Annotated in this window: 190 protein-coding genes, 1 tRNA gene, 1 pseudogene and 2 riboswitches (2 of these 194 running past the window's edge); of the genes and pseudogenes, 98 read left to right on the plus strand and 94 right to left on the minus strand. The window is 43.3% G+C overall.

Annotation, left to right across the window (positions count from 1 at the left end; all coding sequences use genetic code 11):
* Positions 1-104, minus strand: the start of a protein-coding gene (dps, locus tag JMY05_RS02395; protein WP_045445281.1) for a DNA starvation/stationary phase protection protein Dps. It extends 379 nt beyond the left edge of the window; the window shows 104 of its 483 coding nt (coding positions 1-104); it begins with the start codon at positions 102-104; its stop codon lies off the left edge, out of view.
* A 371-nt stretch (positions 105-475) separates the two neighbouring features.
* Here dps and uvrB point away from each other — a divergent pair, with 371 nt between their 5' ends.
* The 4 genes from uvrB to JMY05_RS02415 all read left to right on the plus strand — a co-directional run bounded on the left by uvrB (position 476) and on the right by JMY05_RS02415 (position 6,135).
* On the plus strand, positions 476-2,587 hold the full coding sequence (gene uvrB / locus JMY05_RS02400) for an excinuclease ABC subunit UvrB (RefSeq protein ID WP_045445284.1): 2,112 nt from the start codon (positions 476-478) through the stop codon (positions 2,585-2,587).
* A gap of 239 nt (positions 2,588-2,826) precedes the next feature.
* A complete protein-coding gene (locus JMY05_RS02405) occupies positions 2,827-3,879 on the plus strand; it encodes a pyridoxal phosphate-dependent aminotransferase (protein WP_045445287.1) in 1,053 nt (350 codons plus the stop codon).
* A gap of 547 nt (positions 3,880-4,426) precedes the next feature.
* Positions 4,427-5,479 carry a pyridoxal phosphate-dependent aminotransferase gene (locus JMY05_RS02410; RefSeq protein WP_227678081.1) on the plus strand — a complete coding sequence of 351 codons (1,053 nt, stop codon included), beginning with the start codon at positions 4,427-4,429 and terminating at the stop codon, positions 5,477-5,479.
* Positions 5,480-5,757: 278 nt separating this feature from the next.
* Positions 5,758-6,135 carry a hypothetical protein gene (locus JMY05_RS02415; protein ID WP_045445293.1) on the plus strand — a complete coding sequence of 126 codons (378 nt, stop codon included), beginning with the start codon at positions 5,758-5,760 and terminating at the stop codon, positions 6,133-6,135.
* Between the two features lie 153 nt (positions 6,136-6,288).
* Here JMY05_RS02415 and JMY05_RS02420 read toward each other — a convergent pair whose 3' ends face one another.
* From JMY05_RS02420 to JMY05_RS02430, 3 genes are all read right to left on the minus strand, one after another.
* Complete coding sequence (locus tag JMY05_RS02420; protein WP_045445296.1) at positions 6,289-6,678, minus strand: hypothetical protein; 390 nt, start codon at positions 6,676-6,678, stop codon at positions 6,289-6,291.
* Between the two features lie 195 nt (positions 6,679-6,873).
* Positions 6,874-7,107, minus strand: coding sequence for a hypothetical protein (locus JMY05_RS02425; RefSeq protein WP_045445299.1), 234 nt, complete (start codon positions 7,105-7,107; stop codon positions 6,874-6,876).
* Positions 7,108-7,364: 257 nt separating this feature from the next.
* Complete coding sequence (locus JMY05_RS02430; RefSeq protein ID WP_055123847.1) at positions 7,365-7,880, minus strand: hypothetical protein; 516 nt, start codon at positions 7,878-7,880, stop codon at positions 7,365-7,367.
* A 485-nt stretch (positions 7,881-8,365) separates the two neighbouring features.
* On the opposite strand from JMY05_RS02430, the gene recJ reads away from it, so the two are divergent.
* On the plus strand, positions 8,366-10,195 hold the full coding sequence (gene recJ / locus JMY05_RS02435) for a single-stranded-DNA-specific exonuclease RecJ (protein ID WP_201614090.1): 1,830 nt from the start codon (positions 8,366-8,368) through the stop codon (positions 10,193-10,195).
* Between the two features lie 73 nt (positions 10,196-10,268).
* On the opposite strand, the gene JMY05_RS02440 is transcribed toward recJ, so the two are convergent.
* From JMY05_RS02440 to JMY05_RS02470, 7 genes are all read right to left on the minus strand, one after another.
* Positions 10,269-10,934 (minus strand): trimeric intracellular cation channel family protein, encoded by a 666-nt coding sequence (locus JMY05_RS02440; protein WP_045445303.1) that lies wholly within the window; start codon positions 10,932-10,934, stop codon positions 10,269-10,271.
* 261 nt (positions 10,935-11,195) lie between these two features.
* Complete coding sequence (locus JMY05_RS02445) at positions 11,196-11,831, minus strand: trimeric intracellular cation channel family protein (RefSeq protein ID WP_045445306.1); 636 nt, start codon at positions 11,829-11,831, stop codon at positions 11,196-11,198.
* 116 nt (positions 11,832-11,947) lie between these two features.
* Entirely contained in the window at positions 11,948-13,102 is a 1,155-nt protein-coding gene (locus tag JMY05_RS02450) for a multidrug resistance efflux transporter family protein (protein ID WP_109589180.1), read from the minus strand.
* A gap of 61 nt (positions 13,103-13,163) precedes the next feature.
* Positions 13,164-13,895 (minus strand): 7-carboxy-7-deazaguanine synthase QueE, encoded by a 732-nt coding sequence (queE, locus tag JMY05_RS02455; protein WP_045445311.1) that lies wholly within the window; start codon positions 13,893-13,895, stop codon positions 13,164-13,166.
* A gap of 243 nt (positions 13,896-14,138) precedes the next feature.
* On the minus strand, positions 14,139-14,960 hold the full coding sequence (dapD, locus tag JMY05_RS02460; protein WP_045445317.1) for a 2,3,4,5-tetrahydropyridine-2,6-dicarboxylate N-succinyltransferase: 822 nt from the start codon (positions 14,958-14,960) through the stop codon (positions 14,139-14,141).
* Positions 14,961-15,103: 143 nt separating this feature from the next.
* Positions 15,104-16,060: an alpha/beta hydrolase gene (locus JMY05_RS02465; RefSeq protein ID WP_045445320.1), complete on the minus strand. Its 957-nt coding sequence runs from the start codon at positions 16,058-16,060 to the stop codon at positions 15,104-15,106.
* Between the two features lie 135 nt (positions 16,061-16,195).
* Complete coding sequence (locus JMY05_RS02470) at positions 16,196-17,929, minus strand: amidohydrolase (protein WP_201614092.1); 1,734 nt, start codon at positions 17,927-17,929, stop codon at positions 16,196-16,198.
* A gap of 534 nt (positions 17,930-18,463) precedes the next feature.
* On the opposite strand from JMY05_RS02470, the gene arsS reads away from it, so the two are divergent.
* From arsS to JMY05_RS02490, 4 genes are read left to right on the plus strand one after another with little or no spacing between them, the layout of a single operon-like run.
* The gene (gene arsS / locus JMY05_RS02475) at positions 18,464-19,462 is read left to right on the plus strand and encodes an arsenosugar biosynthesis radical SAM (seleno)protein ArsS (RefSeq protein ID WP_201614094.1); all 999 of its coding nucleotides are present in this window, start codon (positions 18,464-18,466) and stop codon (positions 19,460-19,462) included.
* A gap of 12 nt (positions 19,463-19,474) precedes the next feature.
* On the plus strand, positions 19,475-20,323 hold the full coding sequence (locus tag JMY05_RS02480; RefSeq protein WP_045445323.1) for a DUF547 domain-containing protein: 849 nt from the start codon (positions 19,475-19,477) through the stop codon (positions 20,321-20,323).
* A 30-nt stretch (positions 20,324-20,353) separates the two neighbouring features.
* Positions 20,354-21,073, plus strand: a complete 720-nt coding sequence (locus tag JMY05_RS02485; RefSeq protein ID WP_045445326.1) for a TIGR04283 family arsenosugar biosynthesis glycosyltransferase — start codon at positions 20,354-20,356, stop codon at positions 21,071-21,073.
* Between the two features lie 34 nt (positions 21,074-21,107).
* Positions 21,108-21,746 (plus strand): TIGR04282 family arsenosugar biosynthesis glycosyltransferase, encoded by a 639-nt coding sequence (locus JMY05_RS02490; protein WP_045445328.1) that lies wholly within the window; start codon positions 21,108-21,110, stop codon positions 21,744-21,746.
* A 114-nt stretch (positions 21,747-21,860) separates the two neighbouring features.
* Here the strand turns inward: JMY05_RS02490 and mtnP are convergent, their stop codons facing one another.
* Entirely contained in the window at positions 21,861-22,760 is a 900-nt protein-coding gene (mtnP, locus tag JMY05_RS02495) for an S-methyl-5'-thioadenosine phosphorylase (RefSeq protein WP_201614101.1), read from the minus strand.
* Positions 22,761-23,277: 517 nt separating this feature from the next.
* On the opposite strand from mtnP, the gene JMY05_RS02500 reads away from it, so the two are divergent.
* Genes JMY05_RS02500 through JMY05_RS02510 form a run of 3 tightly spaced genes read left to right on the plus strand, consistent with a single transcriptional unit; the run spans position 23,278 to position 26,900 of the window.
* A complete protein-coding gene (locus JMY05_RS02500; protein ID WP_045445337.1) occupies positions 23,278-24,297 on the plus strand; it encodes a TAXI family TRAP transporter solute-binding subunit in 1,020 nt (339 codons plus the stop codon).
* Positions 24,278-24,838, plus strand: coding sequence for a DUF1850 domain-containing protein (locus tag JMY05_RS02505; RefSeq protein ID WP_226950314.1), 561 nt, complete (start codon positions 24,278-24,280; stop codon positions 24,836-24,838). Before JMY05_RS02500 ends, JMY05_RS02505 begins: the two co-directional genes overlap by 20 nt.
* Entirely contained in the window at positions 24,810-26,900 is a 2,091-nt protein-coding gene (locus JMY05_RS02510; protein ID WP_201614103.1) for a TRAP transporter permease, read from the plus strand. The genes JMY05_RS02505 and JMY05_RS02510 overlap by 29 nt, the downstream gene beginning before the upstream one ends.
* A gap of 126 nt (positions 26,901-27,026) precedes the next feature.
* On the opposite strand, the gene lipA is transcribed toward JMY05_RS02510, so the two are convergent.
* Positions 27,027-28,070 (minus strand): lipoyl synthase, encoded by a 1,044-nt coding sequence (gene lipA, locus JMY05_RS02515; RefSeq protein ID WP_201614104.1) that lies wholly within the window; start codon positions 28,068-28,070, stop codon positions 27,027-27,029.
* Between the two features lie 174 nt (positions 28,071-28,244).
* Positions 28,245-28,670 carry a carboxymuconolactone decarboxylase family protein gene (locus tag JMY05_RS02520; RefSeq protein ID WP_201615319.1) on the minus strand — a complete coding sequence of 142 codons (426 nt, stop codon included), beginning with the start codon at positions 28,668-28,670 and terminating at the stop codon, positions 28,245-28,247.
* Between the two features lie 455 nt (positions 28,671-29,125).
* On the opposite strand from JMY05_RS02520, the gene acnB reads away from it, so the two are divergent.
* The 3 genes from acnB (at position 29,126) to JMY05_RS02535 (ending at position 33,504) form a co-directional block, all read left to right on the plus strand.
* Positions 29,126-31,729: a bifunctional aconitate hydratase 2/2-methylisocitrate dehydratase gene (acnB, locus tag JMY05_RS02525; RefSeq protein ID WP_045445339.1), complete on the plus strand. Its 2,604-nt coding sequence runs from the start codon at positions 29,126-29,128 to the stop codon at positions 31,727-31,729.
* A 189-nt stretch (positions 31,730-31,918) separates the two neighbouring features.
* Positions 31,919-32,653: a hypothetical protein gene (locus JMY05_RS02530; protein WP_045445342.1), complete on the plus strand. Its 735-nt coding sequence runs from the start codon at positions 31,919-31,921 to the stop codon at positions 32,651-32,653.
* A gap of 407 nt (positions 32,654-33,060) precedes the next feature.
* Positions 33,061-33,504: a PACE efflux transporter gene (locus JMY05_RS02535; protein WP_201614105.1), complete on the plus strand. Its 444-nt coding sequence runs from the start codon at positions 33,061-33,063 to the stop codon at positions 33,502-33,504.
* A 127-nt stretch (positions 33,505-33,631) separates the two neighbouring features.
* On the opposite strand, the gene JMY05_RS02540 is transcribed toward JMY05_RS02535, so the two are convergent.
* On the minus strand, positions 33,632-34,429 hold the full coding sequence (locus JMY05_RS02540; RefSeq protein ID WP_045445345.1) for an enoyl-CoA hydratase/isomerase family protein: 798 nt from the start codon (positions 34,427-34,429) through the stop codon (positions 33,632-33,634).
* Positions 34,430-34,901: 472 nt separating this feature from the next.
* Between JMY05_RS02540 and JMY05_RS02545 the strand changes: the two genes are divergently transcribed.
* Positions 34,902-35,714 carry an alpha/beta fold hydrolase gene (locus tag JMY05_RS02545; RefSeq protein ID WP_045445348.1) on the plus strand — a complete coding sequence of 271 codons (813 nt, stop codon included), beginning with the start codon at positions 34,902-34,904 and terminating at the stop codon, positions 35,712-35,714.
* A 178-nt stretch (positions 35,715-35,892) separates the two neighbouring features.
* Here the strand turns inward: JMY05_RS02545 and JMY05_RS02550 are convergent, their stop codons facing one another.
* From JMY05_RS02550 to JMY05_RS02580, 7 genes are all read right to left on the minus strand, one after another.
* Positions 35,893-36,957, minus strand: a complete 1,065-nt coding sequence (locus JMY05_RS02550; RefSeq protein WP_083475641.1) for an HpcH/HpaI aldolase/citrate lyase family protein — start codon at positions 36,955-36,957, stop codon at positions 35,893-35,895.
* A 213-nt stretch (positions 36,958-37,170) separates the two neighbouring features.
* Complete coding sequence (locus JMY05_RS02555; protein WP_201614106.1) at positions 37,171-38,367, minus strand: cysteine protease StiP domain-containing protein; 1,197 nt, start codon at positions 38,365-38,367, stop codon at positions 37,171-37,173.
* 63 nt (positions 38,368-38,430) lie between these two features.
* Positions 38,431-39,258, minus strand: a complete 828-nt coding sequence (locus JMY05_RS02560) for an HAD hydrolase family protein (RefSeq protein ID WP_045445351.1) — start codon at positions 39,256-39,258, stop codon at positions 38,431-38,433.
* An 82-nt stretch (positions 39,259-39,340) separates the two neighbouring features.
* Positions 39,341-40,648, minus strand: coding sequence for a phosphoribosyltransferase domain-containing protein (locus tag JMY05_RS02565; RefSeq protein WP_201614107.1), 1,308 nt, complete (start codon positions 40,646-40,648; stop codon positions 39,341-39,343).
* A 46-nt stretch (positions 40,649-40,694) separates the two neighbouring features.
* Entirely contained in the window at positions 40,695-41,768 is a 1,074-nt protein-coding gene (locus JMY05_RS02570; protein WP_045445357.1) for a J domain-containing protein, read from the minus strand.
* 399 nt (positions 41,769-42,167) lie between these two features.
* A complete protein-coding gene (locus JMY05_RS02575; protein ID WP_045445360.1) occupies positions 42,168-43,412 on the minus strand; it encodes a trypsin-like peptidase domain-containing protein in 1,245 nt (414 codons plus the stop codon).
* Positions 43,413-43,499: 87 nt separating this feature from the next.
* On the minus strand, positions 43,500-44,687 hold the full coding sequence (locus JMY05_RS02580) for an ATP-grasp domain-containing protein (protein WP_201614108.1): 1,188 nt from the start codon (positions 44,685-44,687) through the stop codon (positions 43,500-43,502).
* Positions 44,688-44,992: 305 nt separating this feature from the next.
* Between JMY05_RS02580 and JMY05_RS02585 the strand changes: the two genes are divergently transcribed.
* On the plus strand, positions 44,993-46,282 hold the full coding sequence (locus JMY05_RS02585; protein WP_045445363.1) for a TerD family protein: 1,290 nt from the start codon (positions 44,993-44,995) through the stop codon (positions 46,280-46,282).
* Positions 46,283-46,418: 136 nt separating this feature from the next.
* On the opposite strand, the gene JMY05_RS02590 is transcribed toward JMY05_RS02585, so the two are convergent.
* From JMY05_RS02590 to JMY05_RS02630, 9 genes are all read right to left on the minus strand, one after another.
* On the minus strand, positions 46,419-47,027 hold the full coding sequence (locus JMY05_RS02590; protein ID WP_045445366.1) for a TerD family protein: 609 nt from the start codon (positions 47,025-47,027) through the stop codon (positions 46,419-46,421).
* A gap of 109 nt (positions 47,028-47,136) precedes the next feature.
* Positions 47,137-47,889 (minus strand): TIGR00266 family protein, encoded by a 753-nt coding sequence (locus tag JMY05_RS02595; protein ID WP_045445369.1) that lies wholly within the window; start codon positions 47,887-47,889, stop codon positions 47,137-47,139.
* A 171-nt stretch (positions 47,890-48,060) separates the two neighbouring features.
* A complete protein-coding gene (locus JMY05_RS02600; RefSeq protein ID WP_045445372.1) occupies positions 48,061-48,636 on the minus strand; it encodes a TerD family protein in 576 nt (191 codons plus the stop codon).
* A 469-nt stretch (positions 48,637-49,105) separates the two neighbouring features.
* Positions 49,106-50,170 carry a DUF475 domain-containing protein gene (locus JMY05_RS02605; RefSeq protein ID WP_045445375.1) on the minus strand — a complete coding sequence of 355 codons (1,065 nt, stop codon included), beginning with the start codon at positions 50,168-50,170 and terminating at the stop codon, positions 49,106-49,108.
* 274 nt (positions 50,171-50,444) lie between these two features.
* The gene (locus JMY05_RS02610) at positions 50,445-51,020 is read right to left on the minus strand and encodes a TerD family protein (RefSeq protein WP_193007556.1); all 576 of its coding nucleotides are present in this window, start codon (positions 51,018-51,020) and stop codon (positions 50,445-50,447) included.
* 275 nt (positions 51,021-51,295) lie between these two features.
* Complete coding sequence (gene rlmKL, locus JMY05_RS02615; RefSeq protein ID WP_201614109.1) at positions 51,296-53,599, minus strand: bifunctional 23S rRNA (guanine(2069)-N(7))-methyltransferase RlmK/23S rRNA (guanine(2445)-N(2))-methyltransferase RlmL; 2,304 nt, start codon at positions 53,597-53,599, stop codon at positions 51,296-51,298.
* Positions 53,600-53,827: 228 nt separating this feature from the next.
* A complete protein-coding gene (locus tag JMY05_RS02620) occupies positions 53,828-55,015 on the minus strand; it encodes a mechanosensitive ion channel family protein (RefSeq protein WP_226950312.1) in 1,188 nt (395 codons plus the stop codon).
* 116 nt (positions 55,016-55,131) lie between these two features.
* On the minus strand, positions 55,132-56,628 hold the full coding sequence (locus JMY05_RS02625) for a dihydrolipoyl dehydrogenase (RefSeq protein WP_201614111.1): 1,497 nt from the start codon (positions 56,626-56,628) through the stop codon (positions 55,132-55,134).
* A 193-nt stretch (positions 56,629-56,821) separates the two neighbouring features.
* Positions 56,822-57,319 carry a peroxiredoxin gene (locus JMY05_RS02630; protein WP_045445378.1) on the minus strand — a complete coding sequence of 166 codons (498 nt, stop codon included), beginning with the start codon at positions 57,317-57,319 and terminating at the stop codon, positions 56,822-56,824.
* A gap of 250 nt (positions 57,320-57,569) precedes the next feature.
* Here JMY05_RS02630 and JMY05_RS02635 point away from each other — a divergent pair.
* Positions 57,570-58,105 (plus strand): annotated as a pseudogene (locus tag JMY05_RS02635) (transposase); the annotation flags it as partial.
* 126 nt (positions 58,106-58,231) lie between these two features.
* Complete coding sequence (locus tag JMY05_RS02640) at positions 58,232-58,651, plus strand: hypothetical protein (protein ID WP_201614113.1); 420 nt, start codon at positions 58,232-58,234, stop codon at positions 58,649-58,651.
* A gap of 377 nt (positions 58,652-59,028) precedes the next feature.
* Here JMY05_RS02640 and JMY05_RS02645 read toward each other — a convergent pair whose 3' ends face one another.
* Both JMY05_RS02645 and queC read right to left on the minus strand, forming a co-directional pair.
* Complete coding sequence (locus JMY05_RS02645) at positions 59,029-59,358, minus strand: hypothetical protein (RefSeq protein ID WP_045445384.1); 330 nt, start codon at positions 59,356-59,358, stop codon at positions 59,029-59,031.
* A 236-nt stretch (positions 59,359-59,594) separates the two neighbouring features.
* Positions 59,595-60,311 carry a 7-cyano-7-deazaguanine synthase QueC gene (queC, locus tag JMY05_RS02650; RefSeq protein ID WP_167541684.1) on the minus strand — a complete coding sequence of 239 codons (717 nt, stop codon included), beginning with the start codon at positions 60,309-60,311 and terminating at the stop codon, positions 59,595-59,597.
* A 430-nt stretch (positions 60,312-60,741) separates the two neighbouring features.
* Between queC and ttcA the strand changes: the two genes are divergently transcribed.
* On the plus strand, positions 60,742-61,902 hold the full coding sequence (gene ttcA / locus JMY05_RS02655; protein ID WP_045445387.1) for a tRNA 2-thiocytidine(32) synthetase TtcA: 1,161 nt from the start codon (positions 60,742-60,744) through the stop codon (positions 61,900-61,902).
* A 153-nt stretch (positions 61,903-62,055) separates the two neighbouring features.
* Here ttcA and JMY05_RS02660 read toward each other — a convergent pair whose 3' ends face one another.
* The 6 genes from JMY05_RS02660 to ccoN form a co-directional block, all read right to left on the minus strand.
* Positions 62,056-62,637, minus strand: coding sequence for a FixH family protein (locus JMY05_RS02660; RefSeq protein ID WP_087813718.1), 582 nt, complete (start codon positions 62,635-62,637; stop codon positions 62,056-62,058).
* A 335-nt stretch (positions 62,638-62,972) separates the two neighbouring features.
* Positions 62,973-64,382, minus strand: a complete 1,410-nt coding sequence (ccoG, locus tag JMY05_RS02665) for a cytochrome c oxidase accessory protein CcoG (protein ID WP_045445390.1) — start codon at positions 64,380-64,382, stop codon at positions 62,973-62,975.
* 479 nt (positions 64,383-64,861) lie between these two features.
* A complete protein-coding gene (gene ccoP, locus JMY05_RS02670; RefSeq protein WP_045445393.1) occupies positions 64,862-65,998 on the minus strand; it encodes a cytochrome-c oxidase, cbb3-type subunit III in 1,137 nt (378 codons plus the stop codon).
* On the minus strand, positions 65,995-66,177 hold the full coding sequence (locus JMY05_RS02675; protein WP_010199605.1) for a CcoQ/FixQ family Cbb3-type cytochrome c oxidase assembly chaperone: 183 nt from the start codon (positions 66,175-66,177) through the stop codon (positions 65,995-65,997). The genes ccoP and JMY05_RS02675 overlap by 4 nt, the downstream gene beginning before the upstream one ends.
* Positions 66,177-66,815, minus strand: a complete 639-nt coding sequence (gene ccoO, locus JMY05_RS02680; protein ID WP_045445396.1) for a cytochrome-c oxidase, cbb3-type subunit II — start codon at positions 66,813-66,815, stop codon at positions 66,177-66,179. The genes JMY05_RS02675 and ccoO overlap by 1 nt, the downstream gene beginning before the upstream one ends.
* Before the next feature lie 9 nt (positions 66,816-66,824).
* A complete protein-coding gene (gene ccoN, locus JMY05_RS02685; RefSeq protein ID WP_045445398.1) occupies positions 66,825-68,306 on the minus strand; it encodes a cytochrome-c oxidase, cbb3-type subunit I in 1,482 nt (493 codons plus the stop codon).
* 861 nt (positions 68,307-69,167) lie between these two features.
* Between ccoN and JMY05_RS02690 the strand changes: the two genes are divergently transcribed.
* Positions 69,168-69,557, plus strand: coding sequence for a hypothetical protein (locus JMY05_RS02690; RefSeq protein ID WP_045445401.1), 390 nt, complete (start codon positions 69,168-69,170; stop codon positions 69,555-69,557).
* A 130-nt stretch (positions 69,558-69,687) separates the two neighbouring features.
* Here the strand turns inward: JMY05_RS02690 and JMY05_RS02695 are convergent, their stop codons facing one another.
* Positions 69,688-70,662 carry a hypothetical protein gene (locus JMY05_RS02695; protein WP_045445404.1) on the minus strand — a complete coding sequence of 325 codons (975 nt, stop codon included), beginning with the start codon at positions 70,660-70,662 and terminating at the stop codon, positions 69,688-69,690.
* Positions 70,663-71,115: 453 nt separating this feature from the next.
* Here JMY05_RS02695 and JMY05_RS02700 point away from each other — a divergent pair, with 453 nt between their 5' ends.
* The 3 genes from JMY05_RS02700 (at position 71,116) to JMY05_RS02710 (ending at position 73,851) form a co-directional block, all read left to right on the plus strand.
* Positions 71,116-72,351 carry a lipoprotein-releasing ABC transporter permease subunit gene (locus JMY05_RS02700; protein ID WP_055123885.1) on the plus strand — a complete coding sequence of 412 codons (1,236 nt, stop codon included), beginning with the start codon at positions 71,116-71,118 and terminating at the stop codon, positions 72,349-72,351.
* Positions 72,352-72,506: 155 nt separating this feature from the next.
* Entirely contained in the window at positions 72,507-73,187 is a 681-nt protein-coding gene (lolD, locus tag JMY05_RS02705) for a lipoprotein-releasing ABC transporter ATP-binding protein LolD (protein WP_045445410.1), read from the plus strand.
* 352 nt (positions 73,188-73,539) lie between these two features.
* Entirely contained in the window at positions 73,540-73,851 is a 312-nt protein-coding gene (locus JMY05_RS02710) for a hypothetical protein (RefSeq protein WP_227678083.1), read from the plus strand.
* A 183-nt stretch (positions 73,852-74,034) separates the two neighbouring features.
* On the opposite strand, the gene JMY05_RS02715 is transcribed toward JMY05_RS02710, so the two are convergent.
* On the minus strand, positions 74,035-74,610 hold the full coding sequence (locus JMY05_RS02715) for a DUF2062 domain-containing protein (RefSeq protein WP_045445416.1): 576 nt from the start codon (positions 74,608-74,610) through the stop codon (positions 74,035-74,037).
* Positions 74,611-74,933: 323 nt separating this feature from the next.
* Between JMY05_RS02715 and JMY05_RS02720 the strand changes: the two genes are divergently transcribed.
* The 4 genes from JMY05_RS02720 to JMY05_RS02735 all read left to right on the plus strand — a co-directional run bounded on the left by JMY05_RS02720 (position 74,934) and on the right by JMY05_RS02735 (position 81,240).
* Positions 74,934-77,915: a ComEC/Rec2 family competence protein gene (locus JMY05_RS02720; protein ID WP_227678084.1), complete on the plus strand. Its 2,982-nt coding sequence runs from the start codon at positions 74,934-74,936 to the stop codon at positions 77,913-77,915.
* A gap of 206 nt (positions 77,916-78,121) precedes the next feature.
* A complete protein-coding gene (gene sppA, locus JMY05_RS02725; RefSeq protein WP_201614115.1) occupies positions 78,122-79,177 on the plus strand; it encodes a signal peptide peptidase SppA in 1,056 nt (351 codons plus the stop codon).
* A 134-nt stretch (positions 79,178-79,311) separates the two neighbouring features.
* The gene (locus JMY05_RS02730) at positions 79,312-80,202 is read left to right on the plus strand and encodes an alpha/beta hydrolase (RefSeq protein ID WP_045445659.1); all 891 of its coding nucleotides are present in this window, start codon (positions 79,312-79,314) and stop codon (positions 80,200-80,202) included.
* A 249-nt stretch (positions 80,203-80,451) separates the two neighbouring features.
* Positions 80,452-81,240, plus strand: coding sequence for a CPBP family intramembrane glutamic endopeptidase (locus JMY05_RS02735; protein WP_227678085.1), 789 nt, complete (start codon positions 80,452-80,454; stop codon positions 81,238-81,240).
* 60 nt (positions 81,241-81,300) lie between these two features.
* Here JMY05_RS02735 and dusA read toward each other — a convergent pair whose 3' ends face one another.
* From dusA to JMY05_RS02750, 3 genes are all read right to left on the minus strand, one after another.
* Positions 81,301-82,272, minus strand: coding sequence for a tRNA dihydrouridine(20/20a) synthase DusA (gene dusA / locus JMY05_RS02740; RefSeq protein ID WP_045445423.1), 972 nt, complete (start codon positions 82,270-82,272; stop codon positions 81,301-81,303).
* Between the two features lie 132 nt (positions 82,273-82,404).
* Complete coding sequence (locus JMY05_RS02745) at positions 82,405-83,706, minus strand: MFS transporter (protein ID WP_045451556.1); 1,302 nt, start codon at positions 83,704-83,706, stop codon at positions 82,405-82,407.
* A gap of 321 nt (positions 83,707-84,027) precedes the next feature.
* Positions 84,028-85,668: a phospholipase D family protein gene (locus JMY05_RS02750; RefSeq protein WP_060491440.1), complete on the minus strand. Its 1,641-nt coding sequence runs from the start codon at positions 85,666-85,668 to the stop codon at positions 84,028-84,030.
* Between the two features lie 479 nt (positions 85,669-86,147).
* Here JMY05_RS02750 and JMY05_RS02755 point away from each other — a divergent pair, with 479 nt between their 5' ends.
* The 4 genes from JMY05_RS02755 (at position 86,148) to JMY05_RS02770 (ending at position 90,396) form a co-directional block, all read left to right on the plus strand.
* Positions 86,148-87,437: an O-succinylhomoserine sulfhydrylase gene (locus tag JMY05_RS02755; protein WP_045445663.1), complete on the plus strand. Its 1,290-nt coding sequence runs from the start codon at positions 86,148-86,150 to the stop codon at positions 87,435-87,437.
* 251 nt (positions 87,438-87,688) lie between these two features.
* Positions 87,689-88,018, plus strand: coding sequence for a YbaB/EbfC family nucleoid-associated protein (locus JMY05_RS02760; protein WP_045445429.1), 330 nt, complete (start codon positions 87,689-87,691; stop codon positions 88,016-88,018).
* 119 nt (positions 88,019-88,137) lie between these two features.
* Positions 88,138-88,731, plus strand: a complete 594-nt coding sequence (recR, locus tag JMY05_RS02765) for a recombination mediator RecR (RefSeq protein ID WP_201614117.1) — start codon at positions 88,138-88,140, stop codon at positions 88,729-88,731.
* Positions 88,732-89,061: 330 nt separating this feature from the next.
* The gene (locus JMY05_RS02770; RefSeq protein ID WP_201614118.1) at positions 89,062-90,396 is read left to right on the plus strand and encodes a ribonuclease D; all 1,335 of its coding nucleotides are present in this window, start codon (positions 89,062-89,064) and stop codon (positions 90,394-90,396) included.
* A 39-nt stretch (positions 90,397-90,435) separates the two neighbouring features.
* Here the strand turns inward: JMY05_RS02770 and JMY05_RS02775 are convergent, their stop codons facing one another.
* The 5 genes from JMY05_RS02775 to gcvT all read right to left on the minus strand — a co-directional run bounded on the left by JMY05_RS02775 (position 90,436) and on the right by gcvT (position 96,924).
* The gene (locus JMY05_RS02775; protein ID WP_045445431.1) at positions 90,436-91,125 is read right to left on the minus strand and encodes an esterase/lipase family protein; all 690 of its coding nucleotides are present in this window, start codon (positions 91,123-91,125) and stop codon (positions 90,436-90,438) included.
* Between the two features lie 146 nt (positions 91,126-91,271).
* On the minus strand, positions 91,272-94,169 hold the full coding sequence (gcvP, locus tag JMY05_RS02780; protein ID WP_201614119.1) for an aminomethyl-transferring glycine dehydrogenase: 2,898 nt from the start codon (positions 94,167-94,169) through the stop codon (positions 91,272-91,274).
* Between the two features lie 76 nt (positions 94,170-94,245).
* Entirely contained in the window at positions 94,246-95,028 is a 783-nt protein-coding gene (locus tag JMY05_RS02785; RefSeq protein ID WP_045445433.1) for a nitroreductase family protein, read from the minus strand.
* Between the two features lie 258 nt (positions 95,029-95,286).
* The gene (gene gcvH / locus JMY05_RS02790) at positions 95,287-95,667 is read right to left on the minus strand and encodes a glycine cleavage system protein GcvH (RefSeq protein ID WP_011280078.1); all 381 of its coding nucleotides are present in this window, start codon (positions 95,665-95,667) and stop codon (positions 95,287-95,289) included.
* A gap of 69 nt (positions 95,668-95,736) precedes the next feature.
* Complete coding sequence (gene gcvT / locus JMY05_RS02795) at positions 95,737-96,924, minus strand: glycine cleavage system aminomethyltransferase GcvT (RefSeq protein WP_201614120.1); 1,188 nt, start codon at positions 96,922-96,924, stop codon at positions 95,737-95,739.
* Positions 96,925-97,112: 188 nt separating this feature from the next.
* Positions 97,113-97,272: riboswitch (glycine riboswitch) on the minus strand.
* A 54-nt stretch (positions 97,273-97,326) separates the two neighbouring features.
* Positions 97,327-97,464, minus strand: a riboswitch (glycine riboswitch).
* Positions 97,465-97,699: 235 nt separating this feature from the next.
* Here gcvT and JMY05_RS02800 point away from each other — a divergent pair.
* The 5 genes from JMY05_RS02800 (at position 97,700) to JMY05_RS02820 (ending at position 103,148) form a co-directional block, all read left to right on the plus strand.
* Complete coding sequence (locus JMY05_RS02800; protein WP_045445437.1) at positions 97,700-98,020, plus strand: YcgL domain-containing protein; 321 nt, start codon at positions 97,700-97,702, stop codon at positions 98,018-98,020.
* Positions 98,021-98,327: 307 nt separating this feature from the next.
* The gene (locus JMY05_RS02805) at positions 98,328-98,969 is read left to right on the plus strand and encodes a hypothetical protein (RefSeq protein ID WP_045445440.1); all 642 of its coding nucleotides are present in this window, start codon (positions 98,328-98,330) and stop codon (positions 98,967-98,969) included.
* A 371-nt stretch (positions 98,970-99,340) separates the two neighbouring features.
* Entirely contained in the window at positions 99,341-100,204 is an 864-nt protein-coding gene (locus JMY05_RS02810; RefSeq protein ID WP_045445446.1) for an AAA family ATPase, read from the plus strand.
* A gap of 86 nt (positions 100,205-100,290) precedes the next feature.
* Complete coding sequence (locus JMY05_RS02815; RefSeq protein ID WP_045445449.1) at positions 100,291-101,514, plus strand: vWA domain-containing protein; 1,224 nt, start codon at positions 100,291-100,293, stop codon at positions 101,512-101,514.
* Between the two features lie 437 nt (positions 101,515-101,951).
* Positions 101,952-103,148 (plus strand): globin domain-containing protein, encoded by a 1,197-nt coding sequence (locus JMY05_RS02820; protein ID WP_045445451.1) that lies wholly within the window; start codon positions 101,952-101,954, stop codon positions 103,146-103,148.
* Between the two features lie 150 nt (positions 103,149-103,298).
* Here JMY05_RS02820 and JMY05_RS02825 read toward each other — a convergent pair whose 3' ends face one another.
* The 6 genes from JMY05_RS02825 to JMY05_RS02850 form a co-directional block, all read right to left on the minus strand.
* On the minus strand, positions 103,299-104,114 hold the full coding sequence (locus JMY05_RS02825; RefSeq protein WP_201614121.1) for a phosphodiester glycosidase family protein: 816 nt from the start codon (positions 104,112-104,114) through the stop codon (positions 103,299-103,301).
* A gap of 72 nt (positions 104,115-104,186) precedes the next feature.
* On the minus strand, positions 104,187-105,989 hold the full coding sequence (locus JMY05_RS02830; RefSeq protein ID WP_201614122.1) for an FMN-binding glutamate synthase family protein: 1,803 nt from the start codon (positions 105,987-105,989) through the stop codon (positions 104,187-104,189).
* 207 nt (positions 105,990-106,196) lie between these two features.
* Positions 106,197-107,294 (minus strand): RNA 3'-terminal phosphate cyclase, encoded by a 1,098-nt coding sequence (gene rtcA, locus JMY05_RS02835; protein ID WP_045445453.1) that lies wholly within the window; start codon positions 107,292-107,294, stop codon positions 106,197-106,199.
* Between the two features lie 40 nt (positions 107,295-107,334).
* On the minus strand, positions 107,335-107,628 hold the full coding sequence (locus tag JMY05_RS02840) for a hypothetical protein (protein ID WP_045445455.1): 294 nt from the start codon (positions 107,626-107,628) through the stop codon (positions 107,335-107,337).
* 17 nt (positions 107,629-107,645) lie between these two features.
* Positions 107,646-108,650 carry a hypothetical protein gene (locus JMY05_RS02845; protein ID WP_201614123.1) on the minus strand — a complete coding sequence of 335 codons (1,005 nt, stop codon included), beginning with the start codon at positions 108,648-108,650 and terminating at the stop codon, positions 107,646-107,648.
* Positions 108,651-108,945: 295 nt separating this feature from the next.
* Positions 108,946-110,178, minus strand: a complete 1,233-nt coding sequence (locus JMY05_RS02850) for an RtcB family protein (RefSeq protein WP_201614124.1) — start codon at positions 110,176-110,178, stop codon at positions 108,946-108,948.
* 255 nt (positions 110,179-110,433) lie between these two features.
* On the opposite strand from JMY05_RS02850, the gene rtcR reads away from it, so the two are divergent.
* Positions 110,434-112,155: an RNA repair transcriptional activator RtcR gene (rtcR, locus tag JMY05_RS02855; protein ID WP_201614125.1), complete on the plus strand. Its 1,722-nt coding sequence runs from the start codon at positions 110,434-110,436 to the stop codon at positions 112,153-112,155.
* A gap of 73 nt (positions 112,156-112,228) precedes the next feature.
* On the opposite strand, the gene JMY05_RS02860 is transcribed toward rtcR, so the two are convergent.
* Positions 112,229-113,056 (minus strand): IclR family transcriptional regulator, encoded by an 828-nt coding sequence (locus JMY05_RS02860; RefSeq protein WP_045445459.1) that lies wholly within the window; start codon positions 113,054-113,056, stop codon positions 112,229-112,231.
* A 175-nt stretch (positions 113,057-113,231) separates the two neighbouring features.
* On the opposite strand from JMY05_RS02860, the gene JMY05_RS02865 reads away from it, so the two are divergent.
* From JMY05_RS02865 to JMY05_RS02875, 3 genes are all read left to right on the plus strand, one after another.
* Positions 113,232-114,416: an acyl-CoA dehydrogenase gene (locus tag JMY05_RS02865; RefSeq protein ID WP_045445463.1), complete on the plus strand. Its 1,185-nt coding sequence runs from the start codon at positions 113,232-113,234 to the stop codon at positions 114,414-114,416.
* 174 nt (positions 114,417-114,590) lie between these two features.
* Positions 114,591-115,790, plus strand: a complete 1,200-nt coding sequence (locus JMY05_RS02870) for a CaiB/BaiF CoA transferase family protein (RefSeq protein WP_201614126.1) — start codon at positions 114,591-114,593, stop codon at positions 115,788-115,790.
* Positions 115,791-115,845: 55 nt separating this feature from the next.
* Entirely contained in the window at positions 115,846-116,895 is a 1,050-nt protein-coding gene (locus JMY05_RS02875; RefSeq protein ID WP_045445466.1) for a histone deacetylase family protein, read from the plus strand.
* 56 nt (positions 116,896-116,951) lie between these two features.
* Here the strand turns inward: JMY05_RS02875 and JMY05_RS02880 are convergent, their stop codons facing one another.
* Entirely contained in the window at positions 116,952-117,722 is a 771-nt protein-coding gene (locus JMY05_RS02880; protein ID WP_045445469.1) for an IclR family transcriptional regulator, read from the minus strand.
* A 262-nt stretch (positions 117,723-117,984) separates the two neighbouring features.
* Here JMY05_RS02880 and JMY05_RS02885 point away from each other — a divergent pair, with 262 nt between their 5' ends.
* The 3 genes from JMY05_RS02885 to JMY05_RS02895 all read left to right on the plus strand — a co-directional run bounded on the left by JMY05_RS02885 (position 117,985) and on the right by JMY05_RS02895 (position 122,659).
* A complete protein-coding gene (locus tag JMY05_RS02885; RefSeq protein WP_045445473.1) occupies positions 117,985-119,460 on the plus strand; it encodes an NAD-dependent succinate-semialdehyde dehydrogenase in 1,476 nt (491 codons plus the stop codon).
* A gap of 183 nt (positions 119,461-119,643) precedes the next feature.
* A complete protein-coding gene (gene gabT, locus JMY05_RS02890; RefSeq protein WP_201614127.1) occupies positions 119,644-120,906 on the plus strand; it encodes a 4-aminobutyrate--2-oxoglutarate transaminase in 1,263 nt (420 codons plus the stop codon).
* Between the two features lie 310 nt (positions 120,907-121,216).
* Complete coding sequence (locus JMY05_RS02895; protein ID WP_045445480.1) at positions 121,217-122,659, plus strand: APC family permease; 1,443 nt, start codon at positions 121,217-121,219, stop codon at positions 122,657-122,659.
* 96 nt (positions 122,660-122,755) lie between these two features.
* Here the strand turns inward: JMY05_RS02895 and JMY05_RS02900 are convergent, their stop codons facing one another.
* The 6 genes from JMY05_RS02900 to JMY05_RS02925 form a co-directional block, all read right to left on the minus strand.
* Positions 122,756-124,129 (minus strand): NAD-dependent succinate-semialdehyde dehydrogenase, encoded by a 1,374-nt coding sequence (locus tag JMY05_RS02900; RefSeq protein ID WP_045445483.1) that lies wholly within the window; start codon positions 124,127-124,129, stop codon positions 122,756-122,758.
* Positions 124,130-124,177: 48 nt separating this feature from the next.
* Positions 124,178-125,314 carry an agmatine deiminase gene (gene aguA / locus JMY05_RS02905; protein WP_045445486.1) on the minus strand — a complete coding sequence of 379 codons (1,137 nt, stop codon included), beginning with the start codon at positions 125,312-125,314 and terminating at the stop codon, positions 124,178-124,180.
* Positions 125,315-125,366: 52 nt separating this feature from the next.
* Positions 125,367-126,239, minus strand: a complete 873-nt coding sequence (gene aguB, locus JMY05_RS02910) for an N-carbamoylputrescine amidase (RefSeq protein WP_201615322.1) — start codon at positions 126,237-126,239, stop codon at positions 125,367-125,369.
* 116 nt (positions 126,240-126,355) lie between these two features.
* Entirely contained in the window at positions 126,356-127,849 is a 1,494-nt protein-coding gene (locus JMY05_RS02915; protein WP_020443104.1) for a Na+/H+ antiporter NhaC family protein, read from the minus strand.
* Positions 127,850-128,065: 216 nt separating this feature from the next.
* A complete protein-coding gene (locus JMY05_RS02920) occupies positions 128,066-129,442 on the minus strand; it encodes an NAD(P)/FAD-dependent oxidoreductase (protein WP_227678086.1) in 1,377 nt (458 codons plus the stop codon).
* A 1-nt stretch (position 129,443) separates the two neighbouring features.
* A complete protein-coding gene (locus tag JMY05_RS02925; protein WP_045445494.1) occupies positions 129,444-130,787 on the minus strand; it encodes a glutamine synthetase family protein in 1,344 nt (447 codons plus the stop codon).
* A 467-nt stretch (positions 130,788-131,254) separates the two neighbouring features.
* Here JMY05_RS02925 and JMY05_RS02930 point away from each other — a divergent pair, with 467 nt between their 5' ends.
* Complete coding sequence (locus tag JMY05_RS02930; RefSeq protein WP_045445496.1) at positions 131,255-131,995, plus strand: gamma-glutamyl-gamma-aminobutyrate hydrolase family protein; 741 nt, start codon at positions 131,255-131,257, stop codon at positions 131,993-131,995.
* Entirely contained in the window at positions 131,970-132,728 is a 759-nt protein-coding gene (locus JMY05_RS02935; RefSeq protein WP_201604961.1) for a cupin domain-containing protein, read from the plus strand. The genes JMY05_RS02930 and JMY05_RS02935 overlap by 26 nt, the downstream gene beginning before the upstream one ends.
* 163 nt (positions 132,729-132,891) lie before the next feature.
* On the opposite strand, the gene JMY05_RS02940 is transcribed toward JMY05_RS02935, so the two are convergent.
* The 8 genes from JMY05_RS02940 to carA all read right to left on the minus strand — a co-directional run bounded on the left by JMY05_RS02940 (position 132,892) and on the right by carA (position 144,565).
* Positions 132,892-134,241, minus strand: coding sequence for a glycosyltransferase (locus JMY05_RS02940; protein WP_227678087.1), 1,350 nt, complete (start codon positions 134,239-134,241; stop codon positions 132,892-132,894).
* Positions 134,242-134,390: 149 nt separating this feature from the next.
* Complete coding sequence (locus JMY05_RS02945) at positions 134,391-135,263, minus strand: TIGR03915 family putative DNA repair protein (RefSeq protein WP_045445499.1); 873 nt, start codon at positions 135,261-135,263, stop codon at positions 134,391-134,393.
* 57 nt (positions 135,264-135,320) lie between these two features.
* Positions 135,321-136,589, minus strand: coding sequence for a putative DNA modification/repair radical SAM protein (locus tag JMY05_RS02950; protein ID WP_201614128.1), 1,269 nt, complete (start codon positions 136,587-136,589; stop codon positions 135,321-135,323).
* 137 nt (positions 136,590-136,726) lie between these two features.
* Entirely contained in the window at positions 136,727-137,341 is a 615-nt protein-coding gene (locus JMY05_RS02955; protein WP_201614129.1) for a hypothetical protein, read from the minus strand.
* 184 nt (positions 137,342-137,525) lie between these two features.
* Positions 137,526-138,494 (minus strand): hypothetical protein, encoded by a 969-nt coding sequence (locus JMY05_RS02960; RefSeq protein ID WP_227678088.1) that lies wholly within the window; start codon positions 138,492-138,494, stop codon positions 137,526-137,528.
* Positions 138,495-139,007: 513 nt separating this feature from the next.
* Entirely contained in the window at positions 139,008-139,484 is a 477-nt protein-coding gene (greA, locus tag JMY05_RS02965) for a transcription elongation factor GreA (RefSeq protein ID WP_045445504.1), read from the minus strand.
* 395 nt (positions 139,485-139,879) lie between these two features.
* On the minus strand, positions 139,880-143,134 hold the full coding sequence (gene carB, locus JMY05_RS02970; protein WP_201614130.1) for a carbamoyl-phosphate synthase large subunit: 3,255 nt from the start codon (positions 143,132-143,134) through the stop codon (positions 139,880-139,882).
* A 198-nt stretch (positions 143,135-143,332) separates the two neighbouring features.
* Positions 143,333-144,565 (minus strand): glutamine-hydrolyzing carbamoyl-phosphate synthase small subunit, encoded by a 1,233-nt coding sequence (gene carA / locus JMY05_RS02975; protein ID WP_201614131.1) that lies wholly within the window; start codon positions 144,563-144,565, stop codon positions 143,333-143,335.
* 438 nt (positions 144,566-145,003) lie between these two features.
* On the opposite strand from carA, the gene JMY05_RS02980 reads away from it, so the two are divergent.
* Positions 145,004-145,540 (plus strand): gamma carbonic anhydrase family protein, encoded by a 537-nt coding sequence (locus JMY05_RS02980; RefSeq protein ID WP_045445506.1) that lies wholly within the window; start codon positions 145,004-145,006, stop codon positions 145,538-145,540.
* A gap of 88 nt (positions 145,541-145,628) precedes the next feature.
* On the opposite strand, the gene JMY05_RS02985 is transcribed toward JMY05_RS02980, so the two are convergent.
* Complete coding sequence (locus tag JMY05_RS02985) at positions 145,629-146,090, minus strand: hypothetical protein (protein ID WP_201614132.1); 462 nt, start codon at positions 146,088-146,090, stop codon at positions 145,629-145,631.
* 269 nt (positions 146,091-146,359) lie between these two features.
* Here JMY05_RS02985 and JMY05_RS02990 point away from each other — a divergent pair, with 269 nt between their 5' ends.
* The 3 genes from JMY05_RS02990 to JMY05_RS03000 all read left to right on the plus strand — a co-directional run bounded on the left by JMY05_RS02990 (position 146,360) and on the right by JMY05_RS03000 (position 148,594).
* Positions 146,360-147,061 carry an HAD family hydrolase gene (locus tag JMY05_RS02990; RefSeq protein ID WP_045445508.1) on the plus strand — a complete coding sequence of 234 codons (702 nt, stop codon included), beginning with the start codon at positions 146,360-146,362 and terminating at the stop codon, positions 147,059-147,061.
* A gap of 116 nt (positions 147,062-147,177) precedes the next feature.
* A protein-coding gene (gene prfB / locus JMY05_RS02995) for a peptide chain release factor 2 (RefSeq protein ID WP_157292386.1) occupies positions 147,178-148,273 on the plus strand; the annotation gives its coding sequence in 2 pieces (ribosomal slippage) (positions 147,178-147,249 and positions 147,251-148,273; 1,095 coding nt in all).
* A gap of 36 nt (positions 148,274-148,309) precedes the next feature.
* Complete coding sequence (locus JMY05_RS03000; protein WP_045445514.1) at positions 148,310-148,594, plus strand: pyrimidine/purine nucleoside phosphorylase; 285 nt, start codon at positions 148,310-148,312, stop codon at positions 148,592-148,594.
* Between the two features lie 108 nt (positions 148,595-148,702).
* Here the strand turns inward: JMY05_RS03000 and JMY05_RS03005 are convergent, their stop codons facing one another.
* Positions 148,703-149,155, minus strand: a complete 453-nt coding sequence (locus JMY05_RS03005) for a GNAT family N-acetyltransferase (RefSeq protein WP_045445516.1) — start codon at positions 149,153-149,155, stop codon at positions 148,703-148,705.
* 182 nt (positions 149,156-149,337) lie between these two features.
* Here JMY05_RS03005 and JMY05_RS03010 point away from each other — a divergent pair, with 182 nt between their 5' ends.
* From JMY05_RS03010 to JMY05_RS03045, 8 genes are all read left to right on the plus strand, one after another.
* Positions 149,338-150,468 (plus strand): DNA topoisomerase IB, encoded by a 1,131-nt coding sequence (locus tag JMY05_RS03010; RefSeq protein ID WP_201614133.1) that lies wholly within the window; start codon positions 149,338-149,340, stop codon positions 150,466-150,468.
* Positions 150,469-150,670: 202 nt separating this feature from the next.
* Complete coding sequence (locus tag JMY05_RS03015) at positions 150,671-152,395, plus strand: AMP-binding protein (RefSeq protein ID WP_201614134.1); 1,725 nt, start codon at positions 150,671-150,673, stop codon at positions 152,393-152,395.
* An 87-nt stretch (positions 152,396-152,482) separates the two neighbouring features.
* A complete protein-coding gene (locus JMY05_RS03020) occupies positions 152,483-153,274 on the plus strand; it encodes an SDR family NAD(P)-dependent oxidoreductase (RefSeq protein ID WP_045445518.1) in 792 nt (263 codons plus the stop codon).
* 143 nt (positions 153,275-153,417) lie between these two features.
* The gene (locus JMY05_RS03025) at positions 153,418-154,008 is read left to right on the plus strand and encodes a L,D-transpeptidase family protein (RefSeq protein ID WP_045445521.1); all 591 of its coding nucleotides are present in this window, start codon (positions 153,418-153,420) and stop codon (positions 154,006-154,008) included.
* Positions 154,009-154,442: 434 nt separating this feature from the next.
* Positions 154,443-157,040 (plus strand): ATP-dependent chaperone ClpB, encoded by a 2,598-nt coding sequence (clpB, locus tag JMY05_RS03030; protein ID WP_045445524.1) that lies wholly within the window; start codon positions 154,443-154,445, stop codon positions 157,038-157,040.
* Between the two features lie 188 nt (positions 157,041-157,228).
* Positions 157,229-158,482, plus strand: a complete 1,254-nt coding sequence (locus tag JMY05_RS03035; RefSeq protein ID WP_045445527.1) for a PQQ-dependent sugar dehydrogenase — start codon at positions 157,229-157,231, stop codon at positions 158,480-158,482.
* A gap of 176 nt (positions 158,483-158,658) precedes the next feature.
* Entirely contained in the window at positions 158,659-160,311 is a 1,653-nt protein-coding gene (locus tag JMY05_RS03040; RefSeq protein WP_045445529.1) for a BCCT family transporter, read from the plus strand.
* A 236-nt stretch (positions 160,312-160,547) separates the two neighbouring features.
* Positions 160,548-162,203, plus strand: a complete 1,656-nt coding sequence (locus JMY05_RS03045; RefSeq protein ID WP_201614135.1) for a BCCT family transporter — start codon at positions 160,548-160,550, stop codon at positions 162,201-162,203.
* 123 nt (positions 162,204-162,326) lie between these two features.
* On the opposite strand, the gene JMY05_RS03050 is transcribed toward JMY05_RS03045, so the two are convergent.
* The 9 genes from JMY05_RS03050 to dnaQ form a co-directional block, all read right to left on the minus strand.
* On the minus strand, positions 162,327-162,659 hold the full coding sequence (locus JMY05_RS03050; protein ID WP_045445531.1) for a hypothetical protein: 333 nt from the start codon (positions 162,657-162,659) through the stop codon (positions 162,327-162,329).
* A gap of 319 nt (positions 162,660-162,978) precedes the next feature.
* Positions 162,979-163,350: a DUF3144 domain-containing protein gene (locus tag JMY05_RS03055; RefSeq protein ID WP_201614137.1), complete on the minus strand. Its 372-nt coding sequence runs from the start codon at positions 163,348-163,350 to the stop codon at positions 162,979-162,981.
* Positions 163,351-163,422: 72 nt separating this feature from the next.
* The gene (gene metK, locus JMY05_RS03060; protein WP_045451444.1) at positions 163,423-164,589 is read right to left on the minus strand and encodes a methionine adenosyltransferase; all 1,167 of its coding nucleotides are present in this window, start codon (positions 164,587-164,589) and stop codon (positions 163,423-163,425) included.
* Positions 164,590-164,751: 162 nt separating this feature from the next.
* Positions 164,752-165,348, minus strand: a complete 597-nt coding sequence (locus tag JMY05_RS03065; RefSeq protein WP_201614139.1) for a DJ-1/PfpI family protein — start codon at positions 165,346-165,348, stop codon at positions 164,752-164,754.
* A 325-nt stretch (positions 165,349-165,673) separates the two neighbouring features.
* Positions 165,674-166,369 carry an endonuclease III gene (nth, locus tag JMY05_RS03070; protein WP_201560714.1) on the minus strand — a complete coding sequence of 232 codons (696 nt, stop codon included), beginning with the start codon at positions 166,367-166,369 and terminating at the stop codon, positions 165,674-165,676.
* A gap of 111 nt (positions 166,370-166,480) precedes the next feature.
* On the minus strand, positions 166,481-167,329 hold the full coding sequence (locus JMY05_RS03075) for an RnfABCDGE type electron transport complex subunit B (protein WP_045445533.1): 849 nt from the start codon (positions 167,327-167,329) through the stop codon (positions 166,481-166,483).
* Positions 167,330-167,473: 144 nt separating this feature from the next.
* On the minus strand, positions 167,474-168,499 hold the full coding sequence (nudC, locus tag JMY05_RS03080) for an NAD(+) diphosphatase (protein WP_201614141.1): 1,026 nt from the start codon (positions 168,497-168,499) through the stop codon (positions 167,474-167,476).
* A 249-nt stretch (positions 168,500-168,748) separates the two neighbouring features.
* Positions 168,749-170,431 (minus strand): hypothetical protein, encoded by a 1,683-nt coding sequence (locus JMY05_RS03085; protein WP_045445535.1) that lies wholly within the window; start codon positions 170,429-170,431, stop codon positions 168,749-168,751.
* 160 nt (positions 170,432-170,591) lie between these two features.
* The gene (dnaQ, locus tag JMY05_RS03090; protein WP_045445538.1) at positions 170,592-172,208 is read right to left on the minus strand and encodes a DNA polymerase III subunit epsilon; all 1,617 of its coding nucleotides are present in this window, start codon (positions 172,206-172,208) and stop codon (positions 170,592-170,594) included.
* Positions 172,209-172,632: 424 nt separating this feature from the next.
* On the opposite strand from dnaQ, the gene JMY05_RS03095 reads away from it, so the two are divergent.
* Both JMY05_RS03095 and JMY05_RS03100 read left to right on the plus strand, forming a co-directional pair.
* Complete coding sequence (locus JMY05_RS03095) at positions 172,633-173,187, plus strand: hypothetical protein (protein ID WP_201614143.1); 555 nt, start codon at positions 172,633-172,635, stop codon at positions 173,185-173,187.
* A 91-nt stretch (positions 173,188-173,278) separates the two neighbouring features.
* Positions 173,279-173,584 (plus strand): hypothetical protein, encoded by a 306-nt coding sequence (locus JMY05_RS03100; RefSeq protein ID WP_045445540.1) that lies wholly within the window; start codon positions 173,279-173,281, stop codon positions 173,582-173,584.
* A gap of 124 nt (positions 173,585-173,708) precedes the next feature.
* Here the strand turns inward: JMY05_RS03100 and JMY05_RS03105 are convergent, their stop codons facing one another.
* The gene (locus JMY05_RS03105; RefSeq protein ID WP_045445543.1) at positions 173,709-174,107 is read right to left on the minus strand and encodes a YkvA family protein; all 399 of its coding nucleotides are present in this window, start codon (positions 174,105-174,107) and stop codon (positions 173,709-173,711) included.
* 254 nt (positions 174,108-174,361) lie between these two features.
* On the opposite strand from JMY05_RS03105, the gene JMY05_RS03110 reads away from it, so the two are divergent.
* Entirely contained in the window at positions 174,362-175,639 is a 1,278-nt protein-coding gene (locus JMY05_RS03110) for an LD-carboxypeptidase (RefSeq protein WP_201614145.1), read from the plus strand.
* Positions 175,640-175,686: 47 nt separating this feature from the next.
* Here JMY05_RS03110 and JMY05_RS03115 read toward each other — a convergent pair whose 3' ends face one another.
* A complete protein-coding gene (locus JMY05_RS03115; protein ID WP_045445546.1) occupies positions 175,687-176,709 on the minus strand; it encodes a GlxA family transcriptional regulator in 1,023 nt (340 codons plus the stop codon).
* Between the two features lie 201 nt (positions 176,710-176,910).
* Between JMY05_RS03115 and JMY05_RS03120 the strand changes: the two genes are divergently transcribed.
* The 6 genes from JMY05_RS03120 to arfB all read left to right on the plus strand — a co-directional run bounded on the left by JMY05_RS03120 (position 176,911) and on the right by arfB (position 183,039).
* Positions 176,911-178,716, plus strand: coding sequence for an acyl-CoA dehydrogenase (locus JMY05_RS03120; RefSeq protein WP_201614147.1), 1,806 nt, complete (start codon positions 176,911-176,913; stop codon positions 178,714-178,716).
* A 22-nt stretch (positions 178,717-178,738) separates the two neighbouring features.
* Positions 178,739-179,746 (plus strand): NADP-dependent oxidoreductase, encoded by a 1,008-nt coding sequence (locus JMY05_RS03125; RefSeq protein ID WP_201614149.1) that lies wholly within the window; start codon positions 178,739-178,741, stop codon positions 179,744-179,746.
* Between the two features lie 3 nt (positions 179,747-179,749).
* Entirely contained in the window at positions 179,750-180,544 is a 795-nt protein-coding gene (locus JMY05_RS03130) for an SDR family NAD(P)-dependent oxidoreductase (protein ID WP_045445549.1), read from the plus strand.
* 184 nt (positions 180,545-180,728) lie between these two features.
* Positions 180,729-181,493 (plus strand): SDR family oxidoreductase, encoded by a 765-nt coding sequence (locus JMY05_RS03135; protein ID WP_265089046.1) that lies wholly within the window; start codon positions 180,729-180,731, stop codon positions 181,491-181,493.
* A 217-nt stretch (positions 181,494-181,710) separates the two neighbouring features.
* Entirely contained in the window at positions 181,711-182,565 is an 855-nt protein-coding gene (locus tag JMY05_RS03140) for an HpcH/HpaI aldolase/citrate lyase family protein (protein WP_045445554.1), read from the plus strand.
* Positions 182,566-182,625: 60 nt separating this feature from the next.
* Positions 182,626-183,039, plus strand: coding sequence for an alternative ribosome rescue aminoacyl-tRNA hydrolase ArfB (gene arfB, locus JMY05_RS03145; RefSeq protein WP_045445557.1), 414 nt, complete (start codon positions 182,626-182,628; stop codon positions 183,037-183,039).
* A 120-nt stretch (positions 183,040-183,159) separates the two neighbouring features.
* On the opposite strand, the gene JMY05_RS03150 is transcribed toward arfB, so the two are convergent.
* Complete coding sequence (locus tag JMY05_RS03150; RefSeq protein WP_201614151.1) at positions 183,160-184,359, minus strand: sugar transporter; 1,200 nt, start codon at positions 184,357-184,359, stop codon at positions 183,160-183,162.
* Positions 184,360-184,787: 428 nt separating this feature from the next.
* Here JMY05_RS03150 and JMY05_RS03155 point away from each other — a divergent pair, with 428 nt between their 5' ends.
* The 7 genes from JMY05_RS03155 to JMY05_RS03185 all read left to right on the plus strand — a co-directional run bounded on the left by JMY05_RS03155 (position 184,788) and on the right by JMY05_RS03185 (position 194,353).
* Positions 184,788-185,735: a LysR substrate-binding domain-containing protein gene (locus tag JMY05_RS03155; RefSeq protein WP_045445560.1), complete on the plus strand. Its 948-nt coding sequence runs from the start codon at positions 184,788-184,790 to the stop codon at positions 185,733-185,735.
* Positions 185,736-185,963: 228 nt separating this feature from the next.
* Positions 185,964-187,235: an aspartate aminotransferase family protein gene (locus JMY05_RS03160; RefSeq protein ID WP_045445563.1), complete on the plus strand. Its 1,272-nt coding sequence runs from the start codon at positions 185,964-185,966 to the stop codon at positions 187,233-187,235.
* 179 nt (positions 187,236-187,414) lie between these two features.
* Positions 187,415-188,815: a 2-oxoadipate dioxygenase/decarboxylase family protein gene (locus JMY05_RS03165; RefSeq protein WP_045445691.1), complete on the plus strand. Its 1,401-nt coding sequence runs from the start codon at positions 187,415-187,417 to the stop codon at positions 188,813-188,815.
* Positions 188,816-188,985: 170 nt separating this feature from the next.
* Positions 188,986-190,476 carry an aldehyde dehydrogenase family protein gene (locus JMY05_RS03170; protein ID WP_201614155.1) on the plus strand — a complete coding sequence of 497 codons (1,491 nt, stop codon included), beginning with the start codon at positions 188,986-188,988 and terminating at the stop codon, positions 190,474-190,476.
* Between the two features lie 283 nt (positions 190,477-190,759).
* Positions 190,760-192,220 carry a Na+/H+ antiporter NhaC gene (gene nhaC / locus JMY05_RS03175; protein WP_045445566.1) on the plus strand — a complete coding sequence of 487 codons (1,461 nt, stop codon included), beginning with the start codon at positions 190,760-190,762 and terminating at the stop codon, positions 192,218-192,220.
* 17 nt (positions 192,221-192,237) lie between these two features.
* A complete protein-coding gene (locus tag JMY05_RS03180) occupies positions 192,238-193,524 on the plus strand; it encodes an NAD(P)/FAD-dependent oxidoreductase (protein ID WP_201540305.1) in 1,287 nt (428 codons plus the stop codon).
* Between the two features lie 373 nt (positions 193,525-193,897).
* Complete coding sequence (locus JMY05_RS03185; protein ID WP_201540306.1) at positions 193,898-194,353, plus strand: hypothetical protein; 456 nt, start codon at positions 193,898-193,900, stop codon at positions 194,351-194,353.
* 144 nt (positions 194,354-194,497) lie between these two features.
* On the opposite strand, the gene JMY05_RS03190 is transcribed toward JMY05_RS03185, so the two are convergent.
* A complete protein-coding gene (locus JMY05_RS03190; protein ID WP_045445568.1) occupies positions 194,498-195,136 on the minus strand; it encodes a TetR/AcrR family transcriptional regulator in 639 nt (212 codons plus the stop codon).
* 329 nt (positions 195,137-195,465) lie between these two features.
* Between JMY05_RS03190 and JMY05_RS03195 the strand changes: the two genes are divergently transcribed.
* From JMY05_RS03195 to JMY05_RS03240, 10 genes are all read left to right on the plus strand, one after another.
* Positions 195,466-196,617 (plus strand): acyl-CoA dehydrogenase family protein, encoded by a 1,152-nt coding sequence (locus JMY05_RS03195; RefSeq protein WP_045445571.1) that lies wholly within the window; start codon positions 195,466-195,468, stop codon positions 196,615-196,617.
* Between the two features lie 102 nt (positions 196,618-196,719).
* Positions 196,720-197,928, plus strand: a complete 1,209-nt coding sequence (locus JMY05_RS03200) for an acetyl-CoA C-acetyltransferase (protein WP_045445573.1) — start codon at positions 196,720-196,722, stop codon at positions 197,926-197,928.
* An 85-nt stretch (positions 197,929-198,013) separates the two neighbouring features.
* Positions 198,014-200,185, plus strand: a complete 2,172-nt coding sequence (locus tag JMY05_RS03205; RefSeq protein ID WP_201614157.1) for a 3-hydroxyacyl-CoA dehydrogenase NAD-binding domain-containing protein — start codon at positions 198,014-198,016, stop codon at positions 200,183-200,185.
* A gap of 64 nt (positions 200,186-200,249) precedes the next feature.
* Positions 200,250-201,317, plus strand: coding sequence for a CaiB/BaiF CoA transferase family protein (locus tag JMY05_RS03210; RefSeq protein WP_201615324.1), 1,068 nt, complete (start codon positions 200,250-200,252; stop codon positions 201,315-201,317).
* Between the two features lie 71 nt (positions 201,318-201,388).
* Positions 201,389-203,074 (plus strand): AMP-binding protein, encoded by a 1,686-nt coding sequence (locus JMY05_RS03215; protein WP_201614159.1) that lies wholly within the window; start codon positions 201,389-201,391, stop codon positions 203,072-203,074.
* A gap of 443 nt (positions 203,075-203,517) precedes the next feature.
* Positions 203,518-204,441: an ABC transporter ATP-binding protein gene (locus JMY05_RS03220; RefSeq protein WP_087945612.1), complete on the plus strand. Its 924-nt coding sequence runs from the start codon at positions 203,518-203,520 to the stop codon at positions 204,439-204,441.
* Positions 204,442-204,505: 64 nt separating this feature from the next.
* Positions 204,506-206,200, plus strand: a complete 1,695-nt coding sequence (locus JMY05_RS03225; protein ID WP_060491364.1) for an ABC transporter permease subunit — start codon at positions 204,506-204,508, stop codon at positions 206,198-206,200.
* 102 nt (positions 206,201-206,302) lie between these two features.
* Positions 206,303-207,307 carry an ABC transporter substrate-binding protein gene (locus JMY05_RS03230; protein ID WP_045445576.1) on the plus strand — a complete coding sequence of 335 codons (1,005 nt, stop codon included), beginning with the start codon at positions 206,303-206,305 and terminating at the stop codon, positions 207,305-207,307.
* Positions 207,308-207,448: 141 nt separating this feature from the next.
* Positions 207,449-208,591: a TIGR03364 family FAD-dependent oxidoreductase gene (locus JMY05_RS03235; RefSeq protein ID WP_201614160.1), complete on the plus strand. Its 1,143-nt coding sequence runs from the start codon at positions 207,449-207,451 to the stop codon at positions 208,589-208,591.
* The gene (locus JMY05_RS03240; RefSeq protein ID WP_045445577.1) at positions 208,591-209,337 is read left to right on the plus strand and encodes an HAD family hydrolase; all 747 of its coding nucleotides are present in this window, start codon (positions 208,591-208,593) and stop codon (positions 209,335-209,337) included. Before JMY05_RS03235 ends, JMY05_RS03240 begins: the two co-directional genes overlap by 1 nt.
* 218 nt (positions 209,338-209,555) lie before the next feature.
* Here the strand turns inward: JMY05_RS03240 and JMY05_RS03245 are convergent, their stop codons facing one another.
* The 4 genes from JMY05_RS03245 to JMY05_RS03260 form a co-directional block, all read right to left on the minus strand.
* The gene (locus JMY05_RS03245) at positions 209,556-210,116 is read right to left on the minus strand and encodes a GlcG/HbpS family heme-binding protein (protein WP_265089047.1); all 561 of its coding nucleotides are present in this window, start codon (positions 210,114-210,116) and stop codon (positions 209,556-209,558) included.
* 55 nt (positions 210,117-210,171) lie between these two features.
* The gene (locus JMY05_RS03250; RefSeq protein WP_045445580.1) at positions 210,172-211,383 is read right to left on the minus strand and encodes a CynX/NimT family MFS transporter; all 1,212 of its coding nucleotides are present in this window, start codon (positions 211,381-211,383) and stop codon (positions 210,172-210,174) included.
* 175 nt (positions 211,384-211,558) lie between these two features.
* On the minus strand, positions 211,559-212,029 hold the full coding sequence (gene cynS, locus JMY05_RS03255) for a cyanase (RefSeq protein WP_045445583.1): 471 nt from the start codon (positions 212,027-212,029) through the stop codon (positions 211,559-211,561).
* Between the two features lie 113 nt (positions 212,030-212,142).
* Positions 212,143-212,805, minus strand: coding sequence for a carbonic anhydrase (locus tag JMY05_RS03260; protein WP_045445586.1), 663 nt, complete (start codon positions 212,803-212,805; stop codon positions 212,143-212,145).
* Positions 212,806-212,943: 138 nt separating this feature from the next.
* Here JMY05_RS03260 and cynR point away from each other — a divergent pair, with 138 nt between their 5' ends.
* Together cynR and JMY05_RS03270 are read left to right on the plus strand one after the other, a co-directional pair.
* Positions 212,944-213,852: a transcriptional regulator CynR gene (gene cynR, locus JMY05_RS03265; RefSeq protein ID WP_045445589.1), complete on the plus strand. Its 909-nt coding sequence runs from the start codon at positions 212,944-212,946 to the stop codon at positions 213,850-213,852.
* 47 nt (positions 213,853-213,899) lie between these two features.
* Entirely contained in the window at positions 213,900-214,286 is a 387-nt protein-coding gene (locus JMY05_RS03270; protein WP_201614161.1) for a DUF6122 family protein, read from the plus strand.
* A gap of 211 nt (positions 214,287-214,497) precedes the next feature.
* Here JMY05_RS03270 and JMY05_RS03275 read toward each other — a convergent pair whose 3' ends face one another.
* Both JMY05_RS03275 and JMY05_RS03280 read right to left on the minus strand, forming a co-directional pair.
* A complete protein-coding gene (locus JMY05_RS03275; RefSeq protein WP_045445592.1) occupies positions 214,498-214,986 on the minus strand; it encodes an META domain-containing protein in 489 nt (162 codons plus the stop codon).
* A gap of 304 nt (positions 214,987-215,290) precedes the next feature.
* Positions 215,291-215,740, minus strand: a complete 450-nt coding sequence (locus JMY05_RS03280) for a PACE efflux transporter (RefSeq protein ID WP_045445595.1) — start codon at positions 215,738-215,740, stop codon at positions 215,291-215,293.
* Between the two features lie 90 nt (positions 215,741-215,830).
* Between JMY05_RS03280 and JMY05_RS03285 the strand changes: the two genes are divergently transcribed.
* The 6 genes from JMY05_RS03285 to JMY05_RS03310 all read left to right on the plus strand — a co-directional run bounded on the left by JMY05_RS03285 (position 215,831) and on the right by JMY05_RS03310 (position 221,405).
* Positions 215,831-216,709 carry a LysR family transcriptional regulator gene (locus tag JMY05_RS03285; protein ID WP_087816195.1) on the plus strand — a complete coding sequence of 293 codons (879 nt, stop codon included), beginning with the start codon at positions 215,831-215,833 and terminating at the stop codon, positions 216,707-216,709.
* Between the two features lie 643 nt (positions 216,710-217,352).
* Positions 217,353-218,243, plus strand: a complete 891-nt coding sequence (locus JMY05_RS03290) for a hypothetical protein (protein ID WP_201614162.1) — start codon at positions 217,353-217,355, stop codon at positions 218,241-218,243.
* A 24-nt stretch (positions 218,244-218,267) separates the two neighbouring features.
* On the plus strand, positions 218,268-218,852 hold the full coding sequence (locus tag JMY05_RS03295; protein WP_045445606.1) for an alpha/beta hydrolase: 585 nt from the start codon (positions 218,268-218,270) through the stop codon (positions 218,850-218,852).
* A gap of 238 nt (positions 218,853-219,090) precedes the next feature.
* Entirely contained in the window at positions 219,091-219,732 is a 642-nt protein-coding gene (locus JMY05_RS03300) for a hypothetical protein (protein WP_045445609.1), read from the plus strand.
* Positions 219,733-219,806: 74 nt separating this feature from the next.
* A complete protein-coding gene (locus JMY05_RS03305; protein WP_045445612.1) occupies positions 219,807-220,547 on the plus strand; it encodes a hypothetical protein in 741 nt (246 codons plus the stop codon).
* A gap of 144 nt (positions 220,548-220,691) precedes the next feature.
* Positions 220,692-221,405 (plus strand): DUF6977 family protein, encoded by a 714-nt coding sequence (locus JMY05_RS03310; RefSeq protein WP_045445699.1) that lies wholly within the window; start codon positions 220,692-220,694, stop codon positions 221,403-221,405.
* A gap of 486 nt (positions 221,406-221,891) precedes the next feature.
* Here the strand turns inward: JMY05_RS03310 and JMY05_RS03315 are convergent.
* A tRNA-Gly gene (locus tag JMY05_RS03315) sits at positions 221,892-221,966 on the minus strand.
* Between the two features lie 261 nt (positions 221,967-222,227).
* Here JMY05_RS03315 and JMY05_RS03320 point away from each other — a divergent pair.
* The 3 genes from JMY05_RS03320 (at position 222,228) to JMY05_RS03330 (ending at position 226,411) form a co-directional block, all read left to right on the plus strand.
* A complete protein-coding gene (locus tag JMY05_RS03320) occupies positions 222,228-223,898 on the plus strand; it encodes an alpha-keto acid decarboxylase family protein (RefSeq protein WP_201614163.1) in 1,671 nt (556 codons plus the stop codon).
* A gap of 193 nt (positions 223,899-224,091) precedes the next feature.
* Complete coding sequence (locus JMY05_RS03325) at positions 224,092-224,427, plus strand: GlpM family protein (RefSeq protein ID WP_227676529.1); 336 nt, start codon at positions 224,092-224,094, stop codon at positions 224,425-224,427.
* Positions 224,428-224,635: 208 nt separating this feature from the next.
* Positions 224,636-226,411 carry a potassium/proton antiporter gene (locus tag JMY05_RS03330; protein ID WP_045445617.1) on the plus strand — a complete coding sequence of 592 codons (1,776 nt, stop codon included), beginning with the start codon at positions 224,636-224,638 and terminating at the stop codon, positions 226,409-226,411.
* A 32-nt stretch (positions 226,412-226,443) separates the two neighbouring features.
* On the opposite strand, the gene JMY05_RS03335 is transcribed toward JMY05_RS03330, so the two are convergent.
* Positions 226,444-227,343, minus strand: a complete 900-nt coding sequence (locus JMY05_RS03335; protein ID WP_045445619.1) for a LysR family transcriptional regulator — start codon at positions 227,341-227,343, stop codon at positions 226,444-226,446.
* Positions 227,344-227,576: 233 nt separating this feature from the next.
* Between JMY05_RS03335 and speB the strand changes: the two genes are divergently transcribed.
* From speB to dld, 3 genes are all read left to right on the plus strand, one after another.
* Complete coding sequence (gene speB, locus JMY05_RS03340) at positions 227,577-228,545, plus strand: agmatinase (RefSeq protein ID WP_045445622.1); 969 nt, start codon at positions 227,577-227,579, stop codon at positions 228,543-228,545.
* Positions 228,546-228,668: 123 nt separating this feature from the next.
* A complete protein-coding gene (locus JMY05_RS03345) occupies positions 228,669-230,402 on the plus strand; it encodes a 5-guanidino-2-oxopentanoate decarboxylase (protein WP_045445625.1) in 1,734 nt (577 codons plus the stop codon).
* 50 nt (positions 230,403-230,452) lie between these two features.
* Positions 230,453-230,686: the beginning of a D-lactate dehydrogenase gene (gene dld / locus JMY05_RS03350; protein WP_201614164.1), read on the plus strand. It continues 1,584 nt past the right edge of the window; 234 of the gene's 1,818 nt are visible here — the first part of the coding sequence; the start codon lies at positions 230,453-230,455; its stop codon lies off the right edge, out of view.

Consider the following 230,686-nt stretch of genomic DNA (forward strand, 5'->3'; position numbering starts at 1 on the left):
CTGTCCATACTCAAATCAATGAGATTCGCTAGATTAGCGTTCAATAAGTCGATCATTTTCTTTGCGGTTGCATCATCTATTCCACTTGCGTAACGTTCTCTCATGTTCTACTCCGTTATGTATATTATTTTAATGAAAATCTCATTTGTTGTTATTGGTATCTTACTGATGAACTACTTGTTGATTCGTTATAAATAATAGCAGCTTAAATGAAGATTGAAAGCCTCAAGCGTTAGGCTTTATTAGGTGGTCGTGTAATGAGTTTGTTAATCATGAAAAGCTTTGTAAGTTTAGTAGTTGCTGTGTGCGTTTTTTATAACGAAGGTACTATTTATTCGTTATAAATAGGGCGTGTGACGTCATATCTAGATGCTAATATTTTAAGAGAAGATGACAACATAAAACCCTTAATTACCTTTAAAAACCCTAGCTTAGACCCCACATTGTTATAAACCTTCAGAAGAAGAAAGCCATTATGCGAATGCCTGAACCGCGCTCGTCGCGTCAGTTAAACCAATTGGCCACTCAGCTCCAAGGTGAAGCTGAAATTAGTGGTGTCAATGCGTCTGGGACGCAAATATCAAGTCGTGCTTTTGAGATGATCACCGAATTTGAGCCAGCAGGCGATCAACCGCAAGCGATTGAAAAGCTCGTCAACGGTATTAATTCTGGTATGGATGAGCAGTTACTACTGGGTGTAACGGGTTCGGGTAAGACCTATACCATGGCAAAGGTCATCTCTGAGACGCAGCGTCCAACCATTATCATGGCACATAACAAAACGCTTGCCGCGCAGTTATATGGTGAGTTTAAGTCGTTTTTTCCAAACAATGCCGTTGAGTATTTCGTCAGTTATTATGACTATTATCAGCCGGAAGCCTATGTCGCGGCGAGTGATACCTTTATTGAAAAAGACAGCGCTATTAATGATCATATCGATCAGATGCGCCTGTCAGCCACGCGCGCACTCCTTGAGCGTCGCGATGCGATTATTATCGCTTCAGTATCTTGTATCTATGGTTTGGGTGATCCAGAAAGTTATCTGAAAATGCTGCTGCACGTTGTAGTCGGTGACAAAATAGACCGTACTGCGACGATTAAGCGTCTGGTCGAGATGCAATATGAACGTAATGAGCTGGACTTTGGGCGTGGTACGTATCGTCTGCGCGGTGAGCTATTAGATATTTATCCTGCTGAATCTGAGCAGCTAGCCGTACGTGTGCATTTATTTGATAATGAAGTGGAGAAAATTACTTGGTTTGATCCATTAACAGGTAAGACGGTACGTAGCGTGCCACGTATTACTATCTATCCAAAATCGCATTATGTGACGCCGCGTAATAAACTAGAAGCGGCCAGTCATACCATCCGTGCTGAGCTAGAGCCGCGTCTGGAGTATTTCCGTGACAATAATAAACTGATTGAAGCACAGCGTCTTAAAGAGCGTACTCAGTATGATCTTGAGATGATTCAACAGCTTGGCTACTGTAATGGTATCGAGAACTATTCGCAGCATCTCTCCGGTCGTCCATCAGGAGAAGCACCGCCGACCTTATTTGATTATATCCCAGAAGACGCACTGCTGTTCCTTGATGAGTCGCATGTCACCGTTTCGCAAATCGGCGCGATGTATAAAGGCGATAGATCACGTAAAGAGAACTTGGTCAATTATGGCTTTCGTCTGCCAAGCGCGATGAACAACCGCCCGATGAAGTTTGAAGAGTGGGAGCGTATCAAGCCTAAGACTATTTATGTGAGTGCCACGCCTGCATTATATGAGCTTGAGCATAGTGAGCAAGTGGTCGAGCAAGTGGTGCGTCCAACGGGTCTGATTGACCCTGAGATTGAGATTCGTCCTGTACTGACGCAGGTCGATGATGTGTTATCAGAGATTACTAAGCGCCGAGAAAAAGATGAGCGCGTGCTGATTACCACCTTGACCAAGCGTATGTCAGAGGATTTGACCAGTTATCTGAAAGAGTACGATGTCAAAGTGGCCTATCTGCACTCGGACATCGATACCGTTGAGCGTATGCAGATTATTCATGAGTTGCGGACTGGCGTGCATGATGTATTGGTCGGTATCAACCTATTGCGTGAAGGTTTAGATATGCCAGAAGTATCATTGGTCGCGATATTTGATGCCGATAAAGAAGGCTTTTTGCGTTCTGAGCGTGCACTTATTCAGACCATTGGTCGTGCTGCGCGTCATATTAATGGTAAAGCCATTCTGTATGCGGATCGCATCACTAACAGTATGCAAAAGGCGATAGACGAGACCGACCGTCGCCGTGAAAAACAAGTGGCATTTAACCTTGAGCATAACATCACCCCAAAAGGGGCGCGTCGCAGTATCACGGATAAAATCGATACAGGTGACGATCAGAATGCCAATGACAATCAAGTGATTCCAATCAAGAGCAATCTGCCTGATGTCGATATTAGCATCTTACGCAGTCCTGATTTGCTGGCGAAAGAAATCAATCGTCTTGAAAAGCTTATGAAGCAGATGTCACGTGATTTGAAGTTTGAAGATGCGGCGAAAACGCGTGATAAAGTGCTAGAGTTAAAGGCGCATTTGATTTAGATGGTTATTTGAACTGCCGTTAATATCAGTGAGTATCTAACAAAAAGGTGAGTTGCTAATGGCGCAGCTCACATTTTTTATGGTCTTCTTATCAGCAAAACAACCTCGCTTTTGTTCGAGATTATTAATAACTAATAATTGGTCATATCAAAACTTGTGTTTATACTAAATGCCCCTTAATATGACATCAATGAGCAATATGAACTTATAACAACGGACGTTGAGGCACATAATCCATCATGAAAAATAATAAATTCTTAGAATTAAATGCGAATGAAAACTCACTAGGTATGGCAGATTCTGCCAAACAAGCCATTATAGAATCTTTAGGTGAGGGCTTTCGTTATCCAGATAATCCACGCGCGGCGCTCATTAGCAAAATTGCCACCATCCATGGTGTGGCAGAAAACCAAATCTCATTAGGCAATGGCTCGACTGAAAATATTCGAGCTACCTTACAAATGTTGCAAAACAAAGCATTAAAAGAGGGCATGCAGTTTCAAATGGTGATTCCTGTGCCAACGTTTGATTGTGCAGAGATGTATGCAAATTCCATTGGCGTGCCTGTGGTCAAGATACCATTAACCGCTGAAAACTATGATTATGATTTTGATGAACTACAAAAAGCAGCTGACGATTTTGATGGCATCAGCCTGCTCTATATTTGCAATCCAAATAATCCAACTGGCATCATTACATCAACGTCAAAGCTTAAAACTTGGGTAAGTAAGGCGCCAGACAACCATTACTTTTTATTAGACCAAGCTTACTTGGAGTACGTATCAGATCCAAGCTTTGAGAGTGGTATTGAGTGGGTGAAACAAGGGTTATCAGACAATCTTATTGTTATCCATACTTTCTCAAAGTTATGTGCCTTAGCCGGTATGCGAGTGGGCTACGCAGTTTCTAACCCGCAAGCTATTGAGAGTGTCGAAGCGTTTATGTCTATGGACAACACCAACTTGTCAGGTGCGGTTGCTGCTATTGCGACGTTAAATGATGCCAAGTTTTTAGCGCTAAGTTTGCGCAATACCAATCAGTCGCGCCAGATGATTGAGACAATATTAGATGACCTTGGATTGCGTTATTTACCCTCACAGACCAATTTTATTTTTCATGAGATAAAAGGTGATTTAAAAACTTATATCGATAGAATGCGCGACCATGGCATCAAGGTTGGTCGCGAGTTTCCACCTATTACAGGCTTCAATCGCTTGACGCTTGGCACGCCTGATGAGATGGCAGCATTTATTAAAGTATTAAAGCTGTTCCGTGAAAAAGGCTGGGTCTAAGTAGTGCATTAAAAAATTGCTAATTTGAAATATCGATAAACTAGCAAGACTAGCGCGTGTCCTCAATTCAATCGATTACTTGCTAAATGGGCTAAAAATGGCTAAATTTTGCCAAACATCGTCAAATAGTTTCTTAATATCTCGATATTATTTGCGCTACTTTCCTTGTTTGACGGCAATTTATCTCATGTTTATCACCATTTTTAAAATGAGGACATGCCCTAGTATTAGCAAAAATGCTAAGAGTTTTACAAAGTGAGTTGCCTATAGGGTGGCTCTTTTTTATTTAACGGATACTATCAATAAATGAGCATCATACTCATAACAGCTGCTAACGAGTTTCATCGCTCAGAGCGCTTGTAATCAGGGTAAATGCCACTTACCATAACCATTATTATCCGAATGCATCTCACCATCCATATATAAACCCTACTAAATAATCAGAGTAGCAAAAAAGACGAGCGCAAGTGCTACGTCCGCTGGCTGAGCGAGTTTGACATTGTTCATCGCATATTTGGTATGGGTATCAATTAGGCGTATTACTATTGTGTTTACCAATCCATTAATAGAATTAAACTCTAACGAAAACTCATTAGGCATGGCAAACTCTGCCAAAAAAGCGGTTATCGATGCTTTAGACATCGGCTTTCGTTATCCAGATGACCAGCGTGCAGCCTTAATCACTAAAGTTGCGAAAATTAATGACGTGACTGAAAGTCAAATATCTCTAGGCAGCGGCTCCAGTGAGAATATCCGCACCGTCGTACAAATGCTGCAAAACAAAGCGTTAAGGGAAGGCAGAAATTTTCAAGTAATTGTGCCGCACCCAACCTTTGCTTATGCGGAAATGTATGCAACCTCTATCAATGTGCCCGTGGTAAAAGTAGCACTGATGCCTGAAAGCTATTCTTTTGATTTACAAAATATGCAAAAAGTGGCTGATGATTTTGATGGTATAAGCTTGTTTTATCTCTGCAATCCCAACAATCCTACAGCGACGATTACTGACACAGATGAGTTAAAATCGTGGGTAGGAACGGCACCAGACCATCATTATTTCTTGCTAGATGAAGCCTACTCAGAATATGTCACTGACCCAAGTTTTGAGAGTGGGATCACGTGGATAAGAGAGCAGCGCTCAGACAATATTATCGTGGTTCGGACTTTCTCCAAACTGTGTGCGCTAGCGGGTATGCGTGTCGGCTATGCAGTTGCCAGTCCGCAAATGATCACTGAGCTAGAGGCGTTTATCTCAGTGGATAATACTAATCTGTCTGGTGCTGTCGCTGCGATAGCAACCTTGGATGATGAGGCGTTTTTGGCGTTGAGTTTGTATACTGCCAATCAATCGCGTCAGCTGGTTGAGCAGACGTTGGATGAGCTTGGACTACGCTATTTACCATCACAAGCCAGCTTTATATTTCACGAAATCAAAGGCGATGTACAAACCTATATCGATAGAATGTGCGACCATGGCATCGCTGTTGGTCGCGAGTTTGCGCCTATCACTGGCTTTAATCGCTTGACGCTTGGCAGAGCTGATGAGATGGCAGTGTTTGTTGAGGTGTTGAAATCGTTTCGTGAGAAAGGCTGGGTGTGATTAAGCCAGATAGAGTAGTTCCATCATTAAAAAAGGGGACACGCCCTAGTGCACAGCTTCCCTTTTTTATTGCAATAGGATAAAGGAGCTACAGCTAACATTCTATTTTTACCAACATCAAACGCAGTTTTACATATCCTGTCTTAAAAAATATCACTTCATATTATAGTATTGATTCATAAAGCACGAACGAACAAGCAGTAGATTACATGCTGGACAGTGGCTGTAAACTCAGGCGTGCTAACGTATATTATAATTTTAAGGTCAGGGATATATCCATGTTTGATATCAAATCATTTTTTAAGAGAGAAGTAGAAAAAAAACTCATCAATGTAGATGATTATATTTTTATGCCTGAGCGAGTAGAGATGGAGCTAGAGGGCGGAGTATTAAATTGTGTACTCAACAGTGATGGTCGAGTCGATATTTTTTATAGTAAGCAAGGCGTGACAGAGGTCGGCTCGGCATCACGTAAGCATCCCTTTACGGCATTCGAAACTGAATTATATCATGGCGTTTATGATGACGTTATTAATGATTTGATCAAAGAAGTAGACAAGATTATTGATAGCTCTTCTAAGTATTTTAGTCGCAGCAAAATACTGCCTTTTACAGCAGCGCTGTCACAGAGTCCAGTTGACAAAAACAAGTTCTAAGCCAAGTTAATAAGATAAGTGGATGGTACAAAGACTTAGCAATAAAAAGGGTGCGTTATTTATAACGCACCCTTTTTATGGTTTTATTTTAATGTCTTAAAACTTGAATGTTGTACAACTATATCTACTGTACATCAGTAGATATATCATATTTTATTTCATAAAACTGGTATAGCAGCTTTGTAGAGATTTTGCGACGACTTTCGTGACCAGCTGTGTGCGATATTGCGAATCGATAGCAGCATTGCCCAATTCAACGAGTGTCACTTGCTGCGGCGCTTGCTCACTAACGCAGCCACAGACGTTGGTTTTAACAGTTTCTTCCTGAGCATCAGTCATCGCAATACTAGCAACCTGCCATGCACTTTGCTTTTCAATCTGACTGCGGCATTGGTTATCAATCGCTGATTTAAAGACATTCATACCAATCTCATTGGCAGTACCGATAGCAGTACCTGCATTATTATTCATGCCATCAGTCGTTGTGCATCCAGATAGAGCGAGGGTAGCGAGCATAGCCGTTGATATTAAGATTTTTTTCATGGGTCTGATCCTTTAAGATTTTTATAGGTTTTAAGGTTTATGCTTAATAAAAACTGGCATTTGGTACGAGTTGATGTTTGCTAATTGACATGTATTTTCTCCCAGCAGGTCGTATATTATCAGCAAAATTAGTGCATGACATCATTAACTACTACTAGCACAGAATTAAGCCATTTTTATAAAGGATTGACATTATCAATCCAGCCACGCATAAGGGTGATAATATGCATAGGCTTTATAACCAATATAGCCGACAATCATCAATAAACCACCGACGATAAATAACCAAGTGGTGAGGTGTTCCCACGAACAATCATCAAAACGGTCATTAAATGCCGCCGAAATACTGGCGATGAAAAGAATGATGCAACCCAATAGCAGTATCAGTGTTGAGGTGAGCTCATAACTATCTACGCTAAAGTGCAGCATACAAGAATCCATGAATAAAATTTATCTTCCTTTAACGAGTTCATTAACTGAGAGAGGTGAAATATTCATGAAGTATTGCTATATTTGGGTAGCGTATTTATTATTTTCTACTGTAAATACTATTTAGCTTAATAGCATTCTGCGCAAAGCAGCCGATTCAAACCCATATATACGTAACTCAGCACAAAAAAACCAGCTAAGGCAATGGCTCTTAGCTGGTTTTATTTTATAAAGTTAATGTCAGTTTTTTAACTGTTTTAGACATTTTTACCGTGTTGCTTTTGCTGAATATCTTTTGCAAGCTTGTAACACTCATTGATGTGGTCATTGGCGATTTTTTTGAAAATCATATAGCCCATTGTAGCAGCAACCATTTGACCCCCTAGTGGGATAAATTTCGTTACTTGTTTGGCAGCGATACGACCACCAAAGCCTTGTACGGTCTTTTTAACAATACCACGAGTCGCCATCAACCCTGCAAAATCGACAGTACGATCTTTTAATGCACCCCAATGAATGGCTCGTGATTCTAAATCAACTGCCGCCTTACGGTCTTCAAGTAAGCCAAATCGTTCGCTAATGTCAGGTAATAGTTGAGTAAGCATACCTGCGTCTACTGCGACATCAAAAAATGGTACAGGAACGATGGCAACACCAGCAGAATATTTGGCACGTTTTTTGACCAACTTTTGACATTCCTTTTTTACTTGTTCAAGATCCAAGCTAGGGTCAATGGTATTTGGTAGTTTTTCAGCCAGTGGTGTGGTTTTCATAAATCATCCTTATAAATGGTTAAAATAAAAAATCAAATCTCAATAGATAGCAAGTATCTTAGTTGCTTACCATTTTATGGATTTCTGAGCGGCATACAATCATTGCTTTGTAGCAAAATGCAGAAAAATGCAGTCGCTATGCACCGTTTTTGTAAATGAAATATTATGCATATTACATGCACAGAGTATGAATTATCTGCTCTATGCTAGGGCGTGTCTTCAATTCACTCGATAGTCCTCTAAATGGGCTAAAAATGGCTAAATCTTGCCAAACATCGTCAAATAGCTGGTTAATATCCCGATATTATCTGCGCTATTTTCCTTGTTTGACGGCAATTTATCTCATTTTTATCACCATTTTTGAAATGAAGACACGCCCTAGTATGAAAATATGGCTTATCACAATTTACTGCAACAAAAAACGATAAACCAAGCCGCCAAAAATTGTCATTGTGACCCTCTGCTAAAGCCAGTAGAATATGCACATGCTAAATTTAACCCCCCGTTATACCAGCACTCGCATCGACGAGTTGCCCGCCGCGCTGCAACCACTTGCCGCCCAATCATTGACGCTTGCCCGCCTGTATGCAGGTCGCGGCATTACTCAGCCTGATGAGCTAGAGACGCAACTCTCTGCGCTATTGCCAGCCGAAATGCTACATGGTGTCACCGAAGCAGTGCGTCTATTAGACGTCGCCATCGATGACGGTCAGCGTATCCTTATCGTGGGTGATTTTGACTGTGATGGTGCGACCAGTACCGCATTAATGATGCGCGCGCTCACAAAAATGGGGGCAGTCGTTGACTTTTTAGTGCCCGACCGTTTTAAGTACGGCTATGGTTTGACACCAGAAATTGTCGAATTGGGTATTGAGAAGTATCATCCTGAGGTGATAGTGACCGTCGATAATGGTATCTCAAGCCATGAAGGCGTGGCTCGTGCGCAAGCCGATGGTATCACCGTGATTATTACTGATCATCATTTGACGACTAAAGAAACACCGCCTGCGGAGGCTGTGGTTAATCCCAATCAGCTCGATTGTCACTTTAGCAGTAAAGCGCTCGTAGGAGTGGGCGTGGCATTTTATGTGCTTGGACGCTTAGCCAAGCTGCGCCGCGAAGCCGGTAAATCTACCGTGCAAGTGAGTCAATATTTGGATTTGGTGGCATTAGGTACGATTGCTGACGTTGGGGTGCTTGATAAAAACAATCGCATTTTAGTGCATCATGGACTGGCGGCTATCCGCCAAGGGCGCTGCTCGCTCGGTATCTTGGCACTCCTTGAACAAGCAGGGCGAGATCCTAAGCAGTTGCAGGCACAAGATTTTGGGTTTGTCTTAGGACCTCGTATCAATGCCGCTGGTCGTATGGACAATATGCGCATCGGTATTGAGTGTTTGTTGACCGAGGACTGGAGTACGGCGCAGCGTTTGGCGCAAGAGCTTGAGCAGTTAAACCGGACGCGTCGGCAGGTAGAAGGTGAGATGCGCGCGCAAGCGGATAACATCGTACAGACATTAGCCGCTGCGGATACAGACATGGACGATGATGCTACGGCGGATAACCATGAAAGCGGGGATATCATTGTTCAAAATAGATCTGAGAAAAAGACGAATAATAATCATAAACGCAGTATCGTTTTATACCAAGATGATTGGCATCAAGGCGTCATCGGCATCGTCGCTGGACGGTTAAAAGAAAGTCATTATTTGCCAAGTATCGTTTTTGCACCCGCGAATACAGAGCGTACCAGTGACGATGACCCTATCAAAGGCTCGGCGCGTTCTATCGCTGGCGTGCACATTCGTGATGCGATTGAGCAGGTTGCCGAGCGCTATCCTGATTTAATCAGTCATTTTGGTGGTCATGCGATGGCAGCAGGCTTAACGATCAAACGTCGTAACTTTGATGGGTTTGTTATGGCTTTTAATGACGTCATGGCACAGATGGATAATGAGGTGTTTGCAGAGCAAAAATTCACTGATGGCGCGTTGCAGGCGAGTGATTTTAGCTTGTGGTTTGCTGAACACTTAGCTGACGCTAATATTTGGGGTCATGGCTTTGCAACGCCAATATTTGATGGGGTCTTTGAAGTGTTAAGCTTTAAGATATTAAAAGATAAGCACCTTAAACTGTCGCTGCGTTACCCTGATGTGCAATATCCGATTGAAGCAATTTATTTTAACTTTGATAGCGAGATATGGGATTATCGTGCGGAAAAAGTGCATGTATTATTTCAGCTAGACATCAACGAGTGGAACGGCAAACAAAGTCTACAGTTGATGGTAAGGGATTTAGCAGTCATACAGGAATGATGGCATTATCCTATTGTAGGATACTCAATCAGTAGCAAATATAGCGTCGACTTTGTTTAAGGTTGACGCTTTTTTAGTATTTCCATTCGATGGTTGGAAACTGCCAGTCATAACGAATGGCGAGCATGCGTAAGGTAAAAATCGTACTCATAGTAGCGATGTCAGCAATCCAAGCTGTCACACCCAGATTGTGTAGTGCAAAATAGAGGATGCCGCCAGCCAAAGCTGCCGAAATATAAATCTCTTGCTGCAACACCAGCGGAATCTCATTGCAGATCATATCGCGGATAATACCGCCGACAATAATGGTGATCACCCCAAGTAATAATGCCACGGGCACATTTGCACCCATACTATCGGCAACCTTGATACCGATTAAGGTAAAAACTGATAGTCCAATAGTATCTGAGAGTTTGAGGAACTTATTAACGCGTTTAGAGTTGGGGTGAAAGAATATTTGCATCACTAATGAAGAGATGGTAATAACAGTCAGGTAGCTCATATCCACCATCCAAAATAGTGGATGGCGATCTAAAATGACATCACGCACAGTGCCACCACCGATAGCGGTGACAATAGATACCAGTAAACAACCAAAAACATCGAAATTTTTATGTTTTGCCAATATCGTGCCTGAAATACTACAAGCGATAATACCAATCATATCAAAAAGATAAATGAGAGAGCGTGGGTCAAACGTAGTGATTAGTGCTGAAGGGTTCAATGCGATAGCCAGCATGAGCAAGTCTCACTAAGTGTGTATGATGATTGTCTGATTATTTTTAGCCAATACAGTAGAGCTTAGGGCGTGTTCTCATTTCAAAAATGGTGATAAAGATGAGATAAATTGCCGTCAAACAAGGAAAGTAGTGCAAATAATATCGAGATATTAAGAAGCTATTTGACGATGTTTGGCAAAATTTAGCTATTTTTAGGCCATTTAGAAAGTAAACGATTGAATTGAGGACACGCCCTAGTGTTTAAACCATATATATCGGTCTTATTTCACCAAACGTATAGAAGGCAGGTGCCAATCAAAACGCAATGCTAGCATCCGTACAGCAAAGATAACGCCCAGCATAATAAATTCATTCAATCCAGTATCTACACCCAAACGGTCAAGCAGCAGATAAGTGATCGAACCTACAATACTAGCAGAGATATAAATCTCGCGTTGAAGTAACAGTGGTATCTCATTACAGATGATATCGCGTAGCAGACCACCAATAATAGCCGTCCAAACCCCCATCATAATAGCGATAATAGCTGACATATCTTGTGTCAATGCTATCTTAAAACCAATCACGCTAAAAGCCGCCAACCCAATGGCATCAAACAGCTTCAATGCCTTATCAATCTTATGATACAGATGAAAGAATATTTGTAAAATAAGCGATGTCACTGTGATGACGATCACATAATTGAGGTCAGTCATCCAAAAGAGCGGATGACGGTCTAGCGCCATATCACGTAGTGTACCGCCGCCGATAGCATTGACCATCGCAACCAAGATACAGCCAGCAATATCAAAACCTTTGTGCTGTGCCAGCAGTGTACCTGAGATCGCACAAGCAATCACACCAACCATATCTAATAAATATAATAAAATATCAGGAAAAATTAAATCATTAACCATGATTATATTACCAATATAATGGCCATCAAAATAGATTGGCTGTGCTGGACTAGGTTAGTTTTGAAGTTGTTTATATCAATAATTTAAATAGAGTTAACCTAATTTTAGGTAGTAGTTTAGCCATCTTTTGCAAATAGAATAAGCCCAACGATAATCAGAGCAATACCTATTAAGCCCATCGCTGATGGCAGGGTATTATTGAGCAATAGCATACCGCCAATTAAGGCAAATATCACTTCACTTGCCTGAGTAGCATCAACCCCAGCCACTTCGCTTGAAGTTTCCGCTTTTTCACGGGCATATAAAAAGATACTGGTTGCCGCCACGCCTGCCAATAGAGCCACAAGTAAGGTATTGAATACCTGCTTAGTATCAGGCAAATCCGGATGAACGACAAGACCCAAAACCAACCAAAATGGCAGACTGCCCAAGGTCATTAACCATACTTTGTTAAAGGCATTTTGTAGGAGGGTGGTTTTGATAGCAGGTATACGTGCGATTAAAGTTTGCAGCAAAGAGCTCGGTAAGGTTTGAGCAGAGTGGTTAAGGTTTAAGGAATCGACCGCGTCCGCCGTATAAGTCATATCAGCTGACAACGCAGGTGCTTCTGTAATAAGTGAGGTGGTTTTTTTACTAATCTCGTTGGCTTGGATATCAATTTTTTGAGTGCTGGTAGGCTCGGCACTACGCTTGCGCGCATTGTAAGATACCTGCCAAACCAACTGGTTACCAATGGGATAGCTAAAGGCGGCTATTAGGGCAGGCACGGCACCATAAAGCAGCATATCTTTCATGGGCACTGCATCAGCATCTAGCAAAGAAGCGGCATGCAGTCCTTCACTGATATTGACCAGTACCACGCCAGCAAATACTAATAACGCATATGCAATGAATTTTTTATCAAAACGTTGTCCGAATGCTAGCAAAACGAGTAGGCTTGCAACCACTGTAAACATAAAGGTCGCGGCGACTACCCAGCCTGCGACATGATCAGCCGCGTAACAGATTCCTGTATAAAAAATTCCAAAACCAATACTGCCCGTAATACACCAAAAGCCCCAATGTTGACGGAATATAGTCATCAGCTCCGTAATACGCCCAAAACCATGCTGCATAATTATAATAGCCGTGAGTATTAGCCACATAAATGCATAGCGAAGGCTAGCTGACCAAAACCAATGCCCACCAGCCGCACTCATAACTTCGTTTAACACAAACGTCGAGCTAAAAAATGCCCCCGATAATAAGCCCAATAAAATGAGTTTGACCATACCTATATTCCTATCCTTGGGTCGCTATTTATGTTGAATATCCATTCAGATAATTAGACTATTATTTTCCTTTAGCATCTGCCCAGATGATTTTATGCAGTTGCAATTGGAAGCGTACGGGCAGCGCGTCAGCCAACATCCATTCTGCAAGTTCGCGCGCCAACACAGGTACATCGGGGCTGACTTCCTCGTCGATATCCTCTGCGACATTAAACATCGGAGAGAACCAAACCGTATCCACCAATTCATTTAATTTATGCTCAGACAGCTTGGTTTTCGCCCAGTCGTAATCTTCACGATTCATAATGACAAATTTAATTTGGTCATGCTGAGTGAGGTGAGTGAGGTTTGACCATAGATTCTTATCGACTTCACCTGAGCTTGGCGTTTTGAGATCCATGACTTTACTGACTGCTTTTGGCACGTTTGCTACCGTGAGCGCACCTGCGGTTTCAAGCGAGATTTCATAACCGTCGCTCAGTAAGCGCTTCATTAGTTCAATGGCGTTCGGCTGAGCTAAAGGCTCGCCGCCAGTCAGACAAATACGCTTGCAAGGATAGCTTTTGATGGTCTCTATAATGGTTTCTAGCGACTGCCGCTCGCCGCCAGTAAAGGCGTATTCAGTATCGCAATAGACACAGCGAAGTGGACAGCCGGTCAAGCGTACAAATATCGTTGGCAAGCCTGAGGTCAGCGCTTCACCTTGCAAAGAATAAAAAATTTCTGTCAAACGTAGACCTGCTTCAGGGTCAGTGACAGGAATGGCGGCGGTGCGTAATAGTGATTCACTCATAATATGTCAAATACAGTTAAAGATTGCTAATGGGATTAGGCACTTAGCAATCGTAATAGAAAAGGCAGGTGGTTGTGTGGATGGTTTTGTGTTTGGATAAAGCCAAACCAAAAAAATGGATTATAACGCAACAGCCTATATTAAGCTGCAAAAAAGACGCTGAAGTTTTCTTCAGCGTCTTTAATAAAGAGGATCTGTCGCTGCCCGTACGGTTTGGATACGAGATTCTAAGTATTAAAAATACTAGGCTAAACGCAATAGCTCATTGACTGATGTTTTAGCGCGGGTTTGTGCATCGACTTTTTTGACGATGATAGCAGCATATAAGCTATGCGTACCATCTTCTGATGGCAAGCTACCCGGTACGACAACAGAGCCTGCTGGTACACGGCCACGATGAATCTCACCCGTTTCGCGATCATAAATGCGCGTTGATTGACCGATAAATACACCCATCGAGATAACAGCGCCTTCTTCGACGATTACGCCTTCAACGATTTCAGAACGTGCACCGATGAAGCAGTTGTCCTCAATGATAGTTGGATTCGCTTGTAATGGCTCTAATACACCGCCGATACCAACGCCACCTGATAAATGCACATTTTTACCAATTTGGGCACATGAACCCACGGTCGCCCACGTATCTACCATCGCGCCTTGATCGACATACGCGCCGATGTTGACATACGATGGCATCAAAACTGCACCTGCTGCGATGTATGAACCTTTACGAGCAACAGCGGGTGGTACAACACGTACGCCTGATTCTTTGAACTGTGCTTCGGTCCAGTTGGCAAACTTAGTCGGCACTTTGTCATAGAATTGCACATGTTCGCCCGCTGCCTGAACATAGTTATCGTTCAGACGGAAAGACAGTAGTACCGCTTTTTTTGCCCACTGATTGACGACCCATTCGCCATCCTTTTTTTCTGCAACGCGCAATGTGCCGTTATCTAGTTGCTCAAGCACTTGATTAATAGCATCACGCACGTCCTGTGGCATCGTGCTTGGGCTGTATTCGTTGCGTTTTTCAAAGGCTTGTTCGATGGTTTGTTGTAATGACATAAAGGTTCCTAAAGTTAGTGGAAGGTAAAGCATATATTATCGTGAAATAACTCGCATGACTTGGCGTAAAAACTTGCTTGCCGTATTGTCGCTAATTTGGCGACTTTTAGCAAACGAGTTAACCGCCAAGATGAGCGCTGCGGCTAATTGTCTGAGCTATGGCTTTCTATCCATTCTAAGATATCTTCATAAACGGTTTGGTGGTCTTTTTCATGCAAAGGCTCATGACGCATATTTGGGTAGAGTTGGATATCTACTTGACTGAAGTTTTGCTTGTTTAAGCGCGTGACAATTTTGCGAATGCCGTTGCCCATATCTCCGATAGGATCATCTTCGCCGCTGATAAATAGCATCGGGAAGTTTTTTGGAATAGTCATTGCCCAGCCTTTGTTTAAGCCAGTTTCCATCAGAAAAAATAGTGTCATAAAGCCATTATTGGTGAAATCAAAGCCCGTCAATGGATCTGCTTCATAGGCTTCAATGGCGGCAGGATTTTCAGTTAACCATGCAAATTCTGATGAAGAGATGCGATCTTCAAGCTTACTATTCAAGACTTTATTCATCACCTTGGCAAACATTGCATTTGGTTTTTTGGGTGCTACTTTTGCCAGTACTTTATTGACTGGGAGTAGTACTTTAGTCAAGGGGTTGGCATCTGCTGTACCCATCAAAATAGCACCTGTAAAATTGTGTGCATGGTGCTTTAGGACATTACGCACAATAAACGAGCCCATAGAGTGACCCATTACAAAGTGTGGCACGTCAGGATGGCGGTTTTTTAAGCTATCTGCCATGACAATGACGTCTTTTAACAGGGACTGTACTGGATGCTCTTCACCAAAAAAACCTAAATCTGCTGATGTTTTGACGGTCTTTCCATGTCCCAAATGGTCATAAGTTGCCACTGCGATACCATTATCCGCTAAAAACTGAGCGAAGTCTGCGTAACGTCCGCTATGCTCTGCCATACCGTGGACAATCAGTAACGTGGCTTTTACCGCTGTGTTTTCATAGCTTGGTTCAAAAAAACTATGATGCAAGTAATGAATATTATCTGAGGAGAGAATGTGGTCGTTACCTGTATCGGTGTTGGTACTCATATAGGGTTCCTTAAACAGTTTTAATGAATGTTTTTAATAAATAGCTTTAATGGTTCATCATCTTAATGAATAGCAGGCATGATGATTTGAAATCGCCTGCTAAAATTTGGCTTATTATACGGCGCTTACCATGAACTATTGTACTGGACGTTGGTAAATCGTTTGACCTTCTTTAATGGTTGTGATGACTTTGATGTCTTTGAGCTTGCTTGCCTCTATGGTTAATGGGTTGGCATCCAAGATAACCAAATCAGCCAGTTTCCCGGGCGTCAAGGTGCCTTTGCTGTCTTCTTCAAAATACTCATAAGCAGCATTGCTGGTAATGGCTTTTAACGCTTGATACGGCGTCGCTCGCTCATTTATCCCAATGATTTTACCTGAGCGCGAAGTGCGATTGACTGCTGACCAGACTGTAAATAGCGGGTCGACAGGTGTCACTGTGTCATCAGAGTGATTGGTGTATTTAAGTCCCATTCTATCAGCAGTGGCAATCGGGCTTGAAAAGTCGGCACGTTTTTTACCTAAGTTTTTAACGTGTACATCTCCCCAAAAGTAAGTATGGTTGGTAAAGAAGGACGGCACCATATTGTATTTTTTGAATGCGGCTAGCTGATCAGGTCGGGCAAATTGAGCATGAATGGGCACAGTACGGCGATCTTTATCAGCTGCTTGACCAGTCTTTTTGACCGCATACTCGTGTGCCTTGATGAGCATATCGGTTGCGCCATCACCATTATTATGAATAAAGAGCTGATTGTCGCGAGCATAGGCTTTGACAAACATCTCGTTCAGCTCATTTTGGCTGACACTTGGTAAACCGCGGCAGTCCTTTTCACAATCTGGAACTGGCGTGAGATAAGGTTGGCTAAAATAGGCGGTCTTGCCTTGTGGTGAGCCATCTGCAACGATTTTGGTACCCTGTACTTTAAAGCCGTTTTGATAGGTTTTCCATACGAAGTTTTTATCAGCCAAATTCTCATCTAAGTCACTCACTCCTGCCAGTGCGACCAAGTCAATTTTAAGTTTGCCTGCATCGGCTTGTTTTTGAAAAAACTGAATAGTGTTTCGAGCCGTTGAGCCATTGTGTGCCATCGTTATGCCATTCTTTGCATAATACTCTTGCGTCTGCTCAAAGAATTTGCCTTGATTCGGCGCTAACACTTCTAGCATATTGCGCACGAACGGATACATCGCCGTTTCTTGTACGAGACCGTTTGGTTCATTAGAGCCTTTAATTCGAGCAATATTACCGCCTGCTGGATTTTTACTGTCAGCAGTGATATTCATCATGGCCAGCGCCTTGCTGTTTGCGACGCCCATGTGACCACTTGTGTGTTGTAAATACACAGGATTGTTTGGCAATGCTTTATCAATCTCGCTTTTGGTCGGATGACGCCCCTCAGCGAGCTGAGTTTCATCATAACCCCAACCAAATATCCAGTCGCCATCAGCAATGTTATTGTCCACTTTATACTCTTTTAGCGTTTGCATCATTTTAGGAATACTATCGACTTGACCGATGGGTGGCGGGTTGAGATTGACCTGACCCATGGTGTTTGACACCATATCAAAATGACTGTGCGGATCGATAAAGCTGGGTAATAAGGTTTTATCTTGTAGATTAATCTGTGCGGCATTTTTATATTTCGATTGTGCCTCTTGTAAATTGCCCACATAGGCAATCTTGCCTGCTTGGGTGACTAAGGCTTCAGCCATTTGTGGCTGATCGCCCTCCATCGTGATGATGTTGCCATTGTAATAGACAGTTGCTGAGTTGCTCATATCCTTGGGCGCGGTCTGCATGGTAGTGCAACCTATGACACTCATTAATCCAATGCTCAGTACAGTTGGTTTTAGTAATGTGCTCATATTCATTACGTTATCCTTAAAGGTGATTTGATGCTTACATCCGTGTGTCATAAGCATTGGTACGTGGTGGGCTTTCTATATTCTAAAAGTATTCATATTTTATCAGTGCATGTTGTTTTAAAAGATAGAAATGTTGCAACCAATTTAGCGATAAAGCCTTGTGCGGTCAATGCTATTTAATAGTTTTGCACTGATAACTGTGGCATTGCCAATTGGAGGAGAAGATCGATCTATAAAGCTGCTGAATATAATATCTTAAAAGCCAAATTGACAAGTGCTGTATGACATCCTACGAGACGTCATGCTCATTTGGCATAAAAGATGAAAATCACGATATTAGTTGTCAATATTGTTTCACAATCAGGTATGATTAATTAGATAAAACGTAAAGTGATAAGGCTAAAAATGAGATGATTGTTTTATGAAATAGTCATAAGAAGCAATTGCTTGCGTGTGAATTTGTCTTTTTTAACCTTTTGTTTTTGCGTTATTATTCTTGCTTTAGAAGTGCTACCAACGGGGTTTTATACCATTATGAAATCAACTATCGAATTACTCGAGCACACGGATTTCCCAGCGCTCAAACGTCGTGAGTTAACCACGCTACAGGTCAATATGGGTTACTTATGCAATATGTCTTGTGTGCATTGTCATGTAGCTGCCAGTCCTTACCGCACAGAGATGATGTCGCGTGAGTTGGTTGAGTTGATTCTAGAAGTCTTGCAAGCACAAAATATCGAGACGCTTGATTTAACGGGCGGTGCGCCTGAGATGCACGAAGACTTTAAGTATTTGGTCACAGCCGCGCGTGCCTTGGGTGTAAAAGTAATTGATCGCTGTAATCTGACTATCCTGATGGAAGAAGGCTTTGAGGACATGGCGCAGTTTTTGGCAGACAATGCGGTCGAAGTGGTGGCTTCAATGCCATGTTATTCATTAGAAAATGTCGATAAGCAGCGCGGCAAGGGCGCATTTGATGACAGTATATTGGGACTGCATAAACTCAATGCGTTTGGGTATGGCAAAGTGGGTTCAAACTTAACGCTCAACCTCGTTTATAACCCGCAAGGTGCGACGCTGCCACCCAATCAACAGCAGCTTGAAGCCGATTATAAGCACGAGTTAAAAGAACATTTCGATATCGAATTTCATCAGCTATTTGCCTTGACCAATATGCCCATTCAGCGTTTTGGTGCGGTGCTATTGGCTAAAAACCAATTCCATCCCTATATGGATTTGCTCAAAGCTAATTATGTGGCCGCCAATTTAACCGAAGTCATGTGCCGATCGACCATCAGTGTCAATTGGTTAGGAGAGTTGTTTGATTGTGATTTTAACCAGCAATTAGAGATTCCGGTGCCCAACAAATCCCGTCGTCATCTAAGCGATTTGTTAACGCAAAATCCTGCTGGCGATGACATTGCCATTGCAGATCATTGCTATGGCTGTACGGCGGGGCAGGGAAGTAGCTGCGGTGGTGCGCTAGAAGAAGAGACAACAGATCAGACGATAGAAAAAACATCCTCGATCTAAACGGAGTTAATCATGTCAGTATTTAATAGTACAAGACTTAATAGTAAAAGCCTTTTTTTAAGCAGTGGTTTATTAATCAAAACGGCAGTGACCACTTCTATCCTGTTAGCCAGTATGGCAAGTTATGCGGATTTTAATCACAGCACTTGGGATAGTTTACTGAATAAAAACGTCACCATGACCAATGGTGGCAAAGCATCTGTCGTCAATTATAATGGTATGAAAGCGGATAAGAGCAAGCTTGATAGCTACATGGCAGCAACTAGCAAAGTCAGTCAATCAGAGTTTAATGATTGGAGCAAAGATGAGCAATTGGCATTTTTGATCAATGTCTATAATGCTGGCACCGTAGAGCTGGTGTTGACCAAATATCCTAACATCAAGTCGATTAAAGATATTGGTGGAATATTTGGTTCGCCATGGAAACAGGATTTCGTCACGCTATTAGGCAAGAAGCGCTCGCTTGATGACATCGAGCACAATCTAATCCGTGGCTCAAAACGCTATAACGAACCACGTATTCACTTTGCGGTAAACTGTGCGAGCATCGGCTGTCCTGCGCTATTAAATGATGCTTTTACAGGGAGGAAATTAGATAAACAATTAGAGCAAGTGACGAGTAAATTCCTCGCGGATAGTAGTCGTAATCGTCTCAAAGGTAATACGTTAGAGATATCGCCAATTTTTAAATGGTATAAAGAAGACTTTGAAACCAACTGGCGCGGTACGAATAATCTAGAAGGGTTTTTGGCTCGTTACAGCTCGTCTTTAGGGCTTAGTAAGTCGCAAACGGCTGAGCTAAAAGCAGGAAAAGTGAAGATTGGCTATACCAATTACAACTGGAGCCTTAATAAGAAATAATGGTAACAACAAGTAAGAGTACTGCTAACTATGACGGCTATGACGACGGTTTCTATCATTATCCCAGTGCTCAATGAGGCAGATAATTTGCCTTTATTGTTTGATAATATCAATAGTCTAAATCCAAAACCGCAGCAAGTGATATTGGTCGATGGTGGTTCAAACGATGATTCTATTGGCATAATCCAAAGTTTTATTAATGAGTTAATGCCTGATAATGATCGTAAAATTGATTGGCAAATGACTGAGTCTAAAGCAGGGCGCGCGCTGCAAATGAATACAGGTGCAGCGTTAGCAACTGGTGAGGTATTGCTGTTTTTGCATGCCGATACGAAATTGCCAATGGATGCTATAGAGAGTGTTTCTGAAGCGATGAAACGGGCAGAGTGGGGACGTTTTGATGTGCAAATAGCCAGTCGTCAACCGACACTGCGATTGGTCAGTCAAATGATTAATTGGCGCTCACGGTTGAGCAGAATCGCGACAGGCGACCAAGCCATTTTTATTAGCGAGTCTTTATTTGAGCAAATCGGTAATTATCCTAACCAAGCCTTAATGGAAGATGTCGAGCTTTGCAAACAGCTAAAAGGTATTGCTAAACCTGCTTGTTTAAAAAGTAAAGTCATCACATCAGCAAGACGCTGGCAACAGCATGGCACTTGGCAGACGATTATTTTGATGTGGCATCTACGCTTTGATTATTGGCGCGGCGTATCGGCTGATAATATCAAAGCGCGTTATTATAAATAAAAGAATAAGCTCTTACAAAGAATAAGCTCTTACCATGAATCAAAACCAACAAACTTGCATTATTCTCTTTGCCAAATTCCCCGCACAGGGTATGGCAAAAACGCGCTTGCAGCCAGCTCTTGGTATTGAAGGTGCGGCGCAAATGGCGCATAAACTGCTATTGCATAGTATAGAACAAGCCGTCGCTACCGGCTTTACGGTTGAGTTATGTGTTAGTCCTGCGCCAACAGATCCATGCTGGCAAGCGCTTAATTTACTTGACTCACTGCGATGGTCAGCACAAGCAGAGGGAGACTTGGGTTTACGTATGTTAACCGCCAGTCAGCAAGCATTAGCACGTTTCGAGCACGTTATCTTGATAGGTACAGACTGTCCTAGTCTTACAACCATTCGTATTCGACAGGCTGCCCAGCAATTAGAAATACAAGATAGCGTCATGATTCCTGCTTTTGATGGTGGCTATGTACTGTTTGGTTTTAAGCAAGTTGCTGCTCGCTTATTTAGTAATATCGAATGGAGTACGGCGAGCGTAGCAAAGGTTACTCAACAGCGCTTGGCAGAATTGAGCTGGTCTGTAGCGTTGTTAGCGCCTTTGCCTGATATCGATGAGCCTGAAGGTTTACAGTACCTGCCAAATGGCTGGCTTGATGGTTATAAAGTTATTGAGAATTGAGAACGCCTTATCATTTAGGGTTTTTAGGTATGAAAAAGCCATCAAACTATTGTGTAGGCTCTATTGGGTTAATTATAGTTTGATGGCTTTTTTGTTGACAATAAATGCATACTGCTAAGGCAATAATACTAAAATTCTGGTCTTGGTCTCATCGCTCATCGCCTCTACTGGCGTGACTAACGCTTTAGCTAAAGCCGTATGGGCAATAGAGTCGGGCTGTTCTACAGCGAGTAGGGCGACCGCCTGCTTAATCACTGCTTGAGCGTTTTCAGAATTTTTCATTAGATTTCTTATGGCATAATCGGCGCTGACATCCTCTTCGGTAGGATGCCAACTATCAAAATCCGTGACCAATGCTAGCGTCGCGTAAGCCATACTCGCTTCACGAGCAAGCTTAGCCTCTGGCATATTGGTCATACCGATGATATCTGCTTGCATCTGTCGATACCAGTGTGATTCTGCACGAGTGGAGAACTGTGGCCCTTCGATACAGATATAAGTGGCTTTTGCATGACATTGACCTTGAGCTATCTGCGCCTGAGCATAAGCACGCGTTAGAATATCCGCGACTTTAGGACATAAAGGATCAGCCATCGTGACGTGTGCCACTGCACCTTCCCCAAAAAAACTGATGCTTCGATGCTTAGTCATATCGATCATTTGATCGGGAATAACCATATCTAATGGCTTAAGCGCTTCTCTTAGCGACCCCACTGCCGATACCGAAATGACATAGCGTACGCCCAAAGTTTTGAGGGCATAAATATTGGCACGATAAGGCACTTCGGAAGGGGTGAATTTGTGACCTTGACCATGACGAGTTAGAAAAGCGACCTTTACGCCATTTAATTCACCTAAGACAATATCATCAGAAGGCGTACCGTAAGGCGTCGATATGCTGACACTACGTTTATGGGTTAAATCTTGCATCTGATAAAGACCACTACCGCCAATGATGGCGATATCAGCAGATACTGATACTGCCGCTGACTTTTCTACACTAGATATTGTCATAAAGGTTTTCCATATTTTTAGAGTAACAGATAACGTTGCCAATATATGTGGTGACGAATTTATAAATTTAGATGGGATCTACTTTAAGTTAGCTGCCTTACGAGATAACCGCTTAGGTTTTATATATAAAATATAATCAAGCCTACAGTATGATAAAAATGCATTAAGAGCTACCATCTAGTCATTTTATATCAGTATTTTTTGGTCAAATAACAAATAGTCTTGTTTATATTTAGATGATTATAAAGGTTTACAATAGACACAGACTTTGTTTAAATGAATTGTCTAATGAAACATTGTTCCGCATAGCAAAACTATATTTGGCTATTAATTCATTACAAGAACGGCTGCTCCTTTACTTAAATAGCTCCGCATACAAAGTGTGAGTGTAGAGGGAATCTGGATGGCAGTTTATTTATAGCAAGAATTGCTATATTATTACAGGTCTGTAACGCATCACTATTGATATATTGATGCCGTTAAGTGTATTAACTCGATTATTTCAAGGATGAATTCAATGCTCAACTCTCTAAAATCCCCGTTACTTTTATCAGCAATGTTAAGCGCCACTTTAGGTCTGACGGCATGCTCATCACCAAGTTCAGAAAGTACTGACAGTACGGCAACAGATAGCGCTGCCACTGACACTGCTGCCGACAAGCTTGACACCAAGTTTCTTACCATCGCCACTGGCGGAGCATCTGGCCCTTATAACATCATCGGCACTTCATTATCAGAGGTCTATGTCAAAACCTTTGGGGTCAACTCAAAAACGCAAACCACTGGCGCTTCAGTCGAAAACGTCAACCTATTGACCCAAGGCAAAGTTGACATGGTGTTGGCGCTCAGTGATGTGGTCACCGACGCGATCGAAGGCAAAAACAACTTTGATAAGCCGATAACCAACATCCAACAGATTGCAGTTTTGTATCCTAATGTGGTGCAAGTCGTCACCACCAAAAAATCTGGCATCAAAAATATTGAAGACTTACGTGGTAAGCGCATCGCTGTGGGCGATCAAGGCTCTGGCACAGAAGTAAATGCTCGGACGCTATTAGAAGGGTTTGGTATCACATATGATGATGTGACCGTTGACTATTTAGGCTTTGCGGAAGCAGCGGACGGTATGAAAGCGGGTAAAATTGAAGCGGCTTTCTTTAGTAGTGGCCTGCCAAACTCTTCATTGATGGAGCTAGAGCAGGGTCTAGACTTACAGTTAATCACCATCAATCAAGACAAGCTAAAAGAAATCATCGCAACCAAGCCTTACTTTAAGACCTTTGAGATTCCTGCTGGCACTTATGGCAATGACGCCGCGATTCCAACCGCAGCAATCATGAATGCTCTATTGGTTAGCTCTGAGTTGTCTGAAGCAGATGGTTACAAGCTGACCAAAGCGTTATTTGACAATTTAGACGGTCTAAAAACAGCGCACCAAGCGGCCAATGATATTAGCTTAGCAACCGCTCGTGAAGGTATGGTCGCTCCTATCCATCCTGGCGCTAAAAAGTACTATGATGAGCAAGCAGCTAAATAAGCGATTAGGGTTATTAATTGGCGTGGCAGGCATTGCCGCACTGGTTTTTTTTACGCTATGGCATCTCTTTGTCCGTCAGCCTGTGGTGGAAGTGCGTGTCGCAGGCATCGATGGTGCTAATGATAAAGTTTGCTATTTTGTCGAGCCAAATTTTCAATTGCGCTGGATACACTCTGTAGAAAAACAATGGTGGGAAGAGCAATACCAACGTATAGACAGCAGTAGTACAGAAGACGCTGCATTGCTGCTGACCACCACTTATTTTGAAGCTTTTGGGGCGGGTACACCCTCAACCGAAGCGCTTGCTACGATACAAAAACCTGGCTATCTGGGTTATCAAATCAATGAGAAATTGCCTAAGCTCAATTGGGTGGTCTCACGGCTTACCAAAGGTGAGATTGACTATGGTAACTACCAGATGCTCATTCATCGCTGGGTGCCAGACTATTCTGAAGTAACGATCATGCCAAAAACATATGGTTTCATTGATAGATTTAACAAGGATTTGTGTCATGAACTCCCAAGTGATGGATCACAATAATGTGACAACGATGTCAGATAACCATATCAATAACGACTTGCCTATACATTCCAACACGGATGCTGATACTCATGTCGACGCTGAACTTGAGGCGCAAGCCCACAATAAAGCCATATTAGAAAAGTATGATAGAGAATCCATCACAAGGCACATCACTCAAGGGCCAGTGAAGTATTTTATCGCTGGACTTTGCATTTTATATTCACTGTTTCATTTATATATCACCTTTAATCCCATGCCAGCGCTGCTACAGCGCTCTGTACACGTGGGCATTGGTTTTGCCTTAATTTTCTTAATTTTTCCAGCAAGCAAAAAAAGCAGCCGTCAGCGCGTCGCATGGTATGACTGGATATGGTTTGCCCTGTCTTTATCTGGGATGGCTTATCTGATCTATGAATATCAAGATATCGTGACTTCACGTGGCGGTATGGCCAATCAGATGGATGTGATATTTTCGCTGATTACGGTGGTCTGCGTATTAGAAGGCAGTCGCCGTATCACAGGTTGGATTTTACCGATATTGGCAGGGATATTTTTGGCGTATCCGTTTGTCAGCCACTTAGACTTTATGCCCGATAGGCTGCTGACTCGTCCTTATGACATGGGCGATATCTTTGGTCAATTATTCTTAAAAACGGAAGGTTTATATTCTGTTGCGATTGGTGCATCGGTCACTTTTATCTTTTTATTCATTCTTTTTGGTGCATTCTTAGCGCGCTCGGGAATGGGACAGCTGTTTAATGATTTGGCATTGGCAATCGCCGGTCATAAAAAAGGTGGTCCGGCAAAAGTAGCGGTGATTTCTAGTGGTTTTATGGGCAGTATTAATGGCTCTGCTTTGTCAAACGTGGTCAGTACTGGTGCCTTTACCATTCCACTCATGAAAAAGGTTGGTTACCACAAAGATTTTGCGGGTGCCGTTGAGGCAAGTGCCTCTGTTGGCGGGCAAATATTACCGCCAATTATGGGCGCGAGTGCCTTTATCATGGCGGAGACAACAGGCTTACCGTATAGCACAATTGCGTTGGCGGCCTTATTGCCAGCCATATTGTATTATCTGGGCGTCATTGCGCAGGTGCATTTTCGCGCTGGTCGTCGCGATCTAAAAGGTATCGCTAAAGAAAGCTTACCAGCCGTGAAAGAAGTGTTAAAAGCCCGCGGTCATATGCTGCTACCGATTGTATTTTTGATTTTCTTATTAATCAGAAACGTGCCCGTTGGTTATGCAGCGGCTTATACCATTGGTTTCACTGTCGTAGTTAGTATGCTGCGAAAAGAGACTAGAATGGGTTTCTCTGACATTTTGGGTGCATTAGAAGATGGCGCACGCCAGTCGCTCGCGGTAATGGCTGCCTGTGCAGTCGTCGGTATTATCATCGGAGTCGTGAGTCTAACCAGCTTTGGAACGGTGATGACCTCATCAATTGTCACACTTGGTGCAGGGTCATTATTTTTCACGCTCATTTTGACCATGCTTGCCTCGATGGTATTGGGCATGGGACTACCGTCTATTCCTGCCTATATTATTACGGCAACGATGGCAGCACCAGCCTTAGCTGGTTTTGATATTCCAATTTTATCAGCGCACATGTTTGTTTTCTACTTTGGTATTTTTGCCAATATTACACCGCCCGTGTGTCTAGCCGCCTTTGCTGGTGCGGGTATATCTGGTGGCGATCCGATGAAGACAGGGTTCTTATCGCTCAAACTGGCACTCGCCGGATTTATCGTGCCGTTTATGTTTATCTATAGTCCAGCGATGTTAATGATTGATCCTACTGGGCTTGCAGTAACTGCTAAGGACTTCCCGCTACCACCTATTATCGATATTATCACGGTAGTATTGACGTCAATTACGGGTGTTCTCGCACTTAGTGCGGCATTAGAGGGTTATTTTAAAAGCGATATGAGCCCAGTAACACGCGTTATGTTGGCAATCGGAGCTTTGCTGTTAATCTATCCTGGAATAACGACTGGTCTAGTGGGTGGCGTGATCGTTATTGCTATCGCCATCTTTAATACTAGAAACAGTGGCGAGCCAACGCCAACTTTAACTATTTAAGACGTTGCGGTTGAAGGTTTTAAAAATCTATTAAAGCTAAAAAAAGGGTGAATAACATAAAATGTTCTTCACCCTTTTTACATGCTCAACTTAATTTTTAAGTATTAGCTCATTAAACCCCGACACTTAGCAGCCAAGTTTGCCTTCTGCTACCAAGGCTTTTTTGCTACGAATCGGTGCAGGGCAGTCTTCACCGTAATATTGACGATCGGCAAAGTAGCTTGAGCGTACCATTGGGCCTGCCCAAATGTTAAAGAAGCCAATTTTTTTACCATAATCCATATAACGCTGGAACTCGTCTGGATGGACGTAACGATCGACAGGCGCGTGGTTTTTACTGGGTTGCAGATACTGACCAACCGTAATCATATCCACGTTATGTGCTTTTAGGTCATCAAGCAATGCATAAATTTCTTCTTCAGTTTCACCAAGGCCAACCATAAAACCGCACTTGGTCGCGATATCAGGGCGACGCTCTTTATAGAGTTTGAGCAAATCTAACGAATGCTGATAGTCAGAACCTGGGCGGAAGGCTTTATATAAACGAGGCACGGTTTCGATGTTATGGTTAAAAACATCTGGCGGTGTTTCAGTTAACAAGTCTAATGCTACTTCCATACGACCACGGAAATCTGGTACCAATATTTCAATGAGGCAATTCGGGCTAAGTGCGCGAGATTCATTGAGAACTTCTACGAAATGCGCCGCGCCGCCATCTTTTAGATCGTCACGATCCACAGAGGTGATTACCGCATACTTAAGCTGCAAACCTAAAATAGTCTCGGCAGTGTGGCGCGGCTCATCTGCATCTAGCTCATTAGGACGACCATGACCGACGTCACAGAACGGACAGCGACGGGTACAGATATCGCCCATAATCATAAAGGTCGCGGTGCCATCAGCGAAGCACTGCGGCAGGTTAGGGCAGGCCGCTTCCTCACAAACGGTATAGAGCTTTTGCTCACGCAAGGTGGCTTTGATACGAGCCACTTCAGCAGGCGAGGACATTTTAACCCGAATCCAATCTGGCTTTTTCTTGGCCTCGATGGTCGGAATCACTTTAATTGGGATACGGGCAACTTTATCGTAGCCACGTAGTTTTTCGCCTTGAATGGCTTTTTTAGGTTTGACCTTAGCAGCAGGCACATGTGTTTGTACGGCAGTTGTCATAATAAAGTATCTCTTAACCCTTTATAGTATAAGGGTTTATGGAATTATTAGAATGTGTTGTGAGTGAGGACATTATAGCAGAAACTTAGGGGCTAATTTTTAATGAATAATGTTTAACTGATCATTTTGAGGTGGATCATTAAGGCTACTATGGTTTGTCTCGCAACCATAGTTTTAAATATCTATATCAATATCCAACTCATTCAGTACATCTATGGCAGCACGAAACGCTTCTTGAGTGGCAGGTGCCCCGCAATAAGGCAAACTGTGCATTAATACTTCTCGAATCTCAGCGACAGTTGCGCCGTTATTGATTGCACCTCGAATGTGCCCTTTTAGCTCAGTGGGACTTTTTTGCGCAATTAAAAAAGCAATAGTGATTAATGAGCGGTATTTGCGTGGTAATACTGAGTCATCTTGCCATGTGCTGCCCCAAGCGTGTTCAATAATCCAGTCTTGTAACGGCTGAGTAAATCCAGTTGCCCCGTCAAGCGAGCGTTTAACATGTGCTGCGCCCATGACGTCAGTACGAACTTTGAGACCGTTTTGATAGTTAGGGTTATTCTTTATATCGCTATTTTCTATGTCGTGATTTTCCATATTGCTATCGTCCATGTCGTCATCCCTAATATTTACTCATTTAGTATATGGTTAATAAAAGCTGTTTTTTCAAGCGCTATTTTTCTAAGTGATATTTTCTCTAAGCTATCGTATCAAGATGATATTTTATCAAATAATATCCTACAAAGCGTCTAGCAGGCACAGCGTATTTATTTAATCATAAATCGAGCGGTGCTTGACTAAAATGACAAGCTGTATATCAATTGTGAAAGGCTGCTCAATCATATTGTTGATGGTACTATTTATATAATAAATGTTCAATATGAGCCCTTTATAACCGCTTTATGAGCCTTTTAAAGGCTGAGCCATTAACATTTAGGGCGTTTTAAGCTATGATTGCACCAATAATTATTCCATCTAGTATATAGACGCAGGCGGTCATGCTGACTACCCACGTAATGTACTAATACTCCCAACTGACGAGGACGACTATTGTGTTAGAAGCTTATCGTAAACATGTCGAAGAACGTGCTGAGCTAGGAACGGTTCCGCTACCACTGAATGAAAAACAAGTAGCAGAGTTGGTTGAACTATTAAAAACCCCACCAGCAGGCGAAGATGCGTTCTTGATGAACCTGCTAGAAAACCGTATTCCTGCTGGCGTTGACCAAGCGGCTTACGTTAAAGCGGCGTTTTTAGCAGCGATCCTTAAGGGTGAAACCTCTTCACCACTTATTAGCAAGCAAAAAGCCGTTCAAATCCTAGGCACGATGCAAGGTGGCTACAACGTTCAACCATTAGTTGCTGCACTGGATGACGCGGAAGTGGCACAAGATGCTGCTGAAGCGTTGAAAAAGACGTTACTGGTGTTTGACGCGTTCAATGACGTGACTGAAAAAGCAGAAGCGGGCAATGCTATCGCTAAAGAAGTGGTTCAATCTTGGGCTGACGCTGAATGGTTCTTGAACCGTGATGCTGTACCAGAAAAGACGACTTACACGACATTTAAAGTGACTGGCGAAACCAATACCGATGACTTGTCGCCTGCGCAAGATGCATGGAGCCGTCCTGATATCCCATTGCATTCATTGGCTATGCACAAAAACTCTCGCGATGGCATCACTGCTGACGAAGAGGGCGTTGTCGGTCCAATGAAGCAAATCGAAGCGTTAAAAGAAAAAGGTCATCCACTCGCTTATGTTGGTGACGTGGTAGGTACAGGCTCTAGCCGTAAATCTGCGACCAACTCAGTATTGTGGCTCATGGGCGATGATATCCCTAACGTGCCAAACAAACGTGGCGGCGGTTTAGTACTTGGTAACAATATTGCTCCTATCTTCTTTAACACGATGGAAGATTCTGGCGCATTGCCAATCGAAAAAGTAGCCGTTGATAACCTAAACATGGGTGATGTATTTGACATCTATCCTTATGAAGGCAAAATCACTAAACATGATTCAGATGAAGTGTTGTCTACGTTCAAATTGAACTCACCAACATTGCTTGATGAAGTTCGTGCTGGCGGTCGTATTCCATTGATCGTTGGTCGTGGTTTGACCAATCGTGCTCGCGCATACATGGGTCTTGGACATTCAGATATCTTTGCTAAGCCAGAAGAGCCAGTTGATACGGGTAAAGGTTTTACCCTAGCGCAAAAAATGGTCGGTAAAGCTTGTGGTCTAGAGGGCGTACGTCCTGGTATGTACTGTGAGCCTAAAATGACGACTGTAGGATCGCAGGATACGACTGGTCCGATGACTCGTGATGAGCTAAAAGATTTGGCTTGCCTAGGTTTCCAAGCAGACTTAGTAATGCAGTCATTCTGTCACACTGCCGCTTATCCAAAACCAGTTGACGTTGAGACTCAGCACACACTACCTGACTTTATCATGAACCGTGGCGGCGTAAGCTTACGTCCAGGTGATGGTATCATTCATAGCTGGTTGAACCGTATGCTATTGCCAGATACCGTTGGTACTGGTGGTGACTCGCATACGCGTTTCCCAATGGGTATCTCGTTCCCAGCTGGTTCTGGTCTGGTAGCATTTGCCGCAGCGACTGGTGTTATGCCTCTAGATATGCCTGAATCTGTCCGTGTACGCTTCGTTGGCGAACGTCAGGCTGGTATCACGTTGCGTGACCTAGTACATGCGATTCCTTATCAAGCGATTAAAGAAGGTCTATTGACCGTTGATAAGAAAGGCAAAATCAACGAGTTTAATGGTCGTATCCTTGAGATCGAAGGTCTAGAAGACTTGACCGCTGAGCAAGCATTTGAGCTATCTGATGCCTCAGCTGAGCGTAGTGCTGCTGGTTGTACCATCACCTTGTCTGAAGCGTCAGTGACTGAGTACTTAAACTCAAACATTACCCTTCTAAAATGGATGATCTCAGAAGGCTATGGCGATGCGCGTACTATCAGCCGTCGTATCGAGCAGATGCAAGAATGGCTAGCGAACCCAAGCCTATTACGCGCTGATGCTGATGCTGAATACGCCATCGACATGACTATCGATATGAGCACGATTAAAGAGCCTATCCTTTGCTGCCCGAACGATCCAGACGATGCAAAAACATTGGCTGATGTCGCTGGCGATACCATTGATGAAGTATTCATTGGTTCATGTATGACCAACATCGGTCATTTCCGCGCTGCGGGTAAACTGCTACAAGACGTACCAGCAGGTAGTTTGAAAACTCGTCTATGGATTGCGCCGCCGACTAAGATGGATGCGCGTCAGTTGATGGAAGAAGGTTACTACAACATCTACGCTCAAGCCGGCGCTCGTACTGAGATGCCAGGTTGTTCACTATGTATGGGTAACCAAGCACGTATCGCACCGAAATCTACGGCGGTATCGACGTCAACTCGTAACTTCCCGAACCGTCTCGGTCAAGGCGCTAACGTATACCTAGCTTCTGCAGAGCTTGCAGCCGTAGCAGCGGTACTTGGTAAATTGCCAACCAACGAAGAATATCAGCAGTACGCTGGTATGCTTGATAGCATGGGCGAGGAAGTGTATCAGTACATGAACTTCGATCGTATGGATTCTTATACTGAAGAAGCCGACAAAATTAACGTTGCTCAGTTGACCTAATATTTGCTTTAAAGCTAATTAGTAAGATAAAAATAAACCCCGTATCGTGATGATGCGGGGTTTATTTTGTTTTATGGTGAAGAAATTAGTTGACATATACGTCATATATTATCGCATGTGTCATTTGTTAGCATCTATTCAACTTAGATATATGTATAATCAACAAATCAAACTAATGTAGGAAGAAGAATGAGTTTTTCAATAGAAATATTATTAGGTTGTTTAGCAGTGATAGCAGCTATTACTGTACCACTCATTATCTATTTCCTGCAAAAAAGTAAAAAAAGATTAGCTTATGAAATTGTTTCAAATACACAGTTAGTCGGAGTGAAAAGCGAGGTTCAAAATAAAATTAAAATATATTATGAAAATAAACTTGTAGAAAATGTGCATCTGCTACTTATTAGAATTATAAATAACGGTAATCAGTCTATATCAATAGGGGATTTCGCCAAACGAATTGATATTAATTTAGGTAATAATTTAAACATACTAACATGTGAAATCTTGAGACAGTATCCAGATAATTTAGATGTTAATGTCATTAAAATGGTAGATAGCATTGAGATTGAACCCTTGCTTCTCAACCCCAAAGATAACTTTACTATAAAAATACTTTTGAGCGACTATAAAGAAAATTTTGAGGTCTCTGCAAGAATAGAAGGTATAAGTAAAATTGAGGTTTATAAAGAACCACAGCCACTGTTTAATATCACTTTAATGCTAACATTTATTCCTTTTTTGATTCTTATGATAACTCGAATCTTCTTTGAAGACACATTTGAAAATTATTTCGGATTTGACATATCTATTATAGTACATACTTTTCTCGTTTTAATTATTACTATTCTTGTGTTTCAAATATTGAAAATTTGGTATGAAGCAGCAAAAGAATTTTTTTTAAAAGATACAGATGAAGAATAGTTTTCCCTATCCATATAAAATTTTTTCATAAATATTAGATAAAAATTCTAACTATTTTATGAATAGCGCAGTAATTAAGTTTTATTCTGTTGCTATAAATTTTATCGCTCATAAAAGTGAGCGATAAAACGAGCGATAAGATCTTGGTTAATTACCCAAATAAACTGGCTTACGCTTCTCCATAAAGGCGCTAATGCCTTCCTTGAATTATCGATTGCTATTATATTTGGTATTTCATTGCATCAAATTTTGATGTAAGCGTCAACTGGCTTCTTCAACTATCTTATGTATAATACAAGGGCAGGCGGAAACCGTGGCTCTGTACTGAATCTATCTTTTCTATCTCGGGACGGACCGATACTTTGATAGGCACTTTTTGTTTACGCTCAAGTGCTCTGGAGTCTTGGTTGATTACTTTATCCCCACTCAAACGTCGTATCGTCTATGTGACTATCTTCGAGATTATCGCTATTATTTCTTCTACTTTTGTATTGATGAAACTTAGCGGTAGCGACGCGGCAGAATCCTTACCAGTTGCTGTGATGGTGTCATTGGCAGCAGTGATTTGGAACTTCTTATACAATACAGCTTTTGAAGCGTGGGAACGTCGTAAGCATGTGGCAAAACGCACCTTACTCATTCGCAGTGCGCATGCATTAGGGTTTGAAGGCGGATTGGTATTGATTTGCTTACCACTTTATATGATTTGGTATGACGTTGGCTTAATCAAAGCTTTTATGATGGAAGCGGCGTTACTGCTATTTTTCTTGGTTTATACCTTTATCTTTACCTTGGGTTTTGACAAGATATTTACCTTACAGCATCACTATAAGACAGCCTCTGATTCTTAAGAGTTAAAAGTGTTACTTAAAGATATGCTTAATACAGAATTTTCTTGATACTGTATGACCCAAAAATAAAAGGCTGCCATTAGGCAGCCTTTTTGATGATAGCGCAAAAAAGAGTGTGATCAGGTTATTATTTACCTTGATAAACTGGCTTACGTTTTTCCATAAAGGCGGTAATACCTTCTCTAAAATCATCCGTTTTAGCAAGCATGGTCTGTTGATCCACTTCCATATCGAGCGCTTCATTGAGACCCATATAAGCGTGCGTATTAATCATATGCTTCATTGATGCCAATGCCTTTCCGGGCAGATTGCTCAGGCGCGTTGCCAATGCCAATACGCTAGCATCCAGCTCGTCGCTACTGACCACATCATTAACCAAGTTTAAGCGTGCCATATCTTCCGCTTTGAGTTTATCGCCAAGCATGACCATCTCAGTGGTTCTTGCCACACCGATCAATTGATTCAGTAAATAAATGCCGCCAGCATCTGGTATTAGACCGATATTGACAAAGGCTTGCACGAATTTGGCATTGTCAGCGGCGATGCGAAAATCACAAGTCAGTGCCAAGTTCATGCCAGCACCTGCCACTGCGCCTTCTAATTTGGCGATAATAGGCTTATGAATATTACGCAACTTTAAGCTAATCTCAGCGACTTCGCCAACCATGAAATTTAGCTTATTCGACAGTGCCTCGCTTTCCATGCCGTTTTCTAACATCTCACCGATATGCCCGCCACTTGAAAAGTTATTGCCTGCGCCTTGCAGGATGATGACTCTGACGTCTTTATCTTCATCTGCATTCGTCAGTGCGTTCATCATGGCATCTTTTAGCACTGTGCTAAAGGCATTCAGTGTTTTGGGATCGTTCATCGTGATGGTTGCGATATGGTTTTCTACTTGATATTCGACGAGAGGGTGTGACATGGTTGATATCCTTAATTGAGTTTTCTATAAAACGTTTTTGGTAACACTAGCTATTGGCAGTAAATGTGACAAATAATGCAATGCCAAATACTATAGCAGTTTGAGCTTATTATAAAAGCAGGATCTGTGCGCGCTTAAGACATGATTCAGGTATGGTGTTTTTTGCTGCTATCATATTGCTAAAATTATTAAACCTACCATTCAAAAATAAGGCTACTATCTGTAGAAAGGTTGAATTATGCTAAGGCATGTCCTCAATTCAATCGAGTATTCTCTAAATGGGTTGAAAATGGCTAAATTTTGCCAAACATCGTCAAATAGCTGATGAATATCTCGATATTATTTGTGCTATTTTCCTTGTTTGGCAGCAATTTATCTTATTTTTTTCACCATTTTTAAGATGAAGACACGCCCTAGAAGGCAAGTTTTAAAAGACTGATTTTTTATTTATTAAACCAACAAGGAAGTGGTTATGCCAATTATTCATGTCAATAATGTTGAACTTTATTATGAAGACAGCGCGCCAAACGATAAGCAAAAACCCGTCATGGTATTTGCCCACGGTCTGCTGTGGAATACACACCTATTTGACAAGCAAGTTGAGTATTTTAAAGCCGGTTATCGCTGTATTACGTTTGATTTTCGGGGACAAGGGCAGTCTGAAATAACCAAGTCTGGCTATGATATGGAAACCTTAACCGAGGATACATTGGCATTATTAAAGGCACTAGATATTCATAAGTGCCATTTGTTAGGGTTGTCGATGGGCGGATTTGTCGCCCAGCGTGTCGCACTCAAACGCCCTGAGCTATTGCTGTCGCTTACCCTGTTAGAGACTTCTGCTGATCCTGAAGATCCCAAAAACGTGCCGCAGTATCGTAAGCTGGTCAAAGCCATTCGTTGGCTGGGTCTCAAACGCGTGAGTAACAAGGTCATGCCTATTATGTTTGGCAATACTTTTTTGACAGATAAGTTACGTAAGTCTGATCGTAAGCAGTGGTTAACGATGCTACAAGGCAATCGCAAAGGTGGAGTCATTAAGGCAACGATGGGCGTCATTGAGCGGTCAGGCACCTACGATCAGCTAGGGAGTATTACGGTGCCGACATTAATTGTGGTCGGTGATGAGGACACAGCAACCCCTTATTCAAAGGCTGAACGTATACATTTCGCGATTGCAGGGTCTAAATTGGCAGTGATCAAGGGCGCTGGTCATACCGCCACCGTAGAAGAGCCTGAGCAGGTCAATCGAGTGATTAACACCTTTTTAGCGGACTGCGTCTAATTTTGAGTTGGTCTTGAAATAGCCTTAAATAAGGCATCGTTTTAATAGTAATAGAGTGATGGAACCTTTGTGCTAAAAAAGCCGCTATCTTGAATGTGATAACGGCTTTTTTATTGAGCGCATGTAAGAGAGTGCATTTAAAACATTAATTAAAGAGCGGTAATATTAAAATTTCTATTTATAACCGCGCCGTATAGTCATTATTACCGTCATCAAGGGTGCCACATGCCTCGGCACGATTGACGATTTCTGTTGCCCACGCGCGATGGGTAGCAGGCTCTAGCATAGTATTATTATATTTAAACACCGCTTTTGCCTCGCTATGCAAGATTGCTTGCGCCTCATCTAAAATGCTCAATGGTACACAATAGGCTTGTTGCACCAGCGCAATTTGGCTTGGATGAATGACCGTTTTGCCGACCAATCCTAAGCTAACATCGCGGGTTAGCTCTTGCATAAATAGCGTTGGCTGATCCAAATATTCAAAGACAGGCGCTGTCAAATAAAAGCCATGCGGCACAAAGCAGCCGAGCAGCTGATAGGCAAGGGTGCCGATAGGGGTATCATAAACGATGCTGTTTTTGGGACGGCGCAAACGCAATGCTGCAAACAAATCATTGCCGCCGATACGTAAGGCAAAAACTGGCTGGCTAAAGGCTTCTTTAAAACCAATGGCCAATTCCTGATTATGATGTGGATTAAATAGCGCTGCGGTCTCAAGCGTCGGCATCAATAATTGCTCAGTACTCAGATTTTGACAAGCCATACGCCAATTAGACAGACTATACATATCGACTTTTGGCATGACAAAGCCATCAATCAAATCGATATGGGCAAAACCTGAGAGCTGCTCTAACATCGCTGGATGACGCGGACGTATAAATACCAGCGGGCGTGTTGGTTGCTCAATCTGAATGTCGGCATGTTTTGATGGGTCATTGATGCTATCGACATGCGTCGCCCATGTATGCAGCAACGTTTGCAAGCGCTCAAGTGCCAGCTCAACATCATTATGGCTAACCGCATCTTCTAGGCAGATGATAATACTATTAATCGTTGGTAATTTATCACGCTTAATGACTTGCCAAATATCTTGGCGAGTTGCTGGCATGTATAGGCTAGCCCCCAACTGATACGGGTGATGCGCATGTGGTTTGAGCATCGCATGACGCTCAGTAATAAGGTGAGCGTAAGACTGGGTGTTTTGATAAAGAGTAGACTCGTTGTTTTGCATATCTGACATAATTGGCATCATCAATAGTGATAAGTGAATGGGTATAAAATCTAAGAGGTATCATCAAGTAATATGGCTTAGCAGCAATGACCGCAAACCCAAAAATACGTTTGGTAATGTCAAATTCGTTTAGCCGACAAGAGGGAGTACTTGTACTTTTTTCTTTCGCTGCTTTGAGTTTGAGACGGGTCTGGTTTATAAAAAACGCGAGTGTAGCAATGATTAATGGTCTTCGCTACGTTGCTTGATAAGCGTGATGGCTTGATAGGGATGTATTTTATCACCTAATACACTAACAATGATATTTCGCTGGGCACATAAATGTCTTAGCAGTATGGTATCAGGATGATCAGCGCTGGCTAATAATATGCGTTCAGGGTCACGGCGCAATATCGCCCGTGTTGCCTCTGCAATCGTTGGCTTAATGCGGTTACGATTGGCGATAGCGTAGTCTGCTGCCAGCTTGTCGATTAAAGCAGCTGTCTGATAGCGCGGCTGCTGAAACGTCGGAAAGCACTTCAAAGATGGGGCTAATGCACGGCGCGCTGCATCGATATGAGCGATGAAAGCTAAGCTATGGTCGACCTCAATTAAGTTATCATAAAACACGCTGCGGTGTAGCCCCAATGCTGGCTCGGTATATAAACTTCGCGAAATCAGTCCTGATACCGTACTATTTAATAATCCTGACGGAATTAGCCAGTCATCGATACTAGCTGCAAGCCAAGCAACGCCAGCTGGATCAGCCAGCGTTAATAAGGGAATAACACTTGCGCCTTGATGAAAGATATTGGCAAAGTTTGCATGGCTAGGATCGCTAAATTTTTCTAAACTATGAGCAAGCTCTTGATAAATCGCGCCTTTGCCTGTCCAACCGTCAACAAATACGATAGGACTGTCTGGATGAGCATTCAATATCATTTGTAACGCAACTGGATCAAGTCCGCGGTCGCGAATGATGCTGATACCATAATGCACGCTCGGCAAAGCAGAGCTGCTATTAACGTCTGCTAACGCACGCTGCAACAAAACGCCAACTGGCAAACCTGCGCGTACCAAACTGACTAAGACTAGCGGGCGCTCATTACTAACGGTATGTTCATTTCGAGATTTTTGAAAAATGTGATGTAGCGTATAAGCCAAATTAGTAATGTCAGTGGCAGTCCTCTCAGCTCCTTGCTCTAATGCTTGCGTGTATAGCTGCTCATGCATAGCAGTAGGCGCTTGCTCCAAGGTCAACATATCAGAATAATGACGTTGCCCACTTTGAATAAGTGCTTCTTTTTGACTGACTGGCACATCGGCGACCGCGTTTTTAGCGACTATATCGAGCAGTACGGTCACATCACTGGCAAGATAGCTGCCTGAGCCATATGCTTCTAATTTTTGAACATTAGGGTTCGTTATATGATGGGTCATAAAATAATTTCTACTTCTATAAACGGCGGCGATTATTGTTTTTATTTAGGAGGGGTTAAGTGTTTAGAATGATTGAGAGCTAAGTCGTCCATGTAACTGACCATGATTGGGCATACCATACCAGTCAAGCAGCTGTAAAAATGGTAAATCAGCCAGACTGTCACCAAAGCCAAAGCTTGGTCGTTGACTGTCTAAATGATTAGCTAACAAGAACTGTACCGCATGGCGCTTATGAACTGCGTGCGGCAATATCGCTAGATTATTCGCATTCACGTGCACATAAAAATCCTGCTCAAAGTCTCGTATTAACGTTGGCAGTTTTGCAGCGAGATCTACTAATGCTTGATGGTCTTTTTGCGCATGTTTGATAGCCAGATAAATGGTTAATTCTCTATTATCAGCGCCATTGTTAAAGCTATCGATATGCGGTGTAAAGACCAGCTGGCTACTTTCATTTTTGCTGTGATTCGCGAATAGCTGGCTCAGCTGCTGCAATTTTTCCTGCAATGGCGCAAGCTTATTATACATATACTGTTGCCACTGGGCTTGTAACATACCGTCTTTGTCAAGAATAATCGCGCCATGAGTCAAAACTTGCCAGCTATCAAAAGGCAGTTTAACACGCTGGATTTCACTGCGGTCGCGTGCCGTCACTACGATTAGATCAGTGCTAGCAAGTAGCCAGTTAAAAAATGTGGCTTGGCGCTGACTCATAAAACTTAATGGCTCGCCTTGTTTGTTAACGGTTGCGCAAATCAAGTTTTCAGCTTCAGTGGTGGGTAAGTCCCATGCGTCAATTTTACGCTGAGTTTGAAATAGCGTATCGTCCAAATCCATCAGCGCGTAAGGCTTAACGATATCAGGATTGGCTTGAAAGAATGGGCTGGTCATAAAGGTGTCCGTAAGGGTTGAATGTGAAAAGCAGAGCGGGATTTAGAGGATAGTTGTAAGAGGACAGTTCTTATAAAATAATTTACAGCGTCGGACTCACCACCAATACATTCTCTAAACCTTTCCACATAGTATCAACGCTATCAGCGGGCGTTTCCACACACAAGACAATCAAATCCCAATCGTTAGGTGTAACGTTATAAGCAAAGTTGGTCATCCCAAGCCCATAATTATCATTAAAACTTAGCATCGAGGTAATTGCGCCACCAAGCGCAATCGGTGAGCGGGTTAACGCACTAAAATTAACCGTATGCTTACTATTCTCTACATGCGTATGTTGTGCAAGCCATTCCGCCAATAAAAACGGTAACCAGACAAACTCATTACTGCCCAATACTAAAATTCGCTGTGGCAACTGTTCTTTATCAAACGGCTCTTTCTCAGGTTGAGCTTGCTTGTTAAAAATGTTAAAGGCAGTTTGAAACCTTAAAAGATAATGATCAAACCCATCTGTGCTATCTAGAGTTGGGAAACGTCCCCAATTACCAGTATTACCTAGAGACTGACTACCTGCTTTAGTTGTATCAACCGACGGCATCGTTATCGGTTCGGGATTGGGTGCATCTGTCCAAGTCCATGCCCCAGACAGTAGATGATGACGTTGAAAGTGGATATTGGGCAGGCGTTTTGCGATTTGGTCAGATACAGCCTCATTTACATCGGCTGCATTCTGATTCTGGTTTAAAGACCAATCAACCAAAGTGGTAAGATGTACTTGCTCTAACTGGTCAAGTCCTGCGTTACGAAGGGCAGTGACGACATTAACGCAAGTATTGCCTGTCGATGCTTCATCATCCACCATAATCAAGGTTTTGCTGGCTAGCAGCTGCGCTTGGGTCACTGTATCTGCACTTTGATAAATGAGATGCTGGCTGGCATGACTATGGTCTTCGCTGAAAGTGGTTAATAAAGAGTCGCTGCTACTGTCCTTATTGTCATCATGTTGCGCATGCCGCGTAGAGTTCAATAGTAAGGCTTTGGGGTAACGCGTTTGTAGCGCTTGATGTACCCCCGCAGATAAGCCAACGGCTGTCTCTGCCATACCGATGACTAAAATCGGCTCAGGCAAATCGCTAGGAACCAAATTCGCCAAGTCAGTAAAAGCATGACGCATGGTGCTAGGAGCCACTGGAATATGACGACCTAATACTTTTGAGACAAACAAAAAGGCACGTTTTGGGTTAATGCGTTGTGCAAAGCCAAGCAAGTCTTCTAATTGATAATCGTTACTTGGTTCTGCCCCATTTTTCGTAGTGGCTGAATTGGTTTGATAGGTTAAATCAAGATTGCCGCGTGGTAGGGTAATGGTGCAGACATAGCTTTTTTTCATGGAAATACTGTTTGTAGTCATATAAAGGTTTCAACGTTATTGAGTGCTAAAATCGTAGTGTTTCTTTTGCAAGGTTTAGTTCTTGAGCTTTTTCTTGAAGTACCAGTTTTACAGATTCAGGTAAGTGAGTGTATTTGTCAGGATGAAAGTCTTTGATCTTTAACCTATAAGCTCTACGCATTTCGTCGATAGTAGCTCCTTCTAACAAACCAAGAACCTTTAATGCTTTTAGATTATCAGAAGCTTCTGTAGGTTTGTCTTGGTTTTCAAGGGTTTCAAAACCAGAGTAAACATCCTCTAATATTTCATTGCTAATGCCCATTAATTTGCTCAGATTTTTAATCTCTGCTAGACCTTTTTCTATATGCAACCATTTTCCTGACTCTAAGTTATTGATTATTATTCGAGCTGATGCATAGAAAATAGTATTCTTATCATTAGTAGTATTTGCTCTATTATTGAAATCCTTAACACATTCTCTCAAATCTATTGAAGTACCTGATAAGATTTTCATTTGATTTTTTAAAAAATCTCGTTCTTCTGGATTGTTTTCTATGTGATTTGAAAAAACATTTTTGATAACTTTAATGTTGTCTTTGGACCAAGATTTTGAATCATTGGAGTCACCTTTTTTTATGGAGTAGTAAGCCAAAATTTTTATTGTAGGAATGAACCATTCCATAAGTAAAAAAGAGCTAGAGCTTATACGAATTTCCTCTTGAGATTTGAGTTTATCGAGAATAACGCCATCCTTTAAAAGCGTAATATTAAAATCTAAGGTGATATCTTTATTTCTAGTCAAAATTAAAGCATTGATAGGCACACTTATTGAGTAAGGACCATTATTATTGTTATTGCGAGCACCAGTTATAAAGTTACCTTCTTCATCATTAAAAATATCATAATAACTTTTTACATTTTGTCCCTGATAAGCAAGTTCAAGAATAACAACTTCTGTTCCATAAGGAATAGTATCCATACTTAAGTGTAGATACTTGCCCTCTAGCTTCGTAGTGTAGGAATAGTTTCTAGTGGCAGTATTATCTGAAACACTTTCATCGTCATTTGACAAAGCACCTATTATGAAAAAAACAGCAACTAAAATTATTATATAAATCATATCTATTTGCTTACTTTAGTTATTAATTTTTATTGGAATTTTTTCTTACATTTGTACTAAAATTTTTGCTTTGTATATATATTTTTAAATAAAAAAAGGTGCAAGTATTATCACATGCTACTAGAATTAATGCTCTGCGCTTGCTGTACCTACTCAGATAGAAATTGCTAAAAACTCATTTGAGTAGCAGTGTATGCTTTTAAAAGTTGGGTAACTATAACTTTCTAATTATTTAGGTTAGATTTTATCAAGGTTAAAATCTTAAAAATAGGGTGTAGCTCAACACTTGTTATTTCTAAGCCGGGTTATTATGATAGCGCGTATCGAAATAATCAACTACTAAATAAATCAAGTGTTTAGATGTATTTATTTAAGGTTTGTCAACACTATAGTGAATCATTAACCCTGACAACCTACCAACCACAAAGCACCGCGACTTTGTTTGCTTAATTGCGGCGTGGTTAGCGGCGCAGCTGTCGTGCGTGACATGCCAGATGAGTCAGATGAGTTATCTAAACTGATTCCAGCGCTCGCGAGTAGGGCGGATAATAACTGAAATTTCACCGCATAGTTCATATTTTGTGCATGCTCATGGACGAGGCTGGACGTTACCATGCCGATAACTTCGCCAGTCGGCAGTAATAAAGGGCTGCCACTAGAGCCTGGCTGAATAGGCGCAGTAAATTGCAGATAGCGAATATCATTGCCAAACCCTGTCAGTCCTGAGATGCAGCCTTGGGTTACTTGTAATTGGCTACTCAATCCTGATAACGGAAATCCCAAGGTGGTGATGGTTTCACCCAAATTATCAGTACAACGCTGTGCTAAGGGTAAATAACTTGGCAGTGGCTCACTTACTCTAATAATGGCTGAATCACTACCGATATCGCTGAGCACCACTTGCGCTTCACGATCAGGCTGCCCTTGCTGACGCACACCAATCATCGCCGCCGATTCAATGACATGATAACAAGTCAGTAAATGATAGGGATCGATAGCAAACGCTGTCCCTGTCCAAGTTTCACCAGATTGAACTTGTCTGGGCGGACGCGCATCACTGTTAGGATAACCTTGCTGCTGTGCGCGCTGGGCATCTTGGATAAGGGCATGCGTATCTGGCGGACGCATATCAATGCTCACTTGTACATGATGCTCAAGACTTGCCAGTCCTTGCGTGGAGCTTTCACCAAGGGCGCGGCATTTAAATTGTCCATTGCGTCGGTATATCTCTAATATGATCGCCGCCTTGACATGGCGCTCACTTGCGGTAAATTCATAACGAATATCGCCCTCATTGAGGGTTAAGTTTACCTTGCTCAATTCAACGGCAGGTAAGTTTAGGCTTGGCTCATGATAAACATAAGCAATCAGTTGTAAAAAGCTTGCACCTTGTTTATCAAACAATGCAGGCAAATCCAATTGCCATGCATTTGGATCATCTTTGCTATTGAGCTGCGCCCATTCCTTCGGTTCATGAAGATAAGCAGGACTACGAGCGGCTTTGCGATGCTCATCCAAAGGTAGCCATAATAGCCCAAGCTGCTCGCCAAACTTTGACTGATCTGTCGTTGCAAAGGCGACCGAACAATTCGCTGTCGCGATGACCGTATTTGCCCCTAACACTAACGTGGTTTGTGCTGTCATCGTTTGCCTCTTATTGAATATATTCGGTTGTGATTGATTTATTATTGTCGATTCATTGCCGTCAGCTTTTTATATGATTATTTTGACTTATTCAGTGATGTCTTCTTCAACCTTTACACCGACCATAATAGAGCGTATTTGGCAGGGGGTTATTTGTTGCGCGATATCAGCCAGTATCGGTTTATCGGTTAAGCCTAGCCAATAAGCAAATCCAACTTGGGTTAAATCCACACCGCTATGGGTGGTGTAGTCGATGCCACCAGAAGGGCGGCTGTTAATCTCAAGCACACGGTGCTGACCGTCATCATCGGCTTTGGTTTGCACACTGACGATGCCATCGCAGCCAAAGGCTTTTATGAGTGGAATGACGACATCCATGACCGCTTGCTCGTAGCCGATATGCTGAATTTTCCCCGTTTTATAACGAGTGACAGCAGCCAGCACTTCGCCATATTCACAGACGACATCGATAGAGTACTCTTGCCCTGACAAGTAAGGCATTAGCAGCATTGGAATTGGGCGTTCCTGCACCATGACACTGTTGGCATAGGCATTAATAAATTGCGCCGTATTTATTTTTTTCTCTTCGGTAAAGTATAAATGCTCAAAGCTGTCGTATTGCTCGTCTGTTTCTGTACCTGCTTCTCGACCCATCTCTTTAACTTTGCCCAGTCGCCAAAATCCTTGTGCAAAGATACCCGTAACCGGTTTGACACATAAGGGCTGATCACCATATATGTCAAGTAACGCCTCAAGCTCTGCGACGTTATCAAAGCGCCACGCCTCGGCAACGGGAATATCATGCTCATGACACTGCTGCATAAAGGCAAACTTATCATCTATTACTTCTAACGCTGCCACACTCGTTGCACCCGTCAATAAACGAATGCCAGCCGCGTCAAATGCCTCACGCTGGGCTTCGTAATCAATACCATTGCGTCCAGTGAGCAATACTTTTACGTTGTTTTTCTGCGCTTGTTCTAACACAAACTGCCACCGCGGCATCAATGGCTCAACAGATTCCAGCACTACTTGCTCATCGTTATCTGCGGTGCTAGTAGAAGGCTCGCGGTAAACGCTGTCAGCAAATTCAAAAATCTCAGGTCTATTGTGGCGGTGTGAAGCGATAATGTTGAACGGAGTATCAGCGCGATTTTTTAGGGTTTGCAGGCTGGCTAACATATCACGCTGGCTTGACTGACCTTCAGCTAACCAAACGGCAGGTGACGCGGCAGTTGATGTTATATGATCGTTATCGTTAGCAGGGGTTTTCATAATTCTCTCAGCATTATCGTAGGTTTTAGATATAATTGAATAATTCACTATCGTCATCGCAACACCACCAAGAATATAAGCAAGCCGCAATATTGCTAATAGTAGGGGCTATTATATACAAATGCTAAGCGTTATAAATGCTGCTGACAAAATAGCATGAAGGATTTGTAAAAATATTTTTTAGGGTCATTGGCACGCTATTGAACGGTCGTACGCTTTAAAAGTCAGCGGCCATCCATGCTACTATATGACAATTATTAGCATAACAAACACACGCACATAATAAATAATTCAAAGGATGTATGATGAGCCAAATCCAACCTCAACAACTGATTGCGGGTGCCAATGCGCCACTGCCGACGGATCATATTAGCATTCGTATTTTAAGCCAAAACGCCATTGATTGTGCCGCTTATCGCCTGACAGCTGACGGTAAAGTACGCGGCGATGGCGACATGATATTTTATGGGCAGACACGTAGCGATGATGGCAGTGTGAGTTTCCGTGGTCATGATAGCGATGGGTTTTTTGATATTAATTTACCAGCCCAGCCAGCCAATATTGAGAAGATAGCCCTCGCGTTTTCTAGCTCACAGACGCTTGCTCAAGTTGGCGATGTCGATATTCAGGTATTGCAAGGCAGCCAAGTGCTGATGACTTGCCAACTAAGTGCAGCTGGACGTAATGAAAAAGCCATTATTTTAGCGGAATGTTATCGTCGCCAAGGTAGCTGGAAGTTTCGTTTTATCGCCCAAGGTTTTGAAGGGGGGCTGAAGCCTTTGTCTGAGCATTTTGGTGTAGAGATTGCTGATGAAGCGCCCGCTCAAAGCCCTGTACAAGACCAGTCACAAGGTCAAGCTCAGCCCATCAATACGCAGCGCCCAATTAATACGCAGAAAGCAGGTAGTGCACCTCAAACAAGCACGCCGCCGCCAATTCCTACAGCTTCTCCAAATCCGTCAATTAACCTAAGCAAAATCACTTTAACCAAAAATCAGTCTAGTATCAACCTAAAGAAACGTGATGACTTTGGTAAAATCTCTGTCAACTTAAACTGGAATCAAAATCCGACTGCCAATCAGCAAGCACCCACAAAAGGCTTGTTAGGCGATCTTTTCAAACAACATAAAGCGGGCGGTATTGACCTTGATGTTGGGGCGATGATTCATCTAAAAAATGGTGAAAAAACCTTGATTCAAGCCTTGGGTAATCGCTTTGGTAGCTTAACATCAGCACCTTACGTGTGTTTGCGTGCTGATGATAGAACGGGACAGGTGAGCGGCGGTGAGTGGCTAGATATTAACGGTCAGCAGTGGTCGCAGATAGAAGAGGTGTTTATTTTTGCTTTCATTTATGAAGGTGCACCAAACTGGGCGCAGACCGATGGTGTCGTGACCATTCATGTGCCCGACCAACCCCCGATTGAGACACGTTTGACAGAAGGTACAGGTAATTTGCCAATGTGTGCGATTGCGCGTCTGGTCAATCAGCAAGGTAGTATTAACGTTGAACGTATTAATGAGTACTTCAAAGGGCATCAAGAGATGGATAAAGCCTTTAATTGGGGCTTTAGTTGGAAGCGTGGTAGTAAGTAAGTGCTTTAAAAATATTCTTTAGCACACGTAAAAAAACAGCCGATCTAATTATAGATGGGCTGTTTTTTATCAATAACGTTGCTTCAATAGATTATTTTGACGGATGAACGCTAATCGAACTAAAGCTTTGAATCCTTTACGCATGCGGCGTGATGGCAGGCATTAAGTCATGGAAAGTACGACCAGAAGCCGTTTCACCAATCGCATGCATTTTCCACTCATTATTATGACGATATACTTTTGCCATAATCATCGCGGTATGCCCACCTTGCGCTGATAAATTGTAGCGCGCGACTTCCTGATTGTTATTGGCATTGACGATACGACAAAATGCATTTTCTACCGTTTCAAAGGTTTGACCAGTGAAACTATTGACCGTAAATACTAGAGAGACGACATTGGCAGGGATTTTTGAAAGATCGACATTGATAACCTCGTCGTCACCATCGCCGTCGCCAGTGCGGTTATCACCAGTATGGACGATACTGCCATCTTTTGATTTCAGCTGACTGAACCAAATCGCATCGATGGCTTGTTTATTGGTATCAAACATGATGCACGAAGCATCTAAGTCAATCGAGTCGCCGCCGCTACCACCACCGAATAATTTGCCCAAGAACCCACCTTTTTTATCTTGAGGGTTTTGAGCAACGTCCCAACCTAGACCCAGTTTTACTTGGGTAAGCTCGCCGCCCGCTTCTTTGCTTAGGGAGATTTTTTGACCTTTTTGTAAACTAACTGCCATGTGATATTCCTTATACTACAGTGTTATAGTAATTGTGAGTAGAGGGTTAAATAAAGTCTACTATGACGAGGAGTCGTTGTAACATACAGCTTTAAAAACATAATAATAGCTATAAGATATTGCCAAGTAAGCCGCTATTGCCGCCGCGACCGCCTGAGCTAGTCCCTAAGACGCTTTGTAGCCAGCCTTGGTAGCTATCACGATTACGAGAGCAGATAATGACTTTGCCTGAGCCTGAGAAGTTTAAAACCATACCTTCGCCACTGGTGACCGAATTGATAATATTGCCCATGAAGCCTTTTTTCTTACTGGTGGCGACTGAGAGTTTGTATTCCAAACGCGAGTCCCAACAGACCACATGACCGTTATCAATGATGACGTCTTTACCAGGTTCAACATCAATCTCAAACAATGAGCCAAAACCCGATACCACTACCTGACCTTGACCTTGCGTCTGCATCACCATAAAGCCACCAGTATCACCAAAGACGGCGCCACCTAGATTACGTTGAATCTTAGCCTTCACATCGACACCCGTTTGCGCCGCGACAAATGCGCCGTCACTGAGCGTATATTGCTGTGGACCGCAATCAATGATTTGCATATCACCGTCGAGCGTTGGCGCAAGTAAACAATCGCCTTCACCGTTCACGGCTTCAATCTGCTGCTGAAATAGTGACTCGTCGTTGGCAAAACGGCGCATAAGTGATTGCATCAGACCGCCTTGCAGCTTACCTTTTAGCTCAAGGTTTGATTCCATCATCACCATTGCATTGGCTTCACAATAGATGGAGTCGCCTTTTTTGAGATTACAATGAAGAAATGGTTCAATGGTACCGATCAAGCTAAACGTGGCGGTCATAGGGTGCGAATCCTTATATCAGTATTCTATATGTTTGTGATTCATGTCTGTAAGTCGGCTTAACCATAGATTTTCGCTAGCCTATTACTTTTAAAGCCATCAAATGCGATAGTAGGGCACACTTGATGGCTTTTCGGGCTTATATTATTAGCGCTAAATGTTAGTCAGCTCTTAAACATTAACGCCATAAGAAGCTGCTAATGGTCCAAGACCACCGCTGAAGCCTTGACCGACGGCACGGAATTTCCAGTCACCACTATGGCGATATAATTCACCAAAAATCATCGCGGTTTCGGTGCTACCGTCTTCTGATAAGTCATAACGTGCGATTTCAGCATCGCCATTGTCGTTAACGACACGGATGTAAGCGTCACCCACTTGACCAAAGTTTTGATTGCGGCTTTGACCTTCATAAATAATCGCACAGATAGCGACTTTGCTTACGTCAGCTGGAATGCTAGCAAGATTGATTTTAATTTTTTCATCATCGCCGTCGCCTTCACCAGTACGGTTATCACCTGTATGCTCAACCGCGCCATTGTCTGACTTTAAGTTGTTAAAAAAGATGAAATCTTGGTCATTACGTACTTTGCCTGCTTCATTGACCAAAAAGCCAATCGCATCTAAGTCAAACTCTTGACCGTCAGTAGCACGTGGATCCCAGCCAAGACCGACTGTAATATTGGTTAAACCCGGCGCTTCTTTTGATAAGTTTACGTTGCCGCCTTTTGTTAAGCTAATAGCCATATAAATATCCTTTTGATTAATAATTGAGTGGATTGAATGATAAAAAAAATAAACTAAAATAGTGCAGTGGTCGATATATAAATGCAAACAATGAATAAATTTACTCGTATGCCACGCCCTGCATATCATTACGATTTACTATACTAAGCGATTGCTTACTAAGCAAGGCGTATTTTGTGTGATTACGATATGATTACTAAGCGACATATCAATGCTGCAAGTCTGATACTTTTTAACCGTCCGAGCAACAGTCGTTAAGGTGTTGTTATCAAAAAGTAAATTAGATTGTCAGGTAGTGCAACATAAAAAAGCACTTATCCAACAGGTGTCAAATAAGTGCTTTAAAGCAAAGACGGGTCATACCAACTGCTTTGGTACAACCCGTCTATTTTTAAACTAACTTTATCTATCCACTTTGTACTGTTTGATATTAAAAATTTTTGCTTGGTTTTTTAACATCAAACGAGCATCAAGTAATTGATTTGGCTTCTCGCTTACGATAATTGAGTGAAGCGACAAACGCCCAACCAATAAAGGTAATACCAATCAGACCAGTGATAAGCTCTGGTACATGGAATTTCACTGATAGCAGCATGATGATAGCTAAAGCACCGATAGCATAATGCGCGCCGTGCTCCAGATAGACATATTCATCAAGGGTGCCTTTATCGACTAAGAAGATAGTCATCGAACGTACGAACATCGCACCAATAGCCAGACCTAGCATAATAACGATTACGTCATTAGTAATCGCAAATGCGCCGATCACGCCATCGAAACTGAATGAGGCATCCAGGACTTCTAAGTATAAGAAACCGATAATACCACCTTTCATAATCGCGCTAGTTGCAGCACCAGTACTATTACCTTGAGCGTCTAGTTCTTCTTCAAGATCACCCTCTAACATACCAGAAACCACTTGTACGCCAAGGTAAACTAAGATGCCCCATACGCCAGCGATTAGGACCGCAGCTGATTGCTCAGGCTTGGCAAATGATACGGCAATCATCAAGACGATAAGCGCGACAAACACGCTCATGGCATCGACTTTGCCTAATTTTGCCAGACGGCTCTCAAGCCAATCGAACCAGTGTACTTCTTTTTCATCAAAGATGAAGTTTAAGAAGACGAGCAACAAGAAAATACCACCAAATGCTGAGATTTCGGCATGATGCGCCAATAGTCTGGCTGAGTATTCTTTAGGATCGTTCAATGCCAAATCTATAACTTGCATCATACCAAGGTCGGCAGTAACAGCGACGATAACAATAGGGAATACCAAGCGCATACCAAAGACGGCGATTAAAATACCCACCGTTAAAAATATCTTTTTCCAAAACTCGTCCCAGCCTTTAAGGACTGAAGCGTTGACCACCGCATTATCAAACGATAATGAAATCTCCATGACGGCCAAAATAGCGGTAATAGATAGGGTGGTTATCATACCGCCCATACCGCCATGTGAATATCCCCACCATGCCGCGACCGCTAGGGCGATGGCTGTGAAAATAAAGTCTAAATAAAAATGTCTCATGACACATCCTGTCTGGTTGCATAAAGCTAAGGTCGGCCTACTATAGGCACAAACCACAAAAAAAGCGGTTATCGCTAACCACTTTTTTTGCATAATTCTAAACGAAACATAAAGCATTACTAGTCATTTAGCTATGAATAATTGTGACTATTTTGCAACCATATTTTACAGCCATTATCATTGATAATGGTGAGTACAAATAGAGGGCTAATACTTGCTTTATATTTTGAGTTTAATGGTCATATAGTAGTCTAAGCATGAATAAGTTATCACATTAGATAACAACGCCATACTGTTGACACATGGCTTGCAAGCCGCCTGAATAGCCTTGACCAACGGCGCGGAATTTCCACTCACCGTTGTGACGATAGACTTCGCCAAATACCATTGCCGTTTCAACAGAGTAGTCTTCTGCCAAATCAAAACGTACCACTTCAGTGCCTGTTTCTTCGTTGACGACACGAATAAAGGCATTGGCAACTTGACCAAAGTTTTGACTACGAGCCGCCGCATCATGAATAGTAACAGTGACGACAATTTTATCCACATCAGCAGGTACTTGAGTCAGATTTACTTTGACGACTTCATCATCTCCATCACCTTCGCCAGTGCGGTTATCACCAGTATGCTCAACCGCGCCATTATCAGACTTAAGCTGGTTATAAAAGATGAAATCATGGTCGCCACGTACTTTACCCGCCGTGCTGAGCAAAAATACACTGGCATCCAAATCAAATTCAGCGCCAGAGGTTGCGCGTTCATCCCAACCAAGACCGATAAGCAGTTTGGTCAAATTTGGGTCAGTTTTGGTAAGCGATAAGTTACCGCCTTTATTAAGTGATAAAGCCATAGGGTTATCCTTGTTATTAGAGTGATTAAGGGTTTGATAGTTAAGTTATATAAATAAAAATAATCGCAATAGTGGAATTAAAGCGCTCGTAAATCTACCCTTCACGGTTGCTTAGCTATTACCTAGCTAGTATTTAGTGACGCTCTATCATAACAACAAAAAATGACCCAATCAAAGCCGATTGGGTCATTGTTATGTGTACGACAAGACTGACTATAAGAGAAGGCATCTAAATGCGGTGGTTAATATTCACATCCATCCATAAACCGAAATTATCAGCCCTGACGATGACGAATCTCAAAGCTTTGATGAATAGGCTTTTTAATATCAAAATCAAAACCAATGGTTTTTTGGGTGATATCAATAATTTCATAACGCTCGGTTAACTGCTCATCGAGCTCAAAGCGGGTAAAGTTATTTGAAAAATATAAAATCCCGTCAGAGGTCAAGCGGTTCATCGCACGATTAATGAGGGCAGAGTGGTCGCGCTGCACATCAAAGGTACCTTGGAACTTTTTCGAATTTGAAAAAGTCGGTGGATCGATAAAGATGATATCAAATTGTTCAGTATTGTCTTTAATCCATTCAAAGATATCAGCTGCGACGAATTGATATTTATTGCGGCTAACGTCCAGACCATTTAATACAAAGTTTTGCTTGCCCCAGTCTAGATAGTTCTGTGACAAGTCAACGCTGGTGACTTTTTTCGCGCCAGCCAATGCTGCATGGACACTTGCCGTACAGGTATAAGCAAATAAGTTCAGTACGGATTTATTACGACTGTTGTCTTTGATACGGGCACGCATATTACGGTGATCAATGAACAAACCCGTATCCAAATAGTCCGTAAAGTTGACGTAAAAATAAGCACCATCTTCACGTGCAACATGAAATTTACCACGCTTTTCTGTGGTGTTCTGTTTGCTATATTGGTCATTACCAGACTGGCGTGCACGAGTCTTAATAAATATTTGTTCACGGTTAATACCAAAAACTTCACGAATACCCATTAATGCCAAGTTGAAGCGTTTTTTAGCCGTCTCAGGTGGAATGGTTTTTGGTGGTGCATATTCTTGCACGTGTACATAGTCGCCATATAAGTCGACGGCGACTTTGAAGTCGGGCAAGTCAGCATTGTAAACGCGCAAATTACTAACCTTATCTTTTTTAGCCAACTTCTTCAGCTTGGACAGGTTTTTTTGCAAGCGGTTGATAAAGTCTTGTCCCTCTTCCACTTCAATCTCACGTTTTTCGAAGCGGCTAACGAGATTGCCCGTTTGTCCCGCAATCAACGTGCCATAGCGGAAATAAACGGTGATAGCACCATTATGACAGCGTAAGGTTTTTGGTTCTTTGATAGGTAAGATATCAACTTGCTCAACATTAGATGCCAATATGCCAAGCATTGGATCGATGCCGCTACCAGCAAAGCTGTCTTGCAAAATAAGTCCAATCGCTTGGTACAATGGCTTAATCATCTCTTCGTCACCCAAACGCTCACCATAAGGTGGGTTGGTGATGATTAGAGGATTGCTTAAGCGACCGTCATCGACTAGTGGCTTCAAAATAGTGCTCAGCTGGTCAAGCGCCCGCGTCTCAAGATCGAGTAGTGGTAGTAAATCTTGCAAACCTGCGGCAATCAGGTTTTTCTCTGTTGCTAAAATCGCGCCGCTATCGGCATCAAAGCCCAAAATCAGCGGTAATGTATCTGGTTGCTCATTGGCAATTGCTAAGGCTTCGCGGAAACGTGTCTGGGCATCATCGATCATCTGTTGCCATAAGGCATCGTCATGATGCTGCCATTGGTAAAAACCAAATTGATTGGCGGCTTTATCGATACCCACAGCATAATCGCAATGCATGAGTAGTGCTTCAATAATAAAGGTGCCAGACCCACACATTGGATCAATTAGCGCATTATAAAAAGGTGCATTGCCAGCGTCATTTTTCTTGTGCCAGCCTGCACTATATAGTAGAGCCGCTGCCAAGTTCTCTTTGAGTGGTGCTTCAGTCATTGCCACACGATAACCACGGCGATGCAAACTGGTACCTGATAAATCTAAATACAGCTCAGCTTGCTTATCATTCACGGTTGCAAATATAGAAAAGTCTGGATTTTTACTATCGACGTTAGGACGGCTGTCATAAACTTCATTGAACGTATCTGCAATCGCATCTTTGATACGTAGCATCGCAAACTGTTGACTGACGGCCACACGCTTATCGACCGACAGACGAATGGCAAAGGTTTGCTCTAAACTAAACTGCTCAATCCAATTGACCGATTTTGCCAAGCCATAAAGTTGCTCAGCCACATCGTATTCGGCATTGATGTTTTTGCGTTTAATGAGCATTAATACCCGCGAGGCGACACGTGACCACAAACAAATGCTATATAAGTCACGCAAAGTACCAGTAACTGCCAGACGGCCTGTACTTTTGATTTCACTTGCAATACCAAAACTTGTCAGCTCAGTTTGTAGTGGTGCCTCAAGCCCATCGGCACAGGTGATAATAAGGTCAAGCGACAATTCTGGTGAAGCTGCTGTTAGAGGTGCGGGCGCGGTTGTTTCGGTCATACGGATACCTGTGGGCTAAATTGATAAGTAATGCACATCATAAAATAAGATGTTTAACCGCCAATTTTACCATAATTCAGGGCAGGATGGTTTAAAGTGGTGGTGTTTATCAAAGAGAGATTCAGCAACGCTACCTTTTACAAAATCATGCTTATCATACTGAGGATGAAAACCTTAAGCCTAAAATTTTTGGGATAAATTGCTCAAGGGATAAATAATATAATGAGCTTATTTATCCGCTTTGCTCAGTGGTGGTGTTTCTGACACGACCTGCGTTGTAGTCGCAAAGGGTTTAGTGGCAATAGGATAATCCACGTCCTTTGGCATAAGCAAACGCATATGAGGATAAGGAGTAGAAATATTAGCGGCATCAAAGGCACGCTTGATATCTTCTTTTAGACCTTCTTTAATTTTGGGCATGCGCGCGACAGCAGCAGGCTTGACCCAAAAACGCACGATAAAGAACACTCCGTATTCACCAATTTCATCCACGGTGGCCGAGGTTTCAGGACGGCTGAGTACCACATCGGTGTCAGTAAGCACCTGCAAAATTTCCTTGCGAGCAGTATCGACATCATCTTCAAAGGCGATACGCACACGAATATCGAAACGTATGAAGTTCTTGGAGGTTAAATTGGTCACCTCAGAGGAGGCAACGTTAGAGTTGGGAATAATGACGGTGATGTTGTCTCGCGTCAAAATATGGGTGGTGCGTAACGCAATGAGTACGACGCGACCCTCATTGTCATTGATATGAATCCAGTCGCCAACCTGAAAAGATTGTTCGAGTAAAATGGTAATACCTGCAATGAAATTAGCAAGCGTTGATTGGGCAGCAAAACCGACTGCCAAACCCACAATCCCTAAACCTGCGACCAATGAGACGATATCGAAACCAAATTGCGCCATGACGCTGGCAAGTCCGAGTACCAATAGCAGCACTGACAAGATGTTTTGAAGCAGCTGCTCTATAGAAGCATTGAGACCATAATGCTGTAACACCTTATGGATAATCTGTCCAGATGACGCCCAAAGTACATAATAAATCCCCGCCCATGTACTGGCTTTTGCAGTGGCTTTGATAGTCTCTGGCTCAAAGTAAATCTGACTCATAATGGCAATCAGGCTGGCAACTATCCAGATATAACGCAAGACTGAACGGACAATCTTAGTACGGCGCTCATTCAGGCGGATTTTTGTCCTACTTTGCTTAAGGATGTAAATGGCAAGCCAATAAAAAAATCCCAACACTGCCAGCAGTATTAGGATTTTGATGGCAGTACTAGCGAGCTCTACCGCTTGAGACGACCAATCAAGTGACTCTTCATCGACAGAGCCGCCAAGCGCAAGGTAGAGGCTAGTATGCAGGTCACGAACAATCTCTTTAAAAAAATCAGTAATACTAGCGATTGCCATTTTTTGGTCCATGCAGAGTTTTTTAAAGTACCTCAAGTCGTTAGTGCTACCAAACACAACATGAGTGATGATTAATACGGTACATCCTTGTTTTGAAAGTGTAGCTGAGCTGATGCTTAAAAGCTATCTTCCTGTGTGTCTTGGTACTGATAAGGTATTGCCATTTTGTGTTGAACATCGCGTAACGCGGTACGTAAGCCCTCTAATATCGTAGGATGATAAAAAGGCGTATCGAGCATGGCCTTAACACTCAAATCATTGGTAATCGCTGCCGCTAAAATATGTCCAATATACTCGGCATCAGGACCCACCATACTAGCGCCTAAGATTCTATCAGTTTTTTTACAGCCATAGATATGTAGCAGACCACAGTTGACGCCCATCACGCGACTACGTCCTTGATTATCGAAGCTGACGCTACCGATGACATATTCTAAGCTTGTATCCTGCTGAATGTCTGGTAGAGACATGCCGACGTTAACGATTTGCGGTGAGCAAAACACAATCGAGAAGGGCGTGGCGGGCGGGCGAATATGAGCGGCGTCTTCATTCTCGCAGACCATACTTCCAGCGCTATAGCCTTCATCGCTGGCCACATGCAATAGTGGAAGGTTGGCGTTGGCATCACCAACGATATAGACATCTAAATCACCAATCTGACCTGTTTTTTTATTCAGGTGCTTTGGACGGTCTTTGTCGTCAAGCTCAACGCCTAAATGTTCAACTCCCAGCGGTTTGATATTATTGCGGCGACCAGTGGCAACCAGTACATACTCACCTTGCCATTGTTGCGACTCTCCAGCACTGTCTTCATAATCAATGAACGCGGCTGAATGGTCATTATCCGTGGCTGTTTGCACGCCGACATCGCTGATTTTGCTACCCAAATGCATGGTCAATTCGCGGCTTAAGCAATCGATAGCTTTGTTATTGATATCATCGTCTTTGAGACCTGCAACACGTTTGACACGATTAAACAAAGTTACTTCTACGCCTAAGCGTTTAAAGGCTTGCGCAAGCTCTAATCCGATAGCACCTGTACCGACAACAGCCATTGTTTTTGGTAAATTTGTGAGCTCAAAGATCGTATCAGAGGTGAGCATGGCGTCACCAAGCTTATCTGCCCAGCCATCTGGAATAAATGGAGAGCTGCCTGTGGCGATAATGATTTTGTCAGCAGCAATCAGCGCATCATTGACTTCAATGAATCCTTGGTTATTGATATGAGCACGTCCTGAGATTTTTTTGTGATCAGGCCAGCTATCTACTTGAGCTTTGACGTAGCTAGCAAAATGAGCACGCTCGTCCCGAACGCGTTGCATGACTTGCTTGCCATCTATCTGGACAGTGGCATGGACGCCAAATTCAGCAGAGTGATTGGCTTCATACGCGCGATCAGCGGCGGCAATCAATAATTTACTTGGCATACAGCCGACCGCAATACAAGTGGTCGTCCAAAATCCGTCGTTAATAATAACAACATCATCATGGGTTTTACTGGCTTGACGAAAAGCATTTTGCCCAGCAGTACCTGCACCGATAACGGCAACAGATACTTGGCGAGTAGCTTTGGATGCTGTGTTATCCGCTGCAGTATCGGATTGTTTATTCATATGATTCTCAAGTTATAAGATGTTTAATATTCAGGGCTGTTTTTTAGATGATTTTTTTAAGAGATTCCTCTGATAAGAGATTGCTCTAAAAAATTATTAAAAAACGACTTTCAGCCTCTGATATCCAGCGTTTATCGTAATGATTATTAGCGTCTATTTTAAAATGCTTTTTTATGATTCTTGGCTTTATTGGTTAAGATGCTAAGGTTTCAAGCAAACGTTCAGTGTAGCCTTTGGCACGTAAATTTCGCTGAGCATGAGTCAGCTCGCTATCTTTGTTAAAGACAAAGGCTGAACGTACAAGACCTAAGCTGATTTTTCCATACATATTTTTTTCTTTAATAACATCAAAGTATTGGCATAATTTTTCGTCAGTATCGCTGATAAGGGCAATGTTTAAATCATATTTGGTGATGAATTTCTCATGAGATTCAACACTATCACGTGAGACGCCGATAATGTCATAGCCTAAATCATCAAACTCATGGAGGTGAGCAGTAAATTCGGTTGCTTGAGTGGTACAGCCTGGCGTACTGTCTTTTGGATAAAAGTACAAAATAAGCCCTTTATTAGTATTGGCAATCATCTCTTGGAGATTGATTTCATCATGGATAAAGTTGCCGGCAAGCTTTCGTACTATCGTCACTGGAAAGTCAGGTAAGGTTAGGTTTTCTGTGGTTGGTTTTGCCATTATAAAATCCTTATTCATTTTTGTTTATGTCAGTACTTATATTCGTGCTTATGTCGATTGGTAATCTATACTGTGTGCTTATTATAAGCAGATTAGCAGCGATTCATAATCAGTTTTACACTTTGCGCCTGTATTGACAACAAAAAAGACTGGCAATAGCCAGTATATTTCACTTCTATTTATTCTGAGCTATGCTGAAGAAACCGTACACCTAAACTTGGTAAACTAACGACTCGATGAGGAGTTTACCATGACTAAGAAAATCAGAACTTACAGCACAGAATTCAAAGCTGAAGCCGTCAAGAAGATAGCGGACAACGATGGGGATATTTCAGCGACTGCAAAGCAGCTTGGTATCGCCATGCAGACCTTATCTAACTGGCATAACAAAGCCACTCAAGGCAAGCTTGAAGGGACTGAGCAGTACGATACACAGCTTATGGCCGTGATGGAAGAGAACAAGCGCCTCAAACGACAGCTTAAAGTGGCTGAAGAGGAACGAGAGATACTAAATGAGGAAGGATAAAGCGAAGCACTGTTTCGCCCCGATGCAAGATGAGAGCTATGCTCGAATGAGGCGACGGCGTACTTCGCCAAGCACGGCTAGTAAGGTATGCCTTTATAAAAACTAATAGACAGGTTTTTAGTATCGTCTCTATGTGCCGTGTACTAAGTATTAAGCCGTCAAGCTACTAGGACTGGATCAATCGTGATATCAGCGACCAACAGATACATAATAACCATTGCGAGCTACTAGTTAGAGCCGCTCACAGTGAAAGTAAAGAACGTTAAGGGGAGTTTATGTCTCGAATGAAAGATAGTTTTATCATAATAACGATGCAAGCAATGAGGAGGCAGGAAGAAGCAAACTTGCCTAATGATTTAGATATCGTGTATTGTAGATTTATTTGAATGAAGCTGAGAGTAAACAATACAATGAAAGCATTAAACCACTTATTCACATTCATATCAGGCATTGTAGTTTTAACAGTTTGTTCTTTGGGAATAGCAAGTGCCAATAATGAATATGCCATGGTTGCAGCCGAACCATCTAGTGCAGAAGCATACGCAAAAGCACAAGCAGCAGGAAAAGTAGCTAGGGCAGAAGCATACGCGAAAGCAGACGCAGCCATTGCAAAAGCAAACGCAGCCATTGCAAAAGCAGAAATAGCTAGGACAGAAGAAAAAGCAGCTAGGGTAAAAGTAGAAGCAGCTAGGGCAGAAGCGTACGCAAAAGCACACGCAGCTTGGGCACAGTCCAGTGCAGAAGCAAAAGCAGATAGGGCGGTATCATTCAAGAGGATTGAGCTGAAGGAATTAAGCACACATTGAGCGACAGCTTATGCAGCGGTGCTAGCGACCTGATGCAAGTATGCAAGCAATAAGAAAGCGTTTGAAGTGGCATGAAAACCCTTATCGAAAACCTAAAGGCATGCACTATGAAACCTATAATCGGTTATTCACTGAATATCACGATATAGAAGATTATTATATGAGCTGCTTAACGAAGTTTGATGGGGTTACTAGTGTTAAGAGAATGAAATAAGGGGAGTTTTTCGGAGTGCTATAAAGGAGAGAAAGCTACAGGTAACTATAAAAATGGCTACCAATAGATATAGTGTTTAATATATATGTAATAAAAACAATGGTTTAGGTATATACAAAAGACTGGCAATAGCCAGTCTTTTGTATATCAAACGAGATGTGTATTACGCTGGTTTTTGTGGCTGTTTTAAATCTAAGCCAACAGTGCATTGCTGCAAATCTTTTTGCATTTTTTTGACGTAAGGCAGTCCAGAAGGATCTTTTTTGTCTTGAGCATAGCTCTCAATTTCCCACATTTGACCGATGGTCATGTTGCTACGTACACCAATAGTGCAATTGCATAGTTTGGTCGCATCGCCTTTGTCAGCGACTTTATATTTGACCGCACCATTAACGCAGGTATTGATGTTATTTTGCTTAATATCGGCAGCGTTTGCTTGTGGCATCACAAAAATGGCAGCTAAAGCTAGGGGTAATAATGGCAACAACTTCATAAATATCCTCTTACGGGTAGCATCAATTTTCTAAATCTTGTACTCAAAGTAAAGCAAAAGTACTCATAGCTCGTTGACTAATGTGGTTACTTATATCTTGTGATAAATACAATCGCTCATACCATAACAAGTATGTGAGTTAAAATACAACGGCGGCGTGCTGTGTTAATGCAAGCGAATGTTTCGCTAATGTTGATTGCTATCACGCTTTCATGCAAGTGCAATTCTATCATTAACTAAGATTGATAATGGGTTGGGTCAGTGATGCCTGCCTGAGCAAAGCCTTGACGGCGTAGGGCACAGCTATCACATACACCACAAGCAAGACCTTGTGCATCGGCTTGGTAGCAAGATATGGTTTGCCCATAATCGACGCCCAATGACAATCCAAGCTCAATGGTTTTTGCTTTTGACAGTTGCTGTAATGGCGTTTGAATGGATAAGTGATGACCGGTAACGCCCGCTTTGGTGGCAAGATTGGCCATATGCTCGAAGGCGGCAATATACTCTGGACGACAGTCGGGGTAGCCTGAGTAATCGACTGAGCTGACGCCAATGACAATATGATTGGCATCGGTCACTTCAGCAACGGCTAGCGCATAAGACAAAAATATCGTATTACGTGCAGGCACGTAGGTGTTAGGAATAGCGTCGTTATCGATCTCATCACGCTTTTTATTAGGGAATTTATCCGTATCGCCATCAGGAACAATCATACTGTGATCTGTCAGTGAAGAGCCACCAAGCTGAGCGATATCAATATCAATGATTCTGTGATTGACCTCGGCAGTCTCAGCGATAGCTTTTGCCGCGACCAGTTCACTATTGTGGCGTTGACCATAGTTAAAACTGACCGCAGTCACCGACGCATAACGTGCCTTTGCCCAATACAAACAAGTCACCGAATCAAGCCCGCCTGACAGCAGCACAACGGCATTTTGGCTTTTATGCAGAGCATTTAAGTCAGTATCGAAGGCTTGATTATTAGAGGTACTTTGCGAAGTAACATTAGTCATAGTGGTATCTATTATTGGTTTGCGAAATGGGTTTGCGAAAAACGCCTATTTTAGCAAAAATACGCTCATTACAGAACCACGAAGCCATTATAAATACGATATGAAACCTTAATCAGCACAAAAGAGAAATTTGTTTATAAAAGTATGGAGCTATCAGCAGTGCTATGGTCGAATATTTAGCATGCCTTAAGCTAAGCCATAAAAAAGACTGAATATTTAATCTGATAGTTTAATCTCATCTTTTCAATCTGTTAGCAAATTTTGTTATAATCGCTGCTTTTAGAGCCACTGTGCTATTACCTCCTTGCTAAAGGCTTTATCCTTCCATTTTTTAGCAAAATTCCCTTGTAAAGATATTGAGTAACTTATGACCGCAGCAACCTTGTTTACGCCACAAATTACGCCTGAAATCGATGATATGTCAGCTGATACAGGTTTGGATAATCATGCTTGGGACACTGATGGTGATAGCATGGAATATGAGGATGTTGCTGACGATCATACAAATGAAAACAGTATCGCCGCTGCACCGTCAACGTCTACTGAATCAGCAGAGTTCCGTAAATTACAAAAGAAGCTGCGTAGACAAGTATCATGGGCGATTCGTGATTTTAATATGATCGAAGACGGCGATGTAGTCATGGTCTGTGTTTCAGGTGGTAAAGACAGCTATACCTTGCTGGATATTTTACTATTACTCAAGCGTATCGCCCCGATTAACTTTGATATCGTCGCGGTCAATCTCGATCAAAAGCAACCCGGTTACCCTGAGGATATTTTGCCAGCGTATCTAAACGAGCAGGGCATTGCTCACTATATCTTAGAAAAAGACACTTATAGTATCGTTAAGAGCGTGGTGCCAGAAGGCAAAACTTATTGCTCGGCGTGTTCACGTCTGCGCCGCGGCTCGTTATACGGTTTTGCTAAGCAGATTGGCGCAACCAAAATTGCGCTGGGTCATCATCGCGATGATATGTTGGCGACTTTCTTTTTGAATTTATTTCATGGCGGTACTCTTAAATCGATGCCACCGAAATTGCTCAGTGATGACAAGCAAAATCTACTTATTCGTCCATTGGCTTATGTCGAAGAAAAAGACATCATCGAATATGCTCGCTTAAAAGAATTTCCAATTATTCCATGCAACTTATGTGGTAGCCAAACCAACTTACAAAGAGCCATTATCAACGATATGTTGCGGGAATGGGATAATGCTCATCCGCAGCGTTTGGCCTCTATTTTTAAAGCCATGCAAAACGTCGCACCGTCGCAACTAGCAGACCGTGAATTGTTTGATTTTGAGCAGTTAAGTCTTGATCGTGATGACAATGAGCGTTTGTTTGAAGGAGATAACATTCAAGCTGGGCAGACCGAGAGCTTGGCTGAAATTGGCTTACCTGTATCGCCAAAAACTCAAGCGTTCAATCCGAAGTTTATGAGTGATAAACAGCAACTGCCAGAATCAGATAAAGCGACAGCAGATAATCGTATCACGCAAAAAATCCCAACGATTAATCCGGTTATTTAACGATTCGCTTATTCGATAATATTAAGTGACATTTATAAAAAATAGCATAAACCGTTAGTGTAAAAAACCAGCTCATTATTGATAAATGGCTGGTTTTTTTACGTGTTAATAAATCAATTATTGGTCATGCTTATAGCAGCCAGATTGGTAAAATCAACTTTCTGCAAAAACAGGTAATGGGTCAAAGCTAACTTTTGAACGTGGTAATTTCGCCACATCTTGCATACGCCAGTCATCTTTACCATCACTACTTACTTGTAGATAATATTTTGCTTTTAGAGGATCTATATCTACTTGCGCACTGTATTTATTGCCTTCGACATGTTGAAGTACGACATCGTGATCTTTTTTGATGTCGGTTGCATGCGAGATAGACAGATCTAGTTTTTCAGGATAAGCCAAAGGATTACCATTCAGCAGTTTACCTGATTGCAGACTCTGTTCAGGATAATTTAGATAGAATACAACGTCACCATTATCTGCAAACTGCATTTCGCCGTGCAAATCTAAGTCATAAGTCAGCTTGTCACGTGACACATCATGATAAAGCGTCTTACCATCCATATACCAGTCGTCACGTACCACGCTATCCCGAATTTGATAAGAGTAATAAACAAAAAAGATACAGGCCACTACGACAAATGCTGGCATGCCAATAACAAAAATAACCACCATGTAATTCTTATACCATGGCTGAGTATCTTGATGCTTAAAATTTGATGCTGGAGTAGACATAAAATACCTATTAATCAGATATCTGTTTATCAGATATCTATAAACTGTATCAATGGATAAGCTGACAGCGAAATAGCTGCCAGTTTAATGATAAATCGTCCACCTGCTAGCCACTGACTCACAGGTGAAATATAGAATTATATACTAGGGCGCATCCTCAGTCTGAATGAAAGCACCTAAATGGATTAAAAATGGTTAAATTTTGCCAAACAGCTGGTTAATATGCCGATATTATCTGCACTATTTTCCTAGTTTGGCTGCCATTTATCGCATTTCTATTACCAATTTTAAAATGAGGACCCGCACTAGCTAAGCTATTAATTGCTTATAAAAACCTACTGCCCTTGAGTAGTAAATACGTTTTGTTTACTGACTTTATACTGACCATCTTCACTGGTCACATTTAGGGTCACTGATGTTTGTTCAAAATCGATGACCTTAGGATCGCCATAAATACTCACAGGCATATCAAAGCTTTCACCTGCTTCTAATGGTACATCGTTGAATCGCAGCGCCAAGCTCAAACCTTCTTGTGGAGCAAGGGTTATTGTATAGGTATGCGGCTCTTGTGTCTTATTAGTCAGCTTGACGATATAGCTGTTTTCAATCATGCCTTGATTATTCACTGAGGACAACTGGTTACGGTCACGGCGAATATCAATTTCTAACGGTACACGGTCCGTCAATGCATAAATAACGCCACCACATAAAATAGTAATAACAGCTAAATAAGCAAATAGACGTGGACTGATGACGCGGGTATTTTCTTTTTCTGACAACTGTCGTTCTGTTGTATAACGAATGAGTCCACGTGGATACCCGACTTTATCCATAATTTCATTACAAGCGTCAACACAAGCCGCGCACTGTATGCAAGCGACTTGCAAGCCATCTCGAATATCAATGCCAGTCGGACATACCTGCACGCACATGGTGCATTCAATACAGTCGCCTAAATGTTCAGGATGGGTGCCTTTTTTGCGTGCCCCGCGAGGCTCACCGCGCTCATAATCATAAGATACGACCAAGGTATCTTTATCAAACATGACACTTTGAAAACGACCGTATGGGCAGATTTGGATACACATCTGCTCACGCATATAACCTGCATTGACGTAGGTAGCAAAGGTGAAAATAAACATCGACACCCATACCCATGTTGGCCAATCAGGAATAGGAATAAAACCAATGGTTTGCCAGCTTTGATATAAATAATCTGTTCCAGCGACATAACTGACAAAGGTTGCCGCAGTAATCACTGAAAATACCAACCAAATAAAATATACCAAAGAACGTTTAAAGGCTTTTTTTGCGCTCATCGGTTCTTTGTCAAACTTGATACGTTTGTTGCGATCGCCAATCACCCATTTTTCAACATATTGATAAAGATGTGTCCAAATCGTCTGAGGGCAGGCATAGCCACACCAAACACGCCCCGCATACACAGTCACCATGAATAAAGTGAATGCGGCAATAATCGCAAAGGCGGCAATGAAGTAAAAATCTTGGGTCAAAAAAGTCATGCCAAAAATATAGTAATGCTGCGAGGGAACATCAAGCCATATTGCTTGCCTACCATTATAACGTAACCATGGCAAAAGCAGAAAAGCGGCTAAAAGCGCATACATCGTGACGATACGAATGTTTTGATAAAAACCGGTGACAAACCTAGGGTGAACTCGATGCTTGGTCGCATCAAGGTCAATTTGCTGTACAGGGATTTTATTGGGTTGTGGTGCTGACATAAACGTGCCTCTTTTAAAAAAGAATCAGTTTGCTGGCATGATGAACAAACATCTTTAATCATCAGATGTATGAGTGTGTGATGTTATCAATGTCAGTAAGTAGCGGATAAAATATTGAACAGAAAAATATTTTAACCCATCTACCAAATGATCGATTGCAAATAGCTTAATGAGAATGGGTGATTATCTTCTAAATTAGCCACTAATAAGTGGTTTTTAGGTATTATCATTTTAGCATTCTCCCTATTATAAATGGGGTAATAATCTTAAAAACCAATCAATATATCAGCATAATGATCGATATATTGGTCGTGCTCTATGCAGTATTAAACTGCATTTCATTTGCTACTCAAATTTTGACAATGCGGTAGCAGTTAATAAACTCTCATCAAAGAATTTATAAAAAAAGGAGAACTGCAATAACAGTTCTCCTTTTATCAAATCCTATCAACTGATGCTATGACAACCATCTTTAAATATTAGTTAGTCGTCGTTTCTACAGTGGTTGCTACTTGAGTAGCGGTTGGTGCTTTAGCAGCAGGTTGAGGGGTTTTATCTGATAATGAGTAAACATAAGCTGCAAGCAGCATAATACGCTCATTACCCAGTTTGGTTTCCCACTCAGGCATCACACCAGCACGACCATAACGTAAGGTTTCGCGGATGGTCTCACGATCACCACCATATAACCAAATGTCATCTGTCAAGTTTGGCGCGCCAGTAGAAGTCATACCTTTGGCATCTGCACCATGACAAAGTACACAGTTAGTCGGCTCATTAAAGATTGCCTCACCTTGAGCGACTTGAGCTTTATCAAGCTCGTAACCAGGTTGGTTGCCAGATATTGATAGCACGTATTCAGATACCGCACGTACCCCATCTTCACCGATTTGATCACGCCATGCAGCCATACCACCAACTCGACCTTTATGTAGCGTGGTCAAAATGTTTGACGCTTCTCCGCCATATAACCAGTCATTGTCAGTTAGATTTGGATAGCCTACTGCACCTTTGGCGTTAGAGCCATGACAGACCGCACAGTTCTGTAAGAACAAACGACTACCAACTTTTAAAGCATTCGGGTTTTCTGAAAGCTTTTCTACATAAGGGGATAGTTCTGCAGTTTTCTCATCAATTTGAGCTTGCAGATCTGCTGGTGGTGTTTCACTGCGGCGCATCGTTGCCTGTAACTCAGCAAGTGCCGCTAAGGTCTCTGTCGCACCACTAGCATCCGCTTTTGCTAAGATGTTTTTCTCAAAGTTATCCGTAAATACTTTGTTATTACTCTCAAGCTCGCTATATAGCTCGTTCTTAGAGGTCCACGGTACCGTTTCGCCATCGACTTCTACAGTGGCAATACCTTCCCATTTTGATGGGAAAATACCTGGGAAAAATACCCAATAGGCAACACCCCAAGCGATAGAGCCAAAAAATATTACGAGCCACCATTTAGGTAATGGCTTGTCGTACTCTTTGATACCATCATAAGCGTGGCCTGTCGTACCGTCATCTTCTAGTTCTGGCTTGTACTTCAATACCATTAGTAAGACACCGAGGATAGCAGCCCAACACATGATACTTAGTATGGTAATCCAAGAACTCCAAAAAAATGTCATCGTTTATCCTTATTGCGCTGCTCTTCAGACAGAGATTTTATATCCTCGTCATCAAGCGCAAGTTGTGCATCTTCTTCGAAGCGTTTTTTGTTTTTTGGCGAATACGCCCACCATGCAACACCTACGAAGGCAACAAAGGCAGAAACGGTCGCAATTGTTTGTAATTCACCAATACCCATTAGCGCTGTCCTTCCATCGCGGTGCCCAGTTGCTGTAGATAAGCAACCAAAGCATCAAGTTCAGTGGCACCAAGTACAGCATCTGGTGCTCCTTCGATATCCTCTTCAGTGTAAGGTACACCAAAGCGATCACGGAATAGACGCATTTTAGTTTGAACGTTTTCACCATTCACTTCGTTGGTAGCAAGCCACGGGAAGCCAGGCATTACTGATTCAGGTACTAGTGAACGTGGCGCAATCAAATGCTGCTTTTGCCAGTCTTCAGAATAACGACCGCCAACACGTGCTAGATCAGGTCCAGTACGTTTTGAACCCCAAAGAAAAGGGTGATCCCACGTAGATTCAGCAGCACGTGAGTAAGGTCCATAACGTTCAACTTCAGCACGTAGTGGACGAATCATCTGAGTATGACATACGTGACAACCTTCACGAATATAGATGTCACGACCCTCAAATTCTAGTGCAGTCCATGGCTCCATAGAGGGCAGGGGAGCATTCACCCCACCTTCTTCAGGACCCTTGTTGTCATATATCAATGGTACGATTTCAACTAGCGTTGCAAAGCTAATAGCAATAACGATACCGATAACCAACAAGCCTGTATTTTTTTCAATAATTTCATGCGGTGTACCAGACATGATCGCTCCTTATACGTTAGCTGCTGAAGGTTTATCAACACTAGGTTCATGATCAGTAGGATCTGCGATATCGACAGGCTTACCTTCTGGCATTTTAAGTGTTTTATAAACGTTATATGCCATCACAAACATACCCGATACATACAATAGGCCACCAAAAGCACGACCAATATATGGGAAATGTGAGAACTCAACTGTATCAACGAAGCTATATACCAATGTACCGTCTGGATTAGTAGCCAGCCACATCATGCCTTGGCCAATACCAGAAATCCACATAGATACGATATAGAAAATAGTACCCGCTGTCGCTAACCAAAAATGCGTGGTGATTAAGCTGATAGAATACATCTTAGGTTTGTTATAGATACGTGGTAACAGTACATATAGCGAACCAATGGTAATCATACCTACCCAACCAAGTGCACCTGAGTGTACGTGACCGACTGTCCAATCCGTATTATGCGATAACGCATTCACTGTCTTAATCGACATCATTGGACCTTCAAAGGTCGACATCGCATAAAACGACAATGCCACAATCATAAAGCGAATGATCGGATCGGTACGTAATTTATCCCAGCTGCCCGATAGTGTTAGCACGCCGTTAATCATACCACCCCAAGATGGCGCAAATAGGATGATTGAGAATACCATTGCTAGAGACTGCGTCCAATCTGGAAGCGCTGAATAATGCAAATGGTGACCACCAGCCCACATATATGACGCAATCAATGCCCAAAAGTGAACGATAGACAAACGGTAAGAATAAATAGGACGACCAATCTGTACTGGAACGAAGTAATACATCATTCCTAAGAAAGCTGCCGTTAGATAAAAACCTACCGCGTTATGTCCGTACCACCACTGCACCATCGCATCAGTCGCACCACCAAATAACGAGTAAGACTTAAATGCGCTAACAGGAATCGCCATGCTGTTTACGATATGCAGTAATGCAATCGTAATAATAAAGGCTGCAAAGAACCAGTTAGCCACATAAATATGTGAGGTTTTACGTTTGATGAGCGTACCGAAGAAAACAATGGCATAAGAGATCCATACCAAGGCAATCAAAATATCGATTGGCCACTCAAGCTCAGCGTATTCCTTGGTCGATGTTAAACCTAAAGGTAGGGTAATAACCGCTGATACGATAACGGCTTGCCAACCCCAAAAGGTAAACCAAGCTAAATAAGGCGCAAATAACCTTGTCTTACAGGTACGCTGAACAATATAGTAAGACGTTGCGAACAGGGCAGAGCCACCGAACGCAAAAATGACCGCATTGGTATGTAGCGGTCTTAAACGACTAAATGTCAGCCATGGAATGTCAAAGTTAAGTGATGGCCATGCTAACTGTGAAGCAATGAACACACCAATACTCATGCCGACGATGCCCCATACCACGGCCATTATCGTAAAGAATCTTACGATAGTAATTTCGTACTCACGGTCAACTGGGGCGACTGCTGTGTTTTGTAAACTCATTGGATGATTCCTTTACAGCCCGAATTATCAACAGAATTAACTAACTCTCCGCGCTATCTGCATCATAAAAGTAATAGTCAGATAAAAATAGAATCGCGGCACATGCTGTTTTTTTTCTCGCTTATCACCATAATATTATTAACTATCAATCTAAGCTTTCGCTTTATATCAGCTGGTATTGAGGCATAAAAGCGTTTTAAACGCACGACACTCACAGCTGGTCGATAGTAGGATTGTTAATAAATCATTAAGGTGAATAAGAAGATGCGCCGTTTTTGAGCATCAAACATCTAAAGAGGTGAAGTATTTATCTTAATTATTACCAAAAATTCTGTACTAATGAAGATAGATACCAATATCCATAGGGCCATAAAAATGTACTGACCATAGACGTATGCTAGCGGCGGCTGACAAAAAAACATGTTTGCGTAATGTTTAGTTAAAACTCCCGACTCTGTTTAAGGGTATTGTAACGCAATCCTAATCAAATATCATCAGAACTATGCGGCAAAATACAAACTCTTTGGTAAAAATCTTAGCAAGCAACTTATTATAGCTGTGCAATTTGTCTATTTTATACCCAATTTTATCACGATTCTAGAAATACATTTTGGTGATAGAGGGACAGTAATTACTACGCTTAGATATCATGACCAGCAGCATTTTTGTAACAATGGCCGCATGAGCACTCTAAATAAGTTTTACTTATCATCAAGTCGACCTCTATAATGAGACTAAATATAAGTGATGATAGCAGTTTTTGTACTGCTATTATGAGCAACTATTTTATCACTTGATATCCAGTCAGGCGAGTGAGCCAAACAACGGTAGCCTGAAATAACACCAATTAAGGACAATAATATGGCAGTTTTTTTGACAGATGAGTGGTTTGAGCAAGTTGAGAAAATGGGTAATGAGGCAGGCGAGCTAAATTTGCCGCCAGCACTGGCGAATATGATCGTCAATCTAAAAGTATCTGACACTGAGCAAGACATCGAAGCGAACTTTGCAAACGGTTTATTGCATCGCGGCTTGAACGACGCCGCGACAACCACATTGTTGCTTGACCGCAGTATCTTGCAATCAATCATCACTGATTTCGATACCAATGAAATTATGGGTGCTTTTATGGGTGGTAAAATTCGCGTTGAAGGCGATATGTCACAACTGATGGCAGTACAAACGGCCCGCCCAAGTGCTGAACAAAAAGAGCTATATACTCGTATTAAATCAATGACGACCATGGCTTAATTCTATATTCGCAGGGTTTTATACTGACAATTGTAAGAAGACGAAAAGCCCCTAATGCTTATTAGGGGCTTTTTATTTGATGATACATTTAATTATCATTCTTAAAAGTAGCGGATGACTCGTAAAGTAGTTAACTGGCTTTTGATTGCTGCGCCGCACTTTGCTGGTTTTCTTTATAGATGGCAGCTTGTAGCCAGACGTTCGCTTGTACGTAGTCATGCACTTTAATAGAAGCCGTCTCTGGCGTGTTGAGCGCACCGATACGAATCACGAAAGGATCGGCATCTTGTTCGCGTAGTATCACGACATCAAACAGAATAATGGATTTATCATTAAATGTTGTTTCTTGCTTGCCGAGCACCTGACCTTGGCACCATGCTTCATCTTCTTGTCCCAAAGTATCACCAAATAGATAGGCACACATGTGACCCAAGTTGATCTCAACTGGCGCCATTTGCGCTTTGGTCTCTGGTCTCCATTCTTTGATTTGCTCTTGCAGATCATCGGGTATTTTTCCATCATTGGCGGCAACGATGTCGTTAAATGCACGGTGGTAGCGGATCGCTTCTTGATCTTCAACCATGATGACTTCGTTTTGCTCACTTAGCTTAATCTCATGTGCCCAAGCGCTAAAGTTCACAAAGTAAGACGTGTCTCGCTGATATAAATGGCGATTGGTGGTGTAGAGCTGGTCAAAGGCGTAAATAATACTGCCATCAGCGGTACGCAAGCGTAATACAGCATCGTGTGAATTGTCATTGGCAATGATGCGCTCAATCTTACAATTGAGTCCATATGGGCTATCGACACAAGGATAAGCATTGATAAAGCATTCAGGCTTGCCATTTTTCATGGCTAATACTTGATTGATATGACAAGGCTGATTTTCAGACAGCAATAGGCAGCTGTCTTGAGCGCTGACATTGCTATTGAGGCCTTTAGGCATGGCCGCCTTTTCGATCATTTTTTGTAGCCATTCTGGCACGTCATGACTCATGTCATCGGTCAGAATACGCCAATGATCGGCGTGACCTGCAGATTGTTCATCAGTCATGGTGATTTTGGTGGGAGATTGGACGTTTTTATATTGATAATTAATGGTCATGAAGATACTCAAAATTAGTCAGCGTGAGGTTTGGACCTGAAACGGCTATTGCTGGCTATCATAAGGCTCTATTTGACACGATAGATTTATGATAGTTGGCAACGTTGTCATCAGTAAAGGGTCAACAAACAACAATGAATGGTTAATGACAATTGTCCTTAGCATACAATATATAGGTATTGACGCAAGTAATAGCAAGCCCCTCATAAAAAATAGTAACAAAAGCCAGTTTTTTATTAAAAAATACGCCCAGTTTTTGCTAATGACTGGCACATATCAGCCAAATTGTGTCAAACTAGCTCCCTTTTGACGGCTGTCTTTGGCTCGTCTGAAACCCTGTTTTTGTGTTCGATTTATATGTGACTATGGCAAGTGCAGGTGTGAGATGCATTTGCTGTTGCTCGTTTTATAGTATATATAAAGTCGCACGTAGATAAGATAAAGAGTTTGAATATGTTTCGTCCTTTAGCGTTGTTTATCGGCTTACGATACACCCGAGCAGAGCGTAGTAATGGTTTTATCTCCTTTATCTCGCTTATCTCGATGATTGGTTTGACTCTTGGGGTTGCCGTATTGATCACGGTGCTATCAGTCATGAATGGTTTTGATCGGGAGTTAAAAACCCGTATTTTGGGTATGGTCCCGCAAGCAACGGTCGTTTCCACCGAGATTATCAGTGATTGGAAGCAATTGGCTGATAAAATTAAAGAAGATCCTGAAGTGGCAGCTGTAGCGCCCTTTATTCAACTGCAAGGGATGTTGACGTCAAACGGTCAGGTTGCAGGGATTATGGTCACTGGTGTCGATCCTGAATACGAAAAAGATGTCTCTATTATCAATGAACATATGGTTCAAGGCAGCATTGATACTTTACAAAGTGGTGAGTTCAATATTGTGCTGGGTGAAGAGATGGTACAGTCTCTAGGGCTGCAACTGGGTGATAAAGTGACGCTAGTGCTGCCAGAGGCATCGCCTTCACCAGCTGGCGTGATACCACGATTCAAGCGCTTTACCTTGACAGGTATTTTTACCATCAGCCCAGAAGTGGATAGCCTCATGGCATTTATCCCGATGGGTGATGCGGCAAAACTGTTGCGTCTGCCAGATGGCGCGCAGGGTGTGCGTATGAAGCTCAATGACATCTTTACCGCTCCGATGGCAGCAGAAAAAGCCGCCGCTATTGCCCCTCAGCAATTGTATCCTAATGATTGGACACAAACACATGGCAACCTATTTGGCGCGATTCAGATGGAAAAAGCCATGGTCGGCTTGCTGCTATTTTTAATTATCCTAGTGGCTGCTTTCAATATTGTCTCCAGTCTAGTGATGCTCGTTACCGACAAAAAAGCGGACATTGCGATTCTAAAAACTTTTGGTGCGTCTCCTCGTTTGATTACCCAAGTGTTTATGGTGCAAGGTGTGGTGATCGGTGTGATTGGTACGATTGCTGGTACGATACTGGGCGTGATATTTGCGCTTACAGTGAGTGATATTTTAGGCTTTATTAATCAAGTCTTTAATTTGAACTTGTTTGATGCGTATTTTGTTAATTATTTGCCATCAGAGTTGCGTGTACTGGATGTGGTATTGATTACAGGTGCGTCTTTCGTACTGAGCTTTTTGGCAACTATTTATCCAGCACGCCGAGCGGCTAAGATTCAGCCAGCACAGACGTTGCGTTATGAATAAATGATTTTATATGCCGCTTAAGTTTTTATATACAGTTTAAGTTATCACCAATGCTTGTTAGTTAAAATTAATTTTAATGCAAGTTTAGGCTGATAAATTATTTGTAGCGCTGAATAAAGCATCAATACCAGTATAAATAGAATAAAGGAAAAGCCATGTCTGCCATTTTAGAGGCGAAAAATATCAACAAGATATATGATGAAGGGGCGGTTAGTACGCAAGTACTGACTGGCTTGGATTTGACCGTCCATGCTGGCGAGCGCATCGCCATCGTTGGCACCAGTGGTTCAGGCAAGAGCACTTTGCTACACTTGCTTGGTGGTCTTGATACGCCAACCAGCGGCGAGGTCTGGCTACATGGTCAATTGTTAAACAGTATGAATGAAACTGAGCGCGGTGCCATGCGTAACAAGCATTTGGGATTTATTTATCAGTTTCACCATTTATTAGCCGAATTTACTGCCATTGAAAACGTTGCGATGCCGTTACTGATGCGACCAGAAGTCTCAACGACTTCAGCAAGAGATCAAGCAATTGCGATACTAGAAAGTGTCGGACTTGAGCACCGTCTAGCGCATAGACCTGGTGAGCTATCGGGCGGCGAGCGTCAGCGTGTGGCTATTGCCCGTGCTTTGGTTACGAAGCCGTCGCTTATTTTGGCAGACGAGCCAACTGGTAATTTGGACTATGACAATGCGCAAAGCGTGTTTGGATTATTATCAGAGCTGCAAAATACCATGCAAACCGCACTATTAATGGTGACACATGATCGCAATCTAGCAGCGCTGGCGGATCGTCAGTTATTGCTACGTAATGGTCATTGGGAGCAGTATTGATTGTTTTTTAACGCTGTATTTTTTAGCGCTGCATTTTTTAACGTTTTATTTTTAATAGTGTAAATGGTTATGGTTGCTAACTAGTAGGGTGTGTCCTGATTTAAGTCAATTGATATCTACATGGGCTAAACTTTATCAAACGTCGTTGAACTGAACTGCTGATTCATATTTACTATGATCTGTGTTATTTCTCTTGTTTAACGGCAATTTGTCTTGCTTTTATCATCATTATTATTAAATGAGGATATACCCTAGAACGATAATATTATGTTCAACAGACACGAAGTTTTTAATAAATATAAACGCAAAATGGGGCTGCAAAATGCCACCAATTTATTAAAGAAGGACTATTATGATGGATAGAGATGACGACCCAATCGCTGCTTTTGGCAGTGCCGAAGAAGGCAATGAACCTTTAACACCCTATATGGATGTGACGTTATTCGAAACAATTGATAAACAGGCACAAATAGATTTATTAACACCAGTTTTTGATGCCATTACTTTGGCTGGCGTTGATTATGATCTAAAAGCTCAAGACAGTGCAACGGGCAAACGTTATACATTGCTTAAAGATGAAAAAGTGGTTGAAGTTTTCGTGATGGACACTAGCCTTACGGACAACATCCTCGCTGCCATAGAAAAGAATAAAGAAGCAGAGTGATGGGTATCAGCAAAGAAAATGGCTTTTGTTTTTAGGTCATAGCCAGCTTAAGGTGATATCGAGACATAGCATAGAATAATCGAGGGTAGATGGTGACCTAGATTGCTATCGTTAGCGAATGGTTAGCAGTAAAAGGTGGTTCGCTACGTTAAGGTTACCATGACTTGATAACAGCAGCATATATTAGATTTTAGGCGGTTTATCAGAAGGTTCTTGCTGACGTTTTTGCCAGCTCACGACGGTTTTATAGCGCCAAACAGCCTTAAATGCCAGTCCACAAACGATGCTGGTCACAATCGCTAAGATCGTCAAGCCTATGCAAAAAGCAGCAATCGATACCGTGCCGCGATAGGTAATAAATGGATTTGCACCATCTGACAGTGCCCATAAGCTAAAATCAGCAATCATCCTGCCGATAAGCCGCAGACTAATCATCGGTACGTCAAGGATTTTGGCACCGATATAATAGCCTGCATAAAAGATGGGCAAGCTCGTGAGTGGATTGGTAATCCAAGTCAAACCGAGTGCCATGGGAACATTGGCACGGAAAATTAATGAGCCAACTAGAGCCAGTAGCATTTGCCCTGGCAATGGGAAAAATGCACTAAGCACCCCGATATAGACCGCTTTATTTAAGCTATGTCGATTAAAGTGCCATAATCGTGGATCAGCCAAATGCGGTGCGAACAGTTTTAAGGTGCGACTTTCTAAGATTTTCTCTGGCGTAGGAAGCAGGTCTTTTAGACGTTTTTGGGGCACAGGATCGCCTTTTGTAATCGTTAGCTACAGTCCGCTCAATCGCATTGATGGTCTGCTATAAAGTAATATTATTCATAAAGTGTACAGCTGAGAATATATAGGATAATGATGTCAGATTATCATCATCGCAATATGTCAGTCAGTATAGGGTAATAGTTATATAAATGCTATTGCATGACGTATCAGTTGTTGTTGCTGGTTCAAGTATCAATCTGTGTTTTGGTGTTCCGGTACATTTTCGTCATATTAAGTGGCTATTTATCATAATAAATGGCTTTATTTAGGCAAAAACTAATATTCACCTCATCAAGCAAGGAGCGCTGGTGTACTGGTTGATTGGTAGCTTGATTATTATCGCCATGATGGGCGTTTTGGCAGTCGCAGATAGTATGGCGATACCCACTAGTTCATCGTTAATGGATATATTGAATACTCCCATCTTATCTTTGTCGCTCATTATTTTTGCTATTATCCTGATTGTTATTGCCCAGTTTAATGTACCTTCTGCAAAACCTAGCCATTTATCGCAACATACGGCTGGTCTCTCTTCACGTAATCCTTCATATAATACTTCACATAAATCTAAACTCTTTTTTCGTATTTTGACTCATGTTTTAGTTGCTGTATTGGCAATTGGATTAATCATTGGCAGTGCGTTGCAAGCCCTGATTAGCCATCAACAAGCAGAATTAACAGAAATCACTGAGCCAATGCGTGTGCAAGCATTAGTCACTATCGAAGGGATAAGTGACAGCGTTTATGACGTCGCCACGGACAGTGGCTATCGACAAGTTGCTGTCATTAGTGATATATCACCCTTGGTGTCGGCGCTGGCGGTTGAAGATTTAGATGCCATGACCAGTAACTTTCTAATAGATGAAAATAATAGCCTAAGCAATAATAACCTATATAAAAATAACTCAAATAACAATAACGACAAAGATGGCACGTACCGTGTATTGCTCAACGCTTATCCAAAAAATTCATCAAAACAATCGTCCAAGAAAAATTTGGACAATAATCCGTTTGACCGCTTAAATTATTTACAACCTGGCGATCAGCTGTTTATAAGTTTAGCGCTTGCACCACTGGCGACTTCTGAGCAAGCGTTGAGCAATCCATCTGGTTTTGACAGTTATCGCTGGCTGCGAGGTCGTCATATTGATGGAGTCGCTAATATATTGACCGTTGGCACATCAAATGTAACCAATACTGAGGTATCAAAGCCAGCGTTTGCCTCTTCTTCATATCTGCAGCGTTTTCAGACTTATATTAATCAAGGACGTTGGCAATTACGCCAGCATTTTTATCAAGATTGGTCAACACAGACCACAGCAACGCAACAGGCAAAAGCGGTCACTTTAAGTTTGCTCACAGGTGATCGCAGTTTAATCAATCGCGATACCAAGGATTTGTATCAACTGGCTGGTATTTCACATTTGCTGGCTATCTCTGGCACCCATGTATTGTTTTTAGCGATTATGCTGGCAGGTGCGGCGGTGTTGCTTTTTGATCGGCTATGGCCAAGGATTTATCGTTATGTACCGTGTTGGCAAGTGCGCTGGTGGGTGATGATCGCTGCTGCTTTTATTTATGCGCTATTTACTGGTTTTGATGTACCCGCTGCTCGTACCGCATGGATGTTATTCGCGATAGGTTTGGTACGTTTAACATTATTGCCGGTTAGTACGATGCGGGTGTTGTTTGCATTGGCAGTGTTGATGGCATGGCTTGATCCCTATGTATTATGGCAGGCAGGGTACTGGCTATCTTTTATCGCAGTGGCATTGCTCCTTAAATATGATGATACGTCATATACGCAATCAGCTGTCGTATCAGAAACGGCACCTGCTCATAATGCCAGTGTAGTAGAGACTGCGTTCAAGCGTGTTTGGATAATAGTCAAACGTGTATTCAAATTACAATTTTGGCTATTTATTGCTTTATTACCTATTACATTGTTATTATTTGGCAAGGCGTCGCTGTGGGGTCTTGTCATCAATCTGTTTGCTATCGGTTTATTTGGTTGGGTGATTGTGCCGCTTAATCTGTTAGCAGGGCTGTGCTATCTTTTATCACCTGCTATTGCTGATAGTATTTGGCTGCTCGTTAGCGCCATTGTCGCGAAATTGCATGAACTGATAACGTGGTTAACTTCATTACCTGCATTGTCAGAAGCGTGGCTTTATACTCCTGTGAATGTCGCCATATTACTGATGGTACTATTAAGTATGTTGCCATGGCTACTACCACGAGGATTTATCAGTCGTTGGCTGGCACTGCCGCCGCTAACCTTATTAATGATGACGGTATATGCCAATCAGCAATCACTCACGACGATACCGACCTTGTATATCTTACCAACGGGTGATCCCTATATAAGTGCTGCTTTGTTGCAGTATCCTGTTGTCAATAATGAGCAGTCATCCACAACAGATACGCATAAGAACAACATCAGCTGGCTATTTTTATCTGACCACAGACCCAATGTCGCACGAACGATGCCAAGTAATCTAACGGCGAATAAGCTATCGATGACATTAGCGCAGCAGCTGGGTAGCTTGTCAGTTGATACACTAGAAGGTATAGTCGTGCAGAGTAGTAGTGCTGGATTGACGGATACGCTTAGTACTGATAAGAAGTATTTAGCTTCTAATGCTTCTGCGCTGTTACCTTTGACGGTTTTTCAGCTTAATCAGCGTTTACCTATTAGTCAGTATTGGCAAGCAGGACGCTCTGATCGTTGGTCTGCATTTCAGCAAGCCTATAAAGTCACTAGCCAACCCAAGGACATGACCAATATCAGTGTGCAACGCTGTGAACAAGGCAAAACATGGCAGTTGGGCAATGGTGACTTGTCCATACAAGCATTGACAGGATGGAGCAACATAGACAGTCCCAGCGTGTGGGATTGTACGGTGGCTATAGATACTAGCTTGCCCATAAGGGTATTAAAATATAATGCGGCTGATCCACTCAAATCAATACCTGCCACTGCGCAAACACTCACATCAAGTAGCCAGCCACCGACTCATCAAGCCAATATGCCTCAGGCACGTCTGATATTAAATGCAGATACTCATCAGCGCATTTGGCAAATGTGGACATTATTATGTTCAGCTGAACCAGCTGAGCAATCACTCACTTTTCGTAATGTGACATGGCTTGGACATAGCACGTCACAGATAACTACCGATGTGATAGAGCGGCAAACAATAAATGAAATGATCACTTATGATGACAAAATGCCAGAAGCAACGTTGTCTCTCAATGCAGCAGTAGATACTACCAATACGACGCCATAAAAATATCGCTTATCTAATCAATGTTACAATATAGTGATATTTCCCAGTTATACTATTGAACCATGATTGAAATACCACCATACTTAGCAGCCTATGAATATAGATGACTGTGACCGTATTTGGAGTGAGAAGCAGCTCCTTATTACTGACTGTATTTCTATCTTCTCTTTTTATTGCTTTAGACTGTTTCTGACTTAGGAAGTTATATGCCCAACTGGCCACCAGACCCTAATAAACGTCCTGACAATTCGGCAAATCAGCCAGTACCGATGTCGCCGCCAAGCCAACCGAGTGGACAAGAATGGCGATTGCTTGAAAACACTTTATTGGCTAGTGTGGTCGAGCAACGCCGCGCCCGTCGCTGGAGTATCTTTTTTAAACTATTGACCTTTGGTTATATTTTACTGATATTTCTGACGCTTGGTCGTAGTTGCAGCAGCAGCGCGCCAACGGGTTTAGATGGTGTTGACACGAGCAAGCCGCATTTAGCTGTGGTTGAGCTACAAGGTGTCATTAGTAGTGGCGATGTGGCCAACGCTTATGATGTCAATGAGGCATTGACCCGTGCTTTTGAAAATAGCAATTCAAAGGCGGTAGTATTGGATATCAATTCACCTGGTGGCTCACCGGTACAGTCTGATGAGATTTGGCAGACTATGATGGATTTGCGTAAAGAATATCCAGACAAAAAACTCTATGCGGTGATTGGTGATATGGGTGCTTCTGGTGCGTATTATATTGCTTCTGCGGCGGATGAGATTTATGTAAACCCGTCAAGTTTGGTTGGCTCTATCGGCGTGATTATGCCAAGCTATAACATCAAAGGTTTGATGGATAAAGTTGGCGTAGAAGATCGTACGATTACTGCTGGTGAATACAAAGACATCTTAAGTTTGTCACGTCCGTTAACGGATTATGAAGAAAAACATGTGGAAAAAGTCTTGGACAACACCCACAAGCATTTCATTAATGCAGTGAAAGAAGGTCGCGGTGATCGTCTCAAAAATCCTGAACAAAATAAACTGTTCTCAGGATTATTCTGGACAGGCGAGCAGTCGATTGAGCTTGGCTTAGCCGATAAGAAAGGCAGCATCGCTAGCTTAGAAAAGCAGTTAGAGCTGGATAATGTCATCAATTATAGCCCAACAGATCCGTTCCAATTATTCATGGACCGCTTTGCTGTTAAATTGGGGGCGGGCATTGGCTCTAGTGTCAGCCTTGATGTTTTACCGCAAGAACAAGGTAATGCGCAGATGCGTTAAGCGTTTTATGTTTGAGATTTACTGTGTATGATTGTTGAGGCTGAGCGTATGATTATGCTCAGCCTCAATTGTATATGAAATTCAATGGTTATAAAAACACCCTAAATAGCGACTTAAATCGAAGAGAGCTTGTCATGAGTGATAAAATTAATTTGCCAACTTTTACTGCTTTACCTGTCTCTACAATAACCAACAAACCTGTCCTGCATTTTGCTCATGCTAATGGGATGCCAAGTGCGGTTTATCAACCATTTTTTGAGAAGTTAGCAGAATTTTTTACTATTGAATATATTGCCATGCTGGGTGCAACGCCTGATTATCCAGTCGATGATCATTGGCGCAGCCTTACACAGCAGATTATTGATAGTGTCAAAAATACCTGTGAGAAGCATGGCGTGTCGCAAGTAGTGGCAGTGGGTCATTCGCTGGGTGCGATGTGTACCTTGCAGGCATTGTATCGTGCGCCGCAGCACTTTGCCCAAGCGGTACTCATGGATCCGCCTTGGATTTATGGCAAAGTGAGCTTGCTATGGCATTTGGCAAAGACGGCGGATAGATTGCCGATGATGAATAACCGCCTGATGGATAAATTGTCACCAGCTGGCGTGTCTAAGCATCGCCGTGATGTCTGGGAGAGCCGCGCAGATGCGTACGATAAGATGCGGCATAAAGGCTTTTTCAAAAACTTTGATGAACGCAGTTTTCAAGGCTATATCGAGCATGGGCTACACGAACGTGCGGATGGCAAAGTGACATTGGCGATTCCGAAAGCCAGTGAGGTCGCTGTCTTTCGCACCAATCCATCTTGGTATTGGCTGGCACCAAATCATGGACCAAAGCCGCCTGTTACTTTGATTATCGGTCAAGACAGTATCTTTTTAAAACGCCGATTTCCGCAACAAATAAAGTCGCGTTTGAATATTCCTTATGAGATCCATGCCGGTGGTCATATGTTTCCACTTGAGTATCCAGAGTCGGTCTCTCAGCAAGTATTATCATTGATTGAGCAGCAACTACCAACATAATCGCTGATGACTATTTCTGCTCATTATTGCTTATGCTAGGGCGTGTCCTCATTTTAAAAATGGTCATAAAAATGAGATAAATTGCCGTCAAATAAGGAAAGTAGCGCAAATAATATCGAGATATTGATAAGCTATTTAACGATGTTTGGCAAAATTTAGCCATTTTTAACTCATTTAGAGGATAATCGATTGAATTGAGGACACGCCCTAGATGCGAGCTAACAAAATATCCGTTTGAGTAATGACTTTATGCTAAAAAATGCTACTGGTTCGCACAATCTTAATACGCCGCCTAAGCGCACGCCGCTATTTTCAAGGTTGGGTGTCTTTCTACTGACTGTTGGTATGCTGATGGCATTTTTTATCAGTCAGCTGCTAGGCGTGTATATCGCTGGCAAGCTAGTCTTACCAGCTTCTAAAAATTCAACCATGGCTGATATCTTCTTTTTTGGTAGTAACGATGGCACCGTGGTCAGCCTCTCTATTATTATAGGCTGCGTGTTATTGATCGCTATTAGCCTTTTGGTGATCCGTGTAAGAGGCGGCGATAGTCGGCAGTATTTAGCGCTAAAGCCGTTCTCATTTGCGGTGGGTATGGGATTGCTTGGGCTGCTATTGATATTTATGATTAGCAGTCAGGCATTGACTTATTTGCTTGATAAATCGCCACTGCTCTTCGTCGACCCTTTATATCAGTCTGTCAGCTCAGTATGGCTGTTGATATTTGCAATGGTCATTGTCGCGCCAATCTACGAAGAGCTGATATTTCGTGGTCTATTATGGTCAGCGATCGCAGAGCAATTTACCTCGTCAACTTATTCAAAGCATCGAGGGGCGATCGTAGCAAGCGTCTTGACCAGCTTGATATTTGCGGTGATCCATGTGCAGTATGGTATTTATGAAATCAGTACCATTGTGGTACTGGCATTGATATTTTGCTACGCGCGTATCAAGTCAGGCTCGCTGTTGCTGCCGATATTATTGCATATCGTGAATAATGGGGCGGCGATGTGGCAATATATTGCGCAAACCGCCTAAATAAATAAGGGCTATTTCGGCATCATTACACTTTTATAGCTATCATAATAATGAATTTTCTTAAGCATCAGGATTTAGTAGTAACACCTCATCCGCTGCCCGTTTAATATCGTCGATTGTTAGCTGAGGTTTACCACTTAACGCCTGTCGCCATTTGCGCGCACCCGTCAGTCCTTGAAACAACCCTAAATAATGTCTTGTCATCGTTGGCAGTGCTTCACCTTTAGCAATCTGCGCCTCCATATACGGATACAGCTGCGCTAAAATATCTGAACGCTTAGGTGCTGGTTCGTTCCATAAGCTATTGGTTTCTGCTAATAGGTAAGGGTTGTGATAAAACGCGCGACCAATCATCACGCCATCCACATGCTGCAAATGTGCTTCGATGTCTTTAACAGTATCGATGCCGCCATTAATCTCGATATCAAGCTGTGGAAAGTCTTGTTTGAGACGATAGACATCCTCATAACGTAGCGGTGGTATCTCGCGATTTTGCTTGGGGCTAAGCCCTTGTAGCCATGCAGTACGTGCATGGACAATAAAGCGTGTACAACCTGCTGCTGCCACTTTTTCTACAAAATCCACCATAAACTCATAACTGTCAAAATCATCGATACCAATACGATGCTTCACGGTTACTGGGATATCGACCGCCGCTTGCATGTGTTTGACCAAATCGGCAACCGTGTGCGGCTCTGCCATGAGGCAAGCACCAATCTTATTATGCTGTACGCGATCAGAGGGACAACCAACATTGATATTGACCTCATCATAGCCATGCTGCTGCGCAAATTCAGCACATTGCGTCATCTCGCTAATATCTGCGCCGCCCAGCTGTAGTACAAGCGGATGCTCAAGCGTATCAAAGCGCAGATGCCGTGCTCGATTGCCATGTATCAGCGCGCCCGTACTGATCATCTCGGTGTACAAATAAACATGCGGATTAAAAAGCCGAGCGAAATAACGATAATCCGTCGTTGTCCAGTCGATCATGGGTGCAACGGAAAGACGTTTGTTGGTCATATCAACCATGGTTTTGAGCCTTAATATTTTATAATATTGGTGTCTTAAATAAATGAACAAGGTGCAATGTATGAGACATACGATTGCACCTTAATTTTTTAATTTCAATCGTTAAGCAGATAATAGGCAGCTATTAACTAGCTAAATAATGTGGTCGATTTTTTTAAATTCAGGCAAATTATAAAAATAAATACCCATTATTATGCCGATAAAACCGATAAATGCAATGTAGAGCGCTGGTGAGAAACTCACATACAGAGTGGCATAACCCAGTCCAAAAGGCACAAGCACTCCAACAATACCGTAGGCGATATTATAACAAAAAGCCATTCCTGTTAGTCGTACATTGGTCGGAAATAACTGTACAAGGATGGCAGGTATCATCCCAACGATGCCAGCACAAAAGCCTAAAAGCGCATACATAATGAGGATGTAGTCACCGCTGGCTTGCAGATGGTAAAAAAAGGCAAACATCTGAGCGATCAAAAGAATAGAGCCAACCGTCAGAATCTTACCGAAGTTTTGGTGGTTGGATATTATCCCATAAAAAATACAACCAAAAACCATGAACACAATACCCAGACTGTGTGAGAATCCAAATAAATCGCTGTCTAAGGTAAAACGTAATTCAATCAAATCGGGTAGCAATAGCACAACAACGGTCGTGATGCTAGAAACAATAAGCGTGAGAACCATGCCGATAAATAGCGAATGCTTGCAATGCTTAAAGAGTAAATTGAAGGGTTTGGCAACATAATCGCTCGGCTTTGAGTTTTTCATTTCTAGGAAAAAGGGTGACTCATCTATCCATCGCCACGCTAATAATGGTAATAAACTTAGAATGGCCGCGATGAAAAATGGCAAGCGCCAGCCGTAATTAGCCAATTGCTCAGTCGTCATAGAATTGGTTAACCAAAGAAAAAAGGCATTAGAAAACAGCACGCCTACATAAAAACTGGCGGTGACATAGCTACAAGATACTGACGAATATTGGCGCGGCACATGCTCTGCCACAAAAACCCAAGCGAGTGGCACATAAAGACCAAATGCCATGCCTTGTATCAGCCTCAAGACTATAAATAAGGTTGGTGCAATCAACCCCCATTGCCCATAGGTAGGTAAGCAAGCCATCGCCAACAAGCTGACCGCCGTCACTAATATACTGATCAACAGTATCGGTTTTCGGCCTTTGATATCACCATAACGACCAAAGATGATACCGCCAAGTGGGCGTGCCAAATAGCCAATTGCAAATAGCCCAAGCCCTTGCACCTTTGTAATAGCTGGATCAATATTAGCAGGGAAAAAAGCGGTCGCCATGATATCTGCTAGATATAAATAAATCAAAAAATCAAAAAACGCGACTGCGCTGCTAAAGCAGATAAACAGTACGGTGTTTCTGTCTTTAGAAGACATCATTGCATATTGAGAACGAGAAGGCATAATAGGTCGCGCATCCACATATAATAGTATTCGTTAAGCCGATTATTATCTGGATAACCGGCTATAATAAAAAACGACAAATCAATATGAAAAATAATGATTTGCCGAAAAAATAAAGACGTTTGAGCTAAAAGTTATTGAGCAATAAGCATCGGAGTTAAAAGCACTTGAATGAATAGTGCTTAAATGAAAAGCACTCCAACTAAAAAGTATTCAAACTAAAAAGTATTCAAACTAAAAAAAATTGGGTCAAAGAATCACTCAATAGCGCTGTTATTATGTAAATATGACCAAGTTTTAGAGTGTTTTTGATGATGGCAGCTATAGCAACCAATCAATAGGTAGCCATGACATGATGGTCAGCCAGACATGATCGCTGATATCGACGCGTGGCTCTGAATCGTAAACCACTTTTTTATCGTCTTCCATAGTATGCCACTGTAGCTTACCATTATCTGATAGTTTGACTTCATAAGCTTGGTTTAGCAGGTCATCGCTCAGCGCACCATGCAATTGTTTTGCCAGCTCATCATCATTGATGATCACACCCATTTCTGTATTGATATTGGCAGAGCGAGGATCGACATTATAGGAGCCAATGAATACTTGATAGTCATCAACGGCAAACGTTTTTGCATGTAAACTGGTTGAGGATTGACTACGAGCTTTCCAAAGCTTGTTTTCGCGTTTTTCCTCAGAGGCGGTGGATTTTAGCTCGTAGATTTTGACACCAGCGCGCAGCAAGTTAGGTCGCCATTGACTATAGCCAGAATGCACAGCAGTCACGTCGGTCGCATCAAATGAATTGGTCAAAATCTTAATCTCGATACCAGCTTCAGCCAATTGCACTAAAGTATTGACACCATCTTTGGTGGGTACAAAGTAAGAGGAAATGATGGTTAGCTTTTTGGTTGGACTGCCTAATAAGGTACGCAATTGATGCACCAAATTGGTATCCGCTGGTACCGTTTTGGTCAGCTTGCCCACATCATCACTCAAAAACTGCATATCTGTCCAGCGAAAAGGCACGCGTTTATTGACCAAGTCACTGTCTATCGTTGACTCTTCTAGCGCTTCTTTATACACCGTCAAATGATTGTCGCTACCTTTTTCATCCTGACCGAGCTTGTCCAGTGCCGCTAGGAAATCAGGCGCTGTATTGTTGTCAGGCTTCACTAGCGTTTCAATGTCAAATGACAAAGGCGACGACCAATAGCTTGAAAAACTGTTGTCAATATCTGCGACGACTTTACCGATGAGTAAAACATCCAAATCCGCAAATTGACTATTTTGGTCATTGCTTAAATATTCATTGCCAATATTACGTCCCCCAATGATGGTAATCTGCTTATCAAAAGTCATGCTTTTATTGTGCATGCGGCGATTGATACGTGGCAGACCTGTGACGTAGTTTAATGTTTGAAACTTACGGTGCATCAGCGGATTGATGATTCGTACCGCGATATTCGGATGACTGGAAAAACGTAATAAATGCTGATCGAAAGTGGCATCATTATTAAAATCATCTAATAGTAAGCGTACAATGATGCCGCGTTCAGCCGCTTCCCACAGATCTTTCAATAGTAGCTGACCAGCTTGGTCATTATGCCAAATATAATACTGCGCATCGATATTACGTGTGGACATGTCCGTTAATATGCTGCGAGAAGCAAAAGCATTGGCACCAGTTACAATGGGGTGATAGCCAGATAAATCTGGGTGAATATCATTCTGCTCGCTAATCGATGCTACCAAATCAACGTCATTGGTTGCTACTGTGTCACTTTGTCCAGTTTCTTGATTGTCTTCTTGCTGATATAAGTCATGTACTCGTGCTGATAATGCTTGGCTCTCAGGTAAGTGTGGCTGTTTTGGCAAAACCTGACATCCACTAAGACCTAAGGTTAGTCCGAGTGTTAGACTCAACGATAAGTTGCTTGGTTCTATACTGAACATCGACATAAATGAATTACCTTAGTGAGCCTTACATAAAGAAGTATTTGTTAGAAAGTAAGCGTGAGGGCATGTCCTCATTTTTAGTCCATTAAAAAGACTATCAATTGAATGAAGGACATGCGCTAGTGCATCGTTTATTTTACCGATGATAGCACTGATTACGAAGCGTATAACAATATCGCCCAAGGCAAAAATTAAATCGCCGCTAAGCTTATCAGCTGTCGTCATCTATGCCTATTATAAATACGTTATTTTTGTTAGATTCAGCGACTTATCCAGTCATTATTTACTTATCGTCTCTCTTTCATCTGTTGTTGAGAAAGAGATAGATGTGTATTCAAAAATAATATTTAGCCATCGCTTGAAACCAGCTGTGTGGAATAAGTTGACATGATATGATAACGCTAATGAATTCGGTCGATAATCAGAAGAATAAGCAGTCATTTTATATCAATCAAAATACCAATCAAAGCAACGGAATATTTATGAGTCAGTCGCAAGCCCATGATGATAAAAATGTAGATAAATTAGATCCAAACTGGCGCAGTGACGCGCTCAATTTAGATCTCGATTATGGTATGCAAACCATTGCTGTACGGGCAGGGCAACATCGTACCGATGAGGGTGAGCACTCAGAGGCTATTTTTACTACCAGCTCGTACGTTTATACCTCAGCGGCAGATGCCGCGGCACATTTTAATGGAGAGAAGACGGGCAACGTGTACTCACGCCATACCAATCCGAGTGTGCGTACCTTTGAGCGTCGTTTGGCAGCGCTTGAAAACGGTGAGCGCGCAGTGGCGACAGCCTCTGGCATGGGCGCGATTTTGACCATGTGCTTGGCATATCTAAAAGCGGGCGATCATTTGCTTGCTGCCAATCAATTATTTGGCTCATCGATTGGTCTATTTAATAATTATATGGCAAAGTTCGGTGTGGAAGTCAGCTACGTTGATTGCTTCGATAATGAGGCGTGGGCAAACGCCGTTCAACCAAACACCAAAGTCATTTATTGCGAAAGCCCTAGCAATCCATTGGCACAGATTTGTGATATCGGCTTTTTAAGCCAGCTGTGTAAAGCCAATGGTATCTTATTGGTCGTTGATAATTGCTTTGCCACCCCAGCTTTGCAGCGTCCGCTTGATTTGGGTGCCGATGTGGTGATTCATTCTGCAACTAAGTATCTAGACGGTCAGGGTCGAGTACTCGGCGGCGCATTGGTCGGCAGTGATAAGCTCATGCAAGAGGCGTTTACCGTGGTACGTTCAGGCGGTATCAGTATGAGTCCGTTTAATGCTTGGGTATTTACCAAAGGGTTAGAGACGCTGAAACTGCGTATGCAAGCGCATTGTCAAAATGCCAATCAAGTGGCAGAGTTTTTGGTCAATCATCCCAATGTCAGTGCCGTACATTTCTCAGGTTTGAGTGATCATCCCGCTCATGAGCTTGCGACGCGTCAACATCATATGACAGATGGCTATGGTGCTATCATGGGTTTTGAGGTAAAGGCTTCTGACAGCACCGATTCAAATAGTCGTGATTCGAAATCTGCCGCTTGGCATGTCATTGATTCCACCCAAATGGTTTCTATTACTAATAACTTGGGTGATGCTAAAACCACCATTACTCATCCTGCGACCACCACCCATTTTCGTTTGAGTGCAAAAGAGCGCGCAGAAGCGGGCGTCAAAGATGGCCTTATTCGTTTGTCAGTAGGCTTAGAAGATGTAGAAGATATCATCAAAGATTTGGCGCGTGGTTTAGACAGTTTGTAAAGATAACGGTATAATCGCGGTTAGCACTTTATATTAGGGCGTGTCCTCATTTCAAAAATGGTGATAAAAATGAGATAAATTGCAGTCAAACGAGGAAAATAGCGCAGATAATATCGGGATATTAACCAGCTATTTAACGATGTTTGGCAAGATTTAACCATTTTTAGCCCGTTTAGATATGATCAATTGAATTGAGGACACGCCCTAGTAAAATATCAATCATTTATGATTAAAAAACAAAAGAGGCAACTATGAATATTCAAGCATTAATGCAACAAGCACAAACGATGCAAAAGAAAGTCGAAGCAAACGTTGAAAATGCTAAAAAAGAGCTTGCGAATAAAGAAGTACAAGCTGAAGCGGGCAGTGGTCTGGTAAAAGTTACCATGACGGGTCGCCATGTGGTTAAGCGTTTAACCATCGATCCAAGCTTGCTAGAAGATGAGCCAGATATGATCGAAGATCTTATCGCTGCTGCTATCAATGACGCCGTTCGTCAAGCAGATGCGCTATACGAAGAAACCATGGCTGGCGCGACCTCAGGCATGGGTCTACCACCAGGTATGCAAGGTATGTTCTAAGTCGTTATTTTTTAAGCCAAACACGACATATTAAAGACAAAATGGGGTTGTTATCGATACGATACGACCCCATTTTCATAGCTACGATTTATAAATTAAGTTAAATAAAGGAAGATGCTTTGCTGACAGCCAAATTTGATCAGCTGGTTAAACAGCTGCGTATTTTGCCGGGTGTGGGTCAAAAAAGTGCCCAACGTATGGCACTGCATTTGCTCACCAAAAAACGCCCACAAGGCATGGCACTTGCCCAAGCTCTTGATGAAGCGATGCGCGATATCGTCGAATGCCAGCGCTGCCACAGCTTCAGTGATGATCGCATCTGTCCGCTGTGCCAAGACCCAAGGCGTGATGATGCCTTATTATGCGTGGTCGAAACGGCAGCAGATGTGATGGCTATCGAACAAACCGCAGGCTACCGTGGCCGCTACTTTGTATTAGGTGGTCATTTATCACCGATTGATGGTATTAGCGCTGATGATTTGAATATTGAACAACTGGTCTGGCGGGTCAAGCAAGAGCCTGTTGAAGAGTTGATATTGGCGACTGGTACGACTGTCGAAGGGCAGACCACCGCGCACTTTATCAGTGCAGCGGTTAGTCGTCATGTTAATAAGGTCACACGTTTGGCACAAGGTGTACCAATGGGCGGCGAGCTTGAATATCTTGATAGCATGACCCTTGGACAAGCGATGCAAAATCGTTCATTTTTATAGCACACTGGCATTTTTTCTATAACTTCTTTATAAAAACCAAGTCTTGTCCATTTTATTTCATGAAATTGTTATAATTGATTCACTAGGGCGTGTCCTCATTTTAAAAATGGTGATAAAAATGAGATAAATTGCAGTTAAACAAGGAAAATAGCGCAGATAATATCGAGATATTAGTCAGCTATTTGACGCCGTTTGGCAAGATTTAGCCATTTTTAACCTATTTAGATAACTATCGATTGAATTGAGGACACGCCCTAGTATTTTATTATTTACTTTTATTGAGACGCCCTTTAGCGTTTTATTTTTTCCTATTTATGCAGGTATCTGCCCGTGTCCAACCATGCTCCAACAGCTTCAACTGCTGCCATCCAATCAAACCTTGCAGACAACATTGACATTGCTGCTTCTGATGATTTATTAGCACAATCAATTAATTCTAAAATAGAGTCAGCAGATATACCTTCAGAGCCAGATATTGATGCACTGCTAGATAATGCCGATGAAGCTGCTGTCACGTGGGTGCGTGAGCAAAATGGTTTGGCTGAAGTTATCGATGCATTGGCAACTTGCGGTCGGGTGGCGTTAGATACCGAATTTATCAAACGTGATACTTACTATCCGCGCTTGGCATTGGTGCAGCTGAATACTGGCAATCATATTTATTTATTAGATGCCCCGCAGTTGCAACTGACCGAACTGTGGCAGGCACTGGCCAAAGTTGATGTAGCGATTTGGCATGCCTGTGGTGAGGATTTAGGGATTTTTTATCTACTCTCTGGTTGTCCGCCATTGACCAATATATTTGATACGCAAATTGCGTTGTCTTACTTAACGGGTCAATTGCAAATGGGCTATCAGCAAGCGCTTGACGACCAGCTAGACATGCACATTGATAAAGAACAAAGCCAGTCGGACTGGCTACAGCGTCCGCTCTCAGATGAGCAAGAGCAATATGCGATTGATGACGTACGTTTTTTGCCAGCGCTTTATTTAAGTCTTGAATATGCGTTAAAAAAGCAAGGTTTATACGATTATGTATGGGCAGATTGCCAGCTTTATGCCAGTGATTTGTATGATGCTCAGCATGTTGAAGACAATGTAATGTACCTAACAATGGCAGATTATCGTTATACTTCACAGCAGATGGCGATACTGCAAGCGGTTGCGACGTGGCGCGAGGAGCTGGCACGTTCGACCAATCAGCCACGTACGTTTGTGATTAAAAAACAAGCAGTACGCGAGATCATCACTGAAAAACCAAGCAATATGCGAGAGCTTGCGCACAAAACCACGATGCATCGCAGTATGTTACGCTTATACGGCGAAGAGCTGCTAAAAGTGATAAATCAAGCAAAAAACTTGCACCCTGCTGAATATCCTGACTGCCTATTACCGCCGTATCGCTCAAAAAATAAAGTACTGTCAAAAGCAGTGCAGCAAGCGATCGATGATCACGCACGAGCTATCGGCGTACCTGACAATGTATTGATGCGTAAGAAGTGGCTCGGGCAATTGTATGAAGTAATTGCTTTTGATAAAGATTTAAGCGAGTTGCCAGAAGGCTTAAAAGGCTGGCGGAATGACTGGGTCATGAACACCCTGATTCCAGTCATCAAAAAACATAAAACTGAGTTGCAGCAGGGTATGGGTATCAATGTTAGATAAGCCATAAGATTCTATCATTGATAAAAGATGATGCTTTTCTCAAGACGTAAGCTTGTTATGCTCGAATTGTCCATGTTGTAAAAAGTATTTGGTTTGCGCGGCTACTGTTTTATCGACCAGCATCCCAGTATGCGAGACTGGTAAAACTATATGATCCGTGGCTGCCTCTATTTTGGTTTCTGCTACATATACGGTGCCATCATGTAGCAGATGTTCTACTGATGGCATATTATTTGTCTTACGCAATTTTCGATTATGATACTGTAAAAAAAGCTGACCCAAACCGTAGGGGCGATTACCCGCAATCACCCCAAGGGTAATATGTTTGGGTAGTGGCGCTACGGTGCCATCTAACGCATCGATGTATGAGCGACCCACTACAGCTGGGGTCAAGCGCCATATATAGTCAGCACATACACTGCCTACATGCGGTGTCCCAAGTGTCACGCAGCGTCCTATCTGCCACTGCGGATATGCAGTGACAAAATCACGAATAATCAGACCGCCCAAACTATGACCGACCAAATCTATCGGTTGGTCAGGGTGATGATGGTTTTCTAGCCAGCTATTTAGGCGGGCACTATTGGTTTTGATACCGTCACGCATACTACGATAACCGAATTGATGAGTATCAAATCCTGTTGCTTGCAAGCGTTTGGCCAGTGGTCGCATGATCCAAGCGGTTTGGTGCAGACCATGGATGAGAATGACAAGATTGTTTTTCTGCATAGTTAATTCTAACCAAGTAAATAATGTGAATAGATTGATAGCTATTTTATTATAGCGCTAAATATTAGTGGCAAAATAAAAACCTCCAAATCAGCTGCTGACTTGGAGGTTTATTTTTATATCAACTGTTCATGCTTATTTGAAAACTACATATAGTTTTCGATACTTGGGCAAGAACACATGAGGTTTTTATCACCATAAGCGTCATCGACACGTGCTACGCTTGGCCAGAACTTATGGGCGCGGATATAAGGCAGTGGGAATGCTGCTGTATCACGGCTGTATGGGTGCGTCCATTCACTGTTGGTGACCATCGCCGCGGTATGCGGTGCGTTGACCAGTGGGTTGTCTTCTAACGTCCAACCTTCCTCGCCAGCTTTGGCTTTCATTGCTTCGGCTTTGATAGATTTTAGGGCACTGATGAAACGGTCTAATTCTTCTTTAGATTCAGACTCAGTTGGTTCAATCATCAAGGTACCCGCAACTGGGAAGCTCATCGTTGGTGAGTGGAAACCGTAATCCATCAAGCGCTTAGCAATATCGCTTTCACTGATGCCCGTCTCTTCTTTCAACGGACGAATATCGATGATACATTCGTGCGCGACGCGACCATTTTTGCCCGTATAAAGGACAGGGTAGTGGTCTTTTAATTGAGCAGCGACATAGTTAGCATTTAATAGCGCAAGCTCAGTCGCTTTCAGCAGACCATCACGGCCCATCATGGCAATGTACATCCATGAAATTGGTAGGATGCTTGCTGAACCATAAGGGGCTGCCGATACGGCCGAGCAGTCTTTTTGCGCATTATGCACAGGGCTCAATGTATGGTTGGCCATAAAGGGTGCTAAATGCGATTTCATACCGATAGGGCCCATGCCTGGACCGCCGCCGCCATGCGGGATGCAGAAGGTTTTATGCAAGTTCATGTGCAATACATCAGCGCCAACGTCAGCAGGTTGCATCATGCCAACCTGTGCATTCATATTGGCACCATCCATATAAACTTGACCGCCATGCTTATGAATGAGGTCACAGATCTTACGGATGCCTTCTTCAAACACGCCATGCGTCGATGGATAAGTAATCATCAATGCACCTAGATTGGCGCTGTTTTCTTCACACTTAGCAGTTAGATCATCGATGTCAACGTTACCATTGTCATCAGTTTTAACCACGATTACTTTCATACCCATCATTATAGCTGTCGCAGGGTTGGTACCGTGCGCTGACTGAGGGATTAAACAAACATCACGGTCAGTTTCACCCAATGATTCGTGATAACGGCGAATCGCTAGCAGACCAGCATATTCACCTGAAGCGCCAGAGTTTGGCTGCATAGACACATCATCAAAACCGGTAATGGCTTTCAGCTGGTCTTGCAAGCTATCAATCATGGCAACGTAGCCTGTGACTTGGTCACGTGGTGCAAAAGGATGCACGTTAGCAAATTCAGGCCACGTAATCGGTAGCATCTCACTGGTGGCATTCAATTTCATGGTACAACTACCCAATGAAATCATGCTGCGGTTCATTGCCAAATCTTTGTCTTCAAGTGATTTTAAATAACGCAGCATTTCGTGTTCAGTATGATGCGAGTTAAATACTGGATGCGATAAAATAGCATCGGTACGCAAGTGTGCACTATCAAGAGAAACGCGAGCGTCTTTTGGTAGGTCATGTGCTTTACTGACAAACAGTTGAGTTAATACATTAAAGTCATGCTGATCGCTGGTTTCACTAAACGCGACGCTTAATTTGGTTTCACCAAGACGCCATAAGTTATAGCCTACATTGTCAGCATTTTCGAAAATTTGAGTAGCCAGTTTTTCTGAGCCACAATCAACGACGACGCTGTCAAAGAATTGGTCATGTACCACGGTTAAATTACTGTCGTTAGCATTTTTGATGACATCAGCAAAGGCAGTCGCAAACGCATGGATACGAGTAGCGATACGCTTCACGCCACCTGGACCATGATAAACGGCATACATACCGGCTAGGTTGGCGAGCAATACTTGTGAGGTACAGATGTTTGAGTTGGCTTTTTCGCGGCGGATATGCTGCTCACGAGTTTGTAGTGCCATACGTAGGGCAGTATTGCCTTGCGAATCTTTAGAGACGCCGATGATACGACCAGGTGCTGAGCGTTTGGCTTTATCAGAGAAGGCAAAGTAGGCGGCATGTGGACCACCAAAGCCCATTGGAATACCAAAACGCTGCGTGCTACCCAAAGCGACATCTGCGCCCATATCTGCTGGTGATTTTAATAGTACCAAGCTCATGATGTCACTGACGACACTCACATAAGTTTTGTTTTTCTTCACGGCAGCAATGACGTCTGTTAAGTCTTTAACATCGCCTTCAACACCGACGTATTGGAATAGCGCACCGAAATAATCGCCTGATTTAGCCAGTTCAAAATCACCAACCACCACTTCCCAACCAAAGTACTTGGCACGGGTATTAATAACATCTAATGTTTGTGGATAGATACGGTCATCAACAAAAAACTGCGTTGATTTGCTTTTGCTGACACGCTTTGACATTGCCATGGCTTCTGCGGCAGCGGTTGCTTCATCAAGCAATGATGCGCCAGCAAGCTCAAGACCAGTCAAATCAATACATACTTGTTGGAAATTAAGCAAGGCTTCTAGACGACCTTGGGCAATCTCTGCCTGATAAGGCGTATAAGCGGTGTACCAGCCTGGATTTTCAAGGACGTTACGCTGAATGACCGCAGGCATACGTACTGGCGAGTAGCCTTGTCCGATATAGCTCTTATTAACAATGATGTCATCTGCCATGGTACGCAATTTGGCAAGCGCGGCATGCTCACTCATCGCCACTGGCAAATCTAGCTCTTTATGCAAGCGCACGGGCTCAGGTACAGTATCGTTAATAAAGCTAGCCATATCTTTATAGCCAACAGCACTGAGCAGGTCAGCTTGTTTGGCATCATTGGAGCCTAGATGACGATAGACAAATTCAGCTTCGTTGAATAAACCTTTAAAGGTATCAAACGTTGGGTTTTGCGAGATAGTCATGACAATCCTTGGTTAAGGGAGTAATAAAGGGATGGCTAAAATAACTAGTAATAATAACTAATGACGGTTTAAGATTTTATACGTAATGAACAAATTGCTTTTGGTCAAAGCGGAACTGGCTGTTGTAAATGCCATTATCAGCGCGTTCGCCAGCACCAATCATCATAATGATATGTTGATCGTCGCTTAAATTTAATAAGCGCTTCATGGCAGGCTCATCAAAGCCACCCATCGGACAGCTATCAAAGCCATGCGCGCGTAGTGCAAGCATTAGGTTTTCAGCCGCAAGGGCGGTATTGTTGGTCGCCCAGTTTTTGGTGTCTTCAAAAGTATAATAAGGTGATTTAATCGGACCTTTTACCCGTCTGACCACTTGAGTCGCACCCCATTTAGCCGCTGATACCACATTGACAGGTCCTCGTAAGAAGTCCATGGCAACGACTTTGGTGTAGTAGTCTTTGACCTTTTTGGGTACTGGCTTATCAGGGTATTCGCGCAATATTTGCTTGGCATGGTCATGCCACACATCGGTGCGAGCAACGACTGCGATTAAACGAGCGGCGGTTTTCGCTGCATTTTGATTCATGCAGTTTTTCACCGCGCGTTTGCGCTTGTCCGCCTCATCAATCACATAAAATTCCCACGGCTGTAGATTGCTAGAGTTTGGCGCAAGCATGGCCAAACGCAGACAGTCTGCTAACACATCGTCAGGTATCGGTGTGTCGGTAAAGCGGCGGACTGAACGACGTGATTCAACCACCTCACGAAACGCTTGCAGCTGCGGGGTATTATTAGGCGTGGCAAATTTTTCTTGAGAACTTGCTTGAGCGTTTGCTTGATTATCAGTGTCAGGGGTCATATGAGAATCCATGCTGGAGATTAAGTGATCAACTTGGGGCAGTATTGAGTACGTCTCTTTAATAGCGCCTGACAAGTAATTGATATGAATAAATCAGATAGCGATTGGACGCAATAAATTGAGCGATAAACATTCTAAGAAAAAGCGTACAGATATCAGCTGACGCCAATATCTGTCATAACAAGCTATGTTTTTTAAGGTTATAAGTAGCGGCATGTAAATAAAACACCGCTTTTAAGCGAGAGAGTGAAGATTAGATTACAGCTCGTTTTCGTACTCATCAGCGGTTAGCAGTGCTTCATAGTCAGCGATGTTGTCAGGCTTCATTCTAAAGAACCAACCTTCGCCATATGGGTCAGAGTTGATGATTTCTGGATCGTCTTCTAGGGCTTCGTTGATCGCAACGACTTCACCTGAGATAGGTGCATAAACGTCAGAAGCAGCTTTTACTGACTCAACTACAGAGATTTCGTCATCAACGGCGATGATGTCGCCCACGTCTGGCAATTCAACAAACACCACGTCACCCAATAGGTCTTGAGCATGGTCAGTGATACCAACAGTGATAGTACCGTCGTCTTCTAAGCGTAACCACTCGTGGCTGGCGATGTATTTTAGTTCTGCTGGGATATTGCTCATGGTCTCTCTCCTAAGTGATAGAGGATGGTTAACAAAAATAGTGGACGTTAATAATAGGGTTTATAATGCCTACGAGTCAAACTGCTGTTTGCCATTACGGACAAACGGTAGCTTAAGAACACGCACATCAACGAACTTGCCTTTGCCGCGCAGATCGACCTGAACGCTATCATCATCTGATACGCTGGCAGGCACACGGGCAATCGCAATTGAATTTTTTAGACTAGGGGAGAAGGTGCCACTGGTGATAATGCCAGTTTGCTCATTGTCCGTGCCTTGATTGATGGTGACTGTCATGCCTTCACGCAATACGCCGCGTGTCGTTAGCAACAAGCCAACTTGCTTCATGGCAGAGCTATCGTCTTTTGACTGTTGACGCTTGCTGACCAAAGCGTCACGACCGACAAAATCACGATCGTCTTTAAGCGCGAGTGTCCAGCCCATGTTGCACTCGTAAGGACTGACGTTGTCGTCCATGTCATGACCATAAAGGTTCATGCCAGCTTCCATACGCAAGGTATCACGCGCGCCAAGACCGGCAGGTTTAATGCCATTGGCTTTCAATTGCTCAAAAAACGCTGGTGCATCATCACCATGCATGATGACTTCGACGCCATCTTCACCGGTATAGCCAGTCCGAGCAACGAACCAATCTGTGCCTTCGATGTCTGTTAAATCAGCACCAACGAAAGGCTTAAGACCAGCTAAAGTATCTGCCCAGCTAGGTTTGGTTTGCGCGAGTTTTTCAACAGCGTTTGGTCCTTGCACGGCAATCATGGCAAGCTCTGGACGCTCAGTGATGCTGATGTCAAAACCTTCGGCGACTTTATCAAATTGTGCCATGTCTTTATCACGAGTAGCAGCGTTTGAGACGATACGATATTCAGTGGCGTCTTCGTTCATCAGGTAAACGATTAAGTCATCGATGACGCCACCTTGCTCGTTGAGCATGCCAGAATATAACGCTTTACCGACGGTTTTGAGTTTATCGACATCATTGGCCAGTAGCTTTTGTAGCCATGCTTTGGTATCGCTACCTGTGACATCAGCGACGACCATATGTGAGACATCAAACATACCAGCATCAGTGCGCACCGCTTCGTGCTCTTCGATTTGCGAACCATAATGGATGGGTAATTCCCAACCAGAAAAATCCACCAGCTTGCCGTCACTATCAACGTGAGACTGATAAAGAGGTGTGCGTTTAGGGGCTGAAGTGTTGGCGCTTTGAGCAGTATTATCTTGAGTAGTGGTCATAACAAATCCTTATGTGGACATCAGCTGCATTCGATAACCAGTCGTAAAAACAAGTATCAAAGTATGAGGGCTGATGTGCCTTATCATAGTAGCGAGAAGCAATATTGCAAGGTGCAAACATTGCAACCAAGGGTAGCACAGAAAAATAGCGCAATCCGCCAAACAGACGCTGAACGTCGGTTTAAGCAAAAGCCCTATCTGTCCTGTAACCTGAGATTTTCAACACGAACAATCATTGCACGTTTTTAAAAGCATCAGCCTTAAAAAACCAAATTAAATGATGTCGCATTTTCTCCCCTTCGGTGGGTAAGGCGTCGTCCGTCCTTACCGCTCTCCAGATTTGTTATGCCTTATGTTTGGGTGTGCTACGCAATTGATGGTAGACAGCGAAACAGTCGTGACATGTGTTTTTCAGTCCTTTTACCTGAGCGATTGGCAGGGTGGATGCGCCTTCGGTGGTCAAGTAGCAACTATCAGCACTAGCTCATTAATATGAGCGCACCTGATATTGTGCTCAAGACTCTCTCCTGAAAAACGCTTTTATTATGAAAGGTTCAAGGCGCTTTTACAAGCCATCTAGGCGATTAAAGTGAATAATTTTGGCAAAAATGATTTTTTGTGAGAATAATCAATACCGTATCGATAAGCAAAGCGTTTTACGTTTGGTAGGTAGTAGTCAATTTAGCACGAATGCCCATCGTAAAACGTAAAGCGACTACTGATATTCACCCAAAATATGCTAATCTATGGCGATAGTTTCTGATAGGTTATTATTATGCATTGTGATATTTATAAATTCCCCAAACATAACGATATGTATGTCTATATTGCCCGTCCTGATTATCCTGACGATACCGACGAGCTTAAAGATTGGCTTGGCGTATTACCAAAAGATTTTCGTGCCAGTTTAGGGCGCAGTAAATTTGTGATGCACTTGGACTTAGCCAATACGCCGACGCTTGCGCGCGTTGATAAAGCAGAGGTACTGGCAAAATTACAGTCGCAAGGGTATTTTGTACAAATGCCACCGCAAGATGTGATGCGTCGCCAAGCGGAATTACGTGCGCGCGAAGCACAAGACAATATTTATGATTAATGGGTATTTTTGAAGCGAGTTTTTAATCAGCCTCTTTTGGCTATGTTGCATGACAGCCAGCAAGAAAAAGTTTACGACACATTTGCGCTCATGCATTTTGGTAGAAAGTCGTGATAAACTAGCAGGCTATATGAGTGACAAGACAAAAAATACGTGGCGAGGCAAAAGTTCGTGTTTCAAGTGCTTATGTCTTAAGGGCTTTTGATGATAATGTATTCAATATTATGGTTCGTTGAAACAGCACACTGTCTATCGTTAAGCGCGTAAACGCGCTGCACAATTTATAAACGCAGGTAACTACACACGCATGGACTGGTTAAAAGGTATTATAAACAGCTTACCGCTGGAAGCCATTAGTGATATTCTCGGTGAAATTGCTATTTGGTGGGGACAGTTGGTAAAAGACGTGCCACCCGCAGACTTACCGATGTATGCGTATCTGGGTGGTGTCGTTATTGTGTTGGTATTGTGGTTGCTGGTCGCTCGTATGCTGCCGCGGCCGTTGGGCGGTATGAGTTGGATGATATTGTTTGCTGTGTTATTGGCACCAGGTACTGCCCTTGGCGATCCAAGTGTGATTGCCCCCGCTAGTATCGCCGTGGTTTATGCGATTATGATGAAGGACACGGCTGGCGCGATTACCAATATGCTGCCGATACTTGTCGTGTTAGTGGTTGGCTTGTTTGTGGGCTTCGTTTGGCAGCTTATTCGCGGTGCTTTTGAGTCAAGTCTAGACAAAGCGCGGAGTCGTACTGCAGAAGATACACAATCTACCATGCAGCTGACGACTGGCAATTATTTGACAGAAGGCACGACTTTAACCGACCAAGCCACTGTTGCTGAACCGTCTAATAAAACGCCTTTAGCGGCTAATCCTAAAGCAGACGTTAGCTTAAAAAAAGACAGTAGTTTAGCTAAAAAGCCTAATATGGAAAAGCTTGATAAGTAGTAAAGTAACATCAATAAAGTGACATCAGTAAAATGATATTAAAGTTTTGCTAGCGATGATTGGCTCTGTGCTTTAGGTTTATGATAGCTATATAAAAGACGCTATCAATAAAAATACTGTGAATGAAAAGCACCATAAAAAAAGACACCATGCGTGTCTTTTTTTATGAAAAAACGTTTTATAACTGTGCCGACCAACCGTCAAAAGGCGTTCAAGGTATCTATTATTTTTCAACAACTGCGAACGCATGAGTATTTTGGCAATCAATCATGCTGTGCTAATCTAAATGATTGTTTATTTGCTATCAATTGCGTTTAAGCCTTTTCTGGCTCTTGATAGCCCTAATCTATAACAATAACTGAGACTTGATTATGAGCACGACTGATAAAACGAAAAAAAGCTTTACTGGTACGCAAAATTATATTGCCACTGACGATTTGCAGTTGGCGGTCAACGCCGCGATGACGTTACAAAAACCACTATTGATTAAAGGCGAGCCGGGCACTGGTAAGACATTATTGGCGGAGGAGGTCGCTGAAAGCTTAGGGATGCCGCTGATTACGTGGCACATCAAGTCAACCACTAAAGCGGAGCAAGGGTTGTATGAGTACGATGCCGTATCGCGCTTGCGTGACTCGCAACTGGGTGATGATAAGGTTTATGAGATTGGCAATTATATCAAGCCCGGTAAGCTATGGGAGGCATTCACCAGTAACGAGCGCAGTGTGTTGCTGATTGATGAAATTGATAAAGCCGATATCGAGTTCCCAAATGACTTGCTGCATGAGCTTGATAAAATGTCTTTTTATGTCTATGAGACGGGAGAAACCATCACTGCTGCGCAGCGTCCAGTGGTAATTATCACTTCAAACAATGAAAAAGAGTTGCCCGATGCTTTCTTGCGTCGCTGCTTTTTCCATTATATTGATTTTCCAGAAGAAGAGACCATGCGTCAAATCATTGACGTGCATTTCCCTAATATCCAAGAAAAACTGGTCAATGATGCGCTCGATATTTTTTATAAGCTGCGTAATGTCCAAGGGCTTAAAAAGCCACCATCAACCTCAGAATTGGTCGATTGGTTAACGTTGCTACTGGCTGATGATATGGCACAAGCAGAGTTAGAAGAGAACTTGCGCGGTGAGAAGTCTATTCCACCGTTATATGGCGCGCTGCTTAAAAATGAAGCCGATGTGAGCTTGTTGCAACGCTTTGCTAATATAATGCGCCGTTAAGCAACAGACTATTTTCAAAATGACGACACGCCCTAATAAAATGGTTTCACTCGTCACCATATCAGCTAATAAGCGATGCGACTCTTATGTTTATCAAATTGTTCTATACCTTACGTACTTATGGTGTGCCAGTCAGTACGCGTGAGCTGCTTGACCTAAATGCCGCATTAGATCAAGGGCTGATGATGCAGCCGCATCCTGAAAATCCAGAGTTGTCTACCTTTGCCAGTCGTGAGGATATGTACCGGCTGATTCGGCTTTGTATGGTCAAAGACGAGCGCCATTTTGATAAATTCGATCGAGCAATGGCAGATTATTTCGAAGGCGTCGACAGTCTAGATATGGATGAGCTATTGGCTAAATTGACGGACATTCCTAAAGAATGGCTCGATTTAAAGCTTGATCCAAAAAACCTAACCGAAGAGCAGCGCCGACTGCTCAAAAAATACGGCTCGTTAGAGGAGCTAATGAAAGCGCTTGAAGAACGACTTAAAGAGCAAAAAGAGCGTCATCAAGGCGGTAGTAAGTGGGTTGGTACAGGCGGTACATCGCCATTTGGTGCCTATGGTGACCATCCAGAAGGCGTGCGCGTTGGCGGTGAATCGCGTAAACGTAGCGCGGCTAAAGTCTGGGAGCAGCGTAAATACCGCAACCTTGATGATGACAGTCAGCTTGGTACCCGTCAAATTCAAATGGCACTACGAAACTTGCGCCAGTTTGCCCGTACCGGTAGCGCCGATGAGCTAGACATTCATGAGACTATTAAACGCACGGCAAAAAAAGGCGTGCTCGATATTCATATGCAAGCTGAGCGCCGTAATCGCGTCAAAGTACTAATGCTGTTCGATGTGGGCGGCAGTATGGATGTCCATGTTGAAGCCTTAGAAAAGCTATTTTCAGCGGCTAGAAATGAATTTAAAACTTTAGAGTTTTTTTACTTTCATAACTGTTTATATGACTATGTTTGGAAGGATAATAACCGTCGCCATAGTGCGCCGATGCCAACGTATGAGCTGCTCAATAAATACGGTCGTGAATATCGCGTTATCTTCGTCGGCGATGCGTCAATGTCGCCATATGAGCTGATGACAGTTGGTGGCAGCGTTGAATATATGAACAATGAGGCGGGTATTGTTTGGCTCAAGCGGGTGCTCGCGCATTTCGATAAAGTCGCTTGGCTCAATCCTGAAGATCCAGCGTACTGGCAATATACCCAAACTATCGTTGAAATTAAGAAACTATTCGACAATAAAATGTATCCGATGACCTTACATGGGGTAGAAGAGATGACCAATTATCTAGCACGTTAATTTTGACGTTTGGATAAAGATACGCCCTAACTTAAGAAACCTGTTAATCCCCATATTTTTTTATAGAAGCAGCCGTTATGACAGCATAGCGGCTGCTTTTTTGTCAAAAATAATCAGTTTTGCAGTCATACGGCATTGGTATAAGCAGCAAAATATGATAACATTCATTTTAAATGAATCTTATAGAAGCGTTTTGACTGGTTCGGCGAAAAATTTGATGACAAGAATTTGATAATCGTTTGTAAAAATCAGTCGTCGTTGCTTATTTAAGTACTTCATTTTTCATATGTTAATCAACCAATCAATGTAATAAACTTATGCCATTTTCAACCATTTTAGTAGCAAAAAAGCGCGTGCAAGTACTACATTCAGTAGACTAAACGAGTTTGACATCGCTCCTCACATGTTTTGGGATTGGTACTAATAAGAGAGACAGTATGGCTTCACCAAAGACTTTAGAAATCGTCACCGCAACTGTTCCTGTCCTTGAAGAGCATGGAACGGCAATCACCACGGTGTTTTATAAAAATATGTTTGAAGAGCATCCCGAGCTGTTGGACATATTTAACGAAACCAATCAAAAATTGGGTCGTCAACAGACGGCTCTGGCAACGACCGTGTTAGCCGCTGCTAAGCACTTGGATAAATTGGCGACGTTATTGCCACAAGTCACGCAAATCAGCCACAAGCATCGTGCTTTACAAATTTTGCCTGAGCATTATCCTATCGTTGGTAAGCATTTAATCGGTGCAATCAAGGAAGTGCTGGGCGAGGCGGCCAATGACGATATTATCAATGCTTGGACTGAAGCTTATGATGAGATTGCCTCAGTATTTATCCAGATTGAACATGGCATGTATGAGGAGGCGATGTGGCAGGGTTTTGCGCCTTTTGTAGTGACTAAAAAGGTAGCAGCTGCTACGGATATTGCTGCTTTTACAGTTGTACCAGTCAGTGATAATGCAGAAAGTCATCAAGAGATCGACCTGAGCAAATTGACTTTAACCGCAGGTCAGTACATCACAGTGAAAACAGATCCAAAAGACAGTGACCATGTTGCGCTGCGTCATTACTCTTTGTACTCTGCTAGTACCGATGCAGGCATTCAGTTTGCAGTCAGACGCGATAACCGCAATGAGCATCATGGTTTGGTCTCTAACTATATGCACGACCAATTAGAAGTGGGTGACACGGTTTTATTATCGGCACCAGCAGGTGACTTTGCGCTCAATCCAGACTTGGTACAGCAAAATGAGATTCCGCTAGTATTGATGAGTGCGGGTGTTGGGGTAACCCCTGTGCTGTCTATGTTGGAGGCACAAGTATTAGCCAATCCGAAACGACCTATTATCTGGGTTTATGCTTGCCAAAATGATGCGCATCACGCTTTCAATACTGAAGTGGAGACGCTGTTAGAAAAGGCTGAGACTGTAGAAAAGCATATTTTCTATTTTGAGTCTGGACAACTATTAGATGAGGCGTGGCTTGCTCAATTACCTAAGCCTGCTGATATTTATGTCTGTGGCTCGATGCCATTTATGGAAAGCATGATTGATGGGCTAGTGACGCTAGATCACGGTGTTGATAGCGTTCATTATGAACCGTTTGGTCCCAAGATGAGTTTGGGCGGTTAATTTTAGCTATTGTTAGCCATTAACTGTTGCTATTAACAAAAAAAGCACTTGGATGGCAAAGTCGTCTCAAGTGCTTTTTATTCAGTGCAATTTATCTTATTTTTATCACTATTTTAAAAATGGATACATCTTTAAAAATGGATACATCGCCTAATCTTTATTTTCAACCAATCCAACCATCACACCCATCTCTTTTTTATCATGCTTATCAATGCTAGGCGCATATAATGCCGAAGCAATCCCGCCATCTAAAAACAGAGCATTCGGACAGTTTAAGTCATTCTTAAACAACGATGCAAATTGATAAAATGTCACTGGCTCATCGCTATTGACAAATTTTATGTGGCCGTCATCGCAAACACCTGCGCCATTACGAATCTTGAGTGAGGTGCTATCAGGATTAAACTGTGGATGTATCTCGTTATTGATAACCAACATAGGACCTGATTGGGTGGCATACCAAGGCTTCGCTTCGCCGCTGTTAAGCTGCTCGTTTAAGGCGTTGCTTTCTGTGATATGTACGTTTCCAACTTTATCCCACCACAGCACACCATTGGGCAATAAATGGAAATTGCCACCGCCTTCTTTGAGATTTAGCGATTTGATCTCTTCACCATCAATGATGGTATAGCCAATCGGTGCATAGTTCTCATTGTACATGCCGGCATTCATGGCAAAGTTCAGCGCTTGATTGGAGGGTAAAGTCGCTAATAACGTATCAAAGGTTAGCAACGATTTCGTACTATCAGGCTGCTGCCAAAATAATTTTAATGAATAGTGACCATTCATCAAGGCTTGAGCATCAATGCTACAAACACTATAAGAAAATAGTGCATCCTGAGTCTGGCACGACCAGTTTTGTGTCTTGTTGTCAGCAGCATCAGTGCTTATCGGTTGGCAAGCACTGACACTTATCAAGAGTAGGGCGACTGCTCCTAAAGGTAAGGGAAGAGCGAAATTTGGCATCAATGATATATCTTTTATAGTATGGAGTGAGATATAAATAGTCAGGGCTCACGGATTTTTAATCGCTAAATCTCAATCATTGTTAAGTGGAACATCGCGAAAAGTATTGTTGACGTTGCCGATTAATTGCCCACCGCCAGTGATACTTGCAAAGTTGCCAAGGCTCTGTTCCACCGATGTGGTGGTTTCCCTACCTTTATCCCGTGAGTCTTTATTATAAGCAATGAGGGCATCATCATTGGCTAAAAAGCTATCTGGGTTCGCCATGACCCACATCTGATTAAACACATCTGCGCGGGCGCTATTATTGAGTAGCGCTCCCTTATCGGTAAAATAAAAGAACTTCGATAATAGTTTTATCTGCCCATCATCGAGGCGGCGCGCGATATGATAAGGTTGTAATTGGCTTGGGTGTTGTAAGCCGACCGCACCAACGATACTGGCTAGGGATTTCAGAGTGTTTTTATGGAAGCTTGCGACACGCTCAGCTTTGCTTGGTACATCCAGCGCTTTTTGACGATACGGGTCTTGGGTGGCAACGCCAGTCGGGCAAGTGTTGGTATGGCACGAACGTGATTGAATACAGCCAACGGCAAACATAAAGCCGCGCGCTGAATTACACCAGTCTGCGCCCAAGGCAATCATACGGGCAATATCGAAACCAGAGACGATTTTACCGCTCACGCCAAGTTTGATTTTATCGCGAATGCCTGCGCCGACCAAAGTATTGTGTATTAATAAAAATCCTTCAACCATTGGCATGCCGACATTGTCCATGAATTCGACAGGAGCCGCGCCAGTACCGCCTTCTGCGCCATCGATGACGATGAAATCAGGATAGTTGTTGGTTTCGATCATGGCTTTCACAATGGCCATAAACTGCCAAGGCTGACCAACACAAAGTTTGAAGCCCACAGGTTTGCCGCCTGACAACTCGCGCAGTTGTTGCCAAAAAGCCACCAATTCTCGCGGGGTATTAAAGGCTGTATGCGACGAGGGCGACACACAATCTTGACCTGTCGGTACTTGACGGGTATCAGCGATTTCTTGGGTGATTTTCTCCGCGGGTAGCACGCCACCTTTACCAGGTTTTGCCCCTTGAGATAATTTGATTTCAATCATTTTTACTTGTGGATCAACCGCTTTTTCGGCAAAAGACTGCGGGTCAAAATTGCCACTATCATCACGGCAACCAAAATACCCTGTACCTAGCTCCCAAATCAAATCACCACCGAACTTGCGATGATAAGGGCTGATAGCCCCTTCACCCGTATCATGAGTAAAGCCGCCCATTTTTGCGCCTTGATTGAGCGCCATAATCGCGTTAGCCGATAAGCTGCCAAAGCTCATCGCCGAGATATTAAATACCGACATATCATGCGGCTGTTGACAACGCTCACCGCCAACCATAATACGAAAATCTTTGTTTTCTAGAGGTTGGCTAATCGCTGATTGTAAAAACCATTCTTTACCATTGGTGTATAAATTATCTAACGTACCAAAGGCATTGGTGTCACTGACGTTCTTAGCACGTTGATAGATTAGCGCACGCTGCTGGCGTGAAAACGGTACTTGCTCTTTGTCATTTTCTAGTAAATATTGACGAATTTCAGGACGAAAGTCTTCAAGCACATAACGAATATGTCCGGCAACTGGATAGTTTTTCAAAATAGCATGCTTTGATTGTATGACGTCATAAATCCCCAAGCATACCCCAAACCCACCGAGAATAATTAACCACCAATTTAGCAGTAGTAGACCTGCTAAAAATATTAATATAGCAGCGCCAAAGGTGCTATAACGCAGCAATAAGCCGACCAAATACGGAGAGTTGGTTTTAGGTTCAGGATTTAGATTGGTACGAGATTGGGGCATGGCTACACTCAACAGTAATACATAAATATTAAAAAGGTGACAATGATTCAAAGAGAGAGTAGGGTAAAAACCACCCTCTTAGGACCATTATTGTTAGACACTGACAAAGCGCTCAGATTTATCGCCTACATCATACACATATGATATCACTGCATAGCAGTAATTGGGTAACAGAGTGCTACTGTTGATGTTGCTAGTGGCGTGATTTTAACAGACAACTTGTACCAAAGTTTTCTGCTCGTCGATCACTGTAAGCTTAATCTCAACGGGCAAAAATTGCTGAATGAGCCATGCTTGGGTTTCAGCGTGCTTACTAACGACACGCGCGGTAAACTCGCCACCGCCTGCTAACGCCAACGGTAAGAGTAATTGGTCGGTTAAGTATTCATCGACCAGTGAGTCGGTGTTAAATACATAACGTTTGACTAAGCCTGATAAACGACAACCTATCTTTTCCGCCGAGCTGCGTTTTTCTCCTAGTAAAGTAAACACCTCGGAGTGATATTCTTTATGATTTTGGGTGTCAGAAACCTCATGAGTGACTTGTGCATAGCAGCTATTGCCTTCACCAATGCCTTGTAATTTAAAGCTTTTAGTCGTAATTAGTGTCTTATCAATACCTGCTTCAACCAATGATACTTTTGCGCTGGCAAGCTCACGTTTGCAAATGTCGTACTCTAAATTGAGCACGCTCGCGACCAGCTCTATACCGATAAGCTCTCCACGCTTGGTTAGCTGTAAGGGTAGCGTATTCGCACGGCGCATAAATGGCGTTATCGTCGCTTTAATCATGCCGCTACCAATAGGCGCAAACCCTGCTTGTACACACTCGATATCCACGTGCATACCCAATTTCCCTAATGCAGGGACGAATGCTTGCTGTAGGAAGTCCGTGGTTGGCGCGAGTGGATTGTGCGTGCCGCCTTTTATTGTTACGGTTGATACCGTTTGCGTGTTGGTATTGGCAAACAATAACGTTGGCAATAGTGTTTGCAGCACCAAACTGGTACTGCCAGCTGAGCCAATATCAAAATGATAATCACCTGATTTGATGGCACTCGGCATAAAGGTGAACGCCATACTGCCCAAATGTGCGCCTGTCACGGTGGCATTTGATATTTGCTGCGAGGCTTGTACACACATCAAGTGCTGACGCATCAATCCTGATTTGGCTCGCCCAGCGCGAATATTGGTAATCTCGATTGGTGTGCCTGTGAGCATGGATAACGATAGGGCAGTACGGATAATTTGTCCACCGCCTTCGCCTGTACTGCCGTCGATTTTTAGCGGTTTGTGTTTTGGCATAGGGTTGTCTTTATTTTAATTATGTAGTGATTCGCTAAATTTACTCTGCTTCTAGAAACTCTATAAACGATGTCCAAAAGTCGTTGACCAGTACTTGATTGTCTATTTTATTGAGCGGCAAATCTAGGCCGAGTTGGAACATAGCTTTCTTATCTGTGTTATTTGGAACGTAGTCTAGATTTTTCAATTCTATAAATATTGCTTCAAATGCCATTTCGAATTCAAAATGCGTCAAATAATTAGATATACTATCTTTAGATTCTGTATCGAGGAATGGTTTTATCTTGTTAAAAAGCCCTTTTACTCTATTATTTAATTCTTCGATGTTTGACATATTTTATATTCCAACCTTTAAGAAACGCTAGTTTCTTTAGAAGAAAATTCAGCAAACGGTATTACAAATAAGTACCTATTTTTGATTACTACAAAGCTATCACCCCGTGACCTTGGATAAGAAAAGCCTTCTCCTATCTTGAGAATATTCTCTCCGTCATGCTCAAAAATAATCTGCTTCGTAATTTGAGCTTGATGATCATTTTGCAATTCAACTAAATAAAATAGCGTTCTATGATGATAGCCGCCATCAAACACAGCTTTATTACCATCAATAATAAAAGCACTGCTACCAGAAACTGGCATATGCCAGTAATTATTGATTTCATAATTTTGAATACGTACTAAGTCGAACTCGCCACCACAGTTGTTATAGTAATTGTAAAAATAATAAGCATAAGTTGTGGTATTTGAGGAGACATTTAGTGAATAACAGTCGTCCATTAGACATAAACCGTCTGATGGTTCAAACTCATACAGTTTTCTACCGTCAGTAGCCTGTGCAACCAATCCTGTTGAGCTTAAAATGTCATACCAGTTAGAACTATAGCGCCCATCGAATATACCTTGATCGAAATAACTGATCCAAATAATATCATTTTTGGTAACTTGCACTTCAGCAACACCATCACCTAGTGGAAGCTGTTGCTTTAATTCGCCATCGATAGAATAAATATAGCCATTTTTATCATAATCATTTTCACTTCTGTATTGAGAGCGACTATTGAATAATAAAATGTCACCGTTGCTATGTCGTTGCACATTGTCAAAATTCACCTCTGCCCTAATCTCTGCATATAGTGACAATGCGTTACTATTATCTTTTGTCTGCCAAATCTGATAGGTCTTTGGTTGATCTCGGTTCGTTTTGACAGAATTAGATTCATTAATACCTTTACGATTACCTATCAAGTTGATGGATATCAGTACCAATAATTGACCTGCATAGTCTAGAGATAAATTAACAAACTCGCCTTTAGGTAGTTCGGTATAGGGCTGAATATCTTTCGTAATAGTTTTCATCTTGTTCTCATTATTTTTATAATTTTAAATGTGGTAGATACGACGGGAGTCGAACCCGTATCAATGCAATAACTACTAAGCTAGATTAAAAACTCAGCCTATGACTAATACATAAGGTCTTAGCTTTTGTGCGAGGGACGAGCACTGAGCTGAACTCTTAAAGGAAGCAAAATTATGAAAAGCATATTTACCAGCGTTTAAAGAACTCCGATGCTGAGGCTAGGCTTTTTAAGCTTTTGCTTTTTTAAGCTTTTGCTTTTTTAAGCCAAGCGCATAACCTCTAATCATCTTACGTTTAGCCTTTAACACAAACCACCTGCCGCAAGGTATGCACCACTTCCACTAAGTCACTTTGTGCTTTCATGACGTCATCGATATTTTTGTATGCTGCTGGAATCTCATCAATTACATCCGCGTCCTTTCGGCATTCTACGCCCGCAGTCTGTGCCATTTGATCGGCGACTGTAAATACCTTTTTCGCCTCAGTACGTGACATGATACGACCTGCGCCATGCGAGCAAGAGCAAAATGACTCTTCGTTTCCTTTACCGCGCACGATGAATGATTTGGCACCCATTGACCCCGGAATGATGCCGTATTCACCAACGCGGGCACGGACCGCGCCTTTGCGAGTGACGAATACTTCTTCGCCATAATGCTCTTCTTTGGCCACATAGTTGTGATGACAGTTCACCGCTTTTACGGCTGCATCAAACGGCTTAGGTATGATATGGTGTAGGGCTTTGATGGCTTTTTCCATCATGATTTCACGGTTTTTAAAGGCAAAACGTTGCGCCCAACCGACGGCAAACCAATAGTCATCGAAATGCTCTGTACCCTCGGCAAAGTAGGCCAAATCTTTATCAGGCAAGTTGATGAACCATTTGCGCATGTCTTCACGTGCCAGCTCAATAAAATAGCGACCGATGGCATTACCCACACCGCGTGAGCCTGAGTGCAGCATGATCCAAACTTGGTTGGTTTCATCAAGGCACACCTCGACGAAATGGTTACCCGTACCCAGCGTACCCAAATGGTTAAGGTTATTGGTATTTTTAAGTTTAGGATGCTTTTGGGTTATATAATCAAAGTCATCCACCAGCGTTCCCCAGCCGTTCATTACGGTATCATCAGGGTTTGCCCATGCGCCAACATCACGGCGTGACCCGCGACCACGCGTTTTACTACGACCATGTGGAATGGCTTTTTCTAGTTCGGTACGCAGACCAAGCAAACTATCTGGCAAATCGTTTGCGGTTAGGGTGGTTTGCACTGCCATCATCCCGCAGCCGATATCGACGCCAACGGCAGCCGGAATAATCGCTTCTTTGGTTGGCAATACCGTACCGATAGTCGCGCCAATACCAACGTGTACATCGGGCATCACCGCAAGCCATTTATAGACAAACGGCATTTTTGAGGCTTTGATCAATTGGTCGTGTGCTTTTGGATCGACGGGCACGCCTTTAGTCCAAAGTCTAATCGGCGTTCCACCGTCTTGAATGATGTTATGAGTAGTTGGTTGCATGTTGTATTCCTTAGCGTTGCAAAGTTTGTTTATTATGAAAGATGATTCTTGCTTTATATGATGCTAAGGGCGTGCCAAGTTTTTAATATACTCAAAATTTATTTATAAGTAATTGATAGTAAATGGTTTAATTTCTTAATTGTTTTTCGAATAGATTAATTTACTTAACTATGGGCTAAAAATATATAGAAATAAATCTAACTAGATAGAAAATAATATATGATTTACTAATGATAATCAGTGATAAGTAATATTATGAACAGTGATTCGAACAACAAAACTGCCGTCATCGGCTTCCTCGGCACTACTTTAGACAATGGTTTTAATGATAAGCGTTGGCAGCGTTGGCGACCAACCGTCAGTTTAGGCCTGCATGATGAGTTGCTCGTCGATGAGCTGCATATTTTATATAGCAAGCGTGATAAGCGCCTGTTTAAAATAATTGTCGATGACGTGGCACAAGTTAGTCCGAACACTACCGTTATTGGTCATCATGTGGCATTGATTAGTCCGTGGGATTTTGCCGATGTTTATGCTGAGCTGTATGACTTTGCCGCAGGGTTTGATTTTCAGGATAGTACCGATTACTTGCTGCATCTGACCACAGGTACGCACGTGGCGCAGATTTGCTGGTTCTTGTTGGTAGAGGCAGGCTTTATTCCCGCAGATTTGATTCAGACCTCGCCTTGCCCAAGACCTGACCAAGCCGATCCGCAAGGTCGCTATCAAGTGATTGACTTGGATGTCTCACGCTATGATGGATTACGTGAACGCTTTGAAGCAGAAAAACAGCAACATTGGCAAACCTTACAAGCCAATCTAGTCACCCAAAATGCCGCTTATCAAAAGCTCATCTCCGATATCGAAAAGGTCGCAACCCGCTCAACTGCACCCATACTACTGATGGGCGCAACAGGGGCGGGCAAGTCGCAATTGGCAGGCCAAATTTACGCGCTTAAAAAAGCCAAAGCCAACAGCACGCAAGGCAAAAACACGCTTGAACAATTCATCGAGGTCAACTGCGCCACGCTGCGTGGTGACACTGCCATGAGTGTGTTATTTGGTCATGTCAAAGGGGCATTTACGGGCGCTGCGACGAGCCGTGATGGGCTGCTAAAATCAGCTGATGGTGGATTGTTATTCTTAGATGAGATTGGCGAATTAGGGCTTGATGAGCAAGCGATGCTATTGACCGCACTGGAAGAGCAGCGCTTTTATCCACTTGGCAGTGATACGCCGATTAGCGTGTCATTTCAGCTGATGGCAGGCACCAATAAAGACTTGCGGCAAGCGGTCGCTAATGGCGAGTTTCGGGCAGACTTGTTTGCGCGTCTCAATACGTGGACGTTTTTTCTGCCATCACTCAAAGATAGGCTAGAGGACTTACCAGCCAATATAGATTATGAATTGGCGCGCTTGGGTAGCGAGCAACAGCAGCATTATCGATTTATGCCAGAAGCAAGGCAGCTGTATGAAAGCTTTGCAATGAGTCAGGATGCGACATGGCAGGGGAACTTTCGTGATTTGACGGCCAGTATGATTCGCCTGACCACGCTAGCTGAAAGTAAAGTCATTCGCAATGATGATGTGCAAGCGGAGATTGATCGCTTAACACATCTTTGGGAGCTGCCTGACAGTTTGAGTGGCTCGAATAGTTTAATTAATGACAATAAAGGCAATAAAAATAGCCCAAGCGATAATAACCCTGATACTAGTTTAGATAGCGAAACTGTTGAGCAGGGTAGCCATAATATTTTAAGAAGATATCTCGATGAAGAGATTCTGGCGACTATTGATCCGTTTGATGCGGTGCAATTGGCATATGTGATTGAGATTTGTATTAACCATAAAAATCAAGCAGCGGCGGGGCGCTATCTGTATGCCAACTCACGCGACAAGCTAAAAAGCCCGAATGATAGTGATAGATTGCGTAAGTATCTGATGAAATTTGGGTTGAGGTTTGATGGGTTAAAATGAAGCATCTTTCATAAGACAAAACCCATCAACTAAGCCAAGATACTCGTACTATAGCTTTATCATTTATTCTCTTTTAAACCCCACTGCCAATCCTTTCTGCCAGCGCTTGCAATTTAGGTACAATCGTTGCGGCATAATCGTCGCTTTGCCAGTTGGCACTTGGTACACTGGCATTGAGCGAATAGGCGTATTGTCCAGTCGCAACATCAAAGACCCCAACCGCTACTGCCAATATATCAGTAGAAAACTCACCATCTGATATCGTATAGCCATGCTCTGCATAGTGCGCTGCAGCGCTGGCTAGGGCAGTTTGTGCATGGTTATAATCCTCGGTAGATAACTGTTCTTGTAGATTACTCATGATGACAGCCTGTCTCGCTGGCGAGCTAGCCGCATAAAAAGCGCGTCCAATAGCAGTGCGAGCCACGGGTACGGCTGAGCCAACTTGCAAATTGACCGATAGGCGAGCAGGGCTACGGCAGCAAGCGTGATAGCGCATTTCTCCTTCGACCTCAGTTGCCAAGTTTACTGATACTTCATTGTCACTGGCAAATTGTCGTAACAGTGGTTCAGCTGCCGCGACCATATCGTGACGACTCCATGCGGTCGCGCTGAGTCGTACCGCATTACTGCCCAATTGATACTGTCCATGCTCGGTCATACGCAAAAATCCAAGCGTCATCAAGGTATAAATAAGCCGAGTAATTGTCGCTTTTGGCAAGGCGGTCATCTGACATAACTGCTGATGACTGAGCTGCTCATGCTGCTCAAAAGCCGCTAATACCGTTAGACCACGACCTAGGGCAGTAACAAACTGTCGGTCATTATTGTTCTTACTTTGCTCAAGAACGGTGGTCATTCGATCGAGTAGTGGCAGGGCTGCCGATATGTTTTTTGTCATTTTATGCTCATTTTATTTGATAAAGGTTTACAGCGACCCGAAACTTTGCTTAAATGGTTTTAAATTATGAAACTAAGTTTTGCACAGCGGAATTGGTAAGTCAATAAACTATTAAGTTAATTTATTCATTAATTACTAATCGTCGGTCAGGAAGACTGACATCAAGGAGATCCACATGGCAACATCTACGCGTCCAAGTTTCGATTGGGAAGATCCGTTTTTATTACGTGACCAGTTGACTGATGAAGAGCGCATGGTCACGGACAGCGCCCGTCAGTTTTTTCAAAAAGAGCTGATGCCTGGCATTTTAGAGGCCAATCGCAATGAGAATTTTGACCGTAATATCATGCGTCAAATGGGTGAGATGGGCTTGCTTGGCGTGACAATCGAAGGTTATGGTTGTGCCGGTTTATCAAGTGTCGCTTACGGTCTGATTGCCAAGGAAATTGAAGCGGTGGATTCAGGTTATCGGTCAGCGATGAGCGTGCAATCAAGCTTGGTCATGCATCCTATCCATGCATACGGCACCGAAGAGCAAAGGGAGCGATATTTGCCTAAGCTTGCTACTGGCGAATATGTCGGCTGTTTTGGTTTGACTGAGCCAGATTCAGGCTCAGATCCTGCCTCAATGTCGACCCGTGCACGTGCGGTGGACGGCGGTTATGAGCTGACAGGTAATAAGATGTGGATTACCAACAGTCCTATCGCTGATGTATTTGTGGTCTGGGCAAAAGATGATGCTGGTAAAATTCGTGGTTTTATTTTAGATAAAGGTATGAAAGGTTTATCAGCGCCGAAGATTGAAGGTAAGTTTTCACTACGTGCTTCAGTGACTGGTGAAATCGTTATGGACAAAGTATTTGTCCCTGAAGCCAATGCTTTCCCGGATATCCGTGGTCTAAAAGGTCCATTTGGCTGTTTAAATAAAGCCCGTTACGGTATCGCATGGGGCGCAATGGGGGCGGCAGAGTTCTGCTGGAAAGCGGCGCGTCAGTATACGCTAGACCGTAAGCAATTTGGTCGCCCACTTGCCGCAACGCAGCTAGTACAGTTAAAGCTTGCCAATATGCAGACTGAAATCACGCTAGGTCTACAAGCCGCGTTACGTGTGGGTCGTCTGATGGATGAAGACAATGCCGCGCCTGAGATGATTTCACTTATTAAGCGTAACAACTGCGGTAAAGCACTGGATGTTGCACGTATTTCGCGTGACATGCATGGCGGTAACGGTATCTCTGATGAGTTCCATATCATTCGTCATGTGATGAATTTAGAGGCGGTCAACACTTATGAAGGCACCCACGATATTCATGCACTGATCCTAGGTCGTGCGCAGACGGGTATTCAAGCCTTTTATTAATCGTTGTTAGCGAAGAACGTACGTTGCTGTTTGGTTTTTTTTATAGGCATAGCATTGACAGTAGCGTATGTTTTTCAGTTGTTCTTCATCATTTAACTGCTTAGCAATTAAATGATGAAGAACAATTTTATGATCAAAAAAATTAAAGAATATGCCACACAATAAGGGATTATTATGACGGATATGGCGAAAGGCGCATTGCACGGTATCAAGGTACTTGATTTATCGAGAGTATTGGCCGGTCCTTCTTGTACCCAAGTGCTCGCAGATTTGGGCGCTGAAGTCATCAAGGTTGAGCGTCCGCATATTGGTGATGAAACACGCCATTGGGCACCGCCAGTATTCAGCGATGATACCTCCGCTTATTACGCCACCATTAACCGCAATAAAAAATCCCTCACCGTTGATATCACCACGCCAGCAGGGCAGACCATCATCAAGCAACTCATTGCTGATAGCGATATTGTCGTTGAAAACTTTAAAGTAGGCGGTTTAAAAAAATACGGCTTAGATTATGACAGTCTAAAACAAGACAATCCGCGCCTGATTTATGCGTCATTGACAGGGTTTGGTCAGACAGGGCCAGATGCCGCGCGCCCTGGTTACGACTATATTATTCAAGGGTTGTCAGGGCTGATGAGTATCACGGGTCCAAGTGATGGTGAACCGCATAAGGTTGGTGTGGCAGTGGTCGATTTGTTTGCAGGGTTGCAGCTGACGATTGGTATTCAAGCGGCTTTGATTGCTCGTGAGACTACTGGGTTAGGGCAACAGGTAGACATTGCACTTTTAGATAGTGCGCTTGCCATGCTGGCTAATGTTGGTATGAATCATTTGGCATCAGGTCAAATCCCGCCCAGACTCGGTAACCAGCATCCTAATATCGTGCCTTATCAAGTGTTTGCTGGCGAGGGCGAGCAGCATTTTATTTTAGCTTGCGGCAATGACAGTCAATTTGCCAAACTGTGTGACGTGCTCGCAGTCGAGTGGCATATGGATGAGCGTTTTACGACCAATCCACAACGCGTTGCCAATCGTGAGCTACTGTGCGCTGAGCTGAGTAAGAAATTTGCCGAGCAACCACGTACATATTGGCTAGAGGTTTTAGATCAAGCAGGTATCCCATGCGGAGCGATTCATAACGTGGCTGAAGCGTTGGCTATGCCGCAAGCGCTGGCACGTGAGATGGTCGTTGATTTTAGCACTCAAGGCAGTCCGGTAAAAGCACTTGGTAGCCCAATTAAACTATCTGCATCACCCGTTACGTATCGTACGCCGCCACCGAAGTTGAGCGAGCATACTGATAGCACGCTTGCTGATTTGGGCTATGACAGTGAGATGATTGCTAAGCTAAAAGCCGATGGGATTGTTTAGTTAGGCATCAAAAAAAGCGCCATTGGAAAAAATGTTAAACAAAGGAATGTTAAGCATGAAAATATATAGCCATGAAAACCTAAGTCTACATAGACCATTACCTTATTTCTCTTATGGAAAGATGCATGAGCCGTTAGAGATACCAGAGCGTATGGTTGAGTTTTTAAAAGCACCAGCAGCGTTAGGGTTAGAGGTGACGACCGCTACCGATATTGGTATTGGGCCTATATTAGCGGTTCACGATTTTGGTTACGTTGAGTTTCTCAAACATGGCTATGATGACTGGATAGCAGTCGAGGAAGACTTGGGCGCGCAGGTACAGACGGGGATTTTTTTGCCGTATGACAATCCCGGTATCGGTATCATGGCAAAAGCAGCAAAGTATCAAGCGGATGATAGCGCGCCTATCAGCGAGCATTCTTGGACATCTATCTATTGGTCGGCACAGACTGCACTCAATGCGGCTGAAGCATTGCTGAACGATAATTTATCAGATACCGAGCGTGCCGAAAGTCATATACAGCTTTGCTTTTCACGGCCGCCTGGTCACCATGCGCGCAAAAGCGCAGCAGGTGGATTTTGCTATCTTAATAACGCCGCCATCATCGCCGAGCATCTACGGCAAAAATACGAAAAAATCGCCATCATAGACACCGACATGCACCACGGACAGGGTATCCAAGAGATATTTTATGATCGCAGCGATGTGCTTTATACCTCGGTTCACGGTGACCCCGTTAACTTTTATCCCGCAGTGACAGGGCATGCGTTTGAAAGGGGCACAGGCGTGGGTGAAGGCTATAACATTAACTTCCCGATGCCGCACGGCACCGATGAAGCTGGGTTTTTTGAGTATGTTGATAAATCTATCGAAGCGATGACGCTATTTGACCCTGATGTCATTGTGCATGTCTTAGGTTTTGATGTTTATGAGAACGACCCAGAAGCGAGATGTGCGGTGAGTACGCAAGGATTTAAAATATTGGCACAAAAGATGAAAGCGCTAAACAAACCACTGATTGTTTTAGTCGAGGGCGGTTATTACTTGCAAAAGCTCAATGACAATTTGCAAGCATTTTTATCAGGGCTTATTTCAGAAGATTAACAGTTATCGTCAAAATAACTGAAAGAGTTTGAAGTAAGCAAGAAACTAGCAGCGTTTTAACTTGATTTATTATCGATAAAACCCAAACGCTGCTCAATTTGCTGCGCCAATTCAATCAATACCGCGCTGACCTCAGCACGCTTGGACTCATATTCGCCTTGCAAAAAGCTAACCGCCATACCCGCAACGGCATTGCCTGACGCATTGCGAATATAAGTACCCAAACAATACATCCCTTCGCGCAGTTGCCCATCATCGAGTGAGATGCGACTGTTTTGAATGGCGGTCAACTCGGTGGACAAATCGCTAAAGTTATCAACACCGTGTTGGGTAATAGGTGCGGGGAAACCGGTAGCGTAGATAGATTTTATATTGTCCATAGAAAAGGTTGAGAGCATGGCTTTGCCCGTGGCAGAGAATACCGCTGGTACGCGAACACCAGCGCGAAAGGTAAAGCCAAGCGGGGCAGGCGCTTCATGACAGGCTAAAAACACCACTTCACCTAAATCAAGCTTAGATAAAGTGACTGTATGTTGAAGAAGAATCGGATACTGGACAATGAGGTCTTTAAATAACTGGATGACGCCTTGCTGCTGCTCATACTTACCCGCCCAATACATCAAATAAGAGCCTAAATGAAAGCGGCTATCGCTGTCTTTATAGATGACATGCTTGGTCAAAAGACTTTGCAAAATATTGTGGGTTGAGCTACGTGGTAGATTGAGCTCTTTAGCAATATGAGCTGCCGTTAAAGGCTGTGAGCTATCAGTAATTAAATCTAAAATCTGAAAGGTTTTGTCCAAGGCAGGAACGGCAGTTGAGCTCATAAGGAACCTATAAAAGTCAGTAAAATTGGGAAAATATAAAAATAACGCGATAAATCATCATTAAAATGAGAATAGGGGTTGCAAATAGCTGGCTATCATTCTTATAATGATGTCTCATATATAGAATAGATGTTCAGTATATTGAACACTTAACGAGTTATCAATAATTATTTAAATCATAACCTTCTATTTATTGTTATTCACTTATCGCTATAAATCTGCGAATCCTATTTGCAAACCTCAATTGACAAGGAGCGTCACAATGTCACAACCGTCACAGTCTACGCTACAGCTATCGAACCCAGATCTACTTAAACAGCAGTGTTTCATCAAAGATGGCTGGCATGCCGCTAGTGATGACTCAACTATTGATGTGAGCAATCCTTTCAACGGTGATATCATCGGTACGGTACCAAGCCTGACAACCAACGATGTCAACGATGCGGTTGCGGCTTCTCATGACGCTCAAATCACTTGGGCCGCTCAAACCCCAAAAGAGCGTGCTGAGCTACTACAAAAGTGGGCAGACCTCATCGATGCCAATAAAGAAGACTTGGCTATCATTATGACCGCTGAGCAAGGCAAACCTTTAAACGAGTCGCGCGGTGAAGTGGGCTATGCCAATAGCTTTATCCGCTGGTTTGCCGAAGAAGGCAAGCGTGTTTATGGCGATGTTATCCCTGCCAATCAGTCACAACTGCGCCATGTCGTCTTAAAGCAGCCCGTTGGCGTTTGCGCGGCGATCACGCCTTGGAATTTCCCAGCAGCGATGATTACCCGTAAAGCGGCACCAGCATTGGCAGCAGGCTGCACGATGATTATTAAGCCTGCGACTGAAACGCCATTTTCCGCATTAGCACTCGCTGCATTGGCTGAACAAGCAGGTATTCCAGCAGGCGTTATCCAAGTAGTGACGGGCAAATCATCAACCATCGGCGATATCCTAACGGGCGATGCACGTATTCATAAGCTTTCATTCACAGGCTCTACCGAAGTCGGTCGTACCTTGATGGCTCAATGTGCGACAACCATCAAAAAACTGTCATTAGAGCTGGGCGGTAATGCGCCATTTATCGTCTTTGATGACGCTGATCTTGAAAAAGCAGCTGAAGGCTTAATTGCTTCTAAATATCGTAACGCTGGTCAAACTTGTGTTTGTGCCAACCGTGTCTATGTGCAAGACAGCATTAAAGATGAATTCTTAGATGTGTTTGTGAAAAAAGTCGCTGAGCTAAATGTCGGTAACGGCATGGATGAAGGTGTGGATATTGGTCCTTTGATTAATCAAAAGGCGCTAGAAAAAGTGCAAGCGCTACTTAAAGATGCTTTAGACAAAGGCGCAACGCTTATCGCTGGCGGCAGCACCAATGACGCCTCAGAGCTTACTTACAATCCAACAGTCATTACCGATATCAGTGCTGAGATGGATATCGCGCACGAAGAAATCTTTGGCCCTATTGCGACTATCTTTACTTTTAAAGATGAGGCAGACGTTATTCGTCAAGCCAACGATACTATCTACGGCTTGGCTGCTTATTTCTACAGTGGTAGTTATGCACGCTCATGGCGCGTTACCGAAGGTCTTGAATACGGCATTATTGGTCATAATACGGGTCTGATTTCTACCGAAGTCGCCCCATTTGGCGGTGTCAAGCAGTCTGGCTTTGGCCGCGAAGGCTCAAAATACGGCATCGAAGAATATGTCGTGACCAAATACTGGTGTTCTGACGTCAGCTAACCGTTTAGCGACATGCTCTCTCTTTTAAGGTTTTAATTGTCACACCGTATCGAACGGGATTCAGCACCATGAATCCCCTCTATAGCTAGCAATTAATAACTGTTAACTATTAGATAAACCATTCCTCAAAACCGCCATTCAATCATTGGCACTTATGTTAAAAATAAAGAAAAGGACATTCCCATGACGACTACCAATAAATCACTACTTGAGCGCCGTAAAGCTGTTTTACCAACAGGACTTGGCGTTGCCTATCCTATCTTTGCAGAAAAAGCCAAAAACTCAGAAGTTTGGGATGTTGAAGGCAATCGTTATATTGACTTCGTTGGTGGTATCTCAGTACTGAATACGGGTCACAGCCATCCAAAAATTACCCAGCGCGTGCATGAGCAACTTGACAAGTTTACCCATACTGCGGCGCAAATGATCAACTACGAATGCTATGTGGATCTTGCTGAAAAACTTTGTAAAAAAGCGCCTATCAGCGGTGAGAAAAAAGCCTTCTTTTTAACGACTGGTGCAGAAGCGGTCGAAAACTGTATTAAGATTGCTCGTGCGAAAACTGGTCGCCCAGGTATCATCTCTTTCGTTGGTGGTTGGCATGGTCGTACTTTAATGTGCATGAGTTTGACAGGTAAAGTGCTGCCGTACAAAAAGAACTTTGGTCCAATGCCAGGCCCTGTATTCCATGCGCTATTCCCAGCTGAAGAGTTGAATGTCACAGAAGCACAAGCGCTGCATAGCCTTGAGATGATTTTCCAAGCGGATATCGATCCTAGCGAAGTGGCGGCGATGATTATCGAGCCAGTACAAGGCGAGGGTGGTTTCCATCAAGTCACCCCATCATTTGCCAAGTCTTTACGCGATATCTGCGACGAGCATGGCATCGTACTAATTTTTGATGAAGTACAATGTGGTTTTGCCCGTACGGGTACGTTGTTTGCCACCGAGCAGTTGGGCGTTGAGCCTGACCTAATGACCAGTGCTAAGAGCTTGGCAGGTGGTTATCCTATCTCTGCCGTTATCGGTCGCGCCGATATCATGGATGCGCCGCAGGTAGGCGGTTTGGGCGGTACATACTCTGGTAATCCACTGGCTTGTGTGGCTGCACTTGCTGTCATGGAAGTTATCGAAGAAGAGAACCTACTTGAGCGCAGTATTGAGATTGGCGACAAAATCGAAGCTTTCTTAAAGGGCTTAAACTTAAGCAGTATCGGTCATATTCGCCATAAAGGCGCGATGCTAGCGTTTGAGTTAATCGATAGTGATGGTAAGCCTGATGTGGAAGCGACGACTAACCTAAAAGCGAAAGCATTTGAGCAAGGTCTGTTATTAGCGTCTTGCGGTATGTATGGCAATGCCATTCGCGTGATGGTGCCATTGACGGTTGAAGATGAAGTGCTCCAAGAAGGCCTTGATATTATCAAAGGTATCCTAACCGCTTAATAAGTATTGAGTATTTATTTATAGTGAAATACATCACTTTTAATCAAGCCTTGATCTTGGTTAGAAGGTTATCTTTAATCGCACAGCAAGATTGCCCATATGGCACTCGCTTTGAGTACATTTTTTACAACGGCGCCTTGCAAGTCAAGACGCCGTTGCTGTTTGTACTATTTGAATATGAAACAAGTAGTGCCGAACAGCTTGGATCAAAAGGTATATATGATAATTATGATGGGTACTATCCCACTAAACAAAAGATAGTGTGACCGTCAAGGGTTAACACGGATGACACACAGACAAGGAGCAGGTTATGTCTGAATTAAAAAAATCGTTAGGGACGCTAGATATTATCGCCTTAGCATTCGGTGCTATGGTTGGTTGGGGCTGGGTAGTCTTGGCTGGTGGTTGGATTTTATCTGCGGGGACGTGGGGCGCAATGCTGGCGTTCTTGATAGGCGGTCTGGCAGTGATACTGATTGGTGTGACTTATGCCGAGCTTGCCGCATCGATGCCGATTACGGGCGGCGAGCATACCTATACGCATAGAGCACTGGGGGTAAATGTCTCCTTTATCTGCTCATGGAGTATTCTATTTGGGTATTTTTCGGTGGTCGCGTTTGAGGCGGTTGCCTTGCCGACAGTCGTAGAGTATTTTATCCCCAATTACAATCAGGGATATCTCTGGACCATCGCTGGTTGGGATGTTTATGCCACTTGGGTGGGTGTCGGGATGCTGGGCTCAGTCATCGTCACTTGGCTAAATATCCGCGGTATGGAAGTCAGTGCCTGGTTTCAAAAGACGGCCGTATTGGGCATCTTATTTGTGGGTACGTTGCTGTTCATTGGCGCAGTCATGTTTAATCCTGAAGGCTCAAACTCAGTACAAGCGCCTGCATTCATCGGTGGTATTGGCGGTATGATGGCCGTTATTGTCATGGTGCCGTTTATGTTTGTCGGCTTTGACGTTATTCCGCAAGCGGCAGAAGAAATTGATCTGACTCGTCCTAATATTGGTAAATTTTTGATTTTATCGATTGTCGTTGCGGTAATGTGGTATGTGGGTATCGCTTGGAGTGTTGGCACGACCTTGCCACTCTTACAAGCCGAAAACTCAACGCTCGCCACTGCGGATGCGATGACCAATGCTTGGCATGGCAAGTGGGCAGGTATATTGTTAGTGATTGGCGGTGTGCTGGGTATTTTATCAAGCTGGAACGCCTTTTTGATTGGTGGTAGCCGACTACTCTATGCCATGTCAAAAGCACGTATGTTGCCCGCATTTTTGAGCAAGCTGCATCCAAAGTATAAGACGCCGTCGAATGCCATTTTATTGATCGGTGGTTTGGCGACACTAGCACCTTTGTTTGGTCGTAAAATGCTGGTGTGGATCGTAGATGCTGGTGGTTTTGGTATCGTTATTGCTTATACCTGTGTCGCTATCTCATTCTTAGTACTTCGCTACCGCGAGCCTGATATGGTACGCCCATTTAGAATACCAGCAGGTAAGCTCGTTGGTATGGTCACGATTGCGCTAAGTTTTGGAATACTCATGCTGTATATGCCAGGTATGCCATCCGCGCTAACCCCTATCGAGTGGTGGATTTTCTTTGGCTGGACGGTCTTAGGCATTGCGTTATATGGCTACGCAAGGGTGAAGTATCCAGGTATTAGCGAGTCAATTATGGCAGAAGAGCTACGTGAATTAAAAATCGTCAATCAATTATGGTTAAAAGACAATCCACCTAAGCAATAGTTTTTTCGATGGGTTATTTTTTAATAACATCAACTTTTAAAAAAAGCCTAACAGTCACTGTTAGGCTTTTTATTGTTCTAAAAATCGCTCTATCGATTACGACTTATCACGAATCAGTTTATAATTTAAAAACTCAGTGATACCAAGGGTGCCAAGCTCGCGACCAAATCCTGAGCGTTTAACGCCGCCAAACGGGGTATTGGCTTCGCTACCAGAAGGCGCATTGATAGTGACCATACCGACTTCTAATTTGTCAGCAATCTCAGCGGCTAGCGCAGCATCTTGCGTTTGGATAGAAGCGCCAAGTCCGAAAGGCACATCATTAGCTATCTTGATGGCATGATCGATGTCACAAGCTTTGTAGACGACTGCCACAGGACCAAATAGCTCCTCACGATAAACAGCCATGGACTCAGTTACATCTGTTAGTACCGCAGGCTTAAACCACGCACCCGGCTTGTTTTTGATCATGCCGCCTTCGACCAATACGGTTGCGCCTGCTTGAATGGCGCTATCGAGCTGTTCTTGCAAATTAACTGCGGCTGCCTTTGAAGACATGGGACCAATGAAGGTATCTTCATTAAGTGGATCAGCAAGTGTCATATTGCTTACGGCATTAGTAAACCCTTCAACGAATTTATCATACACAGATTCGACAGCGATAAGACGTTTGGCAGCATTACACGCTTGTCCTGTATTGCCAAAACGACCAGAAATAGCCCCTTTTATAGCTTGTTCGATATCAGCATCAGCTGCAACGATAAAGGCGTCTGAACCGCCAAGCTCTAGCACGACTTTTTTCAGCGCACCGCCTGCTATTTTAGCAACTGCTTGCCCAGCTCGCTCAGAGCCTGTCAGCGAAACGCCTTGTACGCGGCTGTCTTCGATGATTGTTGCCGCTTGCTCATTGGTGGCAAACACATTGTTATAAACACCCTCTGGTAAGCCAGCATCTTTTAGGATATCAGCGATGGCTTCTGCAGTCTTAGGACATTGCGGCGCATGCTTTAGAATAACGGTATTGCCTGCCATAAAGTTTGGCGCGACAAAACGTGCCACTTGATAGTGTGGGTAGTTCCACGGCATGATACCTAATAGAGCGCCCACAGGACGTTTTTCTACCGAAGCTGACCCTGAATCAACATCAATGGTACTAGGTGCTAGTAGCTGCTCAGCGTTGTCTGCATAATAGCGATAGATATCCGCAACTAGACCGATTTCACCTTTTGCTTGTGCAACGGGCTTGCCCATCTCATTGGCAACGATGCGAGCCAGCTCGTCTTGACGTTCAAGATAGATATCGGCAATTTTATGAAGTATGGCACTGCGCTCATCCAATGAAACCTGACGCCAATCTTGATAAGCGGTATTGGCTTGTGCAATAGCGTTCTGGATGTCCTGCTCAGTTGCCGTAGGGTAAGTGGCTTCTACTTCGCCAGTGGCTGGGTTATTAATTTGATAATCGCTCATAGCTATGTCCTTTTTTAAAATATTATTGGGTTCAACATCCATTTGGGTCTATATTTTTATGCGGGTGCTTTTAATTGATGATTTTGGCTGCTGCTGAGTAATACAGTGAATATTACCACCGCCAAAGACAATCTCCTTTGTGCGTACTCCCACTACCTGATGCTGAGGAAATACTTTTTCAAGCTGCTCGATGGCTAATGAATCATTTTCATCATCATATTGCGGTACGATGATAGCCTCATTACAAATTAAAAAATTGGCATACGAGGCGATACAAACATCACCAGTCTGACGCGCCTTGGCATCGTCAGACTGCTCAATATCATAGTCCTCAGGTAAAGTAACAGGTTGCTTGGTACAGCAAAGCTTATGGACTTTTAGGCGGCGACCTTTGGCATCGGTCATATTAGATAGCTGTTTATAGGCTTTTTGCGTTGCCTCATAAAACGGATGCTCAGAATCATCAGTGTATAAACAAACCACTTCACCAGGGCGCGCAAAGCAGGCAATATCATCAATATGACCAGTGGTTTCGTCAGGATCGATACCGTCATCAATCCACAGTACTTTTTGCACATTGAGATAGGCTTTTAACTTGTCTTCAATTTGAGCTTCGGTTAGGTGTGGGTTACGCCCTGGGCTTAGCAGACACATACGCGTGGTCAGAACCGTGCCTTCACCATCGACATGAAATGCACCGCCTTCCATCACAAAGTCATCCGTTCGATAGCGTTTGATATCTAGATGGTCACACAAGCGTTCAGCCAGCTTATCATCGTCATCCCACGGCGAGTATAACCCGTCATAGTCGCCGCCCCATGCATTGAATGTCCAATCACAGGCGCGTAGCTCACCTTTATTATTGATTAAAAATGTCGGGACAGTATCACGTGCCCAAGCATCGTTGCTAGGCATTGATATGACGTCGATGTCAGCAGGTAGACTATCGCGGCATGATTGATAATCATCAGGATTGACCAGTACGCCAACCTCACAAAATCTGTTGATTGCCAATGCGACATCAGCATAAGCTTTCTGAGCAGGAGCGGCTTGCTGTCGCCAGTTATCAGCACGGTATGGCCATACTATCCATATTTTTTGTATAGTCTCAAATTCTGCTGGCATGTAAAAGCCGTCTTGCTGTGGTGTTGAGCCAGTGATTAATCGGTTCGGTAATAATGACATATAGAGCACCTTATTTGACGATAGCGCGAGTGAGCTTGCTTGTTAACAAACTTTATCCATGAGTCAGCAACGTGCCATACATCGATGGACGACGATCACGGAAAACGCCCCATTGCTGACGTTCGATAGCCAGTTGATCTAAGTCAAAAGTCGTACTAAGTATCTCTTCTTTATCTTTAGATGCTTCTTGGATGATCTCACCGCGACCGTCGGTAATAAATGAGCTACCGTAGAATGCCATGACGCTATCGTTTCCGTTTTGAGTAATTGTCTCAGTGCCAATACGATTGGCTGCTACGACTGGCATGAGATTAGCGGCAGCATGACCTTGCATACAGCGTTGCCAATGACCTTTTGAGTCGATGTCCAATGTTGGCTCATCACCAATCGCAGTCGGATAAAACAGTATTTCTGCACCCATTAATGCCATGCTACGAGCACACTCAGGAAACCATTGATCCCAGCAAATACCGACACCGATTTTGGCATACTTGGTTTGCCAAACCTTGAATCCAGTATCACCGGGGGTAAAGTAGAATTTTTCGGCATAAGGAATGCCATCTGGTATATGCGTTTTACGATAAGTGCCAAGTATCTCGCCATCGGCATCAATCACGGTCACGCTATTAAAAAAGGTATTGCCTGATTTTTCATAAAAGCTAATCGGTAATACCACTTCTAAGTCTTTAGCCAACTGTTTGAAGTGATTGATGGCCGCATTATCCTCAACTGAAGTTGCCAGTTTAAAATAATCAAAGTCATGAACTTGGCAGAAGTAAGGCGTCTCAAACAACTCTTGTAGCAAAATGATATTGGCACCCGCTTTGGCGGCTTTAGTGACCAACTCAGTAGCAGTGGCAATATTTTGTTGTATATCCCAACCACATGCCATTTGAGTCGTAGCAACGGTAACATTTCGCATGATTAAATCCTTATCGTATTTATTAGTGAGTACCATATAAAAGGGCTGTTTTTATTGATTAACGAACCATCTCTCATTGCCCGTTAGTCAATGATTACAATAATAGCGTTAAGGTTGGCTTAAGCCATCATATAACCCAATCCTAAGAAGGTAACGACGGATAAACCCGCACCGAGCATGGCATAGGGGAACTGGGTAAAAGCGTGCTGCATGGGGGAGCAGCCAGCACCTTGCGCGGCAAGTAGCGATGAATCACTAAAGAAGCAAGCATGACTACCAAATGATGATGCTGATAACAATGCGCCAATCATAAGGGGAGTGCTAACGCCTAGTGCAATAGAGATTGGAAAGACAATCGGCATCGCAAGGACATACAGCCCCCAGCTTGATGATGTGGCAAAAGTTAAAAAAGCCATGACGGCAAATATGACGGCAGGGAAAATAATAATCGTCATATAAGGCGTGATAGCCTCAATCACATATGAGGTCATACCAAGCTCATCATTGATGGCTTTTAAGAAAAATCCACCGATGACGGTTGAGAGCGGATAAAGCATGACTTTAAAGCCTTTAAAGATGGCTTCAACTTGTGTCTCAAAACTTAAAATGCCTTGCATCCAATAGACAACGACGGTCACAAAACAGGTCAATAATGCACCGCGTAATAGATCGATTTCGAAGTAGACCGTCGAGACAATTAATAAAATCATTGGGAAAGCAAAGTTTGCGATATTGGCTTTGAACGATAGTTTACGTTTGGCTTGGACGTTTGAGATCAGTTGTTCTTCGACAAAGGCTTCAGGAACAGGATTACCCGCTTTGGCGCGTGCCTCGGCTTTTTTCATCGGACCCCAGTCACCCAAAATACCATACGCGACCAAGAATACAATCAAAAGTGCAAACCAAGCATACGCCATATAAGGAATCGCGCTGATATAAAGCCCAATACCTTCACCATCGCCAGCCACGCCGTTTTCTTCTAAAAGACCGGCAAAGTAGACCGCCCAAGTAGAAATAGGCACGATAATACACATCGGTGCGGCAGTTGAATCGACGATATAAGCGAGCTTTTCACGAGAGACGTTATAGACGTCAGTGAGTTTTTTGACGGAGGTTGATACGGCTAGACAGTTTAAATAATCATCAATGAAAACCACCACGCCCAAAGCAAAGGTGGCCAATAATGACTGACGGCGTGACTTAATGATTTTTTGTAGCCATTCACTAAAGCCATCTAGACACCCACTAATCTCAAGCAGCTGAATGAGACCGCCCATCAGACCACAGACAAGAACAATCCAAATAATGGTCTCATTCCCTAGCACCATCGACATGTTGTCTGCAAAAGGGGAGACCAAATCAAAAGGATTGAGCATCACAAGGCCAGCGACACAGCCTGCGATCATGGATTCGAATGGTCGCCTAGAGACAATGGCAGTGACTAATACTAGTAATGTTGGTAGTAAAGATAAGGCGCCCCAAGATTGGTCTGGGGCACGACTGGTAGATAGCCAAGCAAAAGCCAGATAGATGACGACGGCTACTATGACGGTGAGAAATACTCGCTTATTATGATACTGTCCTTCGACAGCATCATTGAGCTTCATGTTCATATTTACGCTCCCTGTAAAACCTCATTGTTTTTTAAACAAGCTCTATTCTGTAGTTGACGCGCGACAGACAGTAGGACAGTAGCGAATCAACTGTCTATCGCGCCCCATCACAACAATCCGTTGCTATGATAGGTTAATGTAACGACCGCTTTTAAAATAAAAACACCTTATTCAATGTTTATTATTCAATGTTTATTATTCAAAGTTTTTATGCGTTTACATGCCAGTGGTATCTTTTAGCGCATACCACCATGAGCCCATGACAGAGTAAGGCACACGTAGGGCTCGACCACCTGGGAACGGAATCCAAGGAATTTGTGCAAAAGCATCGAACTCTTTGGTTTTACCATTGATGGCATCGGCTAATATTTGTCCAAATAGATGCGAGCCTGTCACGCCATGACCACTATAACCATGGGCGAAATATACTCGCTCATGTAGTTTGCCCATTTGTGGTACGCGAGAAAAAGACAACGCAAAGTTCCCACTCCACGCATAGTCGATTTTGACATCACGTAACTCTGGAAAAATCTTAGTCATGTTTGGTCTAATTTTAGCTGTGATGTCGGCGGGGTCTTGACCACCGTAGACTGTACCACCGCCGAATAACATGCGCTTGTCTGCTGAGAGGCGATAGTAATCCAAAATGTAGCGGACATCTTCGACGCAAACATCGGTTGGCAGTAACTGGTCTGCTAAATCACCCAGCGGCTCGGTGGCGATAATTTGCGTCGATACAGGCATGACACGGTCAGTCAGTTTAGGTATCACTTTATTGAGATAGGCATTGCCGCATAGCACCGCTTGCTTACAAGTCACGGTGCCAAATTCGGTGATGACTTTGATAGCATCATCAGCATACTCAATATCAACCACTAAGGTGTTTTCATAAATGGTGCCGCCGCCTTGCTCAATGGCCGCTGCCTCACCTAGAGCAAGGTTCAATGGATGAAAGTGTCCACCAGAGTGATCGATGACCCCGCCTACATAAGCATCTGATTTTATATGCTCTTGAATGCCATTTTTGTCTAGCATTTCTCGGTCATGCATACCATGGCTTTCCCACAGTGCATGCGTTTCTTGTAAATCTTTTAGCTGACCATTATTTAATGCCGCAAAGATGTTTTTTTCTTTGAGATCACAGCTGATATCGTAGTCTCTAACAAAACGACGAATGATTTTGCCACCGCGGGTCACGAGCTGACCGACGAAGTCTGCATTTTCTTGACCATAAGACTTTTTGATTTTTTGTAGGCTGGCATTTAGACCATTGACGATTTGACCACCATTACGCCCTGATGCGCCCCAACCAATTTGCGCGCCTTCTAAAACCACGACTTCATGATCCGTTTCAATGAGATGCAGGGCAGTGGATAAACCGCTATAGCCGCCACCAACCACACATATTTCCACTTGGATATCATTCTTTAGCGTTGGTCTATCCGGCTTAGGATTACGACTGGCTGCATAATAGCTATCAGGATATTGCCCTTTATCTGAATAATGCGGGATATTGCGCGTGTTATTCGAGGATAGGTTTTGGTTCGTTGCTGCATTGCCGTTTAAATTGCTACTTGAGTTGCTATTTGACATATCAAACATCCTGTAAATAGGTGAGGTATTCAAGGTTGGTCACTTGCTGAGCAAAGCGTTTGGCTTCTTGCTTTTTGACGGCGATCAACAACTCAATCATCTCGCTTGGGAACAGCAAATCAATCACATCACTGCTTTCAAATTTGCGGATGGCTGAGAGCCAGTCAAGTGGCAAGGTCTTAAGTTCGGCTTCGTCGTAAGTAATGCTATTAACGGGTTCTGGCGCTTCTAGCTTGTTTTCGATGCCATATAACATACCTGCCAGTACCGCACTACAGACCAGATAAGGATTGGCGTCAGCGCCAGAGACACGGTGCTCAATACGGCGCGCTTTTGAGTCACCACCAGGGATACGTACTGCCGCCGTGCGGTTTTCATAACCCCATGACACATTGTTTGGCGCTAGCGTACCGGGTGTAAAGCGGCGATAAGAATTCACATGTGGGGCAAATAACAACGTGCAATCTGACATGGTCTTTAACAATCCGGCGACTGCATAGCGCAAGATATCTGAGCCTTCATCTGACCCATCATCAAAGACATTATTGCCGTCTTTATCTAATAAGCTGCAATGAACATGAAAACCATTCCCCGACTGTAGACCAAAAGGTTTTGCCATGAATGTCGCGGTGAGTTTACGGCGAGCAGCGACGGCCTTGACGACCTGTTTGAACAAAATGGCATCGTCAGCGGCTTTTAGTGGATCGTCTACGTGTAATAAATTAATCTCAAACTGACCACAGCCATTCTCCGCCAAAGCAGCATCTGCTGGGATATCGAGCTTTTTGCACTGTGCATAAACTTCGTCTAAAAATTCATCGAATTGTAATAGATCATTGATACTCAAAATTGAGGTTTTATTCAGTCTTAGCCCGCTTTTGGGGCGGATAGGTGGTCTTGGGGTTTCGCCTTCAGTATAGTCAACCAAATAAAATTCCAGCTCAGTGGCCATCACTGGAGTCAAACCAAGCGCTTTGAATTTTTTGCTAATGTAATCTAAAACGTGTCTGGCATCACCGTAATAAGGTTCGTTATTTTCTGTATAAAGCCAAACGGGCAATAGCGATGAAGGCGCACTGGTGTTGAGAAGTGGATAGGCGGCACGACCAGTAGGACGGGCAATGGCATCTATATCGCCATTACATTGAGAAGACTCGATGACATCAGCACCCCAAATATCAACGCCTAAGATAGATAAAGGCAATCGTATCGCACCGTTTTCTGCTTTTTCCATTTGATTGAAAGGGATGCGCTTACCACGAAGTAAGCCATTAATATCACCTGCCGCAACATAAACGTATTCTGTGTTGTTTGCAGATTCGACCATTCCATTGGTTGTCGTCATGTCTATTCTTCCTATGAATTTTTAGAATTACTGGGATTATTGTCAATACGGATACTGCTGGCGCATCGTCTTTTAGTGATATTTATAACCAATGCTTGGTAAAACAGCGATTGATTACGTTTTATTTAAACAGTCTTTATATTTCTCTTTATGTTTCTCAAAACAGATTTTATTAATAATATGAATTCTTTAGATTTCGCTGTTCTTAGCCCTTAACATCGAGATATAAACGTCAACCCTTGTTTAATGTCTCGCTGATGACTTCCAATATATGTGTGAAAAATATAGTTGTCAATTTTTATTTAAAATTATCTTAAATTAATGCATTTTTCCAATTTTATTATTAATATCGGCAATATTGAAATTTATAGTTTACATTTTATGAGATGCTGTGTTAAATTTTAGCTAAATAAAGGATTGAGCAATATAGACGATGAGGTCTATTTGTTATAACTAGGGAAGACGGTATGAAAAATTCTAGACCTATTATTGCTATTGTTTCTTGTCATAAGATGGTTGATGGGCAGCCAGCACAAGCGGTGTATCAAAAATATATCGATGCCGTGAATTTTTATGGTGGCAATCCCATACTGCTGCCAAACACTGCTGCCGATAGCGAAAACTTTGAGGCGCTACTGAATATCGCAGATGGGATTTTGTTAACGGGCAGTTATAGTAACGTGGCACCAACGCGTTATGGCGCGACGCACATCGAAGCGAAACAAGACTTGGGTCGTGATGAGCTGAGCTTTAAATTGTTGGATTATGCAGACAAGACTGGCATTCCATTACTAGCGGTTTGCCGAGGTTTGCAAGAGATGAATGTGCATTTTGGTGGCACGCTACATCCTGATTGGAGGGAAGTAGAGGGGTTTTATGAGCCACATTTAGAGGACAATACTCAGCCACTTGAAGTGCAGTATCAGCCAGTTCATGACGTGATTATTCAACCAAATGGCAGGCTTGCCGCCTTTGGTGAAAAATGGCACGTTAACTCGCTACATAAACAAGCAATCAATGAAGTAGGCGCGCGTTTATCAGTTGAGGCTCTAGCGCCTGATGGTTTGGTCGAAGCCATCAGCTTGTTGCAACATCCATTTATGATTGGTGTACAATGGCATCCTGAGTTAAATTATGCACAAGACGACTTGTCCAAATTTCTATTCACGGAATTCATTCACTATGCCAGCAAACCCCAAACTGAATAGCACTACTGAAGGCAATGTAGACAATGCCAGCACTGACATTGATATTAATAACGGCATTGACGCTGATGTTGCCAGCGATAAAGCGGCTGATATCGATACAGATGACGACATCAGTGGTGATGATGAAGATGAGCTGACAGACTCTGAGAAAGCGATGTCAGCCGAAAATGACGAGTCGCCAGAAGAGGATATCGGTAAAAAGATCAATCAGCTGCGCCTCGCAAAAGGCTACTCGCAACGTAAGCTTGCGAAATTGTCGGGATTAACCAATACTTCTATCAGCTCCATTGAGCGCAATAAAGTCAGTCCAGCAGTGAATACGCTAAAGGCAATTTTGGCGGTATTGGGTTCTGATTTAACCACGTTTTTTAGTGATGAATGGAAGGAACCAAAGGCGAGAGTTGTAGTAACGCCAAAGGATTTGTTGGAGCTGAGCGAACCGAGTAGCAGAGTGTCACTAAGACAGGTATATAACTGTAGTACCACCAAGAATTTGGGTTTTTTGATTGAGGTGTATCAACCGAACAGCTCAACGGAAGAAAAAATCGCCCACGAAGGTGAAGAGATTGGCACCGTTATTGAAGGCAAGATTCTTATCCGTATTGATGAGACGACGTATCTATTAAACCAAGGGGATAGCTACGTGATTGATACCATTCGCCCGCATACTTTTATCAACCCTACTGATGGCGTGACTCGCATTGTTAGTGCGCACACCCCGACGACTTATTAGGTAAGCATTTTAATAGCCATTTAAGTTGATGTTTAAATAGCCATGGTGATTTTCCGCGCGGCTTCTAAAAATAGAAGCCGCGTTTTTTTGCATGAAATAATTCATTGTGAAAACACGCCCCAGCAAGCTGTTAGATATTAGCCTAAGTAATAAAGTGATAGGCTTACAGGTCTTTATGATTTTGAAGCGTTTCTGAGTCAGTAAGCGGATTTAAGGGACTCATCGCTTTAGGTTTTTCTTTGATAAGCTTTACTTTAGTTTGTTTATCGGCTGGTGCAAGCGCGACATAAGCAGACTCAGGCTTCTTACTAGTAGGTTTAGAGGATTTTTTCAGCGTCTTGTTAATTCTTTTGACAGCAGCGGCATCGCTTGCAGCTTGTTCCTCTGCGAGCGAGTCGTCGTATAAACCCTGATAGACAGCGAGGGTTTCTTCAATCATCTCACGCATGGTGAATTTATTGGTCATTTCAGGGCGTGTGATGCTTTCTAATTGATTTCTCACGGCTTTACATAGCGCATTGGCATTGTATTTTTTGACCAGCCCTTGAGGATATAGCGGTTGTAAAATCTCACTAAATGCGGCCTGATCCCAACCAATAACGGGCGTACCTAAATGAATCGCTTGTAAGGCGTTGATGCCGATTGATTCAGGCTCATTCGCAAGCGCCATCACGATATTGGCGGCTGAGAGCCATTCACGCATGTCATTACGTTTGCTACCTACATAAGTAATTCGATCAGCCAACCCTAATGTATTAGTGCGTTGGCGGAAATCTTCGTGCGCGACGTCACCATCTCTATAATCATCATCCATGATAATGACGTGGATGTTAGGGAACTGCTCTTGCAAGTTGCCCAAAATATCAATCAGCCATTCCTGACCATATTCGTTACCAATAATAGTTGGAAATACCAGCCATTTTTTATGCTCAAGCTCAGGATACTCAGCAAAAGTATGCCGTAACCAATAAACAGACGGATTATGACGATAAGGATAGCGGCGCGTATCGATACCACGGTAGATGCGTTTGATGACTTTAGGGTCTGCATCTTCTCGGCGCAGGCCTTTTTTTAGATAATTGGTCACACTATCGGAGACGGTAATGATGGTATCGACATCGAGTAGGGCTTGAGAGTATTTATTGATCGGATAAAAACCATACATGGTTGACACTAGCTTTGGTATCCGCTTGACGCGGGCGCGGCGCAATGCCAAATGCAGTATCCATGCAGGTGTGCGTGAATGCACATGGATCACGTCAGGATCGTACTCTTCAATTAAACGCCGCAGCGCCGTGACTTGTAGTAACGACAGCCAAGACTTTTTATTCATGTGTAGCTGATGGTAGTTATTGCCATCACGCTTGAGGCGTTTGACCAGATCATTATCTTCATCGGCGCTAGAGACGATGATGGAGGTATGGCCATTTTTGACCAATGCGCGTCCAAGATGAAAAATACCGCGCTCGGATTCATCATGCTTTAAAGACGATAATAAGCGCATAACTTTCATAATGGCATTGGTGACCAGTTGATAATAACAAGTGGCTATTGTCAGTTAAAAGCCGCCAAAACTCAACCATCAAGATAAAAAGATAAGGTTATATGGTCGAGTTTCTAAGAGAGATAGGCATAAAGGCTTGAATCGAAGGATAAAAGTCATTAGCGACGTTTCTGTAAATGCTCAGCATTGGGCAGTATTTGTTTTTCGCTTAAGTATTTCCAATAGCGCTGCGGCAAGTATTGCTTATGCAAACGTGGGTTTTTACGCTCTTTGATGTTGACGTTGGTAAAGTAACCTTGCCAAAATTTTTGATAGCGCTGCTCATCCTCGCTATGAATACTGGCAGGATTGCGCAGCACGGTATTATCTAAATCAGTGATGGTTTGCAGGGCAGCGGGGCGTTTAGGCGTGCTTTGGCTCTTGTCATAATAAATGCCATAGCCACGGGATAAATCATAAATCGCCCAGTGTTGGTCTTGGTAGCGCTGCCGAAAATGCTCACCAATCAAAGGCAAGACATTAAAATCAGGCTCCACTCGCGCAAAATAGATATCGTCAGTGGTATGCTCAAAACGTACAAAGGCTTCCATACGATGTTTCTCACGACCGACCGATTTGACAGTTTGCACCAGCTCTAAGACATTGAGATTACCCAAGTCTTCCATAATATGGCGGCTAGGGTAGTCAATGGCATATTTGACCACTTGAAACAATGTACTACCAATACTATCTTTTTCCGACAAAAACCCCCAAAGTAAATTGCGCATACCTGAACGACCTAATAACTTATGCAGCTTGGTGAGTACGCGTTCGGCATTGTCTTCATCAGTAGTAACGCTAGTCGCTTGTGCGATTAATGAAGGTACATAGCAGTCTTGGGCGATTAACTGTAGAGAATCATCGTTTTGCAGTTTATTGGCATAGACATAAAATACCGCACTCAGCCAACCCTCAAAACTTGGCTCATAAAGCACGATGCTGGGTGTTAAGTGACCGACAGTATAGTCGTGGCTTTGCAGCAGTTGTGACATCTACACTCCTATTTATAATAGTAATTATTGAAACAATGCTAATTACAACAGTGCTATTTAAAACAAAGCCAGTTGCCCATTACGCTGGTCTTTGTACTTGGTCTGCGTCTGTGCCAATACATATTGCCGGAAGTTATCACGCGTTAAATGCGCTAAATGTTCGTTTTTACCCGTCGTTGCGATAAAGTATTTGGCGCGATTGACCGCCGCGCCCATTTTTTTTAGATGATAAAGTGTCAACTGATTAAACTTGCGCGCCTTTACTATTTTTTTAGCCGTCTTAGTACCAATGCCCGGGATACGCACAATCATCTCATAGCTTGCGGTTTGAATATTCACTGGAAAGTGCTCACGGTGGCGGATTGCCCAAGCAAGCTTTGGGTCGCAGTCCAAATCCAAAAATGGCGAGTCAGGTTCAACGATTTCATGCGCGCCAAAACCATAAAAACGCATCAGCCAGTCCGCTTGATAAAGGCGATTTTCACGTATCATCGGCACGGGCGTTCCAATCGCTGGCAGGCGACTGTCGGACAACATCGGTACATAGCCAGAGTAGTAAACGCGCTTAAGATCGTACTGTTTATAAAAATGACTCGATAACTGAATTACTTGCAAGTCAGTCTCGTTACTCGCGCCAACAATCATTTGGCTGGTCTGACCTGCTGGTACAAATTTCGGCGCTTTCTTATGGGTTTTACGGCTCTCTTTGATCGTAATAATTTCAGTTTTAACCGTTTCCATCGGTGCTTTTAATTCATCATGCGACTTCTCTGGGGCGAGTAAAGTCAAGCCAGATATCGTTGGAATTTCGATATTTACGCTAAGGCGATCGGCGTATAATCCCGCTTCTAACAACAGCTCTTTTGAAGCACCGGGAATGGTCTTTAAATGGATATAGCCATTGAAGCGCTCACGGGTACGCAATATCTTAGCAACTTCGACCAGCCGCTCCATCGTATAGTCACCACTTTTAAAAATCCCTGAGCTGAGAAATAGTCCTTCGATATAGTTACGGCGATAAAACTGCATGGTCAAATCAACCACTTCTTCGACGCTAAAAGCGGCGCGTGGCGTATCATTGCTTTTGCGTGAGGTACAGTAAGCACAATCATAAATACAATGATTGGTTAGCAGGATTTTGAGTAGACTGACACAGCGGCCATCTTCGGTATAGCTATGGCAGATACCTGTCGCTGAGGCATCGCCTAGACCACCGCCTTGGTTTTTGCGCGTACCAGCGGAAGAAGAGCAAGAGACGTCATACTTAGCAGCATCCGCTAAGATGTTGAGTTTGCCCTGTAGTCGTTCATAATTGATGGTTGCCATAAGCGGTATTTACCAATGCAGTAATGAAAGACTATTTTAACAAAATTAGCGTTAAGTCATTGTATTTATGGCTAAAATTAAGAAGGTAAACGACAACGGTTGTCGCCCGTTATTATCAAAATCATGTGTTTTTAGGGTTAACGAGAATTACAAGGATTAGGTAAAGTTTGAACCACTTCTTCTGAGAAGTATTCTTTGACAATAAGACTTCCTTTTTTATCAAACTCAACATTGTACTTGGGGTAAGCTGCAAAAGCATCAGGGTCATAGGTTGAAGGCAAAGCAATTTCTCTATCTGAAAAAAATCGGCTAGCCATCCATAACTGTTTGTCATGGTTATATGCAACGCTACATCGACTGTTTAGGTCAAAGGCAAAATAACGGCCAAAGTATTGCTCCTTGCCGCCACGACCAAATAGCATGTTAGCACCGCACGGACTACCACAGCCGATATAGACATGATAAGTATCTTTATCGATTTTTTTGAGCGAAGTATGGTTCCAGCCGTAATGACCTATTCCATTCATAAGCATGGTTTCTATTACTTCGCCATTATTTAACGTTTCGCTTTTAAGGATATAACCATCATCGCAATACTCATAACCGTCTTTACTCATATATGCAGTACAAATTTTCGACATATAAAAGCTAGCGTCAAATTCTGGTTCGGCAGCCTCAGCCCAAGATATAGAACTAAAAATACAGCTATAAATAATAAAAACCAATGAATAGAGAGGAGTAAATTTATACATGGAAATAATGACCAGATATTTGTTTTGAGTTAATAGCACTATAGCAAAAGGTTGGTTGTTAAGGAATAAGGTACACTCATCAAAAAGGTCTTGCTGACTAGGAAATTAGCCGGCAAGACCTTTTATTAATTTTAAGATTTACTAAATAACAATATTTTCAAATCTAAACTTTAAAATCTAATTTTTACTGAACCTTCGCACGTATAACAACCGTTTGCGGTGCGTTAGCAGGAAGATCTACCAAGTTCCATTTGAGTCCAGAGTAATTTTCTGTAATGACTACAGTGTTGCCAACTTGTTGGATAGTCTGATAACTGTCGCCGCCTGTTGTCGCAAGCGTTGGTAGTGGGCTATTCAATGATACCAATTGCACACCATTTGGCAGTGACACCATGGCATTGATGTCAGTGACGGGTTGTGCCGTGGTATTGGTATAAGTGGTGTGGTATTCGATGATGTCGCCAGGTGCGATATGGTTCGCAGGTACAGCCACTTCGCGACCATCTTTGTTTTTTAATATTTTCATCACTTTGGTTTGTGCATTCACCACGTCAGGCGTACTAAAGGTCGGGGTCAGTTGCAGAGCATCTAAAGACGTAGATACTATTTGCGTCGTTGCAGGTTGGTTCGTCACTACGGTTGTCGTTGGCGTATTGATGACTGGCAATTGGGTAGCCGTCGTCACAGGCAATACTTGCGTCACGCTAGTCGTCGGCACAGCTATGACATCAACCTTGCTTGTTTGATTGGTCATCTGGTTAGTCACAGGTACGCTCGTAACCGTGGTGCTGCCTTGGGTAACGACCGTATTGCTCGCACCATTACTGGCGACTTGGCGAACCGTATAGCGTGGAACGTTAGTTACTTGAGTCACCGCATAAGGCATGCCGTCTTGCATAGTGATGCCGTTCGGTGTCGCTGTAATGGTCGCGGTTTTACCGTCAGAATACTGCTCAACGACGGTAGTGCTACTACCAGCAGACGAAGTGATGGCGATTTCAGGCGCAGCATGTGCGGTAGATACTGTCAATAAAGCGCCTGCTAAAATTGTTGGAATAGCAGTGCTTAACACGCTTTTTTTGACGAGGCCGTGCTGGGTAAACGTCTTCTTATTTATAGTCAGTAACGCTGGCATATCGATGTGTATGGTCATAATAGATTCCTTTAAAATAACAGTAAATAAAGCCGCTAATGTAGTAGCAGAAAGCAAAGCGTAAAAAATAACGCTTAGAAAACAACACCTAGAAAAGAAAAACCCCCGTCAAATGAGCATGTAAACCATGTCAAATAACGAGGGTAAAGATACTAATGATAGCCAACGTTCGCTATCTCTCCATCATTATTTTAGTCAGTTGCTAAGCACTGATGTCTAATGCTTATAATGAGACACTTGTAATAAGACATTTGTAATAGTCACAAGGCTCAGCATTTATACTCGAGCAATTATGCGCTAAAACAAACAGACTAAAAAAGCAGCGTTGTGTAACTTCTGCTCTATTCATAATGAGGTTGTGTACTGCTTTCTAAGCTCATTTGCTAAGCAAATTTCCAGCTGATTCGCGTTAAAATACTGCTGTCATCAAAAGCTTTTTATTTATCAAAGAATTACCTATCAAAGAATTGCTATTAAAGGCTTTCTATCCAGATATTTATCAAATCAGGAAAATTAATCGTAAATCACTTTCATGATTTCGTATTCGACCACGCCTTTTGGCGTTTCAATACGTGCTTCATCGCCTTCAGACTTACCAATCAAACCACGTGCGATCGGTGAATTGACTGAGATTTTACCCGCTTTAAAGTCTGCTTCGTCATCACCAACGATTTTGTATTGTTTTTCTTCTCCGGTGTCCATGTTTTCGATAACGACGCTCACGCCGAATATCACACGACCATCTTTTGGTAATGTTGCAGGATCAATCACTTGCGCGCCGCCAAGTTTGGCTTCGATATCACGGATACGCGCTTCACAAAAACCTTGCTGCTCACGAGCAGCATGATATTCAGCATTTTCTTTCAAATCGCCGTGTTCACGGGCTTCAGCGATAGAAGCAGTGATGCGTGGACGGTCGATACTTTTTAACTGTTTTAATTCGGCTTCTAGAGCCGCATGTCCTTGCGGAGTCATGGGATAACGTTGCATGTTTTTTCCTTAAACCAATAACACCACACCATCTCCTACTCTTAGTGAATAGTGAGATGGTGTCAGTGTTGTTGCAATGAGTATGTGAAGATATAAAAAGAATGAGGTTTAGACTGCGTAACAACTAAACACGCGCTTATCTGTGAGCATGGATACACTGACAAACAAGGCACTTTAACCTTACGTAATAAAAAGCATAGTCGCAGTTTAGCCACTATGCTTTTTAGGTCTATCTTTTTAAAACTTTATTTTTTTAAAGTACTGCTTTTTTAAGCCGTACGTTTTTTTAAAGCCCTATTGTTATATGAAAATCGATAACAAGTTTTGCATCCGCTGTTAAACGAGCGTTGCCGTTATGCTTAATCTACTGAAATTATGCTGCTAAGTCAATAGAGCTAAGCAATAGTCTTTGCTTGTTCGTGCAAATCTTGTAGCTTATAGACCTCAAACGGTAGGTCAATGGCATAAGATTTACAAACCGCGTCTGCCGCCCCTAAAGTCGTCACATAAAATACTTTACCTTGCAGGGCGCTACGGCGGATAGAGAATGAATCCTCTTGTGCCTGTTTGCCTTCAGTGGTATTGATAATAAGGTCGATTTTACCATTTTTCAAGGCATCGACGATGTGCGGGCGACCTTCGGTAACTTTATTGATTTGCTTGCACTCAATACCGGCATCGCTCAATATTTTTTGTGTACCAGTGGTTGATACAATGTTAAAACCAAAGTCAACAAGCTGGCGAGCGATAGGGGCGATTTGTGCTTTGTCACTATCACGTACTGAGATAAAGACAGTTTTAGTTTCGCCTTCGGTCGGTAGACCTGGCAGACGCTCATTGCTACCGATAATGGCTTTGTAGAATGCTTCGCCAAAGGTTTTACCGACGCCCATCACTTCACCCGTTGATTTCATCTCAGGGCTCAAGATTGGATCAACACCAGGGAATTTAGCAAATGGGAATACTGCTTCTTTGACCGCGAAAAATGCTGGAACGATTTCAGTGGTAAAGCCTTGGTCTTTTAGTGAGGTGCCAGCCATGCAGCGTGCCGCGATTTGCGCTAAAGAAGTACCGATACATTTAGAGACAAACGGCACGGTACGGGCAGCGCGAGGGTTCACTTCTAAGATATAAATCGTTTCACCTTTTACGGCAAACTGTACGTTCATTAAGCCGACAACACCAAGCTCTTTTGCCATGGCGACCGTTTGCGCGCGCATCACATCGCACAGCTCATCAGACAATGAGTAAGGTGGCAATGAACAGGCTGAGTCACCAGAGTGCACGCCAGCTTGTTCGATATGCTGCATGATACCGCCAATCACGACGTCTTTACCGTCGCTAACGCAGTCAACATCGACTTCGATCGCATCGTCTAAGAAGCGGTCTAGTAGGACAGGCGCTTCGTTTGATGCTTGTACCGCCGTACGCAAGTAGTGTCTTAGCTCGTCTTCGTTATAGACGATTTCCATCGCGCGACCACCAAGTACATATGATGGGCGTACTACCAGCGGATAGCCAACGTCTTTTGCCTTGACCAAACCATCTTCTAAGCTAGTGGCTAAAGCATTGGTTGGTTGGATAAGATTCAATTGCTGAATCATATGTTGGAAGCGTTCGCGGTCTTCTGCGCGGTCAATTGCATCAGGGCTAGTACCGATGATTTTGACACCAGCAGCTTCAAGGGCACGGGCTAGTTTCAATGGTGTTTGACCACCAAACTGCACAATCACACCATCAGGATTTTCGATACGGACGATTTCAAGTACATCTTCTAAGGTGATTGGCTCAAAATACAGACGGTCTGAGGTGTCATAATCGGTTGAAACCGTTTCAGGGTTACAGTTGACCATGATGGTCTCGTAGCCGTCTTCGCGCATAGCAAGGGCTGCGTGTACACAGCAATAGTCAAACTCGATACCTTGACCGATACGATTAGGGCCGCCACCGATAACCATAATTTTCTTGTTATTTGTTGGGTTGGCTTCGCATTCGCTATCGTAGGTTGAGTACATATAAGCGGTGCTGGTGGCAAATTCTGCTGCACAGGTATCGACGCGTTTATAGACTGGATAGACGTTTAAGTCCCAGCGCTTTTTACGTAGTTGCTTTTGTGAGACACCAAGGAGTTTTGCTAAACGCAAATCTGATAAACCTTTACGTTTAAAGCTGCGTAAGTTCTTCTCAGTTAAACCACCAAAACCTAACGCTTTAACTTGTGCTTCAGTTTTCACGATATCTTCGATTTGTACCAAGAACCATGGATCGATTTTGGTTAAGTTGAATACTTCATCGACGCTCATACCGACACGGAAAGCATCCGCAATATAATAAATGCGTTCAGGCGTTGGGATGGTTAAGCGATTGGTGATTTCGCTACGTGCCTTTTCAATGCTAACTTTCGATAAGTCAATTTGCTCATCAAAACCATCATTGCCAGTTTCCATACCACGTAATGCTTTTTGCATCGACTCTTGGAAGTTACGACCAATCGCCATCACTTCACCAACCGATTTCATTTGGGTTGATAAAACACTATCTGCTTGTGGGAACTTTTCAAAGTTAAAACGTGGAATTTTGGTCACGACATAATCAAGTGCAGGCTCAAAGCTGGCTGGCGTTTTGCCACCTGTAATGTCATTTTGCAATTCATCAAGCGTATAACCAATGGCTAATTTTGCCGCGATTTTAGCAATCGGGAAGCCCGTCGCTTTTGAGGCTAGGGCAGACGAGCGTGATACACGTGGGTTCATCTCGATGACAACCATGCGACCCGTATCAGGGTTAATACCGAACTGAACGTTTGAGCCGCCGGTTTCTACACCAATCTCACGCAATACTGCCAATGAGGCATTACGCATGATTTGATATTCTTTATCCGTCAAGGTTTGTGCTGGTGCAACCGTGATTGAGTCGCCTGTATGTACACCCATTGGATCAAAGTTCTCAATCGCACAGATGATGATGCAGTTGTCGTTTTTGTCACGAACCACTTCCATCTCGTATTCTTTCCAACCGATTAACGATTCATCGATGAGCAATTGATGGTTTGGTGATAAGTCAAAACCACGCTCACAAATCTCGATAAATTCGTCGCGATTATACGCGATACCGCCGCCTGAACCGCCCATGGTGAACGACGGACGAATGATACACGGATAGCCCATTTTTTCTTGGGTCGCAAAGGCTTCTTCCATAGTTTCAGCGGTTTCAGCTCGTGGACACTCAAGACCGATACGCTTCATTGCTTTATCGAACAAGTTGCGATCTTCTGCCATTTCGATAGAGTCTTTGGTCGCGCCAATCAATTCGCAGTTGTACTTGGTCAGTACGCCATGCTTATCTAGATCTAATGCGCAGTTTAGCGCCGTCTGTCCGCCCATCGTTGGTAAGATCGCGTCAGGACGTTCTTTAGCAATGATTTGCTCAACGGTCTGCCAAGTAATTGGCTCAATATAAGTCGCGTCCGCCATGGTAGGGTCAGTCATGATGGTCGCAGGGTTTGAGTTGACCAAGATGACGCGATAGCCTTCTTCTTTTAGCGCTTTACAGGCCTGTGCACCCGAATAATCAAACTCACATGCTTGACCGATGACGATAGGACCTGCGCCTATGATAAGAATGCTTTTTATGTCGATACGTTTTGGCATAGTTAGGGCTACCTTCGTTAGTATGATATTTTAATTGATTTATATTCGGCTAAAATCGTATTTGAACAGTGCTATATTTTAATAAAACAACACTTTAATAAAACGATATTTTGCGTGGCTTAGCTTAAACCATCATGCGTGATCTAAGCTGTATAACGAATACTTACTGTTTGCTAATGACTGATACTTAAAAGCTGATTAAGCTTTAGCCTTTGCCATCATATCTGCAAACTTATCAAACAGTGGCGCGCAGTCATGTGGACCAGGGCTGGCTTCTGGGTGACCTTGGAAGCTAAAGACTGGCTTGTTGGTCAGCTCGATACCTTGGTTGGTACCATCGAATAATGAGCGATGGGTAGATTTAACATTAGCAGGCAGTGTGTCTTCATCAACCGCGAAACCATGGTTCTGACTGGTAATCATAACCGTGCCAGCTGCTAAGTCTTGAACTGGATGGTTGGCGCCGTGATGACCGGTTTTCATTTTAATGGTGTTTGCGCCGCTAGCTAGACCAATCAGCTGATGACCTAAACAGATGCCAAAGGTTGGCACATCAGTTTTTTCAATGATATGACGTACGGCATCGATAGCATAGTCGCAGGCTGCAGGGTCGCCAGGACCGTTTGATAAAAAGATACCATCTGGGTTCATCGCCAGCACATCTGCGATAGGCGTTTGTGCAGGAACGACGGTTACATGACAGCCGCGGTCAACCAGCATACGCAAGATATTGGTTTTGCTACCGAAATCGTAGGCAACCACGTTATATTTTGAGTCAACATGCGTGCCCAACTGCTTAAAGAAGCCACCGGTACCGCTATCATGACTGCCAATGGCAGCACGGTTAAGTAGGGTATCTGATAAATCCCACGTACCTGCTGTCCATTCGAACGTCTCTTTAGTACAGCATTCTTTTGCCAGATCCATGCCTTCGATACCAGCAAACTCTTGTGCCAATTTGATGGCTTGTTGCTCGTCAGCAGCGCTGATAGTCTCGCCGTCTGAGGCGGTCATAATACAGCCATTTTGTGCGCCTTTATCACGTAATAGGCGGGTCAATTGACGGGTATCAATCTCAGCGATTGCAACGGTATCGTTACGTGATAAATAGTCGCTTAATGATTCTGAGTTACGGAAGTTTGAGGTGACCATCGTTGCATCACGGATGATAAGACCGTCGGCCCATACTTGATGACCATTGCCAGACTCAGTGTCCTCGCTATTGGTACCAGTATTACCGATGTGCGGATAGGTTAGGGTGACCAGCTGGCGCGCATAACTTGGGTCGGTTAGGATTTCTTGGTACCCTGTCATGGCTGTATTAAACACCACCTCACCGACACGATGACCGAGACTGCCGATACTCACACCGCGAAAAATCGTACCGTCTGCTAATGCCAAAATTGCTTGTATTTCTGCCGATGAATTCAAGGTTTGCCTCCGCTGTTATTAGTGAGTGCCATGATTTCCATGATGAAATTTTGGATTGAACGCGGCTTTTTGTATCGCAAAAATTGCTATTAATGGATACTAAAAAACACCTAAACCCAAAATTTTTCCACAAAAAAGCGAGAAGACATTATTGATGGAAACTACAAAACCCACTAGATAGTGAATAGGTAACTTGCATCATGTCCGCTCGCTTAGGCACAGATTTTGCGCATTATATACAATCTGCCCGCAGATAGCCAGCCGATTTTTAGATTGAAAGTATGCCTTTAATTATTAGCCGTTAATAGCGCTGGATTTTCCCTTTTGGCTTTGCCACAATGGACAGCAAATCGAGATATCTGGTTTTCATGATTGGTTTTTAGGATTATTTTTCATGATTGACCTATTTCATTACTATTAATATAACAAGGAGCCGTTATGATTTATCAATATTTAGACAAGGTGCCCGAATTCGCGGTACCTTTTAATGGTTGGGTCGCAGACTCAGCACGAGTGATAGGTGATGTCTATTTGGGTCATCAAGCTAACGTGTGGTTTGGGGCAGTGATTCGCGGTGACAATGAACGCATTCATATCGGCGATTATAGTAATGTGCAAGAAAACAGCGTCATTCATACTGATGCAGGCATTGAGGTCAAAATCGGCAACTATGTCACCATTGGTCATTTAGCGATGCTGCACGGCTGCGAAGTTGGTGACAATAGCTTAATTGGGATTGGGGCAGTGGTATTGAACAATGCCAAAATTGGTAAAAATTGCATTATTGGTGCCAAAGCTTTGGTCACCGAAGGCAAAGTTATTCCGGACAATTCTTTAGTGATGGGCGCACCAGCCAAAGTGGTGAAAACATTGACAGATGAGCAAGCAGCGATGTTGAAATTATCAGCAATGCATTATGCGGAGCGTTGTCAAAAATTTAAAACGTGCTTAACAGAAGTGGCCATGCCTGATTAAGCAGAAATTTATAAAGAATCCTTGAATTGTTTGATATTGATCTATTTTTTTATATAAATCAGGCAAACGTTTTTTACATAGAGAAGCTTTATACCATCAGCATCATGACCAGCCAAATGATGGCAAAAATGATGGCAAAAATGATAATACCAATAATCAGTCCGCGAAAAATATCGTGGCGTATAGAGTAGTCATTAAGGTAAGCGTTATGATTGGTTGTTTCGTTGATGTTGAGCGCATTGACGCTTTCAGCGCCAGCATTTTTACCAACGATAAAACCCATGATTGCGCCTACGACCAACATAAATGGGGTGAATAACCAAAAAACGTCGCCATTACCTATACCAGCTATTGAGCGAATGACAACAATGGCAAGATCGATCAGTAAACCGCCAACGCCGTACATCACACCATTTAAGAGCGCATACAGTATACGGTCGAAAGGTGATTGATAGCTTTCACCCAGCTGACGTTGTCTGATTTCTTTGATCGAACGGGCAGGGCGACGCGTTTTACTTGGCAAGACAGTTTTGACATCAGGCGTTTCCATGCGATTCTCTATTTTTATGATGAAGTAAGCAAAACAGATACTAGGGCGTATCACCATTTTTAGCACCATTTAGGCACTTTCGTTCAGATTGAGGACACAGCCTAACCACAAGTTATATAAATAAATTTACCATAATTTTGTTTGGTAAACAGTAGCATTCACTAAAAATTATTGAGAAATTTTTTCATATCATTATCTATCTCCAAAGCGGAAGTTATTAAAAACCAGTTGTATTTCTGTCCTTCAACAAACAATAATAAGGTCTCATTATGCAGGCAACACAAGCACAACTTTCTCCAAAAGAGCTGGCACTTTTTGATTTAGACCATACTTTGCTCGACGTCGATAGCGACTATTTATGGGGCGAGTATATCGTCAAACACGACCTCGTCGATGAAGCGCAATACCGCACGGCCAATCAAAAGTTTTACCAAGACTATATCGAAGGTACGCTTGATGCGACGGAATATAATGAATTTGTGGCGCAGTTTTTAAGTAGCTTGCCGATGGATAGATTGCATGAGCTACGAGAAGACTATATTAAAAGTGAAATTGAGCCGCACATACGCCCAAAAGCGATGGAAGTACTTTGTCAGCATGTTGAAAAAGGTCATGAGGTGGTGATTATTTCTGCGACCAATGATTTTGTGGTATCCGCCATTGCCAAGCGTTTTGGTATCGAAGGTGCCAATGTGTTATCAACGCCGCTTGAGATAAAAAATGAGCGCTATACGGGTAAACTTACCGACAAGCCAAACTTTAAAGAAGGTAAGATTTATCATCTTAATAAATGGATAGATAAGCAAAAATCAGCGGGTGTTGAGTTTGATAAAACTTATGCTTATTCAGATTCCAAAAATGACATTCCGCTGCTTGAGTGGGCGGATGTGGCTATTTGTGTGTCACCTGATGACGCGCTGCATGCGCATGCGTTAGCCCATCGCTGGGCGGTTGAGGATTGGTCGATTTAGGCTGTTTAACGTTATTTAATATAAAGCCAGTCATAATTAGCCAACTATTTATTGTCAATCTCATTTAAAATAGCGCCATATCAGTGAGATATTTATTTAAAAAGACAGGAAACCTTATGGAAATCAATCCGTATCAAGAACGAATCAAAGATTTATCAGAGCGTGGGCAGGACTTGCGGAGGTATCTTTGACTTCGATGGTAAGCAAGAACGCTTAGAAGAAGTCAATTTAGAGTTAGAAAACCCCGAGCTATGGAATGATCCAGAGCGTGCGACTAAAATTAATAAAGAAAAAAGCCAGCTTGATGGTGTCATCGATGTTGTGGTGTCGCTTGAGAGCACATTGGAAGATGCGTCTGCCATGCTTGAGCTGGCGGTAGAAGCAGAGGATGAATCCTTGCTGGCGGATGTGCAAGCAGAGCTCGACAATGCGGAGAAACGCGTTGCTGATTTAGAGTTCCGTCGCATGTTTAGCGGTGAGATGGATCCTAATAACTGCTACTTAGATATCCAGTCGGGTAGTGGTGGCACTGAGGCGCAGGATTGGGCAGAGATGCTGTTGCGTATGTATACACGCTGGGCGGAATCGCATGGCTTCAAAGTTGAAGTTATTGAAGTGTCTTCTGGTAGCGTGGCTGGTATTAAATCAGCAACGATTGAGATTAAAGGGGATTATGCTTTTGGTTGGTTACGTACCGAAATCGGCGTGCATCGCTTAGTCCGTAAATCGCCATTTGATAGCAATAACGGTCGTCATACCTCGTTTGCTGCCGTTTTTGTGTCGCCTGAAATTGATGATAATATCGAGATTGACATCAATCCAGCAGATTTGCGTATCGATACTTATCGTTCATCTGGCGCAGGTGGTCAGCATGTGAACACGACTGATTCTGCGGTACGTATCACCCACGAACCAAGTGGCGTGGTGGTCACTTGTCAGAATGAGCGTAGCCAGCATGGGAATAAAGCGACGGCGATGAAGTTGTTACGCGCTAAGCTTTATGAGCTTGAGATGCAAAAACGGATGGAATCTCAGCAAGCGGTCGAGGATGGCAAGTCAGACGTCGGTTGGGGCAGTCAAATTCGCTCTTATGTACTCGATGATTCACGTATCAAAGACTTGCGTACTGGCGTTGAAACCTTTAATACCGGTGCGGTACTCGATGGCGACCTCGATCAATTTATCGAAGCGAGTCTAAAAGCGGGATTGTAAAATAAAATAGTAATTAATATTTAATTAAGGAAAATTATGCCAAGCGTTAACAGTTATTTTGATAATAAAGTCACTTCTATTGCCTTTCAAACGGCGACTAAGCCTGCAACAGTTGGCGTGATGGAAATTGGCGAGTACGAATTTGGCACCAGCGAATTTGAAACCATGAGCGTGGTCAGTGGTGCATTGACGGTCAAATTGCCAGAAAGTGATGAGTGGCAAACCTTTAATGCGGGTGAGCAATTTACCGTTGAAGCCAATCAGAAGTTTCAAGTAAAAGTGGCAGTAGAGACTGCTTATTTATGTGTTTACGGTAAATAAGTATTTTTAGAGTAGTAGTCAACAGATTAACGCCAAGTGTTTAACGCTTGGCGTTTTTTTATGGTTGCATTTTGAGATAAGTTTGAGTCATAAAGTATTGGACAACCATTATAAGTTTTTACGATATTGCACCATGTCTGTTTGAGTGGCGATTGCGTCATAGAGTTTGCGCGCCGTGGTGTTGCCCTCTTGTGTCGTCCAATACACACGGTTGCAGTTTTTACTATGAGCGAACTCATACACCTTTTCAATCAGTACTCGTCCTACGCCTTGTCCGCGTACCTGTTCATTGACGTATAAGTCTTCTAAATAACAACACTCAGTGGTATTCCAAGTATTGGGGTGTAGCACCACATGGGTGATACCTACTAACTTATCGTCCTGCCAAGCACCAAAACCATAAATCGGCACGTTACTATCGAGCAAACTGTGCCACGTGTTTTGGATGGTACTTGATGGCAAACTGGTCTCATAAAATTTTAGATAGTTTTGCCACAAAGGTAACCAAAATTCGTAATCGGCTTTAGATAATGCTGCTATCTTTATAGAAGTATTTTTCATTGTGTTTTATTCAAATTAAATTGTAATTGTTGTCAAATTATGGCTCAAAAGCTCATTATTTAGAACCCTTTTAAGCATGTTTTTTTTACACATCGATTACACTTTGCTCGTGGCAAATAAACAGCAAAAACCATCGCAATTCATTATGCTAAAACGACTATTTTATCAATCGAGTATGTATTATGGCGACGCTAAATGACCAAACAACCACGCAAGACATACGCCATGATTATGAAAAACTCGCTCGCCTTGCTAATCTGCGCTATGTCAGTGATGATGAGCTTGGGTTTACGCGTAGGCGTTGGGGGCGCGGATTTACTTATAAAGATGCCACAGGCAAAACGGTCAAAGACAAAGCCTTGCGACAGCGTTTTAATGCGCTAGTGATACCACCGATGTGGTCAGAGGTTTGGATATGCCAAGATGATAAAGGGCACTTGCAATCGACGGGGCGCGATGACAAAGCACGAAAACAGTATCTGTATCACCCTGAGTGGGATCGCGTACGTGACCAAGCCAAATTCGATGCCATGATAGGCTTCGCTAGAGCATTGCCGAATCTACGTGCGCAAGTCGAAAAAGACTTGAAAGCCAAATCATTATCCCGTGAAAATGTCTTATCAGCAGTGGTCAAACTATTAGAAACGACCTTGATTCGTATCGGCAACAGCCGCTATGCCAAGCTCAATAAGAGCTATGGTTTGAGTACTCTACGCAGTAAGCACGTGAGCGAAACTGATAACGGACTGGCGTTTGATTTCGTCGGTAAAAGTGCCAAAGAGCATCATATAGAGCTGCAAGACGAGCGTTTGATTGAGATTGTACAGGCATGTTCTGAGTTACCTGGTTATCAGATTTTTAAATATTTGGATGACAAGGGTCATAAACAAGTCGTCGACAGTCGCGATATCAACGACTATCTACGCACGCATACTAGCGGTCATGGTCGTGACAGTGAGATGTATAGCGGTAATTTATATAGCGCAAAGGACTTTCGTACTTGGATGGCCAGTGTCCTTGCCGCCAGTTACCTGAATGATGAGCTACAGAGCGCTCAGGGCAAAGCAATATTAGCCAGTGAACCTGATAGTAAAGCGCGTCAGCAACTGGTGACTGATATGGTAAAAAGTGTCGCTGATGAGCTGGGCAATACCCCTGCTGTCTGCCGAACATCTTATATTAATCCCATTATTATAGAGCGCTTTTTGGCTGGTCAGTTCTTTGAACCTTATAAACAAGCGCGCCGTGGACGTACTAAACAGCATCAAAGTTATGAAGAAAAGGCGCTGCTGGGATTTTTAAGTGGCTGCTGAGTGCTTTGAAATAAAGTTCCATCAAGAGTTTGTGATTGAATTATAAAAATGATACGTTATGTATTGAAATAAATTTAAAAATGCGTTACTAATAGAGCACACGCACGTTGATACGTGCAAGCAGTTTATAGGATAGGACTGTTTTTACTACTCATGAATCGCTGAGAGAATCAGTGACCCTCGATTGCTAAAGGATTAGCTTATGAACACCTCTTCTTCCGACCCATCATTCGTAAATACCACTTCAAATCATACTGCACACCCGCCAATGAGCTACAGCGATTACTATCATAATTTTGATATGAACGCGCTATTGACAGAAATATTTGGCGAGCATTTAGATGACCGTTTAAACGCCTATATGGCGTGCTGTGGTCGTCATGTGCGTGATGGTCGCGGTGATAATATTGCACTGGTGCATGAAGATACGTCGGGCAATGTAACGCGCATGAGCTTTGCTGAGCTTGATAAGGCAAGCGCACAAGTCGCCAATTTATTGCTGTCTTATGGCGTGCAAATTGGTGACCAAGTGGCAACTATGCTACCTCGCACTCCTGAGCTGCTCACCATTGTACTCGCGACTTGGCGGATCGGTGCGGTTTATCAGCCGTTATTTACCGCCTTTGGCTATGATTCGATTAAGTATCGGATGGACAAAGCCAATACCAAAGTGGTTTTTACCAATCAAGAAAATCGTGGCAAGTTTGACGACTTAGCGAAGCAAACCAAAATGGTGCTGGTTGGTAGCAAGGTAGATGCGCAAAGCTGGGGTGATGATAGCTACGCTGAAAAGGTCGTAACGCAGTCGCAAACGGTAGACGCGGTTTCATTAAATACCGATGCACCCTTTCTGCAAATGTTTACCTCAGGTACGGTTGGCAAATCAAAAGGCGTTAGTGTGCCGCTAAGTGCGCTCTCAGCGTTTTATCTTTACATGCGCTATGCGATTGACTTGCGAGCGGATGATAATTACTGGAACATGGCTGATCCAGGCTGGGCATACGGTCTTTATTATGCGATTACAGGACCTTTGTTATTAGGGGTAACAACGTATTTTAATGAAGCTGGCTTTGATGCTGCCAATACCCGCGACTTTATGGTACGTCATAAGATTAGTAATTTAGCGTCCTCACCGACAGCGTTTCGGATGATGAAATCGAGTGGCGTCTTTGAAGCTGCTCACAATGACAATAGTAATGACAATGAGGCTAAATTATCACTGCGCTGTGCCAATTCAGCAGGCGAGACCTTAAATACCGAAGTGGTCAATTGGGTTGAAACCTATTTAAACTGTAAAGTCTGCGATCAGTACGGGCAGACCGAGACGGGAATGACTTGCTGTGAGCATCATGCATTAGCACATGAATGTCCAGTTGGCTCGATGGGCATGGCGCTACCGGGGCACACATTGGTAGTGTTAGATGATGATATGAATATATTAGCTGATGGCGAACAAGGACAGCTTGCCGTAGTGGTCAGTCAATCGCCCGCATTTTATTTCCGCGGCTATAGCTGGAACGAAAAAGACGCCTTCGCTGATGATTACTATTTAACAGGCGATGTGGTTGAGCGTCACAGTGATGGCAGCTATTGGTTTTCAGGGCGTGATGACGACATTATCATTACCGCAGGTTACCGAGTTGGACCAACCGATGTTGAAAATACCGTGCTGGAGCATGAGGCAGTCGCAGAGTCAGCGGCAGTTGGAGTGCCAGACGAAGTGCGTGGTCATACCATTAAGTCGTATGTGGTGCTAAAAGACGGTATCGAAGGCACGGACGAGATTGCCAAAGAGATTCAAGACTTAGTCCGCAGACGTCTATCAACGCATGCTTATCCACGTGAGGTTGAGTTTGTAAAAGAGTTGCCAAAAACCCCAAGTGGTAAAATTCAGCGCTTTTTGCTGCGCAGTTTGTCTGCGGCCTAATGAAGCAATGCACTCATATCGTCAGGTTAAGATAAAAATCGATGACTGATAAAAATAACAGTAAAAATATTAATAAAAGGAATAATTATGCACATTGAACAACAGAGCTTTTTAGTCACAGGCGGTGCGTCAGGTTTGGGTGAGTCAGTGGTCCGCGCTATCGTTAGTCAGGGCGGCAAGGTCGTCATTGCTGATTTGAATGAGTCAACTGGGCAAGCTTTGGTTAATGAGCTAGGTGACAATGTACGCTTTGTACGTTGTGATGTGACCAGTGGCGCTGATGTCCAAGCTGCGGTTGATAAGGCTGAAGAGGCATTCGAGGGTCTGCAAGGTTCTATCAACTGTGCGGGCATTGCCGTTGTGCAAAAGCTGCTGGACCGTGATAACAACCCAGCGGATCTCGATGCTTTTAGTCGTGGCGTCAATATTAATCTTGTCGGTTCCTTTAATGTCGCGCGTCTGGTCGCAGCCAGTATTGCAAAGCGTGTAGAAAATGCCAATAACGCAGACAGCCCCATAGAGAAGAACGCTGATAATGGCGTCATTATTAATACGGCTTCTATCGCGGCTTTTGATGGGCAAGTAGGGCAAGCAAGCTATTCATCGTCAAAAGCAGGTGTCGTCGGTCTGACTTTACCGCTAGCACGTGAGCTGGCACGTCACGGTATTCGCGTCATGACTATCGCGCCGGGCGTCTTTGCCACTCCGATGATGGAGACCATTCCTGAAAAAGCGCGCGAGCAACTAGAGGCGGGCGTACCTTATCCTAAGCGTCTGGGCAATCCCAATGAGTTTGCCAGGTTGGTCATGCATATCATTGATAATGCCTATCTCAATGGAGAAGTCATTCGCTTAGATGGCGCGATTCGTATGGTGTAATGGTATTAACGAAGTTTTTATATTCAAAAAATCCTAATGTTATCCATGAAATTTTCACAAAAACTGGCATGATGCTTTGGTAAGTTAATAGCGTGGTATGTTGCCATTTCACTCTTTAACGCCAAACGGAGTTATTAAAGCCTATGTCATTTTTTTCTCTACATTTTAGCAAAAAGCCGCGTCGATTGTTCGTTGTGATAGGACTGGGGCTGACCACCATTATGAGCACCAGTGCGATAGGGTATGTCAAAACAGCCTCCTCGGATGCAAAAAGTACAGGCAATAATGGTCAGCCTATTTCCAGTACGGTGGTTATCGATAAAGTTTTTGTCGATAAATCCGACCGTATTTTGCAGCTATTGAGTGGTGATAAAGTCATTAAGTCCTATCGTATTGCGCTAGGGGATAGTCCGGTTGGTCATAAACAGCAGCAAGGCGATGAGCGTACACCCGTGGGGGCGTACATCTTAGATTATAAGAATGAGAACTCTATTGCCCATCGCTCCATCCATATAAGCTACCCCAATGTTGCTGACAAAGCTCGGGCACGATCACGCGGCGTTCATCCTGGTGGTGATATTATGATTCATGGGCAGATGAACGGCTTCGGTCATCTAGCGTGGATTAACCAACAACGTGATTGGACCGATGGTTGCATTGCGGTCACTGATAATGAGATGGATGAGATTATGGCGGCAGTTAAGGTTGGTACATCGATAGAAATTGTAGAATGAGCGTTATGTTAATGCTGGCTATCGTGTAGTAAATTTCTAGCAGTTACAGCGCATTAAAATCTTTGCTATTGCTGTCTCTTGCTTGCCTTTCATTGTTGAGCAAGCTTCTCTTTTAGTTGTTTTTTTTATTTATCCTCTTGAAATACTCTCTTAGTGTGCCTATTGATAGTTTGTGATAATATCATTGCTATAGGTAAGGTTTTTACCTATATAAAATCTTACTATTTTTCAGTATTTACTAGTAAGTCATAGATATTGATTGACAACTTGCATAAGTAGGTTGAAATCTTGTATGTTATACCCTATATATATAACAACTAACGGTGATTGAAGCACGATAAAATTGACGATAAGCGCTATGTTTAAATGCTGCGCGTTCGGTATTTTATGTTGCATCCACTGACTGATAATACTAATTATAAAAGGACACAATTATGAGGTTCGAAAAATTTACCCAGAAACTACAATCAGCCATTCAAGAAGCACAGAGCCTAGCATTGGGGCGTGACCATACAGGTATTGATCCTGTGCATCTGCTTGCAGTATTGCTACAGGATGAGTCTAATTTATCTATCTGCCAACAAGCAGGCGCGTCTATCCCTGCGCTAAAGAATGGTGTGGCAAAGGCGCTCGACAATCAAGCAACGATTAGTGAGCCAACCGGCGATGTGAATTTAAACCCAAATTCGGTTAAAATTTTGAACTTGGCAGACCGTCAAGCGCAAAAAGAAGGCGATGATTTTATCGCCACTGAATGGGTGATGTTGGCGCTCGCTGAGCAAGGTGAAACCAAAAAGATATTTGAGAGTGCGGGCGTAACAGCGAGTAAATTAAAAACAGTCATTGAGCAATTGCGAGGTGATGATACCGTGAATAATCAAAATGCTGAAGATCAGCGTGATGCGCTGAATAAATATACCATCAATCTAACTGAGCAGGCGGAACTTGGTAAGCTTGACCCTGTGATTGGTCGCGATGAAGAGATTCGTCGTACCATTCAAGTACTGTCACGTCGTACCAAAAATAATCCAGTACTGATTGGTGAGCCAGGTGTTGGTAAAACGGCTATCATTGAAGGTTTGGCACAAAAAATCATCAATGGTGATGTGCCAGAAGGACTACGCCGCAAAGAAGTGTTGTCGTTAGATTTGGGCTCATTGATTGCGGGTGCAAAATTCCGTGGTGAGTTTGAAGAGCGACTCAAAGCGGTGCTCAGCGACTTATCAAAGCAAGAAGGCAATGTCATCTTATTTATCGATGAGTTGCATACTTTAGTAGGTGCTGGTAAAGCCGATGGTGCGATGGATGCCGGTAATATGCTAAAGCCTGCGCTTGCGCGTGGTGAGCTACACTGTGTCGGTGCGACAACTCTCGATGAGTATCGCCAGTATATCGAAAAAGATGCGGCGCTTGAGCGTCGTTTTCAAAAGGTACTGGTCGATGAGCCAACGGTCGAAGACACCATTGCGATTTTGCGTGGTCTAAAAGAGCGTTATGAGCTGCATCACGGTGTTGATATCCAAGACAGCGCGATTATTGCTGCTGCGCGGATGAGCCATCGTTATATTACCGATCGCAAGCTGCCAGATAAAGCGATTGACTTGATTGATGAAGCGGCCAGTCGTTTACGTATGGAGATGGACAGCAAGCCTGAAGCCTTAGGTAAGCTTGATAGTCGCTTGATTCAGTTGAAAATGCAGCGCGAAGTGCTCAAAAATGAAGAAGACGCTGGTGCGCAAGCCGAGCGTAAAGTGCTTGATGCACAAATTGAAGAGCTAGAAAAAGAGTACGCTGACCTTAATGAGATTTGGCAAGCAGAAAAAGCCTTGGTCAAAGGCAGTCAGCAGCTAAAAGACGAGCTGGATAAAGCGCGTATCGCCTATGACAAAGCCAGTCGTGAAGGTGATTACGAGACTATGAGTAAGCTGCAGTATGAGACGATTCCGCAGCTTGAGCGCCGCATTACTGAGTCTGACTTGGCAGAACAAAAAGAGCAGACAGGCGAAGGTAGTGGTGTAAAACTACTACGTAACAAAGTCACGGATAATGAAATTGCCGAAGTCGTAGCGGCAGCGACAGGTATTCCTGTGAGTAAAATGATGCAAGGCGAGCGTGACAAGATGATAGCGATGGAAGAAAAGCTCCATGAACGCGTCATCGGTCAAGATGAAGCAGTCGAAGCGGTCGCCAATGCGGTACGCCGTAGCCGTGCTGGTCTGTCTGATCCGAATCGCCCTTCAGGTTCGTTCTTATTCTTAGGACCAACGGGTGTCGGTAAGACTGAATTGACCAAGTCACTGGCGAACTTCTTATTCGATAGTGAAGATGCGATTGTTCGTATCGACATGAGTGAGTATATGGAGAAGCACAGTGTCAGTCGTTTGGTGGGTGCGCCTCCAGGTTATGTGGGTTACGAAGAAGGTGGTGCATTAACCGAAGCGGTACGCCGTAAGCCTTATAGTGTGATTTTGTTTGATGAAGTTGAAAAAGCGCACCCTGATGTGTTCAATATCTTGCTACAAGTATTGGACGATGGTCGCTTAACGGACTCACAGGGTCGCGTGGTGGACTTCAAAAACACGGTCATCATTATGACCAGTAACTTGGGTTCGCACAAAATCCAAGAGATGGTCGGTGAAAGTTACGAAGACATCAAAGCTGAGGTGATGGAATCAGTTGGGCAGCATTTCCGCCCAGAGTTTGTCAACCGTATCGACGAGATTGTGGTATTCCATCCGCTCGGTATGTCGCAGATGTCAGGTATTGCTGCGATTCAGTTGGATCGCTTACGCCAGCGTTTGCATGAGCGTGAGATGGATATTGAGTTATCAGCTGATGCGATGAACAAACTGGTTGCGATTGGTTATGATCCTGTCTATGGCGCACGCCCACTAAAACGTGCGATCCAGCAGGAAATTGAAAACCCATTGTCATTGAAGCTATTGGCTGGTGATTTTGGCGCAGGAGATATCATCAAAGTCGATGTCGGCGCAGATGATAAGTTGGTGTTTGAGAAACGTAGCATGAATTAATATCTAACCCTAACTGACCGTGGTTTAAAACCAACCTCTTACTTGCCTATTTTTTCTACAGGCAGGTAAGGGGTTTTTTGTGCGCTATTATTATTTACGGTTTGAGTGCTTTGACTATGTTATAAATAAACTAAGCACTAAAAACTAAGCAATAGGAATAAGACATCAACAGTTACGGAGATGACAAAATGACGATCATCGGTATGCAGCACCTAAGCACGCCATTAATGTTACCGATAATGATCAGCGCACTGCTGTTTAGTGCTCCCGCTTGCTCCAATCAAACTGCCGTCAATACCCATGAAGACCTGACAGACTATAAAGAAGGGCAAGCCTCTGCTAGTGAATCGCTAGCAAGTACCGAAAAACCTACCTTTATCACCAAGAAAATTGCCACGTTTGATGAACCTTGGGCAATGACAGCATTACCTACCGTTAATAATAAGCCCCCTAAATTACTTGTCACCCAAAAGACAGGCGAGTTATTCATTGTTGATACGGCAACAGGTGCCAAGACAACCATCAGTGGTATACCGAAAGTGGCTTACGGTGGGCAAGGCGGTCTTGGTGATATCGTTTTTGCACCAGATTTTGCTACTTCTAATCATGTCTATATGAGCTACGTTGAAGCAGGGAATGATACTGATAATAATAAGTTTGGTGCTAAAGTTATCAAAGCGACATTGATAGGATTAAATACAGCCAAGCCTCGTTTGCAGGATATTACGCCCATTTGGGAGCAAACACCGAAAGTAAAAGGGCAGGGGCATTATAGTCATCGCTTGCTGTTCTCGCCTGACGGAAAATATTTATATATCAGTTCAGGCGAGCGCCAAGAAAAAACACCAGCACAGGATATGAGCGTCAATTTAGGCAAAATTATTAGGTTAAATCTTGATGGCTCAGTGCCAGCAGACAATCCATTTGCAGATAATAGCAATGACATTGCCGCACAGTTTTGGAGTATAGGACATCGTAATGTATTGGGTATGGCATTCGATGAAAAAGGTAGGCTTTGGGCGCATGAGATGGGACCACGGGGCGGTGATGAATTTAATCTTATTGAAAAAGGTCATAACTACGGCTGGCCAATCGTATCAAATGGGCGTAACTATACAGGAACGGATATTCCTGACCATGAGACGCGCCCTAATTTTACGCCGCCTAAAATTAGTTGGACGCCAGTGATATCACCGTCCTCGATGAGTATTTATAACGCTGGACAATATAATGATTTCCCAGCGTGGCAAGGTAATGCGCTCATTAGTGGCTTATCATCTAAAGCGCTGATAGTCGTCGATTTTGATGAAAATAGCCACGCGACTGAGCGCTATCGCTATGATATGGGCGAGCGTATTCGTAGTGTGTTAAATGTAGATGGACAAGTTTGGGTATTAGAAGATGGCGATAATAGTGGATTATTACAATTGATTCCGCAGTAGTGATTAGTAGCCATTGCTCTTCGACTTTCCAAGCGTTTGCACTATTGTAGGTTAGGCTGCTAAATGGTTTTGGTCTATTTCTGTCAATAAGAAAAACGTAAATAGCTAATTAGATTTGATAGTTGAGAGGTATCTTGTTAAGGTATTCTTCCTAAAAAACTAAGGCTAACAAACAAATGGATCATGTAAAAGTTGGCAGGTTAGGCCCTTTTCCACGGGTAAGTAAACCTGTGTTTATTACTTCAGCGCTACTTATCGTTGGATTTATTATCTTTGGTGCTTTCTTTACTGAAACCGCTGGTGTGTTATTTAGCTTTTTGCAGAACTTTATTACGGATAAGTTCGGCTGGTTATTTATTATTTTAGTAAATTTAGCATTGTTGCTTTGTATTTATCTCGCGATGAGCCGTTATGGCGATATTCGTCTAGGTGCACAAACTGAGACGCCACAGTACAGTTTGTTCTCATGGATAGGGATGTTGTTCTCTGCTGGTATTGGTATAGGATTGGTATATTGGGGGACAGCTGAGCCCTTGTATCATTTTATGGCACCACCACTCGGAGAAGCGGAAACGATAGAAGCCGCCAAGCAAGCCATAAATTTCACATTCTTGCATTGGGGCTTACATGCATGGGCGCTATACGCGATTGTTGCATTGTCTTTGGCTTATTTTCACTTTCGCCGTGGATTGCCGTTATCGATTCGCTCAACGCTTTATCCTCTATTGGGCAAAAAAATCTATGGCTCGTGGGGACATGCCGTTGATATCTTAGCGGTATTTGGTACGATGTTTGGTGTGGTAACGTCGCTTGGTCTTGGCGTTATGCAGATTAATTCAGGACTTGAGCGATTATTTGGTGTTCCTAATAATCTAACGATACAGATCGGTCTGATTGTTTTCGTTACTATTTTAGCTGCTTTTTCCGTCATGATGGGCTTAGACAAAGGTATTAAGCGCTTGAGCGATATTAATATCGGACTGACGGCAATCCTACTCGGGTTTATGGTCATCTTAGGGCCGACGCTTTTTATCTTTGATAGCTATCTTGAAAATGTTGGCAATTATCTTTCGGTAGTTGTACCGCTAGGTCTGTGGGGTGAATCGTATGAAGGTCAAGAAAACTGGCAGTCATCATGGACGATATTTTATTGGGCATGGTGGGTAAGTTGGGCACCGTTCGTTGGCGTATTTATCGCGCGTATCAGTCGTGGTCGTACCATTCGTGAGTTTATATTGGGTGTTTTATTGATTCCCATGCTGATTCTGTTTTTTTGGTTCACCACTTTCGGTGGCGTTGCTATCCATATGGAGCTTTTAGCGGCGCTTGATCCCGCTATGGCCAGCCCAGGATTGGTAGAAGCCGTGCAAACGGATTTTGGTAGTGCAATTTTTAAATTGGTTGAATTTTATCCATTGGCACAACCAGTCACCTTAATGATTGTCGTTATGATTGTCCTTTGGTTTGTGACTTCATCCGATTCAGCAAGCTTTGTGATTGATATGTTGACCGCAGGTGGTGATACCAACCCACCAAAAATCCAGCGTTTATTCTGGGCAAGTACGGAAGGTATCATTGCTGCTGTTTTGCTTGCTGCTGGTGGACTAAGTGCATTACAAGCAGCGGCTATCGTTGCAGGATTACCCTTTGTTTTAGTAGTATTTGCGATGATGTATGCGTTACTTCGTGGTTTGAGCCGAGATCGTTTGATACTGTATCGCGCTCAGCAGCACTTTATCACCGAAGAATCCGCAGATCATAATTCAGCCAATGAGTTTGCTGATGAGCACTTGTTAAAAGGACCACCTAAAATTGTAAAAGGTGATTAGTAGATTATATATATCAGCTTTAATACTGTTTTTATGAAATGAATCAGGCAGTTAGCTTATTCTTTTTTTACGTAAAAATACAATATAACAATTGTGATTTGAAATCCTAAGATGCATCGTTATCTTAGGATTTTTTTATTTGTTGACCAATAGCAAGGTTACAAAGTGTCTGATTCGATTTGATAGTTGTGCAGTATCTTGTTAAGGTGAGCCCCTTCAAAAATTGAGATGACTAAATGGATCATGTAAAAGTTGGCCGCTTAGGCCCTTTTCCACGGGTAAGTAAACCTGTGTTTTTAACTTCAGCGTTATTAATTCTTGTGTTCATTATTTTTGGTGCTCTTTTTAATGAGCAAGCAGAATTGTTATTTGGTCATGCCAAAGCATTCGTGTCTTTGCGTTTTGGCTGGTTCTTTATTGTGGTGGTCAACTTAACGTTGGTGATGAGTATTTACATGATATTTAGTCGTTATGGCGATATCAGGCTTGGTCATCAAAATGAGAAACCAGAATACAATCTAGTATCTTGGATTGGCATGCTATTTTCCGCGGGTATCGGTATTGGTCTGCTCTATTGGGGTACGGCTGAACCCTTGTACCATTTTATGGCGCCGCCGTTAGGAGAAGCTGAAACAGTGGCTGCCGCCAAGCAAGCGATGAATATCTCGTTCTTGCACTATGGTTTGCATGTATGGGCGCTCTATGGCATGGTCGCGTTGTCATTGGCTTATTTCCATTACCGAGTGGGCTTACCGCTGGCCATCCGTTCGACACTATATCCTATATTGGGCAAAAAGATCTATGGTGGTTGGGGTCATACGGTCGATACACTAGCGGTATTTGGTACGATGTTTGGAGTAGTGACCACTTTAGGTCTTGGGGTATTGCAAATTAACTCAGGTCTTGAGACGTTATTTGGCATACCCAATAATATTACAGTGCAAATTATTTTGATTGCCTTAATCACTATGTTGGCAGGTCTGTCTCTATTTATGGGGCTAGATAAAGGGATTAAGCGCTTAAGTGATACCAATATATTATTTACTGTGATATTGCTCAGCTTTGTGATTATTTTAGGCCCGACCCAGTTTATCTTTAATAGCTTTGTAGAAAATATTGGCAATTATTTGCATCAAATTGTGCCATTAGGTCTTTGGACAGAATCGTATGATGGTCAAGAAAACTGGCAGGCATCATGGACGATTTTCTATTGGGCATGGTGGATAAGCTGGTCGCCTTTCGTCGGTGTGTTCGTAGCTCGTATCTCTCGTGGTCGAACCATTCGTGAGTTTATATTAGGGGTGTTATTAATTCCTATCACCATCTTGTTCTTATGGTTCACCGCTTTCGGTGGTTCAGCCGTTAATATGGAATTAATGGCAGCCGCTGATCCCAATCTCATTAGTCCTGGCTTGATTGAGGCTGTCCAAGCAGATACTGGCAGTGCCATCTTCAAACTGATGGAATCTTATCCATTTACGTCAGCTTTGAACTTGCTTATCGTAGTGATGATTGTGCTTTGGTTTGTCACGTCATCGGATTCTGCCAGTTTTGTCATTGATATGTTGACCTCAGGTGGCGATGCCAATCCACCGAAAATTCAGCGCCTATTTTGGGCGGGTACAGAGGGTGTCATCGCTGCCGTACTATTAGCAGCAGGTGGATTGAGTGCGCTACAAGCAGCTTCCATTGTGTCAGGTTTCCCTTTTGCGATTGTGATAGTCGTTATGATGTACTCCTTATTACGCGGCTTGAGTCGAGATCGTTTGATACTGTATCGCAACCAGCAGTGGTTTGTCACCGAAGAGTCAGCAGAGCATAATTCAGCCAATGAATTTCGTGATGAAGATTTGTTGACAGGCCCACCTGATCTTGAAAAACCTGAAGGTTAGATTTTATTGATCTGAAAAATAATAAAAAAGCACCCGCTTATGATTAAGCGGGTGCTTTTTCATGTGATTTGATTGTCTTTTTTCGTTTGATATAAAGCATTTACACAAAGTTATGAAGCAAGATTATGAGCACTGTCCTTTAACATAACTTACTGCTGCCGTTGTGCCACATGCCGAACATGAGTTGCCCGCAGTGCGATAACTAAATCCTGAGCTGGTTTTTACTTTGACACACACAGGATCGTATTGCGCGGTGCACATCGTTTGCTCAGGGTTGTAAGGTGGGCATTTGATGAAAGGGTTGTCGCTGTTCTGTTGGCTGTGCCTAGTGCTATGAATAGGGGCGGTGTCAGGCGTATCGATGCTTTGGATGTTATTACAGCCAGCTAAGGCAATAGTGACTGATAACCCTAATAATGACAGGCATAATCGCCATGATTTGAATAAGTGGTTCATAATCATATGTCCTTATAAATAGTGTTCGGTAAGTCCCTGTTATCGATAGCTGGTTACAACCATGTGATGAACAAGGTGGTTTTAATTGATAGTAGCCTATTTATCAGCAGTCATCTACCAAATCATGATTAATAAAAAACCCAAGCCTATGATTAAGCTTGGGTTTGAGCACCACTATAGTCATTCCACTATAAAAATATTACTGCGTTAACCTCGCTTGAAGTATTAAATATACATCTACACTCGGTTGCCTTGTACTACTTTTAAATTGAACCGACTATACCAGCCGTTTTATAAATGCCAGCTAAAGGCGATAGAACTATTTGGCTGCTTTGTCATCTTGATTAAGCTGAACATATTTATCAAAGTTCTGCGCATAATCAGTCAGGTTGTCGCTCAGCATTTGGCGATACTGTTTGACATAAAATTCAACGATATCATCTTTTTCTTTGGCAAAGTCATCGCCTTTGACAAAGCCGATAGAGGCGACAGATGCGCTATAACGTGCTGCGGCATAAAGTAGTGATGCGCCTACTTGTCCTGAATGCGCTTCAGAACCCAACTGACTGTTTGCGATACCAATAATGGCATCAGCACGTTGATAAAATGCCTGCATTTCAGGGGTAATCTCAATGTTAGCGTCAACATTGCTGTCTTGAATGTTGTTGTCTTGCATATTGTCTTGAGACATAAGCGACTCCTAATAAGTGTCGGTAATTTTAAATTTATAAAGTGGGTTTGTAAGGGGTGAAACGTGATATTTTTACAAACCAGCGTCTGCTTTTAATATCTCAGCTTTGTCTGTTTTTTCCCACGTAAAGGCAGTTTCAGAGCCAGGACGACCAAAATGACCAAAAGTCGCCGTTTGCTGATACATTGGTTGTAATAAATTTAGCATACGGGTAATGCCATAAGGGCGCAGATCAAAATGGGTGCGAATCAGACGGATGATTTCATCATTGCTGATTTTATTCGTACCAAAAGTATTGACCGAGATAGAGGTTGGTTCAGCGACACCAATGGCATAGCTAACCTGTATTTCACAGCGCTCAGCAAGTCCTGCAGCGACGATATTCTTAGCCACATAACGTACGGCATATGCAGCACTGCGATCTACTTTTGATGGATCTTTACCACTGAATGCACCGCCGCCATGACGCGCCATACCGCCATACGTATCAACAATAATTTTACGACCTGTCAATCCAGCATCACCAACAGGGCCGCCAATCACAAACTTACCCGTTGGATTGATATGATAGCGCGTGCCAGCATGCAATAATTCAGCAGGCAATACTTGTTTGATGATAGATTCCATTATTGCTTCTTGCAGATCTTTTTGCGAGATACTTGGATCGTGTTGTGTTGATAGCACCACAGCATCAATGGCAACAGGCTTGCTACCATCATATCTTAACGTCACTTGCGCCTTGGCATCTGGACGTAACCAAGGCAACTCGCCTGCGCGGCGCAGCTCAGATTGGCGTTCCATCAAGCGATGAGCAAATTCGATAGGGGCTGGCATCAAGACATCAGTTTCATTGCTGGCATAGCCAAACATAAGACCTTGGTCACCTGCGCCTTGCTCTTCAGGGTCGCTACGATCGACACCTTGAGCGATTTCAGGAGATTGTTTGCCGAGCATGTTGATGACCGCGCATGTTTCGCCATCAAAGCCTAAGTCTGAGTGGTGGTAACCAATACCGTTTACAGTATCACGCACGATACGCTCAACGTCGATATTTGCCGTCGTGGTGACTTCACCTGCTAGTATCACAGCACCTGTTTTAACCAAGGTTTCGCATGCCACGCGTGCATGCAAATCTTCACGTAAGATGGCGTCAAGGATGGCATCTGATATTTGGTCAGCCATTTTATCAGGATGACCTTCGCTCACAGATTCTGAGGTAAATAAGTTGTATTCACGCATAATGGGATCGCTTAATTGCAGGGACTGTATTCTACGAACTCAGTCATTATTAAATGTATATAAAAATAAAAGGCGAAAACGAATAAAAAAATTAGCACATTTTACCGTGTATCGAGGTAAAACTCTAGCGATGGATAATACTAAGAAGTAACTAGGCATGGATTAACCATGGTAAAAGTCATCCATCTCGCTATTTTCTTGCCAGCGATATTCAGTATAGTGAGCGATCTGGCGCGCTATATCGATGTCATGTCTGTCGGCGATAAAGCCAAGCGCCATGTCCATACCTGCACTGACACCTGAGGACGTATAAAATTTGCCATCAACAACCCAGCGTGCTTGCTCTGCCCAATGGACTTTGTCAGATTGCGCTATCACCCATTGCCATGACAGCTTATTAGACGTTGCGCGCTTGTCATCTAAGACGCCAGCCTTAGCCAACAATGCGCTACCCGTACAAACGCTAAGTACCCAATCAGCATGGTCAACCAAGGTTATTAACGTCTGCAAAAATGGTCGGTGATTGATTTGCTGGCGAGTACCCATGCCGCCAACCATCAACAAGATATCAGTCTGGTGCGCTAACTCGCTGACAGCGACTGTCTGCATCGCAACGCCATGCTTACTATGAATAATGCCACCGTTTAAGGAGGCAAATTGCAGACGATAATGCTCAGGTAAGCAGCCAAACATCTCGATAGGTCCAAATAGATCTAAAGTCTCAAAATCATCGAATAATAGCGCGGTCAGTGTCTGCATCTGGCTTCCTGATTTTTAAATAATATTTACAAAAGTAAGTGGGCGTCTACTGCTTTTTGAACCACGCTATTCATGCTTTTTGCATATAAAGTAGATAAATTAAACCTTCTATAACTAGGGCGTGTCCTCATTTTAAAAATGGTGATAAAAATGAGATAAATTGCCGTCAAACAAGGAAAATAGCGCACATAATATCGAGATATTAAGAAGCTATTTGACGATGTTTGGCAAAATTTAGCTATTTTTAGCCCATTTAGAAAGTAATCGATTGAATTGAGGACACGCCCTAGAGCAGTTATCGTTCTAAAAGCGATCGTTCTAAAAATTATAGCTCCAAAAACTTGGCTTTGTCTTTAAACATACATTCGTCATAAACAGGACACGCACCGCATTTAGGTGTACGGGCTTGGCAGGTATAGCGCCCGTGCAAAATAAGATAATGATGCGCATCCACGATGAAGTCATCTGGGATACGCTCGACCAACTTATTTTCAACGATCAAGACGTTCTTGCCAGTAGCCAGCCCCGTACGATTACCTACCCGAAAGATATGAGTGTCGACCGCCATGGTTGGCTGACCAAAAGCGGTATTTAACACCACATTGGCGGTTTTACGCCCAACGCCAGCGAGAGACTCTAAGTCTTTGCGGTTATCAGGGACGGTGCTATTAAATTTCTCAATTAAGTCTCGGCAAGTTTTGATGACATTTTTGGCTTTGGCATTATATAAGCCAATATTTTTGATATAAGATTTTAGACCGTCTTCACCCAATGCCAAGATTGCTTCAGGTGTATTTGCTACGGGATATAATTGCTTGGTAGCAATATTGACGCTCACATCCGTCGCCTGCGCAGACAAGATGACCGCGATCAGCAGCTCAAAATTACTCTTATAATTCAATTCCGTAACTGGCTCATCAATCGTCGCTGCCAGCTTTTCAAAAAATGGACGCACGTCACGATTGGGCATTCGTCTCGATGGCGGGGTATCGGCAGTTTTATGTTTGACGGTTTTACTCATAGTATTCTTACTATTTTTTGGCTATTGATAGTTAATAACTGATACAAGATATCGGAATAAATTTATTTTAGCGATGTTGGGTAGACTGTCTAACAAATGATAATTACGCTATTAAAGCTGACTTAACTCCACTTGCAATGCGTCAAGCTCTACTTGTTTGCTCTCATTTGGACGGACACTTAGCTGCTTTTCTAGTTTTTTAATTTTACTACGAAGCTTCGCTGCGGCAATAGTATTTTTTGCCTGCGCTTCGCTGATATTCAACGATTGACTAGCGGCATTGTTCAGTTTTGCTTCAACCATGCTGACCACAGGTCTACTATTGCTACTATCAGCCAGCTGCTCGGTGACGCGTCTTAAATGAGTATGATAGCGCTGTCTTAAATCTTCTTGCTCTGTGGTACGTTCAGAGCTAGACAGCTCCCGTTCAACAGTGACCAAATCGATGCAGTCGACTGGACAAGGAGCGATACAAAGCTCGCAGCCCGTGCATAAATCCGTAAAGATAGTATGCATGTGCTTACCAGTACCGACAATAGCATCGACTGGGCAGGCAGGTATACATTTGGTGCAGCCGATACAGTCATCTTCACGGATCACCGCACGTACCTCAGTCGGACGTTCAGAGGTCGCATCTATTGGCCACTGAGAAGGCGCAGCGCTAAGTATCGCTTCATGACTTTCTATATTAATGATTTGAGCAATGGCATTGGTAACGGGTTGACCACCGGGTACACATTTATTGTATGGCTCATTGTCAAGCACGATAGCGGCGGCATAAGGTAAGCAGCCATCTGGGTGCTCGCAAAGTCCACATTGTGTTTGCGGTAGACAAGCATCAATATATGAGATTTTCGCTTGTATGTCCGCAGGTAAGCGCTCTATATCCAAAGTGTCGAACAAGATTGGCAAATTGGTGAGACGGATATGGGTGCTATTTTTACTAGTGGTGCTTTGCATATGCTTTAAAACCTTAATATCAGTGCTAAGTGCTAAGTGCTAAGTGCTAAATGCTAAATGCTAAATGCTAAGTGTGCTCTGAGCGCTGACATTAGAATAATAGGATAATAACGATATTGATAAATGCTGCATTGATATTATAGATTAAAGCAAAATACCTTGATCATTGGCAATTTGTGCAATCAGCGCGTAAGCAATGCTACCTTTTGAGGGTATTTTTGGCAAATTTGATAGATCAAAAAAATCGGCGTGCGACAGCTCATCTTCTTGGATAACAATTTCGCCAGCTGCATAAGAAGCGCGAAAGCCTAGCATTAAATTAGACGGAAATGGCCATGGCTGACTGCTGACGTAACGAATATCTGATAAACTGATATTTACCTCTTCTGCCACTTCGCGCACCACCGCGTGTTCTAGGCTTTCACCCACTTCTACAAAGCCTGCAATCAAACCGTATAGTAACGGTCGTGGCGACTGTAATAAATGAGGCGCTGTTTTTTGCTGTCCATAACGATGATGATGGGCTAGCAAAATCTGCATTTCACCAGTTTGCGGATTCGGGCGAGTAATAGCCGTGATGACGCAGGGTTGTACACGTGGGTATTGGCGCAATCGGCACACTGGACAGACCATCGCACGCTCATCTCGTTTGGCATGAATGGTTGGGGCAGCACAGCGACTACAAAACTGTGTATCTGTTTGCCAGCGCAATAACTGTATCGCTTGGCTAAGCTGATCGGACAAAGCCACGGGCAACTGAGTAATCAGCTGGCGATAAGGAACAAACGCATTGCCGCTGCCCTCAGCGATGATGGGCAGTGCAATATGATGTGCAATTGCATAGTCATAAGTAATGGCGCTAGCCGCTTGCGCAGTAAAGGTGTGGGGAGTATCAATCGAACTGTCGGCACTTTCTAGAGTATCGGAACTTTCTAAAATATCGGCATACTTCAGAGTATCTACACTCGCGTTAGTATGCTTGACATCAGGCGACCAGTGACGCGGTGCTAGGCTTTCGAGTAGCGTGACATGACCAACTTGATAAGCAAGCTGGGTCTCCTCGTCTGAATGTGTAGCGGATGGGGGTAATTCAAGCTGCACGGGCCACCATCCATTAGGTAGCTGGCGGCATAAAACAGTATCATCACTAAATATAAAAGCGCTGGTCATAGGTAAAATTCCAAACCGGTTACGGTCAGTACGCATCAGTGTTGATACGGACTTTTTTTAATTGAAGTAAAGTCAATCCTATATCATTCGGATACGGTGTCAGTCAGGCTCGCTCAGCACTAGTATTCGTAGTGCTTTCAATCACATTGCTTGTATCTAGCTTATATGGGATCGACTATATATAAATGAAGGGCTATGGCAGCAAAGCCGCCATTAAAATATCATTTTAGTGCTTAAGTATGATAAAAATTAGGCTGCGAGTAGATGACTCAAGCTCTGCTGTCCCACATCTAATGCTTGTTTGCTGACTGGGCGATTATGCTCAAAACCATCTAGATGATGATCGACGGCCATAATGACATCAGCGATACAGGCAAGCGTACTGTCTTCAATGCGTTGCCCATCTTCGATACGTTGCTGAAGATAATTGGCCAATTGACTGAGCATGCTGGCAGGTGTTGGTAGCTGTAAGAAGCGCACAGCCCCTGCCACTTGGCGCATCATCTCAGGTATGTTCTGGATATTGAGCATATCACGCTCTGGCTCAGCCAAATAATCGTTAATGGCTTGTTCTGCACTCGCAATAGCGGAACGACTTTCTTGTATCAAAGTATCATTAGCCGTATTGAGCTGATGTAAAGAGATATGCGGGTTATTCAGTGGCAAATAGATGGCCCCTGGTGTGTGCATTTCTGCCATTGCAATGGTGGCGTTTTCCGCATGCATTAATGCCAACAGCAAGTGATCGAAATCATCAGGCGAGGGCGTTTGCCAATGACTAACAGCTTCTGCTGCTACGCTGAGACTATTGGCGGCATTTGATAAACCAAGCAAGCGTAACGCTGAGCTCAATTCTGTTAGCTCTTCGATAATCTGTGCGGTTTGCATATCGACAGGGTTCAATGAATCACCACGTGCGTAGCTATCCACATTTTCTTTGATGGTATTAATTTGGGTCTGAATGATGGTGTTCAGCGTATCGGTCAGGGCGCGATTAGGACCGAATAAGAAACGCTTCATTTGTTCAAGTTGCGCGCTTTCCAAGTGGTTGCTGGCGTATTGCTCACGCAGTCGTTGCGCTGCATCACTGTCACGCTGGCAAGCAAAACTGACCAAATCAGCAAAACGTTTGTCCATCACAGGCAAGTAGCTTTGGAATTGCTGCTCTAAATAAATCAGTGTGTGTTTTTGACTCAGATTTAGCGGTAATATCGTGGCAATGTCAGTGACAGCTGCGGTGGCCGCTTGCCAAAATAGACTGCTGGTGTTTGATGCTATCAAAGCACACGCTGCACTCATGGCGTCAAGTTTCTGCTGATCGTCTGGGCTAACGTTGCCATCTTGATTGAGCAGAGCGACTCCAAGACCACTACGATAAGCATAAGTTAGTAGTTCAGTGTCTAGGTTAAGCTCGTCAAGTGGTTGGAAGTTTTGTTCAGGGTTGGCAATGATGACACTACTGCTACCAAAGGCTGCAAAATAGTCTGCTGTGATAGGGGTTTCTTGCCCGTGAGCGTTGAGTTTATTGATAACAGGTAGTAACAAGGTTGGCTCTACCGACTCTGTCAAAAGCACAAACTCGATATAGCGATCCAGTGTCATAATGGCTTCTGATAAGTCCATAATCAAGCTGGTATCGTTATTATCACCATTATCATAGAGGCGCTGTAAACCATTGACAATAGCGGTATTCAAAGCCTCTGCACCAACCAAAGATATCAGCTCAAAGATGCAAGACAGCTGCTTTAGCACAGTGATAGAATCTAATAATAAAGGGGCTTGACTATTATCATCATTAAATTCACTCAGATGAATCTCAGTATCTTTTAAGGTTACGATGATCTCATCATGCAACAAATGTAGCGATGGTAGATTGAAATCAGTAACACTAAGCGTTGGGGCCGTTAACTTCATTTGCGCAGACTGGTTCATAGGTGTTTTTCCATAATGTACTGATGAGAATGGCGATGGTTTAAATGATGATCGAAAAAGCACTTGCTGGTAACGTTTTAACGCTTAATATAACAATAATCAAGCCTATATTATACAAATGTTATTGCTCAAAGATTGATATCATCAACTTATACGGCGACTACATATTGGCTTTTAGCTCAGGATACGCTTCAGCGAGCGCGGCATACCACTCTTGATTGGTATTTTCATCCGTAGATGACTCTAGCAACAAAGACGCTAAATTGGCAAAACTGGCGTGTGCTGTCTGCCCACCATCTGTTTGCGTGTCTTCTTCGATGGCGAGTGTAACCTGCCCACCTGTCATCGCCAGATAAACTTCTGCTAAAATCTCTGAATCAAGTAAGGCGCCGTGAAAAGTACGATCTTGCTTTCCCACATTTAGGCGACGCACTAAAGCATCTAGAGTGTTTTTTTGCCCAGGATATTGCTGCTTTGCCATGACCAGCGAGTCAGTCACTTGTACGCGCTCAGCAAAGTCGTTCATACCAACTTTGGCAAACTCCATGTTTAAGAAGTTCATATCAAAGGTGGCGTTATGAGCGATAATTTCTGCGCCGTCCATAAAATCATAGAGCGACTGAGCAACTTGATCAAAGGTAGGTTTGTCGGTCAAAAATGCCTCAGAAATACCATGGATACGAATGACTTCATCATCCATGCCGCGCTGTGGATTGATATAAACGTGGAGCTTTTCACCCGTAAATTTACGCCCGATCATCTCCACGATACCGACTTCGATAATACGGTCGCCTTTTAACGGATCAAGACCTGTGGTTTCAGTATCCATAATGAGCTGGCGATCAGACTCATGACGATGGATAGGTTTGGGTAGCAGCGGTATAAAATACGGATTGGCACGGCTGGTGTCGCCGTCAAATTTTGGTGTATTAGCTTCTTCTATGCCAGTAACGGTAGCAGGCACATGATCATTTATCGTTGCATCAGTCATAGACGTTTGGGTTTCCGGCATCTCTATTTTACTCATTGGTTTGCTAGCATTATGCTGATAGCGATCGGCTTCTATTACAGCATCTTTACTCATCATATCATCGGCAGGGTTTGTATCGTTATCAGTGTCTATGACATCTTCGTCAAGCTCATCATCTGTCATATCCAGACCCAGTGGATCGAAACTTAGCCAGTCATCGTGAGCAGCATTTTGCGCTGTATTAGGCATTATTTGCCCTTTTTTTTTAGCTGTGGCTTGCGGCTCTATGCTCGATAATTCTTCACTGCTGGACGTCACGCCTAAGTTTGCCAGCTCGTCCGCTTTTTCATTGCCTGCATGTCCTGCGTGACCTTTTACCCAATGCCAGTCAACATCGCGCTGTTGACACAGCTTATCTAATTGCTGCCAAAGGTCTTGATTGGCGACAGGTTTTTTACTTGCCGTTTTCCAGCCTCTTTTTTTCCAACCCTCTATCCATTCGGTGATGCCTTTTTTGACATAGCTTGAGTCTGTCCAAATCTCGAGGTTGTGCTCATGCGGGCTATGGGTCAATGCTTGTATCGCGCCCATCAACTCCATGCGATTATTGGTCGTCTCTTTATCACCGCCGTACAAATCTTGTGTACGTCCATCACTAAAAATGAGGTGTGCGCCCCAGCCACCAGCGCCGGGATTGCCTTTACAGGCACCATCCGTATAGGCCACAGTGGTGTTTGATTTGGCGGCCAACGGATTCATCGCGTTACTGGTGTTGAATGGCTGCGCTGAGGTGCGATTGTCTGACATAAAAAATTATTGACCTAAAAATTGATAAAAATAGGGAGGGTTGGAGGGATTTTGCTCGCGTTGTTTTTACACCAGCGCTTCCGTTATATTTTGGGAATGAGTATAACAAATCTATCGTTGATGTGGGCAATCGTAATGCACAAAGTCGCCAAAAGCACAGATCATAATAGTAACCTTGCTATTTTCTGTTAAAATGAGCTGTGTTGCGACACAGTGTCAAACGGTATTGACTACGCAGCAGAAAAAACAGCAGTTTGCTGGCGTCAATTAGTAGCGCAAATCATTCGACAGTGCCAATAGTTGATGAAAACATGCCCTAGAAAATCACGTTAACATTAAGATTGTCGTCATCACTGTTTAAAGATAGTTTTTTTAAAGACAATTTTCATAAAAGTTTAATGCATGAATGCAGGATAACCCTATTATGTCCTTACGCTCAAACATTTTTTATAAAAGGCTGATGTGCTTACCAGTCGGCATAGCGGTGAGCAGCGCGCTATTTTTAAGTGCTTGCAACGATAGCAACATTCAAGCTGATACTGGAATGGTCGAAGCGGCGATAGACTTATCGGTTTTTGAAGGTTGTTACACGGTTAGTCATGACGAGCCTGCCCAAATAAAAGTCAGTCAACAGGATGGCTCGTGGGTGATGCAGATGAAAGAGCCGGCAAGTGCGAAGCGCGTTTGGGATGACGCTGAGCCGCTAGAAGTGATTAAAAATAGCGAAATTCCGCAGTTTTTCTCTATTGACCCTGACAATGTCGATGCGGTCATTGGGCGTCCTGATCGAGTGCTAGTACTGGCTCATGTGAAGCCTGCCTATGCCAATATCGATCCACTCTTAGATAGTGAATACTTATCCTATATTTATCGCGGTGCCAATACCATCTATCGTGTCGAGTGTGATGATGTTAATACCGATATTTTAGCCAATCCACATGCCAATATTGTGATTGATAATGTTAATGAGAGCCTCTAAACAAGCATGGCTCATAAACAGAATTTATGATCAATAGTGTTATTTTAAACAGTGTTTTGCTATAAACCGTATGTCATTAGAGTTAAGCAATATGAATTTTTTTAGTTACGTGGTATTGGGCGGATTTTCTTATGCAGCGGGTTGGGCAATCAGAACCTATGTACTTGATAAGAAGCCTGAACCTGAGCAACCTTACAATCTAAAGCATCCTGCAATTTTGGCGTACTTAGGCGGTTTCTTTATTATTATGCTGATTGTCTCGTGGCTGATTGGTCGCTATGCGCTTGGGCATGCTGCCATCGATTTACCGTTTATTATTATCAATAGCCTCGTTGCAACTTTTGTCTATTCGTTCGGCCTCAATCCAGAAAAAGCTCGTTATGATGTTCCAGATTAACACACGTAGATAATTGCTATTAATAAATAAAAAAGCCACGGCTGATACATTGATTGTCAGTCGTGGCCTTTTTATAACGATTATTTTTTATAACGATTATTTCAGGATGATAGCTTGTACAAAGTTACCTGTTTTTCTTTAAGTCAGTAGCGGTTTGTTTTTTCTTCCAAGTTTGATATTTTTGCAAATCTTTTTCGACCAACTTCAAGCAAAAGGTGAGTACTAGCGCATCGTCAATATGACCGATAAAAGGTATGAAATCTGGAATGATGTCAATTGGGTTGAGAGTATAGAGCAGTCCAACCACACCTGCTGAAATGGTCTTGTAGGGAATGTCGCGATAGTTTCCTTGATAGTAGTCTTTAATCAAGCTCATGAATAGCATCAAATCTTTGGCAAAACGCTCAAGATGGCTACTGTCTTTTAGCTTTTCTTGCAGTTTTTGTTCTTCGTTGATGAGGTACTCTAAATCAGTATCCAATATGTCCTCTTTTTTCTGTTTATCAGTCGCTTTCTCAGCCATTATTATTATCCTTATTTAACCGAAATCGGTATTCTCATACTACAACAAAGTCGCGGAATGTGCCAATAAGGCTAGGTTTCTGGTATGTATCATGGCTAGCATGGCGAAAAATTAAATAGTGGCAAGGGTTGGGCAACTATCATAGCCAAAAAAGTGTTTACAATATGCTGCTGTGCGGTTTAAGCAAGTAGACTGCAAAGATAAAGATGGGTTAAAAATATATCAAAATAAAAATGATAAGGTGGCAGCGAGAGATGGTTTTCAAGAGTCAGTTATTAACAGATGATAGAAACAAAAATGAGCATACAGCGATTGAAACAACATCTGAGCTAAGCCGTCGGCAGTTTTTGCGTCGAGTAGGTGTCAGTGCGGGTACTGCGGCATTGGCGATGCAAGGTGTTTCTCAGGTATTTGCCGCCAGCCCTATCGACCCTAATAATAGTCCGCAGCTCACCAAGGATGATTTGCCAACCGCGTTATTGGGTGAGCGTTCATCATCACAGCCGTCACTCACACAGACAAGTTGTATTACGCCAACGATTGAGACGCGGCTGTTTGCCAGCTCCAATGTTGGGGGTAGTGACGAACGTAATGAATTGGCATTGGAGCGTATGGCCTGTGCGGGTTTTAACGTCAATAATCCTACGATTACTAAGCGGCAGTATTTGCGCTTTGCTGGCACGGATTCACAGCGCGCGAGTGATTTGCAAAACATCGCTACTGGCGCAATAGCCGCCCCAAAATTGTTACTCGGCGTGCGCGGCGGCTATGGTGCAATGCGCATATTACCGATGATTGATTGGTTGACGCTAGGACGTATTATGCAGGAGCGCGGCACGATACTGGCGGGCTTTAGTGATGTGACTGCTATTCAGTGTGCGCTATTGGCAAAGGGTGATATGAGCTCACTCGCAGCACCGATGCTCTATAGCGAGTTTGGCAATACCAAACCTGACCAAGTCAGCTGTCGGCAATTTGTAGACGCGTTAACTAATCCTAACTTAGCCATTACTATACAAGATGCATCGTTAACCAGTTCTCAGTTACCCAGTGTCTTAGCCAATAATGAGCCCAAAGCAATAACGGGCACTATATGGGGCGGCAATCTGAGTGTGGTATCAGCGCTGGCAGGTAGTGAGTATTTACCGCGCATTGATGGCGGCATTGTGTTCTTAGAAGATGTGGGCGAGCAACCTTATCGTATCGAGCGCATGTTATATGACTTGTACCTCGCAGGTATCTTTAAGCATCAACAAGCCATTGTATTTGGCGCGTTATCGGGCACAGGTGAAGACAGCTATGACAAACGCTACGATGTTGCGACAGTCATTCATCAATTGCATGAACTGACCGGATTACCCATTTATAGTGGCATGCGCTTTGGTCATATTGGACAAAAACACAGCTTTCCACTCGGAGCGACTTGTCAGCTAACACCTAATACCGATGGTGGCTATCAGTTAGCATTTAGCGATTACCCAACCATCAAGGCTGATGCTATCCAAGTAGAAGGGTTATGGCAAACTGCTTAAACGCTAAACATTAAGCACTAATCTCTAACTACTATGCATTGCCATGACTAAATCGCTAACCGCGAAAACTTATCTTGATATTCTTTTGGGGTTAGCTCTGTTGCGCGTTTGAATAGGCGTGTAAACGAGGAGATATCATCATAGCCAACTTGCTCCGCCAGCGATTTTATCGTGACATTCCCTGATTCTAATAAACGTTTTGCCTGTTCAATTCTGACTGCTTGAATATATTCAATCGGGCGCATAGCAACAGCAGACTGAAAACGTCTGTTTAAAGTACGCGGCGTGATATTGACCATGGCAGCCAATCTACTCACCTGAATAGTCTGATAAAAGTTTTCCTCAATGAATTCTTGTACTTGCTTGATCAGTTGGTCTGAATGCGGCTTATGCAAGGTCACATTGGTATAGCTGTTTTGACTGCCTCTCTTGCTATCTATAATTTGGGTTTTGGCTACTTGAGTAGAAATCTCACGTCCGCAGTAACGCTCTATCAATAACAGTCCTAAGTCATAAAAGGCGCTGCCACCTGCCGCACAAAATATATTACCGGATTGGCTGTCTGATTTGCTTTTTGAGTGAGTGACAAACTGATTTTCTTGTAAGTCAACGAGTGGAAAGTCCGCTTTGAATTTACTGGCGTAACCCCAGTGTGTGGTAGCGATTCTATTATCTAATAATCCTGCCTTTGCCAAAAAGAAAGCACCGCTACAGTTGCTAGCTATATCTGACTTGGTGTCTGCCAACCGCGTTAGATGGGGTATTAACGCTGCATTTCGGCTCAGTACCTTATCAATTGAATCGCCAATCGTCGGAATCAATAGCAAGTCGCATTCCGCCACGTCCTGAATATCGCAATGCGCTTGCATGATTAATCGATTGCTACATCTGATATCTACGCCACCAACGCTTGCTATCTGCACATTGAACCGTGGCTCTACTGTCTCATCTAAAAATCGTTGCCAACTGACACCCGTAAATGAGAATAAATCTAACGCACCTGTCAATGCGCTACCGAGCACACCATCGAATCCAATGATGATGACTTTAAAGGGTTTGAAGTAGGGCATAGCTGTCTATTCTCCTTTCGCTGTGCTGAGCAGAATTTAATTTTCTAACCGAAAATATCAATTTTCTATCTGAATTCTCGAAATATAAACGCTATTTATGTCGTATTTGACCATAATTATGTCATAAATGACAATACGGTAAGACGTTAAATTAGATTAATATCGATTGATAACCAAATTTAATCAGTTAACGAGAATACTATGGCAGCAGATACGCTAATCAATGACTTTGAGTTACCGTTCCAATTATATGATGTATTGGGCACTGAAAATTTAACCAAGCATACCAAGTTTGCAGAGCATAGCCGCGAAACATTTGATGCCGTATTGGATACAGCCAATAAAATTGCGACCCAGTTGTTTTTGCCGCATAACCACGTAGCAGATAAGAACGAGCCACAGTTTGATGGCAAAAAAGTCAGCATGATAAGTGATGTAAAAGTCGCTTTTGATGCATTCCGTGAGTCAGGATTTATCGCAGGTCGTTATAGTTTTGAAGACGGCGGCATGCAGTTGCCTGAGACAGTGATGACAGCCGTTGCAGGTTATTTTATGGCTGCCAATCCTTCAACCACCGCTTATCCTTTTTTGACCACAGCGGCCATCAATGTCATCTCACATTTTGCCAGTGATGAGATTAAAGCCGCCTTTATGCCGCGCATGCTGACAGGTGAATTCACTGGAACCATGGCATTAACAGAGCCACATGCAGGTTCGTCACTTGCAGATATCAAAACCACTGCGGTAAAACAAGACGATGGTTCTTATCGCGTCAAAGGCAGCAAGATTTATATCTCAGCAGGTGATCATGAGCTGTCTGACAATATTGTTCATTTAGTATTGGCCAAAGTCCCAGGTGGTCCAGGTGGCGTCAAAGGTATCTCTTTATTTGCCGTGCCAAAGTATCGCTTAAACGCTGACTTGTCTGTCGGCGAGCGAAATGATGTACATTTGACTGGACTGATTCATAAGCTTGGTTATAGAGGCGCGACTTCTACAGCACTGAGCTTTGGTGATGACGGCGAGTGTTATGGGTATCTAATTGGTGAAGAGCACTTTGGCTTACGCTATATGTTTAAGATGATGAATGAGGCGCGTATCGCTGTCGGTTTTGGCGCATCGATGGTGGGCTATCGCGGTTATCAATACTCACTTGATTATGCCAAAGACAGAACGCAAGGCAGAATCGCTCCAAACAACAAACCTGAAGATGCGGCAACTGCCATCATCAATCATGGTGACGTAAAGCGCATGCTATTGGCACAAAAAGCCTACTCTGAAGGCGGCATCTCATTATGCCTATATGGTTCAAACTTGATTGACCGTATCAACACTTGTGAAGATGAAACGCTAAAGAATGAGCTAACAGAATTACTAGACCTGCTCACTCCAGTATTAAAAGCATGGCCATCTGAGTATGGGCCAAAAGCCAATGATTTGGGTATTCAAGTATTGGGCGGTGCAGGTTATACACGTGAGTATCAAGCCGAGCAGTTCTGGCGTGACAATCGCCTGAATCCTATCCATGAAGGCACAAACGGCGTGCAAGCATTAGATTTGTCATTTCGTAAGTTATGGCAAAAAGGTGGTCTGGGCATTCAAATCCTAAAACGTGAAATCACAAAAGATTTAGAAAGCATCACTACACCAGAAACGGCTCAATTAGCAGGTAAATTGATGCCTTACATGGGTCATCTACATGAAGTGTTGGTGCATCTCAGCAAAGTGTTACAAACCGAAGAAGCCGTGACATTGACGGGCAACGCGCAAGCACTGATGAATATCTTTGCCTCAATTGTGCTGAGCTGGATTTGGATTCGTCAAGCGAGTAAGGCTGAGCAGCTATTAAGCACCACACAAGATACTGAGCAACAGAATTTTTATAAAGGCAAGATACAAGCGGCAAAGTATTTTATCGATTGGGAACTACCATTAGTTAAACGCGACATCGAATTATTAACCAACACCAACTCTGTTTGCACGGATATGCAAACAGAATGGTTCTAAGGACAACTCTAAGGACAGAGACATGACAAAAATGAATAAACAGTGGCGATTAAAAGCAAGACCAGTAGGCGAGCCTAGTGCCGAGACTTGGGATTATACTGAGACAGAAATCCCGACGATCACCGATGGTCAGCTACTGATTAAGGTTGAATACATCTCTATCGATCCGGCGATGCGTGGTTGGCTAAACGATGCCAAATCTTATATTGCACCGGTACAGATTGGTGACGTCATGCGTGCTGGTACTGTAGGTGAAGTGATTGAAAGCAAGCATGAGAAGTTTGCGGTTGGTGACTATGTCGCAGGTCACGATGGCGTGCAGTCTTATGCCGTCAGTGATGGTGCCAATCTGTATAAAGTTGATCCAAAAATTGCGCCATTGTCTTATTACTTGGGTGTACTCGGTATGCCGGGTATGACAGGGTATTTTGGTTTGCTAAAAACAGGTCAGCCAAAAGCGGGCGAGACTGTGGTCGTCTCTGGCGCAGCTGGTGCCGTTGGTAGCTTGGTTGGTCAAATTGCTAAGATCAAAGGCTGCCGTGTTGTCGGTATCGCAGGCGGCGCTGAGAAATGCAAATTCTTAGTCGATGAGCTTGGGTTCGATGCAACGATTGACTACAAAAACGAAGATGTGAAAAAAGCACTGAAGAAAACCTGTCCTGATGGCGTTGATGTGTACTTTGACAACGTAGGCGGTGATATCTTGAATGATGTACTCACACAAATCAATCTGCATGCGCGTATCGTCATTTGCGGTGCGATTAGTCAGTATAACAACACCACAGAAGTCAAAGGCCCATCGAACTATTTATCATTATTGGTCAATCGTGCCCGCATGGAAGGCATCGTAGTATTCGATAATCTCAAAGAATATCCAGTCGCCATGAAAGATATTGCTGGCTGGATTCAGTCAGGTGATATGAAAGTAAAAGACCATATCGTTGAAGGTATCGAGACGTTCCCAGACACGTTAATGATGCTCTTTAACGGTGAAAACTTCGGCAAACTGGTACTTAAGGTAGAGGGATAAATCATGACACTGAATACAAACGGAATTGCATCAGATGTAGCTAGTAATGTGGCTGGTAAAAGAATTTTGATCACGGGCGGTGCCTCAGGTATCGGCGCAGCAAGCGCGTTATTACTGGCCAGTCGCGGTGCAAAAGTCGTGATTGGGGATATGGCAGAAGAGATGGGTGCTGCGGTTGCCAAGCAAGCTCAAGACGCTGGTAACAGTGTCGTCTTCAAAAAAGTAGACGTGACCAGTGGTGACGAAGTGCGTGCGTTATTCGACTTCGCAGTAGAAACGCTTGGTGGCCTAGATGTGGTGGTAAACAATGCTGGTATCGACCATAAGCCCTCGCCAATGCATGAGCTAAGCGATGATGATTTTGATCGCAATATCGCTGTCAACTTAAAAGGTGTATGGCACTGTATGCGTGCCGCCGTCAACTGTATGCTGCCTAATGGTGGTGGTCATGTGATTAACGTGGCATCTATTGCTGGTCTACGTTCAGCGCCGATGATTTCAGCCTATAGCGCGGCTAAACATGGTGTTATGGGTCTGACCAAGTCTGCTGCCCATGAGTATGCGCGCGCCAATATTCGTTTCAACGCGGTCTGCCCAAGCTTCATCGATACGCCGATGGTACGCAATACCATGGCAACGATGGATGAGCGTACGCAGCAAGCAACTATCAAAGCCAGTCCAATGCGCCGTCTAGGAGATGTGAATGAAATCTCTAGTGCGATTGCATGGCTAGCCAGCGATGAGAGTACCTTTATGAATGGTCATGCCTTTACACTCGATGGTGGTATGCTGGCGTAACTATGACAATTGAGCGCTCATTATGCAATTTATTAGTGCTCGATAATCGCTGTTAGACATGACAGCGATTATCTGCGTTTAGTTATCCAATTTTAGACGCCTGTTTTAGATACATGTTCTAGATACATGAATTCAGCGCTCAAGAATGATGGAAAATATAAAGTTGATAAAAATATAAGGAATCATGATGAAAGATTTATTTGATTTAACCGGTAAGGTTGCTTTGGTTACTGGCGCAAGCCGCGGTATTGGCGAATCTATTGCTCGTTTATTGGCATCAAGAGGCGCGCACGTTATCGTCTCTAGCCGCAAAATCGATGCTTGCCAAGCAGTCGCTGATAGCATCATCGCAGATGGTCACAAAGCCAGTGCTTTTGCTTGTCACGTGGGCGAGATGGCACAGATTGATGCGATTTTTGAGCATATTAAAAGCGAGTTTGGCCAAATTGATATCTTGGTCAATAATGCCGCAGCCAACCCATATTATGGTCATATCTTAGATACAGATTTAGCGGCTTTTGATAAAACCGTGGAAGTAAACATTCGCGGTTACTTCTTTATGTCGACAGCCGCTGGCAAAATGATGAAAGAGCAAGGTGGCGGCGTCATCTTGAATACCGCATCGGTCAATGGCTTGGTGGCAGGCGATAAGCAAGGTATTTACTCAATCACCAAAGCGGCGGTCATTAGTATGACCAAAGCTTTTGCAAAAGAGTGTGGCCCACTTAATATCCGCGTCAATGCTTTACTGCCAGGTCTAACTGATACCAAGTTTGCCTCTGCTTTGACGACCAATGATAAAGTCTTGAAAATGGCACTACATGCTATTCCACTCGGGCGCGTTGCGAATCCTGACGAGATGGCTGGCACAGTGTTGTATCTAGTGTCTGATGCCTCAAGTTATACCACAGGCGCGACTATCGTTGTCGATGGCGGTATGTTAGCTTAATCAGCAAAGCTACAGCATATAAGTTCAAGAACAGCTTACTATTAAGAACTGCATGAGATTAATTTTCATGCGGTTTTTTTCAATTGGATTTTTGATTGAGTGTTTAAATAGTCTTAGAGTCGATTGTATCGATAAATGATCAATTTAAAGTAAAAATAGGCTGTGTAATGGCATAATAAAGCTGCTAACCGCTACTTGAACAATATAGGAATTAAGCATGAACTCAGTGACCAATCATAAAATAAATATAACTTATCAAAATAAAACATGGCTGTTTGTACCAGCGACTCGCATTGATAGAGTAGCCAAAGCCTTTGCTAGTGGTGCAGATGCAGTTATTGTCGATTTGGAAGATGCCGTTGCGCCAGAAGATAAAGCAGATGCCCGCAAAGCATTACAACAATATCATGACAGTGTAGATTATCAGCCGATTTGGGTACGTATCAATAAGGCAGGTAGCGAAGAATTTTTCAAAGACATCGTGCTTTGTCAAAAAATGCAAAATTTAGCTGGCGTGTTACTAGCTAAAGCTGAGCAAGTCGCCGACATAGAGAGCGTACATCAGCTTATCAATTTACCCATGATTGCACTGATTGAGAGTGCTGTTGGATTATATCAAGTCGATAATATGGCAAAAGCAGTCGGATTGGCCGCGTTTAGCTATGGTTTTCTAGATTTGTGCAATGATTTACGCGTACAAGTAGGTACACCTGCTGCGGATGTCATCGCCAATCAGATTCGCTATCAGTTGGTTTTGACCTCTAAAGTACATGAGTTGGCAGCGCCCATCGATACTGTTTATCCTGATTTTAATGATGAGATAGGACTAAGCGCCCGAGTAAGTTTATGGTCACAGATGGGTATGTCAGGAATGCTGTGTATTCATCCCAAACAAGTAGCTGTCGTCCAGCAGGCATTAAAGCCGACTGACAAAGCATTGTCATTTGCTAAGCGTGTGGTCGAAGAGTATGAGCGAAGCGGGCAGGCAGTGTTTGAGATAGATGGTCAAATGGTAGACGCGCCAGTGATTGAGCGTTGTCGCCAGCTATTAGGTTATTTATTGACGAAGTAGAAGGGGAGCAAATAATGGTTTATTATGCATCATACTTATTTATGATTTAAAAAGAGCTCTATGATTTTCATTAGCAATACCATTAGCCTTAATGACAATGAAGTAGAAATTAGCGCGATACGTGCGCAGGGCGCTGGTGGACAGAATGTCAATAAAGTGTCGTCTGCTATCCATCTGCGTTTTGATATCCATGCCTCAAGCCTGAGTGATGTCATTAAGCAGCGTTTATTGGACAGTAAAGACAGCCGAATCACCAAAGAAGGCGTACTAATTATTAAGGCGCAGCAATTTCGTACCCAAGAGCGGAATAAGATAGATGCCTTTGAGCGGCTGCAAAGCTTTATTATAAAAGCCACTCATGTCAATCAAACCAGAAAGCCAACTAAACCTAGCAGAAATGCTAAGCGCAAACGGGTGGATCAAAAGACCCAGCGCGGCAAAACAAAAGCCTTGCGCGGTAAAGTGGATTTTTAAATAGGTGGCTTATTTCCTATTTTTAAATGAACGAGAAAGCAAAATGCCAGCCCATGTAAGTGGCTGGCATTTTTTATAGTCTTATTTACTATCAGGTCTTTAGCTATCCCAGTCTTTTGCTTAACCAAGTCTTCTACTTAACTCGGGAAAGCGCTTTATCATAAATAACATCAATAGCAGTGCCACACTGGCGATAGCCGCGCCAACATAGCCCACACTCGATATGGAAATATGCGTTACTGCATAACCACCAAACAGCGCACCTGCGCCAATGCCTAAGTTGATAATCCCTGAGAACATTGACATCAGCATGTCTTGGGCTGTGACATCAACCATGATGACTTTGGCTTGCATAGAGATAATCAGCAGCATCAGCGCGGCGCCCCACAGTAATGCAATGAAACTCAGTGCCCAGATGGAGGTCACGGCAAACAATAGCACCAGCATAGATAGCAGCATTAATATGATCGATATCAGCATCAATCTGGTATTAAAACGATCACCCCAACGGCTAAAAATCACACTACCTGCAATCCCTGCTACCCCAAATAATAGCAAGACAACAGTCGCGGCGTTTTCACTTATAGCGCCAACCTGCCGCATAAAGGGTTCGATATAAGAATAAGCGGTATAGTGAGCGGTAAAGACCAGTAAAATAAGCAGATACAAACAGACCAATAAGGGGTTTTTGAGCAGTTCTGGAATTTTTCTAAACGAGCCTTCAAACATACTTGGTAGCGTGGGCAATAGCCTTGCTTGCAAGATAAACACGATAAAAGCAATCACGCCAATACCGCCAAAGGTTGCCCGCCAGCCAAACCATTGACCGACTAAGCGCCCTAATGGTACACCGAGCACCATCGCCAATGAAGTACCGGTCGCAAGTACACTAAGTGCCAGTGCTTTTTTGCCTTCTGGTGCTACGCGTATCGCAATCGCTGCGGTGATGGACCAAAATATCGCGTGTGATAGCGCAATACCCACTCGGCTGATGAGCAATACATCAAAGCTCCATGCGAATACTGACAAGGCGTGGCTGGCAATAAAAACCACAAACAAGCCTAAGAGTAAGCTTTTACGCTCAAAACGGCTGGTGAGCAGCATCAATGGTAACGACATGGCCGCAACAATCCACGCATACAGCGTCAACATCCAGCCAGTCTCTGCCGTGGTGATGGAAAAATCTTGGGCGATATCGCTTAATAGGGCGACAGGGACAAATTCGGTGGTATTCATAATAAAGGCGCTGACGCCCATCAAAAATACTTGGAAATACTGAGTTCGGCGAGCATTTGAGCTCACCTCAAAGTTGTGTTTCATATGATCCAATACAAATAAAGAGGGCGCTAACAAATAATGTTAGCTGAAAAATAATTCATGAGATTAAAAATAATGGCGGAAATAGGTCGTAATGATGAAAAAGAGGAGGGCAAGATAGCAAATCAGTTGCAGTATGTCAGAGCCTATCATCAGACCCTGCTATTTTATCAGTAATAGACCGTGTTTTTGTAGGATAGTCTTTAAAATTAACAATTGAATAATTGGTTAAATAATTAAGTGGACTGTCAAATTTCTACCTAAGTAAATCTGATGATGGCATTATTGTCAGTTACATAGTGCTTATAGTGAGGTATCGCTATTTGAGTTTGAATATAGGTATGATGACGCCATAGGCTAGGAATGCCTGATAACGTGATTTTAAATAATCATTGATATTTTACTAAGATGGAATAAAAGAAAAGCAATCTATGAAAACCGACACCAATAAACCATTAGCCTTTAGACGATATCCATCGACGACGGCGCTGCAATGTTTTGAGACCGCTGCTCGTCATTTGAGTTTTACCAATGCCGCGCAAGAGATGCACATGACCCAAAGCGCCATCAGTAAGCAAGTGGCGCAGTTAGAGGAGATGCTAAACCTGTCTTTATTTTATCGGACGCCGCATCGGATTTCACTGACCCCTGCTGGCAAGGCATATTATCTTGAAGTGTTAGAGATTTTAAAACATATCGAGGTAGCGACCACCAATTTGATGTCGCATAGCAGTAATACTGAGCTGCTAAAAATTATCTCGCATCCGACATTTTGCGCCCGTTGGTTGATTCCAGCACTCAGTGGCTTTAGTCAAGAATATCCCCTTATTAACTTGGATATTAAAGAGCTGGCAGGGCCGTTCTTTTCTGAAGACCAAAATGCCGATATTGCTTTTTTATACGGTGATGGCATGTGGGGCAATATGGAGGCCATAAAATTGTTCGATGAATACTGCGTTGCGGTCTGTCAGCCGCAGTATTTGCAAGATAATATGCTCAGCACCGAGTGTTTAAATGACTATGTTTTATTGCAAATAAGTTCACGCTTAAGTGCGTGGTATGAGTACTTTAAGCAACAAGATATCAGCGTCGATGGCACTTTTGTAGGTCCACGTTTTGAGACTTTTCATGCTTGCATCTCTGCCGCCTTACTTGGCTATGGTATAGCCTTGGTGCCGTTGCGTTTGGTTGAGCCTGAGCTACAATCAGGCGCTTTAGTCATGGCGTGGGATTATGCGGCAAAGGGTCGCGGCAGCTATTATGTGACGTATCCTGTTTCTTCAGGACAATCGCATAAGGTCAAAGCAGTTTTAGAATGGATTACGGCTTATTTAATAATCTCAGATCAGCGTGAAAAGGCGTTAGGGCTGGTTTTATAATTTATATCTTATTATTGTATTCTACAAAGTTATCTACTGTGAGAATCTAAAACGCTAAACAAAAAAACTGCCTTAATACGCAGTTTTTTTTGTTTTTAAAGGATTCTTTTAGGAAGTTGATTCACTGGTAATGACAAAAAGGAATGCCACCACAACTATTATTCGTTTGCTGCTGGAATGATGTTTTGTTGAAATGAGTCTAACTCAAGGAAGAGATAGAGATTCATCATGGACAAGCTTTATAACGTGACCGATGCCTTTACGATGGTGCATCCGCTCACGCTCGTCAAAGGAAAAAATGCTAGAGTTTGGGACGACAATGATCGTAGCTATATCGATTTTGTTGGCGGAATTGGTGTTTTAAACTTTGGTCATTGCCACCCCCACATCGTGAAAGCCATCATCCAGCAAGCCCAGTCGCTGATTCACTATGCCTACAATGCGGCAGCACATCAGCCTTATCAAACCTTTATGCCGCGATTGTGTGAGCTGGTGTCTATCAATGGCGAACTGGCAGGGATGCTCACCAACTGCGGTGCAGAAGCCACCGAAAATGCCATAAAAATCGCTCGTCTAAAGACAGGTCGCACAGGCGTTATTGCTTTTGGTGGCGGTTTTCATGGGCGCACGCTGGCTGCCGTCAATCTCAATGGTAAGGTCGCGCCTTATAAGCGCGGGTTTGGTGTATTAGGGAGCGGCGTTTATCACATTCCTTTCCCCAGTCCCGATAACAACGTCAGCGACGAGCAAGCGATTGACGCGCTACAGCGTTTATTTATGGTAGAAACCGATATCGACAATATCGGTGCCATCATCGTCGAACCTGTACAAGGGGAAGGCGGTTTTCAATTGCTGTCGCCCACCTTTGCGCAGTATCTACGTAAGTTTTGTGATGAGCATGGCATGTTACTTATCATGGACGAAATCCAATCTGGCTACGGGCGTACGGGTACACCGTTTGCTTTTACCCATTTAGAGATTGAGCCTGATCTTATTTTACTCGGCAAGAGTATTGCGGGCGGCTTGCCTTTAGGTGCGGTCATAGGAAAGGCTAGTGTGGTCAATGGTCTCCCCAAAGGCAGCTTGGGCGGCACTTATTCGGGCAATCCAGTTGCTTGCGCCGCTGCCAATGCCACGCTTGATATCATGCAAGCCGATGACGTTTGGCAGTCAGCCAAGCATTATGCCCAGACGATTGAGACGACCATCAGCCAATGGCAACAAGAAGGTATCTCACCTTGGTTATTTGGTCTTACGGGTATCGGTGCGATGCGCGGTATTGAGCTGCGTCATCCTGAGCATGATGTGCATCCGAGTGTGATGGCGCAAGTATTAACCAAAGCACGTGAGAAGGGATTGCTGCTCATGCCAAGTGGGCAATATCGCCATATCATTCGCTTATTACCGCCACTCACCATAGAGCCTGACACCCTAAAAGAAGGGTTGGATATTCTAAAAGAGGTGCTCATCGCGCTTCCTGATGGATTGCCTGCCGCTTAATGTTTAGGCGTGCTTGGGATTGATAGCGCATCGTCATAAGCAAATGCTCGAAATCAAATACTTATTATTAAGCTAAAAATTTATTAACTCTATTACAAGGATGTTTATTTGTGAAAAATAGTAGCGTCAGTCCAGATAAGGATTTTATCTGCAGCGATGATATTCGCCATGATTTCTCTATGGCCATGTCAGCCATGTATCAGAACGAGGTGCCGCTATACGGTGACTTGGTTGATTTGGTCAGTGAGGTCAATACCGAAGTATTAACCTCACATCCCGATATTAAATCACAGCTGCTGCATACAGGCGAGATTGAACGTCTGAGTATGGAGCGCCACGGGGCGATTCGGCTGGGTACCGCAGCAGAGCTGAGCATGATGCGCCGTCTTTTTGCCGTGATGGTTATGCACCCTGTCGGCTACTACGATTTAGCGCCTGCTGGCGTGCCCGTGCATTCAACAGCTTTTCGCGCACTTGACTCGCATTCTTTGCATAAAAGTCCCTTTCGTATTTTTACCTCGTTATTGCGTTTAGATTTGATTGTCGATGAAAATTTACAACAAGAAGCTACGGCCACACTGGCGCAGCGTCAGATATTCACTGCTGGCGTTATTGAGCTCATTGAGATTTTTGAGGCGCAAGGTGGCTTGACCACTGAGCAAGCAGAGCAATTTGTCCAAGAAGCGCTAGAGACATTTCGTTGGCATGATAAAACGCCGGTGGCAAAAGCGCTCTATCAGCGTCTACTAGATCAGCATCCACTTGTCGCTGATGTGGTCGGCTTTAAAGGTCCGCATATCAATCATTTAACGCCTCGAACCTTGGATATTGATGCTGTACAACAAGGCATGCAAGCCCGCGGCATACCTTCAAAAGCCATTATCGAAGGGCCACCGCGTAGAGCGTGTCCAATCTTATTAAGGCAAACCAGTTTTAAAGCACTACAAGAAGCGGTTGGCTTTAAAGTTGCTGATACCTCAGACCCTAGCAATGGGGATTATGAGCAAGGGCACCATACCGCGCGCTTTGGAGAGATTGAACAACGCGGTGTGGCGTTAACACAAAAGGGCCGCGCGCTTTATGATGAATTATTGGCCGAAGCTCGCCGCCAGCTTGGTGCTACCCCAAATGAGGACAATGCGGCTCAATACAATCAAATTTTAACCAAGGTATTTACCGCTTTTCCTGATGATTATCAAACTCTACACGATGAGGGGCTGGCGTATTTTTATTACCAGTTGACGGATAGCACCCTTGATTCTGAGGACGGTCAAGCGTTGTTAGCCGTCACCTTAACCAATGATGACCTGAATAAAGTGCCTAATGCTAAGTTGACTGCTCTGATTAATGATGAAGTGCTTCGCATTGAACCTATCGTTTATGAAGACTTTTTGCCCGTCAGTGCCGCTGGTATCTTTCAATCAAATCTGCAGGAGGCGCAGCCAAGCCAATATGACGGTTACTCAAGCCAACAAGAGTTTGAGCGTGATTTAGGTTCCGCCATTTATGATGAGATGGCATTGTATGAAGCGATGCAAGCGCAAAGTCTTGAGCAGTGCCTGTCTAGTGTCAGTGTTTAGTAAAATTTAGGCTAAAAATAGCCAGCTTATAGCCGACTTATTAGCACGTCATTCCAAAAAGGAATGATTGCAAGAAATTTATTATTTTGCAACTTAGTAGGTAGCAGGGTAATTTTATAAGTCAGTCAAGGACGTAGTAAACCATTATACCAATATGCAAGGGATTGATTATGATTAAGCAATATATGTCTGCAATGGGCGTAGAAGAAGCACACTATCAAAATGGCGACTTTGAAGTCACCACCCCAATTGATGGCTCAGTCATCGGTAAAGTCACGTTAGATACAGTGGCTGACGTCGATACTAAAATCCAAAATGCCAAACAAGCTTTTCAAGAATGGCGTGTCGTTCCTGCCCCTAAACGTGGTGAGCTGATTCGTCTGTTGGGTGAAGTCCTGCGTGAGCACAAAGAAGACCTAGGTATCTTAGTATCGTTAGAGGCCGGAAAAATCAAAGAAGAAGGCCTTGGCGAAGTACAAGAAATGATTGATATTTGTGACTTTGCCGTGGGCGTATCGCGTCAGCTTTATGGTCTAACCATCGCCTCAGAACGCCCAGGTCACCACATGCGTGAGACATGGCATCCACTTGGTGTCATCGGCGTCATCTCGGCCTTTAACTTCCCAGTCGCCGTTTGGTCTTGGAACACGGCGCTGGCCATCGTCTGTGGCAACCCTGTCATCTGGAAACCTTCAGAAAAAACCCCACTTGTCGCCTTAGCGTGCCAAGCGTTATTTGAAAAAGCCTTGGCAAAATTTGGTGAGGCACCAGCACATTTATCGCAAATCATATTGGGTGAAACCGATATTGGTAATGCGTTGGTTGAAAACAAAGACATCGCCTTGGTCAGTGCCACCGGCAGTACACGTATGGGCCGAGAAGTAGGACCAAAAGTCGCTGAGCGTTTTGGTAAATGCTTGCTTGAGCTTGGTGGTAATAACGCCATGATTTTGGCACCAACGGCGGACTTGGATTTGGCGCTACGTGGCATTCTATTCTCAGCGGTAGGAACGGCAGGGCAGCGCTGCACCACCTTACGCCGTCTGTTCGTTCATGAGTCGGTCAAAGACGATATCTTACCGCGCGTTAAGTCTGCATACGAGACGGTGAGTATCGGCCATCCGCTTGAAGGCAATCTAGTCGGTCCACTGATTGATGAAGACAGCTTTAATAACATGCAAGCGGCGTTAGAAAAGGCCCGCAATACTGGCGGTAAAGTCACGGGCGGCGAACGGGTGCTGATGGATAAATTCCCCGATGCTTATTATGTGACCCCTGCGATTGTTGAGCTTGATGAGCAAAATGACGTGGCACGTAGTGAGACGTTTGCACCGATTTTATATGTCATGCCTTATAAAGAATTTGACGATGCGCTAGCGATGCAAAACGATGTGCCACAAGGGCTGTCATCTTGTATCTTTACCAATGACTTACGTGAAGCTGAAACTTTCCTCAGCGATCGCGGTAGTGATTGCGGTATTGCCAACGTCAATATCGGCACCAGTGGCGCTGAAATTGGCGGCGCATTTGGCGGCGAAAAAGAAACCGGCGGTGGTCGTGAATCAGGTTCAGACGCATGGAAAGCTTATATGCGCCGTCAGACCAATACAGTCAACTATTCAACCGAGCTACCACTAGCGCAAGGCATCAACTTTGGCTAATAACAATATGACGTGACGTGATGCTTGTTAAGTAGGCTCAGCGCTTATTTAGCAAGCCAATTATTAGCTATTTTGGTCGCCAATTATTAAGTATTTATTGTTTTAGTATGAAAGCCTGCGGAAGTGATGAATAACTATTCATGATTTCAAAACAGGCTTTTTACACCCTTTGCCGTAACCTTTTCGCACTTTTTTCAGCATTATCAGCAGCCATGGATTGGTTGTTTCCACTACTGTTATATCTATGACAGCAGTATCCACTACTAAGGAAGGTAGGTATCTTATGATGGATGATAAACCTTATGACGAAACTAAAGAGGGCTACGATCCGTCTTCTAGTTTTTTATTAGATATTGCACCTCTGGTGTTGACTGCCATTATTCTAATGGTGCAGTTTTTTGTATTCAAAGATTTTACCCCTCATATTCCTTTAGCTTGCGGTATTTTAATCACTGGCTTGTTTATGAAGCTGCGTGGCCGTGACTGGGATGGCATGGAACAACGCTTTTTAAAGGTTGTTAAAATTGGTCTACCAGCGATGATTATCCTAATGGGTGTGGGTATGCTCATTGGTGCTTGGATTATTGCTGGTACCGTTCCTACGATTTTATACTACGGTTTTAGCGTTTTTTCTCTTTCATCATTCCTAGTCTCTGTCTGTATCATCTGTGCCATTATTTCTGTCGCAACCGGTACCTCTTGGGGCACGGTTGGAACGGTCGGTCTTGCCATGATGGGTATTGGGCTAGGATTGGGTATTCCGCCGTCACTAACGGGCGGTGCTATCGTCTCTGGTGCTTTTTTCGGTGACAAAATGTCTCCATTATCTGACACCACCAACTTAACGCCAGCGGCGGCTGGTGTTGATCTTTGGGAGCACATCCGCGGTATGTTGCCAACCACGGTACCTGCTATGGTAACTGCATTGATTATCTATGCTTGGATTGGTATGGGTTACGGCGCAGAAAATGTCGATTTAACCTCAATTAAAGAAATTCAAACCTCACTAGCGGCCAATTATAACTTAAGCATCATTACGTTATTACCTGCTGTGGTCGTTGTCATCGCAGCGGTGATGAAAATGCCTGCTATTCCAACGGTATTGTCTGGTGTGTTGGTCGCAGGATTGGTCGCGTTTTTTATGCAAGGCGTGGGTGTGCATGACATTTTTACTGTCTTACAAAATGGCTTTGTCAGTGAAACGGGCTTTGCTGTCGTGGATCAACTGCTGTCTAAAGGCGACATTATGTCGATGACATGGGTCGTGACCTTAACCATCTTTGCTTTAGCATTCGTCGGCTCAATTGAGCATTACGGTACGCTCAAAGCCATCATGGCAAAAATTAATAAAATGGTGAAATCGAGATTTGGTTTAGTAATGACCACTTATGCCAGCACGCTTGGTGTTGGTACGCTCATCGGTGACGTCTATACCACACTGGTATTGCCAGGCCGTTTATTAAAAGACAAATATCAAGAAATGGGCTACAAGCGTACCACGCTTACTCGCTCTATTGAAGATTCCGGAACTCTGTTATCTCCGCTTATTCCTTGGAACATGGGCGGTAGCTTCGTCGCGGCAACACTAGGTATTGCGACACTCACTTATGCACCATTTGCCTTTGCTTGTTGGTTATCACCGCTATTTGGTTTGCTATGGGTGTTCTTAGACAAATTTATCCCCCGTGAAGAACCTATTGTTAATAACGACTCAAGCGCGCTCTCCACTGTAGATAACGTGTAATTTAGAAGGAATATAAGATGTTGCAAGAGCAATGTTTGTGGAATATGACCGCACCTATTATTGATACTTACAGCCAGATGAATAGCGACACCGAAGCGACTATCTGTATCATAGGCGGCGGTTATACAGGGTTGTCGGCGGCGATTCATTTAGCAGAAAAAGGCGTCAAAGTTATCCTCTTAGAGAGTCATACGATAGGCAGTGGCGGCTCCGGTAAAAGCGTAGGGCTCGTCAATGCAGGTACTTGGGCGCGCCCTGATGATTTGAATATTGCGCTAGGTGAAGCGGCAGGTGAGCGTCTAACTGAAGCCCTCGGACAAGCGCCAACCTTAGTATTTGACTTAATCAAACGTTATAATATCGACGCCCAAGCTACTCAAGCCGGTAATATCCACATGGCACATAACGCTAAAGGCGAAGTCGATGTCGACATTAGATACGAGCAGTTGAGCCGCCGCGGCGCGAACGTTGAAGTACTAACCGGCAGCAAATGCCATGAATATTGCGGTACCAAAAGTATCAATAAAGCACTACTCGATCATCGGGCTGGTACCATAAACCCACTGGCTTATGTCAGAGGACTCGCAAAAGTAGCAACCAGTCTTGGTGTCACTATTTATGAGCATTCCGCTGTTGAAGCCTTAGAAAAGGTGGATGGCTATTGGTATGCAAGGACTTCTAAAGCGCGCGTGAAATCTGAGCGCGTCATTATTGCGACTAACGCCTATACCGAAGGCGAGTGGACAGAAATTAAAAAGACGTTTTATCTGGTGTATTACTATCAGATTGCATCTGAGCCGCTCAGCGGAGAAGCGGCAGACCGCATTTTGCCATACAAAACAGGAGCATGGGATACACGCTTGGCCTTGTCTAGCTTTCGCCGTGATGACGACGATCGCCTATTATTGGGAACGGTGGGTGGTACACAGCTTAAACCAAAATCCTTTTATCAATCATGGGCCAATGCGGTGCAAAAAAGCTATTATCCAGATTTGCCAGCATTTAAGTGGCAGTACGAGTGGACTGGTAGCTTTGGCTTCACGCAAGATCATATTTTTCGAGTCATGGAGCCCGACGAGGGCTTGCTGACAGCAACGGCCTATAATGGTCGCGGCATTACCACAGGCACACTAATGGGTAAGTGCTTTGCCGATTATATAATGACGGGTAATAGAGACAGTATTCCCTTACCATTTAAGACCTTAGAAGAGGCAAAAGTTTCTTTTGGCGGGATGAAATCTGGCTTTACTGAGTTGGGATTGACCTTATATCATGCAGGACAATGTCTAAAAATAATTAGGTAGCTTTGTTGAGTCATCGTCTGATTTTTTCTACCGTTTTTAAATATAAAGGTATTCAGACTTTGACGGCGATAGAGAGACCGTAACAATCGTGTGATTACCAAAGCGTATTAATATCAGTATTTATTTTCTATTATCTGATATGCTATCATCTTTAAGTCATTATCGTGGGTTTAACAGTTTTGTCATTGCCAGCCATTATCGTTATAAATGGTGGCGTACAAACCTTGCAACTTCCAGCACGATATAAAACAATTCTGGTAAAGCGCATGAGCCTGTACTCCGACATCCTCATTTGTGCCTGATTTTATTTGCCTATTTGGGCGTATTTCAACCTTTTTCGTCGGAGTTACAGGAGTCTAAGGTGTTCAATATCATGAGCCACATTGCTAACCAATCCAAATATACCCGTCATTATCATCCACGCCATCTTCTTGCCCAGTATGCGATCAATCAGATAGCGACACTTGAGCTGCGTTCGCAAGATATTGTCAAAGCCATGGGCTATCCTATCAAGCATACCATCCCTGCTTGTGAGCGCCTACGTCATGTATTATCGAATAAATACCTTGGGCTTGATGGCAGCTATATGGATAAATATTTTACCGCTGAAGAATTTTTAGCCGTGCTATTTTCTGTGCTGGATATCCCTCATACGCCGTTTGCAGAAGACATTGCCCAGATCAAAGATGCTGCTGTGCACGCTCAGCATGATAATAAAAATTCATCCTATGGCAGTGTAAGCAATGCCTATCAACAGATGAGTGAACAAGATTATGAAATGGTTGATAGATTAGAAAAATATAAGCTAAAAAAATCTAAGGAATGTTAATTTTTAAGCATTAGTTTTTAAGCATTAAGTAAAGCCTCACTGCAAAGTGAGGCTTTTTTCGTTGTGATCTTTTATGGTGAAATTGAAAAATTGGCTGGTATGAATACTTCATAATATCGTACAAGTTATTGTATATCGAACTGACTATATATCAGGCTTTGATATGGCTCGCCATAAAATCACGAATAACGCATCAAACTCTGCATTAATGGGTGTATCGGTCTGGCGGATGATATGCATCAAGCCAAGACGACTGATAAAACCCATAAACACATCAAAAAGTATATAAAGGGGCACGGTGTCATTTAGTACTCCGCGGTTTTGACCATCTTCTAATACATTCAAAAATGCGCCAATCAGCTCCTTATTTTCATAAATTGCAATATTACGTATACGCGATGCCGATACCGAAGACAGCACCATCACGGCATCAGGATGCGAATCTACAAAGTCAAAACAGACCCATAATGTCTTGCGCAGCCGATCTTGCACGCTATCAATGCCTTGCAAATGATCCATGATGCGCGCCGCCAACCTGCCTAATACAATATCCATGATGGTATAAAACAGTGTTTGCTTATCACCAAAATATTTATACAGCGTCTGTAGTGAGACATTGGCAGACTTTGCAATCTGCGCCATGGTCACCTCATTAGAGTCAAAACCTGCAAACACTTTACGAACGGCTTTTTCAATTTTTTCTAAAGTAGCAGGGCGCATATCGGATAAGGGTGCCAAGGCGCGGGTTTCAATCGTGCTAGGTATCTGGCTCGTGGTTTTCATCGTTGGTTTCGTAGCTCCTTTACGGTAGGTATTTTTAGATAGCTCATGCTTGAAGTAGTACATCATTTAAGGATTAATAAGATAAAAGTAAGTTGGGTAATTTTAATTACTATTATTATTTAATTGGTTGCGCATAGTCTTTTACTGTCCTAGTATAAGTTTTGTATGATATTAAAGATAAAGAATGCTTAGATTGTATATAACGGTAATTAAAATTACCATAAGTAATATGTTTACACTCAATAGTATTTTATATTAGGGCGTGTCCTCGTTTGAATTGAGGACACGCCCTAGCCATTATCAACTTCCCCTCGTCAAGGACAGACAATATGAGTATTGAAAAATTCACCCCGAACTGGATGACCGAAGAGCACCAGATGGTGCATGATAGCGCGCTTAAAATGTTTCAATCGTGGGAGCCAAAGGACGAGCAGTGGCGCAAAAACGGCATGATTGACCGTGCCGCGTGGGAAGAGGCGGGCGCGATGGGTTTCTTATGTGCATCGATTCCAGAGGAATATGGCGGCGGCGGTGGTGACTTTGGTCATGAAGCGGCGCTTCTTTATGCGCAGGCTGAGGCTAATCAATCCGGATTCGGCGGCATGGTGCATTCAGGTATTGTCGCGCCTTATATCTTGAGTCATGGTACGGAAGCGCAGAAAAAAGAATGGCTACCTAAGATGGCGACCGGTGAGTATGTGGCTGCGATTGCTATGACCGAACCAGGCACAGGCTCAGACCTACAAAACATCAAAACCTATGCCGTAAAAGATGGTGATGATTACATTATTAATGGCTCAAAAACCTTTATTACCAATGGTCAGCATGCCAACCTGATTTTGCTCGCCTGCAAAACCGATCGTGAAAAAGGTGCGCAAGGCGTTTCGCTTATCGTGGTAGAAACGGACAAAGTAGAAGGGTTTGAGCGTGGTCGTAATCTCGATAAGATTGGTCTGACCTCACAAGATACTTCAGAGTTATTTTTCAGCAATGTACGTGTGCCGCAAAAGAATTTGCTTGGCACAGTAGAGGGCATGGGTTTTATTCAAATGATGCAAGAGCTGCCACGTGAGCGTCTAATCATTGCTTTAACGGGCGTTGGTGCGATGAAGCTGGCGATTAATTTGACCCTAGAGTATGTCAAAGGTCGTGAAGCCTTTGGCAAACCGATTTGGAAATTTCAAAATACGCGCTTTAAAATGGCAGAGTGCTACGCTGATTATCTCGCTGCTAGCACAATGTGTGATGCCGCTGTCGATGCCATGTTAGAAGGCAAGTTGACGGTACCACAGGCGTCTTTGATTAAATATTGGGTAACCCAAAAGCAGTGTGACGTGATCGACGAATGCGTCCAGCTATTTGGCGGTTATGGTTATATGACAGAATACCCGATTGCTCGCCTATATGCTGATGCGCGAGTACAAAAAATCTACGGCGGCACCAATGAAATCATGAAAGAGTTGGCGTCACGCTTTATGTAATTGTCTATTTTAATTGTTAGTTCTAGTTCTTGATTCTAACATGGCGATTATATTGCCATCATCCATCATGGTTATTTATTCAAAAAATAAAAAGGGATTTTTATGACTGAGACTGCTTACATTTATGACGCCATCCGTACCCCGCGTGGTAAAGGCAAAAAGGATGGCTCTTTGTATCAGGCGTCACCGATTTGGCTTGCTCGTACCTTGTTAAAGGAAATGCAACAGCGCCACCATTTGGATACCAGTTTGGTCGATGATGTGGTGCTTGGTTGCGTGACGCCCGTTGGCGAACAGGGCTCTGATATTGCCCGTATTGCGGTCATTGACGCTGGCTGGGCGCAAAGTGTCGCGGGTGTCACTTTATCTCGGTTTTGTGCCTCAGGTCTGGAGTCTATCAATCTGGCCGCTGCCAAAATTATGTCAGGTATGGAGGACATGGTGGTTGCAGGCGGCGTAGAATCGATGAGCCGCGTGCCGATGGGCTCTGACGGCGGGGCATGGTATATGGATCCACGGGTTAATGAAGCGACGCATTTTGTCCCGCAAGGCGTTGGCGCGGATACCATAGCGACGTTAAAAGGCTTTAGCCGCACCGATGTTGATGCGTTTGCTACCGAGTCACATCGCCGCGCCGCGCATGCTTGGGAGCAGGGCTATTATGATAAATCGGTCGTTCCCGTCACGGATATCAATGGCATGACGTTATTGGATAAAGACGAAACCATTCGTCCTAATACCAATATCGAAACCTTAGCTGGCCTCAATCCTTCTTTTATTATGCCGGGCAAGATGGGCTTTGATAGTGTTATCTTGGACAGATATACCACCATTGAAAAAGTGAATCACGTGCATCATGCGGGCAATTCATCAGGCATCGTCGATGGTGCGGCAATTTGCTTAGTGGGTAGTGCAGCTGCTGGCAAAAAAGCAGGTCTAAAACCACGTGCCAAAATTACGATGGCTGCAGTCATTGGCTCAGAGCCTGCCATTATGCTGACAGGGCCAACGCCTGCCTGCCAAAAAGCGCTCAAAAAAGCGGGCATGCAAGCTTCAGATATAGACCTATGGGAAATCAATGAAGCCTTTGCTGCCGTTCCGCTGAATACTGTCGATGACTTTGGCATCTCGCTTGATATCGTCAATGTCAATGGCGGCGCTATCGCTATGGGTCATCCACTTGGCGCAACGGGCGCGATGCTCATGACGACTGTGCTTGACGAGTTAGAACGTCGCGATCTGAAAACCGCGATGATTACGCTGTGTGTGGGTGGCGGTATGGGCATCGCTACTATCATTGAGCGCGTATAGTGCTGATAGCGCTAATAGATTTTAGTGATTGTCATTAGTTTCTAGTGACTGATATCGACATAGAATAATATAAAAAGGATTTGAAATGAGCACAAACAGCGTAGACGCCATCAATGCATTGAACCACTTTTCTGCCGAATCTGATAATGGCATTATCACCGTCACGATTGACCAAAGCAGTCGCAAAATGAATGTCATCGGCGACGGTTTCACCGATAGTTTTGCAGTGATGACTGACAGCTTTATTAACGACGCGTCCGCCAAAGGTTTGATTTTAACCTCTGGCAAAGAGACGTTTGTGGTCGGTGCTGATATTGATCAGTTGGCTAATATTAAAACCGCTGAACAAGCGTTTGAGCTGGTCGAAGACCTGAAAGCCAGTTTACGCAAACTAGAGAAATCTGGTAAACCTGTCGTCGCTGCCATGAGTGGAACGGCACTTGGCGGTGGTTTGGAGTTGGCATTGGCCTGTCATTATCGTATTGTGATTGATTCGCCTAAAACCAAATTGGGTCTACTAGAAGTCAAGCTGGGTTTACTACCGGGTGGCGGCGGTACTCAGCGTTTACCGCGATTGGTCGGTATTCAATCAGCGTTAGAATTGATGACCCAAGGGAAAGAACTGCGTCCAACGGCTGCTAAATATATGGGTTTAATTGATGCCGTTGCCACTGATAAAGCCGATATGCTCAAGCAGGCGACAGACTGGATTAACGCCAATCCCAGTGCCCAGCAGCCATGGGATAAAAAAGGTTTTAAAATTCCCGGCGGTGATAGTAAAAATCCTAGTATTGTGCCGATATTTTCTATTGCACCAGCCATGGCCAATCAAAAGTCACACGGCAATTATCCAGCCATTACTCATATCATGTCTTGCGTGTTCGAGGGCTGTTTAGTGGATATCGATACGGGACTCGAACTTGAGTCGCGTTACTTCGCGGCTTGTGTGCTGTCTGCTGAATCTAGAAATATGATTAATACGCTATGGACGCAGCTAAACAGCATCAAAAAAGGTCAATCTCGTCCTGATGGTTTTGAGCGGACACAAACCAAAAAAGTTGGCATTCTAGGTGCTGGCATGATGGGTGCAGGTATCGCTTATGTCACCGCAAAGGCGGGGATCGACGTTGTACTCCTCGACACTGAAATGGCAGGCGCTGAAAAAGGCAAAGCATATTCTGCCACCATTTTGGATAAAGCCATTAGCCGTAAACGCTCCACGGAAGATAAAAAACAGGCGTTACTCAATCGTATCAAGCCAACCATTTCTTATGAGGATTTGGCAGACTGTGACCTTATCATTGAAGCGGTGTTTGAAAATCGTGAGATTAAAGCCAAGTGTACTGAGCAATCTGAGGCGGTGATTCCTAACACGGCTGTCTATGCGTCTAATACGTCGACACTTCCTATCACTGGATTGGCAAAAGCCAGCACCCGACCCAATCAATTTATCGGGCTACACTTCTTTTCGCCAGTCGATAAGATGCCGTTGGTTGAGATTATCATGGGCGAGCAAACGGATGACACCACTTTAGCAAAAGCCTTTGATTATGTGCTACAAATCGGTAAAACACCTATCGTCGTCAATGACAGTCGCGGCTTTTATACGTCACGGGTATTTGGTACTTATGTCTCAGAAGGCGTGGCGATGTTAGGCGAGGGCGTTCATCCGCGCAGCATCGAAGTTGCTGGCATGAAAACCGGTATGCCCATGCCGCCACTGGCATTGCAAGATGAGGTTTCATTAAGTTTGGCGCTACACGTGAGCGAACAGCAGCAGTTGGATATGGCAGCGGAAGGTAAACCCATTGCTGTGCGTCCCTCGTACGAGATACTGAAAACGCTGGTCAAAGAACACAATCGCGAGGGCAAAAAGAACGCCAAAGGCTTTTATGAGTATACCGATAATGGCGACAAATACTTGTGGCCTGAGCTGATGAATTTATACCCAGCAAAAGCAGAGCAGCCATCACAGCAAGATTTAATCGACCGTTTGATGTTTATCCAAGCCAATGAATCTGCTAAATGTTATCAAGAAAATGTCGTGCGCTCTGTCGCTGATACCAATATCGGCTCCATTTTTGGTTGGGGCTTTGCGCCACATCAAGGCGGTACGCTACAGTTTATTAATGCGATGGGGTTAGAGGCGTTCATCACGCGTAGCCGTGAACTTGCGGCTCAATACGGTGAGCGTTTTGAGCCAGCGCAGATTGTGCTAGACATGGCAGATAAAGGTGAGGTGTTTTCTGATGACTGAGCTGATGGTTAATTCTACGATTCATTCTATGCTTGATTCTGTGATTAATACGAGCACTGGTTCAATGATAGATTTAGTGGCAGATTGCTTACAAGGGCTGCGCGTCGTTGATTTGACTCGTAATTTACCGGGACCTTTTGCCACACGTTTGCTTGCAGATTTGGGCGCAGAAATCATTAAGATTGAACCCAAAAATGGTGATCCTGCCAGAGCCTTTGGTGAATTGTTTAAAGCACTAAATCATGGCAAAACTACTGAAAGTCATGATTTCCGTGATCCTCAAGGTATTGCTGCTATCAAAGCGCACCTCAAAGATGCTGATGTTATGTTGGACAGCTTTCGCCCCGGCGTCCTAAAAGGCATGGGACTAGATGCCAAAACGCTGCATGCGATTAATCCAAAGCTAGTCATGGTATCGATTACTGGTTATGGTTTGGCATCTAGCGATTCGAAAATTGAGATTAATCATGACTGGGCTGATAAAGCCGGTCATGATATTAACTTTATGGCGATGAGCGGTGTTTTAGACCAATTAAAGACGGCGAGTGGTGAGCAGGCAATGCCTAACGTTCAATTTGCGGATTTGGCAGGCGGCAGTGATACCGCTGTGATTTCATTGCTTGCTGCAGTGTTCGCCGCCCAGCGGACGGGCAAAGGTCGTCATGTTGCGATTAGTATGACGCATAGTTTGTATCAACATATGATCATGCCAAAGGCAACGGGAACACTGGTGAAAAGCTTTTCAGGGCAACAACCAGCACCGCAGCATGATTTTTTGGGTGGATTATTACCTTGCTATCGCCTATACAAAACAGCAGACAAACGTCATATGGCCGTTGGTTCGTTAGAGCTGAAATTCTGGCAAGGGCTGTGTGAAGTATTGGATTTGTCTGCGCTCAAAAACAGCCATTGGCAACTTGGGGTTATGCCAAATACCTCTGAAAGCCAAGCGGCGGCTAAGGTGATAAGCGATAAATTTGCCAGTCAAACACTTGAGCATTGGCAGCAAGTTTTTGCGCTCGTTGATGTCTGTGTCACCCCTGTGCTTAGCCTCAGTGAAGCAAAAACACATCCCTTATTTGCCCATCAAGATGCGTATGATGCAACGTCAGGATGGCAGCAGGTTCAGTAGTTATGTTTTTTATGAGAAATGCTTCAAAGCCATTGAGTTTTTCATAAGTTAATTACCAAGGAAGGTAAGTTATGGATCAGTTTTGGACGCAGCATTATCCTAAAGGGATAAATGCACAGATAACGCCGCCACATAATACATTGATTGACATGTTTGATGACAAATTAACAGAATATGCCAGCCATGAATTTATCACCAACATGGGTGTTACTTATTCTTATGGGCAAGTGGATAGCATGTCATTGGCTATTGCGGCTTGGGTTCAAAGTCTGGGTCTAGCAAAGGGTTCGGTCATAGGCATCATGATGCCCAATGTCAACCAGTACCTGCCTATAGTCATAGGGGTAATTCGCGCTGGTATGGTCACAACGCTCATCAATCCGCTGTATAGTCCTCGTGAATTGAGACATCAATTGGCTGACTCAGATACTGCTGTATTATTTATATTAGAACCATTTTGCAAAACGTTAGAGAAAATTATCAAAGACACGCCTGTCAAAACCGTGGTCATCAGCAAGATTGGCGATATGTTAGGAGTAGTGAAAGGTGCGCTTGTTAATATCGCTGCCAAATATGTCAAAAAAGCCATTCCCCGTTATCAGTTGAAATCCAATTCTCATTATACCGTGACTCGCTATAAAGCGGTTTTAAAACGCGCCAAAAAATTAAGCTATTCTCGTCCTACCATTCAAGCGGACGACTTATTAATGCTGCAATATACTGGCGGTACGACAGGTGTTGCCAAAGGTATTTTGATTACCAATCAAAATGTTGTGACCGCCACTTATCAGTTTGTCGAATGGTTCAAGCCAGTCTATGACGCCATGTCTGATAGTACTCAAATAAATACCATTGTCGCTTTACCGCTGTATCATATTTATGCGTTTATCTGCTCAATAGTTGGGTTGAGTGTGGGTCAGCATCTCACACTGGTTACCAATCCACGTGATATTGAAGGGTTTATCAAGATATTGCGCAAGCGTCCTTTTCATCTATTGCCTGGTGTCAATACTTTGTTCCAAGCCCTGCTGATGAATCCCAAATTTAAGGAGCTGGATTTTTCCGCATGCAAATTAACCCTAGTTGGTGGTATGGCAGCGACCCCTGAAACCGCTAAGCGCTGGCGTGAAGTCACAGGTCTGCCTATCCTCGAAGGCTGGGGTATGTCTGAGACGCTAGGCGTGGGTACCGCCAATCCATTTAATGGCACTGAATATAGTGGCAATGTAGGGTTACCACTGCCTAGTGTCGATATCAATATCCGTGATGAAGATGAAAATATTCTCGCCATAAATGAAGTTGGTGAGATGTGTATCAAAGGTGACAACGTCATTACTCATTATCATAATATTGACAATACGACGTTTTTTACCGCTGATGGTTACTTAAAGACAGGTGATATTGCGTCTATGAACGAGCAGGGTGCTATTAAGATATATGACCGTAAAAAAGACATGATTATCGTCAGTGGTTTCAACGTTTATCCTAACGAAGTAGAAAACATCATTGAGGAGCACCCTAAGGTTGCCGAATGTTCAGTGGTTGGTATCGATGATAAGTTGCAGGGTCAGTCGGTCAAAGCCTACGTTGTAAAATCTGATAACAGTTTAAATGAGGATGATATTAAAGCGCTGTGCCAAGCAAATCTGGCCGCCTATAAATGCCCGCGTCATATCGAATTCATAGACGAGTTACCCAAATCAACTGTCGGAAAAATACTGCGTCACAAGCTGAGAAAATTGGCTCATGAAGCGTAACAACTACTCAACAGACTCTCATCAATAACATCTACGTTTAACGCATTTTGTCTGTCATCTATTGGCAGGCTTTCTGTTTTTAGAAGACCTCATTTAATGGTATTAAATGGGGTCTTATATTTTGAAAAATGCTCATGGGATTGTTTTCGATACTTTATCTAGGGCGTGTCCTCATTTTAAAAATGGTGATAAAAATGAGATAAATTGCCGTCAAATAAGGAAGATAGCGCCGTTAATATCGAGATATTAATAAGCTATTTGACGATGTTTAACAAAATTTAGCCATTTTTAGCCCATTTAGAGAGTAATTGATTGAATTGAGGACACGCCCTAACGTTGTTTGATGTCATCGTATTGTCATGGCTCTTTAACCAAAATGTCACAACTACTGGCTACACTGCTGACCTAGGCAATACAAATAATAAATGATCAGGTTGGTTGATATGTTAGAGCTTAGAGGTGTGACGAAAAAGTATGAGAATAAAGTCATCTTTGAAGATATTTCCCTCAAAATTAATAAGGGCGAAATCGTCTCAATCTTAGGGCCTTCTGGCTGTGGTAAAACGACTTTATTGCATATTATCTTAGGTTTGACAGGTATCAATGGCGGTCGTCTTGCTTATAACGGCGAAGACATTACACGAGTGCCGATGAAAAAAAGAGGCTTCAATATTGTCTTTCAAGACTATGCACTGTTCCCCAATCTAAATGTCAAACAAAACATCGAATACGGTCTACGCAATAATCCCCATATTAGTACGCAAGCAGAAGTCGATGAACTGGTCGACTTACTCGATATCAAAGCCCACCTAAATAAACGCATCAGCCAATTGTCTGGTGGTCAAAAGCAACGCGTGGCACTCGCACGCACTTTGGTGATGAAGCCTAAAATTCTGTTATTAGATGAGCCTTTATCTGCGCTAGATGGTGTCATCAAAGAAACCATCAAAGCACGTATTCGCGAGATTTCCGTTCGCTATCAGTTGACGACTTTAATAGTCACTCATGATCCAGAAGAAGCCATGACGTTATCTGATCGTATTTTACTGCTCTCAGATGGCAAAGTGGCACAGTTCGCGACACCAACGGAAATCATTCGCAACCCAGCCAATGATTTTGTCAAAAACTTCATTCTCAATCAGCTCAATATTAAGCGTCGCAATATCTTAAGTTTATTCGCGGATGATGGCGCAACTATCGATCCCTTAAGCAAGTATACCCAGCGCCAACATTACGGTCAGAATGACAGTGAGGTGACTCATCGTTATGACGATATCGATGGTATGGACATTATCGACAATACCGACGATCTTAACGTTATCAAAGACAGTCATCAGCAAAAACGAAAAGATGCCACCATCAATTAATATTGATTAAAAATAAAAATGCCGTGAATGACCGTATTTGACCATTTGATCGTCTTGGATATTTATGAAATTGAGCAATTCACCCCTCATAAAAGCAATTTGGCTATTCGTTGCTGTTTTATTCGTCATGTTTATGTTTGTGCCATTAGTCAAACTGCTGGCACTGTCTTTGAATGTCGGTGATGCATTAGGGCTAGAAAACTACACCAGTATTTTGAGCAGTGATGGCTTTTTGCAGACCATGCAAAACAGCTTTTTTGTGGCGACGATGAGTGCGCTTAGCGCGACGTTTTTGGGCTTTATTTTGGCTTATACCGTGCATTGGACCAATTTGCCCAAAAGTTTTAAACAATTTATTAAGCTGGCGGCATTATTTCCTATGTTGTTGCCAACCGTAACCTACGGCTTTGCCATTATTTATACTTTTGGTAAACAAGGCTTGCTTACTCAGATTCTTGGCTTTCAGCTGTTTGAGGACATATATGGCTTTTATGGCATGTGGCTTGGTTATACCATTTATACCTTGCCCATTGCTTTTTTATTATTGAACAATACGTTCCAGTATTTGGACAAAAAGTTCGTCGTTGTATCAGAGTTGATGGGAGACTCTCCTTATCGCCAGTTTGATATGACTGTGGTGCGCCCTCTAATCGGTACCTTTGCAGCAGCGATGATTCAATGTTTCTTTTTAGCCTTTACAGACTTTGGTATTCCAGCGTCGATTGGGGGGCAATATAGCGTCATCGCCACTGAGCTTTATACCCAAATCTTAGGCGCGTCACCGTCATTCGAAAAAGGGGCAGTGGTTGCGTTATTTATGCTGGTGCCATCCATCCTAAGCATCGCCATACTATGGTACGTGGCACGCTTCAATGTGCGCTATGACTCAGTTGAAATGATTGATCTGCCCACCTCAAAAATCAAAGACCGTGTTTTGGCGGTGTTATCGAGTGTGATTTTAGCCTCACTGTTACTGGTATTCGCCGTGATATTCATTATCCCATGGATTAAGTCATGGCCTTATCAGATGGTCTTCACCACCGAGATTGTCAGCGAGGCTTTAGAGTCTGCCAATCTGATGCGGGTCTATAAAAACTCATTACTTGTGGCGGTATTAACGGCGGTGTTTGGCACCTTGATTACGTATTTTTCAGCCCTGTTATACGAGCGCTCAAGCCTGTTTAAACTGGGTAAATTCAGTATTGAAAGCTCAGCATTGGTAACCAATACGGTGCCTGGAATGGTCGTAGGTATTGCCTATTTGATGGTGTTTTCGGGGTCGGCGGTCGCCAATACTATTTTTATCATCGTGATTAGCAACATCATTCATTACTTTGCCACGCCTTATTTAATGAGTAAAAACGCACTGTCTAAAATGAATTTGGGCTGGGAGACGACGGCTGGTCTGTTGGGTGACTCATGGTTTACATCGTTACGCCGCATCGTCGTGCCCAATTCGTTTTTTACGCTGATTGAAGTCGCTTCATTCTATTTTATCAGTGCCATGGTGACGATTAGCGCGGTTATCTTTATTTCAGGTGCCAAAACCATGGTACTCACCACCAAGATAGTCGAGCTACAGCACTTTGCGCGCTTCGATGAGATTTTTATCCTGTCACTAATGATATTGCTGACTAATATTGGCGCACTGATGTTGTTTGCTATTGTCCGTCATATTTATAGCAAAAGGCTCTCTGGTACAACGGCAATAAAAACCAAGAAAAAACCTAAGTCAATGGTGGTACCAACGTCTTCTTAGTCTTACTCATCGGTCAAGCGCATTGATAAGACTTATTTTCGTTTTATATTTTAAGCAACAACTTTTTCAGTATTAAAACCTCAACAAATAATAGGACAAATAATGTTTTTATTTAAAACGTTAGTGGCAAGTTTCGCGTGTGGGATCGTCTTAGCAGGTTGTAGTTCACCTGAGTCGGAAGGAGGTGCTTCTAGCAACGTCGAAGAAGTGGTCATTTATAGCAATGCCGACGAAGAAGCGGTCGAGGTCATCCAAGAGGTTTTAGACGAAGCAGGCTATGAAGGTCAGTATGTCTTTCAGTCTTTTGGGACAGGGGAGTTGGGTGGGCGTTTGCTGGCAGAAGGCGATAATACAGAGGCTGATATGGTGACGATGAGCTCGTTCTACTTAGAAAGCGCCCAAGCCAAGCATCCTATGTTTAAAGAATTGACCTTTGACGTTGACCCGCAAGTGGCGGTCCCAAATTACTATGCACCAATACTGGGCTTTACGGGCGCTATTATTTTAAACACAAAAGAGATGGCGGCGCAAAATCTGCCCAGACCAACCAGTGCCAAGGATTTGGCAAACCCGATCTACAAAAATAAAATTGCGATGGTGGATCCTAATGGCTCATCGACAGGTTGGCTCTTTATTCAAGACGTCACCGCTACTTATGGAATGGGCGCTGAAGGGCAGAAAATTATGAACGATATCCGCACCAATGCGGGTCCAAACTTGGAGTTGTCAGGCTCAGGTCCGATCAAAAAAGTGATGGCAGGTGAGGTGCCGATTGGTTTTGGCTTGCGTCATCAAGCAATCGCAAACAAAGCACAAGGCTTGCCTATTGATTATGTTGACCCAAGCGAGGGGAATTATACGCTGACGGAGTCGGTAGCCGTTATTGATAAAGCCGAGAACATCAATCCAAATGCGATGAAAATGGCTGAAATCATTGTTAAAAATGCGCGTCCAAAATTATTAACGATATACCCAAATGTGATTTATGACGGTGAAACAGTCGCTCCTGACAATCAAATCAAAAACAGTAAAACGTACGGCGAGCCACTGACGGCTGAGCTGTTAGATAAGCACAGAGCGTTTTTCCATGGACAAACTGAATCGTAAATGAATCTATAAAAACCGTGATGAGTAGTCATTATTCAAATGCACTATTTCATCGGCTAGTGGAATCCTTAAAACAAGGATTGAGCCGCTAAAACATAAATTGAGTATCATTTGTAATCAATCATAAAGAAGAAAAAAGCTATGACAGGGACAAGTAAATTATCAGATAAACAGTATGATGTGGTCGTCGTTGGGGGCGGTATCGTTGGTCTTGCCAGCGCTTATGCTGCCGTAAAAAAAGGGCTGAAAGTGGCGCTGGTAGAGCGTGAAGCACAGAATAAAGATGCCTCGATTCGTAACTTTGGCTTTGTGACGGTTAGTGGTCAGCGTAGCGGTGAACATTGGCAACGTGCCATGCACTCACGCAATATCTGGGCGGATATCGCGCCAAAAGCCGGTATCAAGGTTGAGCATACCGGTCTGCACATGCTGGTTCAGCGCCCTGAAGCGATGAGCGTTGCCGAAGCATTTTTGAAGAATGAAATGGGCGAGTCCTGTCGCTTATTGAGCCAATCAGAAATACAGGAGCAGACGCCTTATCTTAAAACAGGTTTGGGCGTTTTATATAGCCCGCACGAGCTGAGAGTCGAGTCAAATACCGCGATTGGCAAATTGGCGGACTGGTTAGCACAGGTGCATGGCGTGGATTTTTATAACAAAACCACGGTTCAGGCGGTTGATCTACCCACTGTTCATACCAGTCGAGGGGCACTACAGACAGCGCATTGTGTGATCTGTCCTGGGGCAGATTTACATGGCTTATATCCTGATACTTTAGCGCAGTCTGATGCCAAACTCTGTACCCTCAATATGATGCGCGTGATGCCAAGGCAAGCATTCAAACTAAATGCTGCTGTCATGTCAGATCTGAGTTTTGCTCGTTATGATGGGTTTGCTCAGCTACCAGAAGCCCGTGCGCTTATCAGCTTACTTGATAACACCCAAGCTGCTGAACGAAAGGCTGGCGTACACTTAATCGTTGTTCAATCAGCGGATGGCTCACTTATCATTGGTGACAGTCATGATTACTGTGATAAAGAGCTGCCCTTTAGAGACACTTGTCAAGATAACTTAATCATCAACGAGTTCAAAAAAGTCATGGATATCGGTGAGGTAGACATCACTCAGCACTGGTTAGGGGTCTATCCAAGTGCCGACAATGTCGTGTTTAAAGCATCACCAGAATCAGGAGTTGCCATCGGTACCATCACAAGCGGCACAGGCGCATCAACGGGATTTGCCTTTGGTGAAGAGTTAATTAATTTAGTATTGGAGTCAAAATAATGAATACAGATATTCATCGTATCAAAGCGCCATTCGACGCGATCAAACTGTGTGTCTTTGATATGGCAGGCACGACCGTCAATGAAAACAATTTGGTTTATAAGACCGTATGTGATGCGATCAATCACACCCTACAACAGGTTGGTCAAACAGACATTCAGGTTAATCTAGAGGTGTGTTTAGAGTTTGGGGCTGGCAAAGAAAAGCGACAAGCCATTAGCGATATACTCAATGAAGTATGCAAACATGACAATACCGCGACCGCTGATAGTGAAAAATGGACGGATGCTGCCTTTAATACGTTTAAATCAGCGTTGGCATCAGCCTATACCAAGGACACGGTAGCAACCTTCGATAGCATGCTAGATTTTTTCAATCAGTTAAAGCAGTCGGGTAGAAAAGTCGTGCTAAATACGGGCTACGATATTCAGACTGCCAATAAAATATTAACCCTTTTAGGATGGTCAGTGGGTCGTGATATTGATGCTTTGATTACAGCAGATGATGTGCACAATGGTCGTCCTGCACCAGATATGATTACCCTTGCTATGGACAAGTTTGGGATTGAGCATTCGCAACAGGTATTGAAAGCAGGGGACAGCGGCATCGATATCGAAGAAGGCAAAAATGCCCATTGTGGTCTATGTATTGGGGTGCTCACTGGTGCTCAAACCCATGTGCAACTGGAGAAATATTCACCAGATATCGTGCTTGAGAAGCTCACGGATCTGGCGTCATTAATCTAGAGTATGTCCTCAATTTAATTGAGGCATCTATATGGGCTAAAAATGGCTAGATTAAGACATGGGGTGCTTTAATGGCGCATTTTAGAAGGAGAGGAATCATTATATGGTTTCTCTCCTCCTTATTTTATGGAAGTAACAATAGATATAAGGACAGACAGGCTTATCAACTTTCGAACAGCATAATATGTGGAATATTTGTCTTAAAATTTTAGCTCGCGCTACTGCTGCTCTAATGCTTTTAGACCTGCTTTGGCGATGTGTACATCTTCGCTGCCATGTGCGCCGCCCACCCCGATACCACCGACTACGATACCATCGATATGAATGGGCACGCCGCCATCTAAGATAAGGATGTTTTCATCCAAATAGCGTAGGTCTTCAGGAATCGTGCCGTCTTTGATGCCTTTGGCGATGACCGCCGTTTCTCTTTTTTGTGAGTTTGCGGTATAGGCTTTTTTGTAACTGGCACGCACGGTATGCACGCCTGCGCGGTGATCTCTGAGCACTGCTAAGGTTTGTCCAGAGGCGTCAACGACGGTCACAGATACCATCAAATTGTTGTTTTTGGCTTCTAATGCGGCGGCATTCACCATGTTTTGTGCCATCTCGCCAGTCAATAATGGAATGGTGGCCATCTCTGCTCCTTGGGTTATTACGTTTGATTTAATCACTGGCACTTGATACTGTGAGTGTGAGGTGTTGGCACACGCGGAGATGGACAACAGTGAGGTTGCAAGCGCGGCATAGATAACGAGTTTTTTCATAATCAGTCCTTTCATAGTTAATCCTTGAGGTTGTTTTGAATATCGCATGACGTGACTCAATACGCCTGAATCAAAGCTTAGACAAGTTAATTGCCTGATGATAACTTGCTGGGGCAAACTTGATGGTGACAAACAGCATACCGATAAGGCTGATCAATAACATCCACCAAACCGCTTGAAAATTGCCAGTCGACTCGCGTAGCACACCTGCGATATAAGGCGCGATGGCAGTAATAATAAAGCCAATGCCTTGGACAAATGCTGCCAGTGCCCCAGCGAGTTTGGGTTTGGACAAATGATCTAACGCGACGGTTAATGTCAATGAAAAGCAAGCACCAAGACCACAGCCAATCAAGGCAATCCACAAGATGAGTAAAGCTGTCGGCATGGTAATCAAACCTATAAATCCAGCAAGTTGTATCCCTACGGCAAAAAACAACCAAGGTCGGCGGTCGAGACGATGGGCGGATAACATTGGAATAACCAGCGCACCAATGACCTGAAAAATCGTCATGATACCGATCAGCTCGCCACTACTTTGCGCGCTCCAGCCCAAAGTCTGCGCATAGCTTGGCAACCATGCAATCATACAAGCATATCCAGCATTTGCCAGACCAAAATAACTTGCCAGCAGCCAAGCACGGCGATTGCCAAAAAAGTTGATTTTTACCCCGTCGTCTCGATTTTCCATCTGCTCAGAGGGGCGTCGCCACCACAGCACGAGGGCAAAAACTGGCACTATCAGCCAAATACCCAAACCAGATTGCCAACTGCCGTAATGTTGAGCGACCACGGGACTCAAGATAGCGGCAACCCCGCCACCAGTCATCAGTGCAGCAGAGTAAACGCCCATAGCAAGTGGTACACGCGCAGGATACCAGCGTTTGACCACACCAGGTGTCATTGCTTGCACGATGGCGATACCTGTACCACCTACTAAGGCACTGGCTATCAGCGTCCCTCCAGTATCTAACCACAAGCGCCATAAACCCGCTAAGGCAATCGAAAACAGACCGCCTGTGATCCACGCGCTTTCACTAAATCGTCGCCCAAGCCAAGGCAACAGTAGCGGAAATATACCCATACACAGCATCGGCAGCACTACCAATAAAGAGGCGGCTTGTAAACCCATCGCTGTACTTAGGCGAATTTCTGTCAGCAACGGACCAGTAGAAGTGATCGTTGGGCGCAGCGTCATCGCCAACCCAGCAATCACCAGCATAGGAAACAACAAGGTCAGTATCGACGAACGCGCCGTGGAAGAGATATGATCGGTACTCATGAATAATGTAAAATCCGTATTAAGAAAGGCAGTACCAAAAAATCACCGCCTGAGTCGCCAAAAAAGCCGCCGTCACTATATGCCGAACGCCGACTTTTTCAATAAGTGCTACTTTTAAAAACTGCTATTTGCTGATAAATCTGCTATTCAAAGCATTATTTAACAAAAGCGCCATTTAAAAAGGTTTGAATGGTAAGAATTTACCATCTAAAGTAATCACTGCGCGGTCACCACCTTCTGGGTCAGCTACTTTTTTGATATCCATTTTAAAATTAATAGCGCTAATAATGCCATCACCAAACTGCTCATGAACCAAGGCTTTGAGCGTGGTGCCATATACTTGCATCATCTCATAAAAACGGTAGATTGTCGGATCTGTAGGGATGTCGCTACCGACACTACCGCGTGATGGGATGCATTGTAGTAACGCGATGGCGTCCTCATCAAGTCCTAAAGTTTCACCAACTTTTTGGGCGGCATCAGCAGGTAGCGGATGCTGACCTAGTAAAGCGGCAGTGACAAAGACATCACTCAGATTAGTTCCTGAAGCGATTTGCTCAAATGACAGATTCTTTGCCGCTTTGGCAGCAATGATGGTGTCCGTTAATGTTTGACGTGCGGTGTTGCTTACTTGAGACTGAATCATAATAATACCTTTTGAGGTTGGTGGTGGTTATTGGGTTAATGATGCTTATGAATTATTTGGGTTAATTGATTTTCTGATTATGCATAGTCATTGATAATGACAGTTATATAACGCTAAACGGCGACTGCCAGTGGCGATATCGGATAAGCACGAACCTCAGTGTGCGTTGCCAATGAGACAAATTCATTGGTCACGCCGTCTAAGGCATCGATATCACCGGACTCGATATCATAAACCCAGCCATGTAGTGCCAAACGATTTTCTCTTAGCGCCAAACGTATCGAAGGATGGGTTTTGATGTTTTCGATTTGAGCGATGACATTTTCACGAACCATAGAGGCGACCCGATCGCTATCACTGGCGTGTTCACGGGCTTCATTGACTACCCGTGCTGAGTCAGCGTAGCGTAGCCAGCTGCCTACCGCTGGCATATGATCCATGCAGGTGCAGTTGGCAATCGCAGTCATCGCGCCGCAGTCTGAGTGCCCGCAAATCACCACATCCGTGACTTTTAAAGCGGTAATAGCATACTCAACTGAGGCCGATACACCACCAGGCTCAGGACCATAAGAAGGCACAATGTTGCCCGCATTTCGAATCACAAACAGACCACCGGGTTCGTGTTGAGTAACGAGCTCGGGCACTAAGCGGCTGTCTGAACAAGAAATAAACAGCGTGCGCGGGTTTTGTTTGGTCGCTAAGTTTTTGAATAAATTGGCGCGCTTAGGATAGGCGTCACTGTGAAATTTTAGAAAACCTTCAATAATATCTTTCATCGCGTTGGTCTCTGTGTAGTTGATGAAAGGAATGATACGCCGCTATCGTTATAAGGTAAAATACTGGTATATTATGATGTCGATAATAATTACTTATGACCAAACCTTGATCAATCCCTAATCCACACGAGATGACCCATGATTCTTCGGCACATTAAGTATTTCTTGGCAGTGGCAAAGTACCAAAGCTTTACCCAAGCAGCAGCGTCTTTGTACGTCTCACAGCCAGCGTTATCGCAGCAGATTAAGCAGTTGGAAGAAGGTCTAGGCGCGACTTTATTTGATCGCTCTGGTCGCCGTGTCACATTGACCGATGCCGGTGACGTCTATGCGCGCTATGCCCATAGAGCCTTGCAGGATTTGGAGGAAGGACGGCGCGCCATTCATGACGTGCAGGATCTCAGTCGCGGTGCGTTGCGGATTGCAATTACGCCTACTTTTACCACGTATTTGCTTGGACCTTTAATCAAAGCGTTTCATACTCGTTATCCGAGTCTCACGCTAAGCGTGCAGGAGATGTCACAGGAGCAGATGGAAAAGCAAATACTCGATGATGAGTTTGATGTGGGTATTGCTTTTGAAGATGTGCAGTCTGCCGATATCGATACACAAACCTTGCTGATAGAGACGCTCGCACTGGTTGTTAGTAAACATAACGCTCTTGCTAAGCACGCGGCGATTGACCTGCCAACGCTAAACGCGCAGTCACTGGTATTGCTGAGCCGCGAATTTGCCACGCGCGAACAGATTGAGCATTATTGTCGCCAGCATGACATTGCGCCAAACGTACTGATGGAGGCAAACTCGCTAAGCGCAGTGATCGAAATGGTTCGCCATACCCAACTGACCACCTTATTACCTTCCAACATCGCTCATAATTATGATGAGCTGGTGGCGATTACCTTAGCGCCGTCTTTGCTCCAGCGTACAGCGGTATTACTACAACGAAAAGGTGCGTATCAGAGCGCTGCTACCAAGGCATTTGTTGCGTTGGCACATGAGGTCTGTTCGAACACGGTTGAATCCAATGCACTGTTTTTCAAATAGAATAAACTCAAAAAACGAACGGTCACGATGAGACAGGCAAAAGGTCAATGACGCAAACCTTAATTCACTATTTTTTTCACTTCGGCATGCCTTTAATCTTGGCTTATGTGTTTTTTCGCAATGATTATAAAAAAGTTTATCTGATATTACTCGCCACTATGCTGGTTGATTTGGATCATCTGCTAGCAACGCCTATTTTCTCGCCCAATCGCTGTAGTATTAACTTTCACCCGCTGCACAGTTATTATGCAATGGCAGTATATGTGGCTATGTTAGTGCTGCCTAAGCCATATAAAGTCATAGGTTTGGGCTTGCTGTTGCATATGCTGACGGATCTGAATGACTGCTTTATGACGTATGCCCAAATCCCCCAAGCGTTGGATGATGCGCCAGCTCGTGAGCTGGTCATATGGCTAGCAAGTAGGTTTAAGTAGTATTTTTAACTTTTCATCGCATGTTCATTAATTCCGTATTTATTATGGGCATATTATATTTTCTAAAGAATCGGATTATTTACTGAGAAGTTAGTTCTGCACTAAGCCTAAATTCAGTATTCAGACAATAAATATAGACAAAAAAAGCCTCACTTATTAATAGTGAGGCTTTTTTATTGAGTGACTCGTTTAGCACTCTATACGGCAATAACTACTTAGCAACCGCTTTAAAATTTGCTACTTGGTTTGCATTGGTAATGGTCAAGACAGGCACGTTATTGGCATTTTTGCTCATGCTATATTTACCATTTACGGTTGCTAGCGCAGCACTATCAAAGCTGGCTTGTGGGGCAGGGCAAGCCATTCTTGTGCTTCTTACTGGACCCAAGGTTACCTCGCCATTTACTACCTTATATTCAGCACTCATATTGTTACAAGTATTCATCAAAGTAACGATATTGCTCCCATTCGCCGTCAAAAAATCGAGGGTTAATGGTTCGGCTGGATTAAGGAATAATGGAGTAATGGTCTCGCCCTTGGTGTTTTTGGCATCCACGAGTTGCCAATGATAGGCTTGTAATGCATCCGAGGTAATAGGCTGGGTAACGGGTGCACTTGGCGTAGATGTGGTTTGACAACCTGCTGCCAATGTTCCCACTGCTAAAACGCTTGCCATCATTATCTTGGTCATATTTTTCATATAAAGTCCTTTATTGCTTCAATTATTATATAGAGACATTTATCTCAAAATTATTGTGCTCGCTGCCCCAATAACTGACATGAGACGCTAGTAGATGCAGGCATTATTACAAAGCAATGATAGCGATACAAGCGCCAGTAACCATTCAAATACCAAGTTGTTTTTATGTTGATATAGTCGGTTCAATATAATTTGGATACAAGGAAGGCAAGCGAAAGTACTACAAATAGTAGACTAAGCGAGCCTGACACCGTATCTGATTTATATAGGATTGACTATAAATCTTTAGCACAGCCTATTGCTATTAGGCGACCACATCATTACGTTGAGATAGCAGATGGTTTGCTGGAATAGGAAACACATTGTCATAAATCCAGTTATAAACAAAAGCATGTACCAAGTAGAAAGTAGCCATTGTAATATCCATGAGAAAGGCTTGCCAGAGGCTGATGCCTAAGTGCCACGCAATTATTGGTAGGAATAATAACAGCAGACCACCTTCAAATAAAAACGCATGCAACATCCGTAGTGGAACCGTCTTATGTACATTGCCGCGTAGCTTCAGCATGCTGTGGTCAAATAACAGGTTGTAAAAATAGTTCCACAACGTCGCGATAATCGAAGCAGCCACGGCGATAAGACCTATCGACTGAATATCAAAGCCAAATAACCAGCTTGCCAACGGTACAAATATAATTAAACCTATTATCTCAAAACCCAAAGTATGACGAATACGATCTTTCACGGTGCGCATGAAGCTTCCTAGTTGAATCAGTTATTTTCGCGCCTATTGTATCTGTTAAACTATTATAACCAAGTTAGAACCTATAGGATTTTTAGATAGATGAGCCTTTCATTAGAGCAACTGCAAGCTTTTGTCGCCACGGTAGAGACCGGTTCTTTCTCAGCCGCCGCCCGTTATCTAGGCAAGGCGCAATCTGCTATTAGCACGGCGGTGTCAAATTTAGAAATTGATTTGGACAACAGCTTATTTGTCCGCAGTGGACGCTATCCAGTCCTAACGCCAGCTGGAGAGCGCTTACTGGTAGAGGCGCGAGTGATATTAGAGCGTTGTGAGCATTTTCGCGGGGTGGCTAAAAGTCTGGGCGAAGGAGTAGAGAGTCGATTGGTACTGGCGGTTGATGAGCTGTATCCCGAAGCAACGTTGGGCGGATTGATGGAAGAGTTTTCGCGTCGATTTCCTAGTGTGGAGCTGGAACTATTGTTTCCGCTGATGGAAGATGTCAGCCGCTTGGTGCTAGAAGATCGCGCCGATTTGGGTATTATGTGGCGTCAAGAGATACTACCTTCAGCGCTGAATTTTCATGGGCTTGGTTGGGTGTCGATGAAAATGGTGTGCGCGCCGAACCATGAGCTAGCCCGTCAGCCAGTGGGGTGGGAGGAGTTGAAACGCTATCGGCAATTGATGGTGGCCACTCGCAATCATAGCGAAGAAAAAGCACGGTTGAGAATAGCATCTGATGTCTGGTGGGTTGAAAGCCAATGGGTCATTGTTGAGCTGGTACAGCGCAATCTAGGCTGGGCATTCGTGCCTGAACATGTGGTAGCCAGTGCCTTAGATAATGGTTTTTTAGTCGAGCCAATATTGGACTTTAACGATCATGATTGGCCAGTGGCTTTAGAAATTGTATGGCACAAGCAGCGTCCTCTAGGTAAAGCGGCTGCTTGGTTGAAGTCGGCTGCGATTGCGCTAAATAAGTAATATTAAGCGGTCAATAATAGTGAGTTTTAAAGGGTCGTCCATTTATTGCAGGTGCACTATCTATAAAATTTATAATGTTGTCGATAGATTTGAGTAGGTTATAAATTTAAACGGTTTTTAATAAAAATGCTTTAGTGGTCAAGATATACTACGCTTCAATCCAAATTATGTGTTTAACTTAAATATACGATAACGCTGAGCGACAGCAGTTGTCGCCCGCTTTAATTGGACGCTTTATTTTTCTCGATTTTTATATTATAGTTACTGAGTTAGGACGTTATTCAGTCAGGAAAACAGCAACATAGAGTTAACCCTCGAGGCGCAACGCTTCACCCTATAACTTCGCTATTGCTGTTAAATATCAATACTCTGGCTGGCATTAATCATTATTTTTCTAGTCAACTAAACCCAAGATACTCATAAATTATAGCTGTCATATCGAAGATGGCACAGATTTCATATTGTTAAAAATAAGTTTAAATAACCTCTAAAATCATCATTGGAACACTCATTTACTTCTTAACGTTGCTCTAAAAGCGGCGGACAAGCTCGTCTGACTTAAATTTGATCTGAGAATCACACAAAATTAAAAATACTACAAGCTACTGATATTCAAAATAAATTAAAAAATAAGGATAATATTATGACAAACACAACTAACACTTTTGAGCAAAAACGTATCGATAATTTAAATTGGTCAAGTGGATCAAAACTGCCTAAATCCATTCAAGATAAGGTACAAACTAAACCAAAGATACCGTTGTTTTATCTGCATAACGAGTCTATCAATAACTATGAAGATGATATCTACTTTGTGAATAATAGCGATGAGACATTGAGCTTTGTTGCTCCCTATGAGCTGATGAAGAGAGATTCAGATTGCTCTGAGGTAGTGGTTGCTGCCGAACCAAGTGAACGTGACATATCCCTCACTTATACTGATGTATTGCCCAAGCAAGGCGTGAGAATTGATCGTCAACATATCATCTATGATAGTGATTATCTCAATCAGATTATTGTGTATACCATGAGTCGTGCCAGCAAGGAGATGTGGGGAATATGGCGTTTGAATGTGTGCGAAAAAGGCATGTTTTCGTCATCCTATCCATTGCTCTGGGAGGAGGGTACTAAGCCCTCACACGTTGTAAGTGCCGATAAACTGAATGATCCCAAAGATCGTCCTATTTTACCTTGTGTATTGCCCATACGTCAGCAGTTATACCAAGAGTGGGTCAATCATTATGATAAGGCGAGTGTAAGCTTGATGAGGTCTATCACCGATATGATCTATCGTTATGACTTTGGTATTGTGGGATGTTATTACAATGATACTTGGGATGAGTACAGCAGTGAGGCGGAGCAGATTGCTAATCGTCTGATTCAAGGTGATGCCGATAGCGCAGATGAGGTTCTCGCGATGATGACTAGGGTCTATGACGTGTCATTTGGTGCTGGATATACGAGGATTCCTATGGATGTCGCTGAGCGCATTTATGGCCTATGGTTGAAGCATAAAAGTAATGCTAATAAATAAAAAAATCCTTAAAAGGAGAGGACTATGATGTTTCCTATTGAAAATAATGACACGTTTTTACTGTTCTCTCACGGTCTTGATTCGAGTAATGAGACCAGTAAATATACTTGTATTAGCCGTGAGCCCAAAACCTGCCAAACCGTCAATTATCGAGATAATTTCAACGAGATTTTCGATATTTATGAGGCGTTAATTTTAGAAAAAATGAAGCAATATCCGCGAGTCGTCTTGGCAGGGCATTCACTTGGTGGCTGGTTTGCCAATTATTTCGCCCACAAATACAATTTGCGTGCGCTATTAATAGCGCCTTGCATTTATCCCAGTGAGGTTTTAGCAGACCGCATACCAAAAGTGGCTGATATGAAACTGTCATTTCCGACCTCGAATACTGAGATGGTAGTAGTCATGGTTGAGGTTGATGATGAATGCTTAGATGTAGCCGTCGCCAGACGCACGTTGGTCAACTTACCTGAGAGCTGGGAAGTGGAGTATTTTGAGCGTGGTCATCACCGTATCGCCCGTAGCGAAGACATTTGGTATCACTTGGTTCATCTGTGCGAAGACCCCATTATCTGGATGGATGACGCGACATATCATGGTGAATATTAAATACCATCAGCCTTGAAGTAAGGCCTTATTAATTACTATTATAAAGAACTAAAAAACTATCGTGGGTTTAACGGTTTGCCAAGTTTTTCAAAAATCACTTAGCAAACATTGCAACTTCCAGCACGATATAAAACCACTCTGGTAAAGCGCATGAGCCTGTACTCCGACAAGGCTATCCATGCCTGATTTGACTTGCCTATTTGGGCTTATTCTTATTGTCGGAGTTCAGGAGTCACTGATGTCTCATATCAATAGCCAAAATCTCACGCCTTGCAAATATACTCATCGTTATACGCCGCGGCATCCTTTGGCAAAAGAGGCGGTTAGCCAAATAGAGAAATGTGAACGACGTTCGCAAGATATTGTCCAAGCCATGGGTTATCCGCCAAAACACATCATATCCGCCTGTAGTCGTCTGCGTCATGTATTGTCTAGCGACATACTAGGACTTAATGCGACAGATATTGATAGCTACTTTACTGCTCATGAATTCTTAAAAGCATTATTATCCGTGCTCGATATAAAGTACGACACCTTTGCAGAGGATATTGCGCAAATCCAATATGACTTGGCGCATTATCCTTATCCGCTACCGCAATATCAATTGCGAGCGGTCATCGACTTTACATGGAGTGAGGGCGCTAACTGGATGTCGCGCGGCGTGGCTAGCAGTAAGGCTGTTGCGTATTTACCGCAAAATATTGCCAAAATGAATGCGGCAAAGCGTGAGTTGGTGATTCAACAATGTCTGGCTGCGCATTATGCAGAATATAACGGTCACTTGCCGTATAATGGCGTGATTAACGGTTATCAACTTATCATTGAACAGCGTCATGAGATGGTTGATAGCATCGAGTATGATCTGCCGCAGTGTGAGTAGGATGTGATACATCACTCATCAATTGGTAGCATTAACATTTAACACAGCATACCCAAATAAAAAGGCCGTCCCCAATGACCGATACTAATCCTTATAACCCGTATAATTTTTTACCTGTACAGCCGACTGGTAGAAACGAGACCGATACTGCCAACACTTATGCGCCTGAAGACATGATTAAAATATATGAGCAGCAGTTTTTGATACCAGTACCTGAAGAAAAGCTGACCGAGTTTTTACCCGCGCTAAAAAGCTTCTATGATATCGACGATCATACGTTAGATGTGAGTGCCATTATTTTCGACGCAATCGCAGACGCCTCTATCATTTACAATCATAAGGTCAAAGTGGGCGACTATCAAATACTAGGTGGATTGATAGAGGAAGCGATTGAATACGATGAAGACAGTGATGAAAGTAATAAAGATGACCAAGCCACTGAAGACCTATCCGTTGAAGACAAAGACATTCAAGCCTATACATTAGAATGTAAGCGTACTTTTTTCATTAATGAGGTAGAGATACCTTATCATTTCAACTTGTTTATTTATGGTGATGGCTATTCTACTTTAACCAAAAAAGAAACCGTGCTAGAAAAAATGTATTGGTTCGTTAGAGGACGCTTCGAAGAAAATCTATTAGACGACACTGAAGATAATGACAGTTTAGACTCAATCAATGAGCAGCTAGCCAGTTTGGGTATTCGGAAAATGGATTTGACCACCATAGACGAAGTAATAAGTTATGTAGAAGACAGTATCATAGATGATGCCATGGTAGAGGCGCTTAACAAGTTATTAGATGCTGCTGAGTAGGTAGCTATCCGTAAAATTGATGTCAAAACAATACGTTTTAATGTCAGTTTTTATGAGAGCCGTTGTAAAAGAATATTTATATAAGATTAGCTATAAAAGACTATTGATATAAGGCGCATTGCTATGCAACAAACACAGAATTCTGTGGATCAAAGACAAGATGCTGTAGAACACAGACCCGTATTCATGCCGAGAACCAACAGTGACAATCTGGTAAAAACAGACATGGTTAGGTTTGAGCGGCATGTGGGGTTTGCCAGTCGCCAAAAGAAAAAATCAATCAATGATATGCATCAAGTCATTCGCAAAAAGTATGGCTTTAGTCATGTCCTTGAGCTATCGAGCAAGTCTGGTAATAAATTGAGTTTTCCGCTGAGTCCATTAAGCTTGAAGCTAACAAATGAACAAGATGGGCAGCAGTACAGTGTCGAAAATGCCTTTCAAAGCAGTATGATTTTTGAGGATGGTGGCCCCTATACTGACTTGTTAAGTGCGCCGCCAAGACAAGCCAGAAAGGACGAGCGCTTAATGACCTCGGGTGAACTGATTGGCTATAATTATTTTGGCATGGAGTGGAGCGTAGAGCCATTGACCACATTTTATGATTGGCTCTATGTGAATGCCCTAAAGCAAAACCCGCATTTGCATGAAGAAGTTATGCAATATCAAGCCTTTACGGATCGTGAGTTTAATCCTAAAAAGTCTATCCATTGTGCGGCTTATGCACTGGCGATGTTTGTGGCGCTCAATAAACGCGAGTTGCTCGATAACATTGAAGACCCCGCAGTATTTTTTAATTTATATCATGAATTCAAAATAAGTAATACTGAGCAGCTTTTAGAAGCGGGTTGGGTTTGATCGTTAAAGCGGTAATTTATGCAGTAAAAATTATCAAGATAAACTTATGATATGCTAATCAAGCGACTTTATGATATATGAGAATAGCCAAGCTTGTCTTGGCTTTTTCATGCCTAAAAACTTTTGATACCTAAAAAATCAAGCACCTTAGTCTGGTTGATTTTAGCGTTATATATTTCAACAGAACGCTTATTACTCTTAATTATGTAGATGTGATATAGACTTACGAATACTAGGGCATGTCCTCATTTTAAAAATGGCGATAAAAATGAGATAAATTGCAGTCAAACAAGGATAATATCGAGATATTATCTGCGCTATTTGACGCCGTTTGGCAAAATTTAGCCATTTTTAAACCATTTATATAACTATCGATTGAATTGAGGACGCGCCCTAAGTATGACTATAATTCTAGAAAATTAGACAAAAAAAATCCCCACTTCTTATTTAAGAAGTGGGGATTTTAGTGCTTTTTTAAGCCATATTTGGAGCGGGAAAAGAGATTCGAACTCTCGACCCCAACCTTGGCAAGGTTATGCTCTACCACTGAGCTATTCCCGCTAATTATCAATTAACTATCGTCAGTTGATGAAGGCGTATTATACGCAGTTTTTTGAACGTGTCAACAGTTAGTATGAAAAAAAGTAAAAGATAGTAAATTGGCATATTATCCTAGCCTTCATCTGTGATATAACAGATTGTTGTAATCTATATTCCAAAAGCTTTGCTTTCTATAAATAGGCTGGAATACAGTTTTATAATGACTTTAACCATATTAATCATTTTCATGAGTTATAAAGATAACACTTAAGGATAAGTACTATGAGTCAACAATATACCATCGCTGATTATTTGTTTGATCGTGTCGCAGAAGCAGGCGCATCAGAGATATTTGGCGTACCTGGTGATTTCAACTTAACGTTTTTAGACAATATTATTGCCTCTGATAAGCTGCGCTGGGTGGGTAATACCAATGAGTTAAATGCAGGTTACGCAGCGGACGGCTATGCACGTGAGCGCGGCTTTGCGGCGATGGTGACGACCTTTGGAGTGGGAGAATTGTCAGCGATTAACGCGACCGCAGGCTCTTTTGCTGAGTATGCACCAGTGCTTCATATCGTGGGCGCGCCAAGTACGTCTCTACAAGATTCGAAGCGCCGCATCCATCACTCACTTGGTGATGGCGTGTTCAATCATTTTATTAAAATGGTAGAGCCGGTCACGGTAGCACGAGCGCAGCTTACCCCTGAAAATGCTGCCTCAGAAATCGATCGTGTGATTCGCTTAATTCTTAAAAAACATCGCCCAGGCTATCTGTTACTATCGCCTGACGTTGCTCGTCAACCTATTTATCCACCGACTACAAAGCTTGTGGATAGCCAAGAAGACATCACCAGTCAAGCAGCATTGGCAGACTTTAAGCAAGCGCTCATAGAGTTTCTGCCAAACAAAACCACGACGCTGATGGCAGATTTGATGGTGCATCGTTTGGGATTACAGCCGCAGCTTAAGGCATTGATTGCCGATACGGATATTCCTTATACGACGTTATCATGGGGCAAAACTTTGCTTGACGAAAATAGTGAGCGCTGGGCAGGGACTTATGCTGGCGTGGCATCACGTCCCGTGGTCAAGGATGCAGTCGAAAACTGTGAGTGCTTAATAAAAATAGGTGTGCAATATACCGATACCACGACGGCAGGTTTTAGCCAAGATATTGATGAAAATGCAGTGGTTGATTTGCATTATGAGCGCGCGAGCATTGCTGGCAAAAACTTTGCGCCCATTGCCCTAAAAGACGCCCTAAAAACGCTACATGAAGTCTTGACCTCAGATATTAATATTGTGCCAAAGCAGTTCTGTAAAGAAGTCAAGCCGCATGAGCAGCAGGGTAAGGACGATGAGGCTATTCTTCAAGATGATCTATGGCATATCATTGCCGATCATCTAGACCATAATAATTTGGTGTTTGCAGAACAGGGAACGGCGTATTTTGGCATCAGTGATGTGCGTTTACCAGAAGGCGTGACTTGTTATGGACAACCAATGTGGGGCTCGATTGGTTATACGTTGCCGGCAAGTTTGGGTGCGGCTATTGCATCGCCAAATAAGCGCAGTGTCTTATTGATTGGTGATGGCTCAGCATTATTGACCATTCAAGAAATCGCGGTGATGATTCAAGAGCATATCAATCCAGTGATTGTACTGATTAATAATGATGGCTATACCGTGGAGCGGGCGATTCATGGTGAAAACCAGCGCTATAATGACATTCCTAAGTGTAACTGGCAGATGATGCCAAAAGCTTTTGGTGCCACCGATGATAATAGTCTGCTACTAAAAGCAGAAACAGCAGGCGAGTTAAAAGCAGCTCTTACGCAAGCAGCGGCTGTAAAAGACAAGTTGGTTATGTTGGAGGTCATCGCTGATAAGCATGATATCCCGCCACTACTCGCCGATATCAGTGCCGCACTGAAGCCAAAAAACGATTGAGTGAGTAATAAAAAACTCGCTTCATAAAAATAAATAGCCCCATTTAGCACCATTGCTAGATGGGGCTTTTTGCACTTTTTTATCATATAGATTAATTAATCAGCTATTACTCTTATGTCGGTTTGCAGACTTTAGTATCATGGTGGATTGGGCTATTTCCAGCCCTTATCATTCCATAGGAGATGACCCCGTCGTGATTTGGTTAAAAATGCTTATTGGTGCTCTAATGGTATTGGCGATTCAATTATTCGCGCAAACCAGATTTTTTTATTTGGCAGCACTCGCGCCACTGTTCCCCACATTTACATTAATCAGTCACTTTATTGTTGGTACTGAGCGTAGCCCCGCTGATTTAAAAGTCGCATTAATATTTAGTATGCTCGGTGTCATACCGCACCTTATTTATACCTTTGTGGTGTTTTTTAGCATCGGTTACGTCAGCTTATATAAGGCATTACTGTTCGGCGTTGTCGCTTGGACAATAGCCGCAGCGATTTTGGTCCTTACATGGCAGTACATTCAGGCTTAGTTGTGGTTAGAAAAAAACGTAAACTCTGTCAAAGGGCAATATATCAAAGGTATATATGAAATTCAGTACATATTTCTACAGATAATTTTTATAGATTCGGTCGTAGATGTTATTCTTAAGAGCGATTTTATGGTGCGACCTGTAGCCAACTAAAATTATCGCGATAACTCCATTCATTACAATTTATAAAAATAGGGCTTAAAAAAAGATGGATACCTTAAATATCATCTATCTCGTAGGAGCATTGTTAATTTTCGCCAGTATTATGGCAAGTACGTTATCGGCGCGCTTAGGCGTTCCGCTATTGCTGCTGTTTTTGATCGTAGGGATGTTGGCTGGCGAAGATGGCATTTTAGGTATCGAGTTTGCCCAATACGGGCTTGCTAATTTCGTTGGGCAGGCGGCTCTTGCTTGTATCTTGTTAGATGGTGGGCTACGCACGTCTTTTAAGTCATTTCGAGTGGGTCTCAAGCCTGCTATTACCTTAGCCACTTGGGGCGTACTTGCGACGGTAATGATACTGGGTATATTCGTCACTTGGCTACTCGATGTTGATTGGCGACTTGGTTTGTTGATGGCGGCCATTGTCGGTTCAACCGATGCAGCAGCGGTATTTTCGCTATTGCGTAATGGCGGCGTCAAGCTCAACGATCGTGTGCAAGCCACACTGGAGCTAGAATCGGGCGCGAACGATCCTTTGGCTATTTTGCTGGTGACAGGATTAATCGCCTTAAATGTTGATCCCGCTGGACAGACGGTACTGGGATTTTTAGGGCTGCTATTACAGCAGCTTGGCTTTGGTTTGGGCATGGGCTTACTGTTTGGTTATTTATTGGCAAGGCTATTACCAAAAATACACTTGGCAGAAGGTATGTATGCCATTTTGATCATGTCTGCGGGCTTGGCCGTTTTTGCCGCAACCAATCTGATTGGTGGCAGTGGATTTTTGGCAATTTATCTCACCGGTGTGCTAATTGGCAACCATAAAGTGCGCTCAACTGAGCATGTGATGCGGGTGATGGATAGCTTTGCGTGGTTGTCACAAGCGGTATTATTTGTGGTACTAGGGTTATTGGTGACGCCATCGCATGTAATTGATGTTTGGTATTACTCCGTCGCGATTGCTGCTTTTATGATTTTTATTGCTCGCCCTATTGCGGTCTATACCAGTGTGAAACCCTTTAAATTTAAAGACAGAGAAATCGGCTTTATTTCTTGGGTAGGTCTGCGCGGCGCGGTTCCTATTACGCTTGCCATATTACCGGTGATGGCGGGAATAGATGGCGCTTTTATGTTGTTTGATATTGCTTTTGGCGTGGTGGTTTTGTCTTTGATTTTACAAGGCACGACCATTCCTTTTATGGCAAATTTATTTAAAGTGCGTATTCCTAGTAATAAAGATCCAGAAGAAGAGCATGAGGTTTGGGTATCTGACAAAGCAAGCATTACTTTATATGAGTTTGAAGTAAAGTCAGGGGCATTTGCGATTGATCGTCATCCAATGGCCATCTCTAAGCGCATAAACCCTGATGAAATCAGTGTCTTTGCCTTGGTACGCAGGCAGCATATAATCGTTGTTGATGAAAACACCAAGCTCAAATGCGGTGATAGGGTGTGGTATGCGATGACAGGAAACCACGCCACCCAAATTGCTAAGATTTTCAACGATACGACCCTTGACCATAAAGCCATGGATGACTTCTATGGCGATTGGCTGCTATCCCCAAGTGTGAAGCTTGGAGATTTGCCGTTTTTTACCGGTATTATGGCGTCTGAGTCGCTGGTCGATAAACTCAAATCCAAATCTGAGGACAGCGCCAAAAGCATGTGGGATCAAACGGTCGCTGAATATATCAATGATAGCTTAGAGATAAAGCCAGTATCGGGTGATACGGTCGATATCAATGACGAATGGGCGTTGATCATAAAAGAAGTGGATGATAAAGGAAAGCTTAGAACCATTGGTTTAAAGCATCTAGAGTGATTAACAGCAGGGTAGCTATTTGCCGTTATTATTCACAAAAGACGCGTCATTTGACTTAAAAACTCGGCGACTTGTTTGTGTAAGTTTTCTCGATAAGCCCAATGATGCTTGACCTCGTAACTGGCCTCATTGGGCAGTAATATTTTCATCAGCCCCATTTCTTCATAACGCTTGGCTAAATCATTAGGCAAGTAACCAACATGATGACCCGCCAGAATGAGCTGCGCGGTTGCCTCCATATGATAAGTGGTGGCACTCAAGGTTTTTGGGCGGACATGATTGATACTCAAATCGGTAATATAGCCTCGTTTTATCCATGGATAGTTTTGTTCCAAATCCTCAAAAGTTAACCCATCTGACCCATAAAACAATCGATGCTCGCGTCCACAGCAGACCACCTGCTTTTCAATAAATGCTGGCTGAAAAGTGAGTAGTGGTGGAAAACTGCCAAAATATCCCACACCAATATCACTCTCGTTGCTTAGCAGCTTCTCTAGCATGCTTTCAGGGCTTTGCACATCGATAGAAAAGTGGATAAGGGGATTGTCACGATAGCTAGCAGCCAAGCATTGGCGCAAGGCATCATAAAAAAATGTCGGCATCTGGTCAATGAGACACAGTCGGATATGACCGCCACGCACCGAATCCAATTGGCGAATATAGTGCAGTTGATGCTGAAAACTGGCAACCGCTTCAGTAAAACTCAAACAGGCTTCATAAACCGCTGCGCCATCTTCTGTCAGCTTAAAACCCGCGCGTCCGCGATGACAAAGCGTCATGCCTAAGCGATCTTCTAAATGGGTCAAATGACCACTAATGACAGAGGTCGTCACATTTAAGCGAGACTGTGCGGCTGTCACGCCCTGACACTCTACAATCGCCATGAAGCTACGCAAGGTTTTGATGTCTATTTTTATCAATTCATCTAGCATCGGTCATTATTCCTCAGTAGCTGTGATGTCCATCAAAATGCATCTTCTATTTATCACTTTTCTAACATCAAATTTATACCAAACTTCTGATAATAACGGTTAAATCTAAATTACTACGAAAAACCAGAAGTTTACTTCTAAATTTTACCATGGTCTGACTTCAAATATTTAGGTATTGTCAAAGCATATAAAAAATTGCGTATTTTAAACAAACTGAAACAAGGATGTGATTTATGAAATTCAATCAACCATTAAGCGGCAACGATATGCCAAGATTTGGCGGCTTTGCTTCTATGATGCGCTTGCCGACTCAGGCTGATGCAGCAGGGTTAGATGTGGCGTTTGTGGGTGTGCCGTTAGATATTGGTGCGTCAAACCGTAGTGGTGCGCGATTGGGTCCACGACAAATTCGTGATGAATCACGCATGATTCGTCCCTATAATGTCGCCACTCGTGCAGCGCCTTTTGAATCTTTACAAGTTGCTGATATCGGCGACGTGCCTATCAATACTTTCAACTTGCTAAAAAGCATTGATATCATCGAAAAATTCTATACTGATAAAATCGTGAATCATGGGGCTATTCCATTGACTTTGGGCGGCGATCATACCATTGCCTTGCCTATCTTGCGTGCGCTTGCCAAAAAACACGGCCCTGTCGGCATGGTGCATATCGATGCGCATGCAGATATCAACGATGAGATGTTTGGCGAAAAAATCGCTCATGGTACACCGTTCCGCCGCGCTGTTGAAGAAAACTTAATCGATGGCAACCGTGTGGTACAGATTGGCTTGCGTGGTACAGGCTATAGCGCCGAAGAGTTTGATTGGTCAACCCAGCAAGGCTTTCGTGTTGTCCCTGCCGAGGAATGCTGGTACAAGTCGCTGACACCATTGATGGCAGAAGTACGCGAAAAGCTCGGTGATGGCCCCGTCTATTTAAGTTTCGATATCGATGGTATTGATCCTGCGTTTGCACCGGGTACGGGCACCGCTGAAATCGGTGGCTTGACCTCAACGCAAGCGATAGAAATCATTCGCGGTATGCGCGGACTTGATGTGGTGGGTGGCGATTTAGTAGAAGTGTCACCGCCGTATGATCCATTTGGTAACACCTCAGTACTGGCGGCAAACTTGCTGTTTGAGATGCTATGTATCTTACCGGGTGTGCGCTATGACGATAAGGTAAAGGCGGTGTATTAAGAATGATTTATAATCGCAAACTGCTTTTATTAAGCTGCTTTTTATAAGAGATTAAAGGGCAGTTTGGGTTTAACACTGAACAACTTATTTAAACGCGATTGAACTTTTTAGGATGATTAACTCATGACGCAAACGCTTCAAACATCTTCTTCAGCGCCCGCCACGCCGTCTCTGACATGTGGTGAGCTGCTCGTACAGTGGCTAGAGTATTATGGGGTAGAGACCGTATTTGGTATTCCGGGTGTGCATACGGTCGAGCTATATCGTGGTCTGCCAAACACCAACATCCGCCACGTGACACCGCGCCATGAACAAGGCGCTGGGTTTATGGCTGATGGTTATTACCGCGCGTCTGGTAAAGTGGGAGTTTGCTTTATTATTACAGGCCCCGGTATGACCAACATCATGACGGCCATGGCGCAGGCGTTGGCAGACTCCATTCCGATGCTAGTGATTTCTAGTGTTAATAAAGTGGCAGATACGGGCAGCGGTGAAGGGCACTTGCATGAATTGCACGATCAGCAAGGCATGGTCAGTAAGGTTGCACTCACGAGCAAAACTATTTGGCAGCCTGAATCGTTACCCAAGGTCATCGCTGAAGCGTTTGCATTATTTAATGGCGCACGTCCGGGACCAGTGCATATCCAGTTACCCATTGATGTGATTACCGCCGATGCCAGCCATGTCGCAAAGCCTTCTGATTTAACTCCTTATTTAAATAACTTTGTAAAAAATTCAACTGATGCACATGGTTTAACGTCACCTCAAGTAATGAGACCGCTGCCCAATCCTGCGCAATTAGATTTTATCGTTGAATCTCTAAAAGCGGCAAAAAATCCAGTGATACTTTATGGTGGTGGCTGCGTCGATGTCGATCATGACGCGCAAAAACTGGCAGAGCTGATAGATGCACCGACGTTTTTGACCATCAATGCCAAAGGTCTATTGCCACCTAGCCACCCATTAAGTTTGGGTAGCAATCAGTCATTAGAGGCAGGTCGCGCCGTTATTGCTGAGGCTGATTGGGTATTGGCGATTGGTACTGAGCTGGGTGAGACTGATTATGATGTGTTCTTTAATGGTGAATTCAAAATCAATGGCACGCTGATTCGTATCGATTGCGATGCCCAGCAATTACAGCGTCCTTTTAGAGCAGATATCGCCGTATTGTCCGATGCGCAAATGGCGGTAAGTGGTCTATGTAGTCGTTTAAAGGGTCAGGCGTTAAATCATCAAGCGGTATCACGAGTAAACGAGGCAAAAAAAGCACTATTAGCAGGAATGACACCAGACTTTGTTGGGCAAAATGCGCTACTTCAGTTGATTCGAGATGAAGTGAAAGACGTCATCTTCGTTGGTGATTCAACGCAGCCTGTCTATAGCGGCAATCTTGGTTTTGAGGCATTGGCGACGCGTCGATGGTTTAACTCATCGACTGGATTTGGCACGTTAGGTTATGGTTTGCCTGCTGCCATTGGTGCCATGATTGGTTCAAACTGTCCAGTGGTCAGCTTGATTGGCGATGGCGGTATTCAGTTTACGATTGCAGAACTTATCTGCGCCGCCGAGCTTGAGCTACCATTGATTGTGCTGCTGTGGAACAACCAAGGCTATGGCGAAATTCGTCGTTATATGGAAGAGGGTGGGCTACCATTGATTGGGGTCAATATCAAAACCCCAAACTTTGAGCCGCTGGCAGCAGGATTTGGCGCAGGTTATCGCAGAATCACAGCCAAACAGCAATTGCTCGACGCTTTAAAAGAAGATATCAAGGGCAAGCAACCCATCATCTATGAAGTTGATGAAGCCGATGACTTTTTGATTGAAATGGGTAAAACGTTCACCTGCTTTAGCTAATGTTAATACGTCAAATATAATAAAGGCTGGTCGCTCAAGGAAGAACATCTATGATGCCACATGCTAACCGCTCGTCTGGTCGCTTGAGCACCTCGCTGGCAAGCTTATTAACGGATTTATCCGCCGTTGTTGGCGCGACCAATGTATTGACCAAGTCAAGCCAGCAGCAGTCGTATACACAAGGGGCGATTGCTTCTATCACCGATGCTGTCGCGGCAGTTGTGATACCAGACTCTCTTGTGGCACTATGGCGCGTCATTAATCTCTGTGCGGCGGTTGATGTG

Origin of the sequence: Psychrobacter sp. JCM 18902, from assembly GCF_904846615.1 — a bacterium.
Lineage (GTDB): Bacteria > Pseudomonadota > Gammaproteobacteria > Pseudomonadales > Moraxellaceae > Psychrobacter.

Coding starts and splice junctions, on each gene's coding strand:
- uvrB (WP_045445284.1), top strand. CDS start 476: ATGCGAATGCCTGAACCGCGCTCGTCGCGTCAGTTAAACCAATTGGCC.
- JMY05_RS02405 (WP_045445287.1), top strand. CDS start 2,827: ATGAAAAATAATAAATTCTTAGAATTAAATGCGAATGAAAACTCACTA.
- JMY05_RS02415 (WP_045445293.1), top strand. CDS start 5,758: ATGTTTGATATCAAATCATTTTTTAAGAGAGAAGTAGAAAAAAAACTC.
- JMY05_RS02420 (WP_045445296.1), bottom strand. CDS start 6,678: ATGAAAAAAATCTTAATATCAACGGCTATGCTCGCTACCCTCGCTCTA.
- JMY05_RS02425 (WP_045445299.1), bottom strand. CDS start 7,107: ATGCTGCACTTTAGCGTAGATAGTTATGAGCTCACCTCAACACTGATA.
- JMY05_RS02430 (WP_055123847.1), bottom strand. CDS start 7,880: ATGAAAACCACACCACTGGCTGAAAAACTACCAAATACCATTGACCCT.
- recJ (WP_201614090.1), top strand. CDS start 8,366: ATGCTAAATTTAACCCCCCGTTATACCAGCACTCGCATCGACGAGTTG.
- JMY05_RS02440 (WP_045445303.1), bottom strand. CDS start 10,934: ATGCTGGCTATCGCATTGAACCCTTCAGCACTAATCACTACGTTTGAC.
- JMY05_RS02445 (WP_045445306.1), bottom strand. CDS start 11,831: ATGGTTAATGATTTAATTTTTCCTGATATTTTATTATATTTATTAGAT.
- JMY05_RS02450 (WP_109589180.1), bottom strand. CDS start 13,102: ATGGTCAAACTCATTTTATTGGGCTTATTATCGGGGGCATTTTTTAGC.
- queE (WP_045445311.1), bottom strand. CDS start 13,895: ATGAGTGAATCACTATTACGCACCGCCGCCATTCCTGTCACTGACCCT.
- dapD (WP_045445317.1), bottom strand. CDS start 14,960: ATGTCATTACAACAAACCATCGAACAAGCCTTTGAAAAACGCAACGAA.
- JMY05_RS02465 (WP_045445320.1), bottom strand. CDS start 16,060: ATGAGTACCAACACCGATACAGGTAACGACCACATTCTCTCCTCAGAT.
- JMY05_RS02470 (WP_201614092.1), bottom strand. CDS start 17,929: ATGAGCACATTACTAAAACCAACTGTACTGAGCATTGGATTAATGAGT.
- arsS (WP_201614094.1), top strand. CDS start 18,464: ATGAAATCAACTATCGAATTACTCGAGCACACGGATTTCCCAGCGCTC.
- JMY05_RS02480 (WP_045445323.1), top strand. CDS start 19,475: ATGTCAGTATTTAATAGTACAAGACTTAATAGTAAAAGCCTTTTTTTA.
- JMY05_RS02485 (WP_045445326.1), top strand. CDS start 20,354: ATGACGGCTATGACGACGGTTTCTATCATTATCCCAGTGCTCAATGAG.
- JMY05_RS02490 (WP_045445328.1), top strand. CDS start 21,108: ATGAATCAAAACCAACAAACTTGCATTATTCTCTTTGCCAAATTCCCC.
- mtnP (WP_201614101.1), bottom strand. CDS start 22,760: ATGACAATATCTAGTGTAGAAAAGTCAGCGGCAGTATCAGTATCTGCT.
- JMY05_RS02500 (WP_045445337.1), top strand. CDS start 23,278: ATGCTCAACTCTCTAAAATCCCCGTTACTTTTATCAGCAATGTTAAGC.
- JMY05_RS02505 (WP_226950314.1), top strand. CDS start 24,278: ATGAGCAAGCAGCTAAATAAGCGATTAGGGTTATTAATTGGCGTGGCA.
- JMY05_RS02510 (WP_201614103.1), top strand. CDS start 24,810: ATGAACTCCCAAGTGATGGATCACAATAATGTGACAACGATGTCAGAT.
- lipA (WP_201614104.1), bottom strand. CDS start 28,070: ATGACAACTGCCGTACAAACACATGTGCCTGCTGCTAAGGTCAAACCT.
- JMY05_RS02520 (WP_201615319.1), bottom strand. CDS start 28,670: ATGGAAAATCACGACATAGAAAATAGCGATATAAAGAATAACCCTAAC.
- JMY05_RS02530 (WP_045445342.1), top strand. CDS start 31,919: ATGAGTTTTTCAATAGAAATATTATTAGGTTGTTTAGCAGTGATAGCA.
- JMY05_RS02540 (WP_045445345.1), bottom strand. CDS start 34,429: ATGTCACACCCTCTCGTCGAATATCAAGTAGAAAACCATATCGCAACC.
- JMY05_RS02545 (WP_045445348.1), top strand. CDS start 34,902: ATGCCAATTATTCATGTCAATAATGTTGAACTTTATTATGAAGACAGC.
- JMY05_RS02550 (WP_083475641.1), bottom strand. CDS start 36,957: ATGTCAGATATGCAAAACAACGAGTCTACTCTTTATCAAAACACCCAG.
- JMY05_RS02555 (WP_201614106.1), bottom strand. CDS start 38,367: ATGACCCATCATATAACGAACCCTAATGTTCAAAAATTAGAAGCATAT.
- JMY05_RS02560 (WP_045445351.1), bottom strand. CDS start 39,258: ATGACCAGCCCATTCTTTCAAGCCAATCCTGATATCGTTAAGCCTTAC.
- JMY05_RS02565 (WP_201614107.1), bottom strand. CDS start 40,648: ATGAAAAAAAGCTATGTCTGCACCATTACCCTACCACGCGGCAATCTT.
- JMY05_RS02570 (WP_045445357.1), bottom strand. CDS start 41,768: ATGATTTATATAATAATTTTAGTTGCTGTTTTTTTCATAATAGGTGCT.
- JMY05_RS02575 (WP_045445360.1), bottom strand. CDS start 43,412: ATGACAGCACAAACCACGTTAGTGTTAGGGGCAAATACGGTCATCGCG.
- JMY05_RS02580 (WP_201614108.1), bottom strand. CDS start 44,687: ATGAAAACCCCTGCTAACGATAACGATCATATAACATCAACTGCCGCG.
- JMY05_RS02585 (WP_045445363.1), top strand. CDS start 44,993: ATGAGCCAAATCCAACCTCAACAACTGATTGCGGGTGCCAATGCGCCA.
- JMY05_RS02590 (WP_045445366.1), bottom strand. CDS start 47,027: ATGGCAGTTAGTTTACAAAAAGGTCAAAAAATCTCCCTAAGCAAAGAA.
- JMY05_RS02595 (WP_045445369.1), bottom strand. CDS start 47,889: ATGACCGCCACGTTTAGCTTGATCGGTACCATTGAACCATTTCTTCAT.
- JMY05_RS02600 (WP_045445372.1), bottom strand. CDS start 48,636: ATGGCTATTAGCTTAACAAAAGGCGGCAACGTAAACTTATCAAAAGAA.
- JMY05_RS02605 (WP_045445375.1), bottom strand. CDS start 50,170: ATGAGACATTTTTATTTAGACTTTATTTTCACAGCCATCGCCCTAGCG.
- JMY05_RS02610 (WP_193007556.1), bottom strand. CDS start 51,020: ATGGCTTTATCACTTAATAAAGGCGGTAACTTATCGCTTACCAAAACT.
- rlmKL (WP_201614109.1), bottom strand. CDS start 53,599: ATGACCGAAACAACCGCGCCCGCACCTCTAACAGCAGCTTCACCAGAA.
- JMY05_RS02620 (WP_226950312.1), bottom strand. CDS start 55,015: ATGGCAATCGCTAGTATTACTGATTTTTTTAAAGAGATTGTTCGTGAC.
- JMY05_RS02625 (WP_201614111.1), bottom strand. CDS start 56,628: ATGAATAAACAATCCGATACTGCAGCGGATAACACAGCATCCAAAGCT.
- JMY05_RS02630 (WP_045445378.1), bottom strand. CDS start 57,319: ATGGCAAAACCAACCACAGAAAACCTAACCTTACCTGACTTTCCAGTG.
- JMY05_RS02640 (WP_201614113.1), top strand. CDS start 58,232: ATGAAGCTGAGAGTAAACAATACAATGAAAGCATTAAACCACTTATTC.
- JMY05_RS02645 (WP_045445384.1), bottom strand. CDS start 59,358: ATGAAGTTGTTGCCATTATTACCCCTAGCTTTAGCTGCCATTTTTGTG.
- ttcA (WP_045445387.1), top strand. CDS start 60,742: ATGACCGCAGCAACCTTGTTTACGCCACAAATTACGCCTGAAATCGAT.
- JMY05_RS02660 (WP_087813718.1), bottom strand. CDS start 62,637: ATGTCTACTCCAGCATCAAATTTTAAGCATCAAGATACTCAGCCATGG.
- ccoG (WP_045445390.1), bottom strand. CDS start 64,382: ATGTCAGCACCACAACCCAATAAAATCCCTGTACAGCAAATTGACCTT.
- ccoP (WP_045445393.1), bottom strand. CDS start 65,998: ATGACATTTTTTTGGAGTTCTTGGATTACCATACTAAGTATCATGTGT.
- JMY05_RS02675 (WP_010199605.1), bottom strand. CDS start 66,177: ATGGGTATTGGTGAATTACAAACAATTGCGACCGTTTCTGCCTTTGTT.
- ccoO (WP_045445396.1), bottom strand. CDS start 66,815: ATGTCTGGTACACCGCATGAAATTATTGAAAAAAATACAGGCTTGTTG.
- ccoN (WP_045445398.1), bottom strand. CDS start 68,306: ATGAGTTTACAAAACACAGCAGTCGCCCCAGTTGACCGTGAGTACGAA.
- JMY05_RS02690 (WP_045445401.1), top strand. CDS start 69,168: ATGGCAGTTTTTTTGACAGATGAGTGGTTTGAGCAAGTTGAGAAAATG.
- JMY05_RS02695 (WP_045445404.1), bottom strand. CDS start 70,662: ATGACCATTAATTATCAATATAAAAACGTCCAATCTCCCACCAAAATC.
- JMY05_RS02700 (WP_055123885.1), top strand. CDS start 71,116: ATGTTTCGTCCTTTAGCGTTGTTTATCGGCTTACGATACACCCGAGCA.
- lolD (WP_045445410.1), top strand. CDS start 72,507: ATGTCTGCCATTTTAGAGGCGAAAAATATCAACAAGATATATGATGAA.
- JMY05_RS02710 (WP_227678083.1), top strand. CDS start 73,540: ATGATGGATAGAGATGACGACCCAATCGCTGCTTTTGGCAGTGCCGAA.
- sppA (WP_201614115.1), top strand. CDS start 78,122: ATGCCCAACTGGCCACCAGACCCTAATAAACGTCCTGACAATTCGGCA.
- JMY05_RS02730 (WP_045445659.1), top strand. CDS start 79,312: ATGAGTGATAAAATTAATTTGCCAACTTTTACTGCTTTACCTGTCTCT.
- JMY05_RS02735 (WP_227678085.1), top strand. CDS start 80,452: ATGCTAAAAAATGCTACTGGTTCGCACAATCTTAATACGCCGCCTAAG.
- dusA (WP_045445423.1), bottom strand. CDS start 82,272: ATGGTTGATATGACCAACAAACGTCTTTCCGTTGCACCCATGATCGAC.
- JMY05_RS02745 (WP_045451556.1), bottom strand. CDS start 83,706: ATGCCTTCTCGTTCTCAATATGCAATGATGTCTTCTAAAGACAGAAAC.
- JMY05_RS02750 (WP_060491440.1), bottom strand. CDS start 85,668: ATGTCGATGTTCAGTATAGAACCAAGCAACTTATCGTTGAGTCTAACA.
- JMY05_RS02755 (WP_045445663.1), top strand. CDS start 86,148: ATGAGTCAGTCGCAAGCCCATGATGATAAAAATGTAGATAAATTAGAT.
- JMY05_RS02760 (WP_045445429.1), top strand. CDS start 87,689: ATGAATATTCAAGCATTAATGCAACAAGCACAAACGATGCAAAAGAAA.
- JMY05_RS02775 (WP_045445431.1), bottom strand. CDS start 91,125: ATGCAGAAAAACAATCTTGTCATTCTCATCCATGGTCTGCACCAAACC.
- gcvP (WP_201614119.1), bottom strand. CDS start 94,169: ATGACTATCTCGCAAAACCCAACGTTTGATACCTTTAAAGGTTTATTC.
- JMY05_RS02785 (WP_045445433.1), bottom strand. CDS start 95,028: ATGACCCCTGACACTGATAATCAAGCAAACGCTCAAGCAAGTTCTCAA.
- gcvH (WP_011280078.1), bottom strand. CDS start 95,667: ATGAGCAATATCCCAGCAGAACTAAAATACATCGCCAGCCACGAGTGG.
- gcvT (WP_201614120.1), bottom strand. CDS start 96,924: ATGACCACTACTCAAGATAATACTGCTCAAAGCGCCAACACTTCAGCC.
- JMY05_RS02800 (WP_045445437.1), top strand. CDS start 97,700: ATGCATTGTGATATTTATAAATTCCCCAAACATAACGATATGTATGTC.
- JMY05_RS02805 (WP_045445440.1), top strand. CDS start 98,328: ATGGACTGGTTAAAAGGTATTATAAACAGCTTACCGCTGGAAGCCATT.
- JMY05_RS02810 (WP_045445446.1), top strand. CDS start 99,341: ATGAGCACGACTGATAAAACGAAAAAAAGCTTTACTGGTACGCAAAAT.
- JMY05_RS02815 (WP_045445449.1), top strand. CDS start 100,291: ATGTTTATCAAATTGTTCTATACCTTACGTACTTATGGTGTGCCAGTC.
- JMY05_RS02820 (WP_045445451.1), top strand. CDS start 101,952: ATGGCTTCACCAAAGACTTTAGAAATCGTCACCGCAACTGTTCCTGTC.
- JMY05_RS02825 (WP_201614121.1), bottom strand. CDS start 104,114: ATGCCAAATTTCGCTCTTCCCTTACCTTTAGGAGCAGTCGCCCTACTC.
- JMY05_RS02830 (WP_201614122.1), bottom strand. CDS start 105,989: ATGCCCCAATCTCGTACCAATCTAAATCCTGAACCTAAAACCAACTCT.
- rtcA (WP_045445453.1), bottom strand. CDS start 107,294: ATGCCAAAACACAAACCGCTAAAAATCGACGGCAGTACAGGCGAAGGC.
- JMY05_RS02840 (WP_045445455.1), bottom strand. CDS start 107,628: ATGTCAAACATCGAAGAATTAAATAATAGAGTAAAAGGGCTTTTTAAC.
- JMY05_RS02845 (WP_201614123.1), bottom strand. CDS start 108,650: ATGAAAACTATTACGAAAGATATTCAGCCCTATACCGAACTACCTAAA.
- JMY05_RS02850 (WP_201614124.1), bottom strand. CDS start 110,178: ATGCAACCAACTACTCATAACATCATTCAAGACGGTGGAACGCCGATT.
- rtcR (WP_201614125.1), top strand. CDS start 110,434: ATGAACAGTGATTCGAACAACAAAACTGCCGTCATCGGCTTCCTCGGC.
- JMY05_RS02860 (WP_045445459.1), bottom strand. CDS start 113,056: ATGACAAAAAACATATCGGCAGCCCTGCCACTACTCGATCGAATGACC.
- JMY05_RS02865 (WP_045445463.1), top strand. CDS start 113,232: ATGGCAACATCTACGCGTCCAAGTTTCGATTGGGAAGATCCGTTTTTA.
- JMY05_RS02870 (WP_201614126.1), top strand. CDS start 114,591: ATGACGGATATGGCGAAAGGCGCATTGCACGGTATCAAGGTACTTGAT.
- JMY05_RS02875 (WP_045445466.1), top strand. CDS start 115,846: ATGAAAATATATAGCCATGAAAACCTAAGTCTACATAGACCATTACCT.
- JMY05_RS02880 (WP_045445469.1), bottom strand. CDS start 117,722: ATGAGCTCAACTGCCGTTCCTGCCTTGGACAAAACCTTTCAGATTTTA.
- JMY05_RS02885 (WP_045445473.1), top strand. CDS start 117,985: ATGTCACAACCGTCACAGTCTACGCTACAGCTATCGAACCCAGATCTA.
- gabT (WP_201614127.1), top strand. CDS start 119,644: ATGACGACTACCAATAAATCACTACTTGAGCGCCGTAAAGCTGTTTTA.
- JMY05_RS02895 (WP_045445480.1), top strand. CDS start 121,217: ATGTCTGAATTAAAAAAATCGTTAGGGACGCTAGATATTATCGCCTTA.
- JMY05_RS02900 (WP_045445483.1), bottom strand. CDS start 124,129: ATGAGCGATTATCAAATTAATAACCCAGCCACTGGCGAAGTAGAAGCC.
- aguA (WP_045445486.1), bottom strand. CDS start 125,314: ATGTCATTATTACCGAACCGATTAATCACTGGCTCAACACCACAGCAA.
- JMY05_RS02915 (WP_020443104.1), bottom strand. CDS start 127,849: ATGAACATGAAGCTCAATGATGCTGTCGAAGGACAGTATCATAATAAG.
- JMY05_RS02920 (WP_227678086.1), bottom strand. CDS start 129,442: ATGTCAAATAGCAACTCAAGTAGCAATTTAAACGGCAATGCAGCAACG.
- JMY05_RS02925 (WP_045445494.1), bottom strand. CDS start 130,787: ATGACGACAACCAATGGAATGGTCGAATCTGCAAACAACACAGAATAC.
- JMY05_RS02930 (WP_045445496.1), top strand. CDS start 131,255: ATGAAAAATTCTAGACCTATTATTGCTATTGTTTCTTGTCATAAGATG.
- JMY05_RS02935 (WP_201604961.1), top strand. CDS start 131,970: ATGCCAGCAAACCCCAAACTGAATAGCACTACTGAAGGCAATGTAGAC.
- JMY05_RS02940 (WP_227678087.1), bottom strand. CDS start 134,241: ATGAAAGTTATGCGCTTATTATCGTCTTTAAAGCATGATGAATCCGAG.
- JMY05_RS02945 (WP_045445499.1), bottom strand. CDS start 135,263: ATGTCACAACTGCTGCAAAGCCACGACTATACTGTCGGTCACTTAACA.
- JMY05_RS02950 (WP_201614128.1), bottom strand. CDS start 136,589: ATGGCAACCATCAATTATGAACGACTACAGGGCAAACTCAACATCTTA.
- JMY05_RS02955 (WP_201614129.1), bottom strand. CDS start 137,341: ATGTATAAATTTACTCCTCTCTATTCATTGGTTTTTATTATTTATAGC.
- JMY05_RS02960 (WP_227678088.1), bottom strand. CDS start 138,494: ATGACCATACACATCGATATGCCAGCGTTACTGACTATAAATAAGAAG.
- greA (WP_045445504.1), bottom strand. CDS start 139,484: ATGCAACGTTATCCCATGACTCCGCAAGGACATGCGGCTCTAGAAGCC.
- carB (WP_201614130.1), bottom strand. CDS start 143,134: ATGCCAAAACGTATCGACATAAAAAGCATTCTTATCATAGGCGCAGGT.
- JMY05_RS02980 (WP_045445506.1), top strand. CDS start 145,004: ATGATTTATCAATATTTAGACAAGGTGCCCGAATTCGCGGTACCTTTT.
- JMY05_RS02985 (WP_201614132.1), bottom strand. CDS start 146,090: ATGGAAACGCCTGATGTCAAAACTGTCTTGCCAAGTAAAACGCGTCGC.
- JMY05_RS02990 (WP_045445508.1), top strand. CDS start 146,360: ATGCAGGCAACACAAGCACAACTTTCTCCAAAAGAGCTGGCACTTTTT.
- JMY05_RS03000 (WP_045445514.1), top strand. CDS start 148,310: ATGCCAAGCGTTAACAGTTATTTTGATAATAAAGTCACTTCTATTGCC.
- JMY05_RS03005 (WP_045445516.1), bottom strand. CDS start 149,155: ATGAAAAATACTTCTATAAAGATAGCAGCATTATCTAAAGCCGATTAC.
- JMY05_RS03010 (WP_201614133.1), top strand. CDS start 149,338: ATGGCGACGCTAAATGACCAAACAACCACGCAAGACATACGCCATGAT.
- JMY05_RS03015 (WP_201614134.1), top strand. CDS start 150,671: ATGAACACCTCTTCTTCCGACCCATCATTCGTAAATACCACTTCAAAT.
- JMY05_RS03020 (WP_045445518.1), top strand. CDS start 152,483: ATGCACATTGAACAACAGAGCTTTTTAGTCACAGGCGGTGCGTCAGGT.
- JMY05_RS03025 (WP_045445521.1), top strand. CDS start 153,418: ATGTCATTTTTTTCTCTACATTTTAGCAAAAAGCCGCGTCGATTGTTC.
- clpB (WP_045445524.1), top strand. CDS start 154,443: ATGAGGTTCGAAAAATTTACCCAGAAACTACAATCAGCCATTCAAGAA.
- JMY05_RS03035 (WP_045445527.1), top strand. CDS start 157,229: ATGACGATCATCGGTATGCAGCACCTAAGCACGCCATTAATGTTACCG.
- JMY05_RS03040 (WP_045445529.1), top strand. CDS start 158,659: ATGGATCATGTAAAAGTTGGCAGGTTAGGCCCTTTTCCACGGGTAAGT.
- JMY05_RS03045 (WP_201614135.1), top strand. CDS start 160,548: ATGGATCATGTAAAAGTTGGCCGCTTAGGCCCTTTTCCACGGGTAAGT.
- JMY05_RS03050 (WP_045445531.1), bottom strand. CDS start 162,659: ATGAACCACTTATTCAAATCATGGCGATTATGCCTGTCATTATTAGGG.
- JMY05_RS03055 (WP_201614137.1), bottom strand. CDS start 163,350: ATGTCTCAAGACAATATGCAAGACAACAACATTCAAGACAGCAATGTT.
- metK (WP_045451444.1), bottom strand. CDS start 164,589: ATGCGTGAATACAACTTATTTACCTCAGAATCTGTGAGCGAAGGTCAT.
- JMY05_RS03065 (WP_201614139.1), bottom strand. CDS start 165,348: ATGCAGACACTGACCGCGCTATTATTCGATGATTTTGAGACTTTAGAT.
- nth (WP_201560714.1), bottom strand. CDS start 166,369: ATGAGTAAAACCGTCAAACATAAAACTGCCGATACCCCGCCATCGAGA.
- JMY05_RS03075 (WP_045445533.1), bottom strand. CDS start 167,329: ATGCAAAGCACCACTAGTAAAAATAGCACCCATATCCGTCTCACCAAT.
- nudC (WP_201614141.1), bottom strand. CDS start 168,499: ATGACCAGCGCTTTTATATTTAGTGATGATACTGTTTTATGCCGCCAG.
- JMY05_RS03085 (WP_045445535.1), bottom strand. CDS start 170,431: ATGAACCAGTCTGCGCAAATGAAGTTAACGGCCCCAACGCTTAGTGTT.
- dnaQ (WP_045445538.1), bottom strand. CDS start 172,208: ATGTCAGACAATCGCACCTCAGCGCAGCCATTCAACACCAGTAACGCG.
- JMY05_RS03095 (WP_201614143.1), top strand. CDS start 172,633: ATGTCCTTACGCTCAAACATTTTTTATAAAAGGCTGATGTGCTTACCA.
- JMY05_RS03100 (WP_045445540.1), top strand. CDS start 173,279: ATGAATTTTTTTAGTTACGTGGTATTGGGCGGATTTTCTTATGCAGCG.
- JMY05_RS03105 (WP_045445543.1), bottom strand. CDS start 174,107: ATGGCTGAGAAAGCGACTGATAAACAGAAAAAAGAGGACATATTGGAT.
- JMY05_RS03110 (WP_201614145.1), top strand. CDS start 174,362: ATGGTTTTCAAGAGTCAGTTATTAACAGATGATAGAAACAAAAATGAG.
- JMY05_RS03115 (WP_045445546.1), bottom strand. CDS start 176,709: ATGCCCTACTTCAAACCCTTTAAAGTCATCATCATTGGATTCGATGGT.
- JMY05_RS03120 (WP_201614147.1), top strand. CDS start 176,911: ATGGCAGCAGATACGCTAATCAATGACTTTGAGTTACCGTTCCAATTA.
- JMY05_RS03125 (WP_201614149.1), top strand. CDS start 178,739: ATGACAAAAATGAATAAACAGTGGCGATTAAAAGCAAGACCAGTAGGC.
- JMY05_RS03130 (WP_045445549.1), top strand. CDS start 179,750: ATGACACTGAATACAAACGGAATTGCATCAGATGTAGCTAGTAATGTG.
- JMY05_RS03135 (WP_265089046.1), top strand. CDS start 180,729: ATGATGAAAGATTTATTTGATTTAACCGGTAAGGTTGCTTTGGTTACT.
- JMY05_RS03140 (WP_045445554.1), top strand. CDS start 181,711: ATGAACTCAGTGACCAATCATAAAATAAATATAACTTATCAAAATAAA.
- arfB (WP_045445557.1), top strand. CDS start 182,626: ATGATTTTCATTAGCAATACCATTAGCCTTAATGACAATGAAGTAGAA.
- JMY05_RS03150 (WP_201614151.1), bottom strand. CDS start 184,359: ATGAAACACAACTTTGAGGTGAGCTCAAATGCTCGCCGAACTCAGTAT.
- JMY05_RS03155 (WP_045445560.1), top strand. CDS start 184,788: ATGAAAACCGACACCAATAAACCATTAGCCTTTAGACGATATCCATCG.
- JMY05_RS03160 (WP_045445563.1), top strand. CDS start 185,964: ATGGACAAGCTTTATAACGTGACCGATGCCTTTACGATGGTGCATCCG.
- JMY05_RS03165 (WP_045445691.1), top strand. CDS start 187,415: ATGGCCATGTCAGCCATGTATCAGAACGAGGTGCCGCTATACGGTGAC.
- JMY05_RS03170 (WP_201614155.1), top strand. CDS start 188,986: ATGATTAAGCAATATATGTCTGCAATGGGCGTAGAAGAAGCACACTAT.
- nhaC (WP_045445566.1), top strand. CDS start 190,760: ATGATGGATGATAAACCTTATGACGAAACTAAAGAGGGCTACGATCCG.
- JMY05_RS03180 (WP_201540305.1), top strand. CDS start 192,238: ATGTTGCAAGAGCAATGTTTGTGGAATATGACCGCACCTATTATTGAT.
- JMY05_RS03185 (WP_201540306.1), top strand. CDS start 193,898: ATGAGCCACATTGCTAACCAATCCAAATATACCCGTCATTATCATCCA.
- JMY05_RS03190 (WP_045445568.1), bottom strand. CDS start 195,136: ATGAAAACCACGAGCCAGATACCTAGCACGATTGAAACCCGCGCCTTG.
- JMY05_RS03195 (WP_045445571.1), top strand. CDS start 195,466: ATGAGTATTGAAAAATTCACCCCGAACTGGATGACCGAAGAGCACCAG.
- JMY05_RS03200 (WP_045445573.1), top strand. CDS start 196,720: ATGACTGAGACTGCTTACATTTATGACGCCATCCGTACCCCGCGTGGT.
- JMY05_RS03205 (WP_201614157.1), top strand. CDS start 198,014: ATGAGCACAAACAGCGTAGACGCCATCAATGCATTGAACCACTTTTCT.
- JMY05_RS03210 (WP_201615324.1), top strand. CDS start 200,250: ATGATAGATTTAGTGGCAGATTGCTTACAAGGGCTGCGCGTCGTTGAT.
- JMY05_RS03215 (WP_201614159.1), top strand. CDS start 201,389: ATGGATCAGTTTTGGACGCAGCATTATCCTAAAGGGATAAATGCACAG.
- JMY05_RS03220 (WP_087945612.1), top strand. CDS start 203,518: ATGTTAGAGCTTAGAGGTGTGACGAAAAAGTATGAGAATAAAGTCATC.
- JMY05_RS03225 (WP_060491364.1), top strand. CDS start 204,506: ATGAAATTGAGCAATTCACCCCTCATAAAAGCAATTTGGCTATTCGTT.
- JMY05_RS03230 (WP_045445576.1), top strand. CDS start 206,303: ATGTTTTTATTTAAAACGTTAGTGGCAAGTTTCGCGTGTGGGATCGTC.
- JMY05_RS03235 (WP_201614160.1), top strand. CDS start 207,449: ATGACAGGGACAAGTAAATTATCAGATAAACAGTATGATGTGGTCGTC.
- JMY05_RS03240 (WP_045445577.1), top strand. CDS start 208,591: ATGAATACAGATATTCATCGTATCAAAGCGCCATTCGACGCGATCAAA.
- JMY05_RS03245 (WP_265089047.1), bottom strand. CDS start 210,116: ATGAAAGGACTGATTATGAAAAAACTCGTTATCTATGCCGCGCTTGCA.
- JMY05_RS03250 (WP_045445580.1), bottom strand. CDS start 211,383: ATGAGTACCGATCATATCTCTTCCACGGCGCGTTCGTCGATACTGACC.
- cynS (WP_045445583.1), bottom strand. CDS start 212,029: ATGATTCAGTCTCAAGTAAGCAACACCGCACGTCAAACATTAACGGAC.
- JMY05_RS03260 (WP_045445586.1), bottom strand. CDS start 212,805: ATGAAAGATATTATTGAAGGTTTTCTAAAATTTCACAGTGACGCCTAT.
- cynR (WP_045445589.1), top strand. CDS start 212,944: ATGATTCTTCGGCACATTAAGTATTTCTTGGCAGTGGCAAAGTACCAA.
- JMY05_RS03270 (WP_201614161.1), top strand. CDS start 213,900: ATGACGCAAACCTTAATTCACTATTTTTTTCACTTCGGCATGCCTTTA.
- JMY05_RS03275 (WP_045445592.1), bottom strand. CDS start 214,986: ATGAAAAATATGACCAAGATAATGATGGCAAGCGTTTTAGCAGTGGGA.
- JMY05_RS03280 (WP_045445595.1), bottom strand. CDS start 215,740: ATGCGCACCGTGAAAGATCGTATTCGTCATACTTTGGGTTTTGAGATA.
- JMY05_RS03285 (WP_087816195.1), top strand. CDS start 215,831: ATGAGCCTTTCATTAGAGCAACTGCAAGCTTTTGTCGCCACGGTAGAG.
- JMY05_RS03290 (WP_201614162.1), top strand. CDS start 217,353: ATGACAAACACAACTAACACTTTTGAGCAAAAACGTATCGATAATTTA.
- JMY05_RS03295 (WP_045445606.1), top strand. CDS start 218,268: ATGATGTTTCCTATTGAAAATAATGACACGTTTTTACTGTTCTCTCAC.
- JMY05_RS03300 (WP_045445609.1), top strand. CDS start 219,091: ATGTCTCATATCAATAGCCAAAATCTCACGCCTTGCAAATATACTCAT.
- JMY05_RS03305 (WP_045445612.1), top strand. CDS start 219,807: ATGACCGATACTAATCCTTATAACCCGTATAATTTTTTACCTGTACAG.
- JMY05_RS03320 (WP_201614163.1), top strand. CDS start 222,228: ATGAGTCAACAATATACCATCGCTGATTATTTGTTTGATCGTGTCGCA.
- JMY05_RS03330 (WP_045445617.1), top strand. CDS start 224,636: ATGGATACCTTAAATATCATCTATCTCGTAGGAGCATTGTTAATTTTC.
- JMY05_RS03335 (WP_045445619.1), bottom strand. CDS start 227,343: ATGCTAGATGAATTGATAAAAATAGACATCAAAACCTTGCGTAGCTTC.
- speB (WP_045445622.1), top strand. CDS start 227,577: ATGAAATTCAATCAACCATTAAGCGGCAACGATATGCCAAGATTTGGC.
- JMY05_RS03345 (WP_045445625.1), top strand. CDS start 228,669: ATGACGCAAACGCTTCAAACATCTTCTTCAGCGCCCGCCACGCCGTCT.